Below are 230,686 nucleotides of genomic sequence, written 5' to 3'. Positions count from 1 at the left end.
ACAACAGATTCCTAAAAGATGTATATGAAATAAGAGAGGACTTCCTAGAATTCTGCAGACTGGAAGGGGAAGAAGCAGAAAATACCAAAACCCAATACATTCCCATTTTTCCAAAATCCATTGTCAATAAAGTGGAAAGTCCGGATGTGGGCATGCTCTATTCCATGAATCCCTACCAAGGGTGTGAGCATGGATGTGTCTATTGCTATGCCAGAAACACCCATGAGTATTGGGGCTATAGTGCAGGACAAGATTTTGAACGCAAAATTTTGGTCAAGGAAGCAGCACCGAAGTTGTTGGAGGCCAAAATCAAACATAAAAACTGGAAGGCAAATACCATTGTATTATCCGGTAATACAGATTGCTATCAACCGGCAGAGCAAAAATTTAGGATTACCCGAAAGTGCTTGGAAGTCTTTCTGAAATACCGACACCCCGTTGGCATTATCACCAAAAACGCTTTTATCCTTCGAGATTTGGACATTCTAACCGAATTAGGTTCTCACCAGTTGGTTGGGGTAAACATATCGGTTACTTCCTTATCGGAAAAAACAAGACGGAAATTGGAACCTCGTACCGCATCCATGCAAAAAAGACTGAAAACAATTCGGGTGCTGAGCGAAAATGGAATTCCTGTAAATGCGATGTTGGCGCCGATGATACCGGGAATCAATAGTCATGAAATGCTAAAATTGGCCAAAGCAGTTGCAGATGAGGGGGCCTTGTCGTTTGGCTTTACGGTAGTGCGCTTAAACGGTGCCATAGGTCAGATTTTTGCGGACTGGATAAAAAAAGCAATGCCCGATAGGGCGGAAAAGGTACTGCACCAGATCCAAGATTGTCATTCGGGAACCTTAAATGATAGTAGATTTGGAGTTAGAACCAGGGGGGAGGGCAAGATTGCTACACAGATTCATGAAATGGCCAGGCTTGCGCGCCAAAAGTATTTTAAGGGTAGAGTGTTTCCCAAACTCAACCACGAATTACATGAACAGTACAAAACAGGTCAGATGAAATTGTTCTAAGATGTTTTGCGTTTTCCAAAACCCGTGGACAAACGAACCGTGATACCTATGGCTTTGGTATTGAAGTTTTGTTTGTGGTAATCTTGCTCAGAAAAATCGAGTTGGTTTAAAGACTTCCCTGCGTTGAAAGCGGTATAGGTTAGATAAAGGCCGAGCTTTCCAATTTTATCCACCGCCAAGAATTCATAACCAAGGGAGAAGGTCCAAAAGTTAAATTTGCTCTTGGTTACCTGCCTGATATCAATTTGGTTGGTGTCAGTGTAATCTCCGATAGCTCTTTGATTTCCAAAATGATATTTGGGAATGAACACCACTCTGCTATAATTGTCCTGGATAAAAAACTTGGGGCCAACACCCCAGAACCAAGCATCAAAAAAACGGTTTAAAAAGGAGCGAAATCCAATATCGCCTGAAGGATCAATCGCCCAATCTTCGTCAGAACGACCACCAAAATAATAGGTTACATCAACCTCAGGGGCCATATATTTTAGTGCAAAGAGTTCGGAACCCACCGAAAAATTGAGATATGCTGATGGCTCAAATTCGTCCTCATAAAAAGCAGCGAAGGAAATAAAGGCTTCTGGCGGTTGCATCTGGGAGTAACTTATGGAAAGCGAGGTAAAAAGCAGAAATGCCAACACGTGTTTCATAAGCTATGGATTATCAACAAATATGCCATAGCCCAGGCCTGTTATGAGATAATTTTGAATAAATTTATAAGGATTGTCCAATCCACACTTTGCTCTTCGTCATAACATCGAAACAAAGTATAAACTGGTTCCTTACGGGACATAAAATTTAAACCAATGAGTAATTTTTTGTATTTATTTCGAGGAGGTCACGATGCGTACCAAGAGCTATCGCAAGAAGAAAAACAAGCCCATATGCAAGTGTGGGGAGAGTGGATGGGAGGCCTAAAAGAAAAAGGTCAGCTGTTGGACGGGCTTCCCTTGGCTGAGGATGGAAGAGTGGTGCATCAGCGGGGTGAAATGGTTACCAATGGACCCTTTGCCGAAGGAGCTGAAGTGGTAGGAGGCTATTTAATTGTTGTGGCCAATGATATTGATGAAGCCGTTGAAATGTCCAAAGGATGCCCAATTTTTGATTATGATGGAAGTTATGTGGAGGTGCGGGAAATCCTATCCATGGACGGACACTAATTGTGACCATGAGTAATTTTCTTTGGCTGTTCCGGGGAGGGTACGAAGACTACAACCAACTGTCGGATGAAGAAAGAGAAGCCCTGAACAAGGATTGGACCAAGTGGTTGGAGAATCTTAAGCAACAAGGTAAGCTAATTGAAGGTTTACCACTTTCGCAAGAAGGTCGCGTAGTCTATAAACGGGGGGAATTAATCACCAATGGCCCCTTTGCAGAAGGAGCTGAGGTTGTTGGAGGATATACCATCATATCGGCACAGGATTTGGCCGAGGCAGTAACACTTTCCCAAGGGAATCCCCATTTTGGATTTGAAGAAGGCACCCTGGAAGTACGTCAGATTGTTGAAGATGAAATCCATTAATTTTAGCATATGAAGAAGAAAGCCTGATGGGATTCAGGCTTTTTTTATGAACATGGAAAATAACCAACTCGACAATACCATTGAACACCTGTTTCGCAACGAGTACGGAAAGGTAGTGGCTGTTTTGATTCGGAAGTACGGGACGTCCCATATTGAGAAAATAGAGGATGCCGTGCAAGACACTTTTTTAAAGGCCATGAAGATTTGGGCCTATAAGGAGATGCCCAACAATCCAACTGCATGGCTGTATCGTGTGGCCAATAATTCGTTGATTGATGTGCTCCGCAAAGACAGGAAATCTTCGACTTTTGAGGAGCATGTGTTTAAAGAAGTTTCAGAAAACCCCTCCGATGGGGTATTGCTGGAAGATGTAATCTCGGACAGCCAACTCCAACTCATTTTTGCCTGTTGCGACCCCTCCCTTTCCCAAGAACATCAGATTATCTTAAGTCTCAAACTTATAGGGGGCTTTAGTAATAAGGAATTGGCAGAAGCTCTGCTTAAAAAGGAAGAAGCTGTCGCCAAATCATTCACCCGGGGGAAAAAGAAATTTAGGAACGAAGTACAGATGCTAAAAATCCCTGTACAAATGGGACTTCAGTCCAGATTGTTCGTTGTTCTTCGGGTAATTTATCTGCTCTTTACTGAGGGCTATGCAGCCTCAACCGGCTCACAGGTCATCAAAAGAGACATTTGTTATGAGGCCTTGCGTTTGGCTCTATTGCTTCGGGATAACAAATTTTGTAAACATTCCAATTTGGAAGCATTGATTGCCCTAATGTGTTTCCATGCTTCCCGATTTGAGGCAAGATTGGACGAAAATGGCGCATTGGTCACCTTGGAATTTCAGGATCGCTCCAAGTATAATAGGGAGTTGATTGAGATAGGGATACGACATTTGGAGGGGGCCGGGACTTTGGACAAGACTCCATCACATTATCATTTGGAGGCTGCCCGATCTTATTATCATTGCGCAGCAAAAAGTTTTGGGCAGACAGATTGGAAGAGCATTCTTTATCTGTATAACGTACAACTCAAACAACGGTATTCACCCATGGTAGCTTTAAATAGTATTGTTCCCTTTGCAAAAATCCATGGCGCGGCAAAGGCACTTGACGAACTGAATACGTTGGCCCAAAAATCAAATTTTGAAACCACGGGTCTGTTTTATGCGATAAAAGCCGAACTGCTTCAGGAATTGGACGATGAAGACTATGAAAGTACTTTGACCAAAGCCATCGAACTCTCGGAGAATGATTTGGTGAAAAGGCATCTACAAAAGAAAATACCCTAAACTTTGATAAAGGTGCTGTTCTTGTACATATACCAAAGCAACAAATAGAGGATGCCAAAACCTCCTATGGAAGTCAGCATTGGATAGTAGGCTCCCACGTATTGTTCCATTCCGAACAAGATAAATTTTGAAACTTCGGGGAAGTTAATCACATGTGACAAAACATAGGCTGTAATGGCGTTCATCCCGATGACTTTTAGCGAATATGTCCATCTGGTTTTGCCTTTGACATCGATAATCCAATAGAACAATGCCAAGAGCAGAAAACACACCCCAGAGGATGCCAGCACAAAGGAGCTCGACCAGATTTTTTTGACTATGGGATGCCAGATGCCCCAAATGAGGCCTAACGCCAATCCAGCAATTCCAGCTACAAAGAGATACAACGCAACCCTGTTCCTGGGAAGCCTGGATTTTATCAATTCACCGGCAAAGACTCCGGATAAGGTTGTGGCGGTAAAGCCGAGTCCACTGAGTAGCCAAGTGTATTGCAGGCCATCATCATATTTTCCCAAAATCAAACGGTCAAAATAAAGCGCAAAGTTTTGGTCCGGCAGCAAGGTGCTTGGTCCCACATCAGGAACATTGGGTACGGTTAAAAGTAGGGCATAGACAATCAGGCAAGCAGCAAAGACCACATACCGCCATTTTTGTGTTAGGTGTATATAGGCAAGGCTGGAAAACAAATATCCTACCGCAATGGCTTGTAAGGTATTACTAAAAACATGGAATTGCGAGAGATCGAAAGCCAACAAATTGCCCTGTACGATCCATCCGAGGATAAAAAGAATGACAAACCGCTTAGCCAACTTTCTATAGATATGATTTCTTCCAGATTTGTCCTGCATTCTTTTGGACAAGGAAAAGGGAATGACGGCACCCACTACAAAGAGGAACAAGGGCATGATAATGTCATAAAAAGTAGAGCCAAACCAATCAGGATGACTGAATTGCTCTGCCAGGCCTTCGGTAAATGGGGTCTGGCTCCCCTGATGGAGATTGTAAAAAAAGTGGTCGGCGAAAATAATGAGCAGCATATCAAATCCTCTCAAGGCATCAATGGAAAGGATTCGTTTGGTTGGTTGACCCATGCTGGTTGGTTATTGGGCTGCAACTGACTTCGTTAAGAAATCATCTTGCAGCCCGTATTTCTCATTTATTTGGTTGGATTATGACAATTCCCAGCCTTTTCGGTACTCGCGAGTGACCCATTCGTTGGCTTTATCGTAATTGGTGATTTTCATATTTTCACCATCCCAAAGCAACTTGCGTCTTCCTGGGTAGTTATAAGGAGCCCAATCGCCCGGCTTTTTACCATCCTGCAATACTTTGTATTGGTAAGCTTTCACTGCAAGATTACCCATAAGTACGGTCTCCGTCAAAGGCCCGGCTTTGGCAAAATTGGAAGAAGTAGCATCACCTTTGATACAACCATCCACAAAATTGGCAATATGTCCACCCATACTCTCTGGAACTCTAGGGTATTTGGGTTTTGGAGCGTTGAACAAGCCCATCATGTCAGAAGGTAATAGGCGTGCGTTTCTGGAGTAGGTGTCGCAAACCAAGATACCTTTATCACCATACATTACGGTTCCACCATCTCCGTTGCCCACGCTTTCACCATCTTTTAGTTCGTCTGGCAAATCGGGCATTAGACCGCCGTCGTACCAATTTAGCGCTATATCACCATGGTGTTCATGATTAAATTTCAAATGAATTTTGGAAGAAGGCGGGCAAGAAGGACTATAGTCTGCTTCTACAAAATCCCCGACCCAAACTGAGGTACAACTGGCTTCGGCTTCCGTAGGATAACCCAAATCCAAAACGCTGAATGGGGTTTCCATGATATGGCATCCCATATCTCCTAAGGCACCGGTACCAAAATCCCACCAACCTCGCCATTTGAATGGCAGGTAAGCTTCATTATAATCACGCATGGCCGCTGGGCCCAACCAGAGATCCCAATCCAATCCTTTGGGGACGGCTTGTTTTTCAACAGGCACGGGAACACCTTGTGGCCATACCGGTCTGTTCGTCCAACAATCTATGGTGTGCACTTTCCCAATAATTCCAGACTCTACCCATTCTCGGGCTATACGACTGTCATCACTGGACGCTCCTTGATTTCCCATTTGGGTCACAATACCATTTTCAGCCGCTACTTGCGTCATCAAACGGGCTTCATGAATGTTGTGTGTCAAAGGTTTTTCCACATAAGCGTGTTTTTTTTCACGCATAAATGGGAGCGCAATGGTTGCATGCGTATGATCGGGTGTGGCAACCACAACCGCATCAATATCTTTCAAATGCTTATCGTAAACCTTTCGAAAATCCTTATAGCGTTTAACATCGGGGAACTCCTTAAAAGTTCTTTCGGCACGCCTATCATCAACATCACAAAAGGAGACAAATTTTACCTTGCCGGTATTGGCCAGGCCATTAATTACACCGTGACCCCGTCCGCCAACACCAAAGGCACCTACATAAAGAGTATCACTGGGAGCAACATGGGTTTTTCCTAAAACATGGCTGGGAACAATGGAAAATGCAGCAGAGGCCGCTGCTGTATTTTTAAGGAACTTTCTTCTTTGCATTTTGGATTGTTTAGTTAAGCTATCAAGATACAAAAAACAACAATAGAGAATTGGGGGTTGTTATGTATCCCACTCTTTGTAAAATTGTTCCAAATAATCTAACATGAACTGATGTCGTTCCTCTGCCAATTCCCGACCGGTATCTGTATTTATTTTGTCCTTGAGCAGCAGTAATTTTTCGTAAAAGTGATTAATGGTAGGGGCATTGGATTTTTTATACTCTTCCTTGCTCATGTTCAGATTGGGCTCAATATTTGGATCGTACATCGGCCTGTTTTTAAATCCACCGTAGTTGAACGTCCGGGCAATGCCTATGGCGCCTATGGCATCCAATCTATCCGCATCCTGGACCACTTGCAATTCCAATGAACTAAACTTGGGTTGGCTTTTGTCCAAACTATTTTTGAAGGACATATACCGTATAATGTTTGTAACGTGATCGGTTCGGACAGGGTCCAAATCTTGTGAAGCTAAAAATTCTTGGGCGGTCTTTGGTCCGATTTCTTCATCACCATCATGGAATTTGGGATCGGCTATATCATGAAGTAGCGCTGCAAGCTGAACCACCAATGAATCCACTTGTTCCTTTTCCGAAATTTTTTTGGCAGTTTTGAAAACCCGTTCCGTGTGAAACCAATCATGCCCCCCTTCTGCATGCTTGAGTTGCTCCTTTACAAAATTCTTGGTTGCTTCAATCAAAAGGTCATTCATAATCTGACTTCGGTTATGCCGTTTTTAATCTTTTTTTCAACTTGGGCAATCTGCTGTTCAGCATCACCTTGAATAGCTAGTGGAGGGTGTACCTTGAATTTGATACATGCTCCCAATCCCATCGGAAACTGCCCAAAACGAAGCATCTTCCAGGAATTATTGATACTTATGGGTACGATCAATGCTGATGGGGCATGCTTCATGAGCACTTTTAATCCCGTTGTGCGGAATGGTTTAGGAACGCCCGTTCTACTTCTCGTACCTTCTGGAAAGATTACGGCACTCCGATTGTGTTGTTCAATATATTGACCCAATTGCTGCAAAGCCTCAATGGATTGTTTGGGATCCTTTCTATTTATTAAGGCGGAACCTCCATGTCGGAGATTGTAGGAGACACTGGGAATACCCTTGCCCAATTCTATTTTGCTCACAAATTTGGGATGATGCTTTCGCATGTACCAAATAATGGGAGGAATATCGTACATGCTTTGGTGGTTGGTGACGATGATCAGGGGTTTGTCTGTAGGTAAGGCATGGGCATTTTCAAAATGATAACGAGTTCCCAAAAGATTGGTGCACCGCATCAAGAACCAATTAAGAATGCTTACACTTCCTTTATGTGCTTTATACCCGAATACATTTAAGCAAACCCATTGTACGGGATGAAAAATCACCAGGGTCAATCCAAAACAGATGAAGTAGATAATGGTAATCGGGTAAGAAAGTAACTTCTGCATGATTACATTCAATTGCTCTTAAAGTGTTGCGATACTAAAAGTTGGTTGTCTATGGCACAAAAATAAAAAACCACCCTTAAGGGTGGTTCTTCAAATCTCATTTGTTGGAAATTAACAATGGTCGTTATAAGCTTCCATTAAATTTTCCGCGATCATTTCCGCTGGCCTTCCTTCTATATGATGTCTTTCGATCATATGTACCAACTCTCCATTTTTGAACAATGCCATACTTGGTGAAGATGGGGGAAAGGGAACCATATGGTTTCTAGCAGTGTCAACAGCGTCGGTATCTACGCCGGCAAAGACAGTGACCAAATGGTCTGGCCTCTTGCTGTTTTGCAGGCTCAACTTTGCTCCAGGTCTTGCATTGGCCGCAGCGCATCCGCAAACAGAATTTACCACAACCAAGGTGGTTCCTTCTTGTTTCAATGCATTTTCAACGGCTTCACTTGTATATAGTTCCTCGAACCCAGCGGTGGCTAGGTCGGCTCTCATAGGTTTTACCAATTCTTCAGGATACATAATCTTTATAATTTAAGGTTCAAAGATACGGTTTTTGTCGCATTTTTTGAGGAAGCCTTAACAGCTGTAAACAGTTTTGTTCTAAGGCAAAAGCCTATATTTGGGCTCTAAATTTGTTGCAATGATCAAGTGGGCGGCCGCCTTCGTTGGATTTTTTATCAGAGGTTTTGCCGGAGCTATTATTGGCTTTCTTGTGGGCAGTTTTTTGGACACCTTGGGGGGTTCAGGTTCCCGAGGTGGTGGCAGCGTATTTTCGGACTTTACCAGACAGTCCGTTTCTCCAGCCGATTTTGAACTGAATCTCCTCTCTTTGTGTTCCATTGTGATCAAAGCAGACGGTCAGGTCAGTCAGCGGGAATTGGACTATGTTCGCCAATATTTTTTGAGTACTTATGGCAAGGAAAAAGCGAATGCGATTTTTAGGACCTTTAATGACGTCATTAAAAAAAGAGAGGTTTCGGCTCAACGCATTTGCACGTACCTAGTGCAAAGAACGCGGTACGAAGTCCGATTGCAGCTTTTGCATTTCCTATTTGGCATTGCCCAAGCGGATGGACAAGTCAGCAAGGCCGAGGTAAACAAGATGAGAGAGTTGGCAGGTTATCTTCGGGTTGGATTGCACGACTTTGAAAGCATCATGGCCATGTTCATTAAATCTGCGGACAATGCCTATAAGATATTGGAGATAGAAAAATCTGCCACGGATGATGAGGTGAAAAAAGCTTATAGGAACATGGCTAAAAAATATCATCCAGATCGGGTGGTAACTCAAAATGAGGCCATCAAAAAAGGAGCAGAGGAAAAGTTCAAGGAAGTTCAAAAAGCCTATGAGACCATTCAGAATGAACGTGGAATCTCATAAGGGGTTAGAAGTTGAAATGTTTAAAAGTTTAGCCGCTAACCACAACCGTCATTTAATATAAACACATCAACACCTAAACATTTAAACTCATTAAACAATGCAAGAATTCTGGTTCTATATCAAATTGGGATTTAACCATGTGCTGGATCTTGGAGCTTATGACCACATCCTTTTTCTATCGGCCTTGGCCATACCATTTACATTTAAAAATTGGAAGCGTGTGGTTATTTTGGCCACAATCTTTACCATAGCACATTGTACCTCTCTGGCATTATCTGCCTTTGAGGTGATGACCGTGGATGTAGGTCTTATAGAATTCCTGATTCCGGTTACTATTTTATTGACTGCACTTTACAACTTGACTTATGTCTTTGGTAGTTCCCGAGCATCAGGACAATATGTGCATGTGTTGGCCACGGCATTTTTTGGATTGATTCATGGTTTTGGATTCTCCAATTATTTTAAGATGCTCATGGCGGAGCAGGATGATAAGGTACTTCCGTTATTGGGTTTTGCCACCGGAATCGAGTTTTCACAAGTGGCCATCATTTTGATCATTTTGGGTGTGGCTTTTGTAATTTTGGATCTCTTAAAAGTGAAAAGAAAGCTTTTCATCGGAATTGCCTCCATTTTGGTCATTGCCATTACAATACCACTGCTGATTACAACGTTTCCCCAATAGGGCCTTCGTTAAAATTAATTGAATAAGGTTGTACGGGTCTTGCAAAGCCGGTATATTTAATTTATGATCAGCCTTTTTACCGATCTATGAACGAGCGCAAACAAGAAAAGTACGATAAGGCCTATTTAAGAATGGCCAAGGAATGGGGGAAACTCTCCTATTGCAAAAGAAAACAAGTGGGCGCCATCATTGTAAAGGATAGGATGATCATATCTGATGGCTACAACGGCACGCCTACAGGATTTGAGAATTTTTGCGAAGATGAGGAAGGTTACACCAAGTGGTATGTACTCCATGCCGAGGCCAATGCCATTTTAAAAGTAGCCTCTTCTACACAATCTTGTGAAGGTGCAACATTGTACATCACATTATCTCCCTGTAGGGAGTGCAGTAAACTAATTCATCAGGCTGGCATAAAACGTGTGGTTTACCAAACAGCCTATAAAGATGATTCAGGACTGCGATTTTTGGAAAGGGCAGGCGTAGAGACCTACCATCTGCCCATTCTGGAAGAAATGGTCTAACCTCACCATTTTAAGTTATGAAAAAGAAATATCAGTATATACTCCCCACCATTCTGGCCTTTGTGTTGGCCGTGGGCATTTTTATTGGAGGCAAACTTCACTTTGATGATTCTCCGGAGAAGCTCTTCAGCACAAATTCGAAAAAAGATAAACTCAATAGGCTTATAGACTACATCGACTATGAATATGTGGATGACATAGATACCGATAGCATTGTGGATGTTACCGTGAACAACATCTTAGGGAAGCTTGACCCGCATTCGGTATATATTCCCAGAAGTGAGATGGAGGAAGTTTCCGAGAATATGAAGGGGGACTTTGTAGGGATTGGGATCAGTTTCTACATGTATCGAGATACCATTACCGTGATTAGGACCATCAAAAATGGACCTAGCCATAAAAGCGGGATAAAAGCCGGAGACCGCATATTGATTGCAGATCAGGATACATTATTTGGGCGCCGCATTCCAAATAGTGAAGTAGTTTCCACGCTTAAAGGAAAAATAGGGACCAAGGTGGATCTGAAGGTGTTCCGAAAGCAGGAAGACCGAACCCTGAACTTTACGGTAACCCGGGATAGGGTCCCAATAAGGAGTGTGGACTCTTATTACATGCTATCCAGGGATATGGGGTACATCAAAATCAATCGGTTTGCAGAATCCACTTTTGATGAATTCAAGGATGCTCTTCGAAAACTTAAGATCAGGGGTGCCGAAAAATTGGTGCTAGACTTAAGGGACAATCCTGGCGGCTATTTGGGCATCGCGGAAAAACTTGCGGATGAATTTCTTTCGGATGACAAGCTTATTCTATATACCAAAAACAAAAAGGGGAGAATCAAGAAAGCCTTTGCCACCAAAAAAGGAGATTTTGAAGACAGACCCGTGTATGTGTTGATCAATGAACGCTCTGCATCCGCCAGTGAAATTATTGCAGGAGCCCTTCAGGATAATGATATTGGTACCATCGTTGGTCGCCGTTCTTTTGGAAAAGGATTAGTGCAACGGGAAATGGATTTGGGTGACGGCTCTGCTGTACGTTTAACGGTTTCTAGATATTACACCCCAACAGGTAGATCCATCCAAAGATCATACAAAAAAGGGCATAAGGATTACTATCAAACCTTTATGGAGCGCTATAGAAATGGGGAGTTGACCTCTGTGGACAGCATCAAGGTGGCCGACTCTTTGAAGTTTATTACGCCAAAGGGCAAGATAGTGTATGGTGGGGGCGGAATTATCCCAGATGTGTTTGTACCCATTGGCAACAATGAGGAGGAAGCCGTGGAAAGTTTGGATGGGGCAGAGTTCTTTTCCCGTTTTGTGTTTGAACATTTGGAAAAGGACAGAACCCGCTATTCCTATCTTTCAAAGAATGAATTCTTGGATGATTTTAGGGTGGACGACATCCTATTTGATAAATTCATACAGTTTGTGTTGAATCGAAAAATCAAACTGGACTTTTATGCCCAGGAAGACAAGATCAAGGACTATCTAAAAGCCAATATTGCAGAGCAATTGTTCTCGCCCAATCTTTCCGCTCAAATTAAGGGAGAGTACGATGCCATGCTAAAAGAAGTAATGGAGTTGGATCAGGCCGTATTTAAAAGTTCTGATGTGGAGACCGTAGAGCTAAGGGACTAATCCTCTTTCAACTTTTTATCAATTTTTTTGCTGAGGGCAAATATCAGAATCAATACCAGTGCACACAATGAGGCAACAATACCGATCAAAGCGATAGTACTATCACCTTGAAGAGGATCATTAAAATCAACCAAAGTAACGTTAAAGGCTATCAACCCCAGTGCTAAAAGAACCAACACAACAACAAAAGCTCTGTTCATAGCTTAAAAGCTCGAAATAATTAGTTAATAAATAATTGATTGACATTGGTGGCAAAAAGCTTGACCGCAATGGCCAATAGAATGACTCCAAAAATCTTACGGATTACGTGAAGTCCATTTTTGCCCAACAAACGCTCAATCTTGGCACTGGACTTGAGCACCAAGTACACAAAGATAATGTTTACCACAATGGCCACTACTATGTTCTCTACGTGAAATTCTGCTCTAAGTGCCAGAATGGAAGTCAGGGTGCCAGCTCCAGCAATCAAGGGAAAAGCAATGGGCACCACGGATGCAGTTTCTACCTCGTCATCTTTGAACAAGGTAATACCCAAAACCATTTCCAAGGCCAAAAAGAAGATCACAAAGGCACCGGCCACGGCAAAGGAGTTTACATCTATTCCGATAAGCCCTAAGATGCGCTCTCCCACAAACAAGAAAGCAGTCATAATTACCGCTGCAACTATGGATGCTTTCTCAGATTGAATATGCCCTACCTTTTTTCGAAGTGAAAGGATGATTGGGATACTGCCCAAGATATCTATCACGGCAAAGAGCACCATGCTTGCTGTAACTATTTCCTTAAAACTGAAGTTCATAGCCTGAAATTTTTTAGTACGCAAATGTACGCGTAAAAATCCCTTTTGGATTATGGAACCTTGAAGATAACCAAAAGTATAAGTTATGTCCGGCACCATGATTAAACGAGGGCCAAAACGGTATTGGTGAAACCAAAACCGCTATCCGTTGATCCAGAATGCCCATTCGTCAATTGGCGGCCTTCCCAATGGGTCGGGAGATTTATTTTCAGGAAAATTTTGAATCATGGAAGTACTTACAAAAAAAATAAACTTTAGCATTTTGTGCTGTTTATCTCTATTGCTGATTTTGATTTCCTGTGGGAGTGACAGTGACAACCCCGGGGTGGACGATGGTCCCGGTTTGATTCCTGAACCGCCTCCTAAGATTACGAGCATAGAACCTACCAGTGCCGCAAGGGGTGAGCAGGTGACCATTACGGGGACGGATTTTAGCAATGTAGCTTCGGAGAACCTAGTGGAGTTCAATGGGGTGGCGGCAACGGTGGGAAGTGCTACTGCTATACAGATTGTTACAACGGTTCCAGAGGAAGCCACAACAGGCCCCTTGACGATAACCTACAATGACCAAACGGGAACCAGCGCAAACGACTTTGAGGTATTGGCCGATGCATGGCGGAAAAAAGCAGATTTCGAGGGAGGATCGAGGTTTAGAGCTATTGCGTTCGCAATTGACAATATGGGTTATGTTGGTACAGGAGAAGATAGTGAAGACAATAGACTTAAAGATTTTTGGGAGTTCGATCCAATTTTAAATGCATGGAATAAAAAACAGGACTTTGAAGGGTCAGCCAGAAAAGCTGCGTTGGGTTTTGCTGTTGGGGAAAAGGGATTTTTAGGGACTGGTTCCGATTCAGAGGGTAATGTCAAGGATTTTTGGGAATTTGACTTAGGGGATAATTCATGGGTTCAAAAAGCGGATGCTTTCAAAATTGCAGGGGCGCAGGGATTTGTGATAGGTAATAGCATTTATTTACTTAGCACTGGCAGCAAAGCCTTTTTTGAATATGATGTAAGCTCAGACAATTGGATTGAAAGGGCAAACTTTGCAGGTGACTCACGCAGTTCTGCAATTGGATTTTCAATAGATGGGAGAGGTTATATCGGTACCGGTTCTGGAAATGGTATAAAGCAAGATTTTTGGGAATATGACCCTACTTCTGATGAATGGATACAAAAAGCCGATTTTGGTGGAGATGCCAGAAGAGGTGCTATTAGTTTTGTTCTGAGTGGCAAGGGTTATGTGGGCTTGGGCGACAATAATGCTAAAGTTTTACGCGATCTATGGGAGTATGATTCAGAATTGGATTCTTGGACTAAAAAGGCAGATTTTGGTGGTGTAGCAAGAGAATATGCTGTTGTGTTCGCTATTGACAATAGGGCATATGTGGGAACTGGCAGGGATAATGAAGGTAACCATTTGTCGGATTTCTGGGAATATATTCCAGATTAGGGGTTTGGCTAAAAATCCTTGTTTTGGGTAACTTTGCTCCAAAACCGGAAAAACCATGTTCCAAATTGGGAAGACCATTGTCTCCGAAGAGATCATTGATAACGATTTTGTCTGCAACCTCACGGCCTGCAAAGGGGCCTGTTGTGTGGATGGGGAATACGGCGCTCCGCTGGAGGATGCCGAAACAGCGATCTTAGCCGAGATTTTCCCTAAGGTGAAACCTTATTTAAGGCCGGAAGGCATCAAAGCCATAGAGGAACAGGGCGCTTTTGTAAAAGGGGAGGATGGGGAGTGGGAAACGCCTTTGGTCAACAAAAGTGAATGTGCCTACGTCATTTTTGATGACAAGGGGATTACCAAATGTGGGATTGAAGCCGCACACCTTGATGGTGCAGTTTCCTGGAAAAAGCCAATATCTTGTCATTTATATCCTGTAAGAACTCGAGAATACTCAGAATTTACGGCTGTCAATTACCATAGATGGGAAATTTGCGACCCTGCCTGCCAGTTGGGAAAGGAACTTAAAGTCCCCATTTATAAGTTTGTGAAAGATGCGCTGATTCGGAAGTTTGGAGCCGCTTGGTACCGAGAACTGGAAGAAGTGGCCAAGGAAAAGACTAAATCGTAGGAATATCCAGAATAACCTTGGTCCCCTTGGGGTTTCCCTTTTCGTCAAAGAGATCTACAATATCAACATCAAAGCTGTTTTGGTAATCTTTGGAGAAGTTGGCAAAACGCTCTTTGGTAATCCTGATTCCAACAGACTTTCTTTTGAGCACCCTATTTTCCTTGTTCACCTGGGCGGCGCCCCTTCCCACACCATTGTCAACAATTTCTATGGTGACATGTCCTGCAGTTTTCTTTAGCACGTTCAGCGAAATAATTTTCTCACCTTCTTTGGGAGACAGTCCGTGCCAGAGAGAATTTTCAAGAAAGGGTTGCAGGGCCAAGGAAGGTATTTTAACTGCCTCGGGGTTGATTTCATCACAAAGATTGATGCTGAACTTGATTTCATTGGAAAATCGGATGTTCTCAATGTTCATGTATAGCTCAACAGTCTCCAGTTCTTCTGCCAAGGTAATTTCCTTTAATGAAGAAGCCTCCAAAATTTTCCGTACCAATTTGGAAAATTTGTTGAGGTAGTGCACGGCATTTTTTTGCTCGTTGTTTATGATATAAAGCTTGATGGAATTTAATGAGTTGAACAAAAAATGAGGATTCATTTGACTGCGAAGCATATTCTGCTCCAAGCTGAGCACCCGTTTCTCATTCTTACTTTGATACTGTCGGTACAAGATGTAAAGTATGGAAGAAATAAGGCCAACGATCAAAGCGCTTACCAATAAAGTGGTTTGGTTTTTTCGCAATCTTAAACGAACAATTTCGTTTTCTTTGGCCAAAACCGAAATTTGATTGTTCTTTTTGTCCGCTTCGTATTTGACGATTACATCGTTCATGTACCTAAAATTGGTGGCACTGGAAATCTCCTCATCATATTCGTCCGCTTTTTTATAATAATCGTAAGCTGCTTTGTAGTTGCCCCTGGCCTGCTCAAAATCCGATAGTTTTTGGTAGGCGTACAATACGTGTCTGGGCATGTTATGGGTCCGGGCCATTTCCAAGCCTTCCTCAATAAATGCAAAGGCTTTGTCATAGTTGCCCAGCGCAGTATGCGCCCATCCGGTATTGATGAATACAGCTGAGGTTACAAAGAAGTCGCCTATAGTTTTGGACTGCTCGTGCAAGGGTTCCAAAAGTACAAGGGCTGCATAGGGCATGTCTTGTTTCAGATAAATCTGGGCCAGGCTATTTTTGCAAATAATTCGGCCGTAGGTGGAATTGATGTCCTCGTTAAAGGCCAGGGATTTTCGGTAGTGTTCCAAAGCACCATCCAAATCACCCTTATTTTCCAGGCATTGCCCAATGTTTTGATGGTTAACTGCAAGTCCAAGTTTGTTTCCCAGCTCCTCATCCATTTTAAGGGCCCTTTCAAACTGAAGAATGGCCAAATCGTATTGTTCCAGCGTTTTATAAAGGTTGCCAATACTATTAAGGGATACATTGATATTTCTTTTGATATGGTGTGACGGTTTCTCCACTTGTTCGGCCAGTTCCAAGGCCTGCTGATTATAATCCAAGGCGGTTTTAATGGCATCGGCTCTTCGGTACACCACACCCAGCATGTTAAGGCATCTAACCTTCAACTCCACATTGTTGGCTTCCTCTGCCAACTGAAGAGCCTCTTGGTGCAGATTTACAGCTTGCTCAAATTTGGAAAAATTCCGATAGATGGCGCCAATCTGGTCCAAGGCATAAGACTCTCCTTCCAGATATTTGGCCTCCTTACTTAAATTGGCAAAATACCGAAGTAGGGTGGTATCCCTGCCTTCCGATTTGAGTTCCGTATTCAAAACCAAATAGGTCTTGGGCCTCATTTCCACTATGCGCTCCGCTTTTTCTTTGAACGCTTCCGGAATTTCTTGGGCATTACCAAAATGGGAAACCCCTAAAAGCACGAGGAACAAAAGAATTATTCTTTTGAGGGCTACGGAGTGTAGGGATTTTTTTGATTGTAAAATAGACACGGGAGTTATCGGGGGTTACAGCATATCCAAAAAATCGGATTTCTTTTGTCTTGAAACAGGGATTTTATGGTTGGATTCCAGTACCACATAACCATCTGTCTTTAGAAATTCTTTTATCTTGTTTAGATTGATGATGTATGAATTGTGAATTCGGAAAAAACTGTTGTCGGGAAGCAAAGTGTTCACTTCTTTGAGCTTTTTGGTAAGAAGAATCTTTTGGCCATCACTCAAAAAGATGGTACTGTAGTTTCCATCGGATTCGGCATATAGAATATCATCGCTGTTAAGGAACAAAAGCTTTCCGTCCGTATTGATTGTAATTTTCTTGCTGTGGGAATCGGCATTGAAATTCAACAGAATTTTTTCCAGTTTTTCGGAAGTCAAATTCTTGGTATTGTATTTTTTGATTTTGTCAATGGTCACTTCCAGATCATCGGTATCAATCGGTTTTAGCAAATAATCAATGGCTTCGTTCTTAAGGGCTTTTAGGGCATATTGGTTGTAGGCCGTGGTGATGACCACGGGAAAATTTTTGTTCTTAAGGCTTTTGATGAACTGAAATCCGTCCATGGCAGGCATCTCAATATCCAGGAACAAACAATCTGGTGTGTTCCGTTCCAAATAGTCCAAAGCTTCATGGGCATCCGTAAAGGATGCCACGATATCAACTTCATCGCTCAAATTTGTCAACTCCCAACTAAGACTTTGCAACGCTTTGACCTCGTCATCAACAATAACTGCTTCTAACATGCTCTATTTTAATATACTTTCAAATTTAGGATTATTCTCTATAAGGTATTAAAATTATGTGCTAATGGACGCTTTGCACGTATAACTGGTAGAAAATACCGATTAACCGAAAAAGGGCAACTTTCCCCTATTAGGCGTGCTGTTCTGCTGCTTTTACACCTAAAAGCCTGAAAATCATTAACCATTTATACACAAAAAAAGACCGATTATACATACGGCATCCGCTTCGGGGCAATTGTTTTATACTTTGGTCTTGTCAAAAACTGATAGTAATCAATCCTAATCCAATGCGAAAGTGTCTTATTTTATTTGTGCTTCTGATTGTTGCCTTGATTTGCGCTTCTGTAATGGAGGATGGGAAAGATTTAAAGATACATTCCAACTGGGACGAGGTGGCCAATAATAGGTAGCCTCTTATCAGATGTTCTTTCACATTATCAACAAACGTACGGCCGGAGCAACCAACCTCTTGATCATAGAAACTGCTTGCAAAAGATATCCCAGGGAATCCACGGATTTGTTTGGTTTTAGGTTTCGGGGGAACTACCTAGAATTGTAACCGTCTAAAGATGTAACTGGGAATGGCCGTACTTTTGATAATGAACCTAGGGAATGACAACAATAAGCGTAATTTCCATTAATAATTAGACCAAAAAGTATAAAAAACATATACTTTTTGGTCTATTTTATTTTGGAGGATTCCAAACAAAAAACCTCCTTGGGGAATATCTTCTTCAAACCCAAGTAACATCGATAGCGAGCCTAGATTTCAACATTTTGTGTTAAAAACTTTGGACCGTATTTAATAAAACTGCCTTTACTATCTGGTGACATTTTTGAATCTTTGTTAGCCCTGTTCGCAAGGAAATTTTCTCCATTTATAATTTATTTAACGCACACTTATGTCAGCAGCCATAGAACCTATTTTAGATGAAAACAAAGACAGATTTGTAATTTTTCCAATCCAACATCACGATTTATGGGACTGGTATAAAAAGCAGGAAGCCTGTTTTTGGACTGCTGAGGAAATAGATTTACACCAAGATTTGACGGACTGGAACAACAAGCTTAATGACGACGAGCGTTATTTCGTCAAGCATATCTTGGCCTTCTTTGCTGCTTCTGATGGTATTGTCAACGAGAATTTAGCTGAGAATTTCGTGAACGAGGTTCAGTATTCCGAAGCCAAGTTTTTCTACGGTTTCCAGATTATGATGGAAAATATCCACTCAGAGACCTACTCTTTGTTGATTGATACTTATGTAAAGGATGAAAAGGAAAAAAATGTGTTGTTCAAGGCCATTGAGAATTTCCCGGCTATCAAAAAGAAAGCGGATTGGGCCCTTAAATGGATTGAGTCGCCCAGCTTTGCCGAGCGTTTGATTGCCTTTGCGGCAGTGGAAGGGATTTTCTTTTCCGGAGCCTTCTGTTCCATTTTCTGGTTAAAGAAAAGAGGATTGATGCCTGGATTGACATTCTCCAATGAATTGATTTCCAGAGATGAAGGAATGCATTGCGATTATGCGGTACACCTGCACAACAATCACTTGGTGAACAAAGTGCCAAAGGAAAGAATTACCGAGATTATTGTGGATGCCCTTAATATTGAAAGAGAATTTATTACCGAATCACTTCCGGTAAGCCTTATAGGAATGAATGCCAAATTGATGACCCAGTACTTGGAGTTCGTGACCGACAGATTGTTGGTGGAACTGCAATGTGAGAAGGTGTACAATGCCACTAATCCGTTCGATTTCATGGATATGATTTCACTCCAAGGAAAGACCAATTTCTTCGAGAAACGCGTGTCTGAATATCAGAAAGCAGGTGTTTTGAACAAGGAAAAGGACACGGATTCCCAGAAAATTAGCTTCGACGCGGACTTTTAATTGCAAAGAATTCCTCGCAGCTTGCTGCGGGGGTACTGATAAAATTGTCATTCCCATGAAAATGGGAATCTAATAACAGAATTTCAAGAAATTCTTTATTAAGACCGATAACAATATAAAATAACCTCTTGCCCCAGAGGTGTAAAAGAACTTGGCCTCAAATGTATCGTGGGCATGTCCGCGGTCATTAATCATGCTTTGGTATAACCAACAGGTATCACTTAAAAAATATTCGTAGCGCATGTATGTAGTAAAAAGAGATGGAAGAAAAGAGCCGATGATGTTCGACAAGATCACGGCCAGAGTAAGAAAACTTTGTTATGGCCTTAACGGTCTGGTAGATCCGGTAAAGGTGGCCATGAGGGTCATTGAGGGACTATACGATGGGGTAACTACCTCCGAACTGGATAACTTGGCTGCCGAAATTGCGGCAACCATGACCACTACCCATCCAGATTACGCAAAGTTGGCGGCTCGCATCTCGGTTTCCAATTTGCACAAAAACACCAAAAAATCTTTCTCGGAAACTATGAAGGATCTCTACGAATATGTGAATCCTAGAACAGGGAAAAAGGCTCCGTTATTATCGGACGAAGTTTATAAGGTGGTTTCGGAAAACGCAGAGCAATTGGATTCCACCATCATCTATAACCGGGATTTTGGCTACGATTATTTCGGATTTAAGACTTTGGAACGATCATACTTGCTAAAGTTAAATGGGAAAATTGCAGAACGTCCGCAACATATGTTGATGCGTGTTGCAGTCGGTATTCACCTGGATGATTTGGATTCGGCCATTGAGACGTATGAGCTGATGTCCAAAAAGTATTTCACCCATGCAACACCTACCCTGTTCAATTCGGGAACTCCCAAGCCGCAGATGTCTTCCTGTTTCCTTTTGGCGATGAAAGATGATAGTATAGATGGCATTTATGACACCCTAAAGCAGACGGCTAAAATTTCCCAGTCGGCAGGGGGGATAGGATTATCTATTCACAATGTTAGGGCCACAGGATCGTATATTGCCGGAACCAACGGAACTTCAAACGGGATTGTTCCCATGCTTAGGGTATATAACGATACCGCCCGTTACGTAGATCAAGGTGGCGGAAAACGTAAAGGAAGTTTTGCCATTTATGTGGAACCGTGGCATGCCGATATTTATGATTTCCTGGATTTGAAAAAGAACCACGGTAAAGAAGAAATGCGCGCACGCGATCTGTTCTACGCCATGTGGATTCCCGATCTGTTTATGAAAAGGGTAGAGGCTGATGGAGAGTGGACGTTGATGTGCCCCAATGAGTGCCCAGGATTGTTCAATACCCATAGTGAAGAATTCGAGGCGCTCTACACTAAATACGAAGCTGAAGGAAAAGGACGTAAGACCATAAAGGCCCGTGATCTTTGGGAGAAGATTTTGGAATCCCAGATTGAAACGGGAACACCTTATATGCTTTATAAAGATGCCGCTAACAGAAAGAGCAACCAGAAAAACCTGGGAACCATCCGTTCCTCCAATTTGTGTACGGAGATATTGGAGTACACTTCCCCGGATGAGGTAGCCGTATGTAACTTGGCTTCCATTGCGTTGCCCATGTTCGTGAAAAACGGCAAGTTTGATCATAAAGAGCTGTTCAAAGTAACCAAACGGGTGACCAAGAACTTGAACCGTGTCATTGATCGTAACTATTATCCGGTAAAAGAGGCTGAGAATTCCAACATGAGGCACAGACCAGTTGGCTTGGGCGTACAGGGATTGGCAGATACCTTTATTATGCTTCGCTTACCCTTTACCAGTGATGAAGCCAAGCAATTGAACCAAGAAATTTTTGAGACCCTGTACTTTGCCGCCGTTTCCGCTTCCGTGGAAGAGGCCAAAACGGATGGAGTATATTCCAGCTACGAAGGTTCTCCCATAGCCAATGGCGATTTCCAACACAACCTTTGGGGCATCAAGGACGAAGAATTGTCCGGAAGATGGGATTGGGCCAAGTTGAGAAAGGATGTGAAAAAGCACGGAGTACGTAACTCCTTGTTGGTGGCACCTATGCCTACGGCTTCCACTTCCCAGATTTTAGGAAACAACGAATGCTTTGAGCCTTATACTTCCAACATTTATACCCGAAGGGTATTGTCCGGTGAGTTCATCGTGGTGAACAAGCACCTTTTGGAAGATCTGGTAAAGCTTGGCTTGTGGAACGAAAATCTAAAACAAGAGTTGATGCGTGCCAATGGATCGGTTCAAGATATTGATGTCATTCCTGAGGATATTAAGGAATTGTACAAAACCGTTTGGGAACTCAGCATGAAGGACATCATAGATATGAGCAGACACCGTGGTTATTTCATTGACCAAAGCCAGTCTTTGAACCTATTTATGGAAAATGCGAATTATTCCAAGTTGACCTCCATGCATTTCTATGCTTGGAAGAGCGGACTAAAAACAGGAATGTATTATCTCAGGACCAAGGCGGCGGTAGACGCTATCAAATTCACCTTGGACAATACCAAGAAAAAAGAGGTGCCAATCAGTGTAGCTGCTGAGGCCGAAGTATTGGCCGCAGCACCAAAGACAGCTGAAGAACTTAAGATTGAGGCCACTCCGGCAGAACAGCAAGATGTGGATATACAGCCTATGACGGCCGAGGAAATGAAAGAACTGATCGCAAGGTCCAAAGAGGGCCAGGCAGACGATGACTGCTTGATGTGTGGATCATAAGCTTATACTGAGTTGATCAGTATGTGATAGTGTTTATTGATTAGACATCTTGGATAGTTCACCCCACACGAACAACTTCCGGAGATGTTTTACTTGAATTGGAAAATTCAACCACAAAAAAGCCGCTGAAAAGCGGCTTTTTTATTTTATAGAAAGAAACGTCAGTTCGAGTGTCCCGAATTAAATTCGGGACGTATCGAGAACCTATGATGTGGTAGAACAATTTGGTTCTCGATACAAATTTTACCCATGGCTATGGGCAAAATCCACTCGAACTGACGGCATTTGGACTTTATCTCACTCATCATGCTTTGGGGTATATTCCCAGATGTCCGTTGGAAACTCAAAAACATTATTAACGTATTCCAACCCTAACACGATATAAGCCTTGCCTTTTTCAGTGGCTGCGGCAAAAGGCCATTGGCGCAACCCACTGTGAAATGCGGTTTTAAGAGTCCAGCTACCCATTCCTCCATTTCCTGAAGGATTAAATTCCCAAAGGTTATTTTGAACCTGATAATTGTTGTTGAATCCCAATCCAACATAACCCTTATCACCGATGTTAAAACCAATGGCTCCATATCTTTCCATCCCTTGGGGGAGGGGCTCTTTTTCTAACCAAGAGTCAAGTCAGAATCATATTCCCAAATGTCAGATAGCCATTGTGGTTGACCATTATATCCTGTAGCTATATAGCCCTTGTTGCCAATGGTAAATGCAACAGCACCTGCTCTTCCGATTAATTCAAAACTCGTTTTCTCTTCCCAGGTATCACTAGCTAGATCATATTCCCATAGGTCGTTGTAATAACCTTCAATACCTATATCTGTGCCTCCATAGACATACGCTTTCCCATTAAGGACAAAACTATTGGCAAATTGCCTCACCTGATTAGGGTTGCCAGGAAAATCTTCCAACTGGACCCATGTCTTGGTGTCTGGTTCAAACTTATAGAAATCTGTTATGCCATTTACCCCGTTGCCGTCCATTCCCAGACCGACAAATAAATTTCCATCAAGAACAAAATGAGAAGTGCCATGTCTAGGAGTGCCTAGAAAGTCAGGCATCTGGGTCCAAGTATCCGTTCTGGTATTGTATTTCCAAAAATCTGATAGATTGCCTAATGGACCCACTCCTAATCCCATGTAGATATCTTCTCCAATCGCTTCTGCAATTCCAAACCTTCTTGGTTCATGTTCAAAATCCTTTCTTTGCCGCCAAGATAAATAGGTGAAATCATTGTTGGATATCGTGTATTGGTCTTTCACTCCCATTTGGATAGGGCCTGTAAAAGCATCTGGCACCAAAACGACAAGCTCAGTATCTGAAATACTTTTAATTTCTACAGGATCAGAACCATGGAAAAGTACGACAACGGCACTGGCATCAGTTCCAAAATGTTGACCGGTAATGGTCACCTCATCCCCTTCCACACCTTCTTTGGGTTCAAAATCGCTAATAATGGGCGGTGGAAGCAAAACTGTAAAATCCTGAAAGGAAGTATAATCATTCCCGTTGGCGGACAGCTTTATTTTTCCTGTAGTGGCATCTTCTGGAACAATAGCTATTAAAGGAGTCTCGGATGCACTTTCTACTTCTGCCATCCTCCCATTGAATTGGACTTCGTTTCCTTCAGGTAAGGGGTCAAAATTCTCCCCTCTGATGGTTACCTTGGTACCCCAGCCTCCAAGCGCTGGCGAAAAGTCAAAGATATCCGTTTCCGGATTTTCAATCACATCATCCGGAGTATCATTTATGGGAAGGGAACCATCGTCGTTTCGGCAACTAAGAAATAGAAATGCCGCAATGCACATTAAAAGAAAGTAAAGTTTTTTCATGGCAAGTTGTTTGGGTTCCATTTAAAGGAATAACATACCGGCCTAAAAAACCCTGCTCAATTGACAAACAGACCTTTTGAGTTGACGGATGCCCTTTTTGGATAGATGGATTGTTGGATTTCTAGACTTTTTGGATTGCCATGGTGAAATTGTCTGCACAAAAAAAAAGCCGCTTAAAAGCGGCTTTTTATTTTATAAAATGTGGAACCAGTTACAACGACCAGGCTCTGCCCTGTGTCAAGGTTTCCAAATCCCCACAACCAATATACTCTCCGGGAACTGGCAAGTAGGCCAAAACCTCTTCGCCAACAAACTCACTGTTCTTGTAGGCCCAAATGGCACTATTGCGCAAGTTGGTGGCAAATTGGTACCGGGCAATCTCATCATCCAGTACAGCATTTCCATTTTCCTCTACGGCTTCAAAATAAGCCTGTAGTGCCTCTCCATGGGCTTCTTCCACCTCATCGGTCTGCTTTTTCAAATACGTGGCAAAAACAGGCTCTAAATCCTCTGCATCCAAATCGGCCAGAGATTCTTTTTGTGTATCGGCCAAGACCTTATCGGTAAACTTACCCATACACATTTTAAAGAAAGCTTGTTGCTCTTCGGGAAGCACCTCATTGGCAAACGTATCAATAAACAAATGTACATTCACATCTGTCGCAGAGGGAGTATCTGTCTTAGGTAATAAAATGTCCAATAACGTATGAACAACCGCTCCTTCATCCTTGGAAAAGAAATTGGGAGTCCAGTCCAACACCTTTTTGCCTTGACAGCTTTGTACAATTCCTAAAAGGGTAGGGGTGGCCACGGCATAACCAAAGACAAGCCCCATATTTTTTAATGCTACTCTTCTTTCCATTATAAATTTCCTTTTTTAAGTTCTTCTGCCGCATGGTTGGCAGCTCTTGCCGTAAAGGCCATATAGGTCAACGATGGATTAACGCAACTGGCAGAGGTCATAAAAGCTCCGTCCGTTACATACACATTTTTACAATCGTGCACTTGGTTAAATCCATTGAGGACGGAAGTTTTTCTATCCCTTCCCATTCTGGCAGTTCCCATTTCGTGGATACCCAATCCAAGGGCTCCAGGTCTGTCAAAAGGTTGAACATCCCTTAAACCTGCTTTTTCCAGCATGTCCACGGCTTGGTTTTTCATATCCTCGCGCATGTTCCATTCATTTTCCTTGAACTCTGCATCAAAAGTTACGGTAGGTAAGCCCCATTCGTCCAACTTATCATAATCCAAGGTCATTCGGTTGTCTTCATAAGGAAGCACTTCTCCAAAACCACCCATTCCAAAGGTCCAACCTCCTGGCTTGAGGATAGCATCCTTAAGGTCTTTACCATGGGATACTTCGGAAATTACATCTTCCCAGTTACCTCGGCTTGCACCTCCTTGATACCCATATCCTCGAATAAACTTATCCGTATTGGAACTACCGCCCAAGTTTCTAAAGCGCGGCAGGTAGATACCGTTGGGCTTCCTTCCTTTGTAGTACTTGTCACCATATCCATCAAGCTTTCCACCGGCACCTACGCCCAAGTGGTGATCCATGATGTTCCTTCCCAACTGATCGGAATCATTTCCAAGACCATTCTCAAACCTATCGGACTTGGATTGCATCAAAATGGATGTGGAAGCAATTGCAGAGGCACAAAGGAATATTACTTTTGCCTTGAACTCGAACTCTTCCTTGGTCTCCCTATCAATAACTTTTACTCCAGTTGCCTTTTTGGTATCTGGGTCGTAAATCACTTCGTGAACAATGGAATCAGGACGTAGCGTCATGTTCCCTGTTCTTTCAGCAGCTGGTAGGGTGGAGGACACACTACTAAAGTAAGCCCCAAAAGGACACCCTCTTATACAACGGTTACGGAACTGGCAACGCGACCTTCCGTCTCCTTCAAATTTCTTGTTACTATTAATATGTGCCACACGACCGGCAGTAATTACACGACCATCAAAATGTTCGTAGACTTTATCGCGTACATGTTGTTCTACACAATTCAGCTCCATCATGGGTTCAAACTGCCCGTCAGGAAGCTGCGGAAGTCCCAATTTTTCACCTGTGACCCCAATATAACTTTCAACTCTATCATACCAAGGAGCAATATCTTTATAGCGAACGGGCCAGTCCACTCCATGTCCATCCTTTTTATTGGCCTCAAAATCCAAATCGCTCCAACGGTAACTATGACGTCCCCACATAATGGAGCGTCCACCCACATGGTAACCGCGCATCCAATCAAAACGCTTGGTTTCGTTATAAGGGTGTTTTAGATCATCAACAAACCAATGTTTGGAAGGGGTCTTAACCGTATAGCCAGTTCGGTTTTGTTTTTCCTGTTTAGCAATGTCCTCTCTTGTGGGTTCCCCATTATTGGGTAAATCCCAGGGATCCAAATTTGCAGTCGGATAGTCCTCTCTGTGCTTGACCATTCTGCCTCGTTCCAGCACCAAGGTCTTAAGTCCATTTTCGCACAGTTCTTTAGCAGCCCAACCACCACTAATGCCCGTTCCTACTACGATGGCATCATATGATTCCTGCTCTTCGTTATAATAAAATTTACTCATCAATTAGGATTGTTTATTTTCTAAAAGTATTAATTATTAAATTAATTTTCTACATTTAATCCCTATGTTTATTGAGAATTCACTACTATAACGTTGTAGTTTTTAGATTCCATTTAATTTAAGTTGATCAACCCTTATGAAAAGAAGAAATTTAAAACATTTCAGTATCAAATTTGTGATTGTTTTATTGCTAATGGGCAATTTTGCTTGTAAGCAAAACAAGAAACAGGAAGAAGAAGCTTCCGAAACTGTTGAAGAAGTAGAAATGTCCACAGAACCCAATTTCAAAATTTCGCTGGCCCAATGGTCCATGCACAAGATGATACGGGAAGATGGGGTAGACCCATACACTTTTGCTGAAAAATCCAAAGCTTGGGGATTTGAAGGATTGGAATATGTAAGCGGATTGTACTATCCAGAATTGGAGAAGGATAATTTCTCAGAGGCGGCCATGAAGAACTTTGTGGATAAAAGCCTTGCGGAAAGTAAAAAACACGGATTGGAAAACCTGATCATTATGATAGATGGTCAAGGAGATTTGGCCACTCCGGATGAAGCCGAACGAAATGCTGCGGTGGAAAACCACCATAAATGGGTAGATGCCGCCGCTGCTTTGGGATGTCATTCCATAAGGGTAAATCTAAGTGGTACCCAAGACCCTGATGAATGGACTGCAGCTTCTGTAGATGGCTTGACCAAGCTGTCCACTTACGCCAAGGACAAGAACATTAACATTTTGGTTGAAAACCATGGAGGGCTGTCCTCCAATGGAGCTATGATGGCCAATGTGTTTAAAACAGTTAACATGGACAACTGCGGTACACTGCCTGATTTTGGCAATTTCTGTATTACTTGGGGAGAATGGCCTGAGTGCCTTGAGTGGTATGATAGGTACAAAGGAATGGAAGAAATAATGCCCTATGCCAAGGCGGTAAGTGCCAAATCGCATGATTTTGATGAAAACGGCAATGAGATCCATTCAGATTATGCGCGTATGCTCAAGATTGTAAAGGATGCGGGATACTCTGGCTATATTGGAGTGGAATACGAAGGAAGTGAGCTAAGTGAGGAAGATGGGATTATTGCTACCCGAGACTTATTGCGTAAATTGATGAAGTAGTCCTTACCAAACCTCGTGCTTATGAAGGGATTTCTACAGCAACTCTTTGATTACAATTTTTACAGCAACAAAAAGCTCATTGAGCAATGTGCTACTATGGGAAAAGTTCCAGAAAAAAGTATGCAGCTGTTCAGCCATATTTTGAACGCCCACCATATCTGGAACCATAGGATTGTAGGCAAGCCATCAGAATATACAGTGTGGCAGTTGCACTCTTTGGAGGAGTGGGGAGACCTTCATTATGAGAATCAGCGTACTTCTTTTGAGATTATTAGGAACACCGATGATTTCAATCAAAGAATTGATTATGAAAATAGTCAGGGAAGGACCTATGCCAATGACCTCAAGGATATCTTGTTTCATATCATTAACCATTCTACGCACCATCGAGGTCAGATTTTGACGGATTTCAGGAACTCGGGAATAGAACCGGAACCTTTGGATTATATATTTTATAAAAGATAACCCCCTTATGAATTCAAAAGTAAAGTTCCAGTTGTCCGCCATGATGTTTTTGGAGTTCTTCATTTGGGGCGGCTGGTTTGTTACCTTAGGTCCTTTTTTGGGCAATAATTTGAATGCTTCCGGAGCCGAGACGGCAATGGCATATTCCACACAATCCTGGGGGGCAATAATTGCACCTTTTATTATTGGACTGATCGCAGATCGTTTTTTTAATGCGGAGCGAATTTTAGGAGTACTGCATCTAGTTGGTGCTGGACTGATGCACCTGATGTACGGCTCGGAAAACTTTGCAGTGTTCTACCCTTATGTTTTGGGCTACATGATTTTGTATATGCCCACTTTGGCTTTGGTGAACTCTGTGGCGTTTAACCAAATGAAGAACCCGTCCAAAGAATTCCCTTTGGTAAGGGTGTTTGGTACTGCAGGTTGGATTTTGGCTGGCTGGATCATCAGTTTGGCTTTCCAATGGGATTCCATAGAAAACATTGAGGCCGGTTTCTTGAAGAACACCTTCTTGATGGTATCCATAGCCTCAGTTGTATTGGGCATTTTCAGTTTCACATTGCCCAAAACACCGCCCACCGTTAGTAAGGATGACAAAAGGAGCATTGGACAATTGTTGGGCTTGGACGCCCTCAAACTCTTAAAGGACAAAAACTTTTTGGTCTTCTTTATTTCCTCCATCTTAATTTGTATCCCTTTGGCATTTTACTATCAGCACATAGGTACTTTCCTAACAGAATCCAATGTGGAGAATTCCACGGCATGGGCTTCCTTAGGTCAATTTTCCGAAATTTTCTTTATGCTACTCTTGCCCTTCTTTTTCAAAAAGTATGGGTTTAAGAAAACCATATTGGTAGGTATGCTGGCATGGACCCTGAGATATGTTCTATTCAGCTTTGGAGATTCAGGAGAGTTATTTTTTATGCTGGTACTCGGAATTGCACTGCATGGAATCTGTTATGATTTCTTCTTTGTATCTGGGCAGATTTATACCGATTCAAAAGCCGGGGAAAAATATAAGAGTGCCGCTCAAGGATTGATTACGCTGGCCACTTATGGGGTAGGGATGCTAATCGGCTTTTGGGTAGCAGGAAAGATATATGATGAATTTGTCCAAATTGATGGAACCGCTTTATGGGAAAAAGTATGGATTTACCCTGCTATTTTTGCCTTGGCAGTATTTGTTGTCTTCGCACTTTTGTTCAAAAATGAAAAAATAGAATATAAAACCTAAAAACAACCAAATAGAATAACCATGGAAAATATAAACAAGAATAGGCTTTTTCTGGCCTCATGTGTATCCTTGATAGTGACAGCCATGACCTTTGCCCTAAGGGCAGGTATTATGGGTGAACTAAATGTCGAATTTGGATTTAATGATACCCAATTGGGATGGATGAACTCCATGGCATTTTATGGCTTTCCAGTTTCCATGATCATTGGGGGTCTTATTTATCCTAAAATAGGACCTAAACCTATCCTTTGGGTGGCCTTTATTTGCCACTTGCTAGGTTTAATATTAACGATAACTTCGAAAAGTTTTGTTCCGCTTCTCGTTTCAACCTTCTTCATTGGTTTGGCCAACGGTGCAGTAGAGGCTGCATGTAATCCGTTGATTGCAGATATGTACACCACGAACCGAACCACCATGCTGAACAAGTTCCATGTTTGGTTCCCTGGAGGAATTGTAATTGGGGCTTTATTGGGAGAGCTAATGGGAAATATGGGGCTTTCATGGCAGATTCAAATTGCCATCATGATCGTACCTACCTTGATTTACGGATACCTCATTTTGGGTCAAAAATTCCCCAAAGCTGAGAATATTGAAGCCAACATCAGTAAGAATGTAAAATCCATGTTTACCCCCTTATTTATTTTCATGCTCATTTGTATGGGCTTGACGGCAACTACTGAATTGGGTACTGGCCAGTTCATCGAAAGACTGCTGGGACAAGCAGGCGCACCTCCGCTTATCATTTTGGCCATTGTAACAGGATTGATGGCCGTGGGTAGATATTTCGCCGGCCCTATTGTTCACAAGTTTAACCCTATTGGAGTGCTTTTTGGATCGGCTATCATAGCTTCCATAGCCCTGTTTATGCTTTCAAGTGCAACTGGAGCCATGGTGTATGTAGCTGCCATATTGTTTTCAGTGGGAGTGATGTACTTCTGGCCAACCATGATTGGATTCGTTAGTGAGTATAATCACAAAACAGGTGCCTTGGGAATGTCAATTATAGGAGGATTCGGAATGCTTATCACCGGAATATCCCTCCCGAAAATTGGACAGATGTTGGATCAACAAAGAACCCAAGCCTTGGATTCCGGAGTCTCTGCTGAAGCTGCAGATTTAGTGGCAGGTCAGGCAACCCTTGGAAATATTATGTGGCTTCCCGTAATATTAATTGGGCTTTTCGGAATTTTGTTTCTAATGCGTAAGAAGCTCGAAGAACTAAGATTGAAACAAGAACACTAAATCATAAATATAATATCAATGCCAAAAAAAATTAGACTAGGAATTATTGGAGGTGGAGGAGATTCCCTCATTGGAGTGTTGCATAGAGTAGCCTCATTTATCAATGACAATTATGAAATAGTAGGGGCGGTTTTCAATCCGGACTTTGAGCAAAATTTGGCTTTTGCAAAAGAGATTGATGTGCCAACCAATCGTATTTATAAAGATTTTGACACTCTGGTAGCGGAAGAATTGAAACTTCCGGAGGATGAGCGCATTCAGGTTTGCTCTGTTCTTACTCCCAATTTCTTGCATTTCCCAATGGCTAAAAAACTGTTGGAAAATGGATTTCATGTCATTTGTGAAAAACCGATGACCATGGATTATGAGGAAGCAAAAACCCTTCAAGAAGTTCATGAGAAATCTGGAAAGGTGTTTGCCCTGACCCATACCTATACAGGCTATCCTATGGTGCGCCAGATGCGTGAAATGATCAAAGCCGGGGCATTGGGAAAAATCCATAAAGTGGATGCACGGTATTACCAAGGATGGATCAATACTGTTATCCACGACCCAGAAAAGCGGAAAACCGTATGGCGTTTGGATCCAGCCAAAGCTGGAATAAGTTCCTGTATTGGGGATATCGGAGTTCATGCATCCAATCTGATAGAATACACAACCGGGCTAAAGATCAAGTCCGTTCTGTGCGATTTCAATTATCTCTATGACGACAACCTAATGGACGTGGATGGTACGGTGTTAATCCGGATGGACAAACATGTAAAAGGAGTAGTTCGGGCGAGCCAAGTGGCGACAGGAGAGGAAAATGGATTGGCCATCGCCATTTATGGAGAAAAAGGAGCCTTTAGATGGGAGCAGGAAAAGCCCAACTTCCTGTATAAAATGAGCGATACAGAACCGCTACAAGTGTACAAACCTGGACATGCTTATAATTCAGAACTTTCCTTAAATGCCTCAAAGATACCTGCAGGGCATCCAGAAGGTATTTTCGATTCCATGGCCAATATTTATCTAGGAGCGGCCAGGGCCATTCGTGGAGAAGACTACAATGATGGGGAGTTCCCTACCATGAGAGATGGAGTTCGAGGAATGAACTTTATTGAAAGTACGGTAGCTTCCCATAAACAAGGTAATGTTTGGGTAGAATTGGATTAGGGATTAACCCCAACCCATAACAAGAATACTTAATGGCCGCTTTTTGCGGCCATTATCTTTGAAAGACCTTTTCAAAACGCTCAAAAACCACGATCATACTTTCTCGAGGTGTACGGCTGAATTCAGAGAGCTCCCGTGTATAATAATCCCAATGGGTTTTTTGCCAATGTTCCAAACTTTTGTCACCCTCCCCTTCCAAACGCGCGTGCTCTGCATGGATAGCAAAGTAAGGAACCAATTTCACAGAGGTGGTTCTTATCACGCATTTCGCTTTTCCGGCCCAGTCTGTAACCACGGCAAAGTCTCCAATTTTCGGCAGGGTTTCCTTCCTGTATTGAAGCCCCAACAAGGAATGTGAGGTGGCACGCTTAATGTCTTTGCAGACCAATTCGGCACACGTATTGGAATCCTTTTCGTTGTCGCAAAAATGAATTACCCTCGGTGCATCTTCGTCGGCGAATTCCAGATGGGCGTCCAGAAAATCGCCCCATAAGTTTCTAGCAGAAGAATTTTCCATAGTAGGTATTTAAGAAAATTTATTTTGTTTAAACTGTTCTGCTGCATGATTTGCAGCCCTGGCCGTAAAGGCCATATAGGTCAATGATGGATTTACACAGCTTGCAGAGCTCATAAAAGCCCCATCTGTTACATAAACATTGGGCACACTGTGAACTTGGTTGTGTTTGTTCAATACCGATGTTTTTGGGTTGTGGCCCATAGGTGCACCACCCATCTCATGGATGCCAAGACCTGGTCCCGTTTCATTCTCGTAAGGCTCAACATCTCGGAAACCGGCCACTTTCAACATGGCAACTGCTTCTTCCTTGATGGTTTCTCGCATTTTAAGCTCATTCTCCTTGAACTCCACATCAAAATCCAATTGGGGTAATCCCCATTGATCCTTTTTGTCCTTGCTCAGAGTCACCCTGTTGTCAGGATACGGAAGCATTTCTCCAAAACCTGTCATGCCTATTTGCCATCCTCCGGGTTTTAAAATAGCTTGTTTAAGAGAAGGGCCATAACCCATTTCGGCTACCATTTCGGACCAATTATTTCTTCCTGCCCCACCTTGATAACCAAAACCGCGCAAGAATCCTTCGCGTTTGGTTTTGGCATCCAAATTGACAAATCGGGGAATATAAAAACCATTGGGCCTTCTACCTTTATAGTACTTATCCAAATGACCATCTACCTTTGCATAAGCACCTAATTGGTAATGGTGATCCATAATATTTCGACCTACCTGGTCATAGTTGTTTCCCATCCCATTGGGGAATGTTTTGGATTTGGATTGCAACAAAATCCCAACCGAGGCCATGGCAGAAGCACAGAGGAAGACTATTTTACCTTTAAATTCCAGTTTCTCTTGGGTTTCCGAATCAATCACCCGTACACCAGTGGCCATCTTTTTGCTCTCATCGTAGATAACTTCATGCACAATGGAATTGGGACGCAGGGTCATATTTCCGGTACGCTCAGCGGCTGGTAGAGTGGATGAATTACTGCTAAAGTATCCTCCAAAAGGACAGCCCCGCCAACATCGATTTCTATATTGACAAACAGTACGACCTTCAAATTGAGCGGTCTTATCTGTAATATGGGCAACTCTTCCAATAGTCAACAGCCTATCATCTTCAAAGCCGGTTTTCATGGATGCTTGAAGCTCCTTTTCCACACAATTCAGTTCCATGGGGGGTTGAAATTTACCATCTGGTAACTGTTTGAGGCCTAAATTTTGCCCACTTACCCCTATATAGGTTTCCACCTTGTCATACCAAGGGGAAATATCTTTGTACCTCACAGGCCAGTCCACCCCGTGTCCATCTTTCTTATTGGCTTCAAAATCGATGTCGCTCCAGCGATAGCTCTGCTTGCCCCAGGTTATAGATCTACCGCCCACATGGTAGCCCCTGATCCAGTCGAAACGCTTGGTTTCTTGATAGGGATGCTCCAAATCGTTCACAAAAAAATGTTTGACGTCATCCTTGGGGGCCCAGCCCACACGAAGTTGCTTGGGGTATTTTTTCTTGTCTTCCAAGGAAAGTTCACCATTATAGGGCATGTCCCAGGCATCCCAGTTCATAGTCTTGTAATCCTCAATATGCTTGACCATGGGGCCTCGTTCCAGCACAAGGGTCTTAAGTCCGTTTTCGCAAAGCTCCTTGGCCGCCCAACCTCCAGTGATTCCGGTTCCTACCACTATGGCGTCATAAACCACATTTTCGTTCACAATTGTGCTGTTTTTATTGTTGGCTAATCCCTATATTTATAACTTCTGCCACGGAAGATAAAAACATCCTTGGTTTTTTCTTAAAAATAGGAGATAAATCATAAAAAATTAACGAACAAACAATTCTTAGCAAAGTATTTTAAATGAAAACTATTAAAGGACCTGCAGTATTTCTAGCTCAATTTGTGGATGACCAAGCCCCGTTCAATTCCTTGGACGGATTGTGTAAATGGGCATCAGATTTGGGTTACAAAGGGGTTCAAATTCCCACTTGGGTACCCTTCTTGATTGATTTGGATAAAGCTGCAGAAAGCCAAGCCTATTGTGATGAACTTAAGGGTAAAATCAACTCCTACGGTTTGGAAATCACGGAACTTTCCACCCATTTGCAAGGACAGTTGGTGGCGGTGCATCCGGCCTATGATATTATGTTCGATAATTTTGCGCCAGATGCGGTAAAAAACAACCCAAAGGCTAGAACCGAATGGGCCGTGGAGACGGTAAAAAAAGCGGCAACGGCAAGTAGAAGGCTGGGAATTAAGGCCCACGCTACATTCTCGGGAGCGTTACTATGGCATACCTGGCATCCTTGGCCACAAAGACCTCCGGGTTTGGTGGAGTTGGGTTTTGAGGAACTGGCCAAAAGATGGATGCCCATTTTAAATCACTTTGATGAGGAAGGTGTTGATGTGTGTTATGAGATTCATCCAGGAGAGGATTTGCACGACGGGGACACTTTTGAGCGCTTTTTGGAAGCCACTGGAAACCATAAACGGGTAAATATTCTATACGATCCAAGCCATTTTGTTTTGCAACAGTTGGATTACATCACCTACATTGACCATTACCACGAATTCATCAAATCTTTCCACGTTAAGGATTCAGAGTTCAATCCAACCGGAAAGAAAGGTGCCTTTGGAGGTTACAACGACTGGGGCGACCGCGCAGGAAGATACCGTTCGTTGGGAGATGGTCAAATCGACTTCAAGACCATCTTTTCCAAACTAACGCAATACGGTTGCGATGTTTGGGCGGTAATGGAATGGGAATGCGTTATAAAAAGTCCGGAACAAGGGGCCCGTGAGGGGGCAATATTCATTCAGGATCATATTATAGATGCCACCACCAAAACCTTTGATGATTTTGCAGGTGCAGCAACAGATAAAGAAAAACTTAAAAGAATATTGGGATTATGAAAAAATTGACCTTGTTGGCCCTGGTGGCCGTGCTCTTTGCATGTAAGGAGAAAGCCAAAGACGAACCCAAGGAAGAAACACCACAGGAAACCGAAACACAAATGGACAAGGAAGATGACGGATGGGTTACCTTATTTGATGGTTCCTCCTTTAACGGATGGCACTTATATAATTCGGGAGAAATTGACGAGCCTTGGAAATTGGAAGATGGGAACATGGTGTTTTACCCACCCGAGGAAAGAGAGGAAGGAGAATACTACAATATTGTCACAGACAAGGATTTCACCAATTTTGTGTTGTCTTTGGAGTGGAAGATTTCTGAAGGGGGCAACAGTGGCATTTTTTGGGGGATTTATGAAAGTAGTGAATATGGACAACCGTATTTAACCGGGCCCGAAATCCAGGTTTTGGATGATGAAAGACATCCCGATGCCAAAAATGGGACCACCCACCAAGCGGGATCCCTTTATGATATGATTGCACCTTCCAAAAAAACGGTTAAGCCTGCCGGGGAATGGAATCATGTTGAGTTGATGATCAACCATGAGACAAATAATGGACATGTGATGCTCAATGGAGAAAAAATTGTAGAGTTCCCTGTGCATGGCGATGAATGGGATGCCATGGTTGCGGATTCCAAGTTTGCAGGCTGGGAAGGATTTGGAGCCTATAAAACCGGAAAAATTGGATTGCAGGATCACAAAGATATCGTGTCCTACAGAAACATTAAAATCAAAGAGCTTTAGTATGCCCTTAAAATCTTATGTATTAGCCTTGTCAATTCTTTTGATGGCAAGCTCCGTATTTGGCCAAGTTAATGGACCTACCCAACCAGAAGCAACAGAAACTTACGAACCAGTACCTCCAAGGGTTACTCCTGGATTGGATGGTGCACCGCCTAGTGATGCCATAGTGCTTTTCAATGGGAAGGATTTTGATCAGTGGATCAGTACTTCTGACAGCACGTCGGTGAATTGGCATTTGAACAAAGACGGCAGCATGACAGTCAAGGATAAAACGGGAAACATTCAGACCAAACAAAGTTTTGGGAGCATACAGCTTCATATTGAATGGAGATCTCCAAAGGAGGTTCAAATGTCAGGACAAAACCGAGCCAATAGTGGCGTCTTCCTTCAAGGGCTTTATGAGGTACAGGTGTTGGATAACAACGACAATGGCACTTATGTGAATGGGCAGGTAGGATCCATCTACAAGCAATCGGTTCCCTTGGCCATGGCCTCAGTGCCATCTGGGGAATGGAACAGCTATGATATTATCTACCACGCCCCAAAATTCAGTAGGGGTGGAAACATAGTTAGCCCTGCCACTATTACCGTATTACATAATGGCGTTTTGATCCAGGATCATTTTGAGATTGAAGGCCCTTCTGAATATATTGGTTGGCCGCAATACAAATCACATGGAAAGCGACCCCTGATGCTACAGGACCATAGGGACAATAGTAGGGTAAGCTATAGAAATATCTGGGTTCGGGAACTGGACTAGGATATCAAAACCATTGTTTTCTTGGAAAGAGGCCAAATCCAATTTTGGTTACCTTTGCCAAAATTTAATCATCCCATATGATTCAATCCATGACCGGTTTTGGAAAGCATGTTGTGCAACTTCCTTCCAAAAAAGTAACCATCGAGATCAAATCCCTCAACAGTAAAAATCTGGATATCAATGCCAGAATTCCGCAATCGTATAGGGAAAAAGAACTGGAACTAAGAAAGATGATTGCAGATGTTCTTGTTCGCGGCAAGGTTGATTTGGGACTTTATGTTGAAATCACGGGAGAGGAGACCACGGCAGAGGTTAACCAAGGAGTGGTTAAGAAATACATGCAACAATTGTCCAATATTACCGAAGGTGACGACCTTAAATTGTTGGAACTTGCCCTAAGAATGCCCGATACGCTAAAAACAGAAAAGAACGATATTGACCCGGCAGAGTATGAGGAAATTGTCAAGGCGATGAAACAAGCGCTGTCCGAAATATCCAAATTTCGAAGTGAGGAAGGCAAAGTATTGGAACAAGATTTTTTGTCCCGATTGGACGGCTTGAATCAGTTATTGCAAAAGGTAAGGGAAATGGATCCCGAACGATTGAACACGGTAAGGGAACGTTTGGAAAAGGCCGTGGCCGATTTGACCGTTGAGGTCGATGCCAATCGCTTTGAGCAGGAATTGATCTACTACCTGGAGAAGTATGATATTACCGAAGAAAAAGTACGACTGGACAATCATTTAAAATATTTTGAGACTACCTTAAAATCCAATGACTCCAATGGCAAAAAGCTAGGATTTATTGCCCAGGAAATAGGTCGGGAAATCAATACCATTGGTTCCAAGGCCAATTATGCACCCATGCAACAACTAGTGGTGCAAATGAAGGATGAATTGGAAAAGATCAAGGAACAAATGTTGAATGTGCTATGAAAAAAGGAGGGAAGCTCATTATCTTTTCAGCCCCTTCGGGCAGTGGAAAAACCACCATTGTTAGACATCTTTTGGAACAACCTGAACTCAATTTGGCCTTTTCGGTTTCGGCGACATCCAGACCTCAAAGAGGGGAGGAGCGGGATGGAATCAATTATTACTTTATGTCCATTCCAGAGTTTAAAAAGCATATTAAAAATGGCGATTTCCTAGAATGGGAAGAAGTGTACCGAGATAATTTCTATGGTACTTTGAACAGTGAGGTGGAGCGATTATGGGCCGAAGGGAAAAATGTGATTTTTGATATTGATGTGGTTGGAGGACTCCGAATCAAAAAGAAGTTTCCAGAAGAAACTTTAGCGGTTTTTGTAAAACCACCAAGTGTTGATGAACTTAAGATTCGCCTTAAAAAGCGAAGCACTGAAAGTGAGGACAAGATAAATATGCGTGTGGCCAAAGCTTCGGTAGAATTGGCCACGGCCCCACAGTTTGACAAGGTGATCAAGAACTATGACCTTGACGTGGCATTTCAAGAATCCCACAAGCTGGTAGCGGAATTTGTTGGAGCAGAAATTCCTGATTTCGAGGAAAAATAGCAAGATGAAACAGGTAGGACTTTACTTTGGTACGTTCAACCCCATTCATATAGGCCATTTGGTCATTGCAAATCATATGGTGGAGTTTTCCAACTTGGATGAGGTTTGGTTTGTAATTACCCCGCAAAGTCCGTTTAAGGCCAAGCAAACGCTGTTGGATGACCATCACAGATATCAGATGGTTTATGAAGCGGTTCAGGATTATCCAAAGTTGAAACCCAGTAAAATTGAATTCAACCTACCACAACCCAACTATACGGTCAATACATTGGTTCATCTGGACGAACAGTTTGGAAAGGAATATCAGTTTTCCCTGATTATGGGAGAGGATAATCTTAAGAGTTTCCACAAATGGAAAAATTATGGGACCATATTGGAAAATCATTCCATTTATGTGTATCCCAGAATTTCGGAAAGTACTTTGGAACACCAATTTAAGGATCATCCAAAAATTCATAGGGTGAATGCCCCTATTATGGAAATCTCCTCCACCTTTATTCGCAAATCACATAAGGAAGGGAAAAGTATTAGAGCCTTGCTTCCCGAAGCGGTTTGGAAGTATATGGATGAGATGAATTTTTATCGATAGTCTATTCGGTCTTGTTGGACAGGATATCCGTCCCTAGATATTTATCATCCTTGTTGTAGTACCACGCTCTGGTTTTGGGCATTTTTATGCCGTTGACCCCCTCCAAACCTTGTAGTAAAATGTACTCTCCATCACCCTTGGATTCATCATGATAAAATTGATAGACCACCATAGCGTAGGTTTCAGGGTCAAAATAGAAATACCAGACATCGTTGCCCACACCCTCTTCGTAGCTTACCTTTAAAACCAGATATTCCTTCCCCTTGAAGGTTTTAGTTTGGACTTTGCTGTCCAGCACAGCACCAGGATCTTTGATCTTCATGGGTAGTCCATAGAGGTAGGTGTAATAATCCCGCATGATTTTTCCACGATCACAGGTCAAACGAAATTCTTTCCGTTGCTCCTCGGATATTTCGGAACTGCCATTTAAAGTGGTGGTGCATTGCTGTTTTTCAAACTTGAAACCAAATTGGTTCCCATTTTGTTCCACCATCAACCCAAATTGTTGCTTTGGAACATTTAGTGCAATTACACTGGTGCGATCCTCTGACTTTGGGGTTTCCATGCGCACCACAAACTCGCTGTTAAAAGTGGACCATTGCCCGTTTGGGTCATGAAAATTAATGGTTCTTTCCAGCAATTCATCAGCAGATAGGGCTGTTTGGGCCTGAAGGACATTGCAGATGAGCAAAGTCAGTATAAAAGTAAGATAACGCATGCCGGCAAGTTAATTAAATTACTCGGAACCGGGGATACGGGCAGGCTCCACAGAACTGTCGTGTTCCACAAAGTAGAGTTCCAAAAGCTCATAGATAACTTCTATTAAATCCTTGCTCTCGGTCAATAGGGAAAAGTAAAGTGTCGTGTTCTTGGGACTAGACTCTTCTGTTCTTGTTCTTGATATCTGACGGGCTATCTTGTCCGACACCAAATTGAAGAGTTCCTTACGAGTTTCCAAAACGCTTTGGATATCCTCAAAGGATCGATTTTCAAATATTTTATACCCTTGCTCAAAAAGTGAATCAATCTTATAATCAAGTTCTTTTAGCTCCTTGATTTGATTGTATTTTAACTTTTTGTGGTTGTTGTTCACATGTTTATGGCTCACTTTACCGATGTACTCCAGGGATTGGGACATATCCGTTAAGTGGGTCAAGGTATTGATGTAAAAATTACTTGCCCCTACATTAGCCTCATCCAGATTCTTGATAAAGAAGAAAAGATGATTTCTTAGATCCTCTATTTCAGATGAAAGTTTGGCGCCCTGTTTCTTGTTTTTCTTTAAAAGCTCCAAATCCTGTTTAGCCAATCCATTTATGGAATTGGTATAAATCTTATTCGTTCTTTTGATTACATTGGCGATGTTACTGGCACTTTCCTCAATGACCCCTTGAATGGAACTGCTTTCTGCCCTTCGTAGACTATCTTCCGCTTTGATCACCTTGTTTTTTCTGTTATGGGACAAGTAGTTGCGCAGCAGGATTACGGCCGCAAAAAGTAGTAGAACAATCAGAGCTACAAATTTGCCCAAGTGCAGGATATAGGCGATTATGGCTGCTGCCACAAATGCACTGAGCGCGGTAAAGAACCAACCTCCAATCACATTCAAAACCCCTGCAACCCTATACACGGCACTTTCCGCTCCCCATGCACGGTCTGCCAAAGAGGTCCCCATGGCCACCATAAAAGTCACATAAGTTGTTGACAAAGGAAGTTTCATGGATGTGGCAATGGAAATCAAAACACTGGCCACCATAAGATTCACGGAAGCCCTGATAAGATCAAAGGCAGGTTGATCTTGTACCTTGGTTTTTGGTACATAAATATTGGGAAGCACAAATTGTTTATCCACCCTTTTTTGTATGGATGGAGGAACGACCTTACCTAAGTTGGAAAAGGCCGTAATACTAAACTTTACCAATTGTCTTGAAAGATAATTGGGTTGGAAGCGCTCTTCACCCTCATCCTGTCTGGAAAGGTCCACACTGGTTTTGACAACGCTTTTGGCTTTGGAAGAAAACCAAAGGGTGATTACCATGATGCCTCCGGACAATAGCAAAAGCAAGGTGGGTGTCTGAACCGCAGCCGACAGACCACGCATGTTAAACTCACTAGGTGCAATCCCAGAAATTTGCCAATCTTGAAATGACTGTAATGCGGCAATTGGAACACCGATAAAATTGACAAGATCGTTCCCTGCAAAAGCCATGGCCAATGCAAAAGTCCCAAAAGCAATTACGATTTTGTAGATGTTCCATCTTAGAAAAACAGCCAAGATATAGGAGATGAAACTCCAGATGATGATGTTTGCCAAGATGAACAAAAAAGGCTGTTCGGCCACGAAGGTCGAAACGGAATCATTGAACAGGGCAGCACTTTTCAAACCCTTTACCAAAATGAAATATATGATGGCGGAGATGGCCAATCCGCCATAAATGGACTCTACCCATTTCGGTTTCGACTTAAAATCAAATGAGATCAAGAGCCGTGATATAAATTGAATAATAGCTCCTATGGTAAAGGCTATAAAGACCGATAAAAGTATTCCGAAAATAATCTGTGCGGCTTTATCCGTGTTGATGTATGCGCCCAAATCAGAGAAGGTCCCATCCACTTTGATGATTTTCACCAAGGAAATGGCAACGGAGGCTCCCAAGAGTTCAAAAACAATGGAAACCGTGGTAGAAGTAGGCATTCCCAGGGTGTTGAAAAAATCCAGCAGCAGTATGTCCGTGATCATGACCGCCATGAATATGAACATGATTTCTTCAAAGACAAATTCACCCGGATTGAAGATTCCCTTTCTGGCTACTTCCATCATTCCGCTAGATGACATTGCACCAAAAGCTATACCAACACTTGCAATGATCATAATGGTCTTGAAGGATATGGCCTTGGACCCGATTGCGGAGTTTAAGAAGTTAACGGCATCATTGCTGACACCCACTACCAAATCGGTAATTGCCAAGATTCCCAAAGCAATAACCATGAAAATATAGATGTTCTCCCCCATCAAAAAAGAAATATGGCAAAAATGCCATTATAAATTCGAAATCAAGTTACCAAAGTGTTACCAAATCACGTAACAAATCATGCAAATATATGGGCTTTTCCGAGTTGTGCTATGTCTTTTGACATATCTTCGTCCAAAACTAAATCACCTATGGATTGGGAACAATTATTGTCTCTAAAACGGCAAGGAGATACCCATAAAAGATTGCGAAAGGAGCAAAATGAAACCCGGTTGGGTTTTGAGGTGGATTATGATCGAATTATTTTCTCCTCGGCATTCCGAAGTCTCCAAGACAAGACCCAAGTTGTTCCCATGCCCATAAGTGTTGGATCTAAAAAGGCTTTTGTACATACAAGGCTGACCCATAGTCTAGAGGTTTCCGTGGTGGGACGAAGTTTGGGCCGAGTGGCCGGACAACAAATCTTGGCCAAAAACCCTTATTTGACGGAGATTCATGGATATCAATTCAATGATTTTGGAGCTATTGTGGCTGCTGCTGCATTGGCCCATGATATTGGGAATCCACCATTTGGACACAGTGGTGAAAAATCTATTGGTAATTTCTTTGCGCAAGGGAATGGAAAAGCCTTCAAAAGCTATTTGACGGACAATGAATATCAGGATTTGGTGGATTTTGAAGGCAATGCCAACGGATTCAAATTGCTTACGGAATCCAAAGAAGGTATTCCAGGAGGTTTGCGATTAAGCTATGGTTCTTTAGGTGCTTTTATGAAATACCCCAAAGGATCACTGCCCAAAAAACCCTCAAAGCATATCGCTGACAAGAAGTTTGGTTTCTTTCAATCCGAAAAGGACATTTTTTTGGAGGTGGTGGAAGAAATTGGATTGGTTAAAAACCCCAGCCATCCTGATATAGGTTTCTTTAGACATCCTTTGACCTATTTGGTAGAGGCGGCGGATGATATTTGTTATACCATCATCGACTTTGAAGATGGGATCAATCTAGGTCTTATTCCGGAGGAATATGCTTTGGAATATCTCATTAATTTGGTGAAGGACAATATCAATACCAAGAAATACAATGCCATAGCAAGTTCAAGCGACCGGTTGAGTTATTTGCGGGCCTTGGCCATCAATACCCTGATCAGGGATGCGGTTGAGGTCTTTGACAGATATTCCGATGAAATCATGACCGGCGGCTTTGCGTCTGCCTTGTTGGACAAGGGAAAGTACCAGGCCCAGGTAGATGACATCATCAAATTGAGTGTTGAAAAAGTTTATCAATCCCAAGAAGTCATAGACAAGGAATTGGCGGGGTATCGGATTATTTCGGATATATTGGATATCTACACCACGTCCCTGCTCAATATCAAGAATGGCAAAGGAACCAATTATGATAAATTGTTGGTCAAAAGTCTTCCGGAAAATTACAGCAACACGGATGCATCGGTCTATAAAATCCTCTTGGACACAAGTTGCTATGTGGCCAGTTTATCGGATAGTGCGGCTGTACACTTGCACAACAAACTTATGGGGAAAGAGTTTTAGAAGGCATAATTGAGTCCAACCCCCAACAATTGTTTGAATTGGATTCTAGGAATTCCCGGGTCTATAATGTTTCCATCGGCATCTGCCACCTCATCAAACTTTATGTCGTCATCAAAAATCAAGTGTGTTCCAATATTGGCTTTGATAAATTTATTGACCGTGAGATTAAAGTTGAGTTCCCAATCCACATCAACATTGCCAAAACTTTCAATATAGTCACTATACAGACTAAGTCGATGATTCATCAGCACATTTTTCAATATTTCCGTTTCCCACGAATTGGTCACTAAAAAACCAAATTCCATAAAGATGTGTTCGTCTGCCTCTACTCCAAAAACACCCTGGCTGGATAGTTCTTCGTCCAGGACAAAGGTTGCCTTTTGGGTAATAGGGGAAATATACAGATTAAATTTCTTCCCATCAGGAATATAGGAGGTTCCAGCTCCAAGGAATAAGTAACCGGGTGCCATAAAACGGGAAATGGGGTTGGTCCTATCGGGATATTTGTAACCATTGGAAAACTGCGTGTTAAAGTTGGCCTTCACAGAATAGTACCAATTGGTTATGGTATCCTTTCTAAAACCAAAGGTTGAAGCGATCCGAATTTGATCATCCGTTTTTCGAAGCTGTCGTCCTTCTTGGGCATTTAGACCATAGCGCAGCCGCAGATCATTGTTCCAAGTAAGGTATCTGAACTTGTAATTCCGGGTAAATCTTGCATTGGCCAAAGCCGAAACCGAATTGTCACCACCCGCATTCCAGTTTACAAAGGCCACTTCATTTAAGTTAATGCCCAGTTCATTGGTTTTTTTCCAAAAGGACTGGGGGACAAATTTTTTGTACTTCTTAAGCAAAGGCTTTACGCGGTTCAATGGTGTTCTTGGGTCTGTCAGTCGGGCCGCCCTGGTAAGATATTTCAATTTGACATCCTTGATTTTTACCACCTGAAAACCAGGTTCAACGGAGTCTTTCTCGAAAACATTTAAAGGATTTACCTGTGCACTGATGGAATAGGATACTGCAAAGAAAAGAAACAGTAAAAGGGTTGATCGCATTTTGGATTAGGTTGATTTTATATAAGAAAAAATTGCATCAAAATCTATACCAGCCATGGTATGTGTTTCGGAAATTGTTCCATGTTCAACAAAGTTATCAGGTATGCCGAAAATCTTAACTGGATTTTTAAAATTTTCTTGATTGGCAAATTCGAGAATGGCAGAACCAAACCCACCCATTTTGCATCCGTCTTCCACTGTAATGATACGGTCATACGTCTGAAAGACGTGCTTCAGCAATTTGTGATCCAATGGTTTGACGAAACGCATATCGTAATGGCCAATTTCATTCGGATTATCCAGTTTTTCCAGCAATTGTGGAACTCGATTTCCTATATGTCCAATGGTGAGGATGGCAATTCTGGAACCCTCTTGTAAACAGCGTGCTTTGCCTAATACAATGGGTTCAAACTGGTTTTTCCACTCCAGATTGACACCTCTTCCCCTAGGGTAGCGTATGGCTATGGGCCCTGTTGTTCCTTGCTGAACGGTGAACATTATATTCCGGAGTTCCATCTCGTTCATGGGAGAAAAAATAGTGAGATTGGGAATGCACCTTAAATAGGCCAGATCAAAAACCCCGTGATGGGTAGGACCATCCTGACCCACCAATCCAGCACGATCCAAAAAGAACACAACCGGAAGGTTTTGCAGAGCAACATCGTGAATAACCTGGTCGTAGGCGCGTTGTAAAAAGGTGGAGTAGATATTGCAGAATGGAATCAATCCTTGAGTGGCCATTCCAGCTGCCAAGGTGACGGCATGCTGCTCTGCAATACCCACGTCAAAAGCCCTATCTGGAATTTCGTCCATCATGAATTTCAAAGAACTTCCCGAGGGCATCGCTGGTGTAATTCCTACAATCCTTTCATTTTTCCTTGCCAGTTCCACAAGGGTCTGTCCAAAAACATCTTGGTATTTTGGGGGTTGTTCTTCCCCGGTTTTATGGATACGTTCCCCGGTAAATTTGTCAAACTTTCCCGGAGCATGGTACACCACCTGGTTTTCTTCAGCCTTTTTTAGACCTTTCCCTTTTGTGGTAATGACGTGCAATAGTTTTGGCCCTGGAACATTTTTTAATAGCTCCAATACCGCGATCAATGCATGGATATCATGGCCGTCCAGTGGGCCGGAATAATTCAAATTAAGACATTCAAAGATATTTTCATCTTTGGCCGTTCCCTTCTTTACATTGGTCAAGTATTTTTTTAATGCACCCACACTTGGGTCAATTCCAATGGCATTGTCATTCAGTACAATAAGAGCATTGGTATTGGATACACCCAGATGATTCAAGCCTTCAAAAGCCATACCGCTGGCAATGGAGGCATCTCCGACCACGGCAATATGCTGTTTGGAATAATCACCTTGAAGCTTTGAGGCCATGGCCATTCCCAATATGGCAGAAATAGCGGTAGAGCTGTGCCCAGTGCCAAAATCATCATATTCGCTTTCACTTCTTTTGGGAAAACCGCTAATCCCATCCTTCTGCCTGTTGGTGTCAAAGATTTCTTTTCTGCCGGTCAATATTTTATGGCCATAGGCTTGATGTCCCACATCCCAAATTAGTTTGTCATTGGGCGTATCAAAAACATAATGTAGCGCAATGGTGAGTTCCACAACCCCAAGGCTGGCACCTAAGTGCCCCTCTTTGGTGGCCACAATATCTATAATGAATTCCCGAAGTTCTTGCGCGAGAAGGGGCAACTCTGATGCGGACAGCTTTTTGAGGTCTTTTGGGGAATTGATATGTGATAAAAGTTTTTTCAAGGAAACAAAAAACAAAAGTACCCATATTCCTCAAATTGAATTTATGCTTAGCTTAGCCATCTTATAAAAGATTGCAAACAAATGGTGGAAAATCCGTTCGACGATAACTATTTTATGAAGAAGGCACTGCAAGAGGCCCAAATTGCCTTTGAAAATGGAGAAGTTCCGGTAGGGGCTGTAGTTGCGGTCAACAATAGGATTATTGGACGTGCTCACAACCTAACAGAACGCCTTAAGGACGTTACTGCTCATGCCGAAATGCAGGCCATCACCGCTGCTTCCAATTTTTTGGGCGGGAAATATCTACACGGCTGTACCTTATATGTGACTTTGGAACCCTGTCAAATGTGCGCTGGAGCCTTGTATTGGAGTCAGGTATCCAGAGTGGTATATGGCGCTCCCGATTTGGAACGGGGATTTAAAGTGATGGGAGGCCATATGCATCCCAAAACCGAGGTTGTTGGAGGAATTTTGGAGCATGAGTCTTCTGAAATGCTTAAACGGTTTTTTATTCAACGGCGGAATTTGAATTAACTTTTTATATCTCTCACCCGATAATTATGTAAGAAAAAGATTACATATATTTGATATTCTAACGTATAAAATATTGAATATGAAATTTTACATGACCTTAGTTTTGGGTTTAACAATGGTCTTCTTTTCAAGCGCTCAGGAAAAGTGGACGTTTGAGCAAGGACTGAATACTGCAAAAATGTACTGCCATAGTTCAGAAGCGATGCGGGTAGGAGAACAACATGCTGATGAATGGCGAAGTAAAGGGCAAATAGATTATGCCAAAGGAATCATGGACGGTATTGCGCGATGTAAATCCGGCGAAAGCCCCATCAAAAAAAAGGGAGCTAGAGAAGGTTGTAGAAAACCAGCAGTCTGTTCCAAAATAGATAAGAAAAATAATGCTGCCTTATACGCTGCACTATGTTCTTGCCCAACTGATGACAAGGACAAGGGTGAACAATAGATTTTGGCACAAAAAAAGCCCTGATACTATCAGGGCTTTGTCAAATCAAAATAAAATATTGTTATCCGATTACCTGCACTTGTGCAGCAACCACTCCTTTTCTTCCTTCTTCTTCTTGGTATTCTACTTTGTCGCCTTCGTTCAATTCCACTCCGTTCAATGCGGTAACATGAACAAAAATGTCTTTTCCTGTGTCGTCGTTAGTAATGAACCCATAACCTTTGGATCCATTAAAAAATTTTACTGTGCCAGTCATTAAAATAAATAATTGTTAAAGTACTAATGTAGTTTATTTTAATTTGCTTTGGATGATTTCAAGTTTAAATCTTAAGAAAATTATTGATTTTCAGTCTTTTTTTCCTCGTTTGACTGCATCTTTTTAATGTTCTCTTTGGTCAACATATAATCCTTCATCTGCTTACCCTTGCTTGCTTTTAGCAAGAAAAGAGGCATGGCCACCAAAAATAGTCCAGCAGTTCCGGCACCAATAAATTTATTGGCTTTTCGGGTATTTTCTTCTTTGATGGTAAAACCATAGATGATGGAACCAAAGGAAGCGAATACCGCAATAAGGGTAATATATTTTAGTTTGAATTTCATCGGGTGTAATTGATCAATTTTCTTCGATAGGCGGTCAAGAGCTTTGATTTTGAAATAAAACCGACATATTTTCCATCCTTAATCACCGGAAGGTTCCAGGCGCCACTGTCCTGAAATTTTCGCATCACCTGTTTCATGTTGTCCGAATTGTAAAATATATGTTCCGGCGGGGCATGCATCAGATTTTTGACATAGACCGTGTCATAAAGCTTTTTATCAAACATAAATTCACGGATGTCATCCAAAACTATAATGCCCATTAACTTTTGGTTCTCGTTCAATACAGGAAATATGTTGCGTTTGGATTTGGAAACGGATTCATGCAACATTTGCCCCAAGGACATTTCTGGATGTACCGATTTAAAGTTTGTCTCGATGACATCATCCATTTCCATCAAACCCAAGACCATTTGATCTTTGTTGTGGGTGAGCAGGGCGCCAATTTTAGCCAATTCTTTGGTGTAAATGGTGTAATCCAGTGCGTTTTTGGTAATGAGATAGGAAATGGAGGCGGTAATCATCAATGGCACAAAAAGTTGATACCCGCCTGTTATTTCCGCAATCAAGAATATGGCGGTCAGTGGAGCATGGATAACCCCGGCAATCAAGCCGGCCATTCCAATAAGTGTGAAATTACTCTCTGAAACATCGAAGCCCAACCCTAGATTGTTGATGACCTTGGCCACCACGTTTCCCAGAGCACTTCCCATAACCATAGTTGGAATGAAAATTCCCCCGGCACCTCCGGCGGCAAAGGTGGTAGTCATAGCAATGGCCTTGAAAATGGTAATACCAAACAAAAGGGCTATAACCACCCAAATATTGTGGGTGTAGGCATCAAAAGGGGTTTTGCCCAAGGCTTCAATATGATCTCCGTCCAAGAGGTTGTTTATAAAACCAAAACCTTCACCATACAAGGGCGGAATGGCATAAAGCATGATTCCAATGGCCAAACCACCAACCAAAAGCTTGTATTTCGGACTTTTGAAACGTTTAAAAAACTCCAGGATGGCAAAGTACATTTTGGTAAAGTAGATGGAAGCAAAAGCGGTTCCTACGCCCAATAATATGTAAAAGAAAGTGTCTTTAAGTTCAAACCCCTCAGATAATGAGAAACTAAAAAGGACTTCGTTGCCCAAAAAGAAATAGGAGGTAAGCACTCCGGAAATAGAAGCCAAAAGCAAGGGCAGCATGGATAGCATGGTAAGGTCAAGGGTAAACACCTCCACCGCAAAAATTATGGCAGCAATGGGCGATTGAAAAATGGAAGAAATGGCTCCTGCGGAAGCACAGGCTACCAGAAGGGAACGGGTCTTCGCATCAATATGGAATAACCTACTGAGATTGGAGCTAATGGCAGCTCCAGACTTGACAGCTGGCCCCAATAACCCTACAGAACCTCCAAAACCCACCGTTAATGGTGCCGCGATCAAAGGGGTATATATGTTTTTGGCTTTTAGCAGCCCTCCTTTTTTTGAAAGTGAAAAAATAATGGAAGATACAGCATGTTGTATGGGTTTTTTATGCACAAACTTCACATACAGATACACCAAGGTCAGCCCAAAAACCGGTAAGATAAAGTAGAGTTGATTTTCGGAAATAACAATACCTCCTTCCAAGAGTGCCTGAATAAAGTAGGTGATATTTTTTAAGGAGACTGCTGCCAATCCAGCCGTAAACCCAACCACCACGCTCATAATATGAACAAAGGTTTTGTTGGAGATATTTTTATACCGCCATTTGAGAAATCGGGTGAGGAGATTTTTCTTTTTGTTGGGCATTGAATGCAACTGTACTTAAAAGTATTAAAAATCCCGCTCAGCGGCGGGATTTGTAACTACTTTAAAGATTTAACTTCAGATGGAGCTCTTTCAATTGTTCCTCGTCTATATTGGCTGGGGCGTCGATCATAACATCCCTACCGCTGTTGTTTTTGGGGAATGCAATAAAATCACGGATGGTTTCCTGACCGCCCAAAATGGAAACAAGCCTATCCAAACCGAAAGCAATTCCTCCATGTGGAGGGGCGCCATATTGGAAGGCATCCATTAAAAACCCAAACTGTTCCTTGGCCTCTTCAGAGGTGAAACCCAAATGTTTGAACATGGTGGCTTGTACTTCCTTATCATGAATACGGATAGAACCACCTCCAATCTCATTTCCATTGAGCACCAAATCATAGGCATTGGCCTTTACATCGCCAGGTTTGGAGTCCAATAATTCCAACTGACCCGGTTTAGGGGAGGTAAAGGGGTGGTGCATGGCGTGATAGGTTCCTGTTTCTTCATCCAATTCCAACAACGGAAAGTCTATGACCCAAAGTGGGGCAAATTCATCTGGTTTCCTTAGGCCTAAACGCTCTGCCAATTCCATGCGAAGTGCACTGAGTTGCGCCCTGGTTTCGTTGGCACTCCCTGAAAGCACACAAATAAGATCACCAGCTTTTGCTCTGGTTACTTCGGCCCACTGGGCCAAATCTTCCTGATTGTAGAATTTGTCCACGGAAGATTTAAAGGAGCCATCCTCATTGCACTTTACATAGACCATTCCCTTGGCCCCTACTTGAGGACGTTTGACCCAATCAATAAGCTTGTCAATTTCCTTTCGGGTATAAGCCGCTCCACCAGGGACAGCGATACCTACAACCAACTCCGCTGCATTGAAGACATTGAATTCTTTATGTTGGGCTACTGAATTTAGCTCTCCGAATTCCATACCAAATCGAATATCGGGTTTGTCATTCCCATATTTCTGCATGGCTTCATCAAAGGTGATTCTGGGAAAATCTCCGGTATCAACTCCATGAATTTCTTTTAATAGATGTTTGGTCAATCCTTCAAATGCATTCAAGATATCTTCTTGTTCCACGAAGGCCATTTCGCAATCAATCTGTGTAAACTCGGGTTGGCGGTCTGCACGCAAATCTTCATCCCTAAAGCACTTTACGATTTGGAAGTACTTGTCCATTCCGCCCACCATGAGCAATTGCTTAAAGGTCTGGGGAGATTGGGGCAAAGCATAGAATTGTCCAGCATTCATGCGACTTGGCACCAAAAAATCCCGGGCACCTTCAGGAGTGGATTTGATGAGATAGGGAGTTTCCACTTCAATAAATCCGTGGTTGGAAAGGTATTTCCTAACCTCCATGGTAACCTTATGCCTGAAAATCAAATTGTCCTTAACCGGATTTCTGCGGATATCCAGATAGCGGTACTTCATACGAATATCCTCACCGCCGTCCGTTTCATCTTCGATAGTAAATGGAGGGAGAATTGATTCGTTAAGAACCTGAAGCTCACTTACCAAAACTTCAATATCACCTGTAGGAATGTTGGGGTTCTTGGAAGCTCGCTCAATCACCTGACCTTTTACCTGGATCACTGTTTCACGACCCAATTCCTTGGCCATATCCAAAAGTTGATCAGGGGTTCGATCTTGATCCAAAACCAATTGTGTAATGCCATATCGATCCCTTAGATCTACCCAGACCACAAAACCTTTGTCCCTTACTTTGTGTACCCAACCGCTTAGTACAACTTCCGAATTGATATCTGAGGCCCTGAGGGCACCACAAGTGCTAGTTCTATACATTTTATTTGCTATGGAGGGGCAAATTTAAGGGGAATGCCATTATTTTCTGCTAGATAAATGCATTTTCTATTTGATGTCGGTCTTAATCCAATAAACTGGAGGATAACTTGGATTTGGAGAAATCCGCATTGATATAAAATCGCAGCCCGGATTTTTGGCAAAATTTCTCGATGAAAGGATTGTACTCTAAAAAATATTTTAAGTTAAAAACCTGAAAAACAAACAACTAGGTAGTTAATGTAAATTTAATGTTACGTAAATATATATTTAATGTAAAATATTAAGTACCTTTATGTCGTTAATGTTACTGAAATAATAATTTAAATCCCATATCATATGAAGAAAGCAATATTTTTTTTGGCAGTGATGTTTTCGGTTGGTATGTATTCACAAAATATTGAACCCACTATGGAAAAGGTTGGGGACATGGTTAAGGCTACATATTTTCATGAAAATGGCGAGATAGCCCAAACGGGTTATTTTTTAAACGAAAAACTACATGGGCAGTGGTTCATGTACAACCTGGAAGGCAAAAAAATTGCCTCTGGAAAGTATGTCGATGGGAAAAAATCTGGAAAATGGTTTTTTTGGAAAGATGAGATTTTGAAGGAAGTGGACTTTGTGGAAAACCGCATTGTACATGTTAAGAATTGGAACCAATCCGAGATTGTTTCTGTTGATATGTAAATTGAGATAGTGTTTAAATAAAAAAGCCCCCCGATTACTCGGGGGGCTTTTTTAGTTGTAATCAACAGCCTTAAGCCGCAATGTCCAACACTTCTTTTTTGTTCTCTTCTTTTCTTACTCTTCTTTTATGGATTCTTACCTTAATTCGGTAAACCAGACTAAAGAGAATGGGCACCACGATCAAGGTTAGGAAGGTAGCTACGAATAGACCATAGATAACCGTCCAGGCCAAAGGCCCCCAGAAAATTACATTGTCCCCACCAAAATAAATATTGGGATTAAACTCACTGAACAGGGTGAAGAAGTTAATGTTGAATCCGGTGGCCAGTGGAATCAACCCTAAAATAGTGGTGATTGCTGTTAGCAATACCGGACGCAACCTTGCTTTACCTCCTTTGACCACGGCTTCTAAAAAGTCTTTGGGTTCCAAGAGGTCATCTTCTTCTAATTCCAACTCCACTTTTTTCCTGTCAATCAAAAGTTGGGTGTAATCCAGAAGCACCACTCCATTGTTAACCACAATACCGGCCAGGGAAATAATTCCCATCATGGTCATCATGATCACAAAGGCGCTTCCCGTGGCAACTATTCCACCAAACACCCCAATCAAACTCAAGAAAATGGCCAGCATAATAATTCCTGGCTTGGAAACAGAATTGAACTGGAATATCAGGATAAAGAAAATCAACCCTAAGCCCGTAAAGAAGGCCCCCATCAAAAATGCCATTTGTTTGTTCTGCTCTTCCAACTGTCCGGTGTAGTCAATCTTTATATCTGCTGGAAGCTCCGTAAAGGAGTCCATTTCATCCTTGATTTTGCTTACAACAGCATTGGCATCGGTGAACCCGGGAGCTAGTGCAGAATATACCGTTACCACCCTTTCCGTTTCACGGTGTTTAATGGCACTAAATCCAGAGGTGTTAACCTGTTTGGCCACTGCTGAAATTGGAACTTCCTTGGTTTGCCCAGAATTCTGATCCTTAAAAGTGATTTTTTGATTAAAGATGGCGCTGGTGTTATATCTGTTTTCTTCATTGAACCGGACATAAATGTCATAATCCTCTCCGTCTTCTTTGTAAATGCCTGCCTTGGCACCAAAAATTGAATTTCGGAGTTGCTGCCCTACCTGTCCTGTAGAGACGCCTAATTCTCCAGCTTTCTTCCGGTCTACATCAACCAACATGGCAGGCTTTGACTTGTTTACATCTACCTTAAGCTCATCAATTCCAGGAATATTTTTGGAGTTGATGTAGTTCCGCATTTTCTCAGCAGTGGCAATAAGTTCAGAATAATCGTTTCCTTCCAATTCAATGTTGATAGGATATCCTGCGGGAGGACCAACAGCGTCCTTTTCAACAGAGATGGCCACCCCTGGATATATGTCCTTTAGGGCTTCCTGCACTTTTTTCAATAGGTCGTTGCTGTCAGCACCTTCCCTGAACTTGTATTCCCGCATGGTAGCGGTAATCTTACCACGGTGTGGCATTTCAGCGGCAGAACCTCCATCCGTCTGCGGATTGCCAGCTCCTTCACCAACTTGGGAAACAGCACTTTCTGTCAAAAAGTTATAATTACCATGCATATAGGCATCTTCATTGATTACCTCATAAACCCTCTCTTCAATCTCATTGGTAATTTCATTGGTTTTCTTGATATCGGTCCCTTCGGGATATTCAATATAGACAATGATCTGGTTGGGTGTGTTATCTGGGAAAAACTCCACTTTGGTACGCTGGCTTCCTACGGAGGCTCCAAAGCCCATAAAAGCTAGGAGCAGCAATACGAATGTCCCAATGGCAATATAAATAGGCTTTCTTCCCGTCAGTGCTCTTCGAAGTGTTCTTTCATAGAACTTTTCCCATTTTGGTAAGATTGTATTTTGGAAACCGTTGGCCCAACCTCTTAAGAAGAGTCGGTATACCCAAAGCAGAATGGCGGTAACTACCATCAAAGTTCCCAAAGCACGGTAACTTCCACCAAAAATCATTATCAACAACCCAATACCTGCAACAATGGACGTTAGCTGTATAATCTGTTTTAATGGCATTTTCTTATCCTCCGTGGTCATATAACGCGACACCAATACGGAGTTAAAGAAGATGGCCACAAAGAGTGATGATCCTAGAACCACGGAAAGTGTCACGGGGAAATAGATCATAAACTGTCCCATAACTCCTGGCCATAATCCAAGAGGAACAAATGCGGCTACAGTGGTCAAGGTTGAGATGATAATTGGGAACGCAATTTCCCCAATTCCTTTTTTAGCTGCTTGCATGGGGGTCATACCCTCTTGATCAATCAATCGGTACGCGTTTTCCACAACCACAATACCATTATCCACCAGCATTCCCAATCCCATAATCAATCCAAACAAAATCATGGTGTTCATCGTGTATCCCAACGTGCTTAAGATCATTAATGACATAAACATGGACATGGGGATGGCAAATCCGACAAAAAGGGCATTCTTAAACCCTAAGAAAAACATCAATACTGTTACCACCAGTATAATACCGAAGATGATATTGTTTACGAGGTCATCAACCTGCCCGATGGTCTTGGAAGATTGGTCGTTTGCGATGCTGATTTCCAAATCCCGTGGAAATACATTTTCAACGGCATTGTCCACAATAACTTGAATTTGTTCAGCTGCCGCCACCATGTTCTTACCTGCACGTTTTTTAACATCCAACATCACAACTGGATGTCCAAACTCACGGGCGTAAGTGGTTTTGTCCTCTTCCTTAAAGGTCACCTCGGCAATATCCTTTAGGTAAACAGGGTCATCATTTTCAGATTTGACCACAAAATCATCCAGATCTTTTGGTTCATCAATTTCACCTACAATTCGGATGGTCCTTCGCTGTCCGCTGGTAATCAAGTTACCGGCGGAAGTGGTCATGTTTTCATTGCTGATGGCAGTAATCACATCATTGAAGCTAACTTGGGCAGCCATCATTTTATAGATGTCAACCGCAACTTCCACTTCTTTTTCCTGGGCTCCACGAATATCTACCTGCTTTATCTCTGCAAGACCCTCTATTTCATCCTCCAAATATTCGCCATATTCTTTGAGTTTGTCAACGGGGTAATCTCCAGAAATATTGATGTTCAAAATGGGAATCTCCTCAGACATACTTAGGTCAAAAACGTTGGGTTCAACCTTGGCATTATTAAAGGTTGGCCAATCCTCTCCCGCGGTTTGTGAATCCACCTCATCCTTTACCTTTTGCTTGGCAGCTTCCACTGAGATATTTTCATCAAACTCCACTATAATCATGGAGTAATCCTCCTGAGAGGTAGAGGTTATTTCTATGACGTTACTTACCGTTTTAAGCTCATCCTCAAGCGGGTCCGTAATCAGTTTCTCAATATCCTCAGCTGTGTTTCCCGGATAAAGGGAGCTTATGTAGATTTTTGTTTCCTTGATCTCTGGGAAGTTTTCCCTAGGCATGCTAAAGTATGCGGATGCACCAAGAAAAAGTATCACAGCAATCAAAACATACATGGTTGTTTTGTTGTCAATGGCCCATGAGGATAGCCTGAATTCTTTGTCGACTTTCTTTTTTTGTTTACTCATCTTGTTAAAGTCTTTGGTTTATTCGCCGTTTTTGATTCTTACCTTTTGGCCTTCTTTTACGCTACGAGCACCCTCATCAATGATACCGTCACCATTATTGATTCCTGCCAATACCTCAACATAGTCTCCTTGCGTCTTTCCGGTTTCAATAATTACTTTTTTGGCAATAGCATCTGAAGAGACGGAATCGGCATCCACCAAATACACATATTGTTCTCCTTCGGCATTTTCTGAAACGATGCTTTGTGGAATCAAAATGGCATTTTCGTTGGTGTAATCATTAATCATCACCTTAGCCGTAAGGTTGGGTTTAATAGTTCCACTTTCGCTAGGAACAGGAATTTCAGCTGTAAACGAACGGTTACTCGGATTGATGAAATTTCCAGTCTGTCTCACCTTGGTGGTAACGCTATCGCCCAGCACAGGAAAGTAGACTTCAACATTTTTTCCAGGGGTTACATTTGGCAAATGACTTTCTGGAACCTCCACCTCTATATACATATTGGAAAGATTCACGATTCGAAAAACAGCTACCCCAGTACCAGGACTTACCACGGTACCTTGATCCTGGATTACATCGTCAATAATTCCTGAGAATGGCGCTCTAATGGTGGATTTGGACACTTGGCTCTGCATCTGTTTTACGGCACTCTCTTGAGCTTCATAAGTGGTTTTGGCTTCCAAATACTGGATTTCAGAACCAATATTCTGTTCCCATAATCTTTTTTGACGCTCAAAGGTGGTTTTGGCCAATGCCGCCTGTGTTTTCATTTGTGCCAATTGACTGGATAGTCCCCCATCGTCAATGGAAGCCAACAGCTGTCCTTTGGACACTTTCTGACCTTCATTGACATAAACACGGTTCAGCGTTCCTGAAATTTCTGGGTACACCAATACATTTTGTTTGGTCATTACATCCCCTTGAAGTTCCAAATAGTGGTCAAATTTTTCAGCTTTGGCCAAAATAGTGGTTACAAGTGGCAACTTGGCATGATCATCCAATTGAGCGATGGCAGAATCGAGGGAATGCAATTGCTGTTCCAGCGCTTTTTGTTGTGCTGAGATTTCTGCTCGTTTCCCACGGATGGCCTCAAGGTTTTTGTCTGCCAACACACCTTCAACTGTACTTTGTGAACCACCTCCACAGGAGGAAAGAACTACGGCTGTTAGTATGATATATGTTATTTTTTTCATGATTGATATGATTTGTTTAGATGTTTATGTATTTAAATGTTTAGGAGCTTATTTGTGATTTGTGCAAAGCGTTTAGCATTGCGGTAATTTCCGATATTTCAATTCTAATTGAAGTATAGTCTTCCTCTGTAAGAAAGTTAAGTCGATTGGAAATAATTGTTTGGTTCAACAATTCCATAGCCGAACTGTACGATACCTCCGTAAAGCGAGCTTTATCCTTGGGAGACTTCCTTGCGCTTCCTTCCGATATGTTTGAAGAAATCGAGATGCTACATCTTCTCATTTGTGAAACTAGACCATATTTTTCCTCTTCGGGAAACGAACTTGTTACGCAATAAACTTTTTTAGACAAGTCAACTGACTTGTTCCAAACGGTTAATTTTTCAAAAGAGTAAGTTTTCATAATTCTAAACTTTTAACCTACTTATCTTATAAACTAATTATTGAGGATAGTTTCCAACTCTGTTTTGTTATTGATAACATCCACCATGGATTGAAGGTATTCTTGCTGGGTAGTGTACAATTGCGTCTGAGCCTGTCTTAGCTCAAAACTGGTTGCCAATCCTTCAGAATATTTAACCTGATTTTTGTTTTCGATACGTTCCGCAAGCGCTAAATTTTCTTTGGAAGTTCCGTACTCCTCAATAGCCAGGATATAGTCACTTTTGGCACTTTCCAGTTGCAGTCGTATTTGTTCTTCTGCTTCCGTTAATTGCGTTTTGGCCTTTTCCAGAGCAATCTTGGCACGTTGTGTACCTGCACTTCGTTTTAGCGAACTAAAAATGGGAATGTTCAGATCAAATCCTAAAACAGAGGAACCAAACCACTCTTGTCCACTACTGAGAAAATTAAAGCTGTCACTAAAGGACGAACCCCCGTAATTCACAAAGGCATTCAAAGTGGGCAGGGCCTTACTTTTGGCTAGCTTGTGTTCAAAATAACGTTGCTCTTCTTGATTAATGGCCAATTTGTAATCTACATTGTTTTCAATGTTGAAAGAGGAATCCATCAATCCAAAATCTATTTGTTTTTGGGTGAGGTCGTCCAAGTTTTCGGTTAAAATAGTTGGGGTTTGAATGGGCAATCCCAAAACCAAATTCAGCATTTGAAGGGTAATCTTCTCCAAACGTTTCGCATTTTTGAGTTGATTCTCCACAGAGGACAGGGTGATCTTTAACTGATCTACACTTTCTTCATCGCCCAAACCGTTTTCAAAAATTTTCTCGGTTTCGTATAAATTTTTCTCCAAGGTTTTTTTGTTGTTCTCAGAGATCAAAACACTCTCCTGGGCCAAAAGCACATTGCCATACGCCTCAACAACGGCTTTCCGGACATCCAATTCGTTCTTCTCCTTGTTGTTTTGACTAAAGCTTAAAAAAGCTTTCGTTGCTTGTACCCCTACAATATAGGACCCATCAAAAATCTGTTGGGTTAAGGTGGCGGTTGCATTAGCGGATTGGGCTTGTCCAAAAACCACTTCCTGAAACGTTCCGGGTTCACCTCCAAAAAATTCCGCGGGAATTTGAGTGACCGGCTGCTTCAATTGGTTTTGATAACTGATGGCTCCTGAAATTTGTGGGAGTCCATCAGCAATAGTTTCCCATTTTTGTTTTTGGGCATCCACAATATCCCTACTGGCATTAATAGAGCTATAATTGTGCTCAAGCGCATGTGCAATGGCTTGATCCAGGCTAAAACTGTACGAAGCAGTTTCCTGCGCTAGGCCCATCAAGGGAAGGATTAAAAGTAAACTGATGATGGTTGTTCGCATTTAGATTTAATTTGAATTGATGATTGAGTTTATAATTTCTCTTCCTTTAACTGTTGTAATTCCTCGTAAATGGTATTCCAGATAATCGTCCATGAGCTGTGCCATGGTAAAAATTTGAATGGGAAATATATTGTTGTCCTTAATACTGGTGACACCTGAAAAATAGATTCGCGATACAAATTCCACGTTTAGGTTGTCGCGATAAATCCCCATTTCCATTCCACGCTTTACGTTTTCCTTTATGCAATCCTGCATCACCTCAAATTGTTTCTTCTTTAATGCATCATGAATCTTTGGATAATATTTCTGCAGCTGATATTGGGGGGAGGATTTTTCGTTTTTGAGGTGGACCATGACAAACTTTTTGATCTCGTACAGCTCTTCAATGGGATTTTTGGTCAATGCAATGATTTCATCAATACCGTTGGAAATAAACCAAAACATATCCATGGTGCTTTCCTCCACCAACATGGTCTTGTTTTCAAAATGGGAGTATATCGTCTTTTTGGAAATTCCCATTTCATTGGCCAAATCATCCATAGTGACACTCTTGAAACCAAGGGTCAAAAACATCTCCGTCGCCTTATGTAAAATCTTTTCTCGCATAATGGGGGACAAAAATAACCTTGGAAACTCTAAAAACAAAAAAAGTTTCCAAGGTTTTACATTTTTTTAACGAATGTTTAATCCTTTGGTTTTATAGGTTGCTAATCAGCAGTATACTGGCGAATTTGGAAACCAGAATTGGATTCAGTTGTTGATTTAGGACTTGAACGCCAGAAAAAAGCTCTGCGTCGGTAGCTTTCAATTTTTTCTATGGCCTTAGTTTTCTTCCTGGGCGCCATGCTGTTCTTCTTTATTGATTCGTTCCAAATAGTCATTATAGGCTTCTTCCCCCTCTTCTTTCCAGAACTGATCGTAGTGCTGCCATTTGGAAAATTCTGTTTTGCTTCTACAAAAGCGGTCACCTTTATGACGTTTTTTGGATTTGTAATTGGACTTTTTGGAGGAATGATTTCCAAATCCGAAGATAAATTTGGCTAATAATATAAGTCCAAGTGATTGCCAATAGCCAATAGTGGTCAATCCAAAGATGTCTGGCATTAACCAATTCCATAGGTGCATGAATACATAACCTGCAAGCAACACCAAAATGCAAAAAATGATGAAGGCAAAGAATATTTTAAAGCCCTTGGTTACATACTTTTCCACCCTCTTTTCGTAATATCTTTCTTTAGGTTCCATATGCTTTTAATTATAATGTTGAATTTTTTATAGTTTCTAAATATTTTGATAACAAGGACAAGGCACGATGTCTTCTGGACATTAATGTCCCGATTGAAATACCTGTGTCCGCTGCAATTTCTTTATAGGTATACCCTTCAAAGTCAACCGCGATAATGATATCTTGGTAGACCGGTTTTAGGGTTTTAATTCCAAGTTTCAGTGCTTCCTGAACATTTTCAGGGTAGTTGTTGTCTGCATCCCCGTAGAAAAGCTCGGCAAACTCGGCCCATTGGGCTTCAAAATCATCTCCTTCGTTTACCTTGTCCTTTTTGGTTCGCATCAGATCAATAATCCGGTTTCTAATAGAGTTGTATACAAATCCCCCAATATTGTTTATGGGCGATAGGTCATCCGTCCGTGAAAAAATCCGCAAGGCCACATCCTGAACAATATCCTCGGCGTCACGTTCCGTGGTATCGTCAATTCTAGACTGTACATAACCTTTTAAGGAATTGTATTCCTCATTAAAAAAGCTAGTGAGTCTGTTATAGTTCTCTTTGTTGGCTGCCATTAAAAAAGCCTATTAGCGGTCTTCATCTATAGAGACGATGATTTTCAAATCTATTGCGTTTTTTAAAGAAATTTTTTTCAAATCTTGCTGAATCGCCCTTTTATTTGGTATTGGGATACTGTTTAAATTGACCGTATTTTTGATCCATGACGAATTCAGACGCCATTGAACGCTACCGGAAAATGTTCAATTCCCATTTGGAAAGCAAACTTATTCCAAAAGACCCCAACAACCTCTATGAGCCCATTTCCTATATTTTGGGTTTGGGGGGAAAACGGATGCGGCCTGTTTTGACTTTGATGACAACGGACTTGTTTGGAGGTAACCCCTCCGATGCTTTGAATGCGGCACTGGCCATTGAGGTGTTCCACAATTTTTCCTTGGTGCATGATGATATCATGGACGATGCTCCGTTGCGTAGAGGCAAAATTACGGTTCATGAGAAATGGGATATCAACACGGGAATTTTGTCAGGGGATGCGATGCTGATCAATGCCTATCAATATTTGGAGGACTATCCTCCAGAGGTTTTTAAACCGCTTACGATACTTTTTAGCAAAACGGCTGTTGAGGTGTGTGAAGGCCAACAGTACGATGTGGATTTTGAAACTCGGGACGATGTCACCATTCCCGAGTACCTTAAAATGATTGAGTATAAAACGGCTGTTTTGGTGGCTTGTGCCATGAAAATGGGAGCGATTTTGGCCGGAGCTTCGGAAGAGGATGCACAATCTATTTATGAGTTTGGACAAAACCTAGGGATAGCATTTCAGTTACAGGATGATTACTTGGATGCCTTTGGCGATCCCAAATCTTTTGGAAAGCAGGTAGGGGGAGATATCATAGAGAATAAAAAGACTTTTCTCTATCTGAAAGCTTTGGAGTTTGCACCAAAAGAGGATAAAGAGGGATTGATGCACCTCTATTCCATTCAACCCGAAGATTCAAACACCAAGGTAGATACGGTCAAGACCATTTTTGAGGAAAGTGGAGCGGTGGAGGCGGCCAGAATGGAAATTGAAAGCTATACCCAAAAAGCTTTTGCCACCTTGGAATCCCTCAACATTCCTGAAAAGAACAAGGAACTTTTAAAGGTATTTGGGAACAAGCTCATGCAGCGTACCGTTTAAAACAACCTATTCCAAAGTGCTTTTAGAAAGGGACGTTTGGGACAGGCCCAAATGATTTGAAGGTCTTCCCAAACCGAGGTCTCTTCCTCCAGGAATTTCAAGATCAGTTGTGGCTTTCTTCTTTTAAAGAGCGATTCGAAGATGCTACTTCCCAAATGGTTTTGTTTGTAGAGAATGTCCAAGAGCAACAGATCGTAGAACCAAAATCTTTTCTTTTGATGCAACCCTGTAAGGGTCTTATCCAATTTTATGCGATTTACCAAACGTTTCACTTGCTTGTGGGTGTTATAAAAGGTAAAACCTGTACTGGGTTTGGCCCAACCCCCGGCAATGCCAATATTAAAAACCCCATTGGAATTATGTTTGTGAAATTGATAGCTAGTCATGGGAATGGAGCCTTGTTCCCTTTCGGCAATTTCAAAATCCTCACAACCAAGCTTGTTTTTCAGATAATCCTCAATGGCTTCTTCGTACTCAGACTTTTCCAATAGATTTTCTGAAAACAAGGTGTATTCCACCAAGGCTTCGGTCTCTGAAAATGGGAGTACATACATAAAGCGAGTATTGCCTTTCTGAGGTATGGAAAAGTCCATAAAGGTGGCCTCATTTGGATTAAAAACTGGTTTAGGGGTTGTTACAAACCAACCCAAAAAATGCTGTTGAAGTACAGGATACTTCTGCTGGGTTTTAACTGCTTTGAAATCGAAAATGCTATTAAAGACCTGCTTTCCCAAGAATTGATCAGTTTGGGTTGAAACAGTTACCGCGACCCCATTTTCTTGGATCTGTAACACCTCATCCTGTACCCATTGAATATTGGAATACTTCTTCAATCTTAACTTATATTCTTCGTAAAAGTCTATGCCTTGTAGCATCTTATAGCGGTAAGGGGCAATGGAAGAAGATAAGCTTAAATCCTGTCCCCCAAAAAAGATATGGGGCCAGTTTTTAAATAGTAGACCATTAAAGTCCCCTGCACCTTTCTCCCAAAAACACCAGGTACGATCATTTTTGGATTTGTCGTCCTTGTCCAAGATCAGGATGGACTTGTCGGAGAAAAAGGAATCATTTCCCAATGCATTGGCCAAAAGTAGGCCTGCCGCACCAGCTCCAATAATAATGTAATCGTACTTGGGCATGCCCAAAAATAAGGAAAGGAACACAGTCGATCATTATTCCATACAAGAGTGCTTCAATGAATTCAAAATGGGTATCTTGTAAGGAGCTTAGTAACTAAAACCATCGCACAATGAAAACTGTACAATCTCGCAAATTGTTACGGACCCTCTTCGTTATGGGTCTATTATTACCCACTTTAGTAATTGCCCAAAAAGAAACATCCTTTGTTTACGGAGATGCCTTACCGGATGCACCAGAACTATCGGCTCGGGGATCGTATAAAGTTGGAGTCCGAACCTTGGAATTTGTAAACAAGGGGCAGGTGGATATTCTCAATTCCAAAGAGGGGAATGATCCTCTGTACGATCGCCCTTTAACGGTGGAGGTGTGGTATCCCGCAGCAATTGAAACCGAAGGATTGATATCATACGATGAAGTAATGGGTACCAACGGAGACCCAAACCGACCCATAATTCCTTTTACTTTTAATGGAAGGGCCACTAGGGATGCTGCCCCAGTAACTTCGGATGGAAAATTTCCTTTGGTCGTGGTTTCCCATGGCTATGTGGGTTCTCGCTACTTGATGACTTACCTCACCGAAAACTTGGCCTCCAAAGGATACATTGTTGCGGCCATTGATCATACCGAATCGACCTTTAAAGATGCGGCACCTTTTCAGAGCACCTTGCTGAATCGTTCCAAGGATATTCTTTTTGTGGTGAATGAAATGGCAGCTGGGAAACACTTTCTTTCTGACCAAGTAGATGGAGATAATACGGGAATAGTAGGATATTCCATGGGAGGATACGGTGTGCTTAATGTTGCAGGAGCGGCCTATAGTGAGTTTGCTATCAACTTCTTTAAGGGGATGACGGGTGGTAGCAACGCCTTAGCCGTGCGTGGCAGTGCAAGCGAGGAATATCAAAATTCCATGGATCCACGGATCAAAGCGGTGGTCGCTTTTGCACCCTGGGGAATGGAGCGTGGTGTTTGGGATGCGGAAACCCTGAAAGGCCTAAAGACACCTACCCTTTTCGTAGCGGGAGATCAGGATGATGTTTCGGGTTATGAAAAAGGGATAAAGGCCATTTACGAGGGCGCTGTAAACGCAGACCGATATCTGTTGACCTATATGGATGCGCGACACAATGTGGCTCCCAATCCACCCCCTGCTGAAGCCTTGCAAGCTGGTTTGCATATTGATGAGTATTATCGCTATGCGGAACCCTCTTGGGATCAAAGGCGAATAAATAATATCAACCAGCATTTTGTGACCGCCTTTTTGGGAACTCACCTAAAACAGAAAGATTACAGCAAATTTTTGGATATCAAGGAAGACTCTAACGAGGAAACCTGGCCTGGTTTTGTGCCAAGATCATCTACGGGGATGGAGTTGTTGCATGCGGTTCCTGAATAATATGATTCTAGTTGCGTTTTAGGTATCACAATTTGTGATACCATTAATGTTTTGGGAGGCTGAACGCTATAATGATAATGATTTACGTTAGGGAATGGTATGGCTTCAGGTACGGGGGCGTAATAAAGCGAAAGTCTTAAATTCTCTTTTTGTCAGGGTCTTGACGTGTGGAGAAAAGCGAAACAATCTGGACAACCTCTTTTTCAACACAATAGTAGAGTGTGTTGTTTTTGTCCACCACTGCGCGGTGAATTAGCTTTTTGGTTGATGCAACAGGAAACAAGTTCGGATCTTTTGAAATCAAGGTAATCACATGGTCAAGCTTGGAGGAAAAAGCCCTCAGTTCCTTCACTGTCCACTTGGTTTCCAGATAGTTTAGAGTTTGTTTTAGTTCAGAAAGGGCATGGTTGCTCCATAGGATTTTATAACCACTTGTCATATAGCTTTTTGGCCTTTTCGTGCGGGATCAATTTGCCATTTTCAATGTCATTAAGCCCTTTTTTAATAGAAGCCTTTTCATTTTCGGACAATTGATTCCACCAATCCATTTTCTCGGATTCACGAAGCGCCATCAGCTTTTCAATCATGGACTGGTCGTCCAATGTTGAGAGCCATTGAATCAATTCAATTTTTTTGCCTTGGAGGTTTAAATCCATAGAGCCAAGTTACAAATTTCCGTTAGTTCGTATTTCATTATAAATTTCAAAACCGTCAGTTCGAGTGTCCCGAAATTTTTTGGGATGTATCGAGAACAAGGTTTTTGATTGGAAAATTCTGATTCTCGATACCCGCTCGCTGGCAAAAAGCTCCATGTCCAAGACCCGCAATGCTCCTTCCCTTGGTAAGGGAAGGTGGCATGATGCTTTATGTCATGACGGAAGGGATGTTTTGACCCTTTCCGTCACACTAGTGTGACATCTTTCCCTTTTAGGGAAAGAAGCATTTTATTCTTCTAGGATAAGTACCAAAACCTTGTTTTCCTGAATCACCTTAACGGTCTTACCCTGCTCAAAACCGAGTTCCTCCAACCACTTTCCTTCCAAACGGATTTCGGGAACGGTGGTATGACCCCATGTACGGCGGCGGAATTTGGTATGGATCTTAAGTTTTCTGGAGGATTTCAATTACAAATATTCGATGAAACGAATATAAGTTGGAATTTTTATTGTCGTGTTCGGCATAGTGAACAACAACGAATTAACTATGTTAAAATCGAATTTTTAGCCCAAAAAATTGGAAAGTCAAAGAGGGTTGAGGGTAAATGTTTCTAAGCTTTTTATTTTTTAGTGGGACATATTGCATTGATGCCCCTTTTTTACCTAGTGCGATCCATAAAGACTGTGCACCGTGTCAAAATAGAGAATCAATTCCAAAGAATCGGAAATCTCTTTTTTTAGCTTTTCAAACGAGTCAGTAGTTTTTGAGAGAATTATTTTTAAGTCTTTTCCGGTACTATTTTTATCAATATCAATTGCCAATCTAACTATGTTTGGATTCTTCTGATAATTAGAAAATTCAGGAGCCTTTTGACCTCCAAAAATTTTATTCAAAACGGCGTACAATTGTTCAAAATTATATTCTTTATCAGCGAATACAGAGTCCATTGTAACTGTTATTACTTCATTTCTCTTGACAAAAGGGGATTCAATTATAAAGGGGACGATTCTTTTGGTCAGTGAATCCTCCTTAATTTCAAAAAAAGGCACATTTTTTCTATAATCGTTAGCTGGCGTCATCATTGCCAAATCCCAATAATTTAGACTTGTGGTGTCCAAATCTATCGGAACAAGAAATTTCGGATTTGAAAATTCACCTTCCGAAGGGTAGTAAACAATTCTTTGTTGTTCGTTACCTGAGTTGCACGAAATGAACCCTATTAGTACTAATATTGAAACTATTCTTTTCAAAATACCTGTCAGTAAACATATGCAATAACAATACTTATTACACATTATACATCTAAGATAAACAAAAGTCGAAAGTCCTAAAAAACCGTATATCGCAACCCAAAGAACCCTCTAATCCCTTGGTTTGGGCCATACACATAGCTGGGATCAAAAGTCAAGGCAAAAGGATTGTCCGCAGTGGCCACTACATTCCCTTGCGGGTCAAACTGCGCGTTTCTGTCAAAGGGATCATCTGCTCTGGCTATGATAAATGGATTACCGCGGTTGGGCGTCCAGTCCAAGAGATTTTTGACCCCACCGTAGAATTCAAACTTGTCCAAACCTTTGTAAGTAAACTGAATATTTTGAATGCTCCAAGTAGGAGATTCAGGTGACCTTGGATCCAAATCGCCCAATAAGGGCAATCGCATGGGGCCGTATAAGTTACCCGTATAATCCACGGTCAAGTCCAAATTTCGGAAAGTATACGAGACATTCCAGGTACCTGTAAAACTTTCGGTGAGAATCTGCCTTTGGGTCACCCCATCTTCGGTATTGCTTACATCTTGCCAAGTGGCGCCCACCAAAAATTTAAGGCCGTTGGGCAGAACCAAATCCACATTGGCACTTACCCCTTGCGAAACGGATTTTCCGTCCAGGTTGTCGTAGATAATCTGGTTGGGGTTGGTATCATAATCGGGAATAATGATATTGGAAAAATGGGTGTAAAAAGCTGAGGCTTCCAATCCGACAAAAGTGCCGTTGTCTGCGTAAATTTTCTTCAGATAATTAAGATTGACGTTTACAGAGCGTTCCGGTTTCAGTTCTTCGGCAATGATCACGTCCCGAGAACCGGTCAGCGCCGCATGATCTTCCGTAAACAGGTTCACTACTCTAAACCCGGTACCCGCATTGACCCTAAAAATATCATTGTCGGATATTTTCCACTTATAAGCCATTCTTGGCGTGAAAATATTGCCATGTCTTTGATCATAATCGTATCGCAATCCCCCTAAAATGGAATGTTTTTCAGCCAACTTTAGCTCATCCTGAATAAAAAGACTGGGAATCCAAACTTCGTCTGCACTCTCAGTGGCCGGAGTGTTGTCATCATAATAATTGTAGCGAATGGCACTTCCGAACAAAAGATCATGTTTGCCTATAGTTTTGTCCCAGGTCATTTGCCCAAAGCCAATGCGCTGGTCAGCCAAATAGGGTGTGTCACCATAAACCGAATTCTGATTGTGATCATTATAGGATACGGAAAGCAACACTTTTTCATCAATGGGCAATTGATATTTACCCAAAACTTCCCATCTACGGGTGTAAATGCTTTCTCCATAAATTTCGTTACCTCCTCGAAACTCTGGAGTCCATTGTAGTTCACCACCCCATCTGTCTTCGTAAAAGAATCGGCCAGCCAGGGAAAATAACTTGGAATCCTTGCGCTTAAAATTCCATTTCTGGAATATCGATATTCGGTCTTGTAGCGTGAGGTCGGTAAAATTGTCCCCATTGTTGTCCACTACTTCATCGAAGTTAAAATAGTTGACTCCAAGGAGGAGGTCGGTATTCTTACCCACTTCAATTTTGGAACCCACATCCAAGTTGTATTCGCCCCAACCCGTTAGATAGGCATCGGCAAAGAACTCCGGGGCATTGGGGGCGTGTTTGGTAATGATGTTGATCAATCCACCTACAGCCTCGCTGCCATAAAGAGTGGAGGCCGGGCCTTTTACAATTTCAATTTGCTCTATTAGCGAATTTGGGATTCCAGATAAACCATAAACGGTGCCCAAACCACTGACTATAGGCATCCCATCAATCAAAACCAAGGTATATGGTCCTTCAAGACCATTAATATGGATATCCCCGGTATTGCAAACATTGCAATTTATTTGGGGCCGAACGCCATTTACATTCTGAAGTGCCTCAAAAATACTTGGGGTAGGGTTCTTTTTTAGGAATGTAGGGGTGTAGACTTCAACAGGCACTGGGCTTTCCAATCTACTAACCGCTTTTAGCGTACCAGTGACCACCATTTCATCCAAAGCTTCAGCGGACTGCGTTAGTGCTATGTCCAAGGTAATCGTTTCATCCTTTCCAATTAAAAAGGATTTCCTAAAAGGCTCATATCCAATGGCCGAGGCAATAAGCACATGATTTCCTGGGCTTAGATTCGTTATGGAGTATTTCCCGTCCCCATCCGTTGCCGTTCCGCTTTGGGTCCCTTTAAGGTAAATATTCACAAAAGGGAGGCTTTGCTCCTTTTCAGATACTGTTCCTTGAACAGTACTGTTTTGTGACCATCCAGTTAGACAGGAACTTAGCACTAATATAAATAGGAGACGTTTCAATTTTTTTGGTTGTTGAAATTAAAATTTAGACAAATCTAAAAATTTGTTTTTATAAATAAAAATGTATTTTTGGAAAAATTATTTTTTGTGACTCGGTCTGAGGAAAATTATATCAAAACCATTTTTCATTTAGGCGGTAATTCTTCTGCCCTAATTGCCACCAATGCCATTGCGGAGCAGATGGAAACCAAACCATCTTCGGTTACCGATATGGCCAAGAAATTGGCGGAAAAAGGCTTGGTGCATTACAAAAAGTACCAAGGCATCTCATTGACGGATATCGGAATCAAAACAGCACTTTCCATCATCAGAAAGCACCGTTTGTGGGAAGTTTTTTTGGTGAAAAAACTGGATTTTACCTGGGATGAAGTTCACGAGGTGGCCGAGCAGTTGGAGCACATCAAAAGCGAAAAACTCATTGACAAAATTGATGAGCTCTTGGATTTTCCAAAGTTTGATCCCCATGGAGATCCTATTCCCAGCAAAGATGGAAAATTCATGGAGCGTGATAAACAATTGCTAAGCGATGTGGAACTTAACACTGAAGGAGTTTGTGTTGGTGTAAAGGATACTTCCGCTGCTTTTCTCAAATTTTTAGACAAGAACAAGATTGCTTTGGGGAATACCATAAAGGTTTTGGAGAAGGAAGATTTTGACCAATCCCTGCATATAGAAATGGAAGGAAAAGCACTCCATATTTCCCATCAGATAGCATCAAATCTTTACATAAAAAAGAATGACTAATGGAACAAGTAATCCAATATTTTGAAAGTATAGACCCCATATTGGCGGCCTTTTACGCTACTGTTTTTACTTGGGGATTGACTGCTGCCGGGGCGGCCTTGGTCTTTTTGTTCAAAGGAATGAACCGTGCGGTTTTGGATGGCATGTTGGGCTTTACCGGAGGAGTAATGGTGGCGGCCAGTTTTTGGAGTTTGTTGGCACCCGGTATAGAAATGAGCGAAGGCGAAGGATTTGTTAAAGTCATTCCAGCGGCTGTTGGTTTTTTATTGGGAGCAGCTTTTATTTTTGGATTGGACAAGGTTTTGCCCCACTTGCATATCAATTTCAAAGAAAGTGAGGCCGAGGGGGTAAAAACACCTTGGCACAGAACTACTTTGTTGACCCTCGCTATCACTTTGCACAACATTCCTGAAGGTCTTGCAGTGGGAGTGCTGTTTGGCGGTGTTGCTGCCGGCTTTGATGGGGCCACCATTGGAGGGGCGGTCGCTTTGGCCTTAGGAATTGGCCTTCAGAATTTTCCAGAAGGATTTGCCGTGGCCATGCCTTTACGGAGGCAAGGATTGAGCCGAACAAAAAGTTTTATGTACGGGCAAGCTTCAGCTATGGTTGAGCCTATTGCTGCCGTTTTGGGAGCATGGGCGGTGTTAACTTTCGAACCCATTTTGCCGTACGCACTTTCTTTTGCTGCCGGAGCCATGATTTTTGTGGTAGTGGAAGAGGTAATCCCAGAAACCCAAAGGGACAAATACACGGACATTGCCACCATGGGCTTTATAGGTGGATTTATCATTATGATGATGCTGGATGTGGGCCTAGGATAATCTCAAATAAAATTTAAAGCGATGCGAATTGTACTCCTTTTGTTCACCTTAAGCCTGACCTTTTCGGGTTATTCCCAAACGGGTATTGAACAATTTCAGAACGAAATAGACATGACTGTTTGGAAACCTTTTAAAAAGGCGTTTGAAACCTTGGACGGGGAGGAACTGAACGCCATATACGCTGAAGAAGTACTTCGGGTTACTCCCCAGGGAATCGATACCGAAAATGTTTTCAAGGCCAAAAATTTGAAGCGATTTAAAACCAACAAGGCCGAAGGCGTTTCCATAGCTTTGGATTTTTGGTTCGATAGTCGACATACCAATGAAGCAACTTCGTATGAAGTCGGCTTTTATCGGATTGGTTTTACCTCAAAAGATGAAACAAATTATAGCTATGGTCAATTTCACATTGTCCTGAAAAAAATAAACGGCCATTGGAAGATCACTCAAGATTGGGATACTACGCATATTAATGGAAATCCCATTACCGCTTCTGATTTTGCCAAGAAGGCGGCGTTAAAGTTTTAATTCTCTCTCCACATCAAATAGGTTGTTAGAACTTACGATTCAATCCCACTTTGTGATTCAGTCGGGGAGATTTTAATTCCCATAATCAACAACCACAAACAAGTACCCAACTCCCCAATACTGGCAGGGATGGTGATATAATCCGAAATCCAAAGAGAATTGTAATCCGAGCAAAGGACTCTGCCCATGAAATCTATGAAGTACCCAACACTTCCCGCCATCAGAAACAGACCCAACATTTTGGGAAGAAATCCGGATTTAAAGACCAGATAACCAAATGGGAAAAGCCAAAGGCCCCAAAATATTTGGGATATCAGAATGCCTTTAAAATACGATTGAAAGGCCTGCATCACCTGGGTCTCAATTTGAGCTGCATTGTACACTTCCAAGAATCCAGATTCGCCCAAAAGGGACAGCACATCAAATTTATGTATCACACTGCTCATCGATAAGGGCACACTCACCAGGACCAACACAACCATGAGCACCGCCATGTTTTTATGGACTTCCTTGAACAATTGAAAAAGGACCAAGGGCAGAAAAACAAAGATCAAATAGCACAGCAGTTCACATAAAATTTCCAATCGAAATAGAAATTCTGAGGCTTTAAGGTTTTGGACGGTTTGTGCAGGGTTGTCCCAAACAATGAGTTGTGATGGAACGTACATGAGGCTGAATATACCGGTGATGGCAATTAAAAAATACAATAGCCCAGCTAGGCGGGCCGTTTTTTGGTTGACTCCCATTTTTGATTGATTATGGTTATTAAAGAAAAGACGTGTTTGGGAGCCTTTTGGTTGCCTGTTTCTACCTAAGGTCTTCCAAGATTTGGCCAAAATCATATTGCAAATCTTCATGCAGGGCACTTATTTTCTTTTCGATATAGACTAACTGCCTTTCATACAAATTGCGCAAAGCAATGTTGCCCTTAATAGAAGGGCGAAAGTTTTTTAGTTGCTCACAGAAGTACAACAATAGCTCAACCTCGGTTTCTTTGTTGCCGGAATAGCGGATATACTTTTTGATGGTTCGGAGAATCTTCCGCACACTTTTTTTGATGTAGTAAAAACTATTGGTATTGATTTCCTCAAACATTTCATCCACTTCGGCTTTGACGGAATCGATATATCCTTCTTCATGATCGGCCTCGAAAAGGAGGTAGGTAAGTAGTTCCTTGTTTTCTTTTTTGAATCGACCCAAGCGAAGACACAGGTCCAAAAGCTCATCAGGAGAACGATGCTGAAGTTCTTTTTTTAGTTGGGCAATGGTGGATGCTTTCATACTAACTTCTCAGGTAAGATGCCCCGTTCACATCTATGATGGTTCCGGACGAATAGCCAGCTCCTTCCGAAGCCAAAAATAAAATGGCATGTGCAACTTCTTCCGGCTGGGCCATGCGTTGGAAAGGGGATTCCCGTAGCAAATTTTCCCGTTCCAAGGGAGTCAAGGTTTCAGCAGCCATTGCTGTCTCGGTAAACCCTGGTGCCACCACCCCGACATGGATGTTGTGTTTGGCTAATTTTTTAGCCAAGGACTGACTCATGGAATTTAAGGCCGCCTTACTGGCGCCATAAGCAGGTTTGGTCGGCTCCCCCCGAAACGCACCTCTTGAAGACACATTTACAATCTTCCCACCGCCTGACGCCATCATTGCTTTGGCGCCCCAATAACAAAGATTGGATACCGCAAATAAATTGGTATTAAAAATGTTTTCCCAGGCATTGGCCCAATGGTCAAAATCCACTTCCTCTATATCGTGAAAAATGGAAATGCCCGCATTGTTCACCAAAATATCCAGCTGACCATATTGCGCTACGTATCTATTGATCAAATGTTCAGGGCCATTTTTTTCTGAAACATCCTGTTGAAACAATTGATGTCCAGTACCAGCTAATTGCGATAGGGTTCGTTCAGCTTCCTCAGTATTGCTGCGGAAATTGATGCCTACCTTTGCGCCTTTTTCGGCAAAGGCCAAGGCAGTGGCCTTGCCAATGCCGCGTGAGGCACCAGTGATCAATACGTTTTTACCATTAAATTCCATCTATTGTCTTTTGATGCTATCAAAGATAGCAACTAAGAGGAGGATTCTACTTACGTATTTTGGTGAAGATTATTTTAAGACTTCATCCAAAGCTTGTTGCAAATCAAGCTTTAACGAGGGGCTTAAGGATGTATCAAGAGGGATTAATATGTCCGCTTTTTGATAATATTCCCGTGCCTTTGTTGGCTTTTTGTTTTGTTCGAGATAATAGGCCAAACGGTAATGATTGAGGGCCGAATTTGGATAACTCTCCACAGCCATTTCATACAAACGCATCCTATTCTTATAATCGGGATCTTTTTTATACGCAAGCCAATTCTTATAATCGTTATAAAAAGTCTGGGAAAATGGTTTTGTGTTCCCGGCAGCCACATGGGACTTGTAGATGCTGTCAATGGCACCAAATCCTTTGGTTACAAATAAGTTTTTTAATGCGCTCATATTAGGTGGCGGACTATGGCCCTTAAGAATGAACAACGTGTCTATGGACTTCCCTAATTTATTAGAAGGGGTTTTGCCATAGTATTGCTGAAAACTTTCGTCTTTGTTCTTGAGCTCGGCATCTAAAAAAGCAAGGATTAACTCTGCACCAGCTGTAAACCCAGCTTCTAGGTCTCCCCTAGGTTCGCCAATGATTTTGGGAACGTATGCATCGAAATGGCCATAGTTTAGGAAATGGAATTCACTCATTTCTGGTAAACGGGCAAAATACCGATTGCTAAAATCAAGTCCATGGATATTATCGGGTGAAATGTTGGGATGGGGCGCGTAAATGGCCAAAATGGGAAGAGAAACGCTATGAGGTTCATAAAACACGGTCTCATTTAAAATCCGTTGTTCGTACTGGCTCAAAAACCCGCCTTCCAAACTTACCAATGCTTTAATCTTCTTATTTCTGGAAGCAAGTGCTGCACAATAAGAGGACTCTATGGCATTGCCCACCAGGGCAATTTGACCAGTATTTACATAGGGCAATTGCAGCAACTGTCCGAGGGCGAACTGTAGATCATCAACTCCAGATTCCAAACCTCTAGCGGAGGCATCCACAACATGGGCGAATTCGCCTTTTAAGGAAACTCCGGCCACAATGTATCCGTGGCTTGCCAAATATTCGCACAATACACTTTGATTAGCCGGACTACTTCCGTTGGGTACAATGACCAAAGGAAATGGGCCCTTGGCAATTTTAGTTTCCAATGAGCTATTTGTGGTTAAATGCAACAAAGTATCCAGATCACGATGCGTCATTGCTTTTTCCCCTTTAAGCTCATCAGCCTGGTATTTATAGATTTCTCGGGACAGCGAATCCGAATACATTCCCTTATCACTTTCGGTTTGTGGTGTAATCAAATCCACAAAGTGACTAAAAGGGAGCAGCGGAGCCTTTTCGTTTGATGGATACCAAATATGCAAGGGCAATTTTCTGCCTGGAACTGTATCAGTTCTTGGATATAATTTCCCACTCCAATCCGAGAACGGAACACTTGGACGGGAAACATCGTTGGTAAACAAAGTTTTAAAACCAACCTCATACTCCCCATAGTCCATATAATTGGAAAATGGCTCTGGCAAGGGTTCCTTTTTGTGGCCTTGACAGCCCATAAAGAGTAGAATGAAGAAGTACAGAACAGTTTTTTGCATGGTGTTTATCATTCGGTTCGTGTGGCAACATCATTGAATATTTGGATCCAATCCTTGTCTTTTTCAAACACACTGGCCCAGCCATTCCAGACCAGTTTGTCTCTATCAGCATAAGAAATGGTTGCTCTAAAAAAGCGGTCTTCAATTACGTTCTTGGGAGTTATGGCAATGATGCGTTCGTTTTCCTTGTCCAAAAACCATTTGAATTGCCCGTGTAAGGGAAAGTCATGGGCAAAGTTGGTAGCCCGGAAACAACCTTCCTTGTCATCATAATTGATAATATAGGAGTAATACCTTTTTCGGCCTGTTTTCTGAATCGTTGTTTCAGATTCGCACCGTATGAATTGCCCATTGAGGTAGTACTCGCAATTACGGGTTCCAATTTCCTGATAGGCCCTATCTGTTCCGGGAAGGATGGTTTCCTCAATGTTCCAACTGCCAATAAGAAAGTCAAGATCTTTAATGGACTGGGATAACAGAGTGTTACTGGTAACAAAGACTAAGAAAATGAGAATGGATTTTTGCATTTTGATTGAATTTTCCACTCAAAGTAAAAAGCAGCCTCTTTACAGAGGTCTCAATTTCCGCTTTCAAGTATCAAAACCTGTTTTTATGAAGAATTTTTCATTTTGTATTCCTTGGGTGTCATACCAGTTGTGGATTTGAATATCCTATTAAAACTGGCCTTTGAATTGAAACCCGAATCGTAGGCCAGACTCATGATTTTTAGGCGAGAATTTTTTGGGTCTTTCAGCTTTTCTTGGACTTCATTCACCCGATATCCGTTTATATACTGGAAGAAATTTTTGTTGAGACTGCTGTTGATGGCTTCTGAAATAGTTCTTCCGGGAAGTCCAACCGTTCTGCTAAGATCCATCAAACTCAGTTCTGGATTTTTGAATAATTTCTGATTTTGCATTGCTTCATCCAGTTGTCGGATTATTTTGGCCGATTCTTCATTAGGAATTTCCTGGACATTATTTACAACCGGCAGCAATTGCAAAGTTTGCGTTTGAAGATAACCATGGATACTTAGCCAATACAGCACGCAGGCATATAACAATAGTACAACATTTCTATATTCGTTCCACTGATCAAAGAACACCATACCACTAATACCAGTACTTACAGCAAGAAAAACCAGAATAATTGCAAAAGAACCAATGATTACGACCACAACATGCTTGGCCCATTGTAGATCAATTTTATGGGTATTGGACACATTCTCAAGAAGGTTTCGCTGGTAGCTGTTGATAATCCCCATGGAGAGCATCATGTAAAATAATATGGAAATTATGGCCAAGGATTCAAACAATTCAGCAGTAAGGTGAAACAAATAGTATGGGTGATGGTTTCCGGAGTATATGAGGTGATAAATGCTGTGCAAATAATTGAGCACAATTGGGCTAAAATGCCAAAGCTGCTTGGAGCTAAAACGGAATCCGGACTGTGTAAGGTTTTTTACATAAAAATAAAATGAAGGTCCAATCCAATAAGATAAAGAAAATGGCAACCAGGCCAACCATCTATGTGAATGCCAAATAGAGGGATCTAGCATATATGGTGTAAAAGTCAGACACAGGCAAATAATGGTCAGGGAAAGGAAGCGGTTGGCATATCTATTTTCCCTTTTTTCCAAGACCAAAAATCCAAATACCAAGCCGTTGGCAACGGCACAAATGGTAATCAATTGGATAATGGTAAGTTCTAATTGCAATGCAATGGGTTATGGTCACTTTGAGTGAAGTTATGAAAAGATTTGAAGGTACATGGCCAAGCCCACCATTAGTCCCAGCCATAATATCCCGGTTAAAATGAGGCCAAAAACATGCAAAAACAGCAGGAGCTCAAAATAGACCCGTTGTTTTTTGGTGACTTGCTTGGGTTGAGAATACCATATGGTTTGGGTTCTCTGCAAGAGCACTTTGCAGTGAATTCCTTGTTTGGCAGCCCTGTTTTCAATGCTTGACTTTATAAATCGATAGCCATAAGTGACTATGTAAAATATGCCAACCAGGACGCTCAAGCCTAGAGCGGCCGCGTAAAAACCCTCGTACCAGGATTGAATGGAGGTAGTGATGACCAAATAAAACATAAAACAAACCAAATGATGGGCAACAGTCTCCACGAGGTTGGTTGAGGGAGCCGTTGGATTTAAAAATTTACTAAGGGCCGGGTCAGCTTGACCACTTCTTTTCGCTACCTTTAAAGCTACAAATTTTGAACTTATGAAGCGATTTCTTTTGCTCCTTTTTACCTTCGGAGCTTTACAGTTATCAACCTCCCAAAAACAACATTTTTCCTATTTAGATGTCTTTGATTTGCAATATGCATCGGATCCACAGATTTCACCCGATGGTGAATGGGTGGTTTACCGAAGAATGGGATATGATATCATGAAGGATGGTTCCAAAGGAAATCTTTGGTTGATTCGCACTGATGGCAGTCAACATCAAAAACTCACCTCCAATGAAGTCAATGAGAGCAGTCCCAAATGGTCGCCATCCGGTGATCGGATTGTGTTTTCCAGCAGCACGGCTGAGGGCTCGGAGATTTTCATGTATTGGGTGGCCTCTGGAAAGGTGGCCAAATTAACGCAGCTGCCCTTTAGTCCTAGTTCCCTTACCTGGTCTCCTGATGGGAAGCAATTGGCTTTTTCCATGAATGTACCAGAAGCTCCACCCGTGATTGCCAAAATGCCAAAAAAACCCAAGGGCGCTAAATGGGCAGAGAAACCAAGAATTACGGATAGGGTATATCATGAAGCCGATGGGAGAGGGTATATCAAACCAGGGTTCAATCATATTTTCACAATTCCAGCAGACGGAGGTGCGCCAAGGCAAATCACTGCTGGGAACTGGCATCACAGAGGAACACTTTCTTGGGCCAAGAATGGGAGTAAAATCTATTTTTCTGCGAACAGGGTTGAAGATTGGGAATATCGTTTTAGAAACAGTGAGATTTACGCTGTTAATGTTCAAAATGGGAATATAGAAGCCCTGACCGATAGAAATGGGCCGGATTATGACCCAAAAGTTTCCCCAGATGGGAAGTTAATAGCATATCTGGGTTTTGAAGATAAGGTACAGGCGTATCAAATCAGAAAAGTGCACCTCATGAATGTGGATGGAAGCGGAAAAAGAGTGATTTCCGAAGGGTTGGACCGAACCATTTCCGACATTCAATGGAATTCCAAAGGAGACGGATTGTACGTTGCCTATGATGACAAAGGAAATGGAAAAGTTGGACTTGTTTCACTAAATGGGAGCACGTCCAAAATTTTGGACAATGTAGGTGGAACCACCTTGGGCCGACCTTATCCCAGTGGGTCCTTTAGCACCTCTAAAAATGGGACTATAGTGTACACCCAATCCAGACCTAATTATCCTGCGGAGTTGACTGTGCTCAGACCAAAGGGGAAGAACCCTATCAAAATCACAGGTCTGAGTAAAAGTTTGCTCAACTACCGTGAATTGGGCAAGGTAGAAGAAGTGTGGTACAAATCTTCGGTGGATGGACGCGACATTCAAGGCTGGGTGGTATACCCTCCCAACTATGATGCCTCCAAAAAATATCCTTTTATGGTAGAGAACCATGGAGGCCCCATTTTGAACTATGGAGACCGCTTTTCCGCGGAAATGCAGTTGTATGCATCTGCTGGCTATATTGTGTTTTATCCCAATCCCAGGGGGAGTACCAGTTACGGAGAGGAATTTGGAAATCTATTGTTCAACAACTATCCAGGAGAGGACTACAATGATGTAATGGACGGAGTTGATCATTGTGTAGGAATGGGCATAGCCCAGGAAGACCAGTTGTTTGTAACTGGTGGTAGTGCTGGAGGTATCATGTCGGCCTGGATGATTGGGAAAAACAATCGTTTTGAGGCAGCGGTAGTGGCCAAACCGGTAATGAACTGGATCAGCAAAACCTTGGTGGCCGACAATTATTTTTACTATGCGGAGCATAGATATCCCGGACAACCTTGGGAAAATTTTGAGGGGTATTGGAAATTTTCGCCCATCTCGCTCGTTGGTAATATAGAGACCCCAACCATGGTGATGGTGGGAATGAACGATTTAAGAACTCCACCAAGCGAGGCAAAGCAGTTGTACCATGCGCTTAAACTTAGAAAGATTGAGACGGTACTGGTGGAAATACCGGGCGCCAGTCATGGCATTGCCAGCAAACCGAGTAATTTGATAACCAAGATTGCCCATACCGTTGCTTGGTTTGATACGTATAGAACCGATAAAGAAAATGAGTAAAAAGAAGAGGCATTGGCTGTGGAACGTATTGATCGTCCTTACCCTTGTCCTATGCTTTTTGGCCTTTTTGGCTCATTATAAAAACTGGCATAAAATAGAAGAAGGCGAACTAAAGATTATGTCCGGCATCTATTACCAAAGAATTCCTCTAAATGAGATCGACAGCCTTAAGATGGTGGAAAAGGTTCCGGAATTGGAACGTTCCAGCGGATTTTCTTGGATGGTAGCGGAAAAAGGAGTTTTTATCGATTCTATCACGGATTCCAAAGTGCATTTTTTTGTGGATGATTTAGCGCAGCAAAAAGTAAAATTGGTACACCATGATTCCTTGTTGTTATTTATCAATTTTAAGGATAGTTTGCAGACTCAGAACTTCTTTGAAAATTTGCAGCTTCAGGTAGAGCAATCCAATAAACCAAATTGATCGGATAATATGTATTTGACCCAAACCTTTTCCAAGAGACTGTTGTGGTTTTTTTTAACCATGATTCCGATGACCATGATTGCCCAGAATACTATTTCTGTAGAAGTTTCGAATATTCCTTCAGCTGAAGGCAAGGTCAATATCGCCGTGTATGATTCGGAAACGACTTTTTTGAAATTTGAAGGGGTTGTTAAAGCCAGCAGCGTAGAAGCCAAAAAGGGAAAAGTGAATCTGAAACTGGAAAACATTCCAGAAGGGGAGTATGCCCTTGCCATTTTTCATGATGAGAACGGCAACGATAAACTGGATAAAAATTGGCTTGGAATTCCTACAGAAAAAGTGGCCTTCTCAAAGGCTAAGATGAAAACCTTTGGGCCGCCATCATACCGTGATTGCTGTTTTAAGGTTAAAGGGGATAAGGCCATCAGCATTACTTTTTAGTAACTTTCCGTATGGAAACAATTCTATTGGCCCAGTTCATGGGAGGCTTTTATGGGCTTTTGGCTGTCGTTCTAGGTGCTTTCGGAGCTCATGCCCTAAAAAAGAAATTGACCCCTGATCAGCTGCATAGCTTCGAGACCGGGGTCAAATATCAAATGTATCATGCCATTGTGTTATTGGTTCTTGCCTTTAACCTTGGTTTTGACAATGCACTGGACAGCTATATCGTCAATTGTTTCGTTTTTGGAACCTTACTTTTTTCCTTTAGCATTTATGGATTGTGCATGAGTGCAGCAGGCGGAAAAAAACTACGCTTTTTGGGCCCCATTACCCCCTTGGGAGGTCTGCTCTTGGTTGCAGGATGGGCTCTTTTGCTCTATTCGTTTGTGTCGTCTATGTTGTAAGCGGTCAATCAATCTGAACGGGTTCTATTTTACCATAAAACCATGGAGTATGCTGATTGGTAACGGCCACCCATTTCCATTGGTCATTCTCTTTTTGCGCACTTAGGGTCATTAATCCAATTTCCTTGTAGGTAGTATCAGCTGGATGCTCTTTTTTGAACCAAAACATCTTCCAAGAATAGTAGGCGAGGGCACTGTTGTCATCCAACAAACGGATTTTAGGTTCCCCAATTTCATAGTAATAGTCCAAGGAGTCATTTTTGGCAAACATTAAATGAAACCTTTCCAATTCCTTTTTTCCTTCAAAAAAATATCCTTGGGAGTTTATCCAGGTGGCATCATCAGCAAACTGGGGCATGACCAAGGCCACATCCTTCGCTATCATGGCCTCCTCCCGAAGAGCAATCATTTGGGTCAGGCCCAAAGAATCCTTTATCCTTGTGTCAGCATCGGCATTAAACGACTTTTCATTCATACAACTCGAAAGGATCAAAGTTGCCAATCCAAAAAAATAGAATGGTTTCATACCTTAAAGTCGTAGATACATGTTCCCATTAATGGTGTTCAGTTTCAACCGATAGGTGGCATTGTCAAAACTTCCTTCCACTTTTTGGCCCACATGTCTGTCAGTTACTTTTAAGTCCAGTTTTTCATCAGCATAAATTAGTCCGTGAATGGTTTCCGCAGTAAGATGTGAATCCCTCATCGCCAAATCAATTTCTCCGTTGATGGTCTTTAAATCCATATTGCCCTTGTACTGGGCGATGTCTATATTGCCATTGATCAAATCCGCGGTAAAATCCCCTTCAATTACTTGGGCTTTAAGATGCCCATTAATGCTGCTAACGGTAAAGTCGGCGTTTTTTGGCACATAAAGCACATAATTAAAGGTGTACATATCGCTGGTATGATAGTAGCTGTGCTCCCCCGCGGGACGAGTTTTTTCCCACTCGTCATGAAATGCCTTAAATACTGCTTCTGCATTAGATTCAATACCAATATAGCCTTGACCCTCATCTATGTCCAGTTTATAAAGATCTAAATACTTGCCTTCTTTGGTGCGAAGTGTCGCCTTAAAATAAACAGTAGATTTATCCCAAGTCTTGACTTCAATATCCGAAGCAAATTTCACATCCACATCGATTACCTGATTGTTGTAATTGATGTTCTTTTCTATGACTTTTTGAGCGCTAAGTGATAGGCCCATAAGGCCCATCACCAGCAGTACTGCTAAATTTTTCATGATGTATTGTTTTTTGAGATGAATAAACTTAAAGTTGCCTACTGCTTTCTTAGGTAAATGTTCCCGTTGGTGGATTTTAGGGAAATCTTCACCCCGCCATTGTTGATGGCAGCCCTTACTTTTCGGTCAGAAATGGAGGTTAATCCGTTCTTCTCCTCCCGTTCGAGTTCAAAGTTGGTGTAAATGTCCCCATTGACGGTTCCAAGTTGCAAATCCGCAGGAGTATTGGCGGGAAGGGTCACATCCACATCATCGTTGGTGGTATAGATGGAAATAGGGGTGTCTTGTTTTACCGTAGCAAAGTCCACTGTGATTCCACCGTTCAGTGCGTTTGCAGTAACCGGTCCGTTGACATTGGAAATTTCAATACTTCCATTCAATTGGGCATTGGCCTCCACTTCCCCGGAAAAGCCGTCAATTTCAATATCCCCGCTCCAAGTACTTTTTACGGAAACGTTTTGGGTTTTGGGAAGATAGATGATGGCTCCTTCCGATCTTCTTAAATTCTTTACGATCAAAGTATTTCCGTCCTGAACCACATAAAATCCGACTTCTGTATTGTCCGAACCTCCTTCGCCAACCAGCCGGAGACCTTTAGCTTTTTCTGACACTTTGGTGCTTCCACTTGCCTTAATCCTGATTTCGTTGGCAGTTTGTGTGCGAAGGGTAATATCCGATTTGGATTCAATTTTCACCCATTCCACTCCGCTCAGGGCCTTGTTGTAATCTCCTTGTGCCGTGGACAGGGTACTGATCATTAATGCTACTACTAAAATTGATAATTTTCTCATGATTTTTCGTTTTTTGATGCTTCGATTTATCTCAGCAGTTATTGTTATATGATTTTTGGCAAAGCCAATTTGATTTCATTTTTCACAAAGGGTTGGGTATCCTCTTGCTCCAACAATCTTTGCATGGGTGCTACCGCTTTCTTTTCTTGGTTTTTCACCAAAGTCTGAATGATGCCAATCTGAATACTTGGATTTTTCTCTTTTTCCAGTGTTTCGATAAAAATCGATTTTACCATCTCTGACGAAGCAAAACCGGAGAGCGCCTCAAAGGCATTGAGCCGTACAATATCATTATCGTCATGCAACAAACGCTTGGCCAAGGCCTCTACTATTGCCTCATCCGGATTTGGAAATTCCTCGATATAACTCACTCCCTGAATCCGTTTACTGGCAGATTGGTTTTCCATTAAGGAAAGCATGGCCGTTTGTTTTATTTGGAGACTTTCTTCCAGAATGGCAGCTACATCTTGATTGGATTTTTCCATTTCCAAGATTCTACCCGTTTGAAAAGCGGCGATGAGCAAGGCAACACTGGCTGCTATTTTGAGCAAGTTGGATGCCCAGCTGCGTTTGTTGTTTTCAAGTAGAACCACCTTGGATTGGGAAAGCTTTTCTTGTTCCAAGACCTGATTAAACTGATTCCTTAATTTATCGGATGGTACCTGAACCTGTTCTTCTTTAAAAGCGGTGAACAACGTCCTGAGTTCCTCCAATTCTTTTCGGCATGATTCGCTTATAGCAAGATGGTCTTCCACTTGTTGCTTTTCCTTGGGAGACAACTGTCCATCCAGGTATGCTGGTAATTGGGATGAAATAAAATTATCTTTTTCCGACTTCATATTTTTCTAATTGGACTCCAGATAAATGACCCGGAGTTTTTTCAATATTCTACTTACTTTGGTTTTTAATGCACCTGGCGTACTGCCTACAATTTCGGCCAGTTCCTCATAGCGTATTTCCTTGTATCGGTTCAAAACTATTAGTTCTCGATCTTGGGGGCTAAGTTGGTTTAGGGCATTGTGCAATTGGCCGTAATCCTCCTGCCGTTCCGCATCATTGGCAACCGTTTTATATTCCAGTACATCCACAGGTTCATGATATTTGTGGTTTCTGGTAAAGTGGGTCTTCAGGTTGTTTCTGGCAATGCTAAACAGCCAGGAAACAAAAGCCCCATCTTTATAAGAACTTCTATATTTTATCAGTTTATAAAAAACATCCTGTGTTAAATCCTCACTCAACATGGCATCTCCAGACATCTTATACAGATAGTTGTAGACATGCTTGTGGTGCCGGTCAAAAAGAACCTTGAGCAAATCAAGATTGCCGTCGGCGACTTTTCGCATTATGATTTCATCTGAAAGCGCTTTCAATGCTATTCTTTAGCTGATTAGTTATCCTATATAGTCAGGAAATTAAGAAAGGTTACACTGGAAGTGAAAAAAAAGTCAAAAAAGAATCATCTGCTAATGCAGACCAGAATTAAAAAACCAAAAAAGGTGAAGAGGAATTAATCGCAACCGCAACCGTCCTGTCCACAGGACTTGGAATCCTTTTTTTTGCCAGAAAGCAGAGATTTTGGCAGAAGGAATTTCCAGACCAAATATCCAAGGGCAAATGCCAAGGTGAGATAAACCAATATATGTTGCACTAGATCCATTAGTTAAGGATTTGAAAGGCGGTCAATGCCACAAGATACGCAAAAACGCTCATGAAGACCAGTTGAAGCAGGGGCCATTTCCAGCTGTTGGTCTCTCGTTTTACAATAGCCAAAGTACTCATGCACTGCATGGCAAACGCATAAAAAAGCATCAAGGATATGCCTGAGGCCAAATTGAAGAGTGGTTTTTTACCCGTTTCGTCCAGCTCGGCGGCCATCCGATTTTTAATGGTTTCTTCCTCATCACTACCTACACTATATATAGTGGCAAGGGTTCCTACAAACACTTCACGGGCTGCAAAGGAGGTTAAGACGGCGATACCAATTTTCCAATCGTAGCCCAAGGGTTTTACAACAGGTTCAATGGCTTTTCCAGCGTAGCCAATATAAGAATGCTCCAATTTATGACTTGCTATTTCCTGGGCTTTTGCACGCTGCTCCAAATCAGCTGTCAAGAGCTGTATGGAATCTAGCGATGCTTTGGGCATCACTTCTCCCGACTGGATTTTCCTTATTTCGATATAACTGTCGATATTGTTCTGGATGTAATTTTTACTATACGGGCTGAGACCTTCTGCTTCTATTCTCTGCGAAACAACTTCCTCTGCATTTTTAAAGTCTTCAGAAGATCCGTTAGATCCCAAAAACCAAAGAATTATGGAGATGGCTAGGATAATTTTACCTGCACCAAATACAAAACTTTTGGTTTTTTCGAGTACCGTATAGGCGACATTCTTGATAAGGGGCAAACGATAGGTGGGCATCTCTACCATGAAGAGGGAACGGCTACGGATCTTTAGGATTTTGTTTAAAATGGATGCGGAGAAAATGGCCATTCCAAATCCTAACAAGTACAATAGCATCAATGTCAAGGCTTGGTAACTCAACCCCAAAATTCTACCATCGGGAATCACCAGGGCAATAAGAATAAGGTAAACGGGAAGTCTGGCCGAGCAAGTGGTGAACGGGGTCACCAAAATGGTAATCAACCTTTCTTTCCAGTTTTCTATAGTCCTAGTAGCCATTACCGCAGGAATAGCACAAGCAGTACCAGAAATTAAAGGGACTACACTTTTACCGCTCAGTCCAAACGGCCGCATAAGTTTATCCATTAAAAATACCACTCGGCTCATATATCCCGATTCTTCCAAAAGGGAGATAAATAGGAATAAAAAGGCAATTTGCGGGATAAAAATGACTATGCCACCAATACCTGCCAAAATCCCCTCGGCCAATAAATCGGTAAAGACCCCAGAGGGCAAGGTGCTCTTTAACCACTCCCCAGCATTGGCAAATTGCTCATCAATAAAGTCCATGGGGTAGGTACTCCAATCAAAAATAGCCTGGAAAATCAGTAATAAAATGGCAAAGAAAATTACGTACCCAAAAACTTTATGGGTCAGGATTTTGTCCAGAGAAGCCCGTAATCCCTTGGCCGCGTTGAAATCCACCTTGTAGGTTTCTTTTAGGGCACTATTAATGAACTGATATCTCAGAACCGTTTCCCTATGCTGTAGTTTTTTGAGTTCGGTTTTGGATTTGGTGGAAAAAGAAGTGGCATCCTGAATGCGCTTCTTTTCAATGGGCATGAAATTTACATCCTGGGTGATGACCATCCAAAGCTTGTAAAGATCCTCATTAGGGAAAGCCTTCTGTAATCGGCTAAAATATTCAGGAGCAATACGGGATGTATCTATATTTGGCTTATTGGGGAGGGACTTGTAATTTTCAATCAGCTCTTTTATATGATCTATGCCCCTGCCCTTTCTAGTACTAACCAATGCAATCTTGGTATCCAACTTTTGCTCCATGGCGGCCAAATCAAGGGAAATACCTTTTCTGGACATCCGATCGGCCATATTGACGACCAAAATTGCCGGAATCCGAAGGTCTTTGATTTGGGTAAAAAGCAGCAAGTTTCGCTTCAAGTTCTCGACATCGCTAACCACCACGGCCACATCTGGGAAGTCCTTGTCGTTTTTGTTGAGCAAGAGTTCCACCACAACACTTTCATCCAGAGAAGTGGTGTTTAGGCTATAGGTGCCGGGAAGATCCAAGATTTGAGCTTTCTGCCCGCTGGGAAGTTTACAAACCCCCACTTTCTTTTCAACGGTAATACCTGGATAGTTACCCACTTTTTGTTTGAGGCCGGTAAGTTGATTAAAAACAGAAGTTTTTCCAGTATTGGGATTACCGATCAGCGCAACTTTGATGCTCTTACTCATACGGAGGTGGGGTCTTCTTCGATTTCAAGTTCTATTTGCAGGGCAAGAGAGCGTCTAATGGCAATATGACTTCCGTTTACATTGATGTAAATAGGATCTTTTAATGGGGCAACCTGTACCACTTCCACAGTGTTTCCTGGCAAGCAACCAAGTTCCAACAGTTTAATGGGGAGGGTTAAATCGGAAAATTCTTTGATTATTCCGGTCTGTCCCTGTTTTAAATCTAGAACGGTTGCCACAAATCTTATTTAGAATAAATTTAAGTAAGGGCAAAAATAGGCAAAAATGACCATATAATATTGCCAAACTTTTACTAATTGGAGAATGTGCTTATTGCGCATAACTGGACTCCAAAATGGCAAGATCGGAAAGCAGTTGGTCAATCTCCTCGCGATTGGTTCCGTCATAAAATCCTCGGATTCTTCGTTCCTTGTCCACCAAGATAAAATTTTCAGTATGGATCATATCATAAGGGCCTCCATCCCCATCGGTCTTCACTGCCAAATAGGATTTTCTGGCCAACTCATAAATCTGTTTTTTATCCCCAGTGACCAAATTCCACTTGTGGTCTAATACCCCTTTTTCTTTGGCATATTTCTTTAATTGGGCAACCGAATCAATGGCGGGGGTAACGGAATGTGATAGTAATAGCACATCATTCTTGTCCATTATGGAGCGTTGGATCTCGGCCATGTTCTTGGTCATTATAGGGCAGATAGTGGGGCAGGTGGTGAAGAAAAAATCAGCCACATATATTTTATCCTTATAAACTTCCTCTGTGATTTTTTCACCATTCTGGTTAATCAATTCAAAGTCGGCAATGGTATGATACTTCTTTTTATAATGCAGAGTGCTATCCACCAAAGCTTGATCCACCATGGAAGGTTGGTACACTGGAAGCGTCTTTTTGGGTTGTAACGCATTGTAAAAAAGGTAAATGATCACTGCTGAAAGCGCCAAAAGGACGGCACCAAAAAACTTGAACTTGGAAAAGAAATTCCTCATGGCACAAAATTACGTTCGACCCAAGGAATCATCAAGCGAAATAGGGTTTTTGTTCCTAAATCTTTCTTAAATACGGTCATTGCCCAAAATCATCTTTTTATAAAAGGGCTAAAAGCGTACTTTTGTGGGCTTAATATAAGATATAGAAGCTAATGGATCTTTTCACACAGATCGTAATGTTTATAGTGATCATCTCTGTTTTGGTGATTTTGCACGAATTGGGACATTTTCTCCCGGCAAAATATTTTAAGACCAAGGTGGAGAAGTTCTACCTCTTTTTTGATGTCAAATTTTCCTTGTTCAAAAAGAAGATAGGGGAGACAGTATATGGTGTTGGGTGGCTACCGCTGGGAGGCTATGTAAAAATAGCCGGGATGATCGATGAGAGCATGGACACCGAACAAATGAAGGAAGAGCCCAAACCATGGGAATTCCGTAGCAAGCCAGCTTGGCAACGATTGATTATTATGTTGGGCGGGGTTACGGTGAACTTTCTTTTGGCTTGGGTCATTTACACCGCAATGTTTGCCAGTAACGGGGAGACTTTTATTCCCGTAAACAAGATTGAGCACGGATTGCATGTGGATCCTGTGAGCGAAAAGATTGGACTCAAAACAGGAGATAAAATTCTTGAGATAGACGGGAAAAAGGTTGAAAAACTGGACCGGTACCTATCCATGGATATTCTGTTTGGGGATGAGATCAAGGTGTTGCGTGACGGGCAGGAAATGACGGTTCCACTTAGCGATGAAGGAAAAAAAGCCGCCCTGGAAAGTAGAGGACGTCAATTTATCGTACCAAGATATCCAACCTTGGTGATTGGACATGTGTCTGATAGTTCCCAAGCCAAAGAGGCAGGTATCCTGGTTGGGGACAAGCTGGAAAAAATCAATGGTCAGTCGCTAAACTTTTGGGATGAGGTTACTACCCAAATCAATGGGAACCGAGGAGGTACTTTGGATGTCGAGATCAGTCGGGATGGCCGGTTGATGAATCTTAACGTACAAGTGCCTGATAGTTTGCCTGTTGGTATTGCTCCAGATAGAAATTTGGCTACAGAGCAGTTGTCCATTACCAAGGAATTCAGTTTTGCTTCTGCCATTCCTCGTGGATTTATGGAGACCATCAATGTGTTGGTAAGACAGGTAAAGCAGTTTAAACTGATTTTTAATCCTATCATTCAGGGATACAAGCAAGTCAAAGGACCTATTGGTATTGTGGAGTTGATGCCCACGAGCTGGGATTGGGGCTTCTTCTGGAGCTTTATGGCCATGTTCTCCGTTTGGTTGGCATTTATTAATGTATTGCCCATTCCTGCCTTGGATGGCGGCCATGTGATGTTCTTATTGTATGAAATGATCAGCGGAAGACCACCTAGCCAAAAGGTTTTGGAACGGGGTCAGATTGTAGGATTTGTGATTTTGATGGGATTGATGGTGGTTATCTTTGGCAATGATATCTGGAATATTATCAAAAGATTTATTTAGCTATAAATTGCTTGTGGCGTTTTAAAGAAACTGCTATATTTGCACCCGCTTAAGGTAAAAATATTCCTCCTTACCTGCCTGCCGGCAGTCAGGGCTCAGAACTGAGCTTTTAGTTTTTCCGGCAGATTTGAGGTAAAGATGTAAGATTAAAACTTGGCTGTATTTATTGATTTTCCTCCTTAGCTCAGTTGGTTAGAGCATCTGACTGTTAATCAGAGGGTCCTTGGTTCGAGCCCAAGAGGGGGAGCTTAGTAAACAAAGGCCTTTCGAGAAATCGAGAGGCTTTTTTCTTTTTATAGGCACAACATAGGTACAACAATTATGTTTTTTGAAAATAAAAAGAAGCTTGCCGCTGAAACAACATATTTTCTTAGGTCGGAGTACGCTTTTTTTCGTTGTTTGAGGCAGTTTGAAGTAGTTTCTCTATTATTTCTTTAAGCTTATTTTTTTTACTTTCATTCCAGACAAGACTTCCGCTATTTTTTAATTCCCGATCTTCTAAAATTAATTTATAAATATTTCTTTGTCTTCCATTGTATTCAGTAATATTAGCAAAATTGCTATTAAAAAACTCTAGAACTTTCTCAAGATTTTCTTCTCCCTTAAGAGCTAGAATGGCCAAATAATGTAACATCTTATCATTAATTTCATTTTTAAGGTCTTCTGCTGTTTTTGAAGGTCTATTTATCCAGTATTTGACAATATAGTTATGGGGAGCTTCTGAGGTACCCGAATTCAATCTGTATACTTCTAACAAAAATTCGGCAATAGATCGATTAGATTCGGTACCAAAATCTTTTTCAAACAGTCTTTTGGCATTGTCACAAATTGCTTCTATTTCGTTGCCGTAAGGTGTTCTCTTTCTTGCATCTTTTGTCGCCTTCCAAAAAGCACTTAATAATACATTGCGCTCTATTGCTCTCTTTTTATGATCCTTGTCTAAAACTTCGTCAAGCATTGAAATAGTTATATGATTGATGTCCTCATACCTTACGATGTTATTGCCAATCTTTTCTTTTAATTTAGTCTCCAACTTGGAAATCATATTCTCTCTATCCCGATAAATTTCAATAGCAGTTTTATTGCCGAAGTTTTCAGTCTTAAACTTTTTGATTTCTTTCTCTAGTTGAGAAAGCTCAATTTCTTGCTTTTGCCTTAAGTTTATTATTCTAAGTTTATTGCTTTTATCGTACTCTGGGATTATATTAATATTTCCTATTTTCATAGGAAGTTCCCTTGATTTTCCGCAGATTATTTTGTCTAATGAAATTCCTTGCTCAAAAAGATTAGCAGTAAAATCCCATTCATTTACATTTTTTTTATCAGTATCCTCTGGAATATCGACGTTTCTTCCTTCAAAAAACTTTACTTCTAAAGAGTTAAATTGGACTTTTCCATTAAGCTTGATCTTACCAAGTTTATAAGGGTTATTGGGAATACGTTGATTCGTTTCATTACATATCAATATAAACCTCTCAGGATTTTGTATAATGTGACGACTATATATGCTTTTCGAATTAACAATGGAATCCTTATCATCATCGTAAATAATGAAGTTGGACTTATTTTGCACCTCAACTGACCAATTAAATGATACGATGAATAGGATAATAAGAGAAACAACTAAGAGGACTCTGGTCCAAGCTTTTGTATTTAGACTTTGATAAAGTTCTAGGTTTAGGTGTAATTCAGGATACTCAATCAAGGATTTTAAACTTTCAAAATTAAATAAATGGGATTTGAGTTTTCGCATGGATAGTCCAAAAAAGGTCAAGACAGAACCAGTGATGTATGCAATTGTTTTTTGATCCCAAGTACCTGATAGATAAACATCATCATTGTATTTAGTATTCCAATAAACTAGTAAAATGGAAAGAAGCGTTAGCCCACCTAAGTTCAATAGTACTTGTTTGTTTTTCTTCGTTCTAAATACCGATGTTATTTTTAACTTATGCTTAGGGCTATTTGATAACTGACAACTAATCGATATTTCTACATTCTGAAAATTAGTAAAGTTGAAACCAAGAACGAATTCCGCATTATTATCATTTTCTAAGTGAGAATCATAATCAAAATCCGTTGGAGCTTGTATTGAAAATTTAAAAACTAACAGGTTATCAGTTGAATTAATATTAGATTGGAAGTTAATAGGCCTAGATAGTATGGGCTCACCTGCTATTGTAGTGCCATCATTATGGGCAGAATATGGATGTATTGAAACTGTAGTCGCCGTTGAGAATTGCTTTGAATTTATTTTTGAGCTAACAGCAGTTATACTTGCAAGTCCTTCTGGACCAGATTTAAAATTTTTGAAAATAATAGGAAGCTCAACATCTAGTTGATTATCTGATGATCCCTTGCCAATACAACCTTCATAATTTGAATGGATTTTCATTATAAGAGCAATTTGTGATTGAACTACGCTCCATTGTTAAGCATTTTGTCTTTTTAAGGAACGAACTGGGGGAAACTTTCTGAAAACTTTAAAATAAGAAAAAATAAAGAAAAATATAAGTAATTACTTATAAGAATTAAAGCGCTGTAAAGTATTTTTCCATAAGATAAAATGAATCCGTCTAGTAATGGTCAATGTGCCTATCAATACATTTAAGCAGATATTTCGATTACAGTATTGATAATGGAAGCCTGTTTTAATTGATTATTGATAAAAACCCTGTATTCGAAAAGTTAAAATTTCTTCCATTTTCATCTATCCATATATGGTGGGCTACTTTGATTTCAATAAAAATCGAAGGTCATGGAAGAAGAAAACAGAATTACAAAGCTGTTGGAAGATATCAAATATTTATTGAGTAATACTAAAAAGGTAATGACGGTAGATGATCTTGCAAAATATACAGGACTCTCTAAAAGCAAAATCTATAAACTTACCCAGTTAAAATTAATACCAACAGGTAACAACAAACACATTAGACAGAAATTTTTTGACAAAGATGTAATCGATGCTTGGCTTATGGGAAAGCCGAATCTCTCCGATGAATATCTGGAACAAGAGTTCAATAAGAAGCTACTAAAGAGTAAAACGCAAAATAACTATTGACCCGTTGGAGTAAGCAATTCAAGATGTGTTTTTGTAGCCACAAAAACAATCTTGCTTTGCTCCCGTAGGTCGCAAAGGAGGAAGAATGAAAAGCAAAGTCATAAGGTTCAGGTGTACCATATTTGAGCAGAAATTGCTGAAAGTCAAGGCTAGAAATGCAGGACTTTCTCTTAGCGAGTATTGCCGAAGAGCGGCGTTTGATGATAGAATAATTGAACGGCTCACAGAAGACCAAATTGCAATGTATAAAATGTTGATAAGCTACCAGAACAACTTTATCCGTATCGGTAATATGTTCAAAAAAAGAAACCCAAAACTTTCCGAAGAAGTTACCCTGTTGGCAAAAGAAATCAAAGACCATTTGTACAATTTCAAGAAATGATTGGGAAAGGAAAGTCCATATCGCATACAAAGGCTTCCATATCCTACGGATGGAACCAAGAAAAAGAAGCAGAGATCATTTACAAAAAACATCTGATGGGAGAGACCCCAAAAGAAATTGCCCAAGAGTTCAAGATAATCCAAGACCAAAACTGCAGATGTAAAAACAACACCCTGAGTTTCGTACTGAGTCCAACGATTGAGGATGGGAAACATCTCACTAAAGAACAATTCAACGAACTTACCCAAAAGTTCCTTCAAAAAATGAAATTGGAAAACAGACAGGCCATTGCTTTTGTACATCGAGACAAACAGCATATCCATATACATCTCTATGTGAACCGCATCGGATTTGATGGCAAAGCCTACAATGACAGCTACATCGGAAAGCGAAGCCAACACACAGCAGGACAAGTTGCCAAGGAAATGGGATTGACAACCGTGAGGGAAGTACAACAAGAAAAAATAAACGAGCTAAAACAAATTCGCCAACAAATAAAGAACATCCACCAAAAAGTGCTGCAAGAACATCGGCCCCAGAACTTTGACCATTACATCCACCACATGAAGCGAGAAGGAGTAAAGGTCATTCCCAGTATCAACAAACAGAACAAACTGCAAGGCTTTCGATTCGAGTACCAAGGATACAACTTAAAAGGAAGCGAAGTACATCGTTCCATGTCAGGAGGCAAACTGGCCTTGGAGCTTTCGAAGAACACAACCCAAAGTCTCACATTAAAACAAGGAAAAGCAATCGTATTGTTTGGAAGGCTGATCGAACTCAGTACCAACCTTGCTTTGAAGATAGCAAAACATGCTATAAAGAAAACGCTAAAAAAAGGAATGGATATAGGATTTTAAAACAAAAGAACAATGGCAAAATTAGATGAGATTACGGCGGTACTGACCGAAGAATTGGAAGGGTTTAATAATACCGTCAATAAAATTGAGCAATTGACCAAGGAATTGAACAGCTCACAGCTCCAAACCAACATAGCAAGAATTCGCGAAGAAGTATCAAGATTAAAACAAGATCAAAACGACCATTTTAGAAATCAAAGGACGACCATAGTAGAGTTGGTAAAAAAAGTGAACAGAGCGAAACTGACTCCTAAATGGTTATTGGGTCTGTTCTGTATTTCGTTAACGATTACTATGGTGGTATTGGGCTATGCCATTTTTCAAATCAACAACAATGAACTTCAATCAAGGGAATATCAAAAAGGTAAGAATGATACCATGCATCACATACAGCTTTTCTTTAAGGCACACCCAGGAGCCGCAAAGGATTATAAAAACTGGTTGTCGGAAGAGACCAAATACCAAATACAAAAGTAGGTTGCGCCCTATTTCGATTTTACTTTACTCTTAGCTGCCTGCACGCTATAAAATCGAAATAGGATCCACGCGCAAAGTTTAAAGGTAAGATTTTGGGGGATGAAAAGTGAAAACCCAATATTTTCTTGTGCCCCAACTTTAAGCTTCTCCAATACTCTCTTTTAAGTGCCAGAATAAATTATGCAGGATATCATAGTAATTAATAATAGCAAATGAGCTTAAATTGTAATTGAACTGAAAAAATCTATTAAGAAAGCTTTTAATTTAAAATATTGAGCGAATTGTTATTTGAAAATACATCAGGGTTATAAAGGAACTTGTCTTTTTGTTAATTATCATGTTGATAATTAGTTTAATAAGATTGAGTTAAACCTGATTTTTTTGCCGTTGTTTAGATGGATTAATGTATTTGGTATAATCATGGCATTTCTAGCAAACGAAGAATTAAAAAAGTTATTGAAAACGTGTATCTCAGAAAATAAATTTTCTGAAGACAATTTGCAAAATGCTTCATATGAGCTGACACTAGGGAATGAAGTTTACACGAATAATGATAGTGTAAAAACTATATTGTACGACGAGAAACCTCAGTTTGAATTAAAGCCTGGGCAATTTGCCATACTGATAACGGATGAAATTGTAAAAATTCCTGCGGAATATATAGGCTTTATATCATTAAAGTTTGGATTTAAGTTTAAGGGATTGGTAAATATCTCAGGATTTCATGTGGATCCAGGTTTTCAGGGAAAACTAAAGTTCTCGGTATACAATGCGGGATCGAAGAGTATTATTTTAGAGAAAGGTTCTCCCTATTTTGTTTTATGGATAAGTCAACTTACTTCAAAGCTGAACAAACAGCAAGAATATAATGGTTCTCATAAGAATCAATCATCAATTACTCCAGATGATATAATGAAGATTCAAGGAGATCTTTTGGATAGAAATACACTTAAGAATCTTATCGATGAGAATGCAACAGCAATTGAATTAAATAGAATTCAGAGAAATGGTTTTTGGTTAAATGTTAGATGGATTTCAGGCATAGTTATTGGACTTTTATTAACTTTAAATATTGGAATTTGGTTGAACAAAAATAAAAAGGACAATGCGTTAAGAGAAGAGATAAAGAACACCCAGGCTCCTAAAGAAATTAAAAATATCTTGGCAAATATGAATGTTGATAGTGTTATCAGGAATGAAATCGACTTAGATGTTGCAAAGAAAAATGCTGATGTAGGCAAGAACTTGGATAGTATTCTAAATCAAAAAATTGATAGTATAATAGGAATAAAATTTGATGAAATAAGAGTAAATAAGGACAGAAGTGAATAAAGATAATGACATATCCGCTCCGTATAATTTTTCAAAAAACGAAAAATTACCTAAATCTTTTGTCGTTCATTTTAAAGAAAAAAAGAATGAATCGGTAAGAATTACCGTAGATGATATTCAAATAGGTGATGTGATAGATGACAACTCCTATGAAAAGGATTTCTACAGATATCATGACGTTTTCCACTATACTTTTGCTACTTTGCTCGATTGGTCTCCTTGCACTAGAGCGATGCTAAAAAGAAAAAGAAAGAGCATACCTATTATCGACGCGTATGAAGATGGTGCAAGAGCTACAATTACTGAGGAAGCCATATCTTTAATTTTGTTTAACGAAGCCAAGCGAACAAATTACTTTAAAGAAAAAAAAGTCAGTAAAGCCATACTCAAAATCATAAAGCAAATGACTGAACCATTCGAAGTAAGAACTAAAACTGAAAGAGAATGGGAATATGCAATTTTAAAAGGATATCAACTTTTCAGCAAACTTGTTGAAAATAGGGGAGGGAAGATTAGATTTGATGCTTACAACAGGGAAACTGTATTTATGCCTTAAACTATTTCAAGCGAAAATCAAGAAGCATATAAACTAGCCTGATGCTAGTTTTTTTTACACAAACGTAATTTGGAGTTATTAATTAAGAAAAAATTGCCCAAAACTTCTGTGGTGTATGATACATATTGGAAGTTTGCAACAGAGAGACAAAACATTTTTTTTAATAGAATTAATGAAAGAGAAATCTTAACTAATGATAAAATTCTATTAGATTATAAGTTTACAAATGCTTATAGGGCCTCCGATAGAGTAAGTCAATACTTAATCAAAAATATAATTTATAATCATTCCCAGAATCCAGAAGAAGTCGTATTCAGGATTTTAATTTTTAAAACTTTTAACAAAATAGAGACGTGGGAACTTTTGGAAAAACGAATCGGAAGAATAGAATATGCCACTTATAATTTTGATTTATACGATAGGGTTTTGACTGAACTCATGGATTCTGGAACTTCCATTTATTCAGGAGCATATATAATGACTTCAGGCAGAAGTTTTTTCGGATATTCAAAAAAGCATAGAAATCATCTTAGTCTAATTGATTTTATGATTAAAGATAATTTGGTTGAAAAGATAATTTCATGTGTAAATATGAGTGATCTTTTTAAGCTGTTAAAATCTTATCCAACGATTGGTGATTTTTTGGCATACCAATACAGTATCGATATAAATTACAGTCAAATCTGTGATTTTGATGAAATGGATTTTGTGCAACCGGGCCCTGGTGCATTGGATGGAATCATAAAGTGTTTTTCAGAATTTGGTGAATATAACGAAGCTGATTTAATAAAATTTGTGACCGACAGACAAGAAATTGAATTTGAAAGATTGGAGTTGGACTTTAAAAATCTATGGGGAAGAAGACTACAGCTAATAGACTGTCAAAATCTTTTTTGTGAAGTAGATAAATATTCTAGGGTAGCCCATCCAGAAATAGAAGGACTGTCTGGTCGAAAAAGAATAAAACAAATGTTTAAGCCAAAAAATAGCCCCATAAGCTACTGGTATCCTCCAAAATGGGGTATAAATGACGAAATCGGTACTAGCTCTCAGCTATAACATAGGCCATTGAACAATTCGAAGAATGTGTAATGCTGACAAACCATTTATTTATACCCAAATCGAGTGATAATTTTTTTACTTCTCCTTTTAGTATAATTTGTGGTTTCCCACTTTTTTGTTGAATAATTTCTATTTCATTTAAGGATATCCCATCATACATGCCAGTTCCAAGACACTTCAAAACGGACTCCTTGACAGCAAATCTTCCGGTCAAGTACGTTAATTTACCTAGCTTATGATAGCTCTCTATTTCTCGTTTAGAAAAAATCCTGTTCAATATCTTTTGATTTGAATTCCAGCCGAGCTTCTCTGCTATGCTGAAATCTGTGATATCACAACCAACACCTATAATCATAATTGTATTAAATATCTAGTGATTTTTTAAACTCATCCAATACCTTCTGAGCATCATTTTTAGTCAACCTATCTAACTGCTCTACTCCAACATAACAGTTGAATCTTTCGAAATACAGATTAGATTCTTTTGCAACAAACTTTCCAAGATTAATTAGCCCTAGCCAGTTTCCGTAAGCTCGTCTATACAAATGCTGTATTGCGTAAAAACTATTTAATATAAGACCATTATTCTTTGTTTTATAAAATGTTACATGCTGCAAACATGGAAATCCTTGGTACATGGCATTTGTGTGATCTTTTTCGGGATTGAATATTGATGCCTGTAATTTTGACCTCCTTTTGTTCTTCGAATTTTGTTGTAAAGAGGATATTACTATTTCTAACTGATTTATTTTCCTGTCCTTTCCGTCAAATGCAATAAGCCTTTCGAAATATGTTCCATTTTTATTGCTAGGGTCAATTTTCTTGATACGAATTATATTGTTCAAATATTCATTGTACAAAGCATCCCTATCTTCATTGCAATATTGATACAATGATTGAGGAAAGATTGTTTCAGAAACTGTCTGTATTGGAGCCAGATTTGAAGAAATTAGTTTGGAATTTAGTTCTTTCTTTATTTCTAGATCTTCATGAAAACCAGTAATGCTTAAGATAAGTGGGCATATCTCTTTGCCTGGATTCTCAATTATGTAATTAAGGACTTTAAGCCAGGCTATGGATAAGTTCGTTTCTTCTATTAGTATGGGTGTGGTCATAAATGTTTTATTCTAAATGTCTATATTCTGATAACCCAACATAGTTCTTAGGTTCAATTCTAACTTCAATTTTATGACTAAAGTTTGGAGAGCTAACTTTTGAGATACCACTTTTACAAGCCATATGCACTATTCCTAAATCAGTTGTTCCCAATTCTTTTAAGTAATGTGTATTGACTTCTGCCTCGAAAGGAGCTATTAAGTAGTTTGAAACTTCTAAATCTAGAATGGGCGGTTGACTATGATTGTCTAAATATTTGAAATGAGACTTTTCAATATTTGCTGAAAAAAATGTATTCAATAATTTTGCAGGAGTGTACTTCAAAAGTTCTTTCGCTTTAGTATTATTGATTAGTTTATTCACTTTGCAGTGATATACTAGGGTATGGTATCCCACTCCGAAATATGAACTAATGACAAAATAGTTTAAAGGATTGGCAGTTTTAGGATTGAGCTTCCTTTTTGCAAACTCCTTTTGTAAACCGGCCAACGGCATTAGTAAGGAAGAGGCAAAAGCATTAACAAGTAGTTCTTCCTTATTTTGCTCCAAAGAATATTTCCTGTCATAGTCTAAACCATCTATTTTAGAACCATGACCATAACAATGATGTCCAAATTCATGCGCACAGGTAAAAACTCTTCTAGAAAATGGTCGTTCATTTGATAATAGAATAGTTGGCATATTGTGGTTATCGGCCTTTACATATATCCCTTCCATATTAATATTTACAACCCTTACTGTCACGTTAAAGTGTTTACATGTATCATAAATATTTATAGGCTCGTACATATTAAGTCCCAGTCGGTTTCTAACTTTTGCAGAACTTTTTATTGCACTTAAAAAGATACTTTTCATATTGGTTATTTCGGCAAAATCTTTAGAATATCAATCAACTTTTTAATGTCTTCTTGTTTGTATTTCTCAAGTTCTCTAGCGGCAAACATTAAGCTAGGGTCTATATTTCCATCATCTTCTAGCAATAACCAAGAAGGATTAACTTTATATAGGTCAGCAAATTGAATAATTTCTTCTGCACTCACTTTTCTTCTTCCAGCTTCAATCTCTGAGATTGTTGGTCTTTGAATATTCAATAGATTCGCCGCTTGTTCCTGTTTTAGACCAGATTGCAGGCGTGCCTCTTTTAACCTTTTGGCAATTCTTTCTCTATCAGATAATTCATATTCTTTCGAATCCATATTACTTAGCTATTTTAATTAGTTTTAATGATGCTTCTCTAATCGATAACTGACGATTATCAGCCTTGTCATGAAAAATGTAACAGTTCTCTGGAATGGCAACTTCTAAGACATCTTCAAGTTCAGCCATTACAGAAATCAGTATTTGACTGCTGATGCCTATATCGTAAGGACATGTATTTACAGTTACATTAGCATTTAACTCCAAATTGCTGTTAATCTCTTCAACAATTTTTTTTATTTGATTCTCAACATATTCTAATTGCAAATCCATATCATGTAAGATTATGTTACAAATATAGTAATTATTTGTTACAGTAAGAATATCTTACAAAAAAAGATAAAAATGTAATAATTATTTACTTGATGTTGGATAAAATGAGTAGGATAGATTTTACGTTAAACCTGTTACAAAAGAAGTTGGACTGCATTATCCAATATTGCATTATCTAGTTCTTTTAGGTAAGCTTGGGTAATCGCTAAATTTTGATGTCCAAGGGATTCACTTATGATATCAGTAGCGACGCCCTTTTGTTTTAAACAGTTGGCAAAACTATGTCGAGCAACATAGCTACTAATGTTCTTTTCTATTCCACAGAGTTTCGCTAGCTCTTTTAATTGCCTATTGTATATTCCTAAAACCTTGTGTTTTCGGTTAGCTATTTGAGTATGGTCTAGATTTTCTCTTAAAAGGATAGGGAATACATATTTTGTGCCTCGGCCATTAAGTTTATAATAATCTAAAATATCCTGTACAGGAGTGACGATTTTAATACTAAAATTTCCCTTAGTCTTTGAACGAGTATAATAAATGTAACCTGAATGGATATTTTCCCATTCCAATTCCATCATATCTTTAAAATTCATTCCTCGCGTATAAAAGCTAAAAACAAAATAGTTCTTTGTATTCATCAAATGAGGATAATCGGTTATATCAAGATTTATAATACTCATGACCTCATTAAAGTCCAAAGCTCTTTTAGCTGCTTTTCCCTTTAACTTGGAAAGCTTGTATGCTCTGAAAGGATAATGGCTTTCTTTTGTGATACCTCTTTGAATGGCCATGTTATAAATTGCCCTTATTGCTCTCATCTTAACACCAATTCCACCATCGGTACCACCTCTAGATCTCAAAAAAACCTCATATTTATTCAAGAAATTCGGGTTAAGTTCTTTGAATGTTAACCTTTGAAATTTATTGAATATTTTCACGGAGGTTTGAGCGTCATAGTTCACTTTGGCATTGCCAATTCGTCCAGCTCGTTTTTGCTCATCAATAATTTCATTCCAAAAGGCAAAAACATCTTGTTTTATCGGATTGTATGTAACTCTATATTTTCGGTCAAAATCATAAATTGAATAATCAGGGGTGTCAATTTCCAATTCTGTAATGACTTTAAACGCCCTTTGCTTAAATTTCAATAACAACCGATTATTTTGAACATAGTTGTCTTTTCGCTTGTTGAAACTCCCAGTTGTGACTACCCATTCATCAATTTTAGAACTGAAAGGCGTTTTGTAAAATTTGGATTGACGTTCCTTTGTGACCCGTAGGAAAATAGGATAACTTCCATCAGCCAATTTTTTCTTCCTTAAGACTATTTTTATCGAAGCCATATTTATATGAATTTTGAATGCCCTTCGATATTTGGGTACAACATGGGTACAACAAATAGGCTATTAAATGTAGACGTTATGTAACCAAAAACAAAGCCAAAATCTGTAAAATATTGATAATAAGAACAAAAGAAAACAAATGTAATTAAATGAAAATCAACATTTTGAGACTGTTAATCAGAGGGTCCTTGGTTCGAGCCCAAGAGGGGGAGCAAAAAAAGAAAAGAGCCGCACTTTAGTGCGGCTTTTTTGTTTTAAGAGGGGTGGGCGAGAAGTTTATCCCGAGTGCAGTTGAGGGGAGCCCAAGAGGGGGAGCAAAGCGAGACAAAACCATCCACGGAAGTGGGTGGTTTTTTGTTTGAAAGAGCTTGGGCGAAAAGCTAATTTATTTTAACAAGCTCACTGGAGGTCCAGTTGTGGTATTTTAAGAGGTAATGGAAATAGCAGTTTTACTTTGAAAAATGGAAAATACTTGAGTTTTTGGGCTAAGTTTGAATGCTGATGAAAAGTTTAATACAAGATAAAATCTTGTTGTAGCGTTTGATGTATATTGAAAAAAGAACAAATAGAACAATGGACATAATAAACCTTATAATAGGAATTATATTGGTACCTGCTGGCGTGATAATATTTGTAAAATATGGTGAATATCGAGCAAGGAAAAAGCTTGGTGGTTTGACCTTTAAGTATATTACGTTTTGTTTAGGAATGGTAGCAATTGGCTGCTATCTGGTAGTTACGGAAATTTTGAAGGTAATCTAATATTCTGTTTATTACTTTGCTTCCTTCCGCTACCGCCAGTTTACAACTGGTGGTTTCAACATAATAAAATTATATTGCCACAAGATGCACCTGTGCTGAGCAAGTTGAAGTGATCTTGAGGTAGCTAGGGGTAATTTTTTAACCATTCCGCTCCTTAAGACGTTTTAATAGGTCAACAATGTGCTGCTCCGCGTGAGTTCTCATTTTTAATTCAAAATGCCAAATGGCATCTTTTTCAGTTGTATTTTCCATTCTCCATTTTATTTCCAACAAGTCCTTGATAATATCGGTTAAATCGTCCAATTCATCACCAATTCCGATTTCAACATTCGGTTCCATTTGATTAGTATCTAAAATTGTGCTGTACCAACCAAAATCAGGAAAATTGAATTTTACATTTTTAAGAATTTTCTTGTAATCGAAGTCTGGTTCTTCTTCAAAATCTCCATCATCAAATTCAGGCTCCACATTTAGGAACTCATGGTAAATTCCTACTAGTTGTTTTTTCAGAATTTCGGTATTATCATCCAATTCCACATTTGGATTGGTTCCGAACTCAGTAATTCCGTCAATTAATTTTCTTAGCTCGCTCAATTTTATTGGTTCATTCAAATGTTTTACAACTTGTGTACATGGAGACATAACATGAATCACCCCCGCTCCCCAATCTCCTCCAAACGCATTTTGGAACTAAAATCATGCTTAATTATTACCATTGTTACCCACTAGTTGTTTTATCAAAAAAAGTGTCCCATAAGGTGTGCAACAATTTATTCAAGGTGTGCATCTTTTCCAGCCTATTAATTCATCCAATTAATATAAAAAATATGAAAATAACCATTTCTTAAAACATGGTTAGGGGTGGTCAATAATTTTTGAGGCAATTATTCGATATTGTTTTGCCTCATCTTCAACATTTGCTATTACTAATTTTTTTGTGAATCCGTCAATATCTAATTTAAATTCAACGCCATCGTATAAAATTACACCGTCTTCTTTGGTATACTTAAATAAACGTGAAACAGGAATTTCCATTAAGTCTCTCCAGCAATAGGTGTTTAAGGTAATGGTCTTTATGTCAATATGTCGACCATCTGCTACTAATTGATAACAACTAGACCTATTCGTGAAATTAAATTTGAAGTTTTTGAAATCCCAATTTTCTTTTCCCACAGAGATAGAATCGAAAAAATTCTCTGGTATTGAATTCCAAAAGATGTTATTTAGACTTACTAATTCGCCCGTGGGATTAGTTCTATAGATTTTATCAATTGGACTTGCAGTCAGATATTGTTTCATATTTTCTTTATCCTCATCACTAATTTCTTCGCCTTTATAAAGATCAATACTGACTTTGGTGAGCTCATATCTTTTATAGGTAAGAGTCATTACCTCTGCTTTAAACCAAGATGCTACATCTTCTTGATTAATATCTTCGAAATTTCTTAAAACAAGGCCATTGAGTTTTGCTTTCTTTTTTGCCGGTTCGGAAAAACCAGACGAAGAAATCAATACTGCTTTATCAGCATTAATTGAGTTTACCTTGCCAATTACTTCTTCAACCCATGGTGTCCCCTGTATGGCTTTTCTATCTCTGCACTCAAGGACAATAAGTAAAGGTATTGTTCCTACCTTACATCTAATGCTAATATCAACTTCTCTAGGTTGACCGGTATCCTTATCTTCAATGTAATCTGGTGAAGTAACGGTAGCATTTCCTGGCAGCTCGATGGATTCCAGAAATTTGACAAGTAGCTCAAGCTTTCTTCCTTTTCTAGGCATTTTATTTGTACTTATATGGGTAAATTGATTTATTCATTTTTTTAATACACACCAACTTGTTTATATAGATGTAAAATACGTAGTTACTGATTCAAACAAGAATAGTATGAGAGATTTTATGAGTTTATACTAGTCTTGTTCTAGTAGGTTATAATGTAAACCCAAAATAAATGGTAAATTAATACAAGAATTAATCCAATAACATTAATCACTTTTTTTGATTTTAGTGACATGCGCAGTACAAAATCAATTATTAGACCTATTATTCCAAGTCCAATCAAAAGTTGTCCGCCCAGAACACCCCACCCTTCGAATCTATTTAATTCATCCCATCGGATTAGCATGTAGATACTCCAGAAGATTATTGAAAGGAATGAAAAGGCGTTAAGAACGGTAATTTGTTTCTTCATTTAAATTATAATATCTAGAAAATCAATATATTCCGTAACCTTTAAATGGAATTCTTCCACCCCATAATTCCCCATTGAAAGCAACTTCTTTTCTCTGTCTGCATATTCGCGCATGGAAATACCATTGCTGTGTTCTAGATAGTTTGGCCAAAGCACTTGTTTGAAGTCCTCGGAATTCTGGATTTTGTCTGCGAGGTTGAACGGAGAGATCAAATTATTGGACTATTATAAATTATCATCGATATAAGGTCGTGCAATTTTGTTTATCATCAAAATCCATTTGATCTTGACATGGTCAATTTTACTATAGTTGGGCAAATATGTTCTCAACCGGTTGCCATTTATTGCCAATTCAATGGAGTACCCATATTGATGTGAAGCGTTATAGGATCTTTTTGTGGCTGGGCCAATGATGTCCATGAAATTTGAAAGGAAAAAACCAAGTATAGATTTTAGTTCGGGACAAACCTATTGGGTAGAATCTTTATATCCGTTATTATAAGCAGTTTTTATTGCCTTGACAAATCCTTGTCCATTCTCTATCCAGAAATATAGGTTGGTCGCCTTATTGCCCTTACCATTGCTGCAATGATAACATGCTTGTAATACTGCGTTAATCCTTCGGCTATTCAATTCAGTTTTGAACTCTGCCACCACCCGATCCATTTCAAATGTAAATGTGGGTTTTTCCACACTATTAGTTCACCCATTAAATACTAAAAATCATGAACAAAAATGCCATAAAGGTATTGTTTTTACTAGCTAAAAATAGGCCTAATAAGATGGGTAAATGCACATTAAAGTGTAGAATTACTTACCATAAAAAAAGAAGAGAGTTTTCAACTGGTCAATTTATAAATCCAAACCATTGGAATAATAGGCATCAGTATGTTGAACCACCAGAACCGGACAATGAGTTTATAAACACCCAATTGAACCTGATTAGAACAAAAATTAATCAGGTTTTTTTATGGCTTCAAGTGAATGAGGCACACTTTACTGTAGAGGACATATATAGGCTTTATAAAGGCGGGAAAACACAAAGGCAGTACAATGTTATTGAGTTCTTTGAACGTTACTTAGAACGCCTTAAAACCCTTGTGGGAATTGATATTAGACTGGTAACTTGGAATAAACACATGTATGTTAAAAATGATCTTGAATGTTTTATTAAATGGAAGTTTAAGACTAATGATTTTCCTTTAAAGAAAATTGAATCTAATTTCCTAAATGAACTTGAATATTACTTTAAAACTCAGCAAAAAATACAGCAAGTAACTATTAATAAAAAAATACAACGCTTTAGAAAAGTAATAAAGATGGCTGTGGCTGAAAACTATTTGGACCAAGATCCTTTCCATTCCTATAAACCAAAACGAGTCAAAAAGGAGATTGTATTCCTGACCAAGGAGGAATTGAAAGCATTGGAAGAATATGATTTTGTACAACCAAGGTTGGAATATGTAAGAGATTTATTCATTTTTTCATGCTATACTGGACTGCCTTATAGTGAGACCATGTCTCTTAGACCTCAGCATATACAGACTTCTTTTGACAGGCAGTTATGGATTTTCGTCAAGAGAAAAAAGACCTCAGACAAACTCTCTATACCTCTATTGCCGCAAGCATTAAGACTGATTAAAAAGTATAGGATTGAAAACAACAGTATATTTCCGAGAATTAGTAATCAAAAAGTCAACTCTTACTTAAAAGAGATTGCTGATATTGTGGGAATAGAAAAACGAATTACTCATCACACGGCAAGAAAGACATTCGCCACAACAATATTATTGGGTAACAATGTCCCAATGGAAATTGTAAGCAAAGTACTTGGTCATTCAAGTATAGGTATTACTGAGAAATATTATGGTAAGATTTTAAATACTGTGATAAGTAAGAGTTTCTCACTTTTGTTAGAAATAAACAATGAAGAAAGGGAATAAATTGTTATTTTTCAATTGATTAAACTTCATATCCCAACCTGAACCCATTCAAATTGAAAGAAAATACAATAAGAACAATACTATGCTATGCTTTCATACTTTCCCACTTTGGAATAATACTGTATTTAGTATATCTACATTTTTATAACGAATGGATTAATGTCGGAGATTTCACCGCTTCCATTGCAATATTAACACCAGCTTTTACCATTACAACCACAGCCATTTTGAAATATGTTATAGATAATCGCAGTATTGAATTGAGTAATGGTGAAACTGCTAATTCAATGTTTGTTTTTGTCTCGTTTTTCATCCCAATAGTTTATATCCTATCATTAATATTTATAATAAACCGTCAAACGTTAGAGCCAATTAATGACTATGTAGCAGTTTTAGGAATTTTGGAAAGCTTATTTGGGATATATATTGGATATGTTATAAGGTCATTGTTTGATAAGAAATCAGGACAGTGATTTTCTTGTTATTGTTTTACTTTAATTATGTTGTAAAAGTGATTAGGTGATATAAAAGAATGCGGAAACTTTACTTTATTCTCATATTTATTTTTTTACCTGCCATTTCTTTTAGCCAAGAAGGCATTGTGTTATCCAACTCCCTTCAATTTAATAGATTCTTAATAAACCCGACGTTTTCAATTGTACGGGAGGACAAATCCTATATCAATTTATTCTATAGAAACCAATCTGCACCTTTTGATGACAACAACCGAGTTTATTTCTTGAGCTATAGCAGTAGGGTTAGCGATAGGAGCGGGGTTGGAATAAGCCTTTTTGCTAATAAGGAGGGACTGTTCAACAATTTAGGTGCACAAACAAATTTTTCATATGGAATACACCTAAGTCCAAAAAGCGACTTGACTTTTGGTGCCAATATTTCATACTATCAAAGTTCGATAATTCAAAACAGGGTTAATTCTATTGACGGAGCTCCTCAAATGGACACTTTGGAAGATGGCTCTTTGGTTTTGTTTCAACCTGGTTTTAATTTTTCATATGGAAATTTTGATTTTGGCGCCTATGCGGAAAATCTTTTTGACTATAACCTAAGGACTAGCGAATCGATAACAAAGTTCAACGAAAAAACCTATTCTGGTCATCTACAGTACACCCATCAGTTCAAAAATAATGGTGGAATTCTGGAGCAAGGCAGATTGATGTCTTTGACCCGTGTAAGAAAAACAGGGGAAAAGAATATCACTTTGGGTGGAAACCTTGTCCTTGATGTTCCAAAACTAGGGTGGATTCAAGCGGGATATGATGATTTCTATGGAGCTTCCGCAGGTCTTGGTTTCAATTTGAACAAAAACCTTTCCATTGGTTACACGGTTGAAAAAGGATTGTCCAGGAATTTTGAAAACTTCGGCTTAAGCCATGAAATTTCTTTAGCCTATGTGTTTTCTCCTAATTTTACCGAGGACCGCGTTCTCTTGGACAATGAAGAAGATCTTGTTGGCGAGTTTATAGAGGAAAACAAGTTAAGTGCGAAAACCTCAGAAGGAAACACAAGAGAAAGATTAAAATTTGAAATTGGTTTCATTAATTACATTATAGCGAATCAGGATTTGATAGATTCTAGATTGTATCGAGAAATCGTTGAAGAGGTAGGACATGAAATCCAAAGGCTCTCAAACCAACTGAATCAAAATATTACTCAGGATACTCTGGAAAATGTTAATCTTGAAGGGAATCAATATGTTAGATATTTTTATATCGAAAAGGATGTGCCGGCTAAGGAGAAAAATGAAATTTCCCTGGACGAAGAAGATTCTTTTGAAGGAGTGCCTTTACAACCAAAACAATTGAAGGTTAGGGCTGACTTAAATAATACCGGATTAGAGCAAGTAGAAGGGTTCAAATCAACTAGCATAAAAAATGAAATGGAATCTTATTATGAATCTAAACTTATCGATTTCATAGAGCTTTTCTGCCATGACAAAGGATGTAAGAATCAACTTCTAATTGACACTGATGCTAACGAAATTCTTTTCAAGCAAGTTAAGGGCCTTGTTTCCAGAGAAGAAAACGTTTGGGAATCAGTTCAGATACTGTACAATTTAATTTTTGTGGGAGGTGGGAATGACTGGGGGATTTTACATATTTATATTTCAATAGACGGTAAATATGTTAATCTAAGACCAGGAGGGACTGCAAGTAAAGTTTACATAGAAGAGAATGGTAGAGATTTTGAAACAAGCTCCTACAAAATTCACCTTAAAGAATTTGGACAAAACATACTCGAAGATTTCGAAATTTATTTAATACAGAAGAAGTTAGGGTTAAGGTAGATTAGAAAACAATTATTTAAGCGGTTTAATTGTCAATAAAACAAAGTATAGTATCACATTTATGAACAACACATTAGCAGACAATATATGTGGCAGTAAAGTCAAAAAGTGGATTTATATTTCGTGCTTTATGCTTTTAAGCTTCCATTCATACTCTCAGAACGACTTAAGTTCATTTAAACAAAAAACTGATAATATTTTAAAACTAATCAAGCTTACTTCGGAAATTAATATTGTCATTGACAGTTTAGAGTTCAATTTGTATAACATTATTCCAATAAGAAATATAGTTTCTGATAGTTCAAGAAAAAAACAAATTGTGGAGGCTTACATTTCTTACCCAATTTCCGGTTTATCTGCATATGATGTCAAGGAAATAATTGATGGGTTACCTGGTAAATCGTTAATTGAAAGAATTTCAGAGATTCTTCATGTCCATTTGGATAAAATAATTATAAAAATTTACGTTCAAACGAATTATTGGTCAGAAGAAACCAAATTCTTTAAAATACAATACGACAAGAAAAAGTTAAAGCAGGTATATCAAGGCAGTGGAATAAGTACAATTAAGGAAAAAGATGTAAGTAGTTTCAAATTGGGATGGGTAACAGAAAAAAGCTTGACTGGGGTTTTTGGATTATATGATACAGCAATGATTTCTGGAAATAATCCGTTTGAGCAACTTGGTTTAGGAAAAAGTCACGCCTTTGCATTTGCTATTCCACTTAAACCAAAAAAATACAAAGTTAAATATAGAATTGCTGATAATTCTGAATTTCATGGTAATGACAAAGAAATAGAACTTAGGATTTTCGATAAAGAATATTTGTCGGTTAGATACGAGCGGTACCTAGAGAATTTTTTGATGAATAAACTAAAACAGAGATACAACGGTAAAATCTCATTTTTGCAAGATGACAATGAGGTTAATTTCAATGCGTTGAATGGAGTTGTAATTGGAAACAAGGAATATTGGGAAAATGTTCAAATCATTTACTTCACAGTTCTTACTAACTTAGGAAGGCACCATGGTCTATTTACCGTTTTTCTTACAATAGATGGAAAATTTGTCAAGATAAGGCCACGCGGAAATGTAAATTCTGAATATATAGATCAAAACGGAAAAGACTTTGAGAATAGTTCATTTTCTGCCAAGTTAAAGGAATTTGGAGGGGTTTTTTTAGATGGTTTTTCTTCTTTTATTGAGAAGGTTAATTAACAAAATGTGAACCTTCTCTCAAATTCTGTTATTCATGCTTTTTGCTTGAAGATGGACTACCAAAAAAGTCTTTTACATCTACGCCTATGGCATCGGCAATTTTCAACATTGTCAAAGCGGTTATGTTTTGTCTACCATTCTCTATTGCTGAAAGGTTTGGTTTTTCCATTTTAATCTCCGCACAGATATCAAGTTGACTGAACCCGGCTTTTCTTCGGTGCTGAGCTATGTTTTTACCAACTTTCTTTAAAAATCGATTTTCCTGAGTGGTCATTTAAGTCAATGTCCACAATTATTGAACAGAGACAGTTATTATATATCATAACCTATAATTATATTAGTAATTTGAAACCATAAATACCCACTATATGAGATTAACTTTATCATTTATTCTGATTTTCTTCCATGTTGGAATCCATTGCCAAGATTATGGAAGTTCAGGCGTTACAAATGCCTTATATAATACAGACAAAAACCTAGTTTTGGTTAGGTCATCATTTAATAAGATAAAAGTTACTTTCAAGAAGGATGAGAAGAGATATGTTAGCCCATCTCACAATGATTCATACATTTATTTTAGGGATAATATTATTGGAATATTGGTTGCCCCTTCCAAGATTACAGAAAGCCAACATATTTTGACTGGTGTAAAGATTCTTAATAATAAAGATGAAGGAGAAAAAATACTCTTCTATTCAAAAGAAAAACATTTGATAAATGTCAACTATGAATCCAATCAGATTATCTGGTCCTATGAAACAGAAAATGCTGAATATGAATGGACATTTGAGAATTTGACCTTGGGTAATGAAGCTGAAATCTTTGACGTGATTGGAATGTTCAAATTAGAAAATACGCCTCTCTCCAATACTTCACAAAATAGTCAAAACTTAATTGGCCTTACTGAACAACAGGTGATTTCAAGATGCTCAAGGAATTTTAAAAAACCTAGATTAATAGACCAGCCTATTGGGAACTTCACTGATAATGGAGATATAGCACTTTTGTTTATGTCAGTAGAAGATGATAATATGTATAACATAGTTATTATTGATGAACATCAAATCTGTAAGTACATTCTAAGCTATTATCCCAATGATTTTTTGGAAAGTATTTCCAAGATTTATAATGAAACATACGGGAATTCAACGGCTGGGCTAACATGGTATGAGCGAGTTGGAGGTAAAAAATACTCTTACACGATTGATTTGATAAGTGCGATGAAATCTGAGAAGTTTGTTGTTCATACAAAACAAGAAAATTAATTTTTTGATTTTTTTCTGCGTTTTTTTCTATAACCAATTCATTTAAGTAACCCATAATCACCCCCGCCCTTTTTCAAAGTTGGGGAAGGTCCCCGACCTAAATTTATAATCAAAAAAAGAGAAAATGGTCAAAGTAATTGATTTTGAAGCCCGAAAGAATGACTTGGGTGAGAGTTTTAATGTACTTATAGTACAAGGAGGTGTAATGCCAGTAATCAGTAAAGAAACAGGAAAGTTCTACGTGACAATCAAGAAGGCATCCGTGCCATGTACATTGGATTCACAGACCTGCGAGGAACTGATAGGTTCAAATCTTGAGGGAACCGTGGTAAAGGTAGAAACAGAACCTTATTCCTATGCAATAGAGGAAACGGGGGAAACCATTCAACTTGATTACAGATATGAATATGTAAACGAAGGAATGTTAGTTGAGCGTGAACACATGGTAAGTGCCAGTGAAGTAAGATAACAAGCTTGTAAAGCAATAAGAACTATAGGAGGGTCAAGATATGGCTCTCCTTTTTTGTTTGAGCATCTACAAATCTATAATAGGAAGTATAACAATTTTTGATATGGAACTTAAAAAAGCAACGAAGAAAGAAATAAAGTTAAGAATTGGTTTAAGCGGAGCATCAGGCTTTGGAAAAACATATAGTGCCCTGTTATTGGCTTATGGCATCACCAATGACTGGACAAAGATTGTTGTCATAGATACTGAAAATGGAAGCTCAAGCTTATACTCTAATCTTGGAGATTTCAACGTTATGAAGCTAAATGCCCCATATAGTCCGCAAAACTATATTGATGCCATTAAATACTGCGAGAAAGCATCTATGGAGGTGATAATAATAGATACCATTACACCTGAATGGAAAGGTTCGGGCGGATGTTTGGATTTACATAGAAAGGCTGGAGGTAAATTTCAAGATTGGCACAAGATTAGTCCATTACACGATTTATTCATTGATACGATCCAAAAGTCAACTTGTCAAGTTATTACTACAGTAAGAAGAAAGCAAGAATATGTTATTGATAAGAACCAACAAGGAAGGTTAGAAGTCAAGAAATTTGGGACAAAGGAAGAAACTCGCAATGGTTGGGAGTATGAAATGACTTTGAACTTTGAACTAATTAACGAACAACATTTTGTCAAAGCGACGAAGGACAGAACAGGCTTATTCCAGAATAAACCTGAGTTTATAATTAATAGCGCAACAGGCAGAAAGTTAAAATACTGGATGGACACGGGTAAAGATTTGGCTAAGGTATTGACACAACCTATTGGAAATACAGGATAAACCCTCAATTTTTGTTGAATAATAAGGGTGCTGGATTAAAATATTATAGCATTTATGGACAAAAATCAAATTGTCGAATTACTTAAGTATTCATCTCCTTACAGAATTTTAGTGGTGGATATTGCGAATAGATTAACTGAGCTTGACTGTCCCTTTACGGTTCGAGCGAGAAAGTCACTTGATTTCATAGAAAAGGGGCAGAAACTTAAGGTTTGTAAGGTACTGCTAACAGAACAAATGACAATAGTATTTCAAATTGAAGAGAAAAGGTTCTATTATCATCACTTCGATATTCTGGTTTAAAACTTATCCTTTAACATTTTAAGAGCACAGAATAATGTCGATTTTCTTAGATTTTTTGATTGGAAGTGCAGATTATTATAACCCAAAACGCTATAAAGGAAAATGAAATAAATTCACCTGAAGCCCTATTAAACCTTGCATTTCAGTGTTTTTTTTTGTATATTTGTAGTGATTTTGGAAGGTCATTCAAGGACTATGTATTCCTAAATGTAAAACAGCAGTATATTCTTCGTACTGAATCCAAAATACCCAATTCCTGTAAATCTTGAATTGTACGGCCTAGAGGGCGGAAACGTAGTTATAGGCCCAGAAGTCGGATTGGTATCTGCAGCATTGAAATAATATGCAATCATAGCGGTGAGATTTTCTCCGATAGGTAAAAAATAGCTTTGGTATAAACTGTGGACAAGTTAATCTTGTGGAGGTGTACGGTCTTTTGACCATCGAACGGCACAGGGAAATCCAAAGTTGAAATCGCCACTTGGCGACAAGAAGGTCAACTCTGATAAAAGGAGTATAGGGGATAGATATGCCTTGTAATCAATAATAACTTCTCTTGAAAAGAATAATCAATTGAAACATATGAATCACATGATGATATATAAAGCAACAAATCTAATCGATGGTTGTCATTATATTGGTGCGACCACAAAGACAATAGAAGAACGAAAACAAGACCACTGTACAAAAGCCCAAAACAACAGCGAACTACCTTTACATACGGCAATAAGGACTTATGGGCCTGAGGCTTTCCAATGGGAATCTATCGATACTGCTTCTACCAGTGATGAACTTGCCTACAAGGAAAAACAGTATGTTATTCGATATAATTCCAAGGATGAAGGTTATAATCAGGATTGTGGAGGGGGATTCAAAAAGACAATATACCAATTTTCAAGTCGTGGATGCTGCATTGGTGAATGGACAGCACTAGCTTGGGCTGCTTTATCGGTTCTGGGCAAGAAAAAAGGGATTTCCAATGCATGCCTTGGGTACAACAAAACCTACAAAGGATATTATTGGAGCTATTACAAAAACTATATCCCAGTTAGGGATTCCAGAAAAAAGCTAGTCTATCAGTATGATTTAAATGGTAATTGCATTGCAATACATAAATCTGTATCAGATGCAAGCAGAAATTCTGGATTGAGTAAGACTTCTATATCTAGGGTTTGTCGCGGAGAAAGAAGTAAAGCGGGAGGATATATTTGGAAGTATGTTTTGTAGAATTGGGGCAACAGAAATGTTACCTTTTTTCATTTAAGGTTACACCAAAAATTTGAGGCTATTTTTTTCTATTTTTCTTTACTTTTTTTAAGTTACTAGATTTGATTGCCTTTTTAGAAGGTTTTTTAATGATATCTTTTTTTTCAGCATGTTTTTGACCCTTTTCAGTTAGAGGTTGATAATCATTTAATTCTGTTGAATTCTTGGCTTGCCAAAGTTTAATAAGACGATGTATTTCAGTGTAACACGGTCTTATTAATGTTATTATAGTGAGGATGGCTATAATTAACGCTAACCATTGTATTAATGAACTATATTTCTCATACCATGGAATTATCGTCAATTTAATTTCATCTTGTTCTGTTGCCCAATTCAATCCGTTAAAGTAGGTGAGAACAATTTCAAAGTAATAATCACCAGCATTTAAATCATCTGCGAGTTGAATTTCAAATCTATTTGGAGGTTTTCCAGCCAAAGAAATTTCATGTCCTATCACAGTTAGATTATTTTCTCTAAATTTATAATCTACATCTTTAAACAGATTAATATAGGGAACACGGGGGCCATCATTAAATAGTGTAAATTTTTCCTTACCAGAATCATCTAAAACATTAGCATATAACATTATAAGCCCTGAGTTGTCAAGAGTACTTTTAAAAGATCCAAAACTAATTTTATCATCTTCATATGTAATACCTCCGATAAAATAGGATTTCTTATTATCAATGAAATTTGATGAAGTATTATAATAAACTTTTACCGTGGAATAATCAATTGCACCATACCCAGAAATATGAAGATTAATTGTTAATTGGTCTCCTGACGATAACTTGGTTTTAGAAGCTTGTAAAACTTGCTTGTAACTACCTGGCCGTGTTGAATTATTACCTTTTTGACTAACACCATAAGTAGACGAGTCAATCTGTTTAAAATTTTGAGTATATATTAATTGGCTAGTTAAATTGATTGTAAGGCAAGTAAGAATAATTTGTATCTTCTGAATAATAAACATATTAGTGAAGTTTTTTAAATAATATTAAAATTAATGAAAGGCGTACAATTCGGATACCTAAAAGGTTCAGAAGTTTATAAATACTTGGAATACAATATTTTATTGTCCTTGGTTCGAGTCCAAGAGGGGGAGCAAAAAAAGAAAAGAGCCGCACTTTAGTGCGGCTTTTTTGTTTTAAGAGGGGTGGGCGAGAAGTTTATCCCGAGTGCAGTTGAGGGGAGCCCAAGAGGGGGAGCAGATCGAGACAGAACCATCCACGGAAGTGAGTGGTTTTTTGTTTGTAAGTATTAGACGGGAAGTCTGTTTGCAGCCCGAATCTTCGACAAAAAAATAGTTTGATATTCGCATCTCTAAATTGCAAAAGAAATCAGTCAAGGCAATTTAGGCCAATAAACAAACCACTACTTCCGAAGCTCGCTGGGCCTAAATCCATATCGTTTAAAAAACGCGTTGGAAAAATTCCCTGCACTGGAATATCCCGCTTCGTAGGCTATGGCGGTGATTTTTTTATCTGTGTTTTGAATATCCTCAAACGCTCGTTTCAATCGGAGGTCTATAAAAAAATCAATGACACTCTGACCGTATTCCTTTTTGAATTCCCGTTTCAAGGTATACTCGTTCAGCCCAGCATGTTGGGCAATGACCTTTAAGGAGAGTTTTTGATCCAAATTGGCAGCAATAAAAGCTTTGGCATCTTCAATATGTTCCCTTTTTGCTGGCTTTTCCTCTAAGAGTTTTTCCGCGTTTTCCCGTAGCACGGGTATGGAATGAAAAATAAGCTCCACCAACTTATGCTTCACATAAACATCACTTAAAGAGCCTTGATACGGATGATTCAAGATTTCTTGGATGATTTCTCTGGTTTTGGAATCAAGAGCGGCATATTTTTTATCCAAAAAGAAAAGGCTGTCATTGTTAATGGCCTGTTGCACGGAAACCAATTCCTTAAAATCCTTCAAAAAAGAATCCACAAAGTATTTTGGGTCTACCCGAAAACCAAAACTCTCGTACACGCAGTCCTTGGGAAATCGGATTTTGCAACATCCCTTTTTTTGATAAAGAATGGCAAATGAATTGGAAGTGATGGGAACGATCATTTCCTTTTCAACAATTAGGGTATTGGTATCCCCAGAAAGCTGATAGTGAAATTGGAGCCAATTATCTGCCCCGTCCACCACAAACTCAACGGGCTCCGTGGTACGAAGGCTAGCATTGTACAACAAAAAATTTTCGAGCTCTTTTTCCGTCCGTTGGCCTCGAAAACCTTTTCCTTCAAGAGTTTTTACCATTTTCGATACGCTTTTCCCACTTATTTTTCAGTTTGCACGGAAACAATAACAATTCCTCCCGATACAATACACACTTTGGATAATGGTTCCATAGCTTGCCAGAAAACCTTGTCCATGAAAATTTGGTTCTATTTTCCCGCCACCATTATGGTCTTTTCCCTAAACCTTTGTTTGGCCCAAGAAGGATTAAATATAAAAAAAGCAACAGGTAAAATCAGTATTGATGCCATTATGGACGAACCGGATTGGGCGCAGGCAGATGTCGCCGATAGGTTCTGGCAGTATTTTCCAAGTGATTCCACACGGGCAGCTGCTGATACCGAGGTGAGGCTTACCTATGATGAAAACAACGTATATGTATTGGCCAAAATGAACAATTTGGGTGACCGCTCCTACGTGACTCCTTCTTTAAGAAGAGATTTTAGAGGGGAAGCCAATGATGTTTTTTCAATTGTTCTGGATACCTATGCTGATAAAAACAACGCTTTTTTGTTTGGGGTCAATCCCTTTGGGGTGCAACGCGAGGGTTTAATAGCAAACGGCGGGAGCCTCGCAAGCGCAAGCACTTTCTCTACTGGCTGGGACAATGTTTGGTATTCCGAAGCCAAAATTTACGACGACTTTTGGTTGGTTGAAATGGCTATTCCCTTAAAGACGTTGCGTTATAAAAAGGAAGCGCCTTACTGGAACATCAATTTTTACCGGTTTGATAGTGAATATGCAGAGCAATCCACTTGGACGCGAATCCCGAGAAACCAGTTTATCATTAATCTCGCCTTTACCCAGGAGCTTGTTTGGGACCAACCCCTAAATCAGAGCAAGAAAAATATCTCCTTGATTCCTTATGGGATTTTTAATAATTCAAAAAACTTTGAGCTGGATTCCCCAACCCAAAACAAGTTTGACTTTGGATTGGACACCAAAATTGGGCTGGGGCCGGCCATGACCTTGGACTTAACCGTAAATCCAGATTTCTCCCAGGTGGAAGTGGATACCCAAGTGACCAACTTGGACAGGTTCGAGATTTTCTTTCCAGAAAGAAGACAGTTCTTTTTAGAGAATGCCGATTTATTTGCCAATTTTGGTCTGGATGGCACCCGACCCTTTTTCTCCAGACGTATTGGCGTAAGTGTTGACCCCACCACAGGGCAAAATCTTCAAAACAGAATATATGGAGGGCTTCGGCTCAATGGAAAGCTCAACAAAAACCTTCGGATTGGGATTTTGGATACCCAGCTCGAAGAAAATGAGGCCATCCAACTACCTTCAACCAACTACTTTGTGACGGCCCTGCAGCAACGGATATTGTCAAGATCCTATATCGGTGGCTTTTTCATCAACAAGCAAGCATTCACCAATACCATTGGAGAGGAGTTCACACTGTCGCCCGAGGAATACAACCGGACGTTTGGACTAGATCTGAACTTGGCTTCCAACGACAATACTTGGAATTCCAAGTTCTTTTATCACCAGTCCCTTGATGAACAAAACAGCAGCTCTGAATTTGCAACTGGGGGTTATGTGAATTACAATTCGTACCGTTGGGAAAGTAACTTCACCTTGCAAAGTATTGGGGCAGGATTTAATCCCGAAGTGGGTTTTGTGCGAAGACGAAACATTTTTCAGGTGACGCCAGAGCTATGGTGGAATGCCTATCCCAAACAAGGAGGAATACAAAGGCACGGGCCTGGAATTTCTGGCGATTGGGTGGGGGACAATCGAAATTTTGAGGATTTGGACTGGAGCCTTGACCTTAATTATAGAGTAAGTTTCAAGAACACAGCAATTTTGAACTTTTCTGGAAGAATGCGATATGTTCGATTACTAAACCCATTTGACCCCAGCGGCCTTAACACAGTGCCTTTGGCTTCCGGAACAGATTACGTCTTTTCCTATGTAGAGGCGGATTATCGGTCCGACGCCCGTAAGAAGTTTTCTTATTTCCTGAGCACCCGTCTGGGAGAACATTTTAATGGGAATCTGTACAACTTGGGGGGGACGTTGACCTATCGCTATCAACCTCTGGGCTTCACTTCACTAAACTTCTCCTACAATAGAATCCGATTGCCAGATGGATTTAATGACTCCGACTTGTTGCTTTTGGGGACCCGCTTTGATTTTACCTTTACCAAAAATTTCTTTTTGACCACTTTTGTGCAATTGAACAGCCAGCTTGAAAATTTGAATATCAATACCCGACTCCAATGGCGATTCAAACCGGTTTCGGATGTCTATTTGGTCTATACGGACAATTATTTTGCTGAAAGTTTATCGAATAATGGAGGGCTGTTGTTTCCAGACATTAGGTTCCCAAGACAACGGGCTATCGTCTTAAAAGTAAATTACTGGTTGAATCTTTAAGCATGCTATGGGATATATCCGCCTTAGTTAAGCGAAGTAAGCTTGTTGATGTATGATATAGCCTTTCATAACATAGGTTCTTTGGACAGTTCGATTATTGGATGGTTGGATTCTCGGTATTTTGGAATTTGGGATTTTCAATTTGGAATTTGACTGAAGTCAATCTCAAAATATTTAGCACCTTCAATAGGGTTATAACGGTAGGGTTCAATTTCATAAAAACCGGCCTTGGTGTACAATCCGATGGCATGGAGCATGCTGGGAAGCGTGTCCAAACGCATTTTTGTATAGCTCAACTCCTTAGCTACCGTTATGGATTTTTCCAAAAGTTGTTTTCCCAGTCCCAGTCCTCGGGCCTCGTTAACCACATACATTCTTTTTAACTCACAAACGGAGCTGTCCAACGCTCGTACGCCAAAGCAACCTACGGGATTTTCTTGGGCATCATAGACCAAAAACAGCACTCCGGTAGGACGTGAGTACTGTGCTTGGAGGTTTTCAATTTCCTGGCTAAAATTTTGAAACTCCAAGTCCACCCCAATTTGGGCAGCATACATTTTGAACAGGCCGGCGGCCTGTTGATATTCTTTCTTCGTTTTTGCTTCTTTCAGTTTCATGGGATACCCATTGGATTAAAGGTACACCCATTACAGCAGTGAAAAAAGAAGCAGGGATTGTTAACAGCTATGTTTTTTGTATAAATTCACCCTTGAGGGCCAGGAACATTTGAAGTGAGATGTCGTTGAGGTAGTTCTTGTTTTCGCCAAAGACTTTTTGAACGTCGTCGGTTTCTTCATTGGCGTCCTCTATATAAAGGATTTCATTTTTATCGCACATTTTCATGCCAATGCTGAATCGTTTTTTCACCTTGTACTTTTTTACTTTGCGGATTTCCATGAGTTAGTTGTTTGTTCAATAATGGGACACTTTTTTTTGTAGTGATGTCACCTATGGAATTACAAAATCGGAAATAAAAATAAGAGTAAAGAATATAGTGTGCTGATAATCAAGCTTTTTTGACTTCGTAGAGCAAAGGACCACCTTTAATCCCTACTTTCTTTTGCCCGGTATTTTGAAGAATATCCATCTGGAACATCTTCTTCCTAAAGTTCCGTTTGTCCAGCTTTACATTTAGTATATGTTCGTACAAATTCTGAAGTTCAGGTAAGGTAAATTGCTTGGGCAGGAGTTCTCCAACAACCAATCGGTCTCTAAGATTGGTCTGTACAAACAAATAAGCATCCTTGATCAATTGCTCGTGGTCAAAACCCAATTGGTCAGGAAGCTCGTCCACATCAAACCAATGGATTTGTTGCACATCGCTACGCAATGTCAGAGGATGGTTTTCAGGTTTTACCAAGGCATAAAAGCAAACTGTGATTACCCTTTTTAAAGGGTGTCTGTCCAGCGAGCTATAGGTTTTTACCTGTTCAAAGTGAATGTCCTTGAAACCTGTGAGCGCAAATAGGACTTTGGCAGCGCAGTCCTCCACCGTTTCGTGGGTCTCCATGACCCCGCCGGGGACCATCCAATGATTCTTAAAATCCCCAACGGTTTTTTTAAGGAGTAGGACCTTCAACTTGTTGTCCACATACCCAAAAACGGTAATGTCCGCAGTAATTGAACACTCAAAGGAGTCCGGTCTAACTTGGATGTTTTGGAGGTCTTTCTGTGTACTCATGGGTAGAATGCTAAAGTAGAATTTTTGTGCTTATAAAAAAATGCATATCTTTATCTGTGTAAAAAGTACACAGAATAATATAAAATTGCAAATGACCATTCCGAAATACGAAGATTTAAAGGGGAAAGTAGCAGTCGTGACCGGAGGTGGTGGCGTGCTGTGCAGCACTTTGGCGGATTACTTGGCAGAGCAAGGCGCCAAAGTGGCGGTGTTGGACTTAAACCAAGATGCAGCAGACCAAATTGCCAGCAACATTATTAAAAAAGGAGGGCAAGCTATTGGCGTAAAGGCCAACGTACTACAAAAGGACAGCTTGGAGTTGGCCCATACTGAAGTAAATCAGAAACTGGGACCCTGCGATATCTTAATCAATGGAGCCGGCGGAAACCATCCCAAGGGAACCACCAGTAAAACCCATTTATTTCCTGAGGACCTTCAGGCCGATGAGGATTTAATGACTTTTTTCAATCTTGATCCAGAGGGAATCCAGTTTGTGTTCAACCTAAACTTTATTGGAACGCTATTACCCACTCAAATTTTCGCAAAAGACATGGTGGACAGGGAAGGATGTTCTATTTTGAATGTTTCCTCCATGAACGCCTATAGGCCATTGACCAAAATTCCTGCTTACAGTGGGGCGAAGGCAGCAGTGAGCAATTTTACCCAGTGGTTAGCCGTGCATTTTGCCCCGGTTGGCATTCGCGTAAATGCATTGGCCCCCGGCTTTTTTCTAACAGAACAGAACCGAACCTTACTGACCCAAACCGATGGGAACCTGACTCCCAGGGGACAGACCATTCTGGAACACACCCCCATGAATCGTTTTGGGGAACCGGAGGATTTGGTAGGAACCACCTTATGGCTTACCAGTAATCAATCCAAATTTGTGACGGGGATTACGGTGCCAATAGATGGCGGATTTAGTGCTTTTAGCGGAGTTTAAACGATAGGATTTATGCAAACAACAAAACATTTAGGGTTAGAGCAGACTTGGCGCTGGTACGGTCCCAATGACCCGGTTTCCTTAGATGATATTGCCATGGCGGGAGCAACAGGCATTGTTTCGGCCCTGCATCATATTCCGAATGGGGAAGTCTGGTCCAAAGAAGAAATTTCCCAAAGAAAAAATGAGATTGAGGAAAAAGGCCTCACTTGGTCTGTGGTGGAAAGTATTCCCGTCCATGAGGACATTAAAAAGCATACAGGCGCTTACAAGGAGTACATTTCCAATTATCAGCAAAGTATCCGAAACTTGGGGGAATGCGGTATTGATACGGTTTGCTACAACTTTATGCCCGTGTTGGACTGGACTCGGACCGACCTTGCATACGCAATGCCAGATGGTTCCAAAGCCTTGCGATATGATGCAGCAGAATTGGCAGCTTTTGAACTTTTTATCTTGAAGAGACCAGAGGCGAACGAATCTTATTCCGGAGCGGAAAAAGATAAAGCTCGAAAGGTATTTGATCAAATGGATGAGGAACAAAAAACCAAGCTCACCCGAAATATAATTGCCGGACTACCGGGCGCAGAAGAGGGTTATACCGTAAATCAATTTCAGCAGGTATTGGATACCTATAAAGGTATTGGAGATAAGGAATTGAGGGAAAACCTTTACGCGTTTATTAAGGAGATTGCTCCAGTTGCGGAAGACTCTGGAGTACTGTTGGCCATTCACCCAGATGATCCACCTTTTCCCATTTTTGGATTGCCCCGCGTGGTGAGCACGGAAACAGATGCAAAGCAATTATTGGGAGCCTATGAAAGTCCCAACAATGGACTGTGTTTTTGCACTGGATCTTATGGGGTTCGGTCTGATAATGACTTGGCCGGGATGGTGGATAGATTGGGGCATCGAATAAACTTTGTCCACCTGCGAAGCACCAGACGAGATGCAGCCGGGAACTTTTTTGAAGCAGACCATTTGGATGGAGATGTGGATATGTACGGCGTTATGAAATCTTTGTTGATGGAACGTGCCAAGCGCCTAAAAAGCGGAAGAAAAGATTGCAGATTGCCCATGCGGCCCGATCATGGGCATCAAATGTTGGATGATCTGTCCAAAAAGACCAATCCAGGGTATTCGGCTATTGGTCGTTTAAGGGGATTGGCCGAATTAAGAGGATTGATGTTGGGTATTGAAAAATCCATGGAGCTATGAAATTCATTACGGAAAACTTTTTGTTGGAAACGAAGTTTGCACAAGAACTTTACCATGGCTATGCCAAGGAGATGCCAATCATTGATTACCACAATCATTTACCTCCAGCGGAAATTGCCTCCAATCATCAGTTTGCAAATATCACAGAAGTCTGGCTGCACGGAGATCACTACAAATGGAGGGCCATGCGTGCCTTGGGGATTGATGAAAAGTACATTACCGGAACTGCCTCCGATCAAGATAAGTTTCTGAAATGGGCAGAGACAGTTCCCCATACGCTTCGGAATCCACTGTATCATTGGACCCATTTGGAATTGCAACGGTATTTTGGCATAGACCAGTTGTTGACGCCAAATAACGGAAAAGAAATCTACCAGAAAACCTCCGATAAACTACAAGAAAGAAGTCATAGCACCTTGGGTCTTTTACAACAGATGAAGGTGGAACTGCTTTGTACCACTGATGATCCTTTGGATAGCTTGGAGCACCACTTAAGCGCTGGACAAAGCAACTTGGGACTACAAATGTTACCTGCTTTTAGGCCGGACAAGGCATATGCGGTTGAAGATGTGAAAACTGTGATGGACTATATTGAACGTTTGGCCGACGTCACAGGGATTTCCATTGCCAACTATCAAGATTATCTAGATGCTTTAAGAAATAGGATTGCTTTTTTTCATCAAGCGGGAAGCCGTTTATCCGATCACGGCTTGGATCAACTGTACTTTTTTGAACCAGGAACTTTTGATGTTGAAACGCTCTTTAAAAAAGTGTTGGCTGGAAAAGCTCTTGAGATTCAAGAAATCCAATATTTCAAATTTGAAACGCTACTTCATCTTTGCAAGGAATACCATAAATATGGATGGACCCAACAATTTCATTTGGGCGCGCTACGGAATACTAACGAACGCATGTTGGGCACATTAGGCCCGGATACCGGTTTTGATTCTATTGGGGATTTTCAGCAAGCGCAGTCTATGTCCAAATTTTTGAACGAACTGGACAAGACCGATCAGTTGGCAAAGACGATCCTTTATAATTTAAATCCATCGCAAAACGAGGTATTTGCAACCATGGCCGGGAATTTTAATGATGGGTCTATCAAGGGCAAGGTGCAGTTTGGGTCGGCCTGGTGGTATACGGACCAATTGGATGGCATGGAAAAGCAAATCAACACCTTATCCAATATGGGACTGTTGAGCTGTTTTGTTGGAATGCTGACAGATTCCCGAAGTTTCCTATCCTTTCCAAGACATGAATACTTTAGAAGATTGCTTTGCAACATTTTTGGGAATGATATTAAAAAAGGCTTGGTGCCAAATGACATTCCTTTTGTGGGCAAGATGATCCAAGATATCAGCTACAACAACGCCAAATCCTACTTTGATTTTGAAAGGAACAATGCAAAGTCGGTAGTTGAACAAACAGCAAATCAGAAATAAAAAATAAAAGAACAATCAAAAACCTTAAATCTGTTGAAATGGGAAAAATCAAAATCAATCTAATTGCGGCTTTTGCACTCCTGGGCCTTTGTTTTACGGGATGCTCGGAAAAGGATGATACGCCATGGACGTATCTTTTTGATGGTGAAACCTTAAACGGATGGAACCAAAAAGGAGGTGTGGCTACCTATGAAGTAAGGGACGGAAGTATTGTGGGTATTACGAAACACGATACCCCCAATTCATTTATGACCACGGATAAATTGTATGGTGACTTTATTCTGGAGTTGGAGTATTTAGTGGACTCAACCATGAACTCAGGCATCCAGATTCGGAGCAACAGCCTTCCATACTATTTGGATGGGCGTGTTCATGGGTATCAAATTGAAATAGATCCATCTGACCGGGCTTGGAGTGCTGGAATATATGATGAAGGGAGAAGAGGATGGCTAAATCCATTGGAAAATAATCCGGAGGCCCAAGCGGCATTCAAACAAAATGATTGGAACCATTATCGGATTGAGGCTATTGGGGACACCTTAAAAACTTGGATCAATGGAGTTCCGGCAGCACACTTAATTGATGACAAAACAGCCGAAGGATTCATTGCATTGCAAGTGCACAGTATTGGAAAGGATAAAGAAGCAGGGACGGAAGTGATATGGAAAAACATTAAAATTTTGACTGATAGTTTGTCAAAGTATGCCAAGCCAACACCGATACAGCCGATCCTAACCAAAAATCAACTTACTCTTGACGAGAATAAAAGGGGATGGCAGCTATTATGGGATGGTGAAACCACTAATGGATGGCGTGGTGCCAGATTGGATAACTTTCCAGAACAAGGTTGGACCATTGAAGATGGAGTACTTTCTGTCTTGGCTTCCGGCGGTGCCGAATCTACTGCAGGTGGAGACATAGTTACGTTGGATACCTATAGAGACTTTGAGCTAAAGGTGGACTTTAGAATAACCGAAGGTGCCAATAGCGGTATCAAATATTATGTGGATACCGACTTGAACAAGGGCCCTGGGTCTTCCATTGGTTTGGAATATCAAATTTTGGATGATGCCCGTCACCCAGATGCGAAATTGGGGAATCACGAAGGCAGCCGGACACTTGCCTCACTTTACGATTTGATTCAGGCCGATATGAATAAACCAGCGAACCCCATTGGGGAATGGAACACGGCACATATCATTTCAAAAAACAATCACGTGGAGCATAGGCTCAATGGAGTAAAGGTTTTGGAATACGAAAGGAAAAGCGATGACTATCGCAAACTGGTATCCGAAAGCAAATATGAGAAGTGGCCCAATTTTGGAGAATCGGACAAGGGACACATATTGCTACAAGATCATGGAGATTTGGTAAGCTTCAGAAACATCAAGATAAAATCAATTATACAAGATTAAGGCCATGGGAACAAGACGAAATTTCATCAAAAAAACAACAGCGGGAACCGCTGCATTGACCATGGGGGGATTAGTTCTTCCCAAAATGGGATACACCAACATATTGGGTTCCAATGATCGTATCAATTGTGCGGTTATTGGGGTAAGAAGTAGGGCAAAGGCCCACGTAAAGGCAATCAGTGCTTTTCCAAATGCCAGGGTACTTTACAACTGTGATGTGGACGATTTGATCATTGAGGAGCACAATGCTTGGTGCCAGAAAAACATTGGATATGTGCCCAAGGTAGAGAAAGATTTTAGAAAAATCCTTGAAGATAAGGATGTGGATGCTGTTTTTATTGCCACTCCAGAGCATTGGCATGCACCTATGGCCATCATGGCCATGCAGGCAGGAAAACATGTATATGTAGAAAAACCATGTAGCCACAATGCCCACGAGAACACTTTATTGGTAGCTGCCCAAAAGAAGTACAACAAAAAGGTACAAATGGGGAATCAACAGCGTTCCGCCAAGACTTCACAATTGGCAGTAAAGGAAATTAAAGAAGGAATAATTGGGGATGTTTATAAAGGAGAAGCCTATTATTCCAATAATAGGGGGTCCATTGGTAAAGGAAACCTTATAGATGTTCCCAAAACCTTGGATTGGGATCTTTGGCAGGGACCAGCTCCAAGAACGGCGTATAAAGATAATGTGCATCCCTACAACTGGCATTGGTTCAGGACTTGGGGGACTGGGGAAATTCATAACAATGGAACCCATGAGATAGATATCTGTAGATGGGCATTGGGCGTCGATTTACCGCAGACCGTTACGTCCTTTGGTGGGAAATATACCTATGATGACGACTGGGAATTTGTGGACAACCAACAAGTGACCTATGGGTTTAAGGGTGACAAATTCATCACTTGGACAGGACACAGCCGAGGAGTTATGAAACCAGAACGCCCAGGACGGGGAATTACCATTTATGGAAGCAAGGGAAGCATTGAATTAAGCAGAAACTTTTATAAATTGTACGACCTTGCAGGAAACCCTATTAAATTAGAGTTTGAAAGAACAGCAAGTGCCACCACCAATACCCAAGGCATTGGTGGGTTGGATGTAGATCACGTAGGTAACTTTTTTGACGCTATTAGAGAGGACAAGGCAATGCATGCTCCAATAGCTGATGCAAGTATATCGACCATGCTCTGTCATTTGGGTAATATGGCCCAAGATGTAGGTCATACCTTAAAAATAGACACGAATACTGGGAAAGTGTTAAATAGTGAAGCCGCCATGAAAAACTGGGCGCGCGAATATGAAAAAGGGTGGGAACCTAAATTATAAGAAACCAAAATATAATGAAGCGAAGGGAGTTTGTCGCAAAAAGTGGTTTGGCCGCAACTGCTATTACTGCAGCTAACCCGATCTGGGGGGCCAATGTACTTGGGAAGAAGGAAAAGAATATTGGTATAGGTGTGATCGGCACGGGAGATAGGGGGGCTGGATTGAGCCCTATTATTCAAGATATTCAAGGGTTGGAGGTGACCGCATGTTGTGACGTACTTCCATTTCGACTGGAAAATGGATTGACCAAGGCCGGTGGAAAGGCCAAAGGATATTCCGACTATAGGAAGCTTTTGGACAATAAAAATGTGGATGCCGTTTTGGTGGCGGTACCCTTCAATGAACATTCCAGAATTGCCATGGATGCGTTGGATGCCGGAAAACACGTGTATTGCGAAAAGACCCTGGCCAAAGGATATGATGGTATTCGAAATCTGATTCATAAAGCAAACAATTCAAAAGCTATTTTTCAAACAGGCCATCAATACCATAGCTCAAGATTATACACCCATGTGGTGGATTTGATCAAACAGGGTAAGATTGGAAAAGTCATTGCTTTTGATTGTCAGTGGAACCGAAACGGAGATTGGAGACGTCCGGTTCCAGATCCCAAATGGGAACGCGCTATCAATTGGAGAATGTACCGGGAATATTCCGGCGGATTAGTGGCTGAACTTTGTTCCCATCAAATAGATTTTGTCAATTGGGTGCTGGAAGATACCCCAGAACAAGTAATGGGTGTTGGTGGCATTGATTATTGGAAGGACGGTCGGGAAACTTATGACAACATCCAATTGATCTATAGTTATCCAAGTGGTGCCAAAGCTACTTTTACCTGTTTGACGGGCAATGCCATGGGAGATTACCAAATTAAGGTCATGGGAGATAAAGGAAGTATAGTTTTGGGCTATACAAAGGCGTGGTTCTATCCAGAAAAAGGATACAAGAGAGAGCTAGGTGAAGTGGATGGAGTATCTGGAGCGACAGTGAACTGGGAGGAAGGAAAGGGAATACCTATCAAGGCGGAACACTTAGATCCAAGCAAACAGGCGCTGATAGATTTTAGGGACAGTATCCTTACCAATAAAAAACCTATATCGGACATAACCACCGGAGCCAATGCTGCTGTTTGCGTGCAGATGGGTCTGGACGCAATGTATGACCAAAAGATCGTACACTGGGATTTTAAGTCCTAAGCTCATTACTCCCAACGTTTAGGCCTAACAAATAGGACTAGGCAAGCCGGAAACGGATTTTGTTCTATACCTTGCATGCTATAACCAACCCTCTAATACGATGAAAAATCTATCCAGAAACCTATGTCTTGCCATTTTTGCTTTTAGTTCGATTTGGGTTTTCGCCCAGAACAATGAACCGCCAAAGGTGGTCTTGATTACATTGGATGGATTACGCTGGCAGGAACTCTTCACGGGAGCGGATTCCCTATTGATTGCCAACAAGGAATATGTGCACGATACGACCCAGCTCAAAAATTCTTTTTGGAGGGCAACAGCAACTGAAAGAAGGAAAGCCCTTATGCCATTTTTTTGGAGTAAAGTGACCTCCATGGGGCAACTGCACGGCAATCGCTCGGTGGGTAGTAAGATGAACCTGACCAATGCAATGTGGTTCTCCTATCCTGGCTATAACGAAATTTTGACTGGCGCCGCTGATGATGCCCGAATCACCAGCAATGACAAATTCAATAACCCCAATACCACGGTTTTGGAACGCTACAATCAAACCGAAACGGGTAAAGGCAAGGTGGCTGCTTTTGGCAGTTGGGATGTTTTCCCATTCATTGTTAACGAAGAGCGTTCCGGGGTTCCGGTTAACGCCGGATTTGAATCCGCCACCAAAAATCCAAATTCAAGGGAGCAGTTTCTGAATAAGTTGCAAGAGCAGATTCCCAGCCCATGGGGTTCTGTACGATTAGATGCTTTTACCCACCATTTTGCCTTGGAACACATGAAAAAGAAGCATCCAAAACTGGTGTACATTGCTTATGGGGAGACAGATGATTTTGCACATGAAGGAGACTATCAGGCGTATCTAAAAGCAGCGAACAATACAGATGGATTGATCAAAGAAATCTGGGAGTTTACCCAACAAGATGAATTTTATAAAGATCAAACCGTATTTCTTATTTCAACGGACCATGGTAGGGGCACCCAACCCTTGGATACTTGGACAAGCCACGGGTCCAATATAAAAGGTACCGACCAAGTTTGGTTGGTGGTTTTCGGCAAAGGGATTCCCGCTTTGGGAGAAATGAAGAGGGAGGAACAATGGTATACCAACCAAATTGCACCTACAATTCTTGACATATTGGATGTTCCGATCAATTCCGACGAAATCAAGGGAAAACCACTGAAGTTTTAAGGTTAAGCAAGTTCTGTCTGCCATTTTGTTGGTTTACGTTAGTTGAAACTCGAAACATAGATCAAAAATTTTGGTAAGACGCTACGCAATGTGTAGCTTTGCTATAAATAATGTAGCAAAACAGAATATGTATGGCATTACCTATTCCAGGGAAACCCGTTAGGGGATCAAAATCCGGGGCGCCGGTTATGGCGCTCTTAGATCTATTGGGCCGCAGTTGGGCCATGGGTATCGTTTGGCACCTCTATAAGGGCCCTAGTACCTTTAGAAGGTTGCAGGAATATTGTGAGACCATTTCCCCAACCACTTTAAATAAGCGCTTAAAAGAATTAAGGGATTCCCATCTCATTGTTAGAACAGTAGAAGGGTATGCGTTGACCCAGCACGGAAAGGAATTGTACGAACTCATTGAACCTTTGGGCAACTGGGCCAAAGGATGGGCCAAGAATTTCAAATAAGTAGCCATGGTGAAAAGAAGAATAGATAAACCACAACCCACAGAATATCCAGCTTACTCCAGCATCTATATGGATTTGATGAAAGATGATGGAAAAGTATTGGAACACTTATGGACCAATTTTCTAAATCTTAAAAAGTTGGTATTGGATTTGACCGAAGACCAAATGAGCTATCGATATGCCAAGGGTAAATGGACCATCAAGGAAATCTTGGTACATTTGATTGATGACGAGCGTATTTTTGCCTATAGGGCATTGAGATACGCCCGTAACGATTCCACACCGCTACATGGATTTGACCAAGATGCGTATGCGAGTTGTTCCAATGCCAATTCCAGAAGTCTGGATGATATCTTTCAGGAATACGAAACCGTGAGAAAAGCAACGATTTCACTTTTTCTGAATCTACCAGAAGGTAGCTTCCTTAGAGGAGGTGCTGGAATTGATCATGACGGCAGTATTATCAACAAGAGAACTGTCAGGGCCTTGGCCTATCACATAGCCGGTCACGAACTCCGGCATATAAATATTATCAAAGAAAGGTACCTTAAAAGAAACCTTTAGTTCCCCCGCAATTTTAATTAGTAATCTAAATGAATGCAACTATGAAAAAGCAAGTGCATTGGAATCTTGTATTCCTGTTTTTATTTGTGGGTCTCCAAACTGGACTATGGGCCCAAGAAGACTGTAAACCTGTAAGTGAGTTGAAACAACTGTATACAACTGACAAGGATTTTAAGCAAACTGTGGACAAAATGTTCAAGAATGTCCACCCTCTGCCTGATGGTTCTACCAATCCATGGAAGGGCAAGGATGTGGAAGACCTATATGCCTTTTTGAACGAGTGGTTCTATTTTCTTCCCATGACGGATGATGGTTTGGACCGAATCATTGAATTCTCGTTTCTGTACTACAAAAATCCAGATGGAATGCAGTTTATTTTGGAAGAACCAGGTCTAAGTTGGTCTTTGGATTTTGTGGAGGAACGAGGAAAATTTATGGATAGCGAGGCCTCCACTAAGAAGGTGGATAAATGGTTATCCAACCCCAATTTAGGTCATGAGGATTTTGTGTATCCAGAAGGCGGATTTACCTCTTTTAACCACTTTTTCACCCGCGATTTAAAACCGGGAGCAAGGCCCATTACCGCCATTGATGACAATTCGGTTTTGGTTTCCCCGGCAGATGGGGTGATCAATATGATCAATAATGACGTCCAAATGGATTCCAAACTGCCCACCAAGGCAGGAATGACCTTAAGTTTGAAGGAGCTCCTTGGAAATTCAAAATTTGCTGAAAAATTTGTTGGAGGAAAGGCCATGGCCGTATTTCTGTTACCTACCAATTATCACCATTTTCATGCACCCATATCTGGGATTATGGTGGAATCCAACGAAGAAGTTGGGGATAGACTTTTTGGAATGCCCGATATTTTGGACATCATCAATGATGGTAATGTCGCCTACAATAAAGATTACAGTGTTTTCCAAAATTTCAAACATGGATATTACATTATTGACACCAAGGAATTTGGTCACATTGCCATGATTCCCATCGGACTCCAAACCATTGGATCGGTTGTGTTTGAAGAAAAGTTTAAGAACATAAAGTCTACAGCTCCGGTGCAGGTATATAAAGGAGACAAGCTGGGTCACTTTGCGTATGGTGGCTCAACGGTGCTTCTATTGTTCGAAAAAGGGAAACTGGGAGGTATCAGCATCAACTTGGGTCAGAAAATTGGGGATTTACATAACTAAGGAAAGCTTTTGGTTGTATTTTGATTTATAAATAGTTATAAAAGTGGACAAGTCACAGCTGCAGTTTATACCATTGACCTTAAGGCATTATCAACAGTTGAGAGCAACAACCGAATGGGAAAAACTGGAGGACAACCAAGTGGAACGGGCAATGAAAAACGATTTGTTCTCGGTCTGTGCGTGCTACAACGATCAGCCGGTTGGAATGGGAAGGGTAGTGGGAGATGGAGCCATCTATTTTTACGTTCAGGATGTAATTGTTCATCCTGAATTTAAAGGGAAGGGTATAGGTAGAATGATAATGCAGGAAATCGAAAAGTACCTAAATCAAACCATCTCCCAATATGCCTTTGTGGGGCTTATGGCTGCACAGGGAGTTGCTTCGTTCTATCATCAATTTGGCTATTCCAAACGTCCAATGAAAGGCCCTGGCATGTTCAAAATCGTACAGAAATAACCTGGGAATTTACGAAGTTAAATGACTACTTTTAAGAAGTAATTCTGTACCATGGAGACTGAACTGTACAACATCTTCGGGAATCATTTTGAGCAGCCGTTGTTGGAAGAAATTAGGAGTGTGGGCAAGCTTGTGGAATATCCGGCAGGGGAAATGTTGATGGATATTGGCAATTATGTAAGAAGCATGCCTTTGTTGTTATCAGGAGCAATAAAAATTCTTAGGGAGGATGATGAAGGGGACGAACTGCTTTTGTATTATTTGGAGCAAGGTGAGACCTGTTCGGTTACCATGGCTTGCTGTTTGGGACAGACCAAAAGTGAGATCAGGGCCATTACGGAAACCGAAGCCAAAATGATTATGGTTCCCGTGCAAAAAATGGAAGAATGGCTGGCAAAGTACAGGGGATGGAGAAATTACGTTTTTGACAGTTACCACAGCCGATTGAACGAGTTGATGCAGACCGTGGATAGCATAGCATTTAAGAATTTGGACCAGAGATTGGTGGACTACCTTGTAAAGAAATCCGAGGTTACCAATGATAAATACATTAGGAGCACCCACCAAGAAATTGCATACGATCTACATACGTCTAGAGTTGTGGTTTCCAGGCTGCTAAAGAAGCTGGAAAAGATGCAGAAACTGATTTTACATAGAAACTATATAGAACTTATAGACCTTTAGGTTTGTGTCTTAGGTTACCGAAAATCAGAATGAACTACCTTACATTTGCCCAAAGCCACTAAATGTTAGCACGGTATTTTCCCATTTTGTCCTGGATAAAAAAGTACGATCGTACGGCCTTGGTGAGTGATTTGTTTGCAGGCGCAAGTTTAGGGGTTATGTTGGTGCCCCAAGGCATGGCTTATGCCATGATTGCTGGATTACCTCCCATTTATGGATTATACGCTGCCCTGGTGCCACAACTTGTTTACGCAATAACAGGTACTTCCAGGCAGTTGGCAGTTGGGCCTGTTGCAATGGATTCCCTATTAGTGGCCGCTGGAATCGGGGCCTTGCATTTGGCTTCTTTGGAGGATTATATAGCTGCGGTCCTTTTTTTGACCATGGTTGTAGGGGGACTACAGATTTTACTTGGATTCTTTAGAATGGGATTCTTCGTTAATTTTCTATCAAAACCGGTAATCAGTGGGTTTACTTCCGCAGCTGCCATTTTGATTGGTCTAGGGCAATTGAAACATATTCTGGGCACTCAATTCCCACAATCGAGCAAAATTCATGAGTTGCTACAGAATATTTTCAACAGCTTGTCCTATGCCAATACCTATGCCCTTATGGTGGGTTTGGTGGCCATAGCCATAATCCTGCTTTTGGGAAAAGTGGGAAAAAAGTTGCCAATCGCCCTGCTCATCGTTATACTCGGGATTTTGGCCGTTACCCTTTTTGGCTTGGAAAATAGAGGTGTTCCCTTAGTAGGAGCCATTCCAGAAGGTCTGCCCGGGTTTCAATTTCCCAATGTTCAGCTGATTGAGTTTGGAGAAATACTGCCCCTGGCCATTACTGTGGCACTCTATGGATTTATGGAAGCCATTGCAATTGCTAAAACTTTGGAAGAGCGTCATCCGGAATATGAACTGGATGCCAATCAAGAATTAAGGGCCTTGGGGCTATCCAATCTATTGGGCTCTTTTTTTCAATCCTTACCGGTCTCTGGAAGCTTTTCAAGAACAGCGGTCAATGAAAATACGGGTGCCAGGACTGGAATGTCCTTGGTGTTCAGTGCCCTCTTTATTGCTGGGACATTACTCTTCCTGACTCCCTTGTTTTACAATTTGCCAACGGCGGTCTTAGGCGCCATCATTATGGTATCTGTGTTTGGGCTTGTAGATTTAAAATATCCCTTGGCCCTTTGGAGAAATAGAAAGGATGAATTTTTCTTATTGCTCATAACATTTGCAATGACGCTTTTTATAGGTCTCATTGAGGGCATTTTATTGGGGGTTTTACTTTCCTTGTTTTTGTTGGTGTATAGGACTTCGCATCCCCATATTGCCATTTTGGGCAGAATTAAGGACACGGACTACTTCAAAAATATTGATCGCTTTTCTGAAGAAGTGGAGGTAGATCCAGATAAGTTGATTTTAAGATTTGATGCGCAATTGTATTTTGGGAATAGGGATTATTTTAAAAGACAGCTTTACAAACAGGTTGGCTTGAAAGGAAGTCAGCTAAAATTTGTAATTCTCAATGCGGAGGCCATAAATTATATCGATAGTAGCGGAGCGGCCATGCTGGAGCGAATCGTCAAGGATCTTCGGAAAAAAGGAATCCAGTTTTTTATTTCCGGAGCAATTGGTCCCACAAGGGATATCTTTAAGAGCAGTGGTTTGATTGATATCATCGGGAAAGAAAACCTTTTTGTAAAAATCTTGGAGGCCGTGGAGTACTGCTCCAATCAAAAGAAGCGCAGTAAAATCCAGGAAAAAATATCCCTGCAATCTAAAACCTAAGCTTTGTAACTTTGGTCACTGTAGGGTTGATGCAATGAAGTTATTTTTGAACAAAATTTCAAAATCATGAAAATAGAACAGATATATACAGGATGCTTGGCCCAGGGGGCTTATTATGTAGAAAGTGAAGGTGAAGTAGCTATTATAGATCCCTTAAGGGAAGTGGAGCCCTACCTCAAAAGGGCTAAGGAAGACCAAGCCGAGATCAAGTATATTCTAGAGACGCATTTTCATGCCGATTTTGTGAGTGGCCACCTTACCTTATCCAAGGAAACAGGTGCCCCCATAGTTTATGGCCCTATGGCCAACCCGTCATTTGAGGCCATTATTGCCAAGGATGGTCAGGAATTCCAGTTGGGGAAGCTTATCATAAAAGTGCTTCACACTCCGGGACACACCATGGAAAGCACCACCTTTTTGCTCAAGGATGAAACCGGAAAAGACCATGCTATTTTTAGTGGTGACACCCTGTTTTTAGGGGATGTTGGCAGACCGGATTTGGCTCAGAAAGCTGCGGACATGACAAAGGAAGAACTGGCGGGTACCCTCTATGACAGTTTGCGGACAAAAATTATGCCCTTGGCGGATGATATCATTGTTTATCCTGCCCATGGAGCTGGGTCTGCCTGTGGAAAAAATATGATGAAAGAGACAGTGGACACCTTAGGGAATCAGAAAAAAATGAATTATGCCCTTAGGGCCAATATGACAAGGGAAGAATTTATTTCCGAAGTGACAGATGGGCTATTACCCCCACCGCAGTACTTTCCATTAAATGTAAAAATGAACAAAGAAGGGTATGAGGATATAGATGTGGTTTTGGAACGTGGAACCCAAGGGCTAAGCCCAGATGCTTTTGAAACAGCTGCCAATGATACTGGAGCAGTGCTGTTGGATGTACGTCATCAAGACGACTTTGCTAAGGGACATGTACCACGTTCAATTTTTATTGGACTGAGTGGTAGTTTTGCGCCTTGGGTAGGAGCGCTCATAGCTGATGTAAAACAACCCATTCTTTTAATTGCCCCAGAAGGCAAGGAAGAAGAAACCATTACAAGATTGTCCAGGGTTGGGTTCGATGGTACTTTAGGTTACTTAAAGGGCGGGGTGGAAGCTTGGCAAAATGCTGGTATGGAATTGGATTCCGTTGAGAGTGTTGACGCGACTACTTTTAAACAACGATTGGAGCAAAAAGTTCCAGTTTTTGATGTTCGGAAGGAGTCAGAATTTGTGGCAGAGCATGTAGAAGATGCTGCTTTGACTCCCTTGGATTTTCTTAACGATCATTTGGCTGAATTTCCTTCAGAGGAAACCTTTTATGTGCATTGTGCAGGAGGTTATCGGAGTATGATTGCGGCATCCATTCTCAAGAGTCGAGGAATTCATAATTTAGTGGATGTTGCCGGTGGATTTAAGGCCATAAAAGAAGCGGGAATTCCCGTCACCGACTATGTGTGTCCCACTACCTTGAAATAATATCAAATGAAAAATAGCTTGCGGTACCTAGCGTCAATTGTTTGTTGCCTATTGTGCTTTTCTTGTCAGCCACAGAAGAAAACCTCAATAAAGAAAATTGACAAGGCTACCATGCAGGCTGAGGCTTTGGGCCAAGACGTTCAATTGGTGGACGTTAGAACCCCAGAAGAGTATGCGAAAGGTCATATTGGAGATGCAATTAACATCAATGTTAATGCTTCTAATTTCAAAGAGCAGATATCGCAAATGGACAAACAAGCTCCCATTTATCTTTATTGCAAGATGGGGGGACGAAGTAATCGTGCAGTTGGAATTTTACAAGAGTTGGATTTCCAAACCATCTATGATTACTCAGGTGGATATGATGATTGGACAACAACAGAATAAAAAGAAATTTCTCCCAGACATAATATTTTATTAAATGAAAATTGAATTTCAAGTGCAAAACCTGAAATGTGGAGGTTGTGCCAATACCATAGTATCTAAACTGGAAGCCATGGAAGATGTCAAGGAGGTACAGGTGAATCCAGATTCTGGAATGGTCAAGGTAAGCTACGGTGCTGAGCCTACAGCTGCAGTACTAAGGGAAAAATTAAGAACCCTTGGCTATCCTGTCTTGGAAGATGACAATGGAGTTTTACTCAAAGCCAAATCATATATCAGCTGTGCTGTAGGACGATTCGGAAACTAAGCATCCTTTGATTTGGGTTTTCCGAAACCGTAAAAAAGTTGCCCCCAAAAAGCTTTGGGCATATGCTCATCGCCTGGATATCCCAGTGCAATGGTACCGCTATCTCCTGGAATGTAATTCGTTTTAAAAAGATAGTCCCAAAGGCTTAGGCTTATCCCAAAATTAATTCCATAACTCCCTTTGGGCAGAACATAGGAATGATGGTACAAATGCATTACGGGATTATTGAAAATGTACTTTAGTGGCCCATAGGTAATTTTGATATTGGCATGGTTCAGGTGACCGATGGCAATGGCCGCGAAGTGTACGATAAAAGCTTGCTCTGGTTCAAAGCCTCCCAAGAGCATTACCCCAAAGGTCTTTAACGGTTTGTATAGAATATTTTCCATCCAATGGTATCGCAAGTGGGCAGCAAAGCCCATTTCCTTTACGCTATGGTGCACCTGATGAAACCTCCACAGCACTGGGAACCGATGAAGCATGACATGGGTAAACCATTGGACAAAATCCAAGACTATAAAAAAGATGAGTAACTGAAGCCAAACGGGCCATGCCGTAAAATTGACCACTGCAAGACTTTTGGCAGTAATTCCGAGCTTGCCAAAAAGGATTTCCAAAATCTTGTACGCCCCGCTCACCACTATGGCGAAGATGAAAAAGTTGAAAAACATATAAAAGCCATCCAGCCAGAAGTCCTTTCGGAAAATCGATTGTCCTTTTCGCCATGGAAATAGAATTTCCAATACCCATACCACCAAGGAAATGATCATCAACCCCCAAAAATAATTCGCATGCCAAGGCACCTGAAATAGGATGGACTTCCAAGTCCATTGTGCCGTACCTAAAAAGCTGTTTGTAAAAGCCTCAATATATTCCATGACTAAATCTACTCAAGTTCGTACCATTCCGTTTGGTTGATATTTTGCCTCCGACCTTTGGAATCCGGGGCATAGTTTTTGGCCAAATAGGTAAGGATGAGGTCTTCATTATCCCCCAAATCCCATAAGTTTTGGGTTTCTTGCATCCAGCGAATGGTGGCTTCCCAACCTTCCCGGCTCATGCGGTTCTGCGTTACCAATTTGGCCGAATGGCAATTGGTGCAATTTTGAATGGTCGCCTGCATGCCATCATCGTCGACAAATCCTGTTGCTAAATGAATGCCATTTTCTATACTATCATCCACAGCAACAAGCGGGATAACCTCTTCGGTCTCTTGTATTGTATCAGGGGAACGATTGACCCAATAAAACAAGCCGGCAAACAACACTATAAATAAGAGTAAAAATGAAAAGAGAATTCGCGATAGCTGCTTCACTTGATGGTTAAAATCCCTTTTCATGCTATACTACTTTAATGGCAATTCGATGACAGGCATTGTTTAAATAACCCTTGGGATTCCAACCAGGTAATACCATGGGCTGACTTTTTCCATTTTGGTCGGTGGCTTTGGCCCATACTTCATAATATCCTTTTTTGGGAAAGCTGATAGTGGCCGAAAAATGCTGCCAAGCCAACCTATTGACAGGCTGCTCCAACTTACATGTTACCCAGGTACTTCCAAAATCAATGGAATACTCCACTTGGGTCACTTGAAGCTCACCTGCCCAAGCATGGCCATTGATATTCAGCTTTCTGTTGGCTTTGATCAGGGCCCCACTTTTGGGGTAGGTGATCAAGGATTTAACGGGCATGGATTCAATAATGCACATATTCTCATCCTCCACCTTGGTCCCTGGGGATACATTTTCACAAGGAACTCGGTATGAACTGCCTCCCATTTTGGCTCCGTCATGTACTTTGTTTCGAACACTGATGCGGTTGACCCATTTTCCCGAGGCCGAAGCTGGCCACCCTCCACAAACCAATCGCAAAGGGTATCCATGGGCCAAAGGAATGTCCTCCCCGTTCATTTGAAAGGCGAGCAGAGTTTCATCCTGTAGTGCCTTGGAAATGGGTACACCCCTAGAAATAGGTTCTTTGTTTGGGTCACCACTCAAATGGTTGTCCGCAGCATGATAACCAATATAAACCGCATCGGACTTGAGTCCCACGGATTCCAAAACATCGCGTAAGCGAACGCCGGTCCATTGGGCAGAAGAAACTGCTCCGATCGTCCATTGGTTTCCTTTGGCGGGAGGATCAAACTCACTGCGTCCGTTACCACCACACTCAAGGGTCAATTGGTAGGTATGTTGCCCAAACTTGATTTTTAAATCTTGTAACGAAAACTGCTTTTGGGTTTGTACTGATTCTCCATCAATGGTCAAGGTCCATTGCGAGGTATCTATGTTTGTTGGGATGATACCGTTGTTTCGGATGAACATGTATTTGTTAGGAGTAACCTTATCGTTCAAAAGATGGGCTTGGGCTTCCATGTTCCAAGGTTTGTTATTGAGTACTACCATCTCCTTGTCTTTGCCAAAAAGCTTGAACGGGTCCTGATCCTGTAGGAAAAGAGGAAGGTAATTGGAGGGAAGTTTGTTGGCAAAAACAATCTCAAAACCAAGTGTCCCAGCAAGGGTTCCCAACATGCTTTTGCCCAAGAATTTTCTTCTGTCCATAGTCAAAAATAGATACCAAATCGAAGCATCAAAAGATACGGAATATAGTAGTAGTGACAAGCTTAAAAAATATCATTTTATAGCCGTGTCAGCATGATATTCTAAAGGGTTGGTTTGGTCAATTATGGGTAAAATGCATATTATCAGTAGAATATCGGCGTAAAGAGGTGCAATAGCGTCCTTCGTCTACTTTTTTGGTAACGTACAGAATATAGTTATACCTTAAAAAGGTTCTTGAAGAACCTCGCTCAATAATCAACCATTATTACAGCAAAAACATGGGGAAAGGCATTCGTCTACAGTTTAAGGTTATACTGTTCGGTGTAGCGTTCGGTATAATTGCATCAGGATGTGAAAAAGATACAGGGGAACCCAACGGAGGGTTGTTCTTACCTGAAGGATTTAAGGCCACCGTCATGGTGGATAGTATTGCTGAACGGGTAAGGCATTTAGCAGTGGCACCGGAAGGTCAGGTTTATGCCAAACTCCGCAATTCAAATGAAAATTCGGCAATTGCCGTACTGCACGATCCAAACAATGACGGCAAAGCCGAAGAAGTCCATAAGTTTGGAGGTTACCGAAAAAAGCAAAAATGGAGCTATGCAACCGCTATGCATGTGTATAACGGCTACCTCTACTTTAGTTCCGAACTGGTAGTTTATCGCTATAAATTAACACCTGGAAGCTTGATTCCTGAAGGAGAGGTGGAAGTGGTTCTCACAGACGACCATGAACACGGTAAACATGAGCATATTGGTAAACCGTTGGCTTTTGATGACGAAGGCAATATGTACGTTCCTTTTGGCGCTCCTTCCAATGCCTGCCAGAGCCCAAAAAGAACCCCGGGTGCACCAGGGCAAGATCCTTGTCCGGATTTGGAGAAGCACGGGGGTATTTGGAAATTTGATGCCAATAAGCTAAATCAGACACAGGAGGATGGACAAAAATTTGCGACTGGGATTCGCAGCGTAGTGGCAATGGATTGGAACCCAGATGACAGAAATCTGTATGTGGTAGTCCATGGACGGGATGATTTATTGCGATTATTTCCTAATAAGTTCAATGGCTGGCAGAGTGCCTTGCTTCCGTCCGAGGAGTTTATAAGAGTTGAGGAGGGTTCTGATTTTGGATGGCCCTATTGCTATTATGATCAACTGCAAGAGAAGAAAGTACTGGCCCCTGAATATGGTGGGGATGGTAAAATAGTAGGTAGATGCGAGGAGTGCGATGACCCCATAATTGGCTTTCCGGGACATTGGGCTCCCAACGATTTGGTTTTTTATCAAGGCGATCAATTTCCCGAACGCTATAAGAACGGAGCTTTTATTGCTTTTCATGGATCCACAAATAGGGCGCCCTACCCGCAATCTGGATATTTTGTAGGTTTTGTACCTTTTAAGAATGGAGAGCCTTCTGGAGAATGGGAAGTTTTTGTGGATGGTTTTGCCAAAGTGGATCCCATAGTAAGTGTTAGGGATGCAAAATTCAGACCTATGGGAATAGCATTTGGCCCGGATGGATCTATGTTTTTGTCGGATTCTGTAAAAGGAAAGATCTGGAAAATTGTATTTGAAGGGGACAAGGCAACTTTTGGTGAGAGTGATTTGGCAGCAATGGAAGCAAGAAAGGAATTGTCCCATATTAGAACCCCGGATGAAATAGAAGATGACCTGACCAAGGACGAAATTATTTCAGGAGGAGCTCAAACTTATTATACCTATTGCAGCGCCTGTCATCAAAGGGATGGTGGTGGTGCCACAGGCAGGTTCCCTCCATTAGTAGATACAGAATGGGTAACCGGAGATAAGGAACGTCTCATCGGAGTCACCTTGGATGGAATGGACGGTAGCATCGAGATTAATGGAACTGTTTATAACGGGGTAATGCCTCAACACAGTTTCTTAAGTGATGAAGATATAGCAGAAGTCCTAACCTATATCCGGTCTAACTTTGGAAACGATGCAAGTGCCATTTCCGAGGAAGAAGTTCAGGCAGTACGATCAAAATTGGAAGCACAAGATGAAAACCAATAGAACAACCATACCCATTAAATAGAACACACTATGAAAGCAAATCCGATTCTCAGCCTATTGTTTTGTTGCGTGTTTGCTATTCCCACATTGCAGACCCACGCTCAGGATTACGACATTCTGATTAAAAACGGTCATGTGATCGATGCAAAAAACAATATTGATCAAACCATGGATGTGGCCATAAGCGATGGAAAGATTGCCAAGGTGGCTGCAAATATTCCCAAGAAAAGCGCAAAAAATGTTGTTGATGCCAAAGGATTGATAGTATCCCCCGGATTTTTGGATATCCATAGCCACAACTTTTATGGTACCGTACCCATGGGCTATCTAAGTAATAGCTTTTCTGCCTTACCTCCGGATGGTTTTACGTTCCGGAGTGGGGTAACCACTATTGCGGATGCGGGTGGAGCTGGCTGGCGAAACTTTACGGTATTCAAGGAACAGGTGATTGACCGATCCAAAACCCGTGTGTTGGCATTTTTGAATATTATTGGTTCTGGAATGAAAGGTGGCGCAGTGGAGCAAAACCTTGCAGATATGGATCCAAAGTTGACTGCGATGTTGGCGAAGCAATACCCCGAAGATATTGTCGGTGTCAAATTGGCCCATTATAGCGGATATAACTGGCTTCCTACCGAGCGTACCGTAGAAGCTGGAACCTTGGCTGACATCCCTGTGATGATTGATTTTGGAGGAAGCGACCCTGAGCTTCCCTTGAACACTCTCTTTCTGGAAAAACTTAGGGCTGGAGATATATTTACTCATGCTTATGCCAATGTGAGGGGTCGAACTGCCATAGTTGATGACAACGGAAAAGTTAGGGATTATGTTATTGAGGCTCGGAAAAAAGGAATAATTTTCGATGTGGGTCACGGTGGCGGAAGCTTCCTTTTTGATCAAGCCATCCCCGCCTTGGAACAAGGATTTAAACCCAATTCGATCAGTACGGATTTGCATACTGGAAGTATGAATGCAGGAATGAAGGATTTAAGTAATATCATGTCCAAATTTTTGGCAATGGGAATGCCCCTCAACGAAGTTGTGCATGCCGTTACGCATCACCCGGCCACCATTATTAAAAGACCCGATTTGGGTAATCTTAGCGTGGGTTCTGTGGCGGATGTTACCGTGATAAGTATTAGAAAAGGAGAATTTGGGTTTGTGGATGTTCGAGGAAAAAAGATTACCGGTTCCGATCGTGTTGAATGCGAACTTACCCTTCGCGAAGGGAAGGTGGTTTGGGACATGAATGGAATATCCAAAGAAGAATGGAAAGCTAACTAACTACATATACATGAAAAAACAACATAAGATCCTACTTGCGATTGGACTCATCTGTCTTGCCGCTGGAATTGCATTTTTGATAACGGGGAATACCCAACTTTCAGGACCTGCTTTGGTCCTCTTTTTCCTCTTATTGGCCTTGGCATTAAGGGGGCATTCTTTTTTAAAGGGGTTCTCCTATACCATTTTAATTTTTGCGGCAGTCACCTTGGCCATGTATTATCCATCTTATTTTCAGGAAGCTGGCGGATTCGAGTTTAAGACGTTGATTGTACCGCTATTGCAGATTATTATGTTTGGCATGGGAACGGCCATGAGTTTTAAGGATTTTATGGGAGTGGTAAAAATGCCCAAAGGCGTATTGGTAGGATTGGTATGTCAGTTCACAATAATGCCCGTTTTGGGATTTGCCATTGCCACAATGTTTGCTTTTCCCCCTGAGATTGCGGCCGGAATAGTATTGGTGGGATCGTCGCCAAGTGGATTGGCATCCAATGTCATGGCATATTTGGCCAAGGCCAATTTGGCGCTTTCGGTTACACTAACGGCAGTTTCCACCTTATTGGCTCCCCTTATGACCCCATTATTGATGGAGGTATTTGCCGGTGAATTTGTACCTATTGATTTCTGGAGCATGATGTTGAGTATTGTAAGAATTGTGATTCTGCCTGTCGCGGTAGGACTATTGTTCAATCACTTTTTCCATGGAAAGGCAAAATGGTTGGATAAGGCCATGCCCATTGTTTCCATGGCGGGAATTGCTTTTATTATCGTAATCATAACTGCGGCCGGTAGGGATAGTTTACTATCCATTGGAATATTCTTGGTAGTTGCTGCTATCATCCACAACATGGCGGGCTATTTTATGGGTTATTGGGGCTGTAGAATTTTGAAAATGAAAGAACAGGATTGTAGGACCATTGCCTTGGAAGTAGGAATGCAGAACGCAGGGTTGGCCTCAGGAATTGCTCTGGAAATGGGCAAGGTGGCCACCATTGGTTTGGCACCGGCCATTTTTGGTCCTTGGATGAACATCTCAGGTTCTTCTTTGGCAACCTGGTGGCGCGAAAAGAGCCCGTTTAAAAATGAGAATCAAGAAGAAAAATAATATCGAAAAAATGAAACCAACCCTAATCAAGTACTGTAGAACAGTTTGTTTAATAACCTTTATTCTGGTCCAGGCAGCTGTCCAAGGACAGACCACCTCCAAAGAGCAGATTCTTTTTCTGACTCCGCAATGGCAAGGTGAACGTTTTGTAGATGGACGACCTAAAGTAGCCGATGATGTTTTGGAGCGAATGAAAAATGTGACAATAGAAGAAGCCTGGGGCGTTTTGAGAAATGAAGGATATCACAATCAGTTTGAGGGAGGATGGCAGCCCTTACATGATGACGTGGTGGTGGTGGGAAGAGCCCTTACCGTTCAATACATGCCCAATCGCCCAGATGTGGCAACCGTGATCAAAGAAAACGGGACCAAGGAGGGGAGGATTGGAAATACCAATTCCTGGCCCATAGATATGTTGTCGGAAGGGGATGTCTATGTTGCCGATGCCTTTGGAAAAATAGTGGACGGAACCTTGATTGGGGACAACTTGGGCAATTCCATTTACGCAAAGTCCAAGACCGGAGTGGTTTTCAATGCTTCGAGCAGGGATATGGAAGGACTCTCAGAGATTGAAGGTTTTAACGCATTTGTACGAGGTTGGCACCCGTCATTTTTGACCGAAGTGATGCTGCTGGGCATCAATCAGCCCATCCGTATGGGAGCGGCAACGGTTTTGCCGGGAGATGTGGTTTTGGCAAAGAAAGAAGGAGTGGTATTTGTTCCCTCCCATTTGGCCGAAAAAGTGGTAGTTACTTCCGAAGTGGTAAGACTCCGTGACTTGTTTGGGATTTCCAGATTGAAAGAGGGTAAATATACCCCTGGACAAATCGATAATAAATGGACCGACGAGATAGAGAAGGACTTTTCAGGATGGCTTAAAGATCATATAGATGAGCTTCCTGTTCCCAAAGAGCAGATTCAGGAGTTGCTCAAGAAACGCATGTGGTAAATCAGTAAATAACTAAAATCAAAAACATATAAAATGAAAAAAGTAACAAATAGAAGATCATCGTTAAAGCGCATAGGATTGGGTGTGGCCGCATTTTTTGGTGCGGGTACTGTATCCGTGCTTGCAAAGGAAAAGAAGGCTGTGAAAGAGGTGGTAGGAGATGTTGTTAACGACCAGGACGTACCTCTGTTTTCTGGCTCCGTTAGACATGGAAATACGCTATACGTAGCAGGAAAAGGAGCTCATTTTGATGGGGATATCAAAGCCCATACCGATCATGTGCTCAAGGAAGTAGAGAAAGAATTGGTCAAGAACGGAACTTCGATGGACAAAGTTTTGAAAGTAAATGTTTACCTCGCGGATTTGGCCGATTATCATAAAATGAACGAGGTATATAGAGGTCGGTTTGGGAAAAACCCGCCTGTGAGAACAACCGTGGCAACCTATGGTGGTGTGCCAGGAAACTCATTGGTAGAAATAGACTGTATAGCCGCATTGGATTAACACTAAGAACAGAATCATGATCAGCAGACGAAAATTATTAAAAACATTGTCCAGCCTTCCCGTAATTGGAGGTTTGGCTGGGGCAGGATTATTGACCCCTCAAACTATTGGGGCCAATATGGCTAAACCTGTAGGTAGGAATTTATTTAAAGAACTGGGGCTACGGACTTTTATCAATGCCGCAGGGACATACACTTCAATGACCGGCTCCATGATGCCCAAAGAAGTGGTTGAAGCCATCAAATTTGGAACAACAGAATATGTAGATTTAGATCAATTGCACGATAAGGTTGGTGAGCGAATTGCCAATCTCTTGGATTGTGAGTATGCTACAGTATCTTCCGGAGCTTTTGGTGCAATGACCATTGGTTTGGCAGGGGTCATTTGCGGAATGGATCAAAAGAAAGTCGCACAATTACCTGATACCACAGGACTTAAGAATGAAGTAATTCTCCAAGAGGCACACGATATTGGATATACCCATGCCTTGTTAAATACTGGCGCTAAGTTGGTCAAGGTCAAAACTGCCAAAGAACTGGAGAAGAAAATCAATGATAAAACGGCGATGCTCTGGTTTCTAAATGCCAACACGGATCAAGGGGAAGTTGGTTATGAGGAATTTGTGGCCATCGGAAGAAAGCATGGTATCCCAACTTTTATTGATTGTGCTGCAGACGTGCCTCCGGTGGAAAATCTCTTTAAGTTCACCAAACTAGGTTTTGACCTCGTGGCCTTTTCAGGCGGTAAAGGTATAAGAGGTCCTCAAAGTGCTGGACTTTTGTTGGGCAGGAAAGATTTGATCAAAGCAGCAAGATTGCATACCCCGCCTAGAGGAACTACCATTGCCAGGGGAATGAAAGTGAACAAGGAAGAAGTTTTAGGAATGATGGTAGCTCTGGAACTGTATCTGAATAAGGACCACAAAAAGGAATGGGAACTTTGGGAGAATCAGATTCAGCTGATTAGCGATAGCGCAACTTCGGTTGACGGGGTAGAATCTGAGATTCACGTGCCACCGCACGCCAATCATGTGCCATCACTTAAAATCACATGGGATCAAAACAAAGTCAAAATTACCCCAGAAGAAGCTCGCAAAAAGCTGAAGGAAGGGCATCCTTCCATTGCCACTGTGGGCAATAAGGAAACCATTGGGATTACCACGTGGATGATGGTGCCAGGTCAGGAAAGAATTGTTGCTGAGAGACTTAAGGAGATTCTGGCCAATGCGTAACTTTGGGAAACACCAAAACGTTTAAACCAGACTAAAATGAAAAAGTACTTTCTATTTGTATTGACCATTGCCTTTGTAGGATGCAAAGAAGCACCACAACCCCAGGAGGAACAAAAACCGGTGGCAGCTGATCAGGTTGTAGCCAGTGATTATGACCCAGAATCGAAACTGGCGGATTTGGACATAACCCTTGGTACTCCTTCCTCCCCAGTTGCAAATTATGTTAACGTTGTGCGGACAGGGAACCTACTATTTTTGGCTGGAAAAGGGCCAACCCAAGCTAACGGGGAATTGATTACGGGAAAAGTAGGGGATGACCTTACTGTGGAACAAGGATATGAAGCAGCGCGGGTTACCGGAATTAACCAACTTACGGTTCTCAAAGCGGAATTGGGTAATTTGAACAAGGTAAAACGCGTGGTAAAAGTATTGGGAATGGTGAATGCCGTACCTGAATTTGGCAATCACCCCGAGGTCATCAATGGCTTTTCTGATTTGATGGTTGAAGTCTTCGGTGACCGTGGAAAACATGCCAGAGCTGCAGTTGGAATGGGCTCGCTTCCGCGCAATATAGCTGTGGAGATTGAAATGATCATCGAGGTAGAGGACTAAGGCTTTTTGGATTATAAATCCATTTCTGATACAACCAGGAAATCACTTGTGTAACTTTGGTTACCTGAGGTTTCAGCTCAAGTGGTTTACTTTGGAAAAACTTTATTCTAAATGGAGCTTATAATGCAACCCTGGCCATGGTACGTTTCCGGACCGTTGATTGTCCTTGTAATGGCCCTATTGATTTTGATGGGCAAACGCTTTGGCATGTCAACCAATTTGGAAACGATGTGTTCCATAAGTGGTGCAGGGCGATTTGTGGATTACTTCAAAACTGATGTCAAATCCAAGATATGGAGTTTGATGGTGGTTTTGGGTGTGGTTTTTGGAGGATTTTTGGGTGCAAACCTATTATCTGAAAACAGAGGAGTTGCTATTTCAGAATCTTCGGTTACCACCTTGAATGAACTTGGTTTCTCAAGTGCGGGAAAGGCTTATTTGCCATCAGAGTTATTTTCTCTGGAAAGCCTTTCCAATCCTTTTACATGGGTCATTTTACTAGTAGCCGGGTTCTTGGTGGGCTTCGGCGCGCGTTATGCAGGCGGATGCACCTCCGGACATGCCATTTCAGGTTTGAGCAACCTTCAACTTCCTTCTCTAGTAGCTGTTTTAGGGTTTTTCGTTGGAGGTCTTGTCATGATACATTTATTGTTCCCATTAATTTTTTAGCCTATGAGAAATTTTAGCTATTTACTGGTGGGTACCTTTTTTGGGATCGTACTCTATAAGTCCGAAGCAGCTTCTTGGTTCCGAATCTATGAAATGTTCCAATTTGATGCCTTTCATATGTACGGGATAATTGGATCAGCAGTGGTGCTGGGCATACTATTTGTTCAATGGGTGAAACGATCAAAGGCAAAGTCTTTTAAAGGGAACGATATTACCATTTCAGAGAAGAAAAAGACCTTCGTTGCCAATGCCATTGGCGGAATTCTCTTTGGTTTGGGCTGGGCACTGGCTGGAGCTTGTCCCGGTCCTATGTATACCCTTGTAGGAGCCGGGTTTCTACCTGTTTTGATAGTTTTGCTAGGAGCCTTATTGGGAACCTTTGTATACGGCCTGCTAAAAAGCAAACTGCCACATTAGTATTTGATTCCCAAAAAAACATATTTTTGCTATCCGTTATATTCTGGTTTATCCAGTAATAATTGGGATTGTTTAGAAGCCTGCCTGCGTGCCAAATTTAATACGGCCTCATAGTTCAAGGGATAGAATAGAAGTTTCCTAAACTTTAGATCCAGGTTCGAGTCCTGGTGAGGCTACTTTGGCAGGCAGGTTTCCTAAACCTCGCTTGAACAACTCAGTCGGGCAGGTTTATGCCGTATCGTGATACGGTAATGCTTGCCGGGGTTACAAATTTTCTTCAGCTTTCCTATTTCTTGGTTACCTTAGCAAAAAACAGCTTCTAAATGGAAAGGAAGGTAAAAAACGTGTTTGTTGAGGGTGCCATAAACCCCTCATTTATTGCGGAATCCATAGCGCATCATCAACATAAGACCCAGATTGGGGCACATGATATTTTTTTGGGGCAGGTTAGGGCCGATAAAATTGATGGTAAAACCGTAGGGGCCATAGAGTACACAGCTTATGAGGAAATGGCCAACCAAAAGTTCCATGAGATCAGGGAAAGCGCGTTTGACCAATACGACCTTACCTGCATGCATATTTACCACAGTTTGGGTAGCGTTCCAGTGGGTGAGCTTTGTCTGTTTGTATTTGTATCGTCCCCGCATCGAAAGACTGCTTTTGACGCCATTCGGTATGTTGTGGAGGAAATAAAAGCACAGGTTCCCGTTTTTGGAAAAGAGATTTTCGAGGATGATTCCTATCAATGGAAGGTAAACACTTAAACCTATGGTAGATATTACCCAAAAACAATCCACCCATAGGACGGCCATTGCACAAGCAGTGGTCAAGGTCAGCAGACAAGAGACCATAAAGGCCATTCAAATTGGCAAGGTTCCCAAGGGCGATGTTTTTTCCATGAGCAAGGCCGCAGGATTTTTAGGGGTTAAAAAAACCGCTGACTTACTTCCGGATTGCCATCCACTCCCAGTGGAACACTGCGCCATTGATTTTACTATTGACGGTTTGGAAATTACCGTTGAGGTGATGGTGCAGACCTTTTACAAAACTGGAGTGGAGGTGGAGGCCATGCATGGAGCAAGCGTTGTTGCACTGAATATGTACGACATGCTAAAGCCCATTGACAAAGGTGTGGAAATACATCACATTAAGCTTTTAAAGAAAACTGGGGGCAAATCGGATATCCACAACGGATAATTTTTATAATTTTAAGTGGCAATTGATGATAAACTCGCTCCGATGTCCAATCCTAAGAGAGTCATTATCGATTATAAAAAGCTTACCCCTGGGGTACTTCAACTTTTAGTACAAAAGTATCCTGATGGATATGGGGACAGGGATATCATTAAGTTTAGGAACATCAAAGGAGAGGCAGTTGAAGCGGTCGAAGTAACGGCTGCCGACACTATTTTTTTAGTCAAAATCAGTTCAAAACTTCAGCGCTCTATCATCAATTTTGATGAAGCAGATGCTACTGTTCTTGGAATGGACAATTCATCAGAACCGGGATTTAGTTCGGAGGAAGAATAACTATTACTCCTGACGCAAATTGCGCAACATTTCAGAAGTGGTACTGTCCAAATCAAATTTGGGTTGCCAACCCCAATCCCTTTTGGCAAAACTATCATCAATACTGCTAGGCCAGGAATCTGCAATCTGCTGTCTAAAATCGGGTTGATAATCCATCTGGAATTCCGGAATATGCTCTTTGATGCTATGTGCAATTTCATTTGGGGTAAAACTCATGCTTCCCAAATTATAGGATGATCTTACACTGATTTTTTCCGTATCTGCTTCCATCAAATTCAAGGTTGCACTGATGGCGTCATCCATATACATCATGGGGAGCTTGGTGTCTTCTTGCAAAAAACAATTGTATTGCCCGGTTTCAAGGGCTTTATGATAGACTTCAACCGCATAGTCCGTTGTACCACCGCCCGGCATGGTCTTCCAACTTATAAGTCCTGGATAACGAACACTACGGACATCAATCCCAAACTTGTTAAAATAATATTCGCACCAACGTTCCCCAGATTGTTTGCTTATACCATATACCGTGCTAGGTTCCATAATGGTACTTTGTGGTGTGTTCTTTTTAGGGGTATTGGGACCAAAAACGGCAATGCTGCTGGGCCAAAATATTTTGCTGATTTTCCTGTCTTTTGCCAAATTGAGAACATTGAACAACGAGTTCATGTTCAGGTTCCAGGCTCGCATAGGAAATTTTTCTGCTGTAGCACTCAACATGGCCGCCATAAGGTATACCTCATCAATTTCGTAATGCATCACCACATCTTCAATAGCCTCATAATTGGTTGCGTCCAAAAGCTCAAATGGCCCTGAATCCATAAGGGATTCACTTCCCTCTCTAATGTCACTTGCTATTACCGCGTCTTTTCCATATTTGGCACGCAATTCCATGGTAAGTTCCGTGCCGATTTGACCACAAGCTCCAAGAATAAGAATTGGTTTTTGCATTTAAAATGAAGTTAATTGAGTTAGCCTGTAAAGATAGCCTTTATTAAAATTTGTACATTCGTCCATGCGAAAATTGTTAGGGTTATTAGTAGCTGGAATTGTTCTATTGGGATGCAAGGATAAGAATGCAAGCCCGGAAGATTCTCCTTATGAAGAACTTGTTTTCAACTATCAAAAAATGCCTCAACGAACGGTTTTGAATACAAAGGCTACCGAGCTGTTGGAAAACTGGCCTGAATTTAGGGCGTTTAACTCAAGTTTTGATGTATTGTACAAGGCCAGAAACAATGAAGATCTTGCTTTGGCACTGGATGATTTGATTGATAAACAAAGCCTTTTGGAGAAATCGCAGTATCCGGCGATGTTTGATGCACTTGAAATCAAGAGTCGGTTAAGGGTGGTAAAGACCTACTTGTTTAAAGCCAAATCCCACGTGCTTAATAATAGTGAGACAACAGAACCCACCGTTGAGATGATCAATGCCTATAATGCCATGCGTGCTCAACTCAATGTTGTTATTAATAGTCAATTGGACAAAAAGCTGATCTTGGATGAAGAGTAGATTATTGATTCTGATTTTGATGATTTGTGCTGTATCGTTAAAAGCCCAAACGGACGAGAAGCAACAGATAGATCAATTGCTGGATGCATGGCATTTGGCAGCATCCAATGCCGATTTTGACGGTTATTTTTCCAGGATGACAGATGATGGGGTGTTTTTAGGAACAGATGCCACTGAAAATTGGCAAAACAATGAATTTAGGGCGTTTTCCAAACCCTATTTCGACCGTGGAAAGGCATGGAGTTTTACCGCAGTGGAGCGAAACATTTATATCAATGAATCTATGGACTTCGCTTGGTTTGATGAGCTGTTGGATACCCAGATGAAACTATGTAGGGGTTCTGGGACTCTAAAAAAAGAAAATGGGCAATGGAAAATTGCCCATTATGTGTTGTCTATAGCCGTACCCAATGAAAATGTATCGGAACTAATCGAACTCAAAAAAGAAAAAGACAGTTTGTTGCTACTTCAGCTTAGCAAGCAATAGATCTTAATTTTCGCCTTCCGGTTTTTCTTTTCTGGATTCCAAAGCTTGTTTGCTCAAACTAGCCAGATTAAAATTAGCATCTATTTTAAGCGCTTCATCAATAGAGGCAATAGCGTCATCAATCTTGCTTTTGTCCTTATTATAAATAACCAACCCTTGTAGGTGATAAAAGGCAGCCTTTAAAGGGACTTCGTATGGTTGTTGTCTCTCGTAGAAGGCATATTTCATATCTTCTTGGGCGTTGGTAATGCCATATTCAATATTAGTGGTTGCACCCTCTACATCACCAGTCTGTATTTTTAGGTCAGCCAATTCGTAAGCAAGATAGGCAGAGGGGGCTCTCGAAAAAAGAATCTCGAAATGCTCCAAGGCACGCTTAGGCTGATTCAAAGCCTTTAAAGAAACAGCTTTAACCTGCACGGCCAAATCTGAATCATCGCCATTTTTTTCTATTCCAATGGTATTTAAGGCTTGCATGTGTTGACCGTTGTTCATGTATACAAAGGCCAAAGTATCTTTTCGCTGTTTGGACGGGGATAAAACATTCAAGTGGGTAAGTGCCCCGATAACCCCATTGATGTCACCTTGCAGGCGCATCTCCTTGTAATAGTCTTGGTAGTGTTTTAATAGCTCACTTTGCGTCTGGGAAATTCCGTTGAAGCCTACAAACAAGAGCAACAACACAACTAACTTTTTCATTTGTTCACGTTTAGGTGCGCCAAAACTAAAAAAATTATTGGTATGATGCTGTTAAAGAATACTATATGAATCAAAAACAAAAAGATGCCCATAAGACATCTTTTTCACTAGCAAGTTTTTTGATTTACAATGCCATCATAGCAATGTCCTTATCAGTATATTGTTTTAATAAACTGGCATAAAACGCCAAGCTCTTTACATCCTTGGAAAGACAGGATTTAAGAAAATCGCATAGATTTTTATAAAAGAGATTTACCGGCATTGTTGAAACCACCATATTGATGGTTTTTGGATCATATTCGCCATCATCAAGGACCACATCCATCTTTATGCGGTGATTATGATAGTCAATTTCCACATCGGCCGCATTGTAATGCTTTCTCAGAATGGACTGATGTAATTCTTGAAATCTTGAGGTTATGTTTTCTCTTGTACTACTTTTTGTAATCAAATTCTCCATCTCCATCAAGATTCTTGTTGTTAATCTTGAATTTCCCATGACATGTATAACGTATTGCTTATATAAAGTTAACGCTGCCAGGCGTAACATATTAAAAATCAATAGTTTAATTAACTTAAATTTATCTTAATTGTTGTGAAATGTGCTCTCTGTGTGGTCAACTATAAAGCTATAGAGGTATTGAAGACATGGGATTTATCAAGAAAATTCCTACTAACGACAATTTTTCCTGGGTTTTTATCGGAATCTTTGAGATAGATGGGTGCGGGAATGCCAAGTTTTTGAGCCTGTTCCGTATAAAAATCCCGCTTGGCAGGATGATGGGGGTAAACCCCATTAAACAGCTCTCCCCAATACCCTTTTTCCAAGATGGTAATGATCATATGGATGCAATCTTCCAAGTGAATCAGGTTTATGGGGTCATGCCCATTGCGGAGACCTGTTCTTCCAGATAACATGGTAGCCGGATTTCTATCCGGCCCAATGAGTCCTCCAAAACGTATAACAGTGGTTCTGATGGAATCATCGGTCTGGAAGAGTTTTTCAACCTGTACCAGTTGCCTGCCAGATTCGGTATTGGGCATGGTGGGTGTTTCTTCAGTGACCTCACCATATACATCCCCATAAACGGCTGTACTACTGATGAAGATAATCCTTGATACCGATGAGCTTTTAATTGCTTCAAGTAGCAATTGCATCTTGTCAAAAAAACTCTCTTTGCTTGTTCCCCTTAATCTTGGAGGAACGTTGATGACGAGCGTATCAATTCGGGATAAAAAATCTTGGATTTCCCCTTCTATTTTGGATGCTGATAAGGAGACCAAATAAGGATTTATGCCCTCATTTTTTAGCGTTTCCAACTTATCCTGAGATGTGGTGGTCCCATACACCTCGTAATTTTTCTGAACGAGCGCTTGGGCCAATGGAAAGCCCAGCCATCCACACCCTAAAATCCCAATTTTTTCAGTCAAATCGCAAGGTTTTCGTTACCAAGATCGCATCGTTCAAAACAAAGGGCATTGGAATGCTATAGTCGGGTCGCGGCGGGATGGTAAAATCTTTATGCGAAATGAGGTCATTGGAAGATTCATAAAACGTCAATTCCAACTTTTTGTCTTTCGGAAAACTCAACTCCAATTCTGTATAGTCATTGTTACTGATATAATGTGTGACCAATCTTTGTTTTCGGCGAGCGAGAAAGCTATCAGATAAAATAATACCATTGACCTTGACCGCATTAAGTTGGATGTCATTGGTAAATACTTCCAATCGGTTGACCTTTCTTTTGGGAGTAACGCAAAGCTCCAGAATGCGCTCATTCCCAATAATGGTATCCAAGAGGGTATCTACCCACGGGGCTGGGATTTCCTTTTTTGGAGCCTCTTTAACAAATTGGAACCCTGTACCATATTTGCTTGCCAGGGAATTGTAATCCCCAGAATCTACTTTTCTTTTTCCCTCACCCAAAAACTGTGCGTTCCAACCAATAAGGCTTCTATCATAGGTAGCCCAAATTGCCGAGTCATTATCTATATTGTAAACGTAGAGTAGGCTGCTGGGTTTAGGTTTTTCTGCAGAGAATCTGGAATTTATATGGGCTGATATGCCAAAAGCAAAAAACAGAAAAAGGAATACATAGGCAAATCGCTCTTTGTTTTTGAGTTGGCCTAGAAATGGGAGTGCCAAAAAGAACAGCAAGGTTGTAAACACTGTTGCTGCCACCATCATTTTAAGACCGAGTCCTACAGGAAACATTTTAATGAAGGGGGCATGGATAAAGATAGCGGGCAAGGCCAGGAAAACCAGTAACAATGGATTTGGTTTATCTTGATTGATAAGTACCATTAGGGCCGCTAAGGTTCCAAATAGTGGAACTATAAAGAAACTGGCTCCCTTTAGGTACATCCCGACCAATATGCAAATAATCAGCCATAGAAAAATGGGAGCAACCAAAAGGTTGGCCGTTTTTAGCTTTCGGAATTTATGGTATACCCAAAAACAAACAGCCAGTGAAAACATGGCATAAACCACAATGTATAGATGCCCGTTATAGGTAAATCCATGTAGTATATCATTGAATTCCCCATACCACCAAGTGATCATGGACCAAGCAAAGTAGCCCAGGATTCCGTTGATTATAAGAGAAACGAATGCTGGAATAAAACCTTTCCCTATATCTATGAAGTTAAGTTTTTGATGCTTTAGGCCATAACCCAAAAGGAGCAGAAAGATTAGAATGGCAGCGGCTAGCATGGGCCATATCCAAGAAAAGGGATAGGAAATCAATCTAAAAAATGGAAGATTGAAATAGATGTAATCACCCTCAGCTTTTAGCTGATTAAGGTCACTTTCACTAAAGTGGGCCAATAAAGGCATTAAATAACTACCTTGATGGGCAAGTGTATTTCTATCAAGGCGTTCGTAATTATCCAATACGGTATGATAATCATAATGATCATCTATAAATGCAAAATTAAAACCTTCAATATCCCCATCTTCCCTAAAAACTGTGAGATCCGTATCGTTGGGCAACATTTTATAGATGCTATAGGCCAAGGAATTGGCCACTGGATATTTTGGACTGGCCTTGGTAAATTCCTCAATCAATCTAGCATTGCCCTGATTGGTCTCGATGAGCATGTAACTGGGCCCTCCACTACCTCTTGCCTCAAAATTTAGGACAAGCCCCACATCTTTGGCCCAAGGGTGTTTGTTTACAAATAGGTCAGCGCCATTAAGCCCCAATTCTTCGGCATCCGAAAAAAGAATGATGATATCGTTTTTGGGAGTTTTATTTTCAGATAAAAAGGCCCGTACTCCTTCCAAAATTGTGGCCACACCACTGCCCGCATCACTGGCCCCTAAAGAAGAGTGGGGACTGCTGTCGTAATGGGTCAGTAATAGCAAAGCTTTCCCGTCTCCTGAACCTTCTATTTTAGCAATGATGTTGGTGGCTTTGCTCAGATTGGCCCAGTCCCCAGCAGTATACCCCTCCTGAGTAGTGGTTTCCAACCCTAATTTGTTAAGCTGCGAGATAATATAGCTTTTGACCTTCCCATGTCCTGGAAAACCTACTGCATGTGGTTCTTTGGATATGTTTTTCACATGTTCCAAAGCCCTATCTGTAGAGAAAGTTTGTGGGGCATTATTAACATCACCTCTGTATTGGGGCATTAAGGCTCGATAGCTCCAATACACTGAGAAAATCAGCAGAAGTAGTGCAAGATTTTTAGAAAATTTCATAGTTCGATTAAGTTGGCTTCCAAAAATATGAAATTCTTAAACCTTAGCACGTTCATTGCCAATAATTTAAATAATTCGTTAAAAAAGCCTATATTTATTAATCAACCCTAAAAGTAAATGATATGGCAATCAAGAGTTTTCAAGGTGTTCGATCTAAAGATGCTTCAAAGAAGGAATATGATGCGCCAATTCTTGTGGAGGACTATATGACCAAAAAATTGGTCACGTTTTCACCGGAACAGTCTATTTTGGAAGTGATGGAGGCGTTTGCCAAATATCATATCTCCGGTGGTCCGGTGATGGATAAAAATGGGTTTTTGGTAGGAATTATTTCCGAGGCGGATTGCATGAAGCAAATTTCCGAAAGTCGATACTTCAATCAACCCATTTTGGATAAGAGCGTGGAGCGATTCATGACTAAAAATGTGCAGACCATCCCGCACGATATGAGCATTTTTGACGCAGCCGGTGTTTTTGACAAGCATAACCGCCGTAGGCTTCCCGTAATGAAGAATGATATTCTGGTAGGACAGATCAGTAGAAAGGATATTGTGATTGCGGCGCTGAAGCTTAGTGCGCAAAATTGGAAAAAGTAATCCGGTTCTATTCTCGTTTTACAATGATATAATTATCATTGTCCAAGAGCAAATAACCTAGATCGTACACAAAATAATAGGTGCTTCCTTTTTTGGTGGTGTAAAGGTTGGTGATGTATTCAAAATCGAAACCTTTGTCCATCAGCCGCATTTTTGTTGTCCTGGTTTTTCCTTCCTTTAAAGGAAAACTATCCAGGATGCGGTAGTTTTTCCGTAACCGATTGTTGATGTTTCGGACCAGGTTTTTACTGTCCTTGTTTAACCTGTTGTTATAGGCGTTTCGGCAATGGTCGGAACAATACTTCTTATCAATACGCCCAACCAGCACATCACCACATTCCAAACACTTCTTCTCGGACATATCTACTGCATTTACTCCACAACAATATCGTATTTTTTCAATAAACCGATAAGATTGTCCCTGCTAAACCTTGCTTTTTTAAGCTGATTCCGTTCTGGGGCTATATTTAAATTGAAAGAAGATGACAGGTTGGCTCCGCTAAGATTGGTCAGCTCAAAAATGGCATTTTCCAAATTGCATTGGGAAAAAACAGCCTGACTAAGGTCGGCCTCGGTAAAGTCTGTCTTGCTAAGAATGCAATCCAAAAACGGTGTGGCCTTCAGTGTTAAACCATAAAAGGAACTTAAGGTTAGATTGCAATCATGGAACTGTACACTGAACAACAGATTATTGCAATCTTCAAAACAAAGCCCTACCAACTTACAGTCTTGGAATTCGGTTTCCTTAAAAATGGTGTGCTTTATGTTCGCATTGGTCATATCGCAATCCACAAATTGGCATTCCATAAAGTTTTGGTTGTCCAGATAGCCCTCTGAAAAATTACAACCTTCAAAAACGCAATTTTCATATTCTCCCTTATCCAACCGGGTTTGGGAAAAATTTTGATTTTTAAAAGACTTGTCAGCGATAAAGGGAAGGTTCATGGGTTTTGATTTGAAGCATAAAGATAAATAATTGTTAAAGCTTGGATTTATTTTGGAACAATCATTCCAAAATATATATGTTTGTATCGGAATGAACGTTCCAAAATAAAATATTAATCAAAAATTACTTTAAAATGGGAAAACTTGAAAACAAGGTGGCTGTGGTAACCGGAGCTACAAGTGGAATAGGCTTGGCAACGGCCAAAAAGTATCTGGAACAAGGCGCTAAGGTAGTGTTGACCGGAAGAAATCAGGAAAAACTGGAAGCGCTCAAGGCTGAGCTTACTGGGGAATATCTTTTGGTAAGGGCTGAAGCATCCAGTACAGCAGACAGTCAGAAGTTGATTGAAAAAACCATTGAAACTTTTGGAAAGATTGACATTTTGTTCCTGAATGCCGGGGTATTTCGTCTAGAGGGAATTAATGAACTGACTGAGGATATTTATGATGAGGTTTATGATATCAATGTCAAAGGACCTTTGTTTACCGTGAAGACCGCCTATGAGCATTTGAATGAGGGCGCCAGTATCATATTCAACACCTCTATAGTGAATGTCAAAGGTTTTGCAGGAATGGCCGCTTATGCATCAAGTAAGGCTGCGCTTCGGTCCTTGACCAGAACATTGGCCGCCGAATTTGGGCCTAAGGGTATTCGGGTCAATGCAATCGCTCCGGGCCCTATTGATACGCCCATTTATGGGAAGCACAATGTACCCCAGGAAAATGTGGATCAAATGGCTTCCAGTCTCCCATCCATGGTATCGCTTGGAAGGTTTGGAACTGCAGGAGAAATTGCTACAACAGCGTTGTTTTTGGCCTCCGAAGACAGTAGCTATATCACTGGTGCTGAAATCCCTGTGGACGGCGGTTTGGCACAGGTTTAGTTTTTGAATAAATTTGGAACATATATTCCAAAATATATGCCAAGAACGAAACAATTCAATGAAGAGGAAATATTGATCAAGGCCATGGAACTCTTTTGGGAAAGAGGGTTCCATGCCACATCAATGCAAGATTTGGTTTCCCACTTAGGGATCAACCGAGCAAGTCTCTATGATACTTTTGGTGGAAAGGAGGAATTGTTCAACAAGGCATTTTCCCGTTATAGGAGCGGTACCGGTGATATGCTCCGTAAGCTGTTTGAAAATGCAAAGAGTGTTAAGGCAGGGTTTCAGCAACTTTTTGATATGTCCATTAGGGAATCCATGGAAGATCCATTCCGAAAAGGATGTTTTGTGGTCAATACCACTACCGAACTTATCCCGGGAGATGGGGAATTGCTTCAAATCTTGAATGAAAACAAGTCCAATATGGAACATTTTTTTGCCCAATGCATCCAAAAAGGAATTGCAGAAGGAGAATTCCATAAGGATATGGACGCAGAAAGTGTAGCCGCAATGCTCTTTACACTCTACAGCGGCATGCGCGTAGTGGCCAAGGTAGACCCTGACCCGATAAAGCTTAAAAAGATGTTGGATACAGGGCTTTCCATTTTGGATCAGTAGTACTTTCGGTAATTGAAAACCAGCTCTTTCGTTTTTCCTTCTTGTCCTACCACTACGGATACCTGCATTTCGTCCCCGTCCAGTTTTTCCATGGTAAGACCTTCAAAATAGACCTTGTCCTTTTCCAGTTTTACCAGTTTAAAATCAACTGTCTCCTTTTGGGTTTCCCAGCCGGTCAGATTCCCATTAAAATGTTTGAGTTGCAGTACAAGCGTATTGTCCTTTTCTTGGATATGCCCAAATTCGTAAAAGGAAATTTTACCGTCATGAACCAGCTTAAACGAAAACATCATGGATCCTCCCAAAGCGGGACTCCAAATTTCCTCGACTTTTCCTCCCAAGGCTTCACCCTGCCAAGACCCCTCTATCCAGGCGACCCCATCCAAAGTGGCATTTGGGGAAGATTCCCCTTCTTCCAATTGCAGTGTGTTTTGAGCATGGGTTAAACCCCAATTCAAAAGTAAAAGTGGTATTAAAAGTCTCATGATGTCCTTTTTTTAAAGGACGAAAGAGGCGCGTTTATTTGGACAATTCAAACTTGATGTTCACAGAAGTTTCCACTTTGATTTTTTCAAAATCGATGTCCAGCGGTTGGGCTTCGCTCGCATCCATGGTCATGGCTTTCATCTCCATTCTGGGTTGGTTATATCTTGGATAATACGGAGTAGAGGTGTCCATGATATGAATGGCAGCCCCAACTTTTTGCCCAAGGGGAGCAGTTAACGCCTCAGCTTTTTTCTTGGCCTTTGCCACCGCTTTGGACTTGAGCTCCAACTCCAGTTCCTCCATTTTGGAGTACTCGGTTTTTTCCAAATAGGTATTGGCGATGCCTAATTTTTCCAAGGCCATCAAGGCTTCGGCAGCTTTTTTTCCAGAGTGGACCAAAAGGGAGTATTGCTTGCTTTTTAAAACCTCTTTTTGTCGTAAAAAGTACTTTTTGAAATTACTGCTCAAGTCTTTGATCACTAATTGTTCTTCCAAATCAATGCCCAAGGCCCTTAGGCTGTTGGCCATTTTGTTTTCCTGCTCTTCAACAGATTTGCGTCCCTTTGAATCTTTTTCTTGAATGGTAATGTTCAGAAAAATTTTGTCGGGTGTTACCAAGGTGTCTACCCTAGCGGAGGTTTCTAAATAAGGAATATCCAAAAAGTTTTTGGTTTGTGAATACGTGGTCATGGTTAAGGCAATAAATAGGGATAGTGTTATAAATTTTTTCATGATATTGATTTTAATAGGGGGTATACAACTTCTGTTCCAAAATTAAACTTAATATGTACACGTAGTATATAAAGTTGGGTGGTGATGATAGATTCCCTTGGGATTTATGCCCTTTCATCGTAATATTGAGCGTGGGATTACCCCACTTGTTCAGTTAAGTATTCCCTATGAAGTTTGTGATAGCACCCGATAAATACAAAGGTTCCTTGACAGGATCACAATTTTGTGAGGCTGTTGAAAACGGAATTCGAAGGGTGTTTCCTCAAGCTCAAATACTAAAAAAACCCTTGGCAGATGGCGGAGATGGCACCTTAGAGGTGGTTCAAGACTATCTGAGGGCATCTTTGGAAACAATCAAGGTTAAAGACCCCTTGTTTAGGGATATTGAAGCGGGTTATTTGTTATCCAAAGACAAAAAAACAGCTTACATCGAAATGTCTGAAGCCTCTGGTTACAAACTGCTACGGAAAGAGGAAATGAACTGCATGCATACCACCACTTTGGGAACAGGGCAGTTGCTTATGGACGCTGTGACTAAGGGAGCACTGAATATTGTATTGGGCATTGGGGGGAGTGCAACCAATGACGGCGGAATGGGAATGGCATCAGCCTTGGGCTATGCATTTTTGGATACCGATGGAAATAGGTTACAACCTGTGGGAAAAAATTTGATCCATGTAAATCACGTTGTTGATGATAAAACTTCATCGTTATTGGAGAAAGTCCAGGTTAAGGTGGCATGTGATGTAAACAATCCATTGTATGGTAAAAATGGGGCCGCCCATGTTTATGGGGCACAAAAAGGGGCTTCGCCCGAAGAAATTGAAATGCTGGATCGAGGCCTGGAAAATTTCGCCAATGTGTTGCAATCCCATTTTGGTAAAGATGTACGGGATGTACCAGGCTCGGGTGCCGCTGGGGGAATGGGAGCGGGAGCTATGACTTTTTTAAATGCCCAATTGGTCTCGGGAGTGGATTTGGTTTTGGAAATGGCAGATTTTGATCTGGTCTTAAAAGATGCAGATTGGCTGATTACGGGTGAGGGACAATTGGATAAACAGACTGCTGCAGGGAAGACCATAGCTGGAGTGGTCAAAACTGCAAAAGCAGCTGGCGTTCCGGTGGCGGCTTTGTGCGGATCCGTTAATGCTTCTATTCAACAAATTCAGGAAATGGGCTTAGACTATGCCGTATCCGTGCTTAACCAAGTAGGGAGTTTGGAGGACGCCAAGGCTAACAGTTTTTCCAATTTGGAACAAGCCAGTTTCAATTTTGCGAAACTGCTAAAAGTAAGGTAGCACTGTTGATGTCAGGTCGAGTGCAGTCGAGATATAGGGTGTAAAGGAATCTACAACGCTAATACTTTTTATTCAGCCGATGTTCCAATCCGTATTTCACGGTAGACCATTCACTTTCCAAAATGGAAAAAACCACGGTATCCCGATAATTTCCCTGGGAATCAATACGGTGATTGCGCAAGATTCCTTCCTGTTTGGCCCCAAGCTTTGAGATAGCTGTCCGAGAAGCAAGATTATGATAATGGGTTCGGAATTCCACGGCAATGCACTTCAATTGCTCAAAGGCGTGTTGCAGCAACAAATGTTTACATTCCACATTTAGACCACTCCTTTGGTTGCTTTTGGCATACCAGGTGGCGCCAATTTCAAGTCGTCTATGCTCGGCCTCAACATTGAGGTATCTGGTAGACCCTACAATTTGATTGGTGCTTTTGTCAATTATGGTAAAGGGCAAGGCCGTCCCATCCGCCTGATTTTGTAATGCTGTTTCAATATAGGAGTCAATGTTTTTTTCCGAAGGGACCGATGTAAACCATAGCTCCCATAATTTACCATCCGAAGCCGCTTGCAAAAGTTCAGTTTTATGGGATTTTTGAAGGGGAATTAATTTGGCCCTCTTTCCTTCAAGGGTAGTGGGTTGTAACCAGTTGTCCATTGCATTTGGTTTTAGTTCTCAAAGATAGCTTTAAACCGTGGTGCGATTCAATGAAAATTCAATTCTCGCTATGGCGTTTATAGCTCATCATATAAAAATCACTCGAATTGACGAATATTCATTGCGAAAACCGTCAGTTCGAGTTTTTTCTACAAAAAAAGTATCGAGAACTAGGTTTACGCAAGTATTCCTATAAACCTTGAATCTTAGAAATCTTGATACTGTTTCCATTCCGCATATTTTGTGCGCATGCAATGCCCACAAGGGCGGTATCCTGCTTCCATCGCTTCTTTTTCTGAGGCAAAAAAGACTCGGTTTTCTACCTTCATCCGCTTTCCGGATTTGCAGTGCAAAGTGCCATAAATTTTAAGCTTGCGGTTTCCGGCCCAAAGGAGTCTTTGATGTCTTATCTCATGAAAGAGTTCCGATTTGGAGAGTTCACCATGCTTTTTCATTATTGTGCCGCATCATGAAAGATGATGCCCAAGGTATACCGTTCCCCAGAATGCACTTCGCTAACCCCATGTTTCATGGTCACCCGATAAAAACCATTTTTCCCTTGAACTGGTCTAAAATTGGTGCAAAAAATGAGCATAGATCCTTTTTTAGGATGCAAAACCATGGCTTTTGACTGGGCTCTGGGTACCTGCTGCGTGAGCACAAATTCCCCTCCACTATAATCTGCGCCATAATCGTTTAGAAACAATACGGCCTGCATTGGGAAATATACTTCACCATACAAATCCTGATGGAGGGTATTAAAGCCACCTTTTTGGTATTTAAGAATCAAGGGAGTGGCCAAATGCTGCCCATGATCAACGCAGAGTTGGTGTAGTTTTCCCAGGTCCTTCGGATAGACTAGATCCAATTTTAATTTGGACATCCATTGATTGGCAATGGGAACCAATTCGGGATACACCATTTCCCGAAGTCTTTCGATGATGTCAGGAAGCGGATATTTAAAATACCTATATGTTCCTGCACCAAATCGGTAGCGTTCCATGTTTACGGTCTTGCGATACAGTTGGGTTGCATCAAAATTGAAAATGAGCTGATGGCATTCCTGATCACTTAGAACATCTTCGATGACTACATAGCCTTTTTGGGAGATTTCGTTTTGAACGAAATCCCTATTGATTTTCAAATGCATGGTTCTTCGATTAACTATTCAATTTGTGCAGCTTCCCAACCGATGATAGCCGTTTTTCTGGTAGGGTTCCATCGGTAACCCCCTAATTGCCCGGAGGATTGTATTACGCGATGGCACGGAATCAAATAGGCGATGGGATTGCTGCCAATGGCCGTGCCTACAGCCCTTGAGGCTTTGGGCTTTCCAATTTCCTCGGCAATGCTGCCGTAGGTGGACAGTTTTCCCTTTGGGATTTTTAACAGGGACTCCCAAACTTTCAGCTGAAAATCGGTGCCTTTGAGATGGAGTTTTATTTCGGATATCTGCCTCCAATCGTTGGCGAAGATCATCAAGGCATTTACCTGTGTTTGATCCACGCGTTGGTGATAAGTCGCTTTTGGAAATTGTTGCTTTAGCTCATAAAGACCCTTTTCTTCATCTTCAATAAAAGCGACATGGCACAACCCTTTTTGGGTAGAGGCTATGGTCACCAAGCCGAAGGGACTTCGGGCGTAGCTATAATTTATGACAAGGTTTTCTCCGTCGTTTTTGTATTCCCCGGGAGTCATACCTTCCAAAGAGACAAAAAGATCATGTAGCCTGCTAGTGCCTGAAAGCCCAGTTTCCATGGCGGTATCAAACAAGGTAGCTCCCGTTTCTTTCAACAGCGATTTTGCATGTTGCACACTCGTATATTTTAGGAATTGTTTGGGGGTAACACCTGCCCATTCCTTAAAAATTCGCTGAAAATGGTATGGACTTAGATGCACTTGTTCTGCAATTTCATCCAAGCTTGGCTGTTCCTTAAAGTTACTGGTGATATGATCAATCGCTTTGGCTATTCGGTCATAGTTCAAATTTTCCTGTCCACTCATGATATTCGCATTTTGTTTGACCCAAAAGTAAAGCCACCCTGTGGGGCTTAAAACCCGTTTCTTGCGGACTTGTCTTTGCACCCATAAATTTAGCAAGCGTTTCCTAAAATGAAATAATTTTAGTCGGGGATAGCTGACTAGGGTTTAGTAACTTTATGAATTACCAATAGCTTGTTTGGCACAAATGAAACTAAAAAACTTCACGATTCTTATTTTTTCCATTGCCCTTTTACTGGGCGTGCTGATCTATTGGCGTGAATATGCAACAAGAGATCAGGTAACCCTGATTCAAGTGTTGCTTTGGCAACTTGGCATTTGGATTCCTTGGATTCTTGGATTTTTAGCTTTAGACAAAATTGAAAAGCACGGCAGAAATACAAAATGGGGCCTTCCCTTGCTTTTGGCAGGAGGCTTGCTATTGATTTGCCTTCACTTTGGATGGTTTTTTGGACTCAGCTCAACGCTTAGTCCTTATTTGGATCTGGAAGGGTCCAAGTTTGGGGTATATCGATACTTCTTTATTTTTTGGACGCTAATAGACATTGGCTTGGTTTGGTTTGTAGTCGACAAGTTGCGCAACCCAAATCCCCAAGAAATCGAACCTTCCATAAAACTGGAACTCACCCGTGGCGGAAGCACTTATTTTTGTGAACCTTCGCAGATTCAGTTGTTGGCTGCAGAGAATTACTATACCAAATTGTTTACCACCCAAGGAGTTTTTGTAATGCGAAAGCCGTTAAAAACATTTTTGGAAGTCTTGCCCATGGATTCTTTTCGAAAAATCCACCGATCTACGATAATCAACCTGGATTACGTCGCGGAACTTGCCCGTGGCAATGGCAGCACCCTGGAAGTAATCATGAAGGATGGTACAAGAAGACGGGTAAGCAAAAGCTTCGTTAAGGAAATCACACAATTGTTTAGGGAGCGAACCTATTAAGACTGTTCGCTATCAAAATCCGGTCGTTTTACTGCAACATAGTGACCCCTGCTATGCTATTGGGTAAGTTTAAGGAACCGACCAAGCCAAGCATTCATTCATCAATCAAATCTTTGCTATGGGTTCCAATTATCTAAGCCGTCTTTCTCAATTCTGGGTATTGCTGATCTTACCCGTACTGCATCTTAGTGCCCAGGAATGGGAGTTCACACGACTGGACCTTGATATCAAACCACAGGGCTCAAGAGGGGTTTCCATGGCCGACCTGGATGGAAATGGATATTTGGACATTATAGTCGCCAATCAGGTGGATTCCCTACTACAGCTTGGCAATACAATTCTTTTCAATACTGGTGATGGATTCAATCCAAAGGCTATTGCAAATAACCAGTTGGAGGCTTGGAGTGAATCGGTGCACACGGTAGACGTGGATAACGATCATGACCTGGATATTTTTTTTACTACCCAATTTGGTGTCCCTAATCTGCTGTTTGAAAATGACGGCAAGGGTAATTTCACCCCAACCCAAGCTGGAGCGCTTACAGAAGATTTGACCAATTCCCCAGGGGCATGTTGGTGCGATTTTGATTTGGATGGGGATATGGATGTTTTTGTGGTTAACAGGGATGGAGCGGACGATAGCTTATATGTGAATGACAGAAATGGAACTTTTAATAGGGTAAAAAATGGACCTTGGATTGGGAACGAAGGTGACGGTCGATCCTGCGTATGGGGTGATTTGAACGGGGACGGCAAACCTGACCTGTTTGTGGCCAATTTTGTCGTAAAAAAAGATGGGAAGTTTACAGGAAAGCACAAAAATTACCTTTATCTAAGCACTTCTGATGGTGGTTTTGCAGAGCAAAAGGAGGGTGTTTTGGTTGAAGAACTGCAAACGACCTATGGAGTTGCTTTGGTGGATGTAGACTATGACAAGGACTTGGATATTTATGTGACCAATGTAGCCCGTTCGGATGAAAACGCACTCTATGAAAACTTGGGAGACGGAAAGTTTGAAAAGCTTTTGGAAAGCGGAGTTACGTACGAAGTAAGAAGACCTTCCAAAGGGCAGACTTGGGGGGACTTTAATAATGATGGCTGGCTGGATCTTTACATAGCAAATGGGACCGAAGGATATCCCGAAATCCAGAATTTTCTCATTTCTGGAAAACAAAACGGTGGTTTCAAACGAGTTTACAATTCCCTTCCGGCCAATCAGGGGCATATTTCGGCAGGTACAGCTTCTGGGGATATGGACAATGATGGCGATTTGGATCTTTATGTATGTAATTGGGGAGGGGAAGCGGAGGCCGATGACCTATACATCAATCAAAATACAACTGGGCAACGGCTAAAGTTGAGACTTCAAGGTACGGAATCCAACAGTTTTGGAGTTGGAAGCTGGGTTACCTTAACGCTTACGGATGGCACCCAGTTGACCCGCTATTTTATTCGCGAAACAGGCTACGGCAGTGAAAATGCCCCGGAAATCCACTTTGGAATTCCATCCGAAAAGCAAATCGAAAAAATGGACATTGAATGGCCATCAGGAATACAACAATCCAGCACAAACATTTTGGTAAACACCGAGTATGTAGCCATTGAGGGAAAGGAAATCAAACCCATAAAAAAATGAAAAACGCTTTAAATCGAAGGAATTTTATCAAACTCACGGCTACTGCCAGCGGAGCATTGGTGGTTGGGGTGCAGTTTCAGTCCTGTCTCACTGAAAAATCACCTGTCATCACACACCAGTTTTCACCACTGATTAAAATTGATACGGATGGATGGGTAACCCTGATGGCCAAAAATCCTGAAATAGGTCAGGGTGTAAAGACGGCTTTACCTATGATTTTGGCCGAGGAATTGGGTGCCGATTGGAATAAAGTCAAGATTGAGCAGGCCGATTTTGATAAAATGTACGATGAACAATGGGCCGGTGGCAGTTATGCCATCATCCTTAATTGGGATTTGATGCGGAAAGCTGGGGCCCAGGTTAGGTATGCGTTGCAAACCGCAGCATCCAAGCAAATGAATTTACCATTTGAGGAACTAACCACCAAGGACAACAAGGTAATCCATCAGGAGTCAGGTAACTCCCTGCCTTTTGAAGTTTTATTGGAACAAGCCTCAGGGGTGGCATTTCCGGAAGAAGTGGAATTTAAACCCTTGGAAACATATAGTCTAGTTGGTAAAAGAACGCCCCAGACCGATTTGGACGAGATGGTCACGGGATCAAGCACCTTTGGGATAGATTTAAAATTGCCCCATATGCTATATGCAACTGTGCGGAAAAACCCAGTCCACGAGGGTGGTGTATTCAGTTTTGATGACACGGATACCAAAGCGATGCAAGGAGTGATTGCTGTACATGAGCTAGACAACAAAGATTATGGGGGACGACTTTTGGCTTCCAACAGTCCCAATTTTGTAAATGGGGTTGCAATTGTGGCCAATTCCACTTGGGCCGCCTTTAAGGGGGCAGAAAAATTGAAGGTGGAATGGGATAATTCAGGCTGTAGATTGGAGGATTCCGATGAATTGTTTCAGCGTTTCCATGACCAACTTTCCGATACGACGATAGAGCGAAAGGATGGGGACGTGGCCAATGCTATGCGAAGTGCGGCAAGGGTCCATGAAGCCATTTACGAGCTCCCTTTTTGGGCGCACGTACCTATGGAGCCCATGAATTGTACCGTTGACTTTCGGGATGATGTTTGCGAGGTCTGGGCGCCTACCCAAAATCCGGAGGCATTGCAAAACGGCTTGATTAAATTGTTTGGCCTGGAGCCAGAACAGATCAAAATCCATATTCCAAGAATTGGGGGAGCCTTTGGAAGAAGATACTATGTGGATTACGCCATGGATGCTGCCATTCTCTCCAAGAAAATGGGAAAACCTGTTCAGTTGACATGGACCCGTGAAGAAGATGTGAAACACGATTGGTATAGGCCTGGAAGTATACAAAAAATGTCCGCTGCCTTGGACAAAGATGGAATGGTGACTGCTTGGCGGCACGTACTGGCCAATGCATCCCGCATGACTTCATTGGGGCGGGAAGGAAGGGTAGCCGGCACGGAAATAGACGAGTATGAGTTTCCGGCAGGATTCGTCCCCAATTTACAATTGGAATATGGACATGTGCTGAGCGATATTCCCTTGGGGCAATGGCGTGCGGTGTCGGCTTCCGCCAATGCTTTTAGTATAGGCTGTTTTTTGGATGAGTTGGCCTTTAAAAATGGAATGGATCCAATCGATTACTTTCTAAAATTTTTGGGCCCTGCCCGAATGGTGCCCGTTGTAGGGGAGTATGAATTTGATAATGGACGTTTTATCCATGTGATTGAAAAGGTAAGACAGTACAGTAATTGGGATAGTCCGCTGCCCAAAGGGCAGGGAAGGGGCTTTGCAGCGCGAAAAGGGGCCGGTTCTTTTATCGCCGAAGTGATTACGGTAGAAGTGGTGGAGGATAGCATCAAGATATTGGAGGTGCATGCGGTGGTGGACTGCGGTATTGTGGTGAATCCTTCAGGAGCGGAAGCACAGGTGGAAGGTGGGATATTGGAAGGTCTTTCTGCTGCCATGTACGGAGCGGTAACCTTTAAGGATGGAGCAACAGAACAATCCAATTTTCATGATTACCCGTGGATTCGGATGCGGGATGTGCCAGAAATCCGTGTGGATTTTATTCAAAACGATTTACCCCCAAGAGGCTTGGGCGAACCCCCCTTACCACCCGCCATTCCGGCTTTGGCCAATGCCATTTTTGCTGCTACCGGGAAGCGAATTAGGAAATTGCCTTTGTCTCGGAGTTTTGAGATATGACTTAAGTCCAAATATTTTAGGCAACCCTTTCCATAATTGAGACGTCTATTGTAATGAAAGCGAATCCCAATTAAACTTAAAGCGTTATGAAAGTTATAGGTGGTCTACTCTTGCTGATTCTTATGTTGATTCCTCAATTTGAACCTGATAATTCTGGAGATAAAGATTTGGTTCTGGTCACATTCAAATGTGAAAGTTGCAAGATCAAGAATAAGTTCGAGGTCTCAGGGCCAACAGAATTTGTTATGGAACGAGTGGATTTTCCTTTTTCCAAAAAAATGAAACCAGGCAAATACGAAATGACCTATTGGCAAAACAGGGTACAACAGATTCATTTGCCATTTTCAGTACATAAGGAGTCTGAGAACCTAGTGATTGTCAAGGAATAACAAAAAGGTTACAATAAATATGCTAACTTACAGCATATAAAATCCTACTATGGAAGCCCAAAACGAAATCACCGCAGTGCTTACAAGTGCAATTTTGACCGCTTTGTCTTTGGTGGCAGTTTGGTTGTACAGGCGCTATCAGTCCAAGAAAAACATCAAGTAAGAATCTAGAAGTTAGCTCCAAATCAGCTCGATATAGACGCCCTTCATCCAGGCACCTATATACAATATGGGACAAACTTCAATTAAGTTTTTCTGAATGATTGAAAATGGATACATTTAAGGTAGTGTCCAAAAACCGCAAAACTTTAGATAGAACAATTGGGATATTGCTTATTCTTATGAGCATTGCAATTGGAGTTTTCCTTGTTCCTGGTCTTTGGGCGCTGATAGGGAAGTTTACCAAATTGATTACCTACGAGCCGGGCGATTTGTTTTCCTTTAGATATTCTTCTTTTACGCAATTTGTTGGTTGGATACTGGCATATGTCATTTTTAGGACAGGAATTGGCTTTTACAGAGACAGCAAGAAACCCACCTGAACCTGAAAAAGAATCTAGGAGTTGGGTCTTGTTGCATATAACTATTTGTAACCGAATACATCCGTTTACAAACGAAAACAACCGATTAATAACCGCTTCTTGTTTTTCCGCAACCCTAAGTTTGCCTTGTCGACGCCGTACAGCTCGATAGTATTAACTGTTTAACACGTAAAATTTAAATCATGAATTCACTTAGAAACAAAGTACAGTTGATTGGAAACTTAGGAAATGACCCAGAAATCGTATTGATGGAAAGCGGGAGCAAATTGGCCAAATTTTCCTTGGCCACCAATGAGACCTACAAAAATACGGAGGGCGAAAAGGTCACAGATACACAATGGCACAATATTGTGGCCTGGGGCAAAACCGCGGAAGTTGCCGAAAACTATTTGGAAAAAGGCAAGGAGATAATGATTGAGGGCAAGCTGGTACACCGCAGCTATGAGACCAAAGAAGGGGAAAAGCGCTATATCACCGAGGTAAAGTGCAATGAATTGTTGATGTTGGGCAAATAAGCCATAATTACGGATAATCGAGAAAAAGGGGGCACTTGCCCCCTTTCTTTGTTTTTGCCCCATTTTAACAATAACTTAAAGATAGACTGCGTAACAAGAGGGGTGGTTGTACGTCTAATACAACAGATGAAGGAGCTATGAAAACTGTCAGATTCTTATTGGTGATTTTTGCTTGTGGCTTGGCCTTTCCGGCATGGTCCCAAGTGGATGCACGCGTACAAGGACTACGGTTTTATGAGCAGTTGGCGCAACGAGATACAAAGTATGAGATTGCCCTTTATGCATTGGACAGTCAAGATCAAATGGATTATTGGGTAGACCAAGGAAACTTTGAAAGGCAGCTGGGCAAAGTCAATTTTCCTGCCTACTTGGCCTATATGAAAGGAAAGAAGGAAGCCTATCAAACACATTTGGCCGAGTGTGACACCCAATGTGATAACAGTGAACTGTTCTTCCAAAAAGCCAAGGACTATTTATCTCTATCAGATGATGATTTTTGGAAAGGAATGAAAAAGGAAGAAATGGTGCACAACCAACCCAAGAAGAAGAAACTAAAATAAAAAAACCGCCCATGGGCGGTTTTTCTATGCTACTTTTTTCAGTAGGTCAAAACATGGGCAACGCTTACAGCGTTTGTTTTCTCCCTTTTTATACTTCTTACAGCACTTGACCTTACAATTGGTTACCGGCAATTCCCGTAACCTAGTTTTGTGCTTTTTTGATAGTTCCTTCTTCTTTTTTCCCATCACATGGAATAGATGGGCCAAAAATAACTATTTTAAATTAATCTAAATAAACGAGTTATTAACAATTATTCCCCAGCAGTGTCAGATGCGGCGCTTTCCACCGTGAGCTGCTGTATATCCCTATCAAAAAGATATAGACCGCCCTTGTCGTTTCCAATTAGGTTTATCTTGTCCAAGACAGTCCTGGCCAATGCTTCTTCTTCCAATTGTTCGGCTACATACCACTGCAAAAAGTTATGGGTGGCATAGTCTTTTTCCTCTAGGGTAACATGTACCAGTTCATTGATGCTTTTGGAGACAAAAATTTCGTGGTCGTATAGTTCCTGGAACATTTCCTGCAGGGTACCAAATTCGGTTTTGGGAGCTTTTAAGGCAGAAATATGGGCATGTCCCCCGCGTTCATTTACGTATTTAACCAGTTTGAGCATATGCATACGTTCTTCATCCGAATGTCCGTACATAAATCCTGCAACTCCCTCTAATCCTTTTACTTCGGCCCAGCAGGCCATGGATAAATAGACCTGTGAAGATTCTGCTTCTATGCGTATTTGCTCATTTAGTGCTTTTTCTAATTTTTTGGATAGCATGTGTTTTTATTTTATGGAATATAAAAGTACAAAACCATGTGGGTTTTCTGTCAGAAGCGAGCCGAAACACCCATGGTCCCTGGCCCAAAATTTAGGTTCCAGCTTAATTTTTTGGGTTGCGCGTTGTACTTTTCATTGTATTTGGAATCCAGGTAGCGATCTATGGATTCCACGATAAAAATACTGAGGACTGTACTAAATGCTACATCGGAAACCCAATGGAAATCATCCATGATACGCGCAAATCCAGGAATCATCCCTACGGTGTAGATTCCTGCTTTTACCCACGGGTTTTTAAATTGTTTGCCAATAGCATAGGCATTGGAAAATGCCAGCATGGCATGTCCTGACGGGAAAGAATCGTAGTTAAAGACACGATTGAGGTGAAATGGATCATACGTACTGGAGCTGTCCCCGCTTTTGGGCCGGGCCCTACCTATAATTCGTTTGCTTACTTGTTGCAAAAATCCACCGGCAGTAGCCGAGGAAATCAAAAGCACTCCTGTACGTCTTAATTTTTCATTCTTGGTGAAAAGGCCGGCCAAATAAACACCGCCGGTAAACATATAATTGTTGCTAGGGTTCCCAAATTCATTTCCATAGTCCAACAAAAACTCGGGGACATCCTCGCTAAAACCATTCGTCCAATTGTTCAGCTCATCATCCACCAAAAACAAGGCCGCTGTTCCTGCAGCCAAATAACCGAAGTTGGCCCAGTCATCTCCTTCCCATTGAAATGGTCGGGAATAGGAATGACCAATTCCACCGAAAACATTGCCCATATCATAGGTGAAGTTTTTCCAATTCGTTTCTTTTTGGGATTGGATTTGTCCCAAGGATTGAAATTGACTACCAACTAGTAGCAAAAAACAAAAAAAGATGCGTTTCATAGGGATGAACATTGAGGTTAGTGACTAAAAGTTAACTATTATTTCCGAAAAGGATTTTTTTCAATTTATTGGGACTTGTGCAATGACAGCTGAATGCGCTTACGTGCCTGGTCCACCTCCAATACCCGCACCACTACTTGCTGATGCAGACTTACATGTTCATTTACATCCTTGACAAAAGTATCTGCCAGGTTGGAAATATGGATAAGCCCGCTTTCCTTGATTCCAATGTCCACAAAGCAGCCAAAATTGGTAATGTTATTGACAATGCCCGGAAGCAGTTGGTCTTTGCGTAAATCCGTTATTTGCTTAATATTTTGATTAAAAGTGAATACCTTGGCCTTTTCCCGTCGGTCCAATCCGGGTTTTTCCAATTCCTGAAGAATATCTTCCAAAGTCGGCATTCCAATAGTTTCAGTGCAATAGCGTTGAAGTTCTATTTGTTGCAATATGGAAGTGTTACTTACAATCTCTTTCAAAGCAACCCCGTGATCTTGTGCCATTCGCTCAACAATAGGATAGCTTTCTGGATGCACTGCCGAGTCGTCCAAAGGATTATCTCCGTCTTTAACACGCAGGAATCCAGCTCCTTGTTCAAAGGCTTTTCCTCCAAGGCGAGGAACTTTTTTGATCTCTTTTCGGCTTTTGAACCCTCCATGATCATTGCGGTAGGCCACAATGTTTTCAGCAAGTTTGGGTCCAATTCCTGAAACATAGCTTAGCAGCGAAACACTAGCTGTATTGATGTTCACTCCAACAGCGTTTACACAGCTTTCCACCACAGCGTCTAAGGAGGATTTAAGCTTGGTTTGGTCCACATCATGCTGATACTGCCCAACTCCAATGGACTTTGCATCAATTTTCACCAATTCGGCCAGTGGATCGGCCAATCGCCTGCCAATGGATACAGCCCCGCGTACCGTCACATCATAATTGGGGAATTCCTCCCTAGCTATTTTGGAAGCCGAATAGATGGAAGCACCTGCTTCGCTAACCACAAAGACTTCTATGGGGTGCTTGAAGGAAATCCGCTTAACCAAACGCTCAGTTTCCCTTGAAGCAGTTCCATTACCAATGGCTATGGCCTCAATTTTATAGGCATCCACCAGTGAGCTGATTTTTTTTATGGCCCCTGAACTGTCATTTTGTGGAGCGTGGGGATAAATGGTCTCGTTGTGTTTCAATTTGCCCCGAGCATCCAAACAGACCACCTTGCAACCTGTTCTAAATCCTGGGTCAATGGCCAATATCCGCTTTTCCCCCAACGGTGCCCCCAAGAGCAGTTGTTTTAAGTTTTTGGAAAATACCTTAATGGCAGCCAAATCGGCCTTTTCCTTGGCATGCTTTAGCAGTTCATTGGTGAGGGAGGGGAAGAGCAGTCGCTTGTAGGCGTCCGCAATGGCCATTTCAATTTGGGTTGAGCAGGCGTTGTGGGATTTGATGATCCTGCGCTCCAAATTTTGGATTGCACGTTCGTTATCAATTTCAATTTTGATACGGATAAAACCTTCTTTTTCCGCTCTTTGAATGGCAAGAAAACGATGGGAGGGACAACGGGACAAAGATTCGCTCCAATCAAAATAATCTCGGAACTTTTGAGCCTTTTCGTCCTCTTTTTTTGTCTTTACCACTTTAGTGGTAATCAAGGCATGGCGCTCCAACTGATTTCGCAATTGGTTACGGATATCTGTGCGTTCATTGATCCATTCGGCTATGATATGACGAGCGCCTTCCAAAGCCTCATCTTCGTTTTGTACTTGACCGCTTACATATTGGGAGGCAACGTATTCAATTTCATCGGTGTGCTGTGCCATGATGATTTTGGCCAAAGGCTCCAATCCATTTTTTCGCGCGGTCTCGGCCTTGGTCTTTTTGCTCTTTTTAAATGGAAGATATAGATCCTCCAAACTGGTAAGGTCAACACAATACTGAAACTTGGATTGGAGTTCTTGGGTAAGCAACCCCTGTTCCTCAACGGCCTTAATAATGGCAGCTTTTCGTTTTTCCAAAGCCTCAAAGGCGGTTTTGTATTGCACTACGGAGCCGATCTGGACTTCGTCCAGATTTCCAGTACGCTCTTTTCTATATCGCGCAATAAAGGGAATGGTACAGTCTTCATTTAAAAGCGCAATGGTATTGGCCACGCTTTTTTCTGAAAGTTGAGTGTATTTGAGGATATAAGGGATGAGTTGCATCTCAGGTTTAGGATTTAAAAAACGATTAAGTTCCAAACATTGTGGTGTATAACGACAGATTAAATGGACTTGTTTGCTTCTGTTTAAACTACATATCGATAATGTAATCTTTTAGAAGGAAGAAAGTTAAGTTCTATTTCTCGAAAGACTGGAAAAAGACTTTAGTACTGTCGTCATAAAAACATAGAACTACTTTGTCATCAAATTTGAAAACAGTTTTGTAGTTCACATTTTCTTGTTCAACGAACTTTCGGATTTTCTCAAAAACATTATCATTACTACTGCCATCAACGTTATCAAATTTTTGATCTACTAAGCATTTAATATAGACTGTCCTACCACCGATAAAACCAGTGTAAGAAAAATGAACAGGATTTAAACCATTAGAGTGAACAGGGAAATGGGTGTTTGAAAAAGTAGAATTTGAGGTTGTTACATATTGAACGGGAATTGAAGCACCAACAGTAATCTCATAATTTTCATTTTTATCTTTTGTAACACTTAGTGCAATATTTCCATCTCTGAGTTTCTTGAAAAACTGACTAGTTTTTTCAACTTCTCTATGTTTAACGAACTGACCGTCTTTGATTATTATCGGCGAATTTTTCAAAGAAATTGGCTTGTTATTTTCTATCAAATACGTTTTGATTGCCTCTTTTGTATTGAAATCCGTAACCTCCAACTTTAATTTATTCCCAAACAATTTGATGCCAAAGTACTTTTCATCATAAATGAGACTATTGGATTTTGTAGAATAGCCCGTGGCAGAAGACATCACTGTTGGCTTAACAAAACCCATTAGCTTTTTTGACCAATCAGCTGTATCGATTGATAATATTTGAGTAAAGTTCTTGTTAATGTCCAGAGAAATAAGCAACATACCGTTTTTGAGGTATAGCTTACTTGAATTTACTGTTAGTCTTATTGAATTTGGAGTTTCCAGATTTACCCGGACCAAATGCTCCAAATAAGAATTACCGAGGGATGTTTTCGTGATTAGTAATTTAGAGAGTAACACCTTTGAACCGTCCCAATCCCTAAAGAGAACATCGCTACAATCAACAACTATTTTTTCCGAAATGCCGTCATCATCAAAACGATAAAAATTCAGCACACTGGATTTGGCATTAATGGTCATTAATACAAACCTGCTGTTTAGATTGAAAGATTCAATGACGTATTCTTTCTTCAAGTCTAACTCAAATTCGTTCCAGCTTGTTTTTCTTGAGTTAAAATCAAATTTTGCAAGACCATATTTTATACGAGGTGCGACTCCCAAAACGGATTGTTGCCCTTTTGAAGAGAGAAACAACTGATATGTACCATTTTTGCCAACTTGAGCGCCTAGTAAAGATTTGAATTTAGAAGGAATCTCGGCAGTTTGAACCGAATCTTTTAAAACTAAATTTTCATCATATAGATAACAGACACTTCTTTGGGACAGCAAGGAGAAAACCCCCAGTTGATTTGTTTTTTCATTCTCTATGGGCAGAATTTGATTTCCCTTTAAATTATTGGGAATATGGGTCTCAACTAAGTTGACCTGGGAAAAAAGATTGGTATAGAATGCAAGAAAAACTAAAAAGAATATATGCTTCATTGATAAGGGGTTATTCGTTTCATGCATAAGAATGTATAATGATCAAGCAAAGATTAAAAGTAGATTTCTTGGGCTAAGCGATAGGTGTTGGCATGCGATTCCACTATGGTCTTAATATGTGGGGTATAACCTCCTCCCATACTACATTGAACAGGAATTTTTGCATCAAAACAGGATTGCAAAACAAACCGATCCCTTTCCCTACAACCTTTCTGGGTCATTCCCAAGGTGCCCAACTTATCCGATTCCAAAATATCTACTCCGCTAAGATAAAAAATGAAATCGGGCTGTAGCTGTTGCATCAGCTTGGGCAATGTTGTCTTGAGTATGTCCAAATATTCCTTGTCCTTGATGCCCTTTTCCAAGGGGATATCCAAATCTGAAATTTCCTTTTTAAATGGATAGTTACCCTGACCGTGCATGGAAAAAGTAAAAACTCGATTATCATCCTTAAAAATTTCCGCGGTACCATTACCTTGATGCACATCCAAATCCACAATCAAGATTTTTGTTGCCAAACCTTTGTCCAGAAGATATCTTGCCCCTATGGCTTGGTCATTCAGCATGCAAAAAGCTTCCCCGTGGCTTGTGTATGCGTGATGCGTACCCCCAGCAATGTTCATGGCAATTCCATATTTCATTGCAAAACGACAACCTTGGATGGTACCCTGCGCTATGATCTGTTCCCGTTCTACCAATTCCTTACTCAATGGGAATCCTATTTTTCTAATTTCGCTGGGCTTTAGCCTGAAATTGACCAGATTATGGTAATAGCTGGCATCGTGTGTCAATAATAAATCTTCTTCCTTGGGAAAACCGGGTTCAAAGAAATTCTCGGGGGTACAGGTACCTTCATGTAGTAATTGCTGGGGCAACAACTCATACTTGATCATGGGGAATCGATGCCCCTCTGGTAATGGATGTTTATAAATGGGATGGTATGCTATTTTAAGCATTAGCTGATGCTTTCCCCATTTCCAACACCATCCTCATCAGGATTAAGAAATACGAGTTTGCCCTCTTGGTTTTCCGTCATCAGAATCATGCCCTCGCTTTCCACACCCCGTAATTTTCTAGGTGCCAGATTGACCAATACGGTCACTTTTTTACCTATGATTTCTTCTGCAGAAAAGCTTTCCGCGATTCCAGAGACGATAGTTCGAGTGTCCAGTCCTGTGTCTACCTTTAATACCAAAAGCTTATTGGCCTTGGGCATTTTTTCGGCCTCGACTATGGTACCCACCCTCATATCCAATTTGGTAAAGTCGTCAAAGGTGATGGTTTCTTTTTGGGGTATAAGTTCTTTATCCATTTGTTCATTGGATTTTTTGGTGGCTTCCAGTTTGGCCAATTGTGCATCAATCTCTTTGTCCTCAACCTTGCGAAAGAGCAGTTCGCTCATATTGATTTGGTGACCTGACGGGAGTAGGGTGCCCATGGAACTCACAGAATCCCATTCAAGAGATTTTCCACTGTTGTTGGAACTAACATTGAGAATGGCTTTAAGCTTTTGTGACGTGAAAGGCAAAAAGGGTTCGCTGAGAATGGCTAGACCAGTGGCGATTTGAAGGGCCACAAACATAATGGTCTTCACCCGTTCCTCATCTGTTTTAATGAGTTTCCAGGGTTCTTCGTCTGCCAAGTATTTATTCCCTAAACGGGCCAGGTTCATCAACTCTTGACTGGCTTCCCTAAAACGGTATCGGTCTAAGGAATCTGTAATTGTTTTTGGAAAACTTCTTAGGGATTCCAAGGTCTGTTTGTCAATCTCCAGCAGTGCTGAAGGATCAGGAACCACTCCGTTGTAGTACTTGTGCGTTAGCACCGTGACACGGTTGACAAAGTTCCCAAAAATGGCAACCAATTCGTTGTTGTTTCTAGCCTGAAAGTCCTTCCAGGTGAAATCGTTGTCCTTGGTTTCCGGCGCATTGGCAGTCAATGCGTAGCGAAGCACATCCTGCATGTCTGGGAATTCCTCCAAATATTCATGCAGCCATACGGCCCAATTTTTAGAAGTGGATAACTTATTGCCCTCAAGATTCAAAAACTCATTGGCAGGCACGTTTTCTGGTAGCACAAAATCCCCGTGGGACTTAAGCATGCTTGGGAAGATGATACAGTGAAATACGATATTGTCCTTGCCAATAAAATGAAGTAATTTGGTGTCCTTATCTTTCCAATAAGGTTCCCAATCTTTCCCCTCGCGTTTAGCCCATTCCTTCGTTGAGGAAATGTAACCAATGGGAGCATCAAACCAGACATATAATACCTTGCCTTCCCCACCTTCAACGGGAACGGGAATCCCCCAGTCCAAATCACGGGTAACCGCTCGGGGTTTTAAACCATCATCAATCCAAGATTTGCATTGTCCATAAACGTTGGGTTTCCAGTCACTTTTATGGTCTTCCAAAATCCACTGTTTCAAGAAACCTTCGTAACGATCCAAGGGTAAAAACCAATGTTTGGTTTTCTTCAATGTTGGAACTCCACCAGTTATGGTTGATTTGGGATTGATCAAATCCGTGGCGTTCAAGGAAGAGCCACAGTTTTCGCATTGATCACCATAAGCTTCGGTATTGCCACACACAGGACAGGTTCCAGTTACAAAACGATCCGCCAAAAACTGGTTCGCCTCCTCGTCATACAGCTGCTCAGTGACCTCTTCTATGAAATCCCCTTGATTGTGTAGTTTTTCAAAAAAATTAGAAGCCGTCCTATGATGAACTTCAGCAGAGGTACGGGAATAATTATCAAAGGAAATCCCAAAATCCAAAAAGGACTTTTTGATGATTCCATGGTATTTGTCAATTATTTCCTTGGGAGAAACCCCTTCCTTTTTGGCCTTCATGGGAATAGCCACTCCATGTTCATCGCTACCACAAATAAAAGCTACATCGTGTCCTTGCAATCTAAGGTAGCGGGAATAAATATCTGCAGGAACATAGACCCCTGCCAAGTGCCCAATATGGATGGGGCCGTTGGTGTAGGGCAGTGCTGCGGTAATGGTATATCTTGAGGGTGTTCCTTCGTTCGGCATTGAAAAATTCAATTAAGCTCCAAAAATACTGATTTAGGAAAAGATGCAATAGGATTGCCGTAAAAAAGGAAACCTCCGAATTGTGCAACCTAATTGGGGTGAGGGTTACACTATCGGAGGATTCTGGAAATTGAATGTTACAACCAGTCTTACATGATCATTACAGACTTACTTAATTTTTCTTCACCTACCCTAATTTGGTAAATGTACTTTCCTGTGGCCAGGCTATCACGCATACGCTCTCGGATGTTGATTTCAGCAGAACCTTCCAACATCATTTCATTGAAAACCGTTCCTACATTTTGACCCAAGATGTTGTACAACTGGATATCCACATGGGCGGCAACTGGCATTTCCAAATGGATGTGTGGTGTGCGATCTGTTGGATAATACGGTTTGTGTACTATTCGGGCCAGTGCATTTGGATCTGGGTCAGAGCCATCTGGGCTTGGAGGAGTATCCGGAAGCGTTGGTGGATCATCATTGTATACAATGTCTGGAAATTCAACCCCACTACAATTGAACCCTAGGTTAATGGGGTTGTACGGATGATCCAACAAATGTTGTTCAACCAATGGAATGGGGACACAGAGCCATTCTGCTAAAACAGTGGCGTATAAATCCCTGAAATCCATGGTGTATTCCAAATTACCTCGGCTATTTGGGCTATCCAAGGCTGGGTGATCGCCCACAAAGGCACTTCCATTTAATCCTGAACCAAAGAATAGGGTTGGAGCAGCTTTACCGTGGTCGGTTCCATTGGAACCATTTTCAAAGATCCTACGGCCAAATTCGGAAAAAGTCATACTTAGAACCTTGTCATCTTGCTCAGTAAAGGCCAAATCTTCATAGAAGTTGTTGACTGCAATGGAAAGGTTGGTCATCAATCGCTCATGGGCCAAAGGTTGGTTTCCGTGGGTGTCAAAACCTCCCATGGAGATCATGTACACCTTGGTTCCCAAATTCCCTTTGATCAATCGGGCCAATAATGCCAATTGTCTAGCAAATCCGTTGTCCTGATATTCAACCTGATTCTGACCTCGCTCGTAGGCTTCGTGGATCTTACCTGCGTATTCGTAGGTAGTGTTTGCCACACCTCTTAGGAACCTTAACTGATCGCCATACATACAGTCGCCGAAAGGAGCAGTTTCCAAATCGTAGAACAAACCTGTTTCAGCAATTTCTTCCAACTGATCTATGTTGTTGGTCACGAAAGCATAGTTGGTTTCCTCACCTTGGAAAACTAAATTGGACAGGTTTCCAATTTGAATTGCCGCCGGAGCTGGTGGCGGATCAATCAAATAGTTGGGATAACATTCCTCAAAATGCCTACCCATCCAACCGGTATTCAATCCGGAGAATCCGGTGGTGGTCAAATCGGTGTTGGCATAAATGTCGGAACCTGTAAAATGGGACAGACTTTGATTTTCGTAGCCTACGCCATGGACGGCCTTGAATTGACCGTCACCCCACATGGGTTCCAGAGAATTCATATAGGTGGGTACACCAAAGTCATCGGTAAGTTTTAGGACCTTACTTTCTGGGATGTAAATGTTAGGTCTTGCGTTAGCATAAGTATCATATTGTTGGATGGGAATAACCGTACTTAGTCCATCATTACCTCCAGACAATCTTATCAAAATTAAGATGTTGTCTGTTTCTGCATCAGCAATGGCTGATGTAAATGGAGAAGGTGCTGAAGCAGAAACAAGGTTGCTTCCTAAGAACATGGATCCAGAACCGGCAATACCCAAGGCTTGGATAAAGGAACGCCTGCTCCATGATTTATGTTCTTGATCGTGGCCTTCGTGTTCTAGGCCTTTATAGGGTGATGTATCGTGATTGTGATGATTATCGCACATGGGGTAGGGGTTATTTTAGTTGAAATTCGGGTTCTCTTGACAAATGTCTTAACAGGAGGTACACCTGGGATGGTGCAGTGGGCCATACGGCCAGCGTCCAACTTGGGGTGGCTCCACCTTCATAATAGGTTTCATCCACATCGCTCCTAAAGGCAATGAGAGCTTTCTCATATTCACCATCGGTGAGTAAGCCTTTGGGTAGCAGCTTGTCAATAATCGGTCTGGCAATAACATCTGGGTTATTACTGGTTAGCCCGTCATTTCCAGTCAGCGCCAAGGCAAAATCCCGGAATTGTTCTGGATTGTCCTGGAAGAATCGCTCCAAGAACACCTCTGAGGTCAACCAACGGCCAATAATAAAATTGGTGTTAATCCATTGTCTGTCACGCTGCCATCCGGCAACATCAAAGGGATCAAACATGGTTTGACCAATCAAGCCGGCAGCATCAACAATATTGATTACCGTACTGTCGTCATAAGTAAATCCGGTTTCCTTAACCAAATGCATGTAAAGATCAAACGGACTTTTGATGATTACCCCTATCGCATCTTCATCAAAAAAGTGCTGACTTTTGAACAATTGTCTAAGCACTGGGGCTATTTCAAAGTTGTTAGCAGTAAAGGTGGCCGCCATACCATTGATAATAGCCTGGGCGTTGCCAGCATCATCATCCGAATCTGGATGAACAAAGAACTCATACAACTTCTTGCAGATAAACCAAGCAATATCATTGGCTCTCTCGGTAAACAGAATATTGATGACGTCATCATAATTCCAATTACCGGTTTGACCAAAGATGGTCTTGTTCTCGGTATTAAAATCTTCGGGATCAAAAGTCACTTGAGTACACCCTTCTTCTCCGTCGTTGGTATATCCTGAAATAGCTTTGGCTGTTTCAATAATATCGTCTTCTGTGTAGTTGTTCCCTTCCCCTAAAGTAAACAACTCGTAAAGCTCCCGGGCATAATTTTCATTGGGATTATTACCTCTATTGCGCACACCATCAAGATAATATAGCATGGCAGAGGTAAGTCCAATTTCGCTTACGAATGTCCTGAAGTTACCCAAGGCATTTCGCTGTAAATTTTCGATATAATAATATAGGAAGGAATTACAGTTGTAAATGTCAATCTCTGTGACAAAGTGATTGTGCCAAAAGAAACTGAGTCTATCCCTAAGATTATTGTCCAGCATCGCGTTTCCGTACGCGGTTGCAAATTCTTCCCTTTGCGCTCTTCGCATTTGACCTGCAAGGTCATCATCTGCTGGGTAGTCTGCATTGGTCCAGTCTGCCCAAGTGGGCGGAGCTATAGGTGGTGTGGCCAAAGCTTGATCCATTAAGGTGTCTACCAGAGCGTCTGCAGTTTGGCCAACAGCAGCGTTGATCGTTTGCACCGAGGCGCTAAAACCAAGCCTTCGGTACAAATGGGCCGCACGTAACTCATCCAATGGAGTAGTGTACGGCGCCAAAGTTGAGGAATTACAATTGATAAAGTACTCCATAGCAATGTTCGGCGTTAAATAGGTCCATAGTTTTTGGGGCAACTATATGTTTAGCTAACGTTGGGTGTGGTTCAGTTGAGCCAACAAATTACAATCTAAACGCTGTTTTTGCCGTGAACTGCCAAATTTTTCGATGAACTGCACATATTTTTTAATATTTTTCAAAATTGATGGCAAAACACAATGAATTTGGAAGGCACGGAGAGCAGTTGGCAGTGAATTATTTGCTTAAGCAAGGCTATGAAATTTGTGAAAGGAACTATCGGTATCTGAAGGCCGAGGTCGATATCATAGCCAAAAAGGATGATTTTCTGGTTATTGTTGAAGTCAAGTCTAGGACTGAAGGTTTTGTTGAAGAAATTTCGCAAAGTATCAGTAAAAAAAAGATTGCATTGCTGGTGATGGCTGCGGATTACTATGTTCAGAAAAATGACATAAAAGAGGAGGTTAGATTCGATTTGATCACCATAATCCAAAAAAAAGGGGATATTAATTTAAAACATGTTAAAAATGCTTTTTATTTTTTCTAACCATTTGTTTTATTTATAACAATATGTTAATTTTGTCTCAAACCAGGCAAAATGAAAACCATATCCGCGGTAGTTGAGCACTACATTAAAAAAAAGCCCTTTTTACAAAGTGCCTTGGCACAGGGTATTATCAACCTAACTTCTTTATCACGACAAATTAAACCGGAAATTTCTGATGCCCTAGGCAAGGATGTAAAGGACGGAGCCATAGTCATGGCACTAAAACGACTATCCGACGATTTGGAGTTCAGAGCTACGCACCGAATTGTAAAAGTGCTTAAAAATATTGGTGAGATTACGGTTAGGTCATCACTAACGGATTACACTTTTCTGGCTTCTGAAACCATTCTTGGACAGCAGGCCAAACTCTTGGAGGAGGTCCATGCCAACCAAGACGTTTTTTATACTTCTTCTAGGGGAGTCAACGAGATCAATATTGTGATCAGCAGCCTTATGGATGGCGTCGTGGAAAAATACTTTAAGCACGAACGTTGCACCCAGAAGGCAGAGAATTTATCCTCCATCACGGTTAAACTTCCGGCGGAGAACGTTTCGGTCCCTGGAATCTACTATTTTATATTCCAGCGTTTGGCATGGGAGGGGATTGTGCTTTACGAAGTAATTTCAACAACCAATGAGTTTACCATTTTGGTCAATGAAGATCAAGTGGATGTTGCCTTTAAAACTATCAAGGATCTGAAGAGTCTTTAGAGCTATTTTTCTACCATTAGATACTCTACCCATCGAAGTGCGCTGGCCACTAGTCCTTTTCGGTTTTTGGCCTTGCTCTTGAATTGTTCCATGAGACCGGGCTCTAACTTGCGACCGTCCACCATCACCCATTTCGGACTTTTTAGAACTTTTAGATTTTCCAATGGGTTTTGGTCCGTGAGTATGAAGTTGGCCTTTTTGCCTTCTTGAATGGTTCCAATGCCATGCAGTTTGTCATGTACTTTGGAGGGATTGATGGTAGCCGTCTTCAAGGCACCATAGTTGGTCATTCCTGCCTCCAAATAAAAAGCCAGTTCCTCATGGATGGAAAACCCTGGCGCTGTTATACCAATTCCAGCGTCGGTACCACTAACGATATTGACGCCTATCCGGTTTAGCTCGTTTACAATGTGTAAATGAAAATCGTGCTGTTCTTGAATACGTTCAACAATATCCGGATCGGTTTCTTTTTCTGATGTCCATCGTTCCAGCTGTGCTTTACTATCCACCTTCTTTACCAAAGGATTGATGTAAGCCACTTGCTCCGAATTCAAGACATCATCATCTTGAAGCATCTCCAGAATTTTGGAATATCCGGTAAGGGTAGGACTAAGTGTTTGCCGACCTGCCCCGTATTGCGCGATCACGCTTTTTAGAATGGTGGTGTCCAATTCATAGGACAAAGCTTGTTGCACAATATCCTCAGCATGTTCCACCGTGGCTATTTGTGGTTGGAAATTGTTGCCATAAGGCACCTCAAAACTCGGATGGACCACCACCTCAATTTGCGAGGCTTCGGCCTGTTCCAGAACTGCATTAAAAATATTCAAGGGCATGCCAGCATAGGTCTTAATGCAATCGTATCCCTTGGCTTTGTGTTCCCTTACCAATTCCCTGGCCATTTGCGGATCCTGAACTTGGATTTTTTCATCCCCTAGATCATAGGGACCGGTTAAAATGGGTCCTGAGGTAAAAAGTTGGGGAGACACAATTTTGCCTTCCGCTATATCTTCCTTTATGCGTAAGTGCATGGGAAAGCCTCTTAAGTTCCTAATGGTGGTTACTCCGTTGGCCAGATAAACCCCTAAATCATATCGGTCCCAAATATGCACATGCATGTCCACCAATCCGGGGGATAGAAAATCGTTTTCACCATCAATTTCTTCCCATCCATTGGATGGGATTTGATTACCTATCTGTTTAATTCGTCCGTTTTCTATGAGCACACTTTTCCCCTTCAGCACCGTGTCCTTGGTCATTGGAACCACATTGACATTTTTGATCAGATAGCTATTGGTTTCCAAATCCGGATGTGCACTTATCTCGAGATACGAAGTCCTACGACTGTCACTAAATAAGGAAATCAATATAAACCCAAGAAACAGGATCAAAACAATACCTATTCCCTTGAGCAGCTTTTTGAGTAGATTCATTGGATTCTGCAATTTGGTTTCAAAAATAAATGATTTAAGAGTCAAGAGACAAATTGAAAGTGTGTTGTAAACTAAATTCCTGGTTCTCCCGTTTTTAGGAAAGACACTTCTGGAAGTATGGCCAAAAAAAGGATTCTTTTCGGTTTGTTGACGCTCTTGGTCATCTACCTCTGTTATCTCGCCTACATTTTTATACTTTCTCCCAAGACCAACCTGCAGTCAATTTATTTGATTCCCAAGGATGCCGTGTTCGTCATTGAATCTGATAAACCGGTTGAGAGTTGGGCCAAAGTCAGTGAAAGTAAAACGTGGAGGCATCTTCAGAAGAACGATTACTTTGCCCAACTTACTGAGAACATCCAAAAAGTGGATACGGTTTTCAATGATAACCATAGGTTGTTTGAGTTTTTTGATGGGAGATCTCTCTTTATCTCCATTCACATGATCAGCAAAAAGGACTATGGTATTTTTTATGTGCTGGACCTTAAGCGAATTGCCAAACTCAAACTGTTAAAGACCTATTTGAACACTTTGCTCAATGAAAACTACACCATGAGCAAGCGCGTGTACCATAATCATGAAATCTTGGAGATATATGATCGCAAGAACAAGGAGACCATGTATCTGGCCTTTATCAAAAACCAGTTGGTGGCCTCGTATACCCATACTTTGGTGGAGGCTTCCATAGATCAGTATCAAGAACCGTTTTTGGGACGCAATTTGGACTTTTTGGAGGTCAATACAAGGGTGGGTTATGAAGATCTTTTTCGCCTGTACCTTCAATACGATTTTTTGGATGACTACTACGGACGGTTCTCGGACCAACCCAATGATTGGATTGCGCGGGCCAGTAAAAATTTGTTGTTTTCGGGTTTCCATTTTGATTTGGATGCTGGCGGAACAATAACCGCAAACGGCTTTACCAATAGTAGTCCTATCCATTTAAACTATTTGACTGCCCTGCAACAATCTGGAACTGCAGAGCGAACGGTAGTGAACATCGCACCTAAAAGAACAGCACTTTACATCAGTTATGGCTTTGACAGTTTTACCGAATTCTACAAAAATTTTGAAGCCGTTCAACAAGATGATCCGGAACAGTTTGAGTCCTATAGTGAAGGGATTCAAAAAGTGGAAAAGTTCCTGAAAATTGATGTAAAGGAAAACTTTGTAAGCTGGATTGGGGAGGAGATTGCCATGCTTCAGATCAAATCAAGAATTTCCGAGCTAGAAAATGAAATGGCTTTGGTGCTGAAGACTAGGGATGCAGAGATGGCCAAAACCCATTTGGATTTTGTGCTCAAACAAATCAAAAAGAAGACCCCGGTAAAATTCAAGACGATCGAATACAAAGGTCATGAGATAAAGTTCTTGTCCATTAAGGGATTCTTCAAGATTTTATTGGGGAATAGATTCAAGGAATTTGACAAACCCTATTTTGTCCAAGTAAATGATTTTGTAATTTTTAGCAATAGCCCCAACACCTTAAAGGTATTGATAGATGATTTTAAGGAGGGGAGTACGTTGAACAACTCGGAGGAATTCCAACAATTCAATAAAAAGTTTGAGGATGCTTCCAGTTTGTTTATCTATAGCGATGTCTCACTACTTTATGAGAATATGAAGATCATGGCAGATGCCAAGACCAAAAACAGTCTGCGCAAAAACAAGAATTTTATCCTGTGTTTTCCAAAAGCAGGATTCCAATTAACGCCTGAGGATGATCTTTTTGAAACCCGGTTGGTGGTCAATTATCAAGAAACTGAAGCGATACCAAAAATCGAAAGGCCAAAACCCAAAATTCAAATCCCTGCTGATCAGAAAATCACCGATGCAGTCTTCGATTTAAAACCCATATATCCTTCCGATCTAAACGCAAAGATCTTTTCCAAAGCATATAGCAACGGTCAAATTAGGTTTGAAGTAGACCTTAAGGACGGAATGAAACATGGACAATACAAGGCGTTTTATTCAGATGGAACGGAAAAAATCACCGGCAGGTTTAGAAAGGACCAGCAGGTGGGCACATGGAAGTATTTTGGGAAGGATGGCGAACTACTGCTAAAAAAGCGCTTTTAATTTCTCCCGCTAGACTTCTGGATTAGAATTGCAATCACTAACTTGATTTCCCAAAATCGACTAGTGAAAATGAAAAGAACATTTACCTTACTGACTGCCCTTCTTTTAGTTTTATCGTTCACTTCTCATGGACAGGAAATATATTTTCCTGATCGTAATGCAACTTGGAAGGGAGCAACAGAAAATCAGTTTAAAATTGATCAGGCTAAATTGGAAACCGCTGTTGAATTTGCGAAAAACAATGAATACTCAGGTTCCAGAGATTTAAAACAAGCCATTCTTAAAGGTTTTGAGCGGGAGCCTTTCCATGATATTTTGGGCCCAATCAAGGAGCGGGGTGGCCCAGCTGGAATGATCTTAAAGGATGGATATCTGTTGGCCGCTTGGGGAGATACCAAGCGTGTGGACATGACCTTTAGTGTTACCAAGAGTTTTTTGTCTACCATGGCAGGCTTGGCTGTGGACCAAGGATTGATTTTGAAGGTTACCGATAAGCTAGGGCGCTATGTTTGGGATGGCACCTTTGATGGCGAGCACAATAGCAAGGTCAACTGGGAGCATCTGCTGCAGCAAAACTCAGATTGGTCTGGCGAGCTTTGGGGATTAAACGACTGGGCAGACAGACCTCCCAGAGAGGGTGGTTTGGATGATTGGAGGTATAGAAAATTGAATGAGCCCGGAACCGTAATGGAATATAATGATGTACGGGTAAATGTACTGGCATATTCCCTGACCCAGGTTTGGCGCAAACCCATGCCCATGGTCCTAAAAGAAAATCTGATGGACAAAATCGGTGCAAGCACCACTTGGAGGTGGTATGGCTATGACCATGCTTGGACCACGATTGATGGAGTTAAAATGCAATCGGTGACTGGGGGAGGACATTCTGGAGCGGGCATATTTATTAGTGCTGAGGACATGGCCCGGTTTGGATTGGTATTCCAGAATAACGGTAAATGGAAGAATGAACAACTAATCAGCCAGGATTGGATAAAGATGGCAACCCGTCCTTCGGTTCCCAATGTGAACTACGGATATATGTGGTGGCTGAACCAAAAGGGGGCTAGACATTGGGAGGAAGTACCGGAGCATGTGTTTTACGCTGCTGGATTCGGGGGCAATTTTATAGTTATAGATCAGCAAAACGGACTGCTAATGGTAACGCGGTGGTTGGAGCCTCAAAAAATAGGGGAATTTGTGAAGATGGTTTACAATTCATTGGAGTAGGATATCACAGAACCCAAACTGTATGGGCTTGGTTTTATCCGAAGGGTTGTCATAGGTCCGAAACACCTTTTCCCCAACTTCAAACGGGATAGGATGGTTAAAGATGGGGCCGTCAAAACAAAACGTATGAAACTCCCCGTTCTCCCCACAGGGATCCACGCTCTTGGGGAACTGCTCCAACAAATCCAAAGACAGTTCGGTACCTAAAAAGGATTCATCCAGTAGGTCATTGTTGATACAGACAATCACTGTCCTAAAACCCTTTGAAAGAAATTCCATGTATAGCTCTCGTGTATCCCTTTTCCAAATGGGAAATACAGCCTGAATGCCCTGGGTGGCCAACATTTTTTCCCGGTAGACTTTTAGATCTTCCAAAAAGATATCCCCAAAAGCCGCGTGGGTATACCCGTCCGAAACCATTTGCTGCATTTTTTGGGTCATGAGCGCATTGTAGGTTTCCATTGAAGGCTTTTCCGGAACTTCAACAACATCTAACGGAATTCCAATAGCAGCGGTTTGAGCCTCCAAAACAGGACGGGGCAAACCATGCATGGAAACTCTATTGTAATGCGAATTGACGGTAGTCAGCAGTCGGTCCACTATATACTCATCTTGCCGTTGCAAATGGTACAACGCAAGGGCCGAATCCTTCCCCGAACTCCAGTTAAAAAATGTCTTGTGGGTATTGGGCATTGCGTACGATCAATCCTTTATTTTGCTTTCAAGAGCATCACTTTTTTGTTCTGGTTGGAAGCATTGAGCATGATGAATTTCTCATCCTGATACGAACCATTGAAGGGATGGTACACATCGTTGATACCAGTATTGTCCCTTATTTTTTCTTGTATTACCTCACCATCAGGGTCGTATATGTAATCGTACAGGGCGGTATTTTGAAACATTCCTGTTTTGGCCTTGACCCTTCCATCCGCCTTCTTTTTAACCTTTCCGGTGTTGAACAATACATGCAGTTTATCCTTGACCAAAAAGGCGTTATAGGAGGGTGCATTGGCCACTTTAAAAATACTCCTGCCCCATTGAACCTCCCCATTGTTGTCCAGTCTTAGAACCAGTATGTTGTCGTAATGCAAAATGGTCATCATATACCCACCGTACTGTCCATTGCTCACATAGGTTTGGGTCACGTAGAACTGTTCTGCCAACAAGGTCGTATTGCCTTCATAGTCCTCTATCACATAATCCAGTAGATATTTGGCAAGATCCTTGTCTTTTTTGACTTCGGCTCTTTTAGCGGAATACAGGTCGGTTAGTACAGATTCTGGTAGTTTGGATAGTTTAATATCAGCCTTTTCAATGTTTTCTGTATCCACGGTAATTTTGCTTAAGCCTGTAATTCTTCCAGCCCTGGTTTCGGAGTAGAATCCGTAGAGATCCAGATGAGACGTCTTGTTCACTATTTTCAAGTCGTCAATGTGTTGGTTGGAATCCAGCCCAATCCGACTGGAGATGCTATTTTCTTCAGATATTTTATGAAGAACGATGTCGTAATTGGGATTTTCACCCTGCCTTTCCGCACGTCCATCTTTATATTCCTTTCCAATGGTAAATACGCTCCCCTCATCACTTAGGGTCATATCAAAAGACTTAAAGAACTTCTCTGGATTCTCAAAAAAAGCCTTGGTGTAAACCAATTTCATGTTATGCGAATCATAAACCCGTACATTATAGGAATTGGCGGTCTTTTTAACATTGTCTGTGGCTATGGCAAAATAATTTCCATTGGGTGAAACTGCAAAATGGGTCTGTCTTTTATTCTGACCAGAAAACAAGGCTTGTTTTTTTTCGACCACAGCCTTAAAAAGCTCCACTTGCTCCAAGGTCTTGTTCTCAACATCCAAGATATGGCATCTGATTTCCCTTTCTGTTTTAGTGGGTTTGTAAATGGTAAAGACTTTCAAAAGATTGTCATGCGCTATATGATCTACAACGCTTTCCTTTTTTTCCAGCAGCGTAAACTGGTTGAAAACACGATTTGCCTTGTCGTCATAAACGTCAAACATCAACTTTTTTTTGCCTACGCTGGCAATGGCAATTTCCCCATCCGAAGTGGTATGAATTGCCTTTACGGCGGATGCTTTATTGGTGTCTTGATAACCAGTGGTTTCGGTAATGTTGAAATAGGTGCTTTGGGAAGTTGCGAGTAGTGAAAGATTTAGGAAAACGAGAAAACAGATTTTTTTGATCATTAAGAGGTTGGTTTAAAAGTGAATGATAAACAGGAGCGAATTAACTAAAAAAGTGGGAAAAATAACTATGTTACTGGAGATTAATTCAATCAAATTTGGAATGAAGGATGTTGTATTTTAACTCCGAACACAGAGATTTTTGGAATTACGCTACTGATTCTTGAAGGCGAAAGGGCTCAAGGGCGCGAAGGGCCTTTTCCACGGCATCGATCCCATCAAAAACCAATAACAACCTTAGACCATTACGGGTTTGTTTTTCCTTGAGTTGGCAACTTCTTGGGTTGGACTGAACATATTGCAGCACTTGGGTAAAAGCGGGGCTTTGGTAAAAATCAGATTGTTGGTCGGCAATAAAATAGCCCAGGAATTTACCTTTTTTCAGTACCACTTTTTCCAGTCCAATTGTATTGGCAATCCACTTGATTCTAACGGAGTTCAAAAGATCTACAGCTTGAGATGGCAGTTCCCCAAAACGGTCAACCAGTTCAGCTTCATATTTTTGAAGTTCTTCCTCATTCTGAACTTCGTTCAGTTGTGTATACAGGTTGAGTCGTTCTGTTATATTGTTAATATAATCATCTGGGAAAAGGAGCTCAAAATCGGTGTCCAATTGGGTGTCCTTTACATAGGCTTTGGGTTTATCACCTTCCACTTCTTCGTACAGTTCCTTGAATTCATTTTCCTTGAGTTCTTCAATAGCTTCGGTCAATATTTTCTGATAGGTTTCAAAACCAATTTCATTGATAAATCCGCTCTGCTCTCCACCCAGCAAATCACCAGCGCCCCTTATTTCTAAATCTTTCATGGCAATGTTGAAACCACTGCCCAATTCCGTAAACTGCTCCAAAGCTTCAATACGTTTTCGAGCATCTGGGGTCATGACCTCATAGGGCGGGGTAATAAAGAAACAGAAGGCCTTTTTGTTGCTTCTTCCCACACGGCCTCTCATTTGGTGGAGGTCGCTCAAACCAAAATTATTGGCGTTGTGGATAAAGATGGTGTTGGCGTTGGTCACATCCAAACCACTTTCCACAATGGTGGTGGATACCAGCACATCAAATTCCCCATTCATAAAGGCCATCATCAGTCGCTCCAACTTTTTGCCCTCCATTTGCCCATGTCCAATACCAATTTTGGCATCAGGGACCAGACGTTGGATCATACCGGCAACTTCTTTGATATTTTCAATACGGTTGTGGATAAAAAATATCTGTCCCCCTCTTTGGATTTCATAGGAGACCGCATCCCGAATAATCTCTTCGTTAAACCGGATGACCCGGCTCTCGATAGGATAACGGTTGGGAGGAGGCGTATTGATTACAGATAAGTCCCGAGCCGCCATCAAACTGAATTGTAGGGTTCGCGGAATGGGCGTTGCAGTAAGGGTAAGTACATCCACATTCTCTTTAATGGATTTGAGTTTGTCCTTTACGGCTACCCCAAATTTCTGTTCCTCATCAACGATTAAAAGACCCAAATCCTTGAACTGCACATTTTTGTTCACCAACTGATGGGTGCCGATGATGATATCGATTTTGCCTTGGGCCAAGCGCTCTAAAATTTCCCGTTTTTCCTTGGTTGTTCTAAAGCGGTTGAGGTAGTCAACGGTCACCGGAAGTTCTCCCAATCGTTTTTTAAATGTATTGTTGTGTTGGAATGCCAAAATAGTCGTGGGAACCAGAATAGCAACCTGCTTCCCATTGTCCACCGCCTTAAAGGCCGCTCGTATGGCCACTTCGGTTTTTCCAAAGCCCACATCCCCGCAGATCAAGCGATCCATGGGACGCTCACTTTCCATATCCCTTTTTACGTCTTTGGTGGACTTTTCCTGATCAGGGGTGTCTTCATAAATAAATGAAGCTTCCAGTTCATGTTGCAAATAACTGTCCGGGGCATATTGAAACCCTTTTTCCAAACGGCGTTTTGCATAGACCTTAATCAGGTCAAAAGCAATTTTCTTGACCCTGCTTTTGGTCTTTTGCTTTAATTTTTTCCAGGCCGCTGAGCCCAGTTTGTAAATTTTGGGAACAGCTCCATCCTTGCCATTAAACTTGGATATTTTATGTAGGGAGTGGATGCTCACATACAGAATGTCCCGGTCTCCGTAGACCAATTTTATGGCCTCTTGTTTTTTGCCCTCAACATCAATCTTTTGAAGCCCGCCAAATTTTCCGATACCATGATCTATATGGGTTACGTAATCTCCAATTTCCAGTTTGTTAAGCTCTTTTAGCGTAATGGCCTGTTTTTTGGCATAGCCATTTTTGAGCTGGAACTTGTGGTATCGTTCAAATATTTGGTGGTCCGTGTAACATGCAAGTTTTAGGTCGGAATCCACAAACCCTTGATATATGGGAAAAACTAAGGTTTTGTAGTGAACCTCTTCCTCAATGTCTTGGAAAATATCATGGAACCGTTTGGCTTGTTGCTCCGTGGAGCAGAAAATGTAGTTGGTAAAACCCGCCTGATGATTTTCATTAAGGTTTGCAATCAAAAGGTCAAACTTTTTATTGAAAGCCGGCTGTGGTTTGGTGTTAAATGCAATTTCGTCACCCTGAACTTGTTTCAGGGTCTTACTTGAGACGGAACCAACTTCCACCAAACTAAAGTTTTTTAGTTGCTTCTTAAGCAAATCCGAAGTCACAAACAGCTCTTCCGGCTGTGCATGTTTGATTTCCTCACTCAATTGCTTAAAACTGTCCTGTGCTTTTTCAAAAAAAGCATCGATTCGGGAGTAGACCAAATCCAAATTCTTGGAAAAGATGACGGTTTTAGGCGAAATATATTTCAGGAAGCTCTCCCGCGTCTCCTGCAAAAATTTGTTCTCAACATTGGGGATAATGGTAATTCGTTTCACCTTGTCCGTGGACAGTTGTGTTTCCACATCAAAGGTTCGGATACTGTCTACCTCGTCTCCAAAAAACTCAATGCGGTAGGGCTCATCGTGTGAAAAGGAAAACACGTCCACTATCCCGCCACGTACAGAAAACTCCCCAGGCTCCGTGACAAAATCAACCCGTTGGAATTGGTATTCAAACAGAACCTCGTTCAAAAAGTCGAGGGACAGCGTATCCTCCAACTTAATTTTCAAGGTGTTTTTGTCCAGTTCTTTTCGGGTGACCACTTTTTCAAAAAGGGCATCGGGATAGGTGACTATTATTGCTGGTTTTTTCCGCGAGTTGATTCGGTTGAGAACCTCTGCCCGAAGCAGCACATTGGCGTTGTCCGTTTCCTCAATTTGATAAGGTCTGCGATAGCTGCCCGGATAAAAGAGGACATTTTTTTCGCCCACCAACTGCTCCAAATCGTTGAGGTAATAGGCTGCTTCTTCCTTATCGTTCAACAAAATGAGAAAGGGAACCTCCGCTTCTTGGAAGGTGGAAGAAATCACAAAGGAAAGAGCAGAGCCTGTTAGACCTTTTACCGTAATGGAACCAGTTGAATCTTGGGATTGGGAAATAGTACCCCGCAGTTTCCCTAGTTGGGGAGACTGTTCAAAGAGTTGGGAAATGGACGATTTGGTCAATCCAACAAATTTGCTGCAAATATAACGGGATGGAAGTTTGCGTACAATGGTTCATCGGGATTTCTCAAAAGTGCTCGAAATCTAAATTTTCACCACTTGGTCTTCAACTATGGCAAACACCTCATCCCCTTTTTTGGGTTTTAGCGTATGCGTGCCAGTAAATGCCCCAAACGCGGGAAAAATCAACTGGTTGTTGGTTTTGAAATAGCAAGCCAAACGTAGCGTTTGTCTGCCACCCCCTTTAAGTTTAATAGCTGGATGGATGTGCCCACAAAAGTTAAAATACCCCTCGCGCTCTTCAGGATGATGGGTCAAAAGGAAACCATCCATGATCAGTTCTTGAAAAATGGGAATGCCTAGATTTTCGAATTTATGGGGTGAGATTATATCATGGTTCCCCGTAATCAGCACAATCTCCGCAGGGGTTTTGGCCACCCAATTTTCAAAGAATTCCCATTCCTTGTTCAAGGTGGAGTGAAACAAATCACCCAAAAAGCAAATCTGAAAAGGCTCAAAATCCGATACTATTTGATCTAGCAGCAGGTAGTTTTTATGAATGGCTTTCCGAGGAACTGCGGCACCGAATTTTCTAAAATGGGCCACCTTCCCCAAATGCACATCGCTAATGAGCAGCATGGATTTTTCTTCCCAAAATAGGCCTCCCAAGGGGTGTAATGCAAAAGTTTGATCTTGAATTTTTACAGTTATGTTCTTCACCATAAGCTAAGATACATGCTTATCTCAGTCTGCATGGTTTTCCACCACAAAATCTCCCCATTCTGCTATAGAACGCAGGAGCGGTGCGAGTGTGGAACCAAAGTCAGTTAGGGAATAAACCACCTTCAAAGGCGGTTTGGTGGTATGCACTTTTCGTTTGATGACCCCATCCTCCTCCAAGCTTTTCAGCTGAAGACTTAAAGTTCTTTCCGTTACCCCATTGATTTTTTTTAGGAGTTCATTGTAACGTAGTGGCCCTTCCATTAAATAAAAAAGTATGACGGATTTCCATTTACCTCCAATAATGCCCATGGTAACACTGGTGCAGCAGGGGTAGGTTTTGCCTTTTACGGTATACATGGTCTAATTTATAATTTTCATACTATCCTTTTTGACCGTTATTGTATGATCAATTGACTATAGTTAGTTTTGTAACTATAAAAAATATAGTATAAAAATATGAGTTTTATAAATGCCATGCAAGAGCGCTATACCACAAAGAAGTATAACGCATCGCGTAAAATAGATTCAGCAAAACTTGAGGAACTGAAAGAAATTGTAAGATTAAGCCCTTCTTCCATTAACAGTCAACCTTGGAGGTTTACTTTTGTAAGGGATGAGGCCACCAAAGCCAAATTGGCAAAGGCGTCTTATTTTAACGAACAAAAAATCTTGGATTGCGATACCTTGGTTGTGTTTAGTAGAATTGATTCTATTCCCTTGTTTGAGAAACAAATTGAGGCAACCTTGCCTGAGCCAGCTGTGGGATATTATAAGCAATTTTTAAAACCGCAACCAGAAGCACAGATCAAGGCTTGGTTTGACAGCCAAACCTATTTGGCCTTGGGCGTATTTCTCTCCGCCTGTGCATCCATGGGGATAGATGCTACACCCATGGAAGGCATTGAACCGGAGAAGTACAATGACATTTTAGGTGCAACGCACCATCATGCATTGGTGGGCGTAGCCATAGGATATAGGGATGGGGATGATTTTAATCAGCCATCCAAGAATCCAAAATCCCGAAGAGCATTAAATGATGTAGTAACAACCATAAACTAAAGAACAACATGGCAAATCAGCAATTAACCATCGTAGCCCGAATTTTAGCAAAACCAGAAAAAAGGGAATTGGTAAAATCGGAATTGATAAAGCTTATAGCCCCCACCAAGGAAGAAGAGGGGTGTATCAACTATGACCTTCACCAAGATAATGAGAATGAAAACCTATTCTTGTTCTACGAGAATTGGGCCAGTCGGGAGCTGTGGCAAAAGCATATGGAGAATCCTCATATTGCAGCCTATATGAAAGCCACTGAAGGTGCAGTTGAGGATTTTGCTTTGCATGAAATGACCTTGGTCCAATAGCCTCTTTATCGAGTTAAAATCCTGGTCATCCGTTTGATACGGTCGGCCAGTTTTTCATTGGACAGCTTTTCTCTAAGCCGATCCGTAATAATGGGAAATGAAAATGGAGTGGGGTTATTGCACTGCTTCCAAACCACCTCTTGTTGGGCAATTCGCTCAAGGGCCAATCGCAGTCTACCTTCCTCCAATTGATGTTCAAAGGTCTCTGTAAATGCCTGCTGGTAGAGTAGGTTGTCATCTTCAAAATCCTTGAAGACATCAAACAATAATTGAGAGCTGCTTTGCAGATGTTTCATTTTTACCCCTTTCTCCGGATAACCAGTGAACACCATTCCACTGATTACGGCAATATCCCGAAACTTCCGTCGTGCCATTTCATTGGAGTTTAAACTTTTTTGAAGATCGGAAAGCATGTATTCCGGGGTGAACAGATTATTGTCCAAAACCGCTTGAATGTCTATAGCCTTGTCCGACAGCAATTCGAAACCATAATCATTGAATGCCAAGGAACAGGTGATCGGGGAGAGCAGGCTGATTCTGTACGCCAGCAAACTGCTCATCCCTTCATGGATGGCCCTGCCCTCAAACGGGTAGAAGATATGATGGTACCCATCGTTGGTCTTGAACGTTTCTATCAAAAACTGATGTGGCTGTGGTACAATGCTTTCCTCCCGTTGCTTGGCAAACATGGATGCCAGTGATTTGATTTCTATGGCCTGCTCCGCAAGCGGAAGTTCTGCGGAATACAATTCTTGCCGCAACAACTCGGACATTTTAGCTGAAAAACTCAGTCGACCTCCCATCCAGGACGGAATTTTGTTACTCCGCTTTGGGGAATTCCGTACTTGCGCGGTCATGCCTTTGATTCTTATGAACTCCAGATTGCGACCCGCAAACGTAAAGACATCCCCTGGCGTCATTTTCGAGATAAAGGATTCTTCAATGGTCCCAATATAGCCTCCTTTTTGGTAGCGGACGGACAAACTTGCATCCCCGACTATGGTACCTATTTGGAAGCGATGCCTTCGCGCTATGGCCAAACTGTTTACCTTAAATTTCCCTTCCGCATCTATCTCCACTTTTTTATATTCGTCATAGCTTTTAAGGCTCTGGCTTCCCATCACTAAAAAGTTCAATAACCACTGCCAAATTTCTTCGGTCAAGGTTTGGTAACAAAAGGTTTGCTTCACTTCCTTGTAAATCTCATCAGGATAAAAGCCGTCAGAAACTGCCAAGGTGGTTAGGTATTGTATCAATACATCGTAACTATTGAGGTAAGGAATTCGGTCCTCTACAGCAGCATTTAAAACGGCCTTTTGCATAGCGGATGCCTCAACGAGCTCTATGGCGTGGGTGGGCAAAAAATAAATGACACTTTCCTTACCTGGTCGGTGTCCACTCCGTCCTGCGCGTTGAAGAAATCGAGCCACACCTTTAGGGCCTCCAATTTGAACTACCGTTTCCACAGGCGCAAAGTCCACCCCCAAATCCAAACTGGATGTGCATACTACGGCTTTCAGACTTTCATTTCGGATGGCTTGTTCCACCCACAGCCGGGTTTCCTTGTTTATGCTCCCATGATGCATGGCAATCTCCCCGGCGTATTCGGGATGTTTTTCCAAGATTTTCTGAAACCAAATTTCACACTGTCCCCGGGTATTGGTGAACAACAATGTGGTTTTGCTATTGTTGATTATGGGCACCACTTCTTCCAAAAGATGAAGACCCAAGTGGCCACGCCAAGGGAAAGTTTCCATCTTTTTGGGGATGATACTTTTTACGGTGATTTTTTTGTTCAGGTTGGCCTTGATCAATACGGAATTGGAGAGGGCATTGCCTGTAGGCTCCAACAAAACTTCCCTAGCCTGTTCCAAGTTTCCAATGGTTGCCGAAATACCCCAAATGCGTAAATCGTTGCAAATGGTTTTTAAACGGGAAAGCCCCAATTCCATCTGGACTCCTCTTTTGGAACCTAAAAGCTCATGCCATTCATCCACAACCACGGCGGTACAATTTTTAAACACTCTGTCATATCCTTTGGATGAAAGCAAGAGTTGAAGACTTTCAGGGGTAGTGATCAACAAATCAGGCATGCTTTTTTTCTGTCGCGCCCTTTCTGATGAAGAGGTATCACCGGTTCGGATTCCCACGGTCATCTGGGTACCCAAGTCTTGTGTAATTCGTTCCGCGGATTGCTTTATTTCTTGGGAAAGCGCCCGCAATGGGGTAATCCAAATGGCCTTTAATCCTTTTTTGTGTTTGGTTCTATAGTCAGGATTTTTTCGGATGTAATCCAAAACAATCGGAAACCAAAGTGCATAGGTTTTTCCACTACCTGTAGGGGCGTTCAGCAGTCCGTGCTTCGCATCCAAAAAAGCTTCCCAGGATTGTTCCTGGAAAGCAAAAGGCTTCCATCCTTGTTGTTGGAACCATTCTTGGGCAATATGAAAAAGCTCGGATTTTTTCAGTGGATCTGGATGTGAAATTAACTAGCGGAAAGAAAATTACAATTTCTTTCGGGGATAATTTTACCGTCCTTGGTTTAAGATTTATATTTGCCGAACAAATTTTAGCATATGCCCATTTTAGATCTTTACGAACACGGAGAACAACGTAGAAATTTGGCCCATTTTGCCACTTTGGCCAGTTTGGCCGCCATTGATGGTGAAATCAATGCGCAGGAAAAAGCGGTTTTGGACAAGTTTGCATTCCGATTGAACATCACCGAAGCTGAATACAAGGAAGTGATGAAAAAGGAGAATAGATATCCTATTGAAACTCCACACAGTTCAGAAAGAAGATTGACGCGACTTTTTGACTTTTTTGGGATGGCCCTTGCTGACCAGAAAATCGACGAAGCCCAAAAGGAACTTATTGTTAAGTACGCAGTAGGATTGGGATATTCACCTGAAAAAGCCGAAGCTTTAGTAGATAAATCGGTAGCTATTTTTACGGGAAAAATTTCTTTTGAGGATTATATGTTCCTCATGGAGAAATAAACTAGGAATTGGCCATAAACTCCTCGGCCGTTTCCACCATTTTTTTACTACCACAGAAAAACGGGACCCTTTCATGCAATTCCGTTGGCTGAATCTCCATAATCCGTTGGAAACCGTCACTAGCTTTTCCATTGGCTTCCTCCGCCAAAAATGCCATAGGGTTACATTCGTACAATAGGCGCAACTTGCCTTTGTGCGCTTTGCTGCTCTTGGGATACATGTAAATGCCGCCTTTGATCATATTGCGATGAAAATCAGAAACTAAGGAGCCAATATATCTGCTGGTATAGGGTCTGTCCCCTTCCTCTTTTTGGCAATACTTGATATAGTCCTTAACGCCTTGCGGAAAATGGATATAGTTTCCTTCATTTACGGAATAGATTTTTCCGGTTTCTGGGAACTGCATATTAGGGTGGGACAGGTAAAATGTACCAATGGCTGGGTTTAGCGTGAAACCATTGACCCCGTGCCCAGTGGTATAGACCAACATAGTGGAAGTCCCATAGATGATGTAGCCAGCAGCCACCTGATTTTTGCCGGGTTGAAGAAAATCCTCAAGGGTAACTGGTGTTCCAACTGGGGTTACTCTTCTATAAATGGAAAATATGGTTCCTACAGAAACATTAACATCAATATTGGAAGACCCGTCCAAGGGATCAATGAGGACCACATATTTGTTCTGATGGTTTTCATCTTGGCTATTGATGCTTATAAAATCATCTTCTTCTTCCGAAGCGATACCACATACAATCTCCCTGTTTTTTAGAGTTTGGATGAACTTTTCATTGGCGAGCACGTCCAATTTTTGCTGATTTTCTCCCTGAATGTTGGTGTCACCGGCAGAACCCAGAATATCGACCAATCCAGCCTTGTTAACTTCGTGATTGACAACTTTTGCTGCCAATCTAATGGCATTGATCAGCTTGGAAAGTTCCCCGGTAGAATATCTAAACTCCGTCTGGTTTTCGATGATAAATTCACCGAGGGTTTTGTTCTTACTGGACATATATGAAGCACTGTTTTATTTGAGGGCAAATATCGTGCATTTTGTGAAACTATATCGTTTTCGCTAGCACAAAGATTTAGAAATTTATAACTTTGAGTTTTATTTATAACAATATGGGATTTTCAATTCGAGATGCGCGGCAAGAAGATATGGTGCAGGTCTTGGAACTGATCCAAGAATTGGCCTTGTTTGAAAAAGAACCGGAAGCGGTTGAGGTTACGGTGCAACAATTGGTAAGGGATGGATTTGGAGCAAAAAAAATGTTCCATTGCTTTGTGGCGGAAAAAGCGGACAAGGTGGTAGGTATTGCGTTAATATATCCTAGATATTCCACATGGAAGGGCCCTATAGTTCATTTAGAGGATCTAATTGTATCCAAAGAAATGCGCGGAAGCGGTCTGGGGACTGCCCTTTTGGATGAGGTGGTGAAATATGGACATCGTTTGGGCGTCAAGAGAATATCTTGGGAGGTGTTGGACTGGAACGACCCCGCCATTGCTTTTTATGAGAACAAGGGCGCCGACGTAAAAAGGGACTGGGATGTGGTCCATCTAAATGAAAATGGCATCAAAACATATGTAGAAAAACTGGAAGAATCTTCCATATAATCATAGCTAACTAATTCATGAGAGTATTTAAGTTTGGAGGTGCATCGGTCAAGGACGCCGAGGCGGTAAGGAATGTCGTCAAAGTTCTAAAAGAAGTTGGTCATGAAGACACCTTGGTGGTGATTTCTGCCATGGGCAAAACCACCAATGCCATGGAAAAGGTGGTGGCCGCCTATTTTGACAACAAGAGTCAAATATCTTCCAGTATACAGGAGGTTTGGGAATACCATGAAACCATCCTTTCAGAGCTGTTCCAAAATAAAAATCATCCAGTTTATGAAAAGGTAAAAACGCTCTTTGAAGAAGTGAAAGGGTTTCTTGCCTGGAACAAATCGCCTAAAAATGCCTTCGTTTACGATCAGGTGGTCGGTTACGGCGAATTGGTCTCTACCACAATCATTAGTGAGTACTTAAATGAAGTTGGATTGCCCAATATTTGGCAAGATGTGCGCAACTTGATCAAAACGGATAACAGTTATAGGGATGCCAAGGTCAACTGGGAACGCACCCAAGAGCAGGTATCCAAACTGGACACTTCCAAACTCTATATTACCCAAGGCTTTTTGGGTAGCGATGACAACAACTTCACCACCACATTGGGTCGTGAGGGTTCGGATTATACGGGAGCTATTTTGGCCTATTGTCTCAATGCGGATTCCGTGACCATTTGGAAGGATGTACCTGGAGTGCTGAATGCCGACCCCCGTAATTTTGATGAGACCCAATTGCTGGACGAAATATCGTACCGGGAAGCTATAGAATTGGCATTTTATGGAGCTTCCGTTATCCACCCTAAAACGCTTCAGCCGCTACAACGCAAGGAAATTCCTTTGCATGTTAAATCCTTTGTTAACCCAACGAACGATGGAACCACTGTTGGCAAAGGAGTAGGGATATCTCCCAAGGTGCCCTGTTTTATTGTGAAGAAGAATCAAGTACTGATCAAACTTTCTTCCCTAGATTTCTCCTTTATTGTGGAGAACAATATCAGCGAAATATTCAAATTGCTCCATGACCATCGGATGAAAGTGGACCTGATCCAGAATTCTGCCATTAGTTTTTCAGTTTGTTTGGACAACAAGTTCAACGGGCTTCAAGCTATGCTGGACGAGCTGAAAAGAAAATTTAAAGTGGTTTGTCATGAAGATGTTTCCCTATACACGATTCGGCATTTTGATGATAATGCGGTGAAGTCGCTGGAAAATGGACGGTCAGTTTTGGTGGAACAACGTGGAAAAGAGACAGTTCAGCTCGTTGTAAAATAATGTTTCCCGAATAAAGAGGTAAGGCCAAACCGATAATGGTATTTTTCTATCTTTACGCTTACCTAATATTTAGCTTATGGGGCTGGTTTCTGCGAAAGAGGTTGCAAAGGTCATCAATCTTGACAAATATGGCTTTTTAGGAACCTTTGTAGGATGGTTGTTGATGGTGGCCACAAAGATTACCAGCATAAACAGATTTTATAACAGGAACAAATCGTTGCAGGGAACGGAGTTCTTGGATGCTATTTTAGAGCATTATGAAATTGACTTTGAGATTCCCGAAGAAGACCTAAAGCGCCTACCCAGGACCGGACCTTATATTACCATAAGTAATCATCCGTTAGGTGGAATTGATGGCGTATTGTTGTTAAAGCTAATGTTGCAACAGCGCGCAGATTTCCGCATCATTGCCAATTTTCTTTTGCATCGCATAGAGCCCTTAAAACCCTTCATCATGCCGGTGAATCCTTTTGAAAATCACAAGGATGCCAAAAGCAGTATCATGGGGTTCAAAAACGCACTTTTACATTTACAGGCAGGTTATCCTTTAGGAATTTTTCCGGCCGGGGAAGTGTCTACCTACAAGGATGGAAAATTAGTAGTGGATAAGCCCTGGGAAGAGGCGGCCCTTAAATTGATTCGCAAGGCCGAGGTGCCCGTGGTTCCCATTTATTTCCATGCACGGAACAGTCGACTTTTTTACAAGTTGTCCAAAATAAATGACGTTTTCCGAACAGCTAAATTGCCTTCGGAATTGACATCGCAAAGTAGGCGTCCCATTAAGGTTAGGATTGGCCAACCTATCTCTGTAAAAACACAGAACGAAGAACCTACATTGGAATCCTTCACGGAATTGCTCAGAAAAAAGACCTATTTGTTGGCCAACGTTTTTGAAAAGGAACGGTTAATAGATAAAGTGCCCACAACTTTGAAGATTCCCAAACCTCCCAAGAAAATTGCAACCTCTGTTGGCGTGGAAGTACTACAAGGGGAGATAGAAAAATTACGGGAAAAGGATTGCCGTCTCCTGCAGAGTAAAAACTATGAGGTGTATTTGGCACAAGAGCAGGATATGCCCTTTATTCTGAACGAAATTGGAAGACAACGTGAAATTACGTTTAGGGAAGTAGGAGAGGGGACCAACAATGCCATAGATTTGGACGGTTTTGATTCGTACTACCATCATTTATTTCTTTGGGACGATGAGGATAAGTGCATCGTTGGGGCCTACCGAATGGGATTGGGCAAGGAAATCTTCAAAAAGTACGGGATTGATGGATTTTACCTTCAGGATTTATTTCGATTTGAGCCAGAGCTTTACGGCATGATGGAGCAATCCATCGAAATGGGAAGAGCTTATATCGTAAAGGAATATCAGCAAAAACCCATGCCCTTGTTCTTACTTTGGAAAGGGATTGTGCATACCACCTTAAGACATCCTGAACATAAATATTTGATTGGTGGAGTGAGCATTAGCAACCAGTTCTCCAACTTTTCCAAATCCCTGATGATCGAGTTTATGAAATCCAATTATTGGGATCCTTATGTGGCCCAATATGTTAGACCCAAAAAGGAGTTTAAGGTTCAGTTGAAGGATGCGGACAAGGAGTTTGTGTTTGATGAAACCCAGGCAGACCTCAATAAGTTTGACAAATTGATCAGTGAGGTGGAACCCGGAAGTCTGAGGTTGCCTGTGTTGATCAAGAAGTACATCAAACAGAATGCAAAGGTGGTGGCTTTCAATGTTGATCCCCTGTTCAACAACTCCGTGGATGGACTTATGTACATTAGAATTGCCGATTTGCCAGAAAGCACTGTGAAACCCGTTATGGAAGAGTTCCAGGCCGAATTGGAAAGGAAGTTGGGAAATGGTAATGGTTAAGCTAAACTCCCTTCTTTTCATAGTACTGGTATTTGGGTGTTTGTACGGGGCAGCCCAAGAAATTTCTGGCTTGGTCTTGGATTCCAAGACCAGGGAACCCATCACAGGAGCTTCCGTATATTATGATGGAAGTGCTGTTGGAACCATTACGGATCTTGATGGAAACTTTCAAATTCCTGCGCTTTTGGGCAGCAATGCGGTCCTAGTGATAAGACATTTGGGTTATAAAACCAGAAAGTTGGTTCCTCTGCAGGGGAAATCCCTTCTTCGAATCGTCTTGTCAGAGGAGGCTGAAAGCCTGGATGAAATTATTGTGACCGCTGACCCTTTTTCCCGAAAGCAGAAACTGAAGGTTTTTCGACTTGAATTTTTGGGTGATACAAAGGGAGGCAAGAATAGCAGTATTGTCAACGAAGAAGATGTCCGCCTATTTTTTAATACCTATAACAACACCTTAACAGCTCATAGCGAACGTCCATTGATTGTCCAAAATGACTATCTGGGCTATCGGATATCCTTTGAAATTGAACAGTTCAAAATTTATTTTAAAAGCACCAGTCTTAAGCGTATTGATAACATTTTTCATACGGTCTATGAAGGGTCAGCCCAATTTTTTGATGTAGCCTCGAGAAACTACAAGGTGAAAAAGCGAAGGGAAAACGCCTATGAGGGCTCCAGAATGCACTTTATGCGTTCCTGTTGGAATGGAAATCTTCACCGTCAAAATTTTGAGTTGCGGAAAAAGTTCAAGAACATTCCCACCTCTGAACTATTCGTAGTGAAAAACGATTCCCTGGAAGAATTTAGGAACATCCAATTTTTGGGGGAACAGTTTGTGATTTATCACAGGAAAAAGGGGTACTATCGTTCTACCTTGAATATCCAGAAGCCGGAAACTGTGTTTTCTCTTGATCGATATGGCGGTTGCACTCCCTTTAAGGAATTGGTTTTTGGAGGATACATGGCTGACTACAGAATTGGGGACATGTTGCCCATTGATTACGGCCTTTAAAAAAGAAAATGGCAGAAGGGCCTTACCCAACTACCATTCATACAGACTAATTTTATCTGAGCCTAGTTTAGTAATTCTTCCTTTACAAAATTGCTGCAAAACTCCTTTATTTCGTTCCTGGCCTTTAAAAAAGCTGCATGTTTGGTATCTGTCGTCCCTTCTACCTTGGAGGGGTCAAAAAAGTTGTGGTGGATGCGTTCCGCATTGGGAGCCGCAATAAAAGGGCAGTTTTCTTTTGCGTGATCACATACCGTGATGATGTAGTCCCAAGCAATACCCTCATATTCGTCCACATGATTGGAAGTGTGATGGGTGATATCAATGTCATCTTCTTTCATGATGGACACGGCCCCGGGATTAAGGCCATGGGTTTCGATTCCTGCACTGTATACTTTGGCTAGGGAATCTTGAAAATAATTTAGGTAACCATGTGCCATTTGACTTCGGCACGAATTTCCGGTACAAAGGACCAATACGTTTTTCATTTTCTTTGATTTGTCCCCTCGAGCGCAGTCGAGAGGTGGACGGTTTACGTTTGTTCTATCAATGACATTTCGGCTGCGCCTGTCTGCCAACAAAGGCAGGCTCAATGTGACATTGGCTTTAATTAATCTATTCCTATGGTTTTACTTCTTTTTTCGAATAAGAGGTTGTCTTTCCAAACGCCGTTTATTTTGCCAACGCGTTCCCTTTTCCCTATAAATCGAAATCCCACCTTTTTATGCAAATTTATACTGGCTTCATTTTCTGGAAAAATTCCGGATTGAATGGTCCAATAACCCACTGCTTCGCTAGCCGTTATGAGACTTTCCATCAATAATCGGCCTACGCCCATTCCCCTGCTTTTTGCACTTACATACACGCTGACTTCCCCAACCCCACCATAAACGCATCTGCCGGATACAGAGGATAGTGCTGCCCAACCATGGATTTCTTCATTTGTCTCTGCAACCAATCTACATTGTTCCACATGAGCATTATCCCAAGCCTCATAGCTTGGGATAAGCTGCTCAAATGTGGCAAAACCGGTAGCTATGCCCTCCAAATAAATTTGGGAAACTTGCTCCCAGTCCGATGGTTTCATTGTGCGTATGTGCATGGGTTAGGTCGGTTAACAGCAACCGCTTTCAGGAGCACACCCTGCAGAAGCTTCCAGCACGGCATTTTCTCCTTTTACCTCAACCCCGCAGGTTTCTTTGGCTTTACAATCCGTTTTTTCAACGGATAGTTTCAAAGTCAATGTCTTTTGGTCCAGCGCATAATCCTCCACAAAAAGCTGAGCCGTGTGAAAAGATTCGTTGCTATATTCAATTTTGATTTCAGCATCTTGAACCATAGGTTTGATGCGGTCTACCTTGTTAAGAATGGACAAGGCCTTGTAAACAGACATAAAGTCTCTTTTGTCTTTTTCCTTTGGGCTTTCCCAAAGTTGGACAATGGTCTCTTTCCAGAAATCGGTTCCGGCGCCACAGTCCACTGCGTCTATGGTTATGTTTTTTACCTCGGTAATATGGTAGTTGGCTCCCACCAATTTTCCTGGGGTATACTCGAACAACAAGCTTTTGTCTTGATGTTGTTTTAATAATGAAATAAATTCTGATGTATTCATATCTGACAACAGTTTTGGTTAATATTTGAAAAGAACGCATTAAAGGACTGTTGTAGTTCCTCCCAGCGTTCCTGATTAATGCAATAACAAAGATTTTTACCCTCAAAAGTTCCTTTGAGGAGTCCAATTTTCTTGATTTCGTTGAGGTGTTGCGAGATAGTGGGCTGCGCAAGCCCAATCACATCCACTAAATCATTGCAGATGCAATTTTCTTGTCGACTTATGTATTCCAAAATGGCAATTCGAGCGGGATGTGCGAACACTTTGGCAGCCTGTGCCAGTTCGTTCTGTGAAATTGAAAATATGTGTGTTTTCGAGACTCCCATATGTTAAACGGAATAACATTGTTAGTTTTATATTGCAATATTACGATAAAACCTTTAAATAAAAAAGCTAAGAAACAATTTCCTAGCTTTTTGGTAACTTTTTTATAACCCTTTGAACCAATCCTGGAACAAATCTCCAACAAGAAACACGGGCTTTTGAGACCCATTAATGGCATTTATCAAACTAACAATCCAAAGCACGAAACAGAACAGTCCGATTAATATACCGAGTAGGGGAATAACGGATAAAATTCCAATTAGGAATATCCCCAAAGTCTGTCTAATATAAAATGAACCCAATTCTGTTTTATTACTGCTGTTCATGATAATGGCTATGATCCATCCTAGAAAGGTAATGTGGGCAAGAATTGCCACGGTCTTACCACTTTCCGGATTGCTCGCGTCAAAGGCCTCCTTTACATCTTCCTTGAAATCTTGTGCAGCTTCCTTTACATCCTCTGCAGCTTCTTTGGCTGCCTCCTTTGCGTTGTCAAAAGCTTCTTCAGCTTTATCTCCCAAATCTTTGTTTTCTTCAGACATTGTTTTTAATGTGTTGGTTAATTGTGTTTTAAATGTAACAAATAAATCAATATCTATAGAAAAGCTTTATCAACAGGCTCCCAGAGTTCCAATTTGTTGCCCTCCGGATCCAAAATCCAACCAAATTTACCATAATCATACTCCTCCACTTCACCCACAATGGTTACTCCTTCGTCTTTTAAAGCCGCTAACAATTCCAATAGATTCTCGACCCTAAAATTCATCATAAACTGCTTTTCACTGGGTTTAAAATAGGCAGTATCTTCTTTAAACGGGCTCCATTGAGTGGAGCAGTCATTTCCTTCCTTATCCTTCCACCAAAAAGTGCATCCGTACTGGTCTGTATTCAATCCCAAATGATTTTTGTACCATTCTTTTATATGATTGGGATCCTTGGTCTTAAAGAAAAAGCCCCCAATTCCTGTGACTCGGTTTTTCATGTTATCTTTTTACGTTTTTTTCATACAACTGAATCCAAGCTTCAGGACTCATTTTTTGACACAATTCCTTAATCAAATCGTATGGAATAGCATCCATTTTTTTGAATCGGATACAGCTCTTGCCCATATCCAATTTAGTCTTCACATATTTTGGATATTCCTCCACAAACCAATCCAACAATGCTTTATCGGCATAAATCCCAGAATGATAGAGCGCAACAAAGTGTTTTTGCGCGGCAATATTGATAAAGGGCAAAGGCAATTTTGGGTCACAATGGTACCCACCCGGATATAGTGAATGCGGAACCACATATCCAATCATTTTATAGCTGATGCATTCCTCAAATCCTTTGGGGAGGTTGTTCCTTACAGTTTCCCTTAATTTGGACACTGCCGCTTTTCGTTCTTCCGGGAGTTTACTGATGTACTCATCCGGGGTTTTTGCATCTATGGTCATAATTTCAATTAGTGGTTAACAATGGACAAGGCTTAAGGTCACCCAATATTGGATGCAAACCTATTTTCGCTGTAATATTAGGGCAGAGATCAACGATATGATAAACCCTATGACAAAAACGGTCATTCCCATGAGCGCAAAAGAAAATATAGGATTTGAAAACATTTCCTTTTGAGATTCAATTTCTGCAAGTTGTACTTCAAATTCATCAGGGGGTAACGAATCCCTCATACTTTTGACCGTGGCTTCGTAGTATTCTTCCATAAATTCAGGGTTTAAAACTTCCGTGAACAAAACGTCCAATAACCCAAAGGTAACGGCAGTGATCAAGCTGATAAGAACCCCTAAAGTCAAAGCTTTTTTAAAATTCACTTTTCCATGGTTCTCCTTATCTCTAAAGTGTTTGATTCCAAAATAGACGAAGGCCAAGGAAATGACCATGGAAGCATATCCAATAACTTCTTGGGTAGAAAATGATAGGTCGCCCAATACATACCAACTGAATAGGAATAGCAAGCAAATGGTCAAGGCACCATAAAGTCCATATCGGATTACTGTTTTTTTCATGGTTGTTGTTTTAATTGGTTGAGCTAAAAGTAAGTATGACGGTGTACAAGGCGCTCATACTAAAGTACCAAAAAGCTAATAATTGGGTAAAAATTCAACTAGACGGCTAAAATCTTTAGATTTTTGGCATTTTGAATGGCCTGTGTCCTCCGCTTGGCATTGAGCTTTACCAAGAGGTTGGAGACATGCGTTTTGATGGTACTTTCGGAAACAAAAAGTTGCTCGGCAATTTCCTTATTGGACAGCCCTTTGGAAATACAAAGTAATACTTCGTACTCCCTTTTGCTTATCCCCAATTTTTCTATCTTCTCGGGATCAATGGGGTTGGAAACCTGCCTTTCACGGTTCAAGGTCCTTTTATTAATGTAAATTCCGATAATGAAAAAAACCACGGCCACAACGGCGATTCCAACTTCTATGGAGAGGTCTCCTGAGATGTAAGAGTACTTGCTCAACTGAAAAAGGATAAGTAAGGCAATGATCAAGGCGGAAAAAACAAAAACGGTCTTCTTCACCTATTAAATTTAGCAAAATCTCTCTTGGATTTTGTCTACGATAGTCTGTGCCAATTTTATTTTACTTTCCACGGTCCAACCGGCAACATGCGGAGTCAAGAGTACATTTTTGGCTTTGCGGAGATATTTCAGGGCCTTGGGCTTTTGCGCAAACATGTACTCGAAGGATTTTTTTTCATACTCCAAAACATCCAATCCGGCACCCAATACTTTTCCAGATTTCAAGCCCTCTACCAAATCCTTGGTCACCACGCATTTCCCCCGGGCCGTATTGATCAACCAAAATGGATTGTGAATACTTTCAATAAATTCGGAATTTACCATGCCCACGGTAAGCTCGGTCTGGGGAACGTGCAGGCTTATCACATCTGATTTTTGCTGCAACTCCATAATGCCAACTTGCCTCGCATTTTCATCTCCTACGCCCCCAATTATGTCGTAGCAAATAACCTCTACATCGAAACCCTTAAGCTTTTTGGCAAAGGCCTTTCCCATATTTCCGTATCCTATGATTCCTACTGTTTTGCCTTCCAATTCCACACCTCGGTTGCCTTCACGTTCCCATTTGCCCTTCTTCACTTGCCTATTGGCCTTGTTCATCTTGTTCATTAAGGACAATAGCATGCCTAGCGCATGCTCGCCAACGGCATTTCGGTTACCCTCTGGCGCAGAGGCTAGAAAAACACCCTTTTGTCTGGCGTAACCCGTATCAATATTTTCCAGGCCGGCCCCAACACGACCAATAAACTTTAGGTTGGTGGCCTTGTCCAAAAATTGTTGGTCTATGGTGAATCTGCTACGGATAACAATACCATGGTATAAGTGGATTTTCTTTTCAACTTGTTCCTTGGTGGATTGGTAATCCTCATCATTTTCAAAACCCAATTCGGAAAATTGTTCCAATAACAGGGGATGGTTGGTATCAAGGTGAAGAACTTTCATCGGTAGATTTTGGTTGCCTAAATTTTTGGATAAACAGTTTGGGTTTTTTCATGTTGCACACTGCCCGTATGTGCCGTACTCAATTTTTCAAAAAGAAGCACTTGGACTTCTTCACCGTCCCTGGTTTTAGGATTGTGTTCCACTCCCTTGGGAACCACAATAATCTCCCCTTCCTGAACAATTTCAGTTCGATCCCTAAACTGCATATACATAGTACCCTTGATCACTTGGAACAATTCATCTTCATGTTCATGGGCATGCCAAACAAACTCACCCTGCAACTTGGCCAAGAGCACCTGCATGTCGTCCACCACTGCAATTTGATGGGGATGCCATTGCTTGGTAAACTCTGCATGTTTCTCTCTAAGATTAATGGGTTTCATAGCTATTGACTTAGATTCCAAGGATTAGTTTGGCAATCCAAAAATAGATTAGGATGCCAAAGATATCGTTGCTTGTGGTTATAAATGGACCGGTGGCAATGGCAGGGTCAATTCCGCGCTGATCTAAAAATAAGGGCGTAAAAGTACCAATGAATCCGGCAACCATGATCACCGCTATCAATGATACAGAGATGGCCAAAGCTGTTGTGAAATCACCTTGCCAAATCCACGTAAAAATCAAAAGCAATGCGGCTAGAATTAATCCATTCAAAAGAGCCAAGAGCATTTCTTTGACCAGTCTGTTGCTGATGCTCCCCTTGAGGTCGTTATTGGCAAGACCCTGTACGATAATTGCGCTGGACTGCACCCCAACATTTCCGGCCATAGCCGCAATAAGCGGGGTAAAATAGAACAGAATGGCATGTTGGGCAAGCATCTCTTCAAAGCCTCCCATGATACCGGCCGCTCCCAATCCACCCAATAACCCAAGAATCAACCAAGGTATGCGTGCACGGGTAAGCTCCCAAATACTGTCATCTGCCTCTACATCTTGAGATATACCAGCGGCCAATTGGTAATCTTTGTCGGCCTCTTCCTTGATTACGTCTACAATATCGTCAATGGTAATGCGACCAACCAATCTTCCTATCTCATCCACCACGGGAATGGCCTCTAAGTCGTATTTGGACATAATTTTGGCTACCTCTTCGGATTTTTCATTTACGGTAACATAATCCACTTTTGGGATGTACACATCTTTGATGTGGGTTTTGGTTGAAGTGGTCAAAAGATCCTTAAGTGAAAGTCGACCTTTGAGTTTTTCCTCATCATCCACTACATAAATGGAGTGCACCCGTGTTACATTTTCGGCCTGCGCCCTCATCTCCTTTACACAGGTTAGCACATTCCAATTTTCTTTGACCTTTACCAATTCCTTTGCCATAAGACCACCAGCTGAATCTTCATCATAACGAAGCAGGTCAACAATATCCGCCGCATGTTCTTTATCCTCGATTTCCGAGATTACGTCTTGGATAATTTCCCTTGGAAGCTCGCCAACAATGTCTGCAGCATCATCGGTGTCCAGCTCTTCCAACTCCCCAGCTATTTCCTTGATGGAAAGATTGTTCAAGACTGCTTCCCGAATATCCTCATCCATTTCCGCGAGAATATCCGAGGTCTTTTCGCTATCCAGAAGTTTGATCAGATAGGTTGCCTCCTTCACCTTGAGTTCCTCCGCTATCTCGGCAATATCCGCATAGTGGAATTCCTTCATCATCAGCCTGAGTGCCGCATTTTTCTTGTCCGCAATCAGTTGTTGAATTTCAGCAATTAGCTCGTCTGTGAGTTTAAACGGGGTCATTGGCAATCTTCTGTGTTAACCCAATAAAATCAGCTACACTAAGCTGCTCAGGGCGCTGGTCAAATATAGTGTCTTCTTTTAGATTATCGGAGAGGTTAAAGGATTTAAGGCTGTTGCGAATGGTCTTTCGCCGTTGGTTGAATGCGGTCTTGACCACTTTAAAAAAGAGATGCTCGTCACAGGGGAGATTTAGATTTTCTCTACGCGTTAACCGGAGTACTCCAGAATGTACCTTGGGAGGGGGGTCAAACACCTGAGGGGGAACGCTAAACAGATGTTCCGCCTCATAAAAAGCCTGCACCAATACGGAAAGGATACCATAGGTTTTACTACCAGGTTTTTCGCAAATACGTTGCGCAACCTCTTTTTGGAACATCCCGGAGAACTCCGGTATCTGTTGGCGCATTTCCAACATTTTAAAAACGATTTGGCTGGAAATATTGTAGGGAAAATTGCCCGTAATGGCAAATTGCTCGTTCCCATACAATTGTTTCAGATCGAATTTGAGGAAGTCGGCCTCCAAGATATTGAGCCGATTGTTTTTTTGAAACACTTCAGGGTGCTCCAACCGGAAGCTGTGGTTCAGATAAACGATGGATTCCTCATCAAGATCCATGGCCACCAATTCCAAATCGCGTTGCAATAAATACTTGGTAAGTACGCCCATTCCAGGACCTATTTCCAAGACATTGGAGTATGAATCAAGGGAGAGGGTTTGGGCAATTTTTTCTGCTATGCTTTCATCTTTTAGAAAATGCTGTCCAAGATGTTTTTTGGCTTTTACGGCACCCTCATTGTGTCCATTCCTGCGCTGCTTGGGCTTGGCATTGCCAAACTTCTTCTTGTTTTTATTGGACATGGGACGTTTTTTAGCAAGTTAGTTTGAATTTTTGACATACAACCAGGCTTCAATCCCTGATTCCAACACTACTTTTTCACGTATGTATGCACTGGTTTCATAGATATCCGATTTGGCCAAATCCAATGGAGTTATCTCATATACCATACCTTGGACGGTGTCCTTTGGATTTCCACTTTGTATCACAAGGGGATAGCGGTTATAGATTGCATTTTCCATTTTCTTAAATCCAGATAAAAAATCGGATTTACCTGTTAGGATGCGACCAAAAATATACTGCTGTACCTGTAAGTCTTGCAGTGTTCCGTAGGTGAAAAGGTATTCCAAGGGTTACGGAATTTGTTGACTGATGATTTCCAACTCTGTTCTAAAGGCAACAAACTTATTTGGAAAGAGCTTTTGCCCGTCGGACCTGAGGCGTTCTGCATCTTCTTTATAATATGCCTCCAGTGTTTTTCTATCCTTTGTAGTGTATTGAACGGAGTAAGTGACACCACCCATTTCTTCTTCAACCAATACCTTGGCCATTTTGGCATGGGAAAACTTTCCGGTGCCCAACATATCCGGAACGTGTTTATCGCGCATCCAGGTCAACCATTCATCATGCACACTTTCATCTATATTGATGGTTACATTGTAAATCAGCATAGTCCAACTTTTAATTGGCTCAAAAGTAGCGAAGAATCAATTAATGGCATCGCCCCGTAAACGCCTAAATTGCTTTCTGGCCTTGGGAAAGTAATAACTGTCCTGATGGTTATAAATAATTTTCTCGTATTGTGCCTTGGCCTTTTCAGGTTCGTTCAGAATAGTTCTATATAACTCTCCAAGGGCAAAAAGGGCATCGTCCGCCAAAATATCGTGGGCGTAGAATTCTGCAATTTTCTGATAGTTGAACTCGGCATCCTTATATCTTTTTTGGCCCTCCAAAAGCTGTCCTTGCTTTAGCAATGCCTCATCCTCGATTTTTTCACCTTTGTGGTTCTGTAAAATATCTTCCAAAGCTTCAATGGCCTCGACATTCTTGTTTTGATATGCCAACAAATCTGCCCTGGCAAACTTTTTCAGCGCTGTTTGGGTCGAATCTTCCAAGGAATTATCCGATATCAACAGGCTCAATTGCATGGCGTCATTGGCAATGAGCTGCGAGGTGGAACCCCTGAGCACCTTAAGTTGTGTAAGTGCCCAATCAAAATCCCCTTTATAAAAACTGGTCTGTGCTACCTTAAAGCGGGCATCTTGGCCCAAGACATCATTTTTTAATCGCTTTTGTACTTGGGTAAAGTAAATTAGAGCTTGGTTAAATTGTTGATTGTACACCAAAATATCCCCCAGGGCCATTTTTACATAGGCCATGCCCCTATTACTCAAAGGAAGTTCCAAACTCTCTTTTAGCATAGCAATGGCCGGGCCTGGCTGTTCCCTTTTGAAGGTTAGGAAATTGGCGTAAGCAATTTGAAGCTGCAAGGTCTGGCTTTGGTTTCCATACTCCAGCACCAAGGCTTCAAACTTTTTTTCCACCGCATTCAAAGTGCTTTTGTCAGGCGTCTCCAAATCAATATCTATAAGGTGCAATTGCGCATTGAGCTTGGAAACTGGGTTGCCACTATGGTCCACAATGTATTCAAAAATCTTGCTGGCATTGGAAAAGTCCTTGTCTTCCAGTGCAATCTGACCCAGATTTTCCAATCGGTCCAAAGAAATTTCATCTGTCCGCTTATAAATGGCCTTTTCTTGACTGAATGCACTGCTGTACTGTTTTTGCTGGATAAAAAGCCAGCTTAGCAATTCGTTCCATAAGATATCTGGATTCTTCTGGGCATTTTTTAAGAGGACCTTTCTAAGGAGCACATTGTTCTCGTTGGAAGGATCTTCCGAAATAAAATCATCTATATTCCGCAAAATATTGGAGCGCGAAGTACGACCTTCCTTGATGAGATTGAGATAGCTTTGGTACATCTTTTCCACCTGTCCTTGCTCCCCATAAATCCGGGCCAATTGAAAGTCATAATTCAATTCGGGCTTAAGCACCATGGCCTTTTGATAGGCCTGGATGGCTTCGTCCAACAGGGCATATTTTTGAAAACGGTACCCCACACTATATCCAAAATTGGGATTTTCCTCTATTTTCTGAATGGCCTTTTGATAATATTCCGCAGCCTTGTCAGCTTGGTTTTGTAGGGTATAGTTATACCCCAATTCTATGAAGAATGTGGGAAAGGCATAGACGTCCTCAACTTTTTTCAGTAAAAATTGTTCTGCATCGGAGTAGCGTTCCAATTGTTGATAGCAGGCCACCAAACCTTCGGAATAGTCCGTGCGCCTTGGATTTTTTTTCACCAATTTTTCATAAAACACCAAGGCCTTGTCGTAGTCCCCATCATTGAAATATTGCTTGGCCAAAAAGTCTTCTTGGCCATAGGAAGAAATGCTAATGGTAAGACACGCTATAAGAAATACAAAGAATCGCAATAGCTCGTTTTATTTCAAATATAACGTAGAAAAACCCCAATTCCTGTTAAGTGAATCTAAATTAGGGACAACAAATCTTAATTGATTATATCAAATCCGCAGTAGGGAACCAATACTTCGGGGATTTTAATACCGTCCTTGGTTTGGTAATTTTCCAAGATGCCTGCCAAAACCCTTGGCAATGCCAACGAGCTTCCATTTAAGGTATGGGCCAGTTGCTTTTTCCCATTTTCATCTTTAAAACGAAGTTTTAGCCGATTGGCCTGGAAGGTCTCAAAATTGGATACGGAGCTTATTTCCAACCAACGATCCTGCGCTGTAGAGAAAACTTCAAAATCAAAGGTGAGGGCAGAGGTAAAGCCCAAATCCCCACCGCAAAGACGAAGAATTCTATAGGGAAGTTTTAACTCAACAAGAATCTTCTTGACATGTTCCACCATTTCATCCAACGCTTGGTAAGAAGCATCAGGGCGTTCAATACGAACCACTTCTACCTTGTCAAATTGATGTAAGCGGTTAAGCCCTCGCACATGAGCACCATAACTTCCGGCTTCCCTTCTAAAACAGGGGGTATAGCCCGTGTACTTGATGGGTAAATCCGAAGCGGTAAGCATGTCGTCCCTATGTAGATTGGTTATTGGGACTTCAGCAGTTGGAATCAGATATAGATCATCCGCTTGAACATGGTACATTTGCCCCTCTTTATCCGGTAATTGACCTGTACCATAACCAGAAGCTTCATTGATCATGTGTGGTACTTGCAACTCCGTGTAACCCGCTGCTGTATTCTTATCCAAAAAATAGGAAATCAGTGCACGTTGAAGTCGTGCTCCTTTGCCCTTGTATACTGGAAACCCAGCTCCCGTAATCTTCACCCCGGATTCAAAATCGATGATGTCATACTTTTTGGCCAACTCCCAATGCGGTAAAGCACCTTCTGCCAACTCTGGGATGTCTCCTTGACGAAAAATTTCCTCGTTGTCTTCATCTGTGTTACCTGCGGGAACAGATTCGTGGGGGATGTTGGGAATCAGATATAACTGTTCCTGTAGCGCTTCCGCAGTAGCATTGAGTTCTTCACCCAGCTGTTTTGAGGCTTCTTTCAAACCTGCAGTCTGCTCTTTTAAGGTGTTCGCCTCTTCTGCTTTTCCTGATTTAAAAAGTATGCCAATTTCTTTGGAAAGCTTGTTGGATTCGGCCAATGTAGCGTCTAATTCAGTCTGAATGGAACGTCGTTTTTCATCTAAATCAAGCACAGCGGAAAGAATGGGTTCCACATCCAGATTCCTTTTTTTAAGTGCGATGATGATACCTTCCTTATTCTCCCTTATGGTTTGTAATTGAAGCATGGCCTTGTTTTGAGCGGCAAATTTAATTCAATCTACGCAAGATGCCCAACTATTCTTCAGCTTGTGAGGGCAAAATCCATTCATTATGGCCAAAATGTTTCCAAGGTACGCTGGCCAAGTCCACTTCTGGGTCAATAAATTCATGAAATTTCCCCTGATTTACTTTTACCTTGTTTTCCACAAAGACTTGAATGTCCTCTCCCTTTTTGGCATATTCCTTTTTAAGGTATTGTGCAAACTGCCAGGTAAAATCAGGATAGCAAGATACTTTGCGGCGTTGCTTTTTGGTAAGATGGTCGCCCAATTTTATGACCTCCATTTTGCCAGTTTCCTTGTTCACCGCTTTGACCCGAATAGATCCGGCACGGCTGCGCAACATCATCCGCCAACTCAAGCGATGTCCTTCCTCTGTCCAAAGCACATCATCGTGAAACGTATGGTGGCGTAAGGGAAGTAATAATTGTGCAATGAAATAGATGCTTAGTACGGATACAATCAAATTCCTGTTTTTGGGAATGACCGGGGTATTAACGGTTTCTGCACTTTTTCGTTTTAGGAAAATGTTCCTAATGGTTTCCGGAGGGAAAAAGAAAACGATAAATGCCAAGGAGAGGTACGGAAAAATCCCAATTTGGAATACAATGCTGTTGAATAGATGGAAGAAGATGGAAAACGCGAAGGCCACCTTACGAGTGGGTTTCCAAAGTAAAGCGGGAACCACCAACAAATCATAAAAAATCCCGAAAAATGCCACAATCTGGTGCACCCATTTTTCCTGAAGTAAATCTCCAATAAGGTAATAGTCCGCTTTGGATTTCATCAAAATCTCAATGATGCTGAAGTCCAACCAGTCTCCGTACAGTTTGGCTACCGAAGCATAGGTATAGACAATGAACAGCTGCAGAATTATGGCCCAACGTATCCAATTGTGCATGGTGGTGGAACGAATACTTGGATTTTGTTTAGCGTCCAAGGAAAAATCACGGTTTGCCGGAAAAAATGCCATGATATAGGACAACAACATCAATAAATAATAATGGTTGTTATAGGATGTTTTTTGCATGAGGTAGACCCCGGTCCATAGGATGGCAAAGACAAAGGCACTGAATCTATATCGATAGCCCAAAGTGATCAATACCCCAAGAGTGCCCATGATCGCAAAGTAGATATACATTCCGCTACCGGGAAGGGGTTGAAGCCATTCAAACCCAATGAAGCTAAACGTAAATTTGGGCTCTACCAAAGTTCTGCGTACCCAACCGGTGGCAATGGCGCCATAACATTCGGCGCTGACCAGCAAGCCATAGAATACCCTAAAAACTACAAGTTGGGCATTATCTATTTTTTTAAAAAGAAACTGGTTCACTTTAGCTCGAAATTAAGTCCAACGAAGTTTGTCTGTCCTTTTTGAGCTGCTCTTGAAGCTCTTGTACGGAATCAAACTTGTGTTCATCCCGGATACGATGGAGCAGGTCTACCTGGATCTTTTTGCCATAGAGATTCCCGTCAAACTCAAAGAAGTTGATTTCTATACTCTTTTTTTTGCCTGAAACCGTGGGATTGTAGCCAATGTTCATCATTCCAAAATAATCCTTGTCGTCCCAACGGCTCTTTACCACATACACCCCATTTTTGGGAATCAGTTTGTATTTCTCGGAAATATCTAAATTGGCCGTAGGGAAGCCAAATTGTTTACCAAGACCTTTGCCCTTTTTTACAGTGCCTGTAAGCATGTAGGGATAGTTTAGGTATTTGTTGGCCGTAACGATATCACCCTCCTGAAGCGCATTTCTAATTTTGGTGGAACTCACAGAGACGTCATTGATCTCCTGGGCTGGAATTTCTTCCACCTCAAAATCCAACGCGTTTCCAAAGGATATAAGATCCTGGATGTTGGCATTTCTGTTGCGTCCAAACCGGTGATCGTATCCAATGATTATCTTTTTGGTTTTGATGCTGTTCACCAAAATGTCCCGCACAAACTCGGTCGCCGAAAGTCTCGAAAACTCTTTGGTAAAGGGATGGACAATCAGGTAATCCAGTCCCATGGCCTCCAAAATCTTGGTTTTCTCCTCCAAGGTATTCAACAATTTAATGTCCGTGTCTTTTTGAAGTACCATACGGGGATGTGGGAAAAAAGTAAGTACAACAGATTTTAGTCCCGCATTTTTGGCATTATTTATGAGGCGTTCCAGTATCTTACCGTGGCCAATGTGCACTCCATCAAAGGTTCCAATGGTTACCGCGGTATTGAATGATGTATCTGTGAACTGAGAAATGCCTTGGACTGTTTCCACCTAAACAAGAAATAAAAAAGGCTTATTTTTGAAATTGACCGACGCCCCTTTAGTATGAAAGCTAAATTACATCTTGTTTTATCAATTACCATATTTTTTATCTCATTTTCGATCTACGGTCAACGTTCTTATTGGAAATCGATACCGGTAAAGAGCTCTTTCAAAAGTGCATCCCTGAAAAATAATATGGACAAGGCGAATGCAGTCTACACCTTGGACAAGGGTCAAATATTGGATGATTTGCTTCCTGCGGCCAAAACCAGCAGGGACAAGCGTACGGTATATCTTCCAAATGGTCATGGGGAAATCATAGGATTTGATTTGAAGGAAACCTCGGTACTACATCCGGACCTGGCCAAGAAGTATCCAGGGATTAAATCATTTACCGGGGTAAGTCAAAATGGGCAATATAAAGTGAAGTTGAGCAATTCCCATAAGGGGATGGACGGGATGCTGGTAAACCTAAGGAACCAACAAACAACCTTTATAGAACAACTGTCCAATGAAGCTGATACCTATGTGGTTTATGAAAAGGGAGCTGAATCTGCCGGAAAAGGAAGCTTTGTTTGTAAAACAGGAGACATTCAAAAGTTGGTGGCCAAAACCATTACACCTTTAGTGGATGATCAATTGTTGCGCAAATATAGGATTGCGGTTTCTGCATCAGGGGAATATACCCAGCACCATGGCGGGACTGTTGCCGATGCCCTCGCGGCCATAAATACAACTTTGACCAGGGTCAATGAAGTTTTTGAAACCGATTTAGGGGTGACCTTGGAATTGATTCCGAATAATGACCTGATAATATTTACAAATTCAGGTACCGACCCCTATAATGGGAACCTTAATTCTGAGGTACAGAACACTTTGACATCAACCATAGGCGAGGCGAATTATGATGTTGGACATTTGTTTCATAAAGTAGAGCAAGGGCAGGACAATGGTAATGCCGGTTTTATTGGGTCTGTTTGTTCAGATAATAGAAAGGGAAGTGCATTTTCTGCAGCTTTTAATCCTCAGGGAGATGTTTTTGATTTGGATTTTGTGTCCCATGAACTTGGGCATCAATTTGGAGCCAACCATACTTGGTCTTTTGAGAGCGAAGGAACTGGAGTACAAGCAGAACCAGCCAGTGGGACCACCATAATGGGTTATGCAGGGATAGTAGGCGACAATAATGTGGCTCCCAATGGCAGCGATTATTTTCATTTCTATAGCATTCAGCAGATATCCACATATTTACAATCCGTTTCCTGTGCTGAAGAAACAGGACTTACGAACAATCCGCCGGTGCTAACCCCAGTTGGGGACTATATAATACCTAGTGGGACGGCATTTGTCTTAGAGGGAATTGCAACGGATGGTGACGTGGGAGATGTACTCACCTATACTTGGGAACAGATTGATAATGGGGTGGTAACCACAGCGACCTTTGGTCCGGATAATCCAAGCGGTGCCAATTTTAGATCTCTGCCACCAACTACAGATCCGGCCAGATATTTTCCAAAGTTATCCAGTGTAATTCAGGGCGAGCTTACGCAGACCGAACCCGAGATTAATGATGCATGGGAAACCGTTTCTAATGTGGCCAGAAATTTTGAATTTGCGTTTACGGTTCGCGATAATGCAGCTGGGGGTGGTCAAGTTGTTTCAGATGTGCTCAACGTGGAAGTTGTGAGTTCTGCCGGACCTTTCATGGTCACTTCGCAAGGCACCAATGAAGTATACGAAGGGGGTTCTACCCAGCAAGTGACCTGGGATGTATCCAATACCAATATTCTGCCTGTGAATGCCCAAACCGTAGACATTATGCTTTCCTTGGATGGAGGTGTAACTTTTCCCATAACCCTGGCGGATGATACTTTAAATGATGGGGAAGAGGAAATTCTAATACCCGGAGATGCCACTACCCAGGCAAGAATCATGATCAAAGCAAGCAATAATGTGTTCTTTGCGGTAAATACTTCGGATTTTACGATTCAGGAATCCCAGGTGGTATTGAGCTTTCAAGATTTGGTTTATGAGGTTTGCCAACCCGATAATTTGATCATACCATTCACCTATCAAGCTTTTGGTGGTTTTAGTGAAACTTCCACTTTTTCTGCCAATCTTCCGGTAGGACTTACGGGCATTTTTGCCCCAACCCAGGCAAGCGCAGATGATACTTCCGTGCAATTGACTATTTCCAATACTAATGGCGTGGCTACTGGGGAATACAATATTACGGTTACCTCTACTGCAGCTTCGGTAACCAAAAATGTACCCTTGACCTTGATTGTGAAGGATAATGGCTTTTCAGATGTTGTACTTCAATCCCCGGCGGATTTAGAGGGTAATGTTTCCATTCGCACCCAACTGAACTGGGAAGACAACGTACTATATTCCAACTACGATGTGGAGGTTGCTACGGATGTAGGATTTACCAATGTTGTGGAGTCAGCTACAGTACCTTTTAATTTCTATCAAACAACAAGTTTGGCCGCCCAAACGGAATATTTTTGGCGTGTAAGACCCAACAATGCGTGTGGAGGAGGAACTTTTGGAACACCTTTTAGTTTTACAACCATCCAGGTGGATTGCAAAACTTTGGAACCTGCCGGGTTGCCCCTGGAAATCTCCCCAGTAGGGACATCGGCTGTGAGCAGCACTGTAAGCATATTTGAAAATCTTTCCGTTTCAGATGTCAATGTAAGTCTGGAATTGAACCATACCTATTTGGAGGATTTGATCATTAATTTGACTTCTCCCTCGGGGACTAAGGTTACCTTGATTTCCAATACTTGTGGGGATGCGAATAATATCAATGCCACTTTTGATGATGACGGGGCATCCATTGTTTGCGCAATCAATCCCGCCATATCAGGAACAGTAAAACCTTTGGGGTCGTTAAGTTCATTTATTGGAGAATCCGCACTTGGGGAATGGACCTTGGAAATTTTGGATACAGCTACAGGTGATGGGGGTTCTCTAATCGGCTTTACGCTGGAGGTTTGTGCCGAAGGGGCGTTTAGACCTGATGAGGACGAGGATGGGGTGTTTGATGACGGGGATGACCTCTGCTTAGGTACACCAAAAGGGACCGAAGTGGATACAAATGGTTGCCCAATCAACCGTTTCCCTTCAGATAATTTTACGGTGGAAGTTCAGAGTGAGAGTTGCAGAAACAATAACGATGGAACAATCAGTATAACTGCGATTGATAATTCAATTACCTATACAGCAGTTTTGGATGGAGGGGGAACAACGTCCAACATGGACTTTACGAATTCCCATTCCTTTGGGAACTTGGAAGCCGGAGATTACACGGTATGTATTACAGGGACCAACGGTACTGTCACCTTTAGAGAGGTTTGTTTCAATCTGGAGCTAACCCAACCAGAGTTGCTTTCGGTTTTTGCTGAGGCAGAAGGTCAAGCCTTGGCGCTTTCCATGTCCGGGGGCAGTTTATATACTATCGAACTCAATGGATTGGTCACGCAGACATTGGACAACGAAATTCAATTGGAACTGAAAGAAGGAAGGAACACTTTAAAGGTTTCGACCAGCTTGGACTGCCAAGGAATTTATGAAGAGTCCTTTTTTGTATCTTCCAAACCTATACTGTATCCCAATGCTGTGAACCATACGGCTAAGGTATTTTTAAGTGGATATAACGGCTTGGTCAAGGTTCAGGTGTTTGCTTCCAATGGTCAATTAGTCCTGACCAAGGATGAAACGTTGAACGGAAACGATTTGGAACTTGGAGTTTCTCTGTTGCCCAAGGGAACCTATTACATGAGGATTGAAACCTTGGATACCAAGCAAGTATTTAAAATGATTAAGGAATGAAGCAGTTTTTAGCAATTTTAGGCGTTTTTGTTTTGCTGTATTCCTGCAGCAAAAGTGATGATGGCCCTCCCGCTCCGGAAGGAGCCAATTTGGTTTTTCCCAATGAAAATTCGGAATGCACCACTGGTGTGAGCATAAACAATGCACTGAGTCAGGTTACTTTTGAGTGGAGCGCTTCTGCAAATACTGATACGTATACCTTAAGTGTGGTTAACCTGGATACCAATATTCCACAAACCATTTCCACCGCTGCAACTTCGGCCAGTTTATCTATCGAGAAGGGAACCCCTTTTTCATGGTCGGTGACTTCAAGAAATTCAAATACGGATCAAACAGCCACTAGTGATACGTGGTTATTTTACAATGCAGGTTCGCAGACTAACTATGCTCCGTTTCCAGCCCAGGTGGTGAGTCCTGTTTCGGGATCCACCATACAAAAGAGTGTGTCTAATGAGGTGACCTTGGAGTGGACAGGTTCTGATGTGGAAGATGATATTGAGTCCTTTGAGGTCTTTTTCTCTGATCAAAATCCTCCGGCAACTTCCTTGGGAGTCTTGGATCCTGGAACCAATACTATTGATGTGGGAGTTTTGTCAGATACTGTTTACTATTGGAGGATTACCACAACGGACGTGCAGGGCAACACTTCAGATTCCGGGATTTTCGATTTTAGGGTATTTTAAGAAACACTAGGTTCCGTTAAACTGGTTCATAGTGTTTTTGGTACCGGCAAAAACATACGAGCGTACTAACTCTGCGGATTTTTTAAGCCGTTCTGGTAATGCAGCTAATTCGTCTTCGTTCCATTTTCCTAAAACATATTCTACCTGTCTACCTTTGCTAAATTCCGCTCCAACACCAAATCTAAACCGCGGATATTGGGATGTTTGTAAAGTGTTTTGGATGTGTTTTAGCCCATTATGTCCACCATCGCTTCCTTTGGTCTTAAGTCTAATGGTTCCAAATGTAAGATTGATGTCGTCCGTAATGATAAGGACATTTTCCAATGGGATTTTTTCCTTCTCCATCCAGTATTTCACTGCTTTGCCACTAAGATTCATGTAGGTGGATGGCTTCAGACATAAAATGCTACGACCTTTGTGTTTAAAAGTACCTACGGAAGCCAATTTGCCACTTTCAAATGCAAAACTTTCTTGTTCAGCTAAAAAATCTAAGATTTGGAAACCGATGTTATGTCGGGTTTCCTCATATTCCGATCCAATGTTACCAAGGCCAATAATCAGAAATTTTTTCATGGGATCACGTTCTTCAATCAAGGGTTTTGTAATGCCGAAAAGGGACTTTAGCAACTGCAGCATCCTTTAAATGGGTTTTGCCCAAAAATAAGAAAGCATCCCCAAACTTTACTTTTGTGTAAAACGGGGATGCTATTATTTTGATTAATGGAAACCTACTCGGTAGCTTCGGCGGCTGGAGCATCAGCACCTTCTGCGGCAGCTTCAGTTCCTTCCGTTCCTTCTGCACCTTCAATTTCTTCCTCTTCTTCTTCCTCATCATCCACAGATGTTCTAGAAGCTTTTACCTGCACTACTGCAGTACTATCAGGGTGAAGAATGGTGTAATCATCACTTAAAATCGTTTCAACAGGAATAGTTCCACCTATTCTAAGCTTAGAGATATCTATAGTGATAAAATCAGGAAGCAAGTCAGGCAAAGCCTTGATAGCTAGTTTTCTTTTTCTAAAAAGCAAACGACCACCATTTCGTACTCCAGGGGAGTTCCCTTCCAAACGAATTGGGATATTCATGGTTACAGGCTTGTCCTTGAATAACTGGTAAAAATCGATATGCAAAATTTTGTCGGTTACAGGATGAAACTGGATATCCTGTAATACAGCGTCAAACTTTTGACCATCTTCCAACTCAATCACAGCCGTATGAGCATTGGGAGTGTACACTAAGTGTCTGAACGCTAGTTCATCTGCTGAAAAGTGCAATGGCTTATCCCCTCCGTACAGCACGCAAGGGACCTTTCCAGCATTACGTAAGGCTTTGGTAGAAACCTTGCCCACGCTTTCTCTTTGAGATCCTTTGATAGTAATTGACTTCATTTTATATTAAAATTGATTTACATTAAAAATTTTGATGATATTGAGGTGTTATGGTGAACCCTTTGCATGACGTCTGCAAACAGATCCGCACAACTCAATACTTTTATTTTTTTCTTGTCTTGTTCAACGGGAATCGAATCGGTTACGATCAATTCCGTCAACTTTGACTTTTCTATTTTTTCATAAGCATTTCCGGACAGCAGACCATGAGTGGTGATGGCTCGTACGCTCAAGGCCCCTCTTTCTATCATAAGGTCAGCTGCTCTGGTAAGAGTCCCGGCCGTGTCTACCATATCATCCACCAAAACGACATTCTTCCCTTTCACTTCGCCAATGAGTTCCATATGGGAAATTACATTGGCTTTGGCACGCTGCTTGTAACAAATCACAACATCGCTTTCAAGGGCTTTAGAGTATGCATAGGCACGTTTGGAACCCCCCATGTCGGGAGAAGCGATGCACAAGTTGTCCAGTTCCAACTCTTTTAGATAGGGTAAGAATAGGGTGGACGCAAACAGGTGATCCACTGGTTTTTCAAAGAACCCTTGAATCTGGTCGGCATGCAAATCCATGGTGATGATACGGGTGGCACCCGCAGTCTCCAACATTTTGGCAATCAATTTTGCAGCAATGGGAACCCTGGGTTTATCCTTTCTGTCCTGTCTGGCCCAACCAAAGTAGGGCATTACCGCAGTGATATGTCTTGCCGAAGCTCTTTTGGCCGCATCCAGCATTAGCAACATTTCCATCAGATTTTCCGAACTTGGATTGGTGGATCCAATGATAAAAATCCGGGTCCCGCGGATGGATTCTTCAAATGACGGTTGAAATTCACCATCACTATATCTTGAAAAAAGTACCTTTCCAAGGTCCGCCCCGTAGGATGCGGCAATTTTCTCGCCAAGCGCTGTACTCTGGGTACAGGCAAAAATTTTGGGTTCTGGAACTTGGTACGGCATTGTAATCTGTTGTCGACTAGATTATTAAATCCTCTTTTTTTCAAAAGAGGTGCAAATTTATAAATTAATTCGGGTTGCTAAAGGATATTTCAAGGTATTTTTGGTTGTAAATGAAATTATTTTTTAGCTTTGCAGTCCCATTTCAAAAAGGGGATACATATTAAGCCTTGGTGGCGGAATTGGTAGACGCGCTGGATTCAAAATCCAGTTCTTTCGGGAGTGTGGGTTCGATTCCCACCCAAGGTACTTTAAAAGCCGGGATTTTGATCTCGGCTTTTTTATTTGGAATAAGCCGTGAATGCTTCTTCTTCACCCATTTTCTTATCATCTTTCCTATATCAATGTTTAGAATAGGTTAGCAAATTGTTTTAAAATTCGCAATAGAACAATTTTTCTATTCCAATGAATAACTTTGTTGAAAGGAGACTCTGCCTAGACAATAAAACAATCACATAGCATGAGCGATAACCAGAAAGACTACACCCGAAGACATTTTATCAAACAATCAACGCTTACCTCTTTGGCTCTGATATCATTGGTCAATTGTACCAATAGAAAAAAGAAGGGTGGGAATTCAGAAGCCGAGCAAGCAGTCAGTTTGGATCTTAAACCAGATGCCAATGGTTATCTGGATCTTCCCGAGGGGTTTTCGTATAAAATTATCTCAAAGTCTGGTCAAAAAATGTCTGACGGGCTGTTGGTGCCCGGTAGACCTGATGGAATGGGGGCCTTTCTGGATGACGCAGGGCTAACAGTCATTATTTGCAACCATGAGAACAGCCCCACAACATTGGAACATAGTCCATTTGGCCCAGCCAACGAATTATTGTCAGGTGTGGATTTGGACAAACTCTTCGACTCAGGAAGTGGAATCAATCCAGGATTGGGGGGTACAACTACCTTGATATATGATGAAGAAAAAGGGACAGTGGTAGATCAATATCTGAGTTTGGCGGGAACCTATAGAAACTGTGCAGGTGGGGTTTCGCCTTGGGGCAGTTGGATTACCTGTGAGGAAGACGTTACCAAAGCAGATGGGAACCAAATCCTTAAAGACCATGGTTATGTGTTTGAGGTTCCCAAGAATGCTAAGGAGATGGTCACTCCTGTTCCAATAAAGGCTATGGGAAGATTCAATCACGAAGCTGTAGCGGTTGATCCCAATTCGGGTTGCGTTTATTTAACCGAGGATAGACCCGATGGACTTATCTATAGGTTTATTCCGAACGAAAAGGAAAACCTTTTGGCTGGCGGTATGCTGCAGGTTTTAGCAGTTAAAGACAAGAAAAGTCTGGATACAAGAAACTGGGAAGCACAGGAGGTGGCAAGAAATTCCCCAATGGAGGTATTTTGGATAAATATGGACAATGTAGAAGCTCCCGAAGACGACCTAAGGTATAGGGGATTTGATTCTGGGGCAGCCCGGTTTGCTCGTGGTGAAGGTATATGGATGGGAGAAGGGGAGCTCTTTTTCGCTTGCACCAACGGTGGGCCACACAATTTCGGACAGGTTTTTAAATATAGCTTATCCCCAAAGGAAGGTTTGGAAGGGGAGAATGCGGAACCTGCCATGCTAGAACTTTATGCAGAATCCAACGACAAAACTGTTTTGCATATGTGCGACAACCTTAGCATTGCTCCTTGGGGAGATGTGTTACTATGTGAAGATAATGGGGAGTTGAACCATATTCGGGGTATTGATAAAGATGGAAACATTTATACTTTGGCCTGCAACCGTAGTTCCAAATCCGAACTTACGGGCTTGGTGTTTTCACCATCAGGCAAAACCCTGTTCGTCAATGTTCAGGAGAATGGGGATACTGTGGCCATTACCGGACCATGGGAAAGATTTGGCAAGGAGGCTGTGTAGCGTGGGTGATTACCGCTTTACATCATCTGCAACCAGTGCTAGAAATTCATTACGATAAATAGAATCCTCAAAAACGCCTCCGTATTCCATGGTAGTTGTAGTGCTGTTTTTGTCCTTGATTCCACGAGCGGAAACACAAAGATGTTCCGCATTCACTACGACAATCACGTCTTCGGTACCTAAGGTCTGCTGTAAATCCTTCATGATCTGCAAGCAAAGGCGTTCCTGTACTTGAGGGCGGTGGGCGTAATAATCCACCAGTCTGTTTATTTTGGAAAGCCCAATGACCTTGTTCTTTGGAATATACCCGATATGGGCTTTTCCGACTATGGGAAGGAAATGGTGTTCACAGGAAGAATCGATGTTGATGTCCTTTTCAACCAGCATTTTTTTATACCCATATTTGTTGCTGAAGGTAGAAATTTTGGGTCTGTTCTTGGGATTCAAACCATAGAACAATTCCTTCACGTACATTTTAGCTACGCGGTATGGGGTGCCGGAGAGACTATCGTCGGATAAATCCAAACCAAGAGCTTCCATTATTTTTTGAAAGTGGTGTTGAATGGTTTCAATCTTTTCATCATCGGAATGATCAAAAGCGTTGGGATGTAAAGGCGTCTCTAAGGAAGTAGGAAGATGCTGATCTCCTATAATTTCTATTTTGTCGATATCCATTTTGGTAATTGGGAGGTTAAAATGCAAATTAAGTATCTGCACAACAGTTTTTCTGTCCACATTGGCAATATTTGCGATTGTATATATGAAAAAAGATAAGACCCAATGCCGGGATGTACACTGCTTCTTCAACAAGCGGAATCAAGGAAAGTTTTTCGTTAAAAACAACAAAGGCCAACAATAGCCAACAGATCCAAAGGGCAAAACCAACCCAGCGCTTTGCAGTAGTCTTATTGGTCCACACAATGGCAAAAAAGGAAATTACAAGAAAAACCAAATCAAGAATCCCCCACCATTGTGGACGTCCCTCTCCTACGGACACCACCCCTGCTTGAACCACAAAAAGAAATGGAGTGGCCACACAATGTACTAGACAAAGTGCACTGGCAGTTGCACCAATAACATCGGATTTTGATGTAAGATTAATAGTCTTCATAATTAAGTAGATTTAACGTCAAGCTCCAAATTTTGAAATTTGCCAAACAAAAGTAGCTTAAAAAATTAAATGCAACTCAGTTGCATTTATAATTATTTTTATTTTTGCCAAAAGCATTTAAGTGATACAAACAGATGCACTTCAATTTACCTATGAAAATGGATCGGAATTTTCCTTTCCTGATGTCCATTTAAAATCTGGCGAACACCTTTTGATTCTTGGGCCATCAGGGGTTGGTAAAACCACTTTATTACATTTACTGGCCGGTTTGTTACCTGTATCCAGTGGTACAATATCTGTTGCGGGAACAGATTTTCAAACCTTGAAACGAAGAGATATGGATCGCTTTAGAGGCAGCCATATTGGTTTGATATTTCAGCAGTATCACTTTATTAGATCCCTTAGCGTTTACCAAAACTTGGTGTTAAGACAAAGTTTTCCAAAAAAAGCTCTGGACAAGGCTCGGATAAAGGAACTTGCTTCACGTTTGGGACTTTCTGAAGTCCTCCACAAGAAGGTTACACAGCTTAGCCAGGGACAACAGCAACGACTTTCCATTGCCTTGGGTCTGATCCATAAACCAGATGTTGTTTTTGCCGATGAGCCCACATCCAATTTGGATGATGCAAATTGTACCACCGTTATCGAACTTTTAAAGGAGGAGGCCAAAATCTGTCAAAGTAGTTTGGTGATTATCACCCATGACCACAGAGTAAAATCCCATTTTAAAAATCAGTTAACCCTATGAGACTAGGATTTTTGGCATTTCGGAACATGGTGTCCAAGCCGCTCAATTTACTTTTAAGTCTTTTACTACTGGTCTTGAGTGTGTTCTTGGTCACATTTGTACTGCAACTAAGCAAGCAATTGAGTGGTCAATTGGATAAAAACATAGCACCTTTTGATATGGTGGTGGGAGCGAAGGGAAGCCCGCTGCAACTGGTATTGTCCTCGGTCTTACATATAGATGTGCCTACAGGAAACATCAAGTTGGAAGAGGCGGAATTTTTAACCAAAAACCCCATGGTTGAATTGGCTATTCCAGTTTCATATGGGGATAACTACAAGGGATATCGCATTTTGGGGACCACCCATGAGTATTTGGATAAATACGAAGCTACTCTTTTGGAAGGGGAATTGTATTCTGAATCTTTTGAGGTGGTAGTAGGAAGCATTATCGCCCAAAAACTGCAGTTAAAAGTAGGTGATACCTTTACGAGTTCCCACGGACTGGCTTCAATTGGAGTCGAATCCCATGAAGATCATCCTTACGTGGTCAAGGGGTTACTAAAGCCCACAGGAACTGTTGTAGATAGGTTATTGATCTCCAATCTGGAAAGTGTTTGGGAAGCACACGAACACGGGGAGGAGCATGGCGAAGAACACGAGGAAGAACACGAGCATGACATTGAAGATGAACACGATCATGAAGGAGACGATGACCATGATGAAGCTCACGACCATAACGGGCATGACGACCACGATCATGAAGATGAACATGCTGGCGAAGAACACGATCATGAAGATCGTGAGGTCACTTCCTTTTTAGTGAAGTTCAAGAATCCATTGGCCATGGTGCAATTGCCAAGGTTTATCAACGAAAATACCAACATGCAGGCCGCCTTACCGGGCTTTGAAGTTCAACGTCTTTTAGGTTTGCTGGGTTCAGGGATTAAAACCATCAATGGAATTGCCTTGGCCATCTTGTTGGTGTCCGGGCTCAGTATTTTTATCAGTCTTTTAAAGACCATTAGGGAGCGCAGGCAGGAATTGGCCTTGTTACGTATCTACGGCCTTGGGACTGCCCAATTGTTGTGGGTTGTTTTTTTGGAAGGTCTTCTATTAACACTTTCAGGATTTTTCCTTGGTTGGCTGTTGGGAAGGATAGGTATTTGGATAACTTCCTTAGTTACCGAAGCTTCCTATGGATATAACTTACAAATGACAGGATTTGACGCCACGGAAATAGCCTTTCTTGGTGTGGCATTGCTCATAACTTTGGTCGCCACCTTGCTTGCTTCAATATCTATTTTTAAATTGAATATCTCAAAAACATTATCAGATGCGTAACCCTATGCTTTTCACATTAGTACTGCTCTTTACGATTCAAGGACTGTACGCTCAGATGCAACTTACATGGCAGGACTTTGCCGATGTTGATTTTGAACCTAAGTATAATGCTACATATGATGTTAATTTTTTGATGCCTACTTTTGGTCCAAGGATTAAATCGTTCCAAGGACAGGAGGTTAAGATTAAAGGCTTTTTCCTGGACATTTCCGGGAATGGGGACATCTTTTTGATCTCTGCAAATCCTATGGCTTCCTGCTTTTTTTGTGGGGCAGCCGGACCAGAGACCATTATAGAGGTTGATTTCAAGGAAAAACCACCTTTTAAAACGGATCAGATTGTTGAGGTTACTGGGATACTGGAACTCAACCCGGATAACGTGGATCGTTGCAATTATATTTTAAATGGGGCCACGGGCCAATTGTTAAATTGAAAACCTGGAGTTTGTTTTGTTGTTTGATGTTGTGCTGGTTGGGAACGCAGGTTCAGGCACAAACGGTCTTGGAATGGGCCGATCTCCAAGCAGGTATTTCATGGGAATCCAATGCGGACATTCCAATATTCAGGCAGGCAGTGTTTGCACCCGAACTTCTGGCCTTGGAGGGAAAGGAAGTCATAGTAACGGGTTATTTTTTGGTTTTGGATGGAACCCAATCCGTTTACCTACTTTCCAAAAACCCAATGGCGTCCTGTTTTTTTTGTGGTAATGGAGGCCCTGAAACCATAATGGAACTTGAATTTGACGAAAAGCCTTCATTCATAATGGATGATCTGCTCTCGGTAAGTGGTGTGCTGCGCCTTAATGCCGACAATCCCAATCACTGCTATTATCGAATTGAAAAAGCGATAGCCTTAAGTTTATAAGATGTTGGAGCAAACAAAAGTTAACATTATCGACCAGAGCAATGAAGCGCTTCTTGACCAGATGGGGCTAAAGAAAACCAAATTGCGGTTAGAGCTTGTAAAGCATTTCAAGGACGCCAAGCACGCCCAGTCTTATAGTGATTTGAAGCAGATAATGGGCGAAGGCGTGGATAAATCTACCCTATATCGGAATTTATCTGCGTTTGAGGAGGTGGGACTGATTCATGGTATTAATGACCATTCAGGAATCACCAAATATGCCTTGGGAGCTTCACCTTCCGCTGGTCAGGAACATGCCCATTTTGTTTGTGAATCTTGTGAAACCGTTTATTGCGTAAAA

Annotated in this window: 240 protein-coding genes and 3 tRNA genes (2 of these 243 only partly in view); 119 read left to right on the top strand and 124 right to left on the bottom strand. The window is 41.3% G+C overall.

What is annotated here, in order from left to right:
- Positions 1-1,025 carry the 3' portion of a PA0069 family radical SAM protein gene (locus FGG15_RS11985; protein ID WP_138836523.1) on the top strand. Its footprint begins 49 nt before the window's first position, so 1,025 of the gene's 1,074 nt are visible here — the last part of the coding sequence; its start codon lies off the left edge, out of view; its stop codon occupies positions 1,023-1,025.
- On the opposite strand, the gene FGG15_RS11980 is transcribed toward FGG15_RS11985, so the two are convergent.
- Positions 1,022-1,675 carry a hypothetical protein gene (locus FGG15_RS11980; protein WP_138836521.1) on the bottom strand — a complete coding sequence of 218 codons (654 nt, stop codon included), beginning with the start codon at positions 1,673-1,675 and terminating at the stop codon, positions 1,022-1,024. The two genes, FGG15_RS11985 and FGG15_RS11980, sit on opposite strands and share 4 nt — an antisense overlap.
- Positions 1,676-1,831: 156 nt before the next feature.
- Between FGG15_RS11980 and FGG15_RS11975 the strand changes: the two genes are divergently transcribed.
- The 3 genes from FGG15_RS11975 to FGG15_RS11965 are packed head-to-tail and all read left to right on the top strand — an operon-like array spanning position 1,832 to position 3,841.
- Entirely contained in the window at positions 1,832-2,185 is a 354-nt protein-coding gene (locus tag FGG15_RS11975; protein ID WP_138836519.1) for a YciI family protein, read from the top strand.
- 8 nt (positions 2,186-2,193) lie between these two features.
- On the top strand, positions 2,194-2,547 hold the full coding sequence (locus FGG15_RS11970) for a YciI family protein (RefSeq protein ID WP_138836517.1): 354 nt from the start codon (positions 2,194-2,196) through the stop codon (positions 2,545-2,547).
- Between the two features lie 46 nt (positions 2,548-2,593).
- Entirely contained in the window at positions 2,594-3,841 is a 1,248-nt protein-coding gene (locus FGG15_RS11965) for an RNA polymerase sigma factor (RefSeq protein WP_138836515.1), read from the top strand.
- Here FGG15_RS11965 and FGG15_RS11960 read toward each other — a convergent pair.
- From FGG15_RS11960 to FGG15_RS11940, 5 genes are all read right to left on the bottom strand, one after another.
- A complete protein-coding gene (locus FGG15_RS11960) occupies positions 3,838-4,932 on the bottom strand; it encodes an acyltransferase family protein (protein WP_138836513.1) in 1,095 nt (364 codons plus the stop codon). The genes FGG15_RS11965 and FGG15_RS11960 overlap by 4 nt on opposite strands.
- Positions 4,933-5,010: 78 nt before the next feature.
- Positions 5,011-6,435: a Gfo/Idh/MocA family protein gene (locus tag FGG15_RS11955; protein WP_138836511.1), complete on the bottom strand. Its 1,425-nt coding sequence runs from the start codon at positions 6,433-6,435 to the stop codon at positions 5,011-5,013.
- A 60-nt stretch (positions 6,436-6,495) separates the two neighbouring features.
- The gene (locus FGG15_RS11950) at positions 6,496-7,146 is read right to left on the bottom strand and encodes an HD domain-containing protein (RefSeq protein WP_138836509.1); all 651 of its coding nucleotides are present in this window, start codon (positions 7,144-7,146) and stop codon (positions 6,496-6,498) included.
- Positions 7,143-7,883 carry a lysophospholipid acyltransferase family protein gene (locus FGG15_RS11945; protein WP_138836504.1) on the bottom strand — a complete coding sequence of 247 codons (741 nt, stop codon included), beginning with the start codon at positions 7,881-7,883 and terminating at the stop codon, positions 7,143-7,145. Before FGG15_RS11945 ends, FGG15_RS11950 begins: the two co-directional genes overlap by 4 nt.
- 111 nt (positions 7,884-7,994) lie before the next feature.
- Entirely contained in the window at positions 7,995-8,405 is a 411-nt protein-coding gene (locus FGG15_RS11940; RefSeq protein ID WP_138836501.1) for a BrxA/BrxB family bacilliredoxin, read from the bottom strand.
- Positions 8,406-8,526: 121 nt separating this feature from the next.
- On the opposite strand from FGG15_RS11940, the gene FGG15_RS11935 reads away from it, so the two are divergent.
- The 4 genes from FGG15_RS11935 to FGG15_RS11920 all read left to right on the top strand — a co-directional run bounded on the left by FGG15_RS11935 (position 8,527) and on the right by FGG15_RS11920 (position 12,116).
- Positions 8,527-9,267, top strand: a complete 741-nt coding sequence (locus tag FGG15_RS11935; protein WP_138836499.1) for a TerB family tellurite resistance protein — start codon at positions 8,527-8,529, stop codon at positions 9,265-9,267.
- Positions 9,268-9,364: 97 nt separating this feature from the next.
- Positions 9,365-9,949: a HupE/UreJ family protein gene (locus FGG15_RS11930; protein ID WP_138836497.1), complete on the top strand. Its 585-nt coding sequence runs from the start codon at positions 9,365-9,367 to the stop codon at positions 9,947-9,949.
- Positions 9,950-10,035: 86 nt separating this feature from the next.
- Positions 10,036-10,473: a deoxycytidylate deaminase gene (locus FGG15_RS11925; protein WP_138836495.1), complete on the top strand. Its 438-nt coding sequence runs from the start codon at positions 10,036-10,038 to the stop codon at positions 10,471-10,473.
- A gap of 17 nt (positions 10,474-10,490) precedes the next feature.
- Positions 10,491-12,116, top strand: a complete 1,626-nt coding sequence (locus FGG15_RS11920; protein ID WP_138836493.1) for a S41 family peptidase — start codon at positions 10,491-10,493, stop codon at positions 12,114-12,116.
- Here FGG15_RS11920 and FGG15_RS11915 read toward each other — a convergent pair.
- The gene (locus FGG15_RS11915; protein WP_138836491.1) at positions 12,113-12,316 is read right to left on the bottom strand and encodes a hypothetical protein; all 204 of its coding nucleotides are present in this window, start codon (positions 12,314-12,316) and stop codon (positions 12,113-12,115) included. The two genes, FGG15_RS11920 and FGG15_RS11915, sit on opposite strands and share 4 nt — an antisense overlap.
- A gap of 20 nt (positions 12,317-12,336) precedes the next feature.
- Complete coding sequence (locus FGG15_RS11910) at positions 12,337-12,915, bottom strand: MarC family protein (protein WP_138836489.1); 579 nt, start codon at positions 12,913-12,915, stop codon at positions 12,337-12,339.
- A gap of 226 nt (positions 12,916-13,141) precedes the next feature.
- Between FGG15_RS11910 and FGG15_RS11905 the strand changes: the two genes are divergently transcribed.
- Together FGG15_RS11905 and FGG15_RS11900 are read left to right on the top strand one after the other, a co-directional pair.
- A complete protein-coding gene (locus FGG15_RS11905) occupies positions 13,142-14,368 on the top strand; it encodes an IPT/TIG domain-containing protein (protein ID WP_138836487.1) in 1,227 nt (408 codons plus the stop codon).
- Between the two features lie 55 nt (positions 14,369-14,423).
- Positions 14,424-14,996 (top strand): DUF3109 family protein, encoded by a 573-nt coding sequence (locus tag FGG15_RS11900; RefSeq protein WP_138836485.1) that lies wholly within the window; start codon positions 14,424-14,426, stop codon positions 14,994-14,996.
- On the opposite strand, the gene FGG15_RS11895 is transcribed toward FGG15_RS11900, so the two are convergent.
- Together FGG15_RS11895 and FGG15_RS11890 are read right to left on the bottom strand one after the other, a co-directional pair.
- Complete coding sequence (locus tag FGG15_RS11895) at positions 14,986-16,884, bottom strand: tetratricopeptide repeat-containing sensor histidine kinase (RefSeq protein WP_237561849.1); 1,899 nt, start codon at positions 16,882-16,884, stop codon at positions 14,986-14,988. The genes FGG15_RS11900 and FGG15_RS11895 overlap by 11 nt on opposite strands.
- A gap of 84 nt (positions 16,885-16,968) precedes the next feature.
- On the bottom strand, positions 16,969-17,703 hold the full coding sequence (locus FGG15_RS11890; protein ID WP_138836481.1) for a LytR/AlgR family response regulator transcription factor: 735 nt from the start codon (positions 17,701-17,703) through the stop codon (positions 16,969-16,971).
- A gap of 287 nt (positions 17,704-17,990) precedes the next feature.
- On the opposite strand from FGG15_RS11890, the gene FGG15_RS20380 reads away from it, so the two are divergent.
- The 3 genes from FGG15_RS20380 (at position 17,991) to FGG15_RS11880 (ending at position 22,311) form a co-directional block, all read left to right on the top strand.
- On the top strand, positions 17,991-18,113 hold the full coding sequence (locus FGG15_RS20380; protein ID WP_262710837.1) for a hypothetical protein: 123 nt from the start codon (positions 17,991-17,993) through the stop codon (positions 18,111-18,113).
- A 492-nt stretch (positions 18,114-18,605) separates the two neighbouring features.
- Positions 18,606-19,592, top strand: coding sequence for a ribonucleotide-diphosphate reductase subunit beta (locus FGG15_RS11885; protein ID WP_138836479.1), 987 nt, complete (start codon positions 18,606-18,608; stop codon positions 19,590-19,592).
- Positions 19,593-19,833: 241 nt separating this feature from the next.
- A complete protein-coding gene (locus tag FGG15_RS11880) occupies positions 19,834-22,311 on the top strand; it encodes a ribonucleoside-diphosphate reductase subunit alpha (protein ID WP_138836477.1) in 2,478 nt (825 codons plus the stop codon).
- Between the two features lie 297 nt (positions 22,312-22,608).
- Here the strand turns inward: FGG15_RS11880 and FGG15_RS11875 are convergent, their stop codons facing one another.
- The 4 genes from FGG15_RS11875 to FGG15_RS11860 all read right to left on the bottom strand — a co-directional run bounded on the left by FGG15_RS11875 (position 22,609) and on the right by FGG15_RS11860 (position 26,729).
- Positions 22,609-22,902 carry a Kelch repeat-containing protein gene (locus FGG15_RS11875; protein WP_138836475.1) on the bottom strand — a complete coding sequence of 98 codons (294 nt, stop codon included), beginning with the start codon at positions 22,900-22,902 and terminating at the stop codon, positions 22,609-22,611.
- 23 nt (positions 22,903-22,925) lie between these two features.
- Positions 22,926-24,149: a Kelch repeat-containing protein gene (locus FGG15_RS11870; RefSeq protein ID WP_161991961.1), complete on the bottom strand. Its 1,224-nt coding sequence runs from the start codon at positions 24,147-24,149 to the stop codon at positions 22,926-22,928.
- 211 nt (positions 24,150-24,360) lie between these two features.
- Positions 24,361-25,011, bottom strand: coding sequence for a gluconate 2-dehydrogenase subunit 3 family protein (locus FGG15_RS11865; RefSeq protein WP_138836471.1), 651 nt, complete (start codon positions 25,009-25,011; stop codon positions 24,361-24,363).
- Entirely contained in the window at positions 25,011-26,729 is a 1,719-nt protein-coding gene (locus FGG15_RS11860) for a GMC oxidoreductase (RefSeq protein ID WP_138836469.1), read from the bottom strand. Before FGG15_RS11860 ends, FGG15_RS11865 begins: the two co-directional genes overlap by 1 nt.
- 136 nt (positions 26,730-26,865) lie before the next feature.
- Here FGG15_RS11860 and FGG15_RS11855 point away from each other — a divergent pair, with 136 nt between their 5' ends.
- The 5 genes from FGG15_RS11855 to FGG15_RS11835 are packed head-to-tail and all read left to right on the top strand — an operon-like array spanning position 26,866 to position 31,948.
- The gene (locus FGG15_RS11855; protein ID WP_138836467.1) at positions 26,866-27,849 is read left to right on the top strand and encodes a sugar phosphate isomerase/epimerase family protein; all 984 of its coding nucleotides are present in this window, start codon (positions 26,866-26,868) and stop codon (positions 27,847-27,849) included.
- Positions 27,850-27,870: 21 nt separating this feature from the next.
- Positions 27,871-28,314: a DinB family protein gene (locus FGG15_RS11850; RefSeq protein ID WP_138836465.1), complete on the top strand. Its 444-nt coding sequence runs from the start codon at positions 27,871-27,873 to the stop codon at positions 28,312-28,314.
- 7 nt (positions 28,315-28,321) lie between these two features.
- Positions 28,322-29,551 (top strand): MFS transporter, encoded by a 1,230-nt coding sequence (locus tag FGG15_RS11845; protein WP_138836463.1) that lies wholly within the window; start codon positions 28,322-28,324, stop codon positions 29,549-29,551.
- Between the two features lie 21 nt (positions 29,552-29,572).
- Positions 29,573-30,793 (top strand): MFS transporter, encoded by a 1,221-nt coding sequence (locus FGG15_RS11840; protein ID WP_138836461.1) that lies wholly within the window; start codon positions 29,573-29,575, stop codon positions 30,791-30,793.
- Positions 30,794-30,811: 18 nt separating this feature from the next.
- Positions 30,812-31,948, top strand: a complete 1,137-nt coding sequence (locus FGG15_RS11835; protein WP_138836459.1) for a Gfo/Idh/MocA family protein — start codon at positions 30,812-30,814, stop codon at positions 31,946-31,948.
- A gap of 52 nt (positions 31,949-32,000) precedes the next feature.
- Here the strand turns inward: FGG15_RS11835 and FGG15_RS11830 are convergent, their stop codons facing one another.
- Positions 32,001-32,465: an ASCH domain-containing protein gene (locus FGG15_RS11830; RefSeq protein ID WP_138836457.1), complete on the bottom strand. Its 465-nt coding sequence runs from the start codon at positions 32,463-32,465 to the stop codon at positions 32,001-32,003.
- A 9-nt stretch (positions 32,466-32,474) separates the two neighbouring features.
- A complete protein-coding gene (locus FGG15_RS11825; protein ID WP_138836455.1) occupies positions 32,475-34,178 on the bottom strand; it encodes a GMC oxidoreductase in 1,704 nt (567 codons plus the stop codon).
- Between the two features lie 143 nt (positions 34,179-34,321).
- Between FGG15_RS11825 and FGG15_RS11820 the strand changes: the two genes are divergently transcribed.
- The 6 genes from FGG15_RS11820 to nadD all read left to right on the top strand — a co-directional run bounded on the left by FGG15_RS11820 (position 34,322) and on the right by nadD (position 39,000).
- Positions 34,322-35,374, top strand: coding sequence for a sugar phosphate isomerase/epimerase family protein (locus FGG15_RS11820; RefSeq protein ID WP_138836453.1), 1,053 nt, complete (start codon positions 34,322-34,324; stop codon positions 35,372-35,374).
- Complete coding sequence (locus FGG15_RS11815) at positions 35,371-36,120, top strand: 3-keto-disaccharide hydrolase (protein ID WP_138836452.1); 750 nt, start codon at positions 35,371-35,373, stop codon at positions 36,118-36,120. Before FGG15_RS11820 ends, FGG15_RS11815 begins: the two co-directional genes overlap by 4 nt.
- 43 nt (positions 36,121-36,163) lie before the next feature.
- The gene (locus tag FGG15_RS11810; RefSeq protein WP_237561813.1) at positions 36,164-36,880 is read left to right on the top strand and encodes a 3-keto-disaccharide hydrolase; all 717 of its coding nucleotides are present in this window, start codon (positions 36,164-36,166) and stop codon (positions 36,878-36,880) included.
- Between the two features lie 77 nt (positions 36,881-36,957).
- Entirely contained in the window at positions 36,958-37,815 is an 858-nt protein-coding gene (locus tag FGG15_RS11805; protein ID WP_138836448.1) for a YicC/YloC family endoribonuclease, read from the top strand.
- Positions 37,812-38,411, top strand: coding sequence for a guanylate kinase (gmk, locus tag FGG15_RS11800; protein ID WP_138836446.1), 600 nt, complete (start codon positions 37,812-37,814; stop codon positions 38,409-38,411). The genes FGG15_RS11805 and gmk overlap by 4 nt, the downstream gene beginning before the upstream one ends.
- 4 nt (positions 38,412-38,415) lie before the next feature.
- Positions 38,416-39,000: a nicotinate (nicotinamide) nucleotide adenylyltransferase gene (gene nadD, locus FGG15_RS11795; RefSeq protein ID WP_138836444.1), complete on the top strand. Its 585-nt coding sequence runs from the start codon at positions 38,416-38,418 to the stop codon at positions 38,998-39,000.
- A 1-nt stretch (position 39,001) separates the two neighbouring features.
- Here the strand turns inward: nadD and FGG15_RS11790 are convergent, their stop codons facing one another.
- Positions 39,002-39,718 (bottom strand): DUF6503 family protein, encoded by a 717-nt coding sequence (locus FGG15_RS11790; RefSeq protein ID WP_138836442.1) that lies wholly within the window; start codon positions 39,716-39,718, stop codon positions 39,002-39,004.
- A gap of 18 nt (positions 39,719-39,736) precedes the next feature.
- Positions 39,737-42,013 (bottom strand): inorganic phosphate transporter, encoded by a 2,277-nt coding sequence (locus FGG15_RS11785; RefSeq protein WP_138836440.1) that lies wholly within the window; start codon positions 42,011-42,013, stop codon positions 39,737-39,739.
- A gap of 150 nt (positions 42,014-42,163) precedes the next feature.
- On the opposite strand from FGG15_RS11785, the gene dgt reads away from it, so the two are divergent.
- The gene (dgt, locus tag FGG15_RS11780; protein WP_138836438.1) at positions 42,164-43,522 is read left to right on the top strand and encodes a dGTP triphosphohydrolase; all 1,359 of its coding nucleotides are present in this window, start codon (positions 42,164-42,166) and stop codon (positions 43,520-43,522) included.
- Here the strand turns inward: dgt and FGG15_RS11775 are convergent.
- Both FGG15_RS11775 and dxs read right to left on the bottom strand, forming a co-directional pair.
- Complete coding sequence (locus FGG15_RS11775; RefSeq protein ID WP_138836436.1) at positions 43,519-44,577, bottom strand: DUF3078 domain-containing protein; 1,059 nt, start codon at positions 44,575-44,577, stop codon at positions 43,519-43,521. The genes dgt and FGG15_RS11775 overlap by 4 nt on opposite strands.
- A 6-nt stretch (positions 44,578-44,583) precedes the next feature.
- Positions 44,584-46,347 (bottom strand): 1-deoxy-D-xylulose-5-phosphate synthase, encoded by a 1,764-nt coding sequence (gene dxs / locus FGG15_RS11770; RefSeq protein ID WP_138836434.1) that lies wholly within the window; start codon positions 46,345-46,347, stop codon positions 44,584-44,586.
- Positions 46,348-46,428: 81 nt separating this feature from the next.
- On the opposite strand from dxs, the gene FGG15_RS11765 reads away from it, so the two are divergent.
- Positions 46,429-46,881: a nucleoside deaminase gene (locus FGG15_RS11765; protein ID WP_417936041.1), complete on the top strand. Its 453-nt coding sequence runs from the start codon at positions 46,429-46,431 to the stop codon at positions 46,879-46,881.
- Between the two features lie 79 nt (positions 46,882-46,960).
- Positions 46,961-47,326 carry a hypothetical protein gene (locus FGG15_RS11760; protein ID WP_138836432.1) on the top strand — a complete coding sequence of 122 codons (366 nt, stop codon included), beginning with the start codon at positions 46,961-46,963 and terminating at the stop codon, positions 47,324-47,326.
- A 61-nt stretch (positions 47,327-47,387) separates the two neighbouring features.
- Here the strand turns inward: FGG15_RS11760 and FGG15_RS11755 are convergent, their stop codons facing one another.
- From FGG15_RS11755 to aspS, 4 genes are all read right to left on the bottom strand, one after another.
- Positions 47,388-47,582, bottom strand: a complete 195-nt coding sequence (locus FGG15_RS11755) for a cold-shock protein (protein WP_138836430.1) — start codon at positions 47,580-47,582, stop codon at positions 47,388-47,390.
- Positions 47,583-47,662: 80 nt separating this feature from the next.
- Entirely contained in the window at positions 47,663-47,926 is a 264-nt protein-coding gene (locus tag FGG15_RS11750) for a hypothetical protein (protein WP_138836428.1), read from the bottom strand.
- On the bottom strand, positions 47,923-49,707 hold the full coding sequence (locus tag FGG15_RS11745; protein WP_138836426.1) for a chloride channel protein: 1,785 nt from the start codon (positions 49,705-49,707) through the stop codon (positions 47,923-47,925). Before FGG15_RS11745 ends, FGG15_RS11750 begins: the two co-directional genes overlap by 4 nt.
- A gap of 61 nt (positions 49,708-49,768) precedes the next feature.
- Complete coding sequence (aspS, locus tag FGG15_RS11740; protein WP_138836424.1) at positions 49,769-51,517, bottom strand: aspartate--tRNA ligase; 1,749 nt, start codon at positions 51,515-51,517, stop codon at positions 49,769-49,771.
- A gap of 336 nt (positions 51,518-51,853) precedes the next feature.
- Between aspS and FGG15_RS11735 the strand changes: the two genes are divergently transcribed.
- Positions 51,854-52,204, top strand: coding sequence for a toxin-antitoxin system YwqK family antitoxin (locus tag FGG15_RS11735; protein WP_138836423.1), 351 nt, complete (start codon positions 51,854-51,856; stop codon positions 52,202-52,204).
- Positions 52,205-52,274: 70 nt separating this feature from the next.
- Here FGG15_RS11735 and FGG15_RS11730 read toward each other — a convergent pair whose 3' ends face one another.
- From FGG15_RS11730 to FGG15_RS11700, 7 genes are all read right to left on the bottom strand, one after another.
- Entirely contained in the window at positions 52,275-55,784 is a 3,510-nt protein-coding gene (locus FGG15_RS11730) for an efflux RND transporter permease subunit (RefSeq protein ID WP_138836421.1), read from the bottom strand.
- Positions 55,785-55,802: 18 nt separating this feature from the next.
- The gene (locus FGG15_RS11725; protein WP_138836419.1) at positions 55,803-56,978 is read right to left on the bottom strand and encodes an efflux RND transporter periplasmic adaptor subunit; all 1,176 of its coding nucleotides are present in this window, start codon (positions 56,976-56,978) and stop codon (positions 55,803-55,805) included.
- 40 nt (positions 56,979-57,018) lie between these two features.
- Positions 57,019-57,381, bottom strand: coding sequence for a four helix bundle protein (locus FGG15_RS11720; protein WP_138836417.1), 363 nt, complete (start codon positions 57,379-57,381; stop codon positions 57,019-57,021).
- A gap of 33 nt (positions 57,382-57,414) precedes the next feature.
- Complete coding sequence (locus FGG15_RS11715) at positions 57,415-58,749, bottom strand: TolC family protein (protein WP_138836415.1); 1,335 nt, start codon at positions 58,747-58,749, stop codon at positions 57,415-57,417.
- A 6-nt stretch (positions 58,750-58,755) separates the two neighbouring features.
- Positions 58,756-59,355, bottom strand: a complete 600-nt coding sequence (locus FGG15_RS11710) for a TetR/AcrR family transcriptional regulator (protein WP_138836413.1) — start codon at positions 59,353-59,355, stop codon at positions 58,756-58,758.
- Positions 59,356-59,571: 216 nt separating this feature from the next.
- Positions 59,572-59,994: a hypothetical protein gene (locus FGG15_RS20200; RefSeq protein ID WP_138836411.1), complete on the bottom strand. Its 423-nt coding sequence runs from the start codon at positions 59,992-59,994 to the stop codon at positions 59,572-59,574.
- 10 nt (positions 59,995-60,004) lie between these two features.
- Positions 60,005-60,547 (bottom strand): RNA polymerase sigma factor, encoded by a 543-nt coding sequence (locus FGG15_RS11700; protein WP_138836409.1) that lies wholly within the window; start codon positions 60,545-60,547, stop codon positions 60,005-60,007.
- Between the two features lie 146 nt (positions 60,548-60,693).
- Between FGG15_RS11700 and FGG15_RS11695 the strand changes: the two genes are divergently transcribed.
- Positions 60,694-61,677 (top strand): polyprenyl synthetase family protein, encoded by a 984-nt coding sequence (locus FGG15_RS11695; protein ID WP_138836407.1) that lies wholly within the window; start codon positions 60,694-60,696, stop codon positions 61,675-61,677.
- Here FGG15_RS11695 and FGG15_RS11690 read toward each other — a convergent pair.
- Positions 61,674-62,816, bottom strand: a complete 1,143-nt coding sequence (locus FGG15_RS11690; protein ID WP_138836404.1) for a lycopene cyclase family protein — start codon at positions 62,814-62,816, stop codon at positions 61,674-61,676. The genes FGG15_RS11695 and FGG15_RS11690 overlap by 4 nt on opposite strands.
- A gap of 110 nt (positions 62,817-62,926) precedes the next feature.
- Between FGG15_RS11690 and FGG15_RS11685 the strand changes: the two genes are divergently transcribed.
- Positions 62,927-64,213, top strand: a complete 1,287-nt coding sequence (locus FGG15_RS11685; protein WP_138836403.1) for an alpha/beta hydrolase family protein — start codon at positions 62,927-62,929, stop codon at positions 64,211-64,213.
- Between the two features lie 136 nt (positions 64,214-64,349).
- Here the strand turns inward: FGG15_RS11685 and FGG15_RS11680 are convergent, their stop codons facing one another.
- Together FGG15_RS11680 and FGG15_RS11675 are read right to left on the bottom strand one after the other, a co-directional pair.
- On the bottom strand, positions 64,350-64,652 hold the full coding sequence (locus FGG15_RS11680) for a type II toxin-antitoxin system RelE/ParE family toxin (protein WP_138836402.1): 303 nt from the start codon (positions 64,650-64,652) through the stop codon (positions 64,350-64,352).
- Positions 64,636-64,869, bottom strand: a complete 234-nt coding sequence (locus tag FGG15_RS11675; RefSeq protein WP_138836401.1) for a hypothetical protein — start codon at positions 64,867-64,869, stop codon at positions 64,636-64,638. Before FGG15_RS11675 ends, FGG15_RS11680 begins: the two co-directional genes overlap by 17 nt.
- Positions 64,870-64,933: 64 nt before the next feature.
- On the opposite strand from FGG15_RS11675, the gene FGG15_RS11670 reads away from it, so the two are divergent.
- Complete coding sequence (locus FGG15_RS11670; RefSeq protein ID WP_138836400.1) at positions 64,934-65,128, top strand: hypothetical protein; 195 nt, start codon at positions 64,934-64,936, stop codon at positions 65,126-65,128.
- A gap of 29 nt (positions 65,129-65,157) precedes the next feature.
- On the opposite strand, the gene FGG15_RS11665 is transcribed toward FGG15_RS11670, so the two are convergent.
- The 3 genes from FGG15_RS11665 to FGG15_RS11655 form a co-directional block, all read right to left on the bottom strand.
- On the bottom strand, positions 65,158-65,337 hold the full coding sequence (locus FGG15_RS11665) for a SymE family type I addiction module toxin (protein WP_138836398.1): 180 nt from the start codon (positions 65,335-65,337) through the stop codon (positions 65,158-65,160).
- A 195-nt stretch (positions 65,338-65,532) separates the two neighbouring features.
- A complete protein-coding gene (locus FGG15_RS11660) occupies positions 65,533-66,120 on the bottom strand; it encodes a hypothetical protein (protein ID WP_138836396.1) in 588 nt (195 codons plus the stop codon).
- 77 nt (positions 66,121-66,197) lie between these two features.
- Positions 66,198-68,456 carry a TonB-dependent receptor gene (locus FGG15_RS11655; protein WP_138836394.1) on the bottom strand — a complete coding sequence of 753 codons (2,259 nt, stop codon included), beginning with the start codon at positions 68,454-68,456 and terminating at the stop codon, positions 66,198-66,200.
- Between the two features lie 87 nt (positions 68,457-68,543).
- Here FGG15_RS11655 and FGG15_RS11650 point away from each other — a divergent pair, with 87 nt between their 5' ends.
- From FGG15_RS11650 to FGG15_RS11640, 3 genes are read left to right on the top strand one after another with little or no spacing between them, the layout of a single operon-like run.
- Positions 68,544-69,200, top strand: a complete 657-nt coding sequence (locus FGG15_RS11650; RefSeq protein WP_138838262.1) for a metal-dependent transcriptional regulator — start codon at positions 68,544-68,546, stop codon at positions 69,198-69,200.
- Positions 69,200-70,021, top strand: coding sequence for a ZIP family metal transporter (locus FGG15_RS11645; protein WP_138836391.1), 822 nt, complete (start codon positions 69,200-69,202; stop codon positions 70,019-70,021). The genes FGG15_RS11650 and FGG15_RS11645 overlap by 1 nt, the downstream gene beginning before the upstream one ends.
- Before the next feature lie 21 nt (positions 70,022-70,042).
- Positions 70,043-70,549, top strand: a complete 507-nt coding sequence (locus tag FGG15_RS11640) for a nuclear transport factor 2 family protein (protein ID WP_138836390.1) — start codon at positions 70,043-70,045, stop codon at positions 70,547-70,549.
- Positions 70,550-70,581: 32 nt separating this feature from the next.
- Here the strand turns inward: FGG15_RS11640 and FGG15_RS11635 are convergent, their stop codons facing one another.
- The 7 genes from FGG15_RS11635 to FGG15_RS11605 all read right to left on the bottom strand — a co-directional run bounded on the left by FGG15_RS11635 (position 70,582) and on the right by FGG15_RS11605 (position 76,359).
- On the bottom strand, positions 70,582-71,295 hold the full coding sequence (locus FGG15_RS11635; protein ID WP_138836388.1) for a DUF4386 domain-containing protein: 714 nt from the start codon (positions 71,293-71,295) through the stop codon (positions 70,582-70,584).
- Positions 71,296-71,356: 61 nt separating this feature from the next.
- The gene (locus tag FGG15_RS11630; RefSeq protein ID WP_138836386.1) at positions 71,357-71,830 is read right to left on the bottom strand and encodes a hypothetical protein; all 474 of its coding nucleotides are present in this window, start codon (positions 71,828-71,830) and stop codon (positions 71,357-71,359) included.
- A 1-nt stretch (position 71,831) separates the two neighbouring features.
- The gene (locus tag FGG15_RS11625; protein WP_138836384.1) at positions 71,832-72,590 is read right to left on the bottom strand and encodes an SDR family NAD(P)-dependent oxidoreductase; all 759 of its coding nucleotides are present in this window, start codon (positions 72,588-72,590) and stop codon (positions 71,832-71,834) included.
- 69 nt (positions 72,591-72,659) lie between these two features.
- A complete protein-coding gene (locus FGG15_RS11620; RefSeq protein ID WP_138836382.1) occupies positions 72,660-74,231 on the bottom strand; it encodes an acyl-CoA thioester hydrolase/BAAT C-terminal domain-containing protein in 1,572 nt (523 codons plus the stop codon).
- 8 nt (positions 74,232-74,239) lie between these two features.
- Positions 74,240-74,758 carry a hypothetical protein gene (locus FGG15_RS11615; RefSeq protein WP_138836380.1) on the bottom strand — a complete coding sequence of 173 codons (519 nt, stop codon included), beginning with the start codon at positions 74,756-74,758 and terminating at the stop codon, positions 74,240-74,242.
- A gap of 83 nt (positions 74,759-74,841) precedes the next feature.
- On the bottom strand, positions 74,842-75,948 hold the full coding sequence (locus FGG15_RS11610; RefSeq protein ID WP_138836378.1) for a helix-turn-helix domain-containing protein: 1,107 nt from the start codon (positions 75,946-75,948) through the stop codon (positions 74,842-74,844).
- Positions 75,949-75,978: 30 nt separating this feature from the next.
- Positions 75,979-76,359, bottom strand: a complete 381-nt coding sequence (locus FGG15_RS11605; protein ID WP_138836377.1) for a hypothetical protein — start codon at positions 76,357-76,359, stop codon at positions 75,979-75,981.
- Between the two features lie 100 nt (positions 76,360-76,459).
- Here FGG15_RS11605 and FGG15_RS11600 point away from each other — a divergent pair, with 100 nt between their 5' ends.
- Genes FGG15_RS11600 through FGG15_RS11585 form a run of 4 tightly spaced genes read left to right on the top strand, consistent with a single transcriptional unit; the run spans position 76,460 to position 79,768 of the window.
- Positions 76,460-78,499 carry a S9 family peptidase gene (locus FGG15_RS11600; protein ID WP_138836375.1) on the top strand — a complete coding sequence of 680 codons (2,040 nt, stop codon included), beginning with the start codon at positions 76,460-76,462 and terminating at the stop codon, positions 78,497-78,499.
- Positions 78,492-78,923 (top strand): hypothetical protein, encoded by a 432-nt coding sequence (locus FGG15_RS11595; protein WP_138836373.1) that lies wholly within the window; start codon positions 78,492-78,494, stop codon positions 78,921-78,923. Before FGG15_RS11600 ends, FGG15_RS11595 begins: the two co-directional genes overlap by 8 nt.
- Positions 78,924-78,932: 9 nt before the next feature.
- Positions 78,933-79,364, top strand: a complete 432-nt coding sequence (locus FGG15_RS11590; protein WP_202619552.1) for a DUF2141 domain-containing protein — start codon at positions 78,933-78,935, stop codon at positions 79,362-79,364.
- An 11-nt stretch (positions 79,365-79,375) separates the two neighbouring features.
- Positions 79,376-79,768, top strand: coding sequence for a DUF423 domain-containing protein (locus FGG15_RS11585; RefSeq protein ID WP_138836369.1), 393 nt, complete (start codon positions 79,376-79,378; stop codon positions 79,766-79,768).
- 4 nt (positions 79,769-79,772) lie between these two features.
- Here FGG15_RS11585 and FGG15_RS11580 read toward each other — a convergent pair whose 3' ends face one another.
- From FGG15_RS11580 to FGG15_RS11545, 9 genes are all read right to left on the bottom strand, one after another.
- Positions 79,773-80,294 (bottom strand): nuclear transport factor 2 family protein, encoded by a 522-nt coding sequence (locus FGG15_RS11580; protein WP_138836367.1) that lies wholly within the window; start codon positions 80,292-80,294, stop codon positions 79,773-79,775.
- A gap of 3 nt (positions 80,295-80,297) precedes the next feature.
- Entirely contained in the window at positions 80,298-81,011 is a 714-nt protein-coding gene (locus FGG15_RS11575; protein WP_138836365.1) for a DUF4097 family beta strand repeat-containing protein, read from the bottom strand.
- A gap of 38 nt (positions 81,012-81,049) precedes the next feature.
- Positions 81,050-81,802, bottom strand: a complete 753-nt coding sequence (locus tag FGG15_RS11570) for a DUF4097 family beta strand repeat-containing protein (RefSeq protein WP_138836363.1) — start codon at positions 81,800-81,802, stop codon at positions 81,050-81,052.
- A gap of 44 nt (positions 81,803-81,846) precedes the next feature.
- Positions 81,847-82,641 (bottom strand): zf-HC2 domain-containing protein, encoded by a 795-nt coding sequence (locus FGG15_RS11565; RefSeq protein ID WP_138838260.1) that lies wholly within the window; start codon positions 82,639-82,641, stop codon positions 81,847-81,849.
- A 6-nt stretch (positions 82,642-82,647) separates the two neighbouring features.
- The gene (locus FGG15_RS11560; RefSeq protein WP_138836361.1) at positions 82,648-83,172 is read right to left on the bottom strand and encodes an RNA polymerase sigma factor; all 525 of its coding nucleotides are present in this window, start codon (positions 83,170-83,172) and stop codon (positions 82,648-82,650) included.
- A gap of 137 nt (positions 83,173-83,309) precedes the next feature.
- Positions 83,310-83,459, bottom strand: a complete 150-nt coding sequence (locus FGG15_RS20195; protein WP_202619551.1) for a hypothetical protein — start codon at positions 83,457-83,459, stop codon at positions 83,310-83,312.
- A complete protein-coding gene (gene feoB / locus FGG15_RS11555) occupies positions 83,459-85,684 on the bottom strand; it encodes a ferrous iron transport protein B (protein WP_138836359.1) in 2,226 nt (741 codons plus the stop codon). The genes FGG15_RS20195 and feoB overlap by 1 nt, the downstream gene beginning before the upstream one ends.
- Positions 85,681-85,923 (bottom strand): FeoA family protein, encoded by a 243-nt coding sequence (locus FGG15_RS11550; protein ID WP_138836357.1) that lies wholly within the window; start codon positions 85,921-85,923, stop codon positions 85,681-85,683. Before FGG15_RS11550 ends, feoB begins: the two co-directional genes overlap by 4 nt.
- 91 nt (positions 85,924-86,014) lie before the next feature.
- Entirely contained in the window at positions 86,015-86,689 is a 675-nt protein-coding gene (locus FGG15_RS11545; RefSeq protein ID WP_138836355.1) for an SCO family protein, read from the bottom strand.
- Between the two features lie 152 nt (positions 86,690-86,841).
- Here FGG15_RS11545 and rseP point away from each other — a divergent pair, with 152 nt between their 5' ends.
- On the top strand, positions 86,842-88,176 hold the full coding sequence (gene rseP / locus FGG15_RS11540; protein ID WP_138836353.1) for an RIP metalloprotease RseP: 1,335 nt from the start codon (positions 86,842-86,844) through the stop codon (positions 88,174-88,176).
- A 173-nt stretch (positions 88,177-88,349) separates the two neighbouring features.
- A tRNA-Asn gene (locus FGG15_RS11535) sits at positions 88,350-88,423 on the top strand.
- Between the two features lie 123 nt (positions 88,424-88,546).
- Here the strand turns inward: FGG15_RS11535 and FGG15_RS11530 are convergent.
- Positions 88,547-90,571, bottom strand: coding sequence for a hypothetical protein (locus FGG15_RS11530; protein ID WP_138836351.1), 2,025 nt, complete (start codon positions 90,569-90,571; stop codon positions 88,547-88,549).
- Positions 90,572-90,934: 363 nt separating this feature from the next.
- Here FGG15_RS11530 and FGG15_RS11525 point away from each other — a divergent pair, with 363 nt between their 5' ends.
- The 7 genes from FGG15_RS11525 (at position 90,935) to FGG15_RS11495 (ending at position 95,903) form a co-directional block, all read left to right on the top strand.
- Positions 90,935-91,237: a helix-turn-helix transcriptional regulator gene (locus tag FGG15_RS11525; RefSeq protein ID WP_138836349.1), complete on the top strand. Its 303-nt coding sequence runs from the start codon at positions 90,935-90,937 to the stop codon at positions 91,235-91,237.
- Between the two features lie 85 nt (positions 91,238-91,322).
- Positions 91,323-91,619, top strand: a complete 297-nt coding sequence (mbpA, locus tag FGG15_RS11520; RefSeq protein WP_138836347.1) for a mobilization protein MbpA — start codon at positions 91,323-91,325, stop codon at positions 91,617-91,619.
- Positions 91,616-92,479 (top strand): relaxase/mobilization nuclease domain-containing protein, encoded by an 864-nt coding sequence (locus tag FGG15_RS11515; RefSeq protein ID WP_138836345.1) that lies wholly within the window; start codon positions 91,616-91,618, stop codon positions 92,477-92,479. The genes mbpA and FGG15_RS11515 overlap by 4 nt, the downstream gene beginning before the upstream one ends.
- 12 nt (positions 92,480-92,491) lie before the next feature.
- On the top strand, positions 92,492-92,956 hold the full coding sequence (locus tag FGG15_RS11510; RefSeq protein WP_138836344.1) for a DUF6730 family protein: 465 nt from the start codon (positions 92,492-92,494) through the stop codon (positions 92,954-92,956).
- 420 nt (positions 92,957-93,376) lie between these two features.
- Complete coding sequence (locus FGG15_RS11505; RefSeq protein WP_138836341.1) at positions 93,377-94,288, top strand: dCTP deaminase; 912 nt, start codon at positions 93,377-93,379, stop codon at positions 94,286-94,288.
- On the top strand, positions 94,281-94,844 hold the full coding sequence (locus FGG15_RS11500; protein WP_237561812.1) for a nucleotide pyrophosphohydrolase: 564 nt from the start codon (positions 94,281-94,283) through the stop codon (positions 94,842-94,844). Before FGG15_RS11505 ends, FGG15_RS11500 begins: the two co-directional genes overlap by 8 nt.
- A gap of 69 nt (positions 94,845-94,913) precedes the next feature.
- Positions 94,914-95,903 carry a nucleotide kinase domain-containing protein gene (locus FGG15_RS11495; protein ID WP_138836339.1) on the top strand — a complete coding sequence of 330 codons (990 nt, stop codon included), beginning with the start codon at positions 94,914-94,916 and terminating at the stop codon, positions 95,901-95,903.
- On the opposite strand, the gene acpS is transcribed toward FGG15_RS11495, so the two are convergent.
- From acpS to FGG15_RS11455, 8 genes are all read right to left on the bottom strand, one after another.
- Complete coding sequence (acpS, locus tag FGG15_RS11490) at positions 95,887-96,261, bottom strand: holo-ACP synthase (RefSeq protein WP_138836337.1); 375 nt, start codon at positions 96,259-96,261, stop codon at positions 95,887-95,889. The two genes, FGG15_RS11495 and acpS, sit on opposite strands and share 17 nt — an antisense overlap.
- Positions 96,262-96,268: 7 nt before the next feature.
- Positions 96,269-97,021, bottom strand: a complete 753-nt coding sequence (locus FGG15_RS11485) for a thymidylate synthase family protein (protein WP_138836335.1) — start codon at positions 97,019-97,021, stop codon at positions 96,269-96,271.
- Between the two features lie 7 nt (positions 97,022-97,028).
- Positions 97,029-97,877, bottom strand: coding sequence for an ImmA/IrrE family metallo-endopeptidase (locus tag FGG15_RS11480; protein ID WP_138836333.1), 849 nt, complete (start codon positions 97,875-97,877; stop codon positions 97,029-97,031).
- 5 nt (positions 97,878-97,882) lie between these two features.
- Positions 97,883-98,218 (bottom strand): helix-turn-helix domain-containing protein, encoded by a 336-nt coding sequence (locus FGG15_RS11475; RefSeq protein WP_138836331.1) that lies wholly within the window; start codon positions 98,216-98,218, stop codon positions 97,883-97,885.
- Position 98,219: 1 nt separating this feature from the next.
- Positions 98,220-98,492: a hypothetical protein gene (locus FGG15_RS11470; protein ID WP_138836329.1), complete on the bottom strand. Its 273-nt coding sequence runs from the start codon at positions 98,490-98,492 to the stop codon at positions 98,220-98,222.
- Between the two features lie 134 nt (positions 98,493-98,626).
- Positions 98,627-99,835, bottom strand: coding sequence for a site-specific integrase (locus FGG15_RS11465; protein ID WP_138836327.1), 1,209 nt, complete (start codon positions 99,833-99,835; stop codon positions 98,627-98,629).
- 900 nt (positions 99,836-100,735) lie between these two features.
- Positions 100,736-101,191 carry a DUF5063 domain-containing protein gene (locus tag FGG15_RS11460; RefSeq protein ID WP_138836325.1) on the bottom strand — a complete coding sequence of 152 codons (456 nt, stop codon included), beginning with the start codon at positions 101,189-101,191 and terminating at the stop codon, positions 100,736-100,738.
- Positions 101,192-101,452: 261 nt separating this feature from the next.
- The gene (locus tag FGG15_RS11455) at positions 101,453-102,379 is read right to left on the bottom strand and encodes a restriction endonuclease (protein WP_138836323.1); all 927 of its coding nucleotides are present in this window, start codon (positions 102,377-102,379) and stop codon (positions 101,453-101,455) included.
- Positions 102,380-103,514: 1,135 nt separating this feature from the next.
- Here FGG15_RS11455 and FGG15_RS11450 point away from each other — a divergent pair.
- The 4 genes from FGG15_RS11450 to FGG15_RS11440 all read left to right on the top strand — a co-directional run bounded on the left by FGG15_RS11450 (position 103,515) and on the right by FGG15_RS11440 (position 108,256).
- Complete coding sequence (locus FGG15_RS11450) at positions 103,515-104,732, top strand: site-specific integrase (RefSeq protein ID WP_138836321.1); 1,218 nt, start codon at positions 103,515-103,517, stop codon at positions 104,730-104,732.
- Positions 104,733-104,785: 53 nt separating this feature from the next.
- Entirely contained in the window at positions 104,786-105,205 is a 420-nt protein-coding gene (locus FGG15_RS20315; protein ID WP_237561811.1) for a hypothetical protein, read from the top strand.
- Positions 105,206-105,264: 59 nt separating this feature from the next.
- Positions 105,265-107,037, top strand: coding sequence for a PorP/SprF family type IX secretion system membrane protein (locus FGG15_RS11445; RefSeq protein ID WP_138836319.1), 1,773 nt, complete (start codon positions 105,265-105,267; stop codon positions 107,035-107,037).
- Between the two features lie 61 nt (positions 107,038-107,098).
- Entirely contained in the window at positions 107,099-108,256 is a 1,158-nt protein-coding gene (locus FGG15_RS11440; RefSeq protein ID WP_138836318.1) for a hypothetical protein, read from the top strand.
- Between the two features lie 28 nt (positions 108,257-108,284).
- Here FGG15_RS11440 and FGG15_RS11435 read toward each other — a convergent pair whose 3' ends face one another.
- Complete coding sequence (locus FGG15_RS11435) at positions 108,285-108,530, bottom strand: helix-turn-helix domain-containing protein (RefSeq protein WP_138836316.1); 246 nt, start codon at positions 108,528-108,530, stop codon at positions 108,285-108,287.
- 94 nt (positions 108,531-108,624) lie between these two features.
- Here FGG15_RS11435 and FGG15_RS11430 point away from each other — a divergent pair, with 94 nt between their 5' ends.
- The 4 genes from FGG15_RS11430 (at position 108,625) to FGG15_RS11415 (ending at position 112,349) form a co-directional block, all read left to right on the top strand.
- Positions 108,625-109,521: a hypothetical protein gene (locus tag FGG15_RS11430; protein ID WP_138836314.1), complete on the top strand. Its 897-nt coding sequence runs from the start codon at positions 108,625-108,627 to the stop codon at positions 109,519-109,521.
- A gap of 124 nt (positions 109,522-109,645) precedes the next feature.
- Entirely contained in the window at positions 109,646-109,990 is a 345-nt protein-coding gene (locus FGG15_RS11425; RefSeq protein WP_138836313.1) for a hypothetical protein, read from the top strand.
- 103 nt (positions 109,991-110,093) lie between these two features.
- Entirely contained in the window at positions 110,094-110,819 is a 726-nt protein-coding gene (locus tag FGG15_RS11420; RefSeq protein ID WP_138836311.1) for an AAA family ATPase, read from the top strand.
- A gap of 894 nt (positions 110,820-111,713) precedes the next feature.
- Complete coding sequence (locus FGG15_RS11415; RefSeq protein ID WP_237561810.1) at positions 111,714-112,349, top strand: endonuclease; 636 nt, start codon at positions 111,714-111,716, stop codon at positions 112,347-112,349.
- A gap of 58 nt (positions 112,350-112,407) precedes the next feature.
- Here the strand turns inward: FGG15_RS11415 and FGG15_RS11410 are convergent, their stop codons facing one another.
- Positions 112,408-113,361 (bottom strand): hypothetical protein, encoded by a 954-nt coding sequence (locus FGG15_RS11410; RefSeq protein ID WP_138836307.1) that lies wholly within the window; start codon positions 113,359-113,361, stop codon positions 112,408-112,410.
- Positions 113,362-113,394: 33 nt separating this feature from the next.
- Here FGG15_RS11410 and FGG15_RS20375 point away from each other — a divergent pair, with 33 nt between their 5' ends.
- Positions 113,395-113,520, top strand: coding sequence for a hypothetical protein (locus FGG15_RS20375; RefSeq protein ID WP_262710835.1), 126 nt, complete (start codon positions 113,395-113,397; stop codon positions 113,518-113,520).
- Positions 113,521-113,762: 242 nt separating this feature from the next.
- On the opposite strand, the gene FGG15_RS11405 is transcribed toward FGG15_RS20375, so the two are convergent.
- Positions 113,763-114,650 (bottom strand): helix-turn-helix domain-containing protein, encoded by an 888-nt coding sequence (locus tag FGG15_RS11405; protein ID WP_138836305.1) that lies wholly within the window; start codon positions 114,648-114,650, stop codon positions 113,763-113,765.
- Positions 114,651-114,764: 114 nt separating this feature from the next.
- Here FGG15_RS11405 and FGG15_RS11400 point away from each other — a divergent pair, with 114 nt between their 5' ends.
- Positions 114,765-117,011 (top strand): DUF5916 domain-containing protein, encoded by a 2,247-nt coding sequence (locus FGG15_RS11400; RefSeq protein WP_138836303.1) that lies wholly within the window; start codon positions 114,765-114,767, stop codon positions 117,009-117,011.
- Positions 117,012-117,148: 137 nt separating this feature from the next.
- Here FGG15_RS11400 and FGG15_RS11395 read toward each other — a convergent pair whose 3' ends face one another.
- From FGG15_RS11395 to FGG15_RS11385, 3 genes are all read right to left on the bottom strand, one after another.
- A complete protein-coding gene (locus FGG15_RS11395; RefSeq protein ID WP_138836301.1) occupies positions 117,149-117,628 on the bottom strand; it encodes a GNAT family N-acetyltransferase in 480 nt (159 codons plus the stop codon).
- 67 nt (positions 117,629-117,695) lie between these two features.
- Positions 117,696-117,908: a hypothetical protein gene (locus FGG15_RS11390; protein WP_138836299.1), complete on the bottom strand. Its 213-nt coding sequence runs from the start codon at positions 117,906-117,908 to the stop codon at positions 117,696-117,698.
- 109 nt (positions 117,909-118,017) lie between these two features.
- Positions 118,018-118,692, bottom strand: coding sequence for an NUDIX hydrolase (locus FGG15_RS11385; protein ID WP_138836298.1), 675 nt, complete (start codon positions 118,690-118,692; stop codon positions 118,018-118,020).
- A gap of 91 nt (positions 118,693-118,783) precedes the next feature.
- Between FGG15_RS11385 and FGG15_RS11380 the strand changes: the two genes are divergently transcribed.
- The 16 genes from FGG15_RS11380 (at position 118,784) to FGG15_RS11305 (ending at position 134,735) form a co-directional block, all read left to right on the top strand.
- On the top strand, positions 118,784-119,635 hold the full coding sequence (locus tag FGG15_RS11380) for an SDR family oxidoreductase (RefSeq protein WP_138836297.1): 852 nt from the start codon (positions 118,784-118,786) through the stop codon (positions 119,633-119,635).
- Positions 119,636-119,647: 12 nt separating this feature from the next.
- Positions 119,648-120,853: a mannonate dehydratase gene (uxuA, locus tag FGG15_RS11375; protein ID WP_138836296.1), complete on the top strand. Its 1,206-nt coding sequence runs from the start codon at positions 119,648-119,650 to the stop codon at positions 120,851-120,853.
- Positions 120,850-122,295 (top strand): glucuronate isomerase, encoded by a 1,446-nt coding sequence (gene uxaC, locus FGG15_RS11370; protein ID WP_138836295.1) that lies wholly within the window; start codon positions 120,850-120,852, stop codon positions 122,293-122,295. Before uxuA ends, uxaC begins: the two co-directional genes overlap by 4 nt.
- A gap of 38 nt (positions 122,296-122,333) precedes the next feature.
- Positions 122,334-123,710, top strand: a complete 1,377-nt coding sequence (locus tag FGG15_RS11365; RefSeq protein WP_138836294.1) for a 3-keto-disaccharide hydrolase — start codon at positions 122,334-122,336, stop codon at positions 123,708-123,710.
- Between the two features lie 4 nt (positions 123,711-123,714).
- Positions 123,715-125,043 (top strand): Gfo/Idh/MocA family oxidoreductase, encoded by a 1,329-nt coding sequence (locus FGG15_RS11360; protein ID WP_138836293.1) that lies wholly within the window; start codon positions 123,715-123,717, stop codon positions 125,041-125,043.
- A gap of 14 nt (positions 125,044-125,057) precedes the next feature.
- Entirely contained in the window at positions 125,058-126,239 is a 1,182-nt protein-coding gene (locus tag FGG15_RS11355; RefSeq protein WP_138836292.1) for a Gfo/Idh/MocA family protein, read from the top strand.
- 100 nt (positions 126,240-126,339) lie between these two features.
- The gene (locus FGG15_RS11350; protein WP_138836291.1) at positions 126,340-127,425 is read left to right on the top strand and encodes an alkaline phosphatase family protein; all 1,086 of its coding nucleotides are present in this window, start codon (positions 126,340-126,342) and stop codon (positions 127,423-127,425) included.
- A 131-nt stretch (positions 127,426-127,556) separates the two neighbouring features.
- The gene (locus FGG15_RS11345) at positions 127,557-127,883 is read left to right on the top strand and encodes a winged helix-turn-helix transcriptional regulator (RefSeq protein WP_138836290.1); all 327 of its coding nucleotides are present in this window, start codon (positions 127,557-127,559) and stop codon (positions 127,881-127,883) included.
- A 6-nt stretch (positions 127,884-127,889) separates the two neighbouring features.
- A complete protein-coding gene (locus FGG15_RS11340; protein WP_138836289.1) occupies positions 127,890-128,447 on the top strand; it encodes a DinB family protein in 558 nt (185 codons plus the stop codon).
- A gap of 41 nt (positions 128,448-128,488) precedes the next feature.
- Complete coding sequence (locus FGG15_RS11335; protein WP_161991960.1) at positions 128,489-129,640, top strand: phosphatidylserine decarboxylase; 1,152 nt, start codon at positions 128,489-128,491, stop codon at positions 129,638-129,640.
- 43 nt (positions 129,641-129,683) lie between these two features.
- Positions 129,684-130,097: a GNAT family N-acetyltransferase gene (locus tag FGG15_RS11330; RefSeq protein ID WP_138836287.1), complete on the top strand. Its 414-nt coding sequence runs from the start codon at positions 129,684-129,686 to the stop codon at positions 130,095-130,097.
- Between the two features lie 51 nt (positions 130,098-130,148).
- Positions 130,149-130,781, top strand: a complete 633-nt coding sequence (locus FGG15_RS11325; protein ID WP_138836286.1) for a Crp/Fnr family transcriptional regulator — start codon at positions 130,149-130,151, stop codon at positions 130,779-130,781.
- Positions 130,782-130,843: 62 nt separating this feature from the next.
- Positions 130,844-132,568, top strand: a complete 1,725-nt coding sequence (locus tag FGG15_RS11320) for a SulP family inorganic anion transporter (RefSeq protein WP_138836285.1) — start codon at positions 130,844-130,846, stop codon at positions 132,566-132,568.
- Positions 132,569-132,634: 66 nt separating this feature from the next.
- Positions 132,635-134,044, top strand: coding sequence for an MBL fold metallo-hydrolase (locus tag FGG15_RS11315; protein WP_138836284.1), 1,410 nt, complete (start codon positions 132,635-132,637; stop codon positions 134,042-134,044).
- 6 nt (positions 134,045-134,050) lie between these two features.
- Positions 134,051-134,431, top strand: coding sequence for a rhodanese-like domain-containing protein (locus FGG15_RS11310; RefSeq protein ID WP_138836283.1), 381 nt, complete (start codon positions 134,051-134,053; stop codon positions 134,429-134,431).
- 34 nt (positions 134,432-134,465) lie between these two features.
- Complete coding sequence (locus tag FGG15_RS11305; protein WP_138836282.1) at positions 134,466-134,735, top strand: heavy-metal-associated domain-containing protein; 270 nt, start codon at positions 134,466-134,468, stop codon at positions 134,733-134,735.
- On the opposite strand, the gene FGG15_RS11300 is transcribed toward FGG15_RS11305, so the two are convergent.
- From FGG15_RS11300 to FGG15_RS11290, 3 genes are read right to left on the bottom strand one after another with little or no spacing between them, the layout of a single operon-like run.
- Positions 134,732-135,613, bottom strand: a complete 882-nt coding sequence (locus FGG15_RS11300) for a sterol desaturase family protein (protein ID WP_138836281.1) — start codon at positions 135,611-135,613, stop codon at positions 134,732-134,734. The genes FGG15_RS11305 and FGG15_RS11300 overlap by 4 nt on opposite strands.
- A gap of 8 nt (positions 135,614-135,621) precedes the next feature.
- Positions 135,622-136,074 carry a monoheme cytochrome C gene (locus tag FGG15_RS11295; RefSeq protein ID WP_138836280.1) on the bottom strand — a complete coding sequence of 151 codons (453 nt, stop codon included), beginning with the start codon at positions 136,072-136,074 and terminating at the stop codon, positions 135,622-135,624.
- A 1-nt stretch (position 136,075) separates the two neighbouring features.
- Positions 136,076-137,296 carry a sulfite oxidase gene (locus FGG15_RS11290; protein ID WP_138836279.1) on the bottom strand — a complete coding sequence of 407 codons (1,221 nt, stop codon included), beginning with the start codon at positions 137,294-137,296 and terminating at the stop codon, positions 136,076-136,078.
- 278 nt (positions 137,297-137,574) lie between these two features.
- Between FGG15_RS11290 and FGG15_RS11285 the strand changes: the two genes are divergently transcribed.
- The 13 genes from FGG15_RS11285 (at position 137,575) to FGG15_RS11225 (ending at position 147,633) form a co-directional block, all read left to right on the top strand.
- Positions 137,575-139,329, top strand: a complete 1,755-nt coding sequence (locus FGG15_RS11285; RefSeq protein WP_138836278.1) for a PQQ-dependent sugar dehydrogenase — start codon at positions 137,575-137,577, stop codon at positions 139,327-139,329.
- Between the two features lie 30 nt (positions 139,330-139,359).
- A complete protein-coding gene (locus FGG15_RS11280) occupies positions 139,360-140,613 on the top strand; it encodes an amidohydrolase/deacetylase family metallohydrolase (RefSeq protein WP_138836277.1) in 1,254 nt (417 codons plus the stop codon).
- A 10-nt stretch (positions 140,614-140,623) separates the two neighbouring features.
- Complete coding sequence (locus FGG15_RS11275) at positions 140,624-141,721, top strand: bile acid:sodium symporter family protein (RefSeq protein WP_138836276.1); 1,098 nt, start codon at positions 140,624-140,626, stop codon at positions 141,719-141,721.
- Positions 141,722-141,731: 10 nt separating this feature from the next.
- A complete protein-coding gene (locus tag FGG15_RS11270) occupies positions 141,732-142,670 on the top strand; it encodes an RraA family protein (RefSeq protein ID WP_138836275.1) in 939 nt (312 codons plus the stop codon).
- 33 nt (positions 142,671-142,703) lie between these two features.
- Positions 142,704-143,174, top strand: a complete 471-nt coding sequence (locus tag FGG15_RS11265; RefSeq protein WP_138836274.1) for a RidA family protein — start codon at positions 142,704-142,706, stop codon at positions 143,172-143,174.
- A gap of 16 nt (positions 143,175-143,190) precedes the next feature.
- Positions 143,191-144,405, top strand: coding sequence for an aminotransferase class V-fold PLP-dependent enzyme (locus tag FGG15_RS11260; RefSeq protein WP_138836273.1), 1,215 nt, complete (start codon positions 143,191-143,193; stop codon positions 144,403-144,405).
- A gap of 36 nt (positions 144,406-144,441) precedes the next feature.
- Positions 144,442-145,017, top strand: coding sequence for a RidA family protein (locus FGG15_RS11255; RefSeq protein WP_138836272.1), 576 nt, complete (start codon positions 144,442-144,444; stop codon positions 145,015-145,017).
- A gap of 111 nt (positions 145,018-145,128) precedes the next feature.
- Entirely contained in the window at positions 145,129-145,686 is a 558-nt protein-coding gene (locus tag FGG15_RS11250; protein WP_138836271.1) for a YeeE/YedE family protein, read from the top strand.
- A 3-nt stretch (positions 145,687-145,689) separates the two neighbouring features.
- Complete coding sequence (locus tag FGG15_RS11245) at positions 145,690-146,103, top strand: DUF6691 family protein (protein ID WP_138836270.1); 414 nt, start codon at positions 145,690-145,692, stop codon at positions 146,101-146,103.
- Between the two features lie 104 nt (positions 146,104-146,207).
- A tRNA-Arg gene (locus FGG15_RS11240) sits at positions 146,208-146,279 on the top strand.
- A 147-nt stretch (positions 146,280-146,426) separates the two neighbouring features.
- Complete coding sequence (locus FGG15_RS11235) at positions 146,427-146,867, top strand: molybdenum cofactor biosynthesis protein MoaE (RefSeq protein WP_138836269.1); 441 nt, start codon at positions 146,427-146,429, stop codon at positions 146,865-146,867.
- 4 nt (positions 146,868-146,871) lie between these two features.
- Positions 146,872-147,300: a cyclic pyranopterin monophosphate synthase MoaC gene (gene moaC / locus FGG15_RS11230; protein WP_138836267.1), complete on the top strand. Its 429-nt coding sequence runs from the start codon at positions 146,872-146,874 to the stop codon at positions 147,298-147,300.
- Between the two features lie 42 nt (positions 147,301-147,342).
- Entirely contained in the window at positions 147,343-147,633 is a 291-nt protein-coding gene (locus tag FGG15_RS11225; RefSeq protein ID WP_138836265.1) for a hypothetical protein, read from the top strand.
- 3 nt (positions 147,634-147,636) lie between these two features.
- Here the strand turns inward: FGG15_RS11225 and FGG15_RS11220 are convergent, their stop codons facing one another.
- On the bottom strand, positions 147,637-148,581 hold the full coding sequence (locus FGG15_RS11220; RefSeq protein WP_138836263.1) for an NAD-dependent epimerase/dehydratase family protein: 945 nt from the start codon (positions 148,579-148,581) through the stop codon (positions 147,637-147,639).
- Between the two features lie 64 nt (positions 148,582-148,645).
- Between FGG15_RS11220 and FGG15_RS11215 the strand changes: the two genes are divergently transcribed.
- Together FGG15_RS11215 and FGG15_RS11210 are read left to right on the top strand one after the other, a co-directional pair.
- Positions 148,646-149,143, top strand: a complete 498-nt coding sequence (locus tag FGG15_RS11215) for a hypothetical protein (protein WP_138836261.1) — start codon at positions 148,646-148,648, stop codon at positions 149,141-149,143.
- Positions 149,133-149,630 (top strand): nuclear transport factor 2 family protein, encoded by a 498-nt coding sequence (locus FGG15_RS11210; protein ID WP_138836259.1) that lies wholly within the window; start codon positions 149,133-149,135, stop codon positions 149,628-149,630. Before FGG15_RS11215 ends, FGG15_RS11210 begins: the two co-directional genes overlap by 11 nt.
- A 3-nt stretch (positions 149,631-149,633) precedes the next feature.
- Here the strand turns inward: FGG15_RS11210 and FGG15_RS11205 are convergent, their stop codons facing one another.
- The 4 genes from FGG15_RS11205 to FGG15_RS11190 form a co-directional block, all read right to left on the bottom strand.
- A complete protein-coding gene (locus tag FGG15_RS11205; protein WP_138836257.1) occupies positions 149,634-150,329 on the bottom strand; it encodes a hypothetical protein in 696 nt (231 codons plus the stop codon).
- Positions 150,330-150,453: 124 nt separating this feature from the next.
- The gene (locus FGG15_RS11200) at positions 150,454-150,828 is read right to left on the bottom strand and encodes a hypothetical protein (RefSeq protein WP_138836255.1); all 375 of its coding nucleotides are present in this window, start codon (positions 150,826-150,828) and stop codon (positions 150,454-150,456) included.
- Between the two features lie 122 nt (positions 150,829-150,950).
- The gene (locus FGG15_RS11195; RefSeq protein WP_138836253.1) at positions 150,951-151,760 is read right to left on the bottom strand and encodes an SDR family oxidoreductase; all 810 of its coding nucleotides are present in this window, start codon (positions 151,758-151,760) and stop codon (positions 150,951-150,953) included.
- Complete coding sequence (locus tag FGG15_RS11190) at positions 151,753-154,032, bottom strand: M28 family peptidase (RefSeq protein WP_138836251.1); 2,280 nt, start codon at positions 154,030-154,032, stop codon at positions 151,753-151,755. The genes FGG15_RS11195 and FGG15_RS11190 overlap by 8 nt, the downstream gene beginning before the upstream one ends.
- Before the next feature lie 122 nt (positions 154,033-154,154).
- Between FGG15_RS11190 and FGG15_RS11185 the strand changes: the two genes are divergently transcribed.
- Entirely contained in the window at positions 154,155-154,628 is a 474-nt protein-coding gene (locus FGG15_RS11185; RefSeq protein WP_138836249.1) for a CBS domain-containing protein, read from the top strand.
- Positions 154,629-154,635: 7 nt separating this feature from the next.
- On the opposite strand, the gene FGG15_RS11180 is transcribed toward FGG15_RS11185, so the two are convergent.
- Both FGG15_RS11180 and FGG15_RS11175 read right to left on the bottom strand, forming a co-directional pair.
- A complete protein-coding gene (locus FGG15_RS11180) occupies positions 154,636-154,989 on the bottom strand; it encodes a hypothetical protein (protein ID WP_138836248.1) in 354 nt (117 codons plus the stop codon).
- 11 nt (positions 154,990-155,000) lie between these two features.
- Positions 155,001-155,573, bottom strand: a complete 573-nt coding sequence (locus tag FGG15_RS11175; RefSeq protein WP_138836246.1) for a pentapeptide repeat-containing protein — start codon at positions 155,571-155,573, stop codon at positions 155,001-155,003.
- Between the two features lie 134 nt (positions 155,574-155,707).
- On the opposite strand from FGG15_RS11175, the gene FGG15_RS11170 reads away from it, so the two are divergent.
- Together FGG15_RS11170 and FGG15_RS11165 are read left to right on the top strand one after the other, a co-directional pair.
- The gene (locus FGG15_RS11170; protein ID WP_138836244.1) at positions 155,708-156,457 is read left to right on the top strand and encodes an SDR family NAD(P)-dependent oxidoreductase; all 750 of its coding nucleotides are present in this window, start codon (positions 155,708-155,710) and stop codon (positions 156,455-156,457) included.
- Between the two features lie 36 nt (positions 156,458-156,493).
- The gene (locus FGG15_RS11165) at positions 156,494-157,078 is read left to right on the top strand and encodes a TetR/AcrR family transcriptional regulator (protein ID WP_138836242.1); all 585 of its coding nucleotides are present in this window, start codon (positions 156,494-156,496) and stop codon (positions 157,076-157,078) included.
- Here FGG15_RS11165 and FGG15_RS11160 read toward each other — a convergent pair.
- The gene (locus tag FGG15_RS11160; RefSeq protein WP_138836240.1) at positions 157,072-157,563 is read right to left on the bottom strand and encodes a DUF6265 family protein; all 492 of its coding nucleotides are present in this window, start codon (positions 157,561-157,563) and stop codon (positions 157,072-157,074) included. The genes FGG15_RS11165 and FGG15_RS11160 overlap by 7 nt on opposite strands.
- Before the next feature lie 34 nt (positions 157,564-157,597).
- Complete coding sequence (locus FGG15_RS11155) at positions 157,598-158,296, bottom strand: SIMPL domain-containing protein (RefSeq protein WP_138836238.1); 699 nt, start codon at positions 158,294-158,296, stop codon at positions 157,598-157,600.
- Positions 158,297-158,463: 167 nt separating this feature from the next.
- On the opposite strand from FGG15_RS11155, the gene FGG15_RS11150 reads away from it, so the two are divergent.
- Complete coding sequence (locus tag FGG15_RS11150; protein WP_138836236.1) at positions 158,464-159,594, top strand: glycerate kinase; 1,131 nt, start codon at positions 158,464-158,466, stop codon at positions 159,592-159,594.
- A gap of 58 nt (positions 159,595-159,652) precedes the next feature.
- On the opposite strand, the gene FGG15_RS11145 is transcribed toward FGG15_RS11150, so the two are convergent.
- The 4 genes from FGG15_RS11145 to FGG15_RS11130 all read right to left on the bottom strand — a co-directional run bounded on the left by FGG15_RS11145 (position 159,653) and on the right by FGG15_RS11130 (position 162,253).
- Positions 159,653-160,249 carry a GNAT family N-acetyltransferase gene (locus FGG15_RS11145; protein ID WP_138836234.1) on the bottom strand — a complete coding sequence of 199 codons (597 nt, stop codon included), beginning with the start codon at positions 160,247-160,249 and terminating at the stop codon, positions 159,653-159,655.
- Positions 160,250-160,455: 206 nt separating this feature from the next.
- A complete protein-coding gene (locus FGG15_RS11140) occupies positions 160,456-160,704 on the bottom strand; it encodes an Ada metal-binding domain-containing protein (protein ID WP_138836232.1) in 249 nt (82 codons plus the stop codon).
- On the bottom strand, positions 160,704-161,399 hold the full coding sequence (locus FGG15_RS11135) for a 2OG-Fe(II) oxygenase (RefSeq protein ID WP_138836230.1): 696 nt from the start codon (positions 161,397-161,399) through the stop codon (positions 160,704-160,706). The genes FGG15_RS11140 and FGG15_RS11135 overlap by 1 nt, the downstream gene beginning before the upstream one ends.
- 14 nt (positions 161,400-161,413) lie before the next feature.
- Positions 161,414-162,253: a methylated-DNA--[protein]-cysteine S-methyltransferase gene (locus tag FGG15_RS11130; RefSeq protein ID WP_138836228.1), complete on the bottom strand. Its 840-nt coding sequence runs from the start codon at positions 162,251-162,253 to the stop codon at positions 161,414-161,416.
- A gap of 184 nt (positions 162,254-162,437) precedes the next feature.
- Between FGG15_RS11130 and FGG15_RS11125 the strand changes: the two genes are divergently transcribed.
- The 7 genes from FGG15_RS11125 (at position 162,438) to FGG15_RS11095 (ending at position 169,024) form a co-directional block, all read left to right on the top strand.
- On the top strand, positions 162,438-163,193 hold the full coding sequence (locus tag FGG15_RS11125) for a LytTR family DNA-binding domain-containing protein (protein WP_138836226.1): 756 nt from the start codon (positions 162,438-162,440) through the stop codon (positions 163,191-163,193).
- Positions 163,194-163,311: 118 nt separating this feature from the next.
- Positions 163,312-164,829 carry a CRTAC1 family protein gene (locus tag FGG15_RS11120; RefSeq protein ID WP_138836225.1) on the top strand — a complete coding sequence of 506 codons (1,518 nt, stop codon included), beginning with the start codon at positions 163,312-163,314 and terminating at the stop codon, positions 164,827-164,829.
- Positions 164,826-167,018 (top strand): xanthine dehydrogenase family protein molybdopterin-binding subunit, encoded by a 2,193-nt coding sequence (locus FGG15_RS11115; RefSeq protein ID WP_138836223.1) that lies wholly within the window; start codon positions 164,826-164,828, stop codon positions 167,016-167,018. Before FGG15_RS11120 ends, FGG15_RS11115 begins: the two co-directional genes overlap by 4 nt.
- A gap of 86 nt (positions 167,019-167,104) precedes the next feature.
- On the top strand, positions 167,105-167,407 hold the full coding sequence (locus tag FGG15_RS11110; protein ID WP_138836221.1) for a hypothetical protein: 303 nt from the start codon (positions 167,105-167,107) through the stop codon (positions 167,405-167,407).
- 269 nt (positions 167,408-167,676) lie between these two features.
- Positions 167,677-167,949 (top strand): hypothetical protein, encoded by a 273-nt coding sequence (locus tag FGG15_RS11105; protein WP_138836219.1) that lies wholly within the window; start codon positions 167,677-167,679, stop codon positions 167,947-167,949.
- A gap of 182 nt (positions 167,950-168,131) precedes the next feature.
- Positions 168,132-168,464 (top strand): single-stranded DNA-binding protein, encoded by a 333-nt coding sequence (locus FGG15_RS11100; protein ID WP_138836217.1) that lies wholly within the window; start codon positions 168,132-168,134, stop codon positions 168,462-168,464.
- A gap of 137 nt (positions 168,465-168,601) precedes the next feature.
- Positions 168,602-169,024, top strand: coding sequence for a hypothetical protein (locus tag FGG15_RS11095; RefSeq protein WP_138836215.1), 423 nt, complete (start codon positions 168,602-168,604; stop codon positions 169,022-169,024).
- Between the two features lie 251 nt (positions 169,025-169,275).
- Here the strand turns inward: FGG15_RS11095 and FGG15_RS11090 are convergent, their stop codons facing one another.
- The 8 genes from FGG15_RS11090 to FGG15_RS11055 form a co-directional block, all read right to left on the bottom strand.
- Complete coding sequence (locus FGG15_RS11090) at positions 169,276-169,797, bottom strand: ferritin (RefSeq protein WP_138836213.1); 522 nt, start codon at positions 169,795-169,797, stop codon at positions 169,276-169,278.
- Positions 169,798-169,847: 50 nt separating this feature from the next.
- Positions 169,848-170,687 (bottom strand): phosphatase PAP2 family protein, encoded by an 840-nt coding sequence (locus FGG15_RS11085; RefSeq protein WP_237561809.1) that lies wholly within the window; start codon positions 170,685-170,687, stop codon positions 169,848-169,850.
- A 65-nt stretch (positions 170,688-170,752) separates the two neighbouring features.
- The gene (locus tag FGG15_RS11080; RefSeq protein ID WP_138836209.1) at positions 170,753-172,882 is read right to left on the bottom strand and encodes a Tex family protein; all 2,130 of its coding nucleotides are present in this window, start codon (positions 172,880-172,882) and stop codon (positions 170,753-170,755) included.
- Positions 172,883-173,015: 133 nt separating this feature from the next.
- A complete protein-coding gene (locus FGG15_RS11075; protein ID WP_138836207.1) occupies positions 173,016-174,482 on the bottom strand; it encodes a hypothetical protein in 1,467 nt (488 codons plus the stop codon).
- A gap of 53 nt (positions 174,483-174,535) precedes the next feature.
- On the bottom strand, positions 174,536-175,438 hold the full coding sequence (locus tag FGG15_RS11070; RefSeq protein ID WP_138836205.1) for a histone deacetylase family protein: 903 nt from the start codon (positions 175,436-175,438) through the stop codon (positions 174,536-174,538).
- Positions 175,438-177,519, bottom strand: a complete 2,082-nt coding sequence (gene metG / locus FGG15_RS11065) for a methionine--tRNA ligase (RefSeq protein WP_138836203.1) — start codon at positions 177,517-177,519, stop codon at positions 175,438-175,440. The genes FGG15_RS11070 and metG overlap by 1 nt, the downstream gene beginning before the upstream one ends.
- A 149-nt stretch (positions 177,520-177,668) precedes the next feature.
- Entirely contained in the window at positions 177,669-179,381 is a 1,713-nt protein-coding gene (locus tag FGG15_RS11060) for a DUF1501 domain-containing protein (protein WP_138836201.1), read from the bottom strand.
- Positions 179,382-179,391: 10 nt separating this feature from the next.
- Positions 179,392-180,885, bottom strand: a complete 1,494-nt coding sequence (locus FGG15_RS11055) for a DUF1800 domain-containing protein (RefSeq protein ID WP_138838256.1) — start codon at positions 180,883-180,885, stop codon at positions 179,392-179,394.
- Positions 180,886-181,055: 170 nt separating this feature from the next.
- Between FGG15_RS11055 and FGG15_RS11050 the strand changes: the two genes are divergently transcribed.
- Positions 181,056-181,415: a YraN family protein gene (locus FGG15_RS11050; RefSeq protein WP_138836199.1), complete on the top strand. Its 360-nt coding sequence runs from the start codon at positions 181,056-181,058 to the stop codon at positions 181,413-181,415.
- 51 nt (positions 181,416-181,466) lie between these two features.
- The gene (locus tag FGG15_RS11045; RefSeq protein WP_138836197.1) at positions 181,467-182,126 is read left to right on the top strand and encodes an aspartate kinase; all 660 of its coding nucleotides are present in this window, start codon (positions 181,467-181,469) and stop codon (positions 182,124-182,126) included.
- 2 nt (positions 182,127-182,128) lie between these two features.
- On the opposite strand, the gene FGG15_RS11040 is transcribed toward FGG15_RS11045, so the two are convergent.
- Entirely contained in the window at positions 182,129-183,559 is a 1,431-nt protein-coding gene (locus FGG15_RS11040) for an amidohydrolase family protein (RefSeq protein ID WP_138836195.1), read from the bottom strand.
- Between the two features lie 117 nt (positions 183,560-183,676).
- Here FGG15_RS11040 and FGG15_RS11035 point away from each other — a divergent pair, with 117 nt between their 5' ends.
- A complete protein-coding gene (locus tag FGG15_RS11035; protein ID WP_138836193.1) occupies positions 183,677-185,638 on the top strand; it encodes a DUF3352 domain-containing protein in 1,962 nt (653 codons plus the stop codon).
- A gap of 69 nt (positions 185,639-185,707) precedes the next feature.
- Complete coding sequence (locus FGG15_RS11030) at positions 185,708-186,865, top strand: serine hydrolase domain-containing protein (RefSeq protein ID WP_138836191.1); 1,158 nt, start codon at positions 185,708-185,710, stop codon at positions 186,863-186,865.
- Here the strand turns inward: FGG15_RS11030 and FGG15_RS11025 are convergent.
- From FGG15_RS11025 to FGG15_RS11005, 5 genes are all read right to left on the bottom strand, one after another.
- On the bottom strand, positions 186,854-187,558 hold the full coding sequence (locus FGG15_RS11025) for an adenine nucleotide alpha hydrolase (RefSeq protein WP_138836189.1): 705 nt from the start codon (positions 187,556-187,558) through the stop codon (positions 186,854-186,856). The genes FGG15_RS11030 and FGG15_RS11025 overlap by 12 nt on opposite strands.
- Before the next feature lie 17 nt (positions 187,559-187,575).
- Positions 187,576-189,072, bottom strand: a complete 1,497-nt coding sequence (locus tag FGG15_RS11020) for a hypothetical protein (protein ID WP_138836187.1) — start codon at positions 189,070-189,072, stop codon at positions 187,576-187,578.
- A gap of 145 nt (positions 189,073-189,217) precedes the next feature.
- Entirely contained in the window at positions 189,218-192,598 is a 3,381-nt protein-coding gene (gene mfd, locus FGG15_RS11015) for a transcription-repair coupling factor (RefSeq protein ID WP_138836185.1), read from the bottom strand.
- Positions 192,599-192,679: 81 nt separating this feature from the next.
- A complete protein-coding gene (gene pdeM, locus FGG15_RS11010; RefSeq protein WP_138836183.1) occupies positions 192,680-193,318 on the bottom strand; it encodes a ligase-associated DNA damage response endonuclease PdeM in 639 nt (212 codons plus the stop codon).
- 21 nt (positions 193,319-193,339) lie between these two features.
- Complete coding sequence (locus FGG15_RS11005) at positions 193,340-193,675, bottom strand: winged helix-turn-helix transcriptional regulator (RefSeq protein WP_138838254.1); 336 nt, start codon at positions 193,673-193,675, stop codon at positions 193,340-193,342.
- A 99-nt stretch (positions 193,676-193,774) separates the two neighbouring features.
- On the opposite strand from FGG15_RS11005, the gene FGG15_RS11000 reads away from it, so the two are divergent.
- On the top strand, positions 193,775-194,377 hold the full coding sequence (locus tag FGG15_RS11000; RefSeq protein WP_202619550.1) for a nitroreductase family protein: 603 nt from the start codon (positions 193,775-193,777) through the stop codon (positions 194,375-194,377).
- An 8-nt stretch (positions 194,378-194,385) separates the two neighbouring features.
- The gene (locus tag FGG15_RS10995) at positions 194,386-194,682 is read left to right on the top strand and encodes a putative quinol monooxygenase (RefSeq protein ID WP_138836181.1); all 297 of its coding nucleotides are present in this window, start codon (positions 194,386-194,388) and stop codon (positions 194,680-194,682) included.
- 5 nt (positions 194,683-194,687) lie between these two features.
- Here the strand turns inward: FGG15_RS10995 and FGG15_RS10990 are convergent, their stop codons facing one another.
- Positions 194,688-197,150: a ligase-associated DNA damage response DEXH box helicase gene (locus tag FGG15_RS10990; protein ID WP_138836179.1), complete on the bottom strand. Its 2,463-nt coding sequence runs from the start codon at positions 197,148-197,150 to the stop codon at positions 194,688-194,690.
- 108 nt (positions 197,151-197,258) lie between these two features.
- Between FGG15_RS10990 and FGG15_RS10985 the strand changes: the two genes are divergently transcribed.
- Positions 197,259-197,681 (top strand): tellurite resistance TerB family protein, encoded by a 423-nt coding sequence (locus FGG15_RS10985; RefSeq protein WP_138836177.1) that lies wholly within the window; start codon positions 197,259-197,261, stop codon positions 197,679-197,681.
- Between the two features lies 1 nt (position 197,682).
- Here FGG15_RS10985 and fbp read toward each other — a convergent pair whose 3' ends face one another.
- Positions 197,683-198,687 carry a class 1 fructose-bisphosphatase gene (gene fbp / locus FGG15_RS10980; protein WP_138836175.1) on the bottom strand — a complete coding sequence of 335 codons (1,005 nt, stop codon included), beginning with the start codon at positions 198,685-198,687 and terminating at the stop codon, positions 197,683-197,685.
- A 113-nt stretch (positions 198,688-198,800) separates the two neighbouring features.
- On the opposite strand from fbp, the gene FGG15_RS10975 reads away from it, so the two are divergent.
- From FGG15_RS10975 to FGG15_RS10960, 4 genes are all read left to right on the top strand, one after another.
- Complete coding sequence (locus FGG15_RS10975; protein WP_138836173.1) at positions 198,801-199,295, top strand: GNAT family N-acetyltransferase; 495 nt, start codon at positions 198,801-198,803, stop codon at positions 199,293-199,295.
- A gap of 17 nt (positions 199,296-199,312) precedes the next feature.
- A complete protein-coding gene (locus FGG15_RS10970; RefSeq protein ID WP_138836171.1) occupies positions 199,313-200,560 on the top strand; it encodes an aspartate kinase in 1,248 nt (415 codons plus the stop codon).
- 76 nt (positions 200,561-200,636) lie between these two features.
- On the top strand, positions 200,637-202,442 hold the full coding sequence (locus tag FGG15_RS10965; RefSeq protein WP_138836169.1) for a GNAT family N-acyltransferase: 1,806 nt from the start codon (positions 200,637-200,639) through the stop codon (positions 202,440-202,442).
- A complete protein-coding gene (locus FGG15_RS10960) occupies positions 202,435-203,454 on the top strand; it encodes a carboxypeptidase-like regulatory domain-containing protein (protein ID WP_161991959.1) in 1,020 nt (339 codons plus the stop codon). Before FGG15_RS10965 ends, FGG15_RS10960 begins: the two co-directional genes overlap by 8 nt.
- A 62-nt stretch (positions 203,455-203,516) precedes the next feature.
- On the opposite strand, the gene FGG15_RS10955 is transcribed toward FGG15_RS10960, so the two are convergent.
- From FGG15_RS10955 to FGG15_RS10865, 19 genes are all read right to left on the bottom strand, one after another.
- Complete coding sequence (locus FGG15_RS10955; RefSeq protein WP_138836165.1) at positions 203,517-203,939, bottom strand: arsenate reductase ArsC; 423 nt, start codon at positions 203,937-203,939, stop codon at positions 203,517-203,519.
- Between the two features lie 122 nt (positions 203,940-204,061).
- Complete coding sequence (locus FGG15_RS10950) at positions 204,062-204,553, bottom strand: GNAT family N-acetyltransferase (RefSeq protein WP_138836163.1); 492 nt, start codon at positions 204,551-204,553, stop codon at positions 204,062-204,064.
- A gap of 12 nt (positions 204,554-204,565) precedes the next feature.
- The gene (locus FGG15_RS10945; protein WP_138836161.1) at positions 204,566-205,063 is read right to left on the bottom strand and encodes a DUF6428 family protein; all 498 of its coding nucleotides are present in this window, start codon (positions 205,061-205,063) and stop codon (positions 204,566-204,568) included.
- On the bottom strand, positions 205,060-205,389 hold the full coding sequence (locus FGG15_RS10940) for an ArsR/SmtB family transcription factor (protein ID WP_138836159.1): 330 nt from the start codon (positions 205,387-205,389) through the stop codon (positions 205,060-205,062). Before FGG15_RS10940 ends, FGG15_RS10945 begins: the two co-directional genes overlap by 4 nt.
- Before the next feature lie 102 nt (positions 205,390-205,491).
- Positions 205,492-205,929 carry a DUF4870 domain-containing protein gene (locus tag FGG15_RS20310; protein ID WP_237561808.1) on the bottom strand — a complete coding sequence of 146 codons (438 nt, stop codon included), beginning with the start codon at positions 205,927-205,929 and terminating at the stop codon, positions 205,492-205,494.
- 53 nt (positions 205,930-205,982) lie between these two features.
- The gene (locus FGG15_RS10930) at positions 205,983-206,369 is read right to left on the bottom strand and encodes a VOC family protein (RefSeq protein WP_138836156.1); all 387 of its coding nucleotides are present in this window, start codon (positions 206,367-206,369) and stop codon (positions 205,983-205,985) included.
- Between the two features lies 1 nt (position 206,370).
- Positions 206,371-206,826 (bottom strand): DUF1801 domain-containing protein, encoded by a 456-nt coding sequence (locus FGG15_RS10925; RefSeq protein ID WP_138836154.1) that lies wholly within the window; start codon positions 206,824-206,826, stop codon positions 206,371-206,373.
- Positions 206,827-206,886: 60 nt separating this feature from the next.
- The gene (locus FGG15_RS10920; protein WP_138836152.1) at positions 206,887-207,393 is read right to left on the bottom strand and encodes a DUF4199 domain-containing protein; all 507 of its coding nucleotides are present in this window, start codon (positions 207,391-207,393) and stop codon (positions 206,887-206,889) included.
- 98 nt (positions 207,394-207,491) lie between these two features.
- Positions 207,492-207,908 carry a response regulator transcription factor gene (locus FGG15_RS20450; protein WP_138836150.1) on the bottom strand — a complete coding sequence of 139 codons (417 nt, stop codon included), beginning with the start codon at positions 207,906-207,908 and terminating at the stop codon, positions 207,492-207,494.
- A 9-nt stretch (positions 207,909-207,917) separates the two neighbouring features.
- A complete protein-coding gene (locus FGG15_RS10910) occupies positions 207,918-208,850 on the bottom strand; it encodes a 2-hydroxyacid dehydrogenase (protein ID WP_138836148.1) in 933 nt (310 codons plus the stop codon).
- A 17-nt stretch (positions 208,851-208,867) separates the two neighbouring features.
- A complete protein-coding gene (locus FGG15_RS10905) occupies positions 208,868-209,233 on the bottom strand; it encodes a cupin domain-containing protein (protein WP_138836146.1) in 366 nt (121 codons plus the stop codon).
- A gap of 10 nt (positions 209,234-209,243) precedes the next feature.
- A complete protein-coding gene (gene mgtE / locus FGG15_RS10900) occupies positions 209,244-210,596 on the bottom strand; it encodes a magnesium transporter (protein WP_138836144.1) in 1,353 nt (450 codons plus the stop codon).
- Positions 210,583-211,455 (bottom strand): 16S rRNA (adenine(1518)-N(6)/adenine(1519)-N(6))-dimethyltransferase RsmA, encoded by an 873-nt coding sequence (gene rsmA, locus FGG15_RS10895; RefSeq protein ID WP_138836142.1) that lies wholly within the window; start codon positions 211,453-211,455, stop codon positions 210,583-210,585. The genes mgtE and rsmA overlap by 14 nt, the downstream gene beginning before the upstream one ends.
- A gap of 18 nt (positions 211,456-211,473) precedes the next feature.
- Positions 211,474-211,782, bottom strand: coding sequence for a gamma-glutamylcyclotransferase family protein (locus tag FGG15_RS10890; protein ID WP_138836140.1), 309 nt, complete (start codon positions 211,780-211,782; stop codon positions 211,474-211,476).
- Between the two features lie 3 nt (positions 211,783-211,785).
- On the bottom strand, positions 211,786-212,103 hold the full coding sequence (locus FGG15_RS10885) for a DUF4286 family protein (RefSeq protein ID WP_138836138.1): 318 nt from the start codon (positions 212,101-212,103) through the stop codon (positions 211,786-211,788).
- A gap of 36 nt (positions 212,104-212,139) precedes the next feature.
- Positions 212,140-213,927 (bottom strand): tetratricopeptide repeat protein, encoded by a 1,788-nt coding sequence (locus tag FGG15_RS10880; protein WP_138836136.1) that lies wholly within the window; start codon positions 213,925-213,927, stop codon positions 212,140-212,142.
- A gap of 77 nt (positions 213,928-214,004) precedes the next feature.
- Complete coding sequence (gene serS / locus FGG15_RS10875; RefSeq protein ID WP_138836135.1) at positions 214,005-215,276, bottom strand: serine--tRNA ligase; 1,272 nt, start codon at positions 215,274-215,276, stop codon at positions 214,005-214,007.
- A gap of 49 nt (positions 215,277-215,325) precedes the next feature.
- Positions 215,326-216,642 (bottom strand): HTTM domain-containing protein, encoded by a 1,317-nt coding sequence (locus FGG15_RS10870; protein ID WP_138836133.1) that lies wholly within the window; start codon positions 216,640-216,642, stop codon positions 215,326-215,328.
- A gap of 1 nt (position 216,643) precedes the next feature.
- Entirely contained in the window at positions 216,644-217,573 is a 930-nt protein-coding gene (locus tag FGG15_RS10865) for a bifunctional riboflavin kinase/FAD synthetase (protein ID WP_138836131.1), read from the bottom strand.
- A gap of 186 nt (positions 217,574-217,759) precedes the next feature.
- On the opposite strand from FGG15_RS10865, the gene FGG15_RS10860 reads away from it, so the two are divergent.
- Complete coding sequence (locus FGG15_RS10860; RefSeq protein ID WP_237561807.1) at positions 217,760-221,401, top strand: reprolysin-like metallopeptidase; 3,642 nt, start codon at positions 217,760-217,762, stop codon at positions 221,399-221,401.
- The gene (locus tag FGG15_RS10855) at positions 221,398-222,084 is read left to right on the top strand and encodes a hypothetical protein (RefSeq protein WP_138836127.1); all 687 of its coding nucleotides are present in this window, start codon (positions 221,398-221,400) and stop codon (positions 222,082-222,084) included. Before FGG15_RS10860 ends, FGG15_RS10855 begins: the two co-directional genes overlap by 4 nt.
- 6 nt (positions 222,085-222,090) lie before the next feature.
- Here FGG15_RS10855 and pth read toward each other — a convergent pair whose 3' ends face one another.
- The 3 genes from pth to FGG15_RS10840 form a co-directional block, all read right to left on the bottom strand.
- Positions 222,091-222,720 (bottom strand): aminoacyl-tRNA hydrolase, encoded by a 630-nt coding sequence (gene pth, locus FGG15_RS10850; protein ID WP_138836125.1) that lies wholly within the window; start codon positions 222,718-222,720, stop codon positions 222,091-222,093.
- A gap of 92 nt (positions 222,721-222,812) precedes the next feature.
- Positions 222,813-223,472, bottom strand: coding sequence for a 50S ribosomal protein L25/general stress protein Ctc (locus tag FGG15_RS10845; protein ID WP_138836123.1), 660 nt, complete (start codon positions 223,470-223,472; stop codon positions 222,813-222,815).
- 17 nt (positions 223,473-223,489) lie between these two features.
- Complete coding sequence (locus FGG15_RS10840; RefSeq protein ID WP_138836121.1) at positions 223,490-224,431, bottom strand: ribose-phosphate pyrophosphokinase; 942 nt, start codon at positions 224,429-224,431, stop codon at positions 223,490-223,492.
- A gap of 164 nt (positions 224,432-224,595) precedes the next feature.
- On the opposite strand from FGG15_RS10840, the gene FGG15_RS10835 reads away from it, so the two are divergent.
- Together FGG15_RS10835 and FGG15_RS10830 are read left to right on the top strand one after the other, a co-directional pair.
- Positions 224,596-224,677, top strand: a tRNA-Leu gene (locus FGG15_RS10835).
- A 211-nt stretch (positions 224,678-224,888) separates the two neighbouring features.
- Positions 224,889-226,301 (top strand): alkaline phosphatase PhoX, encoded by a 1,413-nt coding sequence (locus FGG15_RS10830; RefSeq protein WP_138836119.1) that lies wholly within the window; start codon positions 224,889-224,891, stop codon positions 226,299-226,301.
- Between the two features lie 9 nt (positions 226,302-226,310).
- On the opposite strand, the gene folE is transcribed toward FGG15_RS10830, so the two are convergent.
- Both folE and FGG15_RS10820 read right to left on the bottom strand, forming a co-directional pair.
- The gene (gene folE / locus FGG15_RS10825; RefSeq protein ID WP_138836118.1) at positions 226,311-226,976 is read right to left on the bottom strand and encodes a GTP cyclohydrolase I FolE; all 666 of its coding nucleotides are present in this window, start codon (positions 226,974-226,976) and stop codon (positions 226,311-226,313) included.
- A gap of 28 nt (positions 226,977-227,004) precedes the next feature.
- On the bottom strand, positions 227,005-227,412 hold the full coding sequence (locus FGG15_RS10820; protein WP_138836116.1) for a MerC domain-containing protein: 408 nt from the start codon (positions 227,410-227,412) through the stop codon (positions 227,005-227,007).
- A 121-nt stretch (positions 227,413-227,533) separates the two neighbouring features.
- Here FGG15_RS10820 and FGG15_RS10815 point away from each other — a divergent pair, with 121 nt between their 5' ends.
- The 5 genes in view from FGG15_RS10815 to FGG15_RS10795 are tightly spaced (at most 38 nt apart) and all read left to right on the top strand, a layout consistent with a single transcriptional unit that may run on beyond the window.
- Positions 227,534-228,160, top strand: a complete 627-nt coding sequence (locus FGG15_RS10815) for an ABC transporter ATP-binding protein (protein WP_138836114.1) — start codon at positions 227,534-227,536, stop codon at positions 228,158-228,160.
- On the top strand, positions 228,157-229,482 hold the full coding sequence (locus FGG15_RS10810; protein ID WP_138836112.1) for an ABC transporter permease: 1,326 nt from the start codon (positions 228,157-228,159) through the stop codon (positions 229,480-229,482). The genes FGG15_RS10815 and FGG15_RS10810 overlap by 4 nt, the downstream gene beginning before the upstream one ends.
- Positions 229,483-229,486: 4 nt before the next feature.
- Positions 229,487-229,915, top strand: coding sequence for a hypothetical protein (locus tag FGG15_RS10805; RefSeq protein WP_237561806.1), 429 nt, complete (start codon positions 229,487-229,489; stop codon positions 229,913-229,915).
- 38 nt (positions 229,916-229,953) lie between these two features.
- On the top strand, positions 229,954-230,346 hold the full coding sequence (locus tag FGG15_RS10800; protein WP_161991958.1) for a hypothetical protein: 393 nt from the start codon (positions 229,954-229,956) through the stop codon (positions 230,344-230,346).
- Between the two features lies 1 nt (position 230,347).
- Positions 230,348-230,686, top strand: the 5' portion of a protein-coding gene (locus tag FGG15_RS10795; RefSeq protein ID WP_138836106.1) for a Fur family transcriptional regulator. 90 nt of this gene lie beyond the right edge of the window; 339 of the gene's 429 nt are visible here — the first part of the coding sequence; the start codon lies at positions 230,348-230,350; its stop codon lies beyond the right edge, outside the window.

Source organism: Flagellimonas algicola (assembly GCF_005937185.1).
GTDB classification, from domain to species: domain Bacteria; phylum Bacteroidota; class Bacteroidia; order Flavobacteriales; family Flavobacteriaceae; genus Flagellimonas; species Flagellimonas algicola.
This window is presented reverse-complemented; position numbering and strand designations above follow the sequence as displayed.

Coding starts and splice junctions, on each gene's coding strand:
- FGG15_RS11980 (WP_138836521.1), bottom strand. CDS start 1,675: ATGAAACACGTGTTGGCATTTCTGCTTTTTACCTCGCTTTCCATAAGT.
- FGG15_RS11975 (WP_138836519.1), top strand. CDS start 1,832: ATGAGTAATTTTTTGTATTTATTTCGAGGAGGTCACGATGCGTACCAA.
- FGG15_RS11970 (WP_138836517.1), top strand. CDS start 2,194: ATGAGTAATTTTCTTTGGCTGTTCCGGGGAGGGTACGAAGACTACAAC.
- FGG15_RS11965 (WP_138836515.1), top strand. CDS start 2,594: ATGAACATGGAAAATAACCAACTCGACAATACCATTGAACACCTGTTT.
- FGG15_RS11960 (WP_138836513.1), bottom strand. CDS start 4,932: ATGGGTCAACCAACCAAACGAATCCTTTCCATTGATGCCTTGAGAGGA.
- FGG15_RS11955 (WP_138836511.1), bottom strand. CDS start 6,435: ATGCAAAGAAGAAAGTTCCTTAAAAATACAGCAGCGGCCTCTGCTGCA.
- FGG15_RS11950 (WP_138836509.1), bottom strand. CDS start 7,146: ATGAATGACCTTTTGATTGAAGCAACCAAGAATTTTGTAAAGGAGCAA.
- FGG15_RS11945 (WP_138836504.1), bottom strand. CDS start 7,883: ATGCAGAAGTTACTTTCTTACCCGATTACCATTATCTACTTCATCTGT.
- FGG15_RS11940 (WP_138836501.1), bottom strand. CDS start 8,405: ATGTATCCTGAAGAATTGGTAAAACCTATGAGAGCCGACCTAGCCACC.
- FGG15_RS11935 (WP_138836499.1), top strand. CDS start 8,527: ATGATCAAGTGGGCGGCCGCCTTCGTTGGATTTTTTATCAGAGGTTTT.
- FGG15_RS11930 (WP_138836497.1), top strand. CDS start 9,365: ATGCAAGAATTCTGGTTCTATATCAAATTGGGATTTAACCATGTGCTG.
- FGG15_RS11925 (WP_138836495.1), top strand. CDS start 10,036: ATGAACGAGCGCAAACAAGAAAAGTACGATAAGGCCTATTTAAGAATG.
- FGG15_RS11920 (WP_138836493.1), top strand. CDS start 10,491: ATGAAAAAGAAATATCAGTATATACTCCCCACCATTCTGGCCTTTGTG.
- FGG15_RS11915 (WP_138836491.1), bottom strand. CDS start 12,316: ATGAACAGAGCTTTTGTTGTTGTGTTGGTTCTTTTAGCACTGGGGTTG.
- FGG15_RS11910 (WP_138836489.1), bottom strand. CDS start 12,915: ATGAACTTCAGTTTTAAGGAAATAGTTACAGCAAGCATGGTGCTCTTT.
- FGG15_RS11905 (WP_138836487.1), top strand. CDS start 13,142: ATGGAAGTACTTACAAAAAAAATAAACTTTAGCATTTTGTGCTGTTTA.
- FGG15_RS11900 (WP_138836485.1), top strand. CDS start 14,424: ATGTTCCAAATTGGGAAGACCATTGTCTCCGAAGAGATCATTGATAAC.
- FGG15_RS11890 (WP_138836481.1), bottom strand. CDS start 17,703: ATGTTAGAAGCAGTTATTGTTGATGACGAGGTCAAAGCGTTGCAAAGT.
- FGG15_RS20380 (WP_262710837.1), top strand. CDS start 17,991: ATGCGAAAGTGTCTTATTTTATTTGTGCTTCTGATTGTTGCCTTGATT.
- FGG15_RS11885 (WP_138836479.1), top strand. CDS start 18,606: ATGTCAGCAGCCATAGAACCTATTTTAGATGAAAACAAAGACAGATTT.
- FGG15_RS11880 (WP_138836477.1), top strand. CDS start 19,834: ATGTATGTAGTAAAAAGAGATGGAAGAAAAGAGCCGATGATGTTCGAC.
- FGG15_RS11875 (WP_138836475.1), bottom strand. CDS start 22,902: ATGGAAAGATATGGAGCCATTGGTTTTAACATCGGTGATAAGGGTTAT.
- FGG15_RS11870 (WP_161991961.1), bottom strand. CDS start 24,149: ATGAAAAAACTTTACTTTCTTTTAATGTGCATTGCGGCATTTCTATTT.
- FGG15_RS11865 (WP_138836471.1), bottom strand. CDS start 25,011: ATGGAAAGAAGAGTAGCATTAAAAAATATGGGGCTTGTCTTTGGTTAT.
- FGG15_RS11860 (WP_138836469.1), bottom strand. CDS start 26,729: ATGAGTAAATTTTATTATAACGAAGAGCAGGAATCATATGATGCCATC.
- FGG15_RS11855 (WP_138836467.1), top strand. CDS start 26,866: ATGAAAAGAAGAAATTTAAAACATTTCAGTATCAAATTTGTGATTGTT.
- FGG15_RS11850 (WP_138836465.1), top strand. CDS start 27,871: ATGAAGGGATTTCTACAGCAACTCTTTGATTACAATTTTTACAGCAAC.
- FGG15_RS11845 (WP_138836463.1), top strand. CDS start 28,322: ATGAATTCAAAAGTAAAGTTCCAGTTGTCCGCCATGATGTTTTTGGAG.
- FGG15_RS11840 (WP_138836461.1), top strand. CDS start 29,573: ATGGAAAATATAAACAAGAATAGGCTTTTTCTGGCCTCATGTGTATCC.
- FGG15_RS11835 (WP_138836459.1), top strand. CDS start 30,812: ATGCCAAAAAAAATTAGACTAGGAATTATTGGAGGTGGAGGAGATTCC.
- FGG15_RS11830 (WP_138836457.1), bottom strand. CDS start 32,465: ATGGAAAATTCTTCTGCTAGAAACTTATGGGGCGATTTTCTGGACGCC.
- FGG15_RS11820 (WP_138836453.1), top strand. CDS start 34,322: ATGAAAACTATTAAAGGACCTGCAGTATTTCTAGCTCAATTTGTGGAT.
- FGG15_RS11815 (WP_138836452.1), top strand. CDS start 35,371: ATGAAAAAATTGACCTTGTTGGCCCTGGTGGCCGTGCTCTTTGCATGT.
- FGG15_RS11810 (WP_237561813.1), top strand. CDS start 36,164: ATGGCAAGCTCCGTATTTGGCCAAGTTAATGGACCTACCCAACCAGAA.
- FGG15_RS11805 (WP_138836448.1), top strand. CDS start 36,958: ATGATTCAATCCATGACCGGTTTTGGAAAGCATGTTGTGCAACTTCCT.
- gmk (WP_138836446.1), top strand. CDS start 37,812: ATGAAAAAAGGAGGGAAGCTCATTATCTTTTCAGCCCCTTCGGGCAGT.
- nadD (WP_138836444.1), top strand. CDS start 38,416: ATGAAACAGGTAGGACTTTACTTTGGTACGTTCAACCCCATTCATATA.
- FGG15_RS11790 (WP_138836442.1), bottom strand. CDS start 39,718: ATGCGTTATCTTACTTTTATACTGACTTTGCTCATCTGCAATGTCCTT.
- FGG15_RS11785 (WP_138836440.1), bottom strand. CDS start 42,013: ATGGGGGAGAACATCTATATTTTCATGGTTATTGCTTTGGGAATCTTG.
- dgt (WP_138836438.1), top strand. CDS start 42,164: ATGGATTGGGAACAATTATTGTCTCTAAAACGGCAAGGAGATACCCAT.
- FGG15_RS11775 (WP_138836436.1), bottom strand. CDS start 44,577: ATGCGATCAACCCTTTTACTGTTTCTTTTCTTTGCAGTATCCTATTCC.
- FGG15_RS11765 (WP_417936041.1), top strand. CDS start 46,429: ATGGTGGAAAATCCGTTCGACGATAACTATTTTATGAAGAAGGCACTG.
- FGG15_RS11760 (WP_138836432.1), top strand. CDS start 46,961: ATGAAATTTTACATGACCTTAGTTTTGGGTTTAACAATGGTCTTCTTT.
- FGG15_RS11755 (WP_138836430.1), bottom strand. CDS start 47,582: ATGACTGGCACAGTAAAATTTTTTAATGGATCCAAAGGTTATGGGTTC.
- FGG15_RS11750 (WP_138836428.1), bottom strand. CDS start 47,926: ATGAAATTCAAACTAAAATATATTACCCTTATTGCGGTATTCGCTTCC.
- FGG15_RS11745 (WP_138836426.1), bottom strand. CDS start 49,707: ATGCCCAACAAAAAGAAAAATCTCCTCACCCGATTTCTCAAATGGCGG.
- aspS (WP_138836424.1), bottom strand. CDS start 51,517: ATGTATAGAACTAGCACTTGTGGTGCCCTCAGGGCCTCAGATATCAAT.
- FGG15_RS11735 (WP_138836423.1), top strand. CDS start 51,854: ATGAAGAAAGCAATATTTTTTTTGGCAGTGATGTTTTCGGTTGGTATG.
- FGG15_RS11730 (WP_138836421.1), bottom strand. CDS start 55,784: ATGAGTAAACAAAAAAAGAAAGTCGACAAAGAATTCAGGCTATCCTCA.
- FGG15_RS11725 (WP_138836419.1), bottom strand. CDS start 56,978: ATGAAAAAAATAACATATATCATACTAACAGCCGTAGTTCTTTCCTCC.
- FGG15_RS11720 (WP_138836417.1), bottom strand. CDS start 57,381: ATGAAAACTTACTCTTTTGAAAAATTAACCGTTTGGAACAAGTCAGTT.
- FGG15_RS11715 (WP_138836415.1), bottom strand. CDS start 58,749: ATGCGAACAACCATCATCAGTTTACTTTTAATCCTTCCCTTGATGGGC.
- FGG15_RS11710 (WP_138836413.1), bottom strand. CDS start 59,355: ATGCGAGAAAAGATTTTACATAAGGCGACGGAGATGTTTTTGACCCTT.
- FGG15_RS20200 (WP_138836411.1), bottom strand. CDS start 59,994: ATGGAACCTAAAGAAAGATATTACGAAAAGAGGGTGGAAAAGTATGTA.
- FGG15_RS11700 (WP_138836409.1), bottom strand. CDS start 60,547: ATGGCAGCCAACAAAGAGAACTATAACAGACTCACTAGCTTTTTTAAT.
- FGG15_RS11695 (WP_138836407.1), top strand. CDS start 60,694: ATGACGAATTCAGACGCCATTGAACGCTACCGGAAAATGTTCAATTCC.
- FGG15_RS11690 (WP_138836404.1), bottom strand. CDS start 62,816: ATGCCCAAGTACGATTACATTATTATTGGAGCTGGTGCGGCAGGCCTA.
- FGG15_RS11685 (WP_138836403.1), top strand. CDS start 62,927: ATGAAAACTGTACAATCTCGCAAATTGTTACGGACCCTCTTCGTTATG.
- FGG15_RS11680 (WP_138836402.1), bottom strand. CDS start 64,652: ATGACAAGTGGTTATAAAATCCTATGGAGCAACCATGCCCTTTCTGAA.
- FGG15_RS11675 (WP_138836401.1), bottom strand. CDS start 64,869: ATGGATTTAAACCTCCAAGGCAAAAAAATTGAATTGATTCAATGGCTC.
- FGG15_RS11645 (WP_138836391.1), top strand. CDS start 69,200: ATGGAACAAGTAATCCAATATTTTGAAAGTATAGACCCCATATTGGCG.
- FGG15_RS11640 (WP_138836390.1), top strand. CDS start 70,043: ATGCGAATTGTACTCCTTTTGTTCACCTTAAGCCTGACCTTTTCGGGT.
- FGG15_RS11635 (WP_138836388.1), bottom strand. CDS start 71,295: ATGGGAGTCAACCAAAAAACGGCCCGCCTAGCTGGGCTATTGTATTTT.
- FGG15_RS11630 (WP_138836386.1), bottom strand. CDS start 71,830: ATGAAAGCATCCACCATTGCCCAACTAAAAAAAGAACTTCAGCATCGT.
- FGG15_RS11625 (WP_138836384.1), bottom strand. CDS start 72,590: ATGGAATTTAATGGTAAAAACGTATTGATCACTGGTGCCTCACGCGGC.
- FGG15_RS11620 (WP_138836382.1), bottom strand. CDS start 74,231: ATGCAAAAAACTGTTCTGTACTTCTTCATTCTACTCTTTATGGGCTGT.
- FGG15_RS11615 (WP_138836380.1), bottom strand. CDS start 74,758: ATGCAAAAATCCATTCTCATTTTCTTAGTCTTTGTTACCAGTAACACT.
- FGG15_RS11600 (WP_138836375.1), top strand. CDS start 76,460: ATGAAGCGATTTCTTTTGCTCCTTTTTACCTTCGGAGCTTTACAGTTA.
- FGG15_RS11595 (WP_138836373.1), top strand. CDS start 78,492: ATGAGTAAAAAGAAGAGGCATTGGCTGTGGAACGTATTGATCGTCCTT.
- FGG15_RS11590 (WP_202619552.1), top strand. CDS start 78,933: ATGTATTTGACCCAAACCTTTTCCAAGAGACTGTTGTGGTTTTTTTTA.
- FGG15_RS11585 (WP_138836369.1), top strand. CDS start 79,376: ATGGAAACAATTCTATTGGCCCAGTTCATGGGAGGCTTTTATGGGCTT.
- FGG15_RS11580 (WP_138836367.1), bottom strand. CDS start 80,294: ATGAAACCATTCTATTTTTTTGGATTGGCAACTTTGATCCTTTCGAGT.
- FGG15_RS11575 (WP_138836365.1), bottom strand. CDS start 81,011: ATGAAAAATTTAGCAGTACTGCTGGTGATGGGCCTTATGGGCCTATCA.
- FGG15_RS11570 (WP_138836363.1), bottom strand. CDS start 81,802: ATGAGAAAATTATCAATTTTAGTAGTAGCATTAATGATCAGTACCCTG.
- FGG15_RS11565 (WP_138838260.1), bottom strand. CDS start 82,641: ATGAAGTCGGAAAAAGATAATTTTATTTCATCCCAATTACCAGCATAC.
- FGG15_RS20195 (WP_202619551.1), bottom strand. CDS start 83,459: ATGGATCTAGTGCAACATATATTGGTTTATCTCACCTTGGCATTTGCC.
- feoB (WP_138836359.1), bottom strand. CDS start 85,684: ATGAGTAAGAGCATCAAAGTTGCGCTGATCGGTAATCCCAATACTGGA.
- FGG15_RS11545 (WP_138836355.1), bottom strand. CDS start 86,689: ATGAGGAATTTCTTTTCCAAGTTCAAGTTTTTTGGTGCCGTCCTTTTG.
- rseP (WP_138836353.1), top strand. CDS start 86,842: ATGGATCTTTTCACACAGATCGTAATGTTTATAGTGATCATCTCTGTT.
- FGG15_RS11530 (WP_138836351.1), bottom strand. CDS start 90,571: ATGAAAATCCATTCAAATTATGAAGGTTGTATTGGCAAGGGATCATCA.
- FGG15_RS11525 (WP_138836349.1), top strand. CDS start 90,935: ATGGAAGAAGAAAACAGAATTACAAAGCTGTTGGAAGATATCAAATAT.
- mbpA (WP_138836347.1), top strand. CDS start 91,323: ATGAAAAGCAAAGTCATAAGGTTCAGGTGTACCATATTTGAGCAGAAA.
- FGG15_RS11515 (WP_138836345.1), top strand. CDS start 91,616: ATGATTGGGAAAGGAAAGTCCATATCGCATACAAAGGCTTCCATATCC.
- FGG15_RS11510 (WP_138836344.1), top strand. CDS start 92,492: ATGGCAAAATTAGATGAGATTACGGCGGTACTGACCGAAGAATTGGAA.
- FGG15_RS11505 (WP_138836341.1), top strand. CDS start 93,377: ATGGCATTTCTAGCAAACGAAGAATTAAAAAAGTTATTGAAAACGTGT.
- acpS (WP_138836337.1), bottom strand. CDS start 96,261: ATGATTATAGGTGTTGGTTGTGATATCACAGATTTCAGCATAGCAGAG.
- FGG15_RS11485 (WP_138836335.1), bottom strand. CDS start 97,021: ATGACCACACCCATACTAATAGAAGAAACGAACTTATCCATAGCCTGG.
- FGG15_RS11480 (WP_138836333.1), bottom strand. CDS start 97,877: ATGAAAAGTATCTTTTTAAGTGCAATAAAAAGTTCTGCAAAAGTTAGA.
- FGG15_RS11475 (WP_138836331.1), bottom strand. CDS start 98,218: ATGGATTCGAAAGAATATGAATTATCTGATAGAGAAAGAATTGCCAAA.
- FGG15_RS11470 (WP_138836329.1), bottom strand. CDS start 98,492: ATGGATTTGCAATTAGAATATGTTGAGAATCAAATAAAAAAAATTGTT.
- FGG15_RS11465 (WP_138836327.1), bottom strand. CDS start 99,835: ATGGCTTCGATAAAAATAGTCTTAAGGAAGAAAAAATTGGCTGATGGA.
- FGG15_RS11455 (WP_138836323.1), bottom strand. CDS start 102,379: ATGCCTAGAAAAGGAAGAAAGCTTGAGCTACTTGTCAAATTTCTGGAA.
- FGG15_RS11450 (WP_138836321.1), top strand. CDS start 103,515: ATGAACAAAAATGCCATAAAGGTATTGTTTTTACTAGCTAAAAATAGG.
- FGG15_RS11445 (WP_138836319.1), top strand. CDS start 105,265: ATGCGGAAACTTTACTTTATTCTCATATTTATTTTTTTACCTGCCATT.
- FGG15_RS11440 (WP_138836318.1), top strand. CDS start 107,099: ATGAACAACACATTAGCAGACAATATATGTGGCAGTAAAGTCAAAAAG.
- FGG15_RS11435 (WP_138836316.1), bottom strand. CDS start 108,530: ATGACCACTCAGGAAAATCGATTTTTAAAGAAAGTTGGTAAAAACATA.
- FGG15_RS11430 (WP_138836314.1), top strand. CDS start 108,625: ATGAGATTAACTTTATCATTTATTCTGATTTTCTTCCATGTTGGAATC.
- FGG15_RS11425 (WP_138836313.1), top strand. CDS start 109,646: ATGGTCAAAGTAATTGATTTTGAAGCCCGAAAGAATGACTTGGGTGAG.
- FGG15_RS11420 (WP_138836311.1), top strand. CDS start 110,094: ATGGAACTTAAAAAAGCAACGAAGAAAGAAATAAAGTTAAGAATTGGT.
- FGG15_RS11415 (WP_237561810.1), top strand. CDS start 111,714: ATGATGATATATAAAGCAACAAATCTAATCGATGGTTGTCATTATATT.
- FGG15_RS11410 (WP_138836307.1), bottom strand. CDS start 113,361: ATGTTTATTATTCAGAAGATACAAATTATTCTTACTTGCCTTACAATC.
- FGG15_RS20375 (WP_262710835.1), top strand. CDS start 113,395: ATGAAAGGCGTACAATTCGGATACCTAAAAGGTTCAGAAGTTTATAAA.
- FGG15_RS11405 (WP_138836305.1), bottom strand. CDS start 114,650: ATGGTAAAAACTCTTGAAGGAAAAGGTTTTCGAGGCCAACGGACGGAA.
- FGG15_RS11400 (WP_138836303.1), top strand. CDS start 114,765: ATGAAAATTTGGTTCTATTTTCCCGCCACCATTATGGTCTTTTCCCTA.
- FGG15_RS11395 (WP_138836301.1), bottom strand. CDS start 117,628: ATGAAACTGAAAGAAGCAAAAACGAAGAAAGAATATCAACAGGCCGCC.
- FGG15_RS11390 (WP_138836299.1), bottom strand. CDS start 117,908: ATGGAAATCCGCAAAGTAAAAAAGTACAAGGTGAAAAAACGATTCAGC.
- FGG15_RS11385 (WP_138836298.1), bottom strand. CDS start 118,692: ATGAGTACACAGAAAGACCTCCAAAACATCCAAGTTAGACCGGACTCC.
- FGG15_RS11380 (WP_138836297.1), top strand. CDS start 118,784: ATGACCATTCCGAAATACGAAGATTTAAAGGGGAAAGTAGCAGTCGTG.
- uxuA (WP_138836296.1), top strand. CDS start 119,648: ATGCAAACAACAAAACATTTAGGGTTAGAGCAGACTTGGCGCTGGTAC.
- uxaC (WP_138836295.1), top strand. CDS start 120,850: ATGAAATTCATTACGGAAAACTTTTTGTTGGAAACGAAGTTTGCACAA.
- FGG15_RS11365 (WP_138836294.1), top strand. CDS start 122,334: ATGGGAAAAATCAAAATCAATCTAATTGCGGCTTTTGCACTCCTGGGC.
- FGG15_RS11360 (WP_138836293.1), top strand. CDS start 123,715: ATGGGAACAAGACGAAATTTCATCAAAAAAACAACAGCGGGAACCGCT.
- FGG15_RS11355 (WP_138836292.1), top strand. CDS start 125,058: ATGAAGCGAAGGGAGTTTGTCGCAAAAAGTGGTTTGGCCGCAACTGCT.
- FGG15_RS11350 (WP_138836291.1), top strand. CDS start 126,340: ATGAAAAATCTATCCAGAAACCTATGTCTTGCCATTTTTGCTTTTAGT.
- FGG15_RS11345 (WP_138836290.1), top strand. CDS start 127,557: ATGGCATTACCTATTCCAGGGAAACCCGTTAGGGGATCAAAATCCGGG.
- FGG15_RS11340 (WP_138836289.1), top strand. CDS start 127,890: ATGGTGAAAAGAAGAATAGATAAACCACAACCCACAGAATATCCAGCT.
- FGG15_RS11335 (WP_161991960.1), top strand. CDS start 128,489: ATGAAAAAGCAAGTGCATTGGAATCTTGTATTCCTGTTTTTATTTGTG.
- FGG15_RS11325 (WP_138836286.1), top strand. CDS start 130,149: ATGGAGACTGAACTGTACAACATCTTCGGGAATCATTTTGAGCAGCCG.
- FGG15_RS11320 (WP_138836285.1), top strand. CDS start 130,844: ATGTTAGCACGGTATTTTCCCATTTTGTCCTGGATAAAAAAGTACGAT.
- FGG15_RS11315 (WP_138836284.1), top strand. CDS start 132,635: ATGAAAATAGAACAGATATATACAGGATGCTTGGCCCAGGGGGCTTAT.
- FGG15_RS11310 (WP_138836283.1), top strand. CDS start 134,051: ATGAAAAATAGCTTGCGGTACCTAGCGTCAATTGTTTGTTGCCTATTG.
- FGG15_RS11305 (WP_138836282.1), top strand. CDS start 134,466: ATGAAAATTGAATTTCAAGTGCAAAACCTGAAATGTGGAGGTTGTGCC.
- FGG15_RS11300 (WP_138836281.1), bottom strand. CDS start 135,613: ATGGAATATATTGAGGCTTTTACAAACAGCTTTTTAGGTACGGCACAA.
- FGG15_RS11295 (WP_138836280.1), bottom strand. CDS start 136,074: ATGAAAAGGGATTTTAACCATCAAGTGAAGCAGCTATCGCGAATTCTC.
- FGG15_RS11290 (WP_138836279.1), bottom strand. CDS start 137,296: ATGGACAGAAGAAAATTCTTGGGCAAAAGCATGTTGGGAACCCTTGCT.
- FGG15_RS11285 (WP_138836278.1), top strand. CDS start 137,575: ATGGGGAAAGGCATTCGTCTACAGTTTAAGGTTATACTGTTCGGTGTA.
- FGG15_RS11280 (WP_138836277.1), top strand. CDS start 139,360: ATGAAAGCAAATCCGATTCTCAGCCTATTGTTTTGTTGCGTGTTTGCT.
- FGG15_RS11275 (WP_138836276.1), top strand. CDS start 140,624: ATGAAAAAACAACATAAGATCCTACTTGCGATTGGACTCATCTGTCTT.
- FGG15_RS11270 (WP_138836275.1), top strand. CDS start 141,732: ATGAAACCAACCCTAATCAAGTACTGTAGAACAGTTTGTTTAATAACC.
- FGG15_RS11265 (WP_138836274.1), top strand. CDS start 142,704: ATGAAAAAAGTAACAAATAGAAGATCATCGTTAAAGCGCATAGGATTG.
- FGG15_RS11260 (WP_138836273.1), top strand. CDS start 143,191: ATGATCAGCAGACGAAAATTATTAAAAACATTGTCCAGCCTTCCCGTA.
- FGG15_RS11255 (WP_138836272.1), top strand. CDS start 144,442: ATGAAAAAGTACTTTCTATTTGTATTGACCATTGCCTTTGTAGGATGC.
- FGG15_RS11250 (WP_138836271.1), top strand. CDS start 145,129: ATGGAGCTTATAATGCAACCCTGGCCATGGTACGTTTCCGGACCGTTG.
- FGG15_RS11245 (WP_138836270.1), top strand. CDS start 145,690: ATGAGAAATTTTAGCTATTTACTGGTGGGTACCTTTTTTGGGATCGTA.
- FGG15_RS11235 (WP_138836269.1), top strand. CDS start 146,427: ATGGAAAGGAAGGTAAAAAACGTGTTTGTTGAGGGTGCCATAAACCCC.
- moaC (WP_138836267.1), top strand. CDS start 146,872: ATGGTAGATATTACCCAAAAACAATCCACCCATAGGACGGCCATTGCA.
- FGG15_RS11225 (WP_138836265.1), top strand. CDS start 147,343: ATGTCCAATCCTAAGAGAGTCATTATCGATTATAAAAAGCTTACCCCT.
- FGG15_RS11220 (WP_138836263.1), bottom strand. CDS start 148,581: ATGCAAAAACCAATTCTTATTCTTGGAGCTTGTGGTCAAATCGGCACG.
- FGG15_RS11215 (WP_138836261.1), top strand. CDS start 148,646: ATGCGAAAATTGTTAGGGTTATTAGTAGCTGGAATTGTTCTATTGGGA.
- FGG15_RS11210 (WP_138836259.1), top strand. CDS start 149,133: ATGAAGAGTAGATTATTGATTCTGATTTTGATGATTTGTGCTGTATCG.
- FGG15_RS11205 (WP_138836257.1), bottom strand. CDS start 150,329: ATGAAAAAGTTAGTTGTGTTGTTGCTCTTGTTTGTAGGCTTCAACGGA.
- FGG15_RS11200 (WP_138836255.1), bottom strand. CDS start 150,828: ATGGGAAATTCAAGATTAACAACAAGAATCTTGATGGAGATGGAGAAT.
- FGG15_RS11190 (WP_138836251.1), bottom strand. CDS start 154,032: ATGAAATTTTCTAAAAATCTTGCACTACTTCTGCTGATTTTCTCAGTG.
- FGG15_RS11185 (WP_138836249.1), top strand. CDS start 154,155: ATGGCAATCAAGAGTTTTCAAGGTGTTCGATCTAAAGATGCTTCAAAG.
- FGG15_RS11180 (WP_138836248.1), bottom strand. CDS start 154,989: ATGTCCGAGAAGAAGTGTTTGGAATGTGGTGATGTGCTGGTTGGGCGT.
- FGG15_RS11175 (WP_138836246.1), bottom strand. CDS start 155,573: ATGAACCTTCCCTTTATCGCTGACAAGTCTTTTAAAAATCAAAATTTT.
- FGG15_RS11170 (WP_138836244.1), top strand. CDS start 155,708: ATGGGAAAACTTGAAAACAAGGTGGCTGTGGTAACCGGAGCTACAAGT.
- FGG15_RS11165 (WP_138836242.1), top strand. CDS start 156,494: ATGCCAAGAACGAAACAATTCAATGAAGAGGAAATATTGATCAAGGCC.
- FGG15_RS11160 (WP_138836240.1), bottom strand. CDS start 157,563: ATGAGACTTTTAATACCACTTTTACTTTTGAATTGGGGTTTAACCCAT.
- FGG15_RS11155 (WP_138836238.1), bottom strand. CDS start 158,296: ATGAAAAAATTTATAACACTATCCCTATTTATTGCCTTAACCATGACC.
- FGG15_RS11150 (WP_138836236.1), top strand. CDS start 158,464: ATGAAGTTTGTGATAGCACCCGATAAATACAAAGGTTCCTTGACAGGA.
- FGG15_RS11145 (WP_138836234.1), bottom strand. CDS start 160,249: ATGGACAACTGGTTACAACCCACTACCCTTGAAGGAAAGAGGGCCAAA.
- FGG15_RS11140 (WP_138836232.1), bottom strand. CDS start 160,704: ATGAAAAAGCATGGTGAACTCTCCAAATCGGAACTCTTTCATGAGATA.
- FGG15_RS11135 (WP_138836230.1), bottom strand. CDS start 161,399: ATGCATTTGAAAATCAATAGGGATTTCGTTCAAAACGAAATCTCCCAA.
- FGG15_RS11130 (WP_138836228.1), bottom strand. CDS start 162,253: ATGAGTGGACAGGAAAATTTGAACTATGACCGAATAGCCAAAGCGATT.
- FGG15_RS11125 (WP_138836226.1), top strand. CDS start 162,438: ATGAAACTAAAAAACTTCACGATTCTTATTTTTTCCATTGCCCTTTTA.
- FGG15_RS11120 (WP_138836225.1), top strand. CDS start 163,312: ATGGGTTCCAATTATCTAAGCCGTCTTTCTCAATTCTGGGTATTGCTG.
- FGG15_RS11115 (WP_138836223.1), top strand. CDS start 164,826: ATGAAAAACGCTTTAAATCGAAGGAATTTTATCAAACTCACGGCTACT.
- FGG15_RS11110 (WP_138836221.1), top strand. CDS start 167,105: ATGAAAGTTATAGGTGGTCTACTCTTGCTGATTCTTATGTTGATTCCT.
- FGG15_RS11105 (WP_138836219.1), top strand. CDS start 167,677: ATGGATACATTTAAGGTAGTGTCCAAAAACCGCAAAACTTTAGATAGA.
- FGG15_RS11100 (WP_138836217.1), top strand. CDS start 168,132: ATGAATTCACTTAGAAACAAAGTACAGTTGATTGGAAACTTAGGAAAT.
- FGG15_RS11095 (WP_138836215.1), top strand. CDS start 168,602: ATGAAAACTGTCAGATTCTTATTGGTGATTTTTGCTTGTGGCTTGGCC.
- FGG15_RS11090 (WP_138836213.1), bottom strand. CDS start 169,797: ATGCTATCCAAAAAATTAGAAAAAGCACTAAATGAGCAAATACGCATA.
- FGG15_RS11085 (WP_237561809.1), bottom strand. CDS start 170,687: ATGAAACGCATCTTTTTTTGTTTTTTGCTACTAGTTGGTAGTCAATTT.
- FGG15_RS11080 (WP_138836209.1), bottom strand. CDS start 172,882: ATGCAACTCATCCCTTATATCCTCAAATACACTCAACTTTCAGAAAAA.
- FGG15_RS11075 (WP_138836207.1), bottom strand. CDS start 174,482: ATGAAGCATATATTCTTTTTAGTTTTTCTTGCATTCTATACCAATCTT.
- FGG15_RS11070 (WP_138836205.1), bottom strand. CDS start 175,438: ATGCTTAAAATAGCATACCATCCCATTTATAAACATCCATTACCAGAG.
- metG (WP_138836203.1), bottom strand. CDS start 177,519: ATGCCGAACGAAGGAACACCCTCAAGATATACCATTACCGCAGCACTG.
- FGG15_RS11060 (WP_138836201.1), bottom strand. CDS start 179,381: ATGTGCGATAATCATCACAATCACGATACATCACCCTATAAAGGCCTA.
- FGG15_RS11055 (WP_138838256.1), bottom strand. CDS start 180,885: ATGGAGTACTTTATCAATTGTAATTCCTCAACTTTGGCGCCGTACACT.
- FGG15_RS11050 (WP_138836199.1), top strand. CDS start 181,056: ATGGCAAAACACAATGAATTTGGAAGGCACGGAGAGCAGTTGGCAGTG.
- FGG15_RS11045 (WP_138836197.1), top strand. CDS start 181,467: ATGAAAACCATATCCGCGGTAGTTGAGCACTACATTAAAAAAAAGCCC.
- FGG15_RS11040 (WP_138836195.1), bottom strand. CDS start 183,559: ATGAATCTACTCAAAAAGCTGCTCAAGGGAATAGGTATTGTTTTGATC.
- FGG15_RS11035 (WP_138836193.1), top strand. CDS start 183,677: ATGGCCAAAAAAAGGATTCTTTTCGGTTTGTTGACGCTCTTGGTCATC.
- FGG15_RS11030 (WP_138836191.1), top strand. CDS start 185,708: ATGAAAAGAACATTTACCTTACTGACTGCCCTTCTTTTAGTTTTATCG.
- FGG15_RS11025 (WP_138836189.1), bottom strand. CDS start 187,558: ATGCCCAATACCCACAAGACATTTTTTAACTGGAGTTCGGGGAAGGAT.
- FGG15_RS11020 (WP_138836187.1), bottom strand. CDS start 189,072: ATGATCAAAAAAATCTGTTTTCTCGTTTTCCTAAATCTTTCACTACTC.
- pdeM (WP_138836183.1), bottom strand. CDS start 193,318: ATGGTGAAGAACATAACTGTAAAAATTCAAGATCAAACTTTTGCATTA.
- FGG15_RS11005 (WP_138838254.1), bottom strand. CDS start 193,675: ATGTATACCGTAAAAGGCAAAACCTACCCCTGCTGCACCAGTGTTACC.
- FGG15_RS11000 (WP_202619550.1), top strand. CDS start 193,775: ATGAGTTTTATAAATGCCATGCAAGAGCGCTATACCACAAAGAAGTAT.
- FGG15_RS10995 (WP_138836181.1), top strand. CDS start 194,386: ATGGCAAATCAGCAATTAACCATCGTAGCCCGAATTTTAGCAAAACCA.
- FGG15_RS10985 (WP_138836177.1), top strand. CDS start 197,259: ATGCCCATTTTAGATCTTTACGAACACGGAGAACAACGTAGAAATTTG.
- fbp (WP_138836175.1), bottom strand. CDS start 198,687: ATGTCCAGTAAGAACAAAACCCTCGGTGAATTTATCATCGAAAACCAG.
- FGG15_RS10975 (WP_138836173.1), top strand. CDS start 198,801: ATGGGATTTTCAATTCGAGATGCGCGGCAAGAAGATATGGTGCAGGTC.
- FGG15_RS10970 (WP_138836171.1), top strand. CDS start 199,313: ATGAGAGTATTTAAGTTTGGAGGTGCATCGGTCAAGGACGCCGAGGCG.
- FGG15_RS10965 (WP_138836169.1), top strand. CDS start 200,637: ATGGGGCTGGTTTCTGCGAAAGAGGTTGCAAAGGTCATCAATCTTGAC.
- FGG15_RS10960 (WP_161991959.1), top strand. CDS start 202,435: ATGGTTAAGCTAAACTCCCTTCTTTTCATAGTACTGGTATTTGGGTGT.
- FGG15_RS10955 (WP_138836165.1), bottom strand. CDS start 203,939: ATGAAAAACGTATTGGTCCTTTGTACCGGAAATTCGTGCCGAAGTCAA.
- FGG15_RS10950 (WP_138836163.1), bottom strand. CDS start 204,553: ATGCACATACGCACAATGAAACCATCGGACTGGGAGCAAGTTTCCCAA.
- FGG15_RS10945 (WP_138836161.1), bottom strand. CDS start 205,063: ATGAATACATCAGAATTTATTTCATTATTAAAACAACATCAAGACAAA.
- FGG15_RS10940 (WP_138836159.1), bottom strand. CDS start 205,389: ATGGGAGTCTCGAAAACACACATATTTTCAATTTCACAGAACGAACTG.
- FGG15_RS20310 (WP_237561808.1), bottom strand. CDS start 205,929: ATGTCTGAAGAAAACAAAGATTTGGGAGATAAAGCTGAAGAAGCTTTT.
- FGG15_RS10930 (WP_138836156.1), bottom strand. CDS start 206,369: ATGAAAAACCGAGTCACAGGAATTGGGGGCTTTTTCTTTAAGACCAAG.
- FGG15_RS10925 (WP_138836154.1), bottom strand. CDS start 206,826: ATGACCATAGATGCAAAAACCCCGGATGAGTACATCAGTAAACTCCCG.
- FGG15_RS10920 (WP_138836152.1), bottom strand. CDS start 207,393: ATGAAAAAAACAGTAATCCGATATGGACTTTATGGTGCCTTGACCATT.
- FGG15_RS10910 (WP_138836148.1), bottom strand. CDS start 208,850: ATGAAAGTTCTTCACCTTGATACCAACCATCCCCTGTTATTGGAACAA.
- FGG15_RS10905 (WP_138836146.1), bottom strand. CDS start 209,233: ATGAAACCCATTAATCTTAGAGAGAAACATGCAGAGTTTACCAAGCAA.
- mgtE (WP_138836144.1), bottom strand. CDS start 210,596: ATGACCCCGTTTAAACTCACAGACGAGCTAATTGCTGAAATTCAACAA.
- rsmA (WP_138836142.1), bottom strand. CDS start 211,455: ATGTCCAATAAAAACAAGAAGAAGTTTGGCAATGCCAAGCCCAAGCAG.
- FGG15_RS10885 (WP_138836138.1), bottom strand. CDS start 212,103: ATGCTGATTTACAATGTAACCATCAATATAGATGAAAGTGTGCATGAT.
- serS (WP_138836135.1), bottom strand. CDS start 215,276: ATGCTTCAATTACAAACCATAAGGGAGAATAAGGAAGGTATCATCATC.
- FGG15_RS10860 (WP_237561807.1), top strand. CDS start 217,760: ATGGACAAGGCGAATGCAGTCTACACCTTGGACAAGGGTCAAATATTG.
- FGG15_RS10855 (WP_138836127.1), top strand. CDS start 221,398: ATGAAGCAGTTTTTAGCAATTTTAGGCGTTTTTGTTTTGCTGTATTCC.
- pth (WP_138836125.1), bottom strand. CDS start 222,720: ATGCTGCAGTTGCTAAAGTCCCTTTTCGGCATTACAAAACCCTTGATT.
- FGG15_RS10845 (WP_138836123.1), bottom strand. CDS start 223,472: ATGAAGTCAATTACTATCAAAGGATCTCAAAGAGAAAGCGTGGGCAAG.
- FGG15_RS10840 (WP_138836121.1), bottom strand. CDS start 224,431: ATGCCGTACCAAGTTCCAGAACCCAAAATTTTTGCCTGTACCCAGAGT.
- FGG15_RS10830 (WP_138836119.1), top strand. CDS start 224,889: ATGAGCGATAACCAGAAAGACTACACCCGAAGACATTTTATCAAACAA.
- folE (WP_138836118.1), bottom strand. CDS start 226,976: ATGGATATCGACAAAATAGAAATTATAGGAGATCAGCATCTTCCTACT.
- FGG15_RS10820 (WP_138836116.1), bottom strand. CDS start 227,412: ATGAAGACTATTAATCTTACATCAAAATCCGATGTTATTGGTGCAACT.
- FGG15_RS10810 (WP_138836112.1), top strand. CDS start 228,157: ATGAGACTAGGATTTTTGGCATTTCGGAACATGGTGTCCAAGCCGCTC.
- FGG15_RS10805 (WP_237561806.1), top strand. CDS start 229,487: ATGCTTTTCACATTAGTACTGCTCTTTACGATTCAAGGACTGTACGCT.